General features: G+C 71.3%; 195 protein-coding genes and 11 pseudogenes (2 of these 206 running past the window's edge). 131 read left to right on the forward strand and 75 right to left on the reverse strand.

Annotation, left to right across the window (positions count from 1 at the left end):
* Positions 1–381, reverse strand: partial view of an electron transfer flavoprotein subunit alpha/FixB family protein gene (locus tag OHA64_RS43830; RefSeq protein WP_405622788.1) — the 5' end (the start) only. It extends 582 nt beyond the left edge of the window; only the first 381 of its 963 coding nucleotides appear in the window; it begins with the start codon at positions 379–381; its stop codon lies beyond the left edge, outside the window.
* Positions 382–431: 50 nt separating this feature from the next.
* Positions 432–1,193, reverse strand: coding sequence for an electron transfer flavoprotein subunit beta/FixA family protein (locus OHA64_RS43835; RefSeq protein WP_405622789.1), 762 nt, complete (start codon positions 1,191–1,193; stop codon positions 432–434).
* A 174-nt stretch (positions 1,194–1,367) separates the two neighbouring features.
* Between OHA64_RS43835 and OHA64_RS43840 the strand changes: the two genes are divergently transcribed.
* Genes OHA64_RS43840 through OHA64_RS43870 form a run of 7 tightly spaced genes read left to right on the forward strand, consistent with a single transcriptional unit; the run spans position 1,368 to position 8,318 of the window.
* Positions 1,368–2,693: a phenylacetate--CoA ligase family protein gene (locus tag OHA64_RS43840; RefSeq protein WP_405622790.1), complete on the forward strand. Its 1,326-nt coding sequence runs from the start codon at positions 1,368–1,370 to the stop codon at positions 2,691–2,693.
* Positions 2,693–3,403, forward strand: coding sequence for a hypothetical protein (locus OHA64_RS43845; RefSeq protein ID WP_405622791.1), 711 nt, complete (start codon positions 2,693–2,695; stop codon positions 3,401–3,403). Before OHA64_RS43840 ends, OHA64_RS43845 begins: the two co-directional genes overlap by 1 nt.
* A 23-nt stretch (positions 3,404–3,426) precedes the next feature.
* A complete protein-coding gene (locus tag OHA64_RS43850; protein WP_405622792.1) occupies positions 3,427–4,338 on the forward strand; it encodes an SDR family oxidoreductase in 912 nt (303 codons plus the stop codon).
* Position 4,339: 1 nt separating this feature from the next.
* Positions 4,340–4,783 carry a Zn-ribbon domain-containing OB-fold protein gene (locus OHA64_RS43855; RefSeq protein WP_405622793.1) on the forward strand — a complete coding sequence of 148 codons (444 nt, stop codon included), beginning with the start codon at positions 4,340–4,342 and terminating at the stop codon, positions 4,781–4,783.
* On the forward strand, positions 4,780–5,928 hold the full coding sequence (locus tag OHA64_RS43860) for a thiolase family protein (protein ID WP_405622794.1): 1,149 nt from the start codon (positions 4,780–4,782) through the stop codon (positions 5,926–5,928). Before OHA64_RS43855 ends, OHA64_RS43860 begins: the two co-directional genes overlap by 4 nt.
* A gap of 18 nt (positions 5,929–5,946) precedes the next feature.
* Complete coding sequence (locus OHA64_RS43865) at positions 5,947–7,206, forward strand: acyl-CoA dehydrogenase family protein (protein ID WP_405622795.1); 1,260 nt, start codon at positions 5,947–5,949, stop codon at positions 7,204–7,206.
* A complete protein-coding gene (locus tag OHA64_RS43870; RefSeq protein WP_405622796.1) occupies positions 7,203–8,318 on the forward strand; it encodes an acyl-CoA dehydrogenase family protein in 1,116 nt (371 codons plus the stop codon). Before OHA64_RS43865 ends, OHA64_RS43870 begins: the two co-directional genes overlap by 4 nt.
* 48 nt (positions 8,319–8,366) lie before the next feature.
* On the opposite strand, the gene OHA64_RS43875 is transcribed toward OHA64_RS43870, so the two are convergent.
* From OHA64_RS43875 to OHA64_RS43885, 3 genes are read right to left on the reverse strand one after another with little or no spacing between them, the layout of a single operon-like run.
* Positions 8,367–9,188, reverse strand: a complete 822-nt coding sequence (locus OHA64_RS43875; protein ID WP_405622797.1) for a carbohydrate ABC transporter permease — start codon at positions 9,186–9,188, stop codon at positions 8,367–8,369.
* Positions 9,185–10,132 carry a carbohydrate ABC transporter permease gene (locus OHA64_RS43880; protein WP_405622798.1) on the reverse strand — a complete coding sequence of 316 codons (948 nt, stop codon included), beginning with the start codon at positions 10,130–10,132 and terminating at the stop codon, positions 9,185–9,187. The genes OHA64_RS43875 and OHA64_RS43880 overlap by 4 nt, the downstream gene beginning before the upstream one ends.
* 13 nt (positions 10,133–10,145) lie before the next feature.
* Positions 10,146–11,531, reverse strand: a complete 1,386-nt coding sequence (locus OHA64_RS43885) for an extracellular solute-binding protein (RefSeq protein ID WP_405622799.1) — start codon at positions 11,529–11,531, stop codon at positions 10,146–10,148.
* A 155-nt stretch (positions 11,532–11,686) separates the two neighbouring features.
* Between OHA64_RS43885 and OHA64_RS43890 the strand changes: the two genes are divergently transcribed.
* Together OHA64_RS43890 and OHA64_RS43895 are read left to right on the forward strand one after the other, a co-directional pair.
* Complete coding sequence (locus OHA64_RS43890; RefSeq protein ID WP_405622800.1) at positions 11,687–12,460, forward strand: DeoR/GlpR family DNA-binding transcription regulator; 774 nt, start codon at positions 11,687–11,689, stop codon at positions 12,458–12,460.
* Positions 12,461–12,573: 113 nt separating this feature from the next.
* Positions 12,574–13,710, forward strand: a complete 1,137-nt coding sequence (locus tag OHA64_RS43895) for a glycoside hydrolase family 76 protein (RefSeq protein WP_405622801.1) — start codon at positions 12,574–12,576, stop codon at positions 13,708–13,710.
* Positions 13,711–13,785: 75 nt separating this feature from the next.
* Here the strand turns inward: OHA64_RS43895 and OHA64_RS43900 are convergent, their stop codons facing one another.
* The 6 genes from OHA64_RS43900 to OHA64_RS43925 form a co-directional block, all read right to left on the reverse strand.
* Complete coding sequence (locus OHA64_RS43900; protein WP_405622802.1) at positions 13,786–14,943, reverse strand: acyl-CoA dehydrogenase family protein; 1,158 nt, start codon at positions 14,941–14,943, stop codon at positions 13,786–13,788.
* Positions 14,944–15,004: 61 nt separating this feature from the next.
* Entirely contained in the window at positions 15,005–15,523 is a 519-nt protein-coding gene (locus OHA64_RS43905) for a DoxX family protein (RefSeq protein WP_405622803.1), read from the reverse strand.
* The gene (locus OHA64_RS43910) at positions 15,520–16,431 is read right to left on the reverse strand and encodes an SDR family NAD(P)-dependent oxidoreductase (RefSeq protein ID WP_405622804.1); all 912 of its coding nucleotides are present in this window, start codon (positions 16,429–16,431) and stop codon (positions 15,520–15,522) included. The genes OHA64_RS43905 and OHA64_RS43910 overlap by 4 nt, the downstream gene beginning before the upstream one ends.
* A gap of 23 nt (positions 16,432–16,454) precedes the next feature.
* On the reverse strand, positions 16,455–17,609 hold the full coding sequence (locus tag OHA64_RS43915) for a CaiB/BaiF CoA transferase family protein (protein WP_405622805.1): 1,155 nt from the start codon (positions 17,607–17,609) through the stop codon (positions 16,455–16,457).
* Between the two features lie 64 nt (positions 17,610–17,673).
* Positions 17,674–18,453: an enoyl-CoA hydratase/isomerase family protein gene (locus OHA64_RS43920; RefSeq protein WP_405622806.1), complete on the reverse strand. Its 780-nt coding sequence runs from the start codon at positions 18,451–18,453 to the stop codon at positions 17,674–17,676.
* A 1-nt stretch (position 18,454) separates the two neighbouring features.
* Positions 18,455–19,210 carry an SDR family NAD(P)-dependent oxidoreductase gene (locus tag OHA64_RS43925; protein WP_405622807.1) on the reverse strand — a complete coding sequence of 252 codons (756 nt, stop codon included), beginning with the start codon at positions 19,208–19,210 and terminating at the stop codon, positions 18,455–18,457.
* An 85-nt stretch (positions 19,211–19,295) separates the two neighbouring features.
* Here OHA64_RS43925 and OHA64_RS43930 point away from each other — a divergent pair, with 85 nt between their 5' ends.
* From OHA64_RS43930 to OHA64_RS43975, 10 genes are all read left to right on the forward strand, one after another.
* Positions 19,296–20,438, forward strand: a complete 1,143-nt coding sequence (locus OHA64_RS43930; RefSeq protein WP_405622808.1) for an acyl-CoA dehydrogenase family protein — start codon at positions 19,296–19,298, stop codon at positions 20,436–20,438.
* An 86-nt stretch (positions 20,439–20,524) separates the two neighbouring features.
* Entirely contained in the window at positions 20,525–22,015 is a 1,491-nt protein-coding gene (locus OHA64_RS43935; protein WP_405622809.1) for an aldehyde dehydrogenase family protein, read from the forward strand.
* Positions 22,016–22,061: 46 nt separating this feature from the next.
* The gene (locus OHA64_RS43940; protein WP_405622810.1) at positions 22,062–23,636 is read left to right on the forward strand and encodes an AMP-binding protein; all 1,575 of its coding nucleotides are present in this window, start codon (positions 22,062–22,064) and stop codon (positions 23,634–23,636) included.
* 4 nt (positions 23,637–23,640) lie between these two features.
* Positions 23,641–24,792 carry a thiolase family protein gene (locus OHA64_RS43945; protein ID WP_405622811.1) on the forward strand — a complete coding sequence of 384 codons (1,152 nt, stop codon included), beginning with the start codon at positions 23,641–23,643 and terminating at the stop codon, positions 24,790–24,792.
* On the forward strand, positions 24,789–25,184 hold the full coding sequence (locus OHA64_RS43950) for a Zn-ribbon domain-containing OB-fold protein (RefSeq protein WP_405622812.1): 396 nt from the start codon (positions 24,789–24,791) through the stop codon (positions 25,182–25,184). The genes OHA64_RS43945 and OHA64_RS43950 overlap by 4 nt, the downstream gene beginning before the upstream one ends.
* A gap of 237 nt (positions 25,185–25,421) precedes the next feature.
* Positions 25,422–27,782, forward strand: a complete 2,361-nt coding sequence (locus OHA64_RS43955; RefSeq protein WP_405622813.1) for a nitrate- and nitrite sensing domain-containing protein — start codon at positions 25,422–25,424, stop codon at positions 27,780–27,782.
* A 2-nt stretch (positions 27,783–27,784) separates the two neighbouring features.
* On the forward strand, positions 27,785–28,213 hold the full coding sequence (locus OHA64_RS43960) for a roadblock/LC7 domain-containing protein (protein ID WP_405624365.1): 429 nt from the start codon (positions 27,785–27,787) through the stop codon (positions 28,211–28,213).
* A 17-nt stretch (positions 28,214–28,230) separates the two neighbouring features.
* A complete protein-coding gene (locus OHA64_RS43965) occupies positions 28,231–28,599 on the forward strand; it encodes a DUF742 domain-containing protein (protein WP_392666164.1) in 369 nt (122 codons plus the stop codon).
* A complete protein-coding gene (locus tag OHA64_RS43970; protein WP_405622814.1) occupies positions 28,580–29,182 on the forward strand; it encodes a GTP-binding protein in 603 nt (200 codons plus the stop codon). Before OHA64_RS43965 ends, OHA64_RS43970 begins: the two co-directional genes overlap by 20 nt.
* An 85-nt stretch (positions 29,183–29,267) precedes the next feature.
* Positions 29,268–30,050, forward strand: coding sequence for a FadR/GntR family transcriptional regulator (locus tag OHA64_RS43975; protein ID WP_405622815.1), 783 nt, complete (start codon positions 29,268–29,270; stop codon positions 30,048–30,050).
* Positions 30,051–30,716: 666 nt separating this feature from the next.
* Here OHA64_RS43975 and OHA64_RS43980 read toward each other — a convergent pair.
* From OHA64_RS43980 to OHA64_RS43990, 3 genes are read right to left on the reverse strand one after another with little or no spacing between them, the layout of a single operon-like run.
* Positions 30,717–31,739: an LLM class F420-dependent oxidoreductase gene (locus OHA64_RS43980; RefSeq protein ID WP_405622816.1), complete on the reverse strand. Its 1,023-nt coding sequence runs from the start codon at positions 31,737–31,739 to the stop codon at positions 30,717–30,719.
* Positions 31,736–32,878 (reverse strand): acyl-CoA dehydrogenase family protein, encoded by a 1,143-nt coding sequence (locus tag OHA64_RS43985; RefSeq protein ID WP_405622817.1) that lies wholly within the window; start codon positions 32,876–32,878, stop codon positions 31,736–31,738. The genes OHA64_RS43980 and OHA64_RS43985 overlap by 4 nt, the downstream gene beginning before the upstream one ends.
* Before the next feature lie 3 nt (positions 32,879–32,881).
* A complete protein-coding gene (locus tag OHA64_RS43990) occupies positions 32,882–33,667 on the reverse strand; it encodes an enoyl-CoA hydratase/isomerase family protein (protein WP_405622818.1) in 786 nt (261 codons plus the stop codon).
* Positions 33,668–33,782: 115 nt separating this feature from the next.
* Between OHA64_RS43990 and OHA64_RS43995 the strand changes: the two genes are divergently transcribed.
* On the forward strand, positions 33,783–34,676 hold the full coding sequence (locus tag OHA64_RS43995) for a crotonase/enoyl-CoA hydratase family protein (protein WP_405622819.1): 894 nt from the start codon (positions 33,783–33,785) through the stop codon (positions 34,674–34,676).
* 145 nt (positions 34,677–34,821) lie between these two features.
* On the forward strand, positions 34,822–36,243 hold the full coding sequence (locus tag OHA64_RS44000) for a glycoside hydrolase family 1 protein (protein WP_405622820.1): 1,422 nt from the start codon (positions 34,822–34,824) through the stop codon (positions 36,241–36,243).
* Here the strand turns inward: OHA64_RS44000 and OHA64_RS44005 are convergent.
* Together OHA64_RS44005 and OHA64_RS44010 are read right to left on the reverse strand one after the other, a co-directional pair.
* On the reverse strand, positions 36,222–36,734 hold the full coding sequence (locus tag OHA64_RS44005; RefSeq protein WP_405622821.1) for a MaoC/PaaZ C-terminal domain-containing protein: 513 nt from the start codon (positions 36,732–36,734) through the stop codon (positions 36,222–36,224). The genes OHA64_RS44000 and OHA64_RS44005 overlap by 22 nt on opposite strands.
* A gap of 73 nt (positions 36,735–36,807) precedes the next feature.
* On the reverse strand, positions 36,808–37,629 hold the full coding sequence (locus OHA64_RS44010) for an enoyl-CoA hydratase/isomerase family protein (RefSeq protein ID WP_405622822.1): 822 nt from the start codon (positions 37,627–37,629) through the stop codon (positions 36,808–36,810).
* 108 nt (positions 37,630–37,737) lie between these two features.
* On the opposite strand from OHA64_RS44010, the gene OHA64_RS44015 reads away from it, so the two are divergent.
* From OHA64_RS44015 to OHA64_RS44030, 4 genes are all read left to right on the forward strand, one after another.
* Positions 37,738–38,856, forward strand: coding sequence for an acyl-CoA dehydrogenase family protein (locus tag OHA64_RS44015; protein ID WP_405622823.1), 1,119 nt, complete (start codon positions 37,738–37,740; stop codon positions 38,854–38,856).
* 96 nt (positions 38,857–38,952) lie between these two features.
* A complete protein-coding gene (locus OHA64_RS44020) occupies positions 38,953–40,131 on the forward strand; it encodes an acyl-CoA dehydrogenase family protein (protein ID WP_405622824.1) in 1,179 nt (392 codons plus the stop codon).
* Positions 40,128–40,643, forward strand: a complete 516-nt coding sequence (locus tag OHA64_RS44025) for a nuclear transport factor 2 family protein (RefSeq protein ID WP_405622825.1) — start codon at positions 40,128–40,130, stop codon at positions 40,641–40,643. The genes OHA64_RS44020 and OHA64_RS44025 overlap by 4 nt, the downstream gene beginning before the upstream one ends.
* Positions 40,643–41,398 (forward strand): SDR family NAD(P)-dependent oxidoreductase, encoded by a 756-nt coding sequence (locus tag OHA64_RS44030; RefSeq protein WP_405622826.1) that lies wholly within the window; start codon positions 40,643–40,645, stop codon positions 41,396–41,398. The genes OHA64_RS44025 and OHA64_RS44030 overlap by 1 nt, the downstream gene beginning before the upstream one ends.
* 106 nt (positions 41,399–41,504) lie before the next feature.
* On the opposite strand, the gene OHA64_RS44035 is transcribed toward OHA64_RS44030, so the two are convergent.
* Positions 41,505–42,701, reverse strand: a complete 1,197-nt coding sequence (locus tag OHA64_RS44035; protein WP_405622827.1) for a CaiB/BaiF CoA transferase family protein — start codon at positions 42,699–42,701, stop codon at positions 41,505–41,507.
* A 146-nt stretch (positions 42,702–42,847) separates the two neighbouring features.
* On the opposite strand from OHA64_RS44035, the gene OHA64_RS44040 reads away from it, so the two are divergent.
* Genes OHA64_RS44040 through OHA64_RS44065 form a run of 6 tightly spaced genes read left to right on the forward strand, consistent with a single transcriptional unit; the run spans position 42,848 to position 47,713 of the window.
* Positions 42,848–43,339 carry a PaaI family thioesterase gene (locus tag OHA64_RS44040; protein ID WP_405622828.1) on the forward strand — a complete coding sequence of 164 codons (492 nt, stop codon included), beginning with the start codon at positions 42,848–42,850 and terminating at the stop codon, positions 43,337–43,339.
* Positions 43,340–43,343: 4 nt separating this feature from the next.
* The gene (locus tag OHA64_RS44045) at positions 43,344–44,204 is read left to right on the forward strand and encodes an enoyl-CoA hydratase-related protein (protein ID WP_405622829.1); all 861 of its coding nucleotides are present in this window, start codon (positions 43,344–43,346) and stop codon (positions 44,202–44,204) included.
* A gap of 49 nt (positions 44,205–44,253) precedes the next feature.
* Positions 44,254–44,706, forward strand: coding sequence for a MaoC family dehydratase N-terminal domain-containing protein (locus OHA64_RS44050; protein WP_405622830.1), 453 nt, complete (start codon positions 44,254–44,256; stop codon positions 44,704–44,706).
* Positions 44,703–45,125: a MaoC family dehydratase gene (locus OHA64_RS44055; protein WP_405622831.1), complete on the forward strand. Its 423-nt coding sequence runs from the start codon at positions 44,703–44,705 to the stop codon at positions 45,123–45,125. Before OHA64_RS44050 ends, OHA64_RS44055 begins: the two co-directional genes overlap by 4 nt.
* Positions 45,126–45,129: 4 nt before the next feature.
* A complete protein-coding gene (locus OHA64_RS44060) occupies positions 45,130–46,596 on the forward strand; it encodes a class I adenylate-forming enzyme family protein (protein ID WP_405622832.1) in 1,467 nt (488 codons plus the stop codon).
* A complete protein-coding gene (locus OHA64_RS44065; RefSeq protein WP_405622833.1) occupies positions 46,586–47,713 on the forward strand; it encodes a serine hydrolase domain-containing protein in 1,128 nt (375 codons plus the stop codon). The genes OHA64_RS44060 and OHA64_RS44065 overlap by 11 nt, the downstream gene beginning before the upstream one ends.
* A 45-nt stretch (positions 47,714–47,758) precedes the next feature.
* Here the strand turns inward: OHA64_RS44065 and OHA64_RS44070 are convergent, their stop codons facing one another.
* Complete coding sequence (locus OHA64_RS44070; RefSeq protein ID WP_405622834.1) at positions 47,759–48,973, reverse strand: amidohydrolase family protein; 1,215 nt, start codon at positions 48,971–48,973, stop codon at positions 47,759–47,761.
* An 82-nt stretch (positions 48,974–49,055) separates the two neighbouring features.
* Entirely contained in the window at positions 49,056–49,859 is an 804-nt protein-coding gene (locus OHA64_RS44075; RefSeq protein WP_405622835.1) for a FadR/GntR family transcriptional regulator, read from the reverse strand.
* Between the two features lie 170 nt (positions 49,860–50,029).
* On the opposite strand from OHA64_RS44075, the gene OHA64_RS44080 reads away from it, so the two are divergent.
* Genes OHA64_RS44080 through OHA64_RS44090 form a run of 3 tightly spaced genes read left to right on the forward strand, consistent with a single transcriptional unit; the run spans position 50,030 to position 52,753 of the window.
* Positions 50,030–50,857 carry an enoyl-CoA hydratase-related protein gene (locus OHA64_RS44080; protein WP_405622837.1) on the forward strand — a complete coding sequence of 276 codons (828 nt, stop codon included), beginning with the start codon at positions 50,030–50,032 and terminating at the stop codon, positions 50,855–50,857.
* Positions 50,854–51,426 carry a DUF2889 domain-containing protein gene (locus tag OHA64_RS44085; protein ID WP_405622838.1) on the forward strand — a complete coding sequence of 191 codons (573 nt, stop codon included), beginning with the start codon at positions 50,854–50,856 and terminating at the stop codon, positions 51,424–51,426. The genes OHA64_RS44080 and OHA64_RS44085 overlap by 4 nt, the downstream gene beginning before the upstream one ends.
* 52 nt (positions 51,427–51,478) lie before the next feature.
* Positions 51,479–52,753 carry an IS701 family transposase gene (locus OHA64_RS44090; RefSeq protein WP_405622839.1) on the forward strand — a complete coding sequence of 425 codons (1,275 nt, stop codon included), beginning with the start codon at positions 51,479–51,481 and terminating at the stop codon, positions 52,751–52,753.
* A 99-nt stretch (positions 52,754–52,852) separates the two neighbouring features.
* On the opposite strand, the gene OHA64_RS44095 is transcribed toward OHA64_RS44090, so the two are convergent.
* From OHA64_RS44095 to OHA64_RS44105, 3 genes are all read right to left on the reverse strand, one after another.
* Positions 52,853–54,037: a flotillin family protein gene (locus OHA64_RS44095; protein ID WP_405622840.1), complete on the reverse strand. Its 1,185-nt coding sequence runs from the start codon at positions 54,035–54,037 to the stop codon at positions 52,853–52,855.
* Between the two features lie 15 nt (positions 54,038–54,052).
* Positions 54,053–54,301: a hypothetical protein gene (locus OHA64_RS44100; protein ID WP_405624366.1), complete on the reverse strand. Its 249-nt coding sequence runs from the start codon at positions 54,299–54,301 to the stop codon at positions 54,053–54,055.
* Positions 54,302–54,411: 110 nt separating this feature from the next.
* Positions 54,412–55,638, reverse strand: coding sequence for an acyl-CoA dehydrogenase family protein (locus OHA64_RS44105; RefSeq protein ID WP_405622841.1), 1,227 nt, complete (start codon positions 55,636–55,638; stop codon positions 54,412–54,414).
* A gap of 160 nt (positions 55,639–55,798) precedes the next feature.
* Between OHA64_RS44105 and fabG the strand changes: the two genes are divergently transcribed.
* The 5 genes from fabG (at position 55,799) to OHA64_RS44130 (ending at position 61,335) form a co-directional block, all read left to right on the forward strand.
* Positions 55,799–56,545, forward strand: coding sequence for a 3-oxoacyl-ACP reductase FabG (fabG, locus tag OHA64_RS44110; protein WP_405622842.1), 747 nt, complete (start codon positions 55,799–55,801; stop codon positions 56,543–56,545).
* 73 nt (positions 56,546–56,618) lie between these two features.
* Positions 56,619–57,869: an acetyl-CoA C-acetyltransferase gene (locus OHA64_RS44115; protein ID WP_405622843.1), complete on the forward strand. Its 1,251-nt coding sequence runs from the start codon at positions 56,619–56,621 to the stop codon at positions 57,867–57,869.
* A gap of 1 nt (position 57,870) precedes the next feature.
* Positions 57,871–59,316 (forward strand): OB-fold domain-containing protein, encoded by a 1,446-nt coding sequence (locus tag OHA64_RS44120; RefSeq protein WP_405622844.1) that lies wholly within the window; start codon positions 57,871–57,873, stop codon positions 59,314–59,316.
* Entirely contained in the window at positions 59,316–60,524 is a 1,209-nt protein-coding gene (locus OHA64_RS44125; RefSeq protein WP_405622845.1) for an acetyl-CoA acetyltransferase, read from the forward strand. The genes OHA64_RS44120 and OHA64_RS44125 overlap by 1 nt, the downstream gene beginning before the upstream one ends.
* Before the next feature lie 16 nt (positions 60,525–60,540).
* On the forward strand, positions 60,541–61,335 hold the full coding sequence (locus OHA64_RS44130) for an SDR family NAD(P)-dependent oxidoreductase (RefSeq protein WP_405622846.1): 795 nt from the start codon (positions 60,541–60,543) through the stop codon (positions 61,333–61,335).
* A gap of 77 nt (positions 61,336–61,412) precedes the next feature.
* Here the strand turns inward: OHA64_RS44130 and OHA64_RS44135 are convergent, their stop codons facing one another.
* The gene (locus OHA64_RS44135; RefSeq protein ID WP_405622847.1) at positions 61,413–64,166 is read right to left on the reverse strand and encodes an ABC transporter permease subunit; all 2,754 of its coding nucleotides are present in this window, start codon (positions 64,164–64,166) and stop codon (positions 61,413–61,415) included.
* A 128-nt stretch (positions 64,167–64,294) separates the two neighbouring features.
* Between OHA64_RS44135 and OHA64_RS44140 the strand changes: the two genes are divergently transcribed.
* The 4 genes and pseudogenes from OHA64_RS44140 (at position 64,295) to OHA64_RS44155 (ending at position 69,043) form a co-directional block, all read left to right on the forward strand.
* Positions 64,295–65,533: an ABC transporter substrate-binding protein gene (locus tag OHA64_RS44140; protein ID WP_405622848.1), complete on the forward strand. Its 1,239-nt coding sequence runs from the start codon at positions 64,295–64,297 to the stop codon at positions 65,531–65,533.
* A gap of 131 nt (positions 65,534–65,664) precedes the next feature.
* Positions 65,665–66,285, forward strand: a pseudogene (locus OHA64_RS44145) (ABC transporter ATP-binding protein); the annotation flags it as partial.
* A gap of 17 nt (positions 66,286–66,302) precedes the next feature.
* Positions 66,303–67,643 carry a hypothetical protein gene (locus OHA64_RS44150; protein ID WP_405622849.1) on the forward strand — a complete coding sequence of 447 codons (1,341 nt, stop codon included), beginning with the start codon at positions 66,303–66,305 and terminating at the stop codon, positions 67,641–67,643.
* Positions 67,643–69,043 (forward strand): acyl-CoA reductase, encoded by a 1,401-nt coding sequence (locus tag OHA64_RS44155; RefSeq protein WP_405622850.1) that lies wholly within the window; start codon positions 67,643–67,645, stop codon positions 69,041–69,043. The genes OHA64_RS44150 and OHA64_RS44155 overlap by 1 nt, the downstream gene beginning before the upstream one ends.
* A gap of 91 nt (positions 69,044–69,134) precedes the next feature.
* On the opposite strand, the gene OHA64_RS44160 is transcribed toward OHA64_RS44155, so the two are convergent.
* A complete protein-coding gene (locus OHA64_RS44160) occupies positions 69,135–70,805 on the reverse strand; it encodes a PucR family transcriptional regulator (protein WP_405622851.1) in 1,671 nt (556 codons plus the stop codon).
* Between the two features lie 227 nt (positions 70,806–71,032).
* Between OHA64_RS44160 and OHA64_RS44165 the strand changes: the two genes are divergently transcribed.
* The 3 genes from OHA64_RS44165 to OHA64_RS44175 are packed head-to-tail and all read left to right on the forward strand — an operon-like array spanning position 71,033 to position 76,619.
* Complete coding sequence (locus OHA64_RS44165) at positions 71,033–72,301, forward strand: aspartate aminotransferase family protein (protein WP_405622853.1); 1,269 nt, start codon at positions 71,033–71,035, stop codon at positions 72,299–72,301.
* Positions 72,298–75,183, forward strand: coding sequence for an FAD-binding and (Fe-S)-binding domain-containing protein (locus OHA64_RS44170; RefSeq protein ID WP_405622854.1), 2,886 nt, complete (start codon positions 72,298–72,300; stop codon positions 75,181–75,183). The genes OHA64_RS44165 and OHA64_RS44170 overlap by 4 nt, the downstream gene beginning before the upstream one ends.
* On the forward strand, positions 75,180–76,619 hold the full coding sequence (locus tag OHA64_RS44175) for an NAD-dependent succinate-semialdehyde dehydrogenase (RefSeq protein ID WP_405622855.1): 1,440 nt from the start codon (positions 75,180–75,182) through the stop codon (positions 76,617–76,619). Before OHA64_RS44170 ends, OHA64_RS44175 begins: the two co-directional genes overlap by 4 nt.
* A gap of 13 nt (positions 76,620–76,632) precedes the next feature.
* On the opposite strand, the gene OHA64_RS44180 is transcribed toward OHA64_RS44175, so the two are convergent.
* Both OHA64_RS44180 and OHA64_RS44185 read right to left on the reverse strand, forming a co-directional pair.
* A complete protein-coding gene (locus OHA64_RS44180) occupies positions 76,633–77,376 on the reverse strand; it encodes an IclR family transcriptional regulator (RefSeq protein WP_405624367.1) in 744 nt (247 codons plus the stop codon).
* Between the two features lie 229 nt (positions 77,377–77,605).
* A complete protein-coding gene (locus tag OHA64_RS44185; protein ID WP_405624368.1) occupies positions 77,606–78,352 on the reverse strand; it encodes an IclR family transcriptional regulator in 747 nt (248 codons plus the stop codon).
* A 280-nt stretch (positions 78,353–78,632) separates the two neighbouring features.
* Between OHA64_RS44185 and solA the strand changes: the two genes are divergently transcribed.
* The 21 genes from solA to OHA64_RS44290 all read left to right on the forward strand — a co-directional run bounded on the left by solA (position 78,633) and on the right by OHA64_RS44290 (position 102,438).
* The gene (gene solA / locus OHA64_RS44190) at positions 78,633–79,772 is read left to right on the forward strand and encodes an N-methyl-L-tryptophan oxidase (protein ID WP_405622857.1); all 1,140 of its coding nucleotides are present in this window, start codon (positions 78,633–78,635) and stop codon (positions 79,770–79,772) included.
* A gap of 2 nt (positions 79,773–79,774) precedes the next feature.
* Positions 79,775–80,836, forward strand: a complete 1,062-nt coding sequence (locus tag OHA64_RS44195) for a succinylglutamate desuccinylase/aspartoacylase family protein (RefSeq protein WP_405622858.1) — start codon at positions 79,775–79,777, stop codon at positions 80,834–80,836.
* A 55-nt stretch (positions 80,837–80,891) separates the two neighbouring features.
* Positions 80,892–81,998 (forward strand): ABC transporter substrate-binding protein, encoded by a 1,107-nt coding sequence (locus OHA64_RS44200; RefSeq protein WP_405622859.1) that lies wholly within the window; start codon positions 80,892–80,894, stop codon positions 81,996–81,998.
* The gene (locus tag OHA64_RS44205; protein WP_405622860.1) at positions 81,991–83,130 is read left to right on the forward strand and encodes an ABC transporter ATP-binding protein; all 1,140 of its coding nucleotides are present in this window, start codon (positions 81,991–81,993) and stop codon (positions 83,128–83,130) included. Before OHA64_RS44200 ends, OHA64_RS44205 begins: the two co-directional genes overlap by 8 nt.
* A 3-nt stretch (positions 83,131–83,133) precedes the next feature.
* A complete protein-coding gene (locus tag OHA64_RS44210; RefSeq protein ID WP_405622861.1) occupies positions 83,134–84,027 on the forward strand; it encodes an ABC transporter permease in 894 nt (297 codons plus the stop codon).
* Positions 84,024–84,890: an ABC transporter permease gene (locus OHA64_RS44215; RefSeq protein ID WP_405622862.1), complete on the forward strand. Its 867-nt coding sequence runs from the start codon at positions 84,024–84,026 to the stop codon at positions 84,888–84,890. The genes OHA64_RS44210 and OHA64_RS44215 overlap by 4 nt, the downstream gene beginning before the upstream one ends.
* Positions 84,887–86,266 carry an aminotransferase class III-fold pyridoxal phosphate-dependent enzyme gene (locus OHA64_RS44220; protein WP_405622863.1) on the forward strand — a complete coding sequence of 460 codons (1,380 nt, stop codon included), beginning with the start codon at positions 84,887–84,889 and terminating at the stop codon, positions 86,264–86,266. Before OHA64_RS44215 ends, OHA64_RS44220 begins: the two co-directional genes overlap by 4 nt.
* A gap of 23 nt (positions 86,267–86,289) precedes the next feature.
* On the forward strand, positions 86,290–87,243 hold the full coding sequence (locus tag OHA64_RS44225; protein WP_405622864.1) for a succinylglutamate desuccinylase/aspartoacylase family protein: 954 nt from the start codon (positions 86,290–86,292) through the stop codon (positions 87,241–87,243).
* On the forward strand, positions 87,240–88,697 hold the full coding sequence (locus tag OHA64_RS44230) for an aldehyde dehydrogenase family protein (RefSeq protein WP_405622865.1): 1,458 nt from the start codon (positions 87,240–87,242) through the stop codon (positions 88,695–88,697). The genes OHA64_RS44225 and OHA64_RS44230 overlap by 4 nt, the downstream gene beginning before the upstream one ends.
* Positions 88,694–89,611 carry an aldo/keto reductase gene (locus OHA64_RS44235; protein ID WP_405622866.1) on the forward strand — a complete coding sequence of 306 codons (918 nt, stop codon included), beginning with the start codon at positions 88,694–88,696 and terminating at the stop codon, positions 89,609–89,611. Before OHA64_RS44230 ends, OHA64_RS44235 begins: the two co-directional genes overlap by 4 nt.
* Positions 89,612–89,667: 56 nt before the next feature.
* Entirely contained in the window at positions 89,668–90,333 is a 666-nt protein-coding gene (locus OHA64_RS44240; RefSeq protein ID WP_405622867.1) for a haloacid dehalogenase type II, read from the forward strand.
* Between the two features lie 58 nt (positions 90,334–90,391).
* Positions 90,392–91,675, forward strand: a complete 1,284-nt coding sequence (locus OHA64_RS44245; protein ID WP_405622868.1) for an NAD(P)/FAD-dependent oxidoreductase — start codon at positions 90,392–90,394, stop codon at positions 91,673–91,675.
* 337 nt (positions 91,676–92,012) lie between these two features.
* Positions 92,013–92,540: a hypothetical protein gene (locus OHA64_RS44250; protein ID WP_405622869.1), complete on the forward strand. Its 528-nt coding sequence runs from the start codon at positions 92,013–92,015 to the stop codon at positions 92,538–92,540.
* A 406-nt stretch (positions 92,541–92,946) separates the two neighbouring features.
* Positions 92,947–95,076: a hypothetical protein gene (locus tag OHA64_RS44255; RefSeq protein ID WP_405622870.1), complete on the forward strand. Its 2,130-nt coding sequence runs from the start codon at positions 92,947–92,949 to the stop codon at positions 95,074–95,076.
* 96 nt (positions 95,077–95,172) lie between these two features.
* Positions 95,173–96,681: a GT4 family glycosyltransferase PelF gene (pelF, locus tag OHA64_RS44260; protein ID WP_405622871.1), complete on the forward strand. Its 1,509-nt coding sequence runs from the start codon at positions 95,173–95,175 to the stop codon at positions 96,679–96,681.
* Positions 96,678–98,093 carry a hypothetical protein gene (locus OHA64_RS44265; protein ID WP_405622872.1) on the forward strand — a complete coding sequence of 472 codons (1,416 nt, stop codon included), beginning with the start codon at positions 96,678–96,680 and terminating at the stop codon, positions 98,091–98,093. Before pelF ends, OHA64_RS44265 begins: the two co-directional genes overlap by 4 nt.
* Positions 98,094–98,181: 88 nt before the next feature.
* Positions 98,182–99,183, forward strand: a complete 1,002-nt coding sequence (locus OHA64_RS44270; RefSeq protein WP_405622873.1) for a GDP-mannose 4,6-dehydratase — start codon at positions 98,182–98,184, stop codon at positions 99,181–99,183.
* A gap of 43 nt (positions 99,184–99,226) precedes the next feature.
* Complete coding sequence (locus OHA64_RS44275; protein ID WP_405622874.1) at positions 99,227–99,940, forward strand: NDP-sugar synthase; 714 nt, start codon at positions 99,227–99,229, stop codon at positions 99,938–99,940.
* 7 nt (positions 99,941–99,947) lie between these two features.
* Complete coding sequence (locus tag OHA64_RS44280) at positions 99,948–100,841, forward strand: NAD-dependent epimerase/dehydratase family protein (RefSeq protein ID WP_405622875.1); 894 nt, start codon at positions 99,948–99,950, stop codon at positions 100,839–100,841.
* A complete protein-coding gene (locus OHA64_RS44285) occupies positions 100,838–101,500 on the forward strand; it encodes a spherulation-specific family 4 protein (RefSeq protein WP_405622876.1) in 663 nt (220 codons plus the stop codon). The genes OHA64_RS44280 and OHA64_RS44285 overlap by 4 nt, the downstream gene beginning before the upstream one ends.
* Positions 101,497–102,438: an endo alpha-1,4 polygalactosaminidase gene (locus OHA64_RS44290; RefSeq protein WP_405622877.1), complete on the forward strand. Its 942-nt coding sequence runs from the start codon at positions 101,497–101,499 to the stop codon at positions 102,436–102,438. The genes OHA64_RS44285 and OHA64_RS44290 overlap by 4 nt, the downstream gene beginning before the upstream one ends.
* 126 nt (positions 102,439–102,564) lie before the next feature.
* On the opposite strand, the gene OHA64_RS44295 is transcribed toward OHA64_RS44290, so the two are convergent.
* Genes OHA64_RS44295 through OHA64_RS44305 form a run of 3 tightly spaced genes read right to left on the reverse strand, consistent with a single transcriptional unit; the run spans position 102,565 to position 105,232 of the window.
* Complete coding sequence (locus tag OHA64_RS44295) at positions 102,565–102,771, reverse strand: YbdD/YjiX family protein (RefSeq protein WP_405622878.1); 207 nt, start codon at positions 102,769–102,771, stop codon at positions 102,565–102,567.
* Positions 102,768–104,951, reverse strand: coding sequence for a carbon starvation CstA family protein (locus OHA64_RS44300; protein WP_405622879.1), 2,184 nt, complete (start codon positions 104,949–104,951; stop codon positions 102,768–102,770). Before OHA64_RS44300 ends, OHA64_RS44295 begins: the two co-directional genes overlap by 4 nt.
* A 59-nt stretch (positions 104,952–105,010) precedes the next feature.
* Entirely contained in the window at positions 105,011–105,232 is a 222-nt protein-coding gene (locus tag OHA64_RS44305; protein ID WP_405622880.1) for a DUF3311 domain-containing protein, read from the reverse strand.
* Positions 105,233–105,398: 166 nt separating this feature from the next.
* On the opposite strand from OHA64_RS44305, the gene OHA64_RS44310 reads away from it, so the two are divergent.
* From OHA64_RS44310 to OHA64_RS44325, 4 genes are all read left to right on the forward strand, one after another.
* Positions 105,399–106,961, forward strand: a complete 1,563-nt coding sequence (locus tag OHA64_RS44310) for a sodium:solute symporter (protein WP_405622881.1) — start codon at positions 105,399–105,401, stop codon at positions 106,959–106,961.
* Positions 106,962–107,017: 56 nt separating this feature from the next.
* Positions 107,018–107,575 carry a SigE family RNA polymerase sigma factor gene (locus OHA64_RS44315; RefSeq protein WP_405624369.1) on the forward strand — a complete coding sequence of 186 codons (558 nt, stop codon included), beginning with the start codon at positions 107,018–107,020 and terminating at the stop codon, positions 107,573–107,575.
* Between the two features lie 119 nt (positions 107,576–107,694).
* Positions 107,695–107,997 (forward strand): hypothetical protein, encoded by a 303-nt coding sequence (locus OHA64_RS44320; RefSeq protein WP_405624370.1) that lies wholly within the window; start codon positions 107,695–107,697, stop codon positions 107,995–107,997.
* A gap of 82 nt (positions 107,998–108,079) precedes the next feature.
* A complete protein-coding gene (locus tag OHA64_RS44325) occupies positions 108,080–109,009 on the forward strand; it encodes a YihY/virulence factor BrkB family protein (protein WP_405622882.1) in 930 nt (309 codons plus the stop codon).
* 166 nt (positions 109,010–109,175) lie between these two features.
* On the opposite strand, the gene OHA64_RS44330 is transcribed toward OHA64_RS44325, so the two are convergent.
* From OHA64_RS44330 to OHA64_RS44350, 5 genes are all read right to left on the reverse strand, one after another.
* Positions 109,176–110,123 carry a PDR/VanB family oxidoreductase gene (locus OHA64_RS44330; RefSeq protein WP_405622883.1) on the reverse strand — a complete coding sequence of 316 codons (948 nt, stop codon included), beginning with the start codon at positions 110,121–110,123 and terminating at the stop codon, positions 109,176–109,178.
* Between the two features lie 177 nt (positions 110,124–110,300).
* Positions 110,301–111,212 carry a metal-dependent hydrolase gene (locus OHA64_RS44335; protein ID WP_405622884.1) on the reverse strand — a complete coding sequence of 304 codons (912 nt, stop codon included), beginning with the start codon at positions 111,210–111,212 and terminating at the stop codon, positions 110,301–110,303.
* A 71-nt stretch (positions 111,213–111,283) separates the two neighbouring features.
* Positions 111,284–112,231 carry an alpha/beta fold hydrolase gene (locus tag OHA64_RS44340; RefSeq protein WP_405622885.1) on the reverse strand — a complete coding sequence of 316 codons (948 nt, stop codon included), beginning with the start codon at positions 112,229–112,231 and terminating at the stop codon, positions 111,284–111,286.
* Complete coding sequence (locus tag OHA64_RS44345; protein WP_405622886.1) at positions 112,228–113,364, reverse strand: hypothetical protein; 1,137 nt, start codon at positions 113,362–113,364, stop codon at positions 112,228–112,230. The genes OHA64_RS44340 and OHA64_RS44345 overlap by 4 nt, the downstream gene beginning before the upstream one ends.
* A 4-nt stretch (positions 113,365–113,368) precedes the next feature.
* On the reverse strand, positions 113,369–114,280 hold the full coding sequence (locus OHA64_RS44350; protein ID WP_405622887.1) for an SDR family oxidoreductase: 912 nt from the start codon (positions 114,278–114,280) through the stop codon (positions 113,369–113,371).
* A gap of 149 nt (positions 114,281–114,429) precedes the next feature.
* Here OHA64_RS44350 and OHA64_RS44355 point away from each other — a divergent pair, with 149 nt between their 5' ends.
* Positions 114,430–115,071, forward strand: a complete 642-nt coding sequence (locus OHA64_RS44355) for a TetR/AcrR family transcriptional regulator (protein WP_405622888.1) — start codon at positions 114,430–114,432, stop codon at positions 115,069–115,071.
* A gap of 359 nt (positions 115,072–115,430) precedes the next feature.
* Here the strand turns inward: OHA64_RS44355 and OHA64_RS44360 are convergent, their stop codons facing one another.
* Positions 115,431–116,141, reverse strand: coding sequence for a MerR family transcriptional regulator (locus OHA64_RS44360; protein ID WP_405622889.1), 711 nt, complete (start codon positions 116,139–116,141; stop codon positions 115,431–115,433).
* Between the two features lie 271 nt (positions 116,142–116,412).
* On the opposite strand from OHA64_RS44360, the gene OHA64_RS44365 reads away from it, so the two are divergent.
* The 3 genes from OHA64_RS44365 (at position 116,413) to OHA64_RS44375 (ending at position 118,854) form a co-directional block, all read left to right on the forward strand.
* On the forward strand, positions 116,413–117,027 hold the full coding sequence (locus tag OHA64_RS44365; RefSeq protein WP_405622890.1) for a DUF6230 family protein: 615 nt from the start codon (positions 116,413–116,415) through the stop codon (positions 117,025–117,027).
* A 116-nt stretch (positions 117,028–117,143) separates the two neighbouring features.
* On the forward strand, positions 117,144–117,644 hold the full coding sequence (locus tag OHA64_RS44370) for a DUF6114 domain-containing protein (protein WP_405622891.1): 501 nt from the start codon (positions 117,144–117,146) through the stop codon (positions 117,642–117,644).
* A 598-nt stretch (positions 117,645–118,242) separates the two neighbouring features.
* Positions 118,243–118,854, forward strand: a complete 612-nt coding sequence (locus OHA64_RS44375) for a hypothetical protein (RefSeq protein WP_405622892.1) — start codon at positions 118,243–118,245, stop codon at positions 118,852–118,854.
* Between the two features lie 422 nt (positions 118,855–119,276).
* Here the strand turns inward: OHA64_RS44375 and OHA64_RS44380 are convergent, their stop codons facing one another.
* The gene (locus OHA64_RS44380) at positions 119,277–120,272 is read right to left on the reverse strand and encodes an Lrp/AsnC family transcriptional regulator (RefSeq protein WP_405622893.1); all 996 of its coding nucleotides are present in this window, start codon (positions 120,270–120,272) and stop codon (positions 119,277–119,279) included.
* 131 nt (positions 120,273–120,403) lie between these two features.
* On the opposite strand from OHA64_RS44380, the gene OHA64_RS44385 reads away from it, so the two are divergent.
* Positions 120,404–121,873 carry an MFS transporter gene (locus tag OHA64_RS44385; RefSeq protein ID WP_405622894.1) on the forward strand — a complete coding sequence of 490 codons (1,470 nt, stop codon included), beginning with the start codon at positions 120,404–120,406 and terminating at the stop codon, positions 121,871–121,873.
* Between the two features lie 73 nt (positions 121,874–121,946).
* Here the strand turns inward: OHA64_RS44385 and OHA64_RS44390 are convergent, their stop codons facing one another.
* Positions 121,947–123,413 (reverse strand): glyceraldehyde-3-phosphate dehydrogenase, encoded by a 1,467-nt coding sequence (locus OHA64_RS44390; RefSeq protein ID WP_405622895.1) that lies wholly within the window; start codon positions 123,411–123,413, stop codon positions 121,947–121,949.
* Positions 123,414–123,706: 293 nt separating this feature from the next.
* Between OHA64_RS44390 and OHA64_RS44395 the strand changes: the two genes are divergently transcribed.
* A complete protein-coding gene (locus OHA64_RS44395; protein ID WP_405622896.1) occupies positions 123,707–124,105 on the forward strand; it encodes an SseB family protein in 399 nt (132 codons plus the stop codon).
* A 90-nt stretch (positions 124,106–124,195) separates the two neighbouring features.
* On the opposite strand, the gene OHA64_RS44400 is transcribed toward OHA64_RS44395, so the two are convergent.
* Genes OHA64_RS44400 through OHA64_RS44440 form a run of 9 tightly spaced genes read right to left on the reverse strand, consistent with a single transcriptional unit; the run spans position 124,196 to position 132,910 of the window.
* Complete coding sequence (locus OHA64_RS44400) at positions 124,196–125,572, reverse strand: FAD-binding oxidoreductase (RefSeq protein WP_405622897.1); 1,377 nt, start codon at positions 125,570–125,572, stop codon at positions 124,196–124,198.
* The gene (locus tag OHA64_RS44405; protein ID WP_405622898.1) at positions 125,569–126,675 is read right to left on the reverse strand and encodes an acyl-CoA dehydrogenase family protein; all 1,107 of its coding nucleotides are present in this window, start codon (positions 126,673–126,675) and stop codon (positions 125,569–125,571) included. Before OHA64_RS44405 ends, OHA64_RS44400 begins: the two co-directional genes overlap by 4 nt.
* Positions 126,672–127,670 carry an ABC transporter substrate-binding protein gene (locus tag OHA64_RS44410; RefSeq protein ID WP_405622899.1) on the reverse strand — a complete coding sequence of 333 codons (999 nt, stop codon included), beginning with the start codon at positions 127,668–127,670 and terminating at the stop codon, positions 126,672–126,674. Before OHA64_RS44410 ends, OHA64_RS44405 begins: the two co-directional genes overlap by 4 nt.
* A gap of 10 nt (positions 127,671–127,680) precedes the next feature.
* Complete coding sequence (locus tag OHA64_RS44415) at positions 127,681–128,781, reverse strand: LLM class flavin-dependent oxidoreductase (RefSeq protein WP_405622900.1); 1,101 nt, start codon at positions 128,779–128,781, stop codon at positions 127,681–127,683.
* Between the two features lie 23 nt (positions 128,782–128,804).
* Entirely contained in the window at positions 128,805–129,773 is a 969-nt protein-coding gene (locus OHA64_RS44420) for an ABC transporter substrate-binding protein (protein ID WP_405622901.1), read from the reverse strand.
* A complete protein-coding gene (locus OHA64_RS44425) occupies positions 129,770–130,486 on the reverse strand; it encodes an ABC transporter ATP-binding protein (protein ID WP_405622902.1) in 717 nt (238 codons plus the stop codon). The genes OHA64_RS44420 and OHA64_RS44425 overlap by 4 nt, the downstream gene beginning before the upstream one ends.
* Before the next feature lie 5 nt (positions 130,487–130,491).
* Complete coding sequence (locus OHA64_RS44430; protein WP_405622903.1) at positions 130,492–131,373, reverse strand: ABC transporter permease; 882 nt, start codon at positions 131,371–131,373, stop codon at positions 130,492–130,494.
* The gene (locus OHA64_RS44435; protein ID WP_405622904.1) at positions 131,370–132,209 is read right to left on the reverse strand and encodes a sulfurtransferase; all 840 of its coding nucleotides are present in this window, start codon (positions 132,207–132,209) and stop codon (positions 131,370–131,372) included. The genes OHA64_RS44430 and OHA64_RS44435 overlap by 4 nt, the downstream gene beginning before the upstream one ends.
* A complete protein-coding gene (locus tag OHA64_RS44440; RefSeq protein ID WP_405622905.1) occupies positions 132,206–132,910 on the reverse strand; it encodes an alpha/beta hydrolase in 705 nt (234 codons plus the stop codon). Before OHA64_RS44440 ends, OHA64_RS44435 begins: the two co-directional genes overlap by 4 nt.
* 335 nt (positions 132,911–133,245) lie before the next feature.
* Between OHA64_RS44440 and OHA64_RS44445 the strand changes: the two genes are divergently transcribed.
* The gene (locus tag OHA64_RS44445; protein ID WP_405622906.1) at positions 133,246–134,094 is read left to right on the forward strand and encodes a LysR family transcriptional regulator; all 849 of its coding nucleotides are present in this window, start codon (positions 133,246–133,248) and stop codon (positions 134,092–134,094) included.
* Positions 134,095–134,214: 120 nt separating this feature from the next.
* Here the strand turns inward: OHA64_RS44445 and OHA64_RS44450 are convergent, their stop codons facing one another.
* The 3 genes from OHA64_RS44450 to OHA64_RS44460 form a co-directional block, all read right to left on the reverse strand.
* Positions 134,215–134,619 carry a MarR family winged helix-turn-helix transcriptional regulator gene (locus OHA64_RS44450; protein ID WP_405622907.1) on the reverse strand — a complete coding sequence of 135 codons (405 nt, stop codon included), beginning with the start codon at positions 134,617–134,619 and terminating at the stop codon, positions 134,215–134,217.
* 161 nt (positions 134,620–134,780) lie between these two features.
* A complete protein-coding gene (locus tag OHA64_RS44455) occupies positions 134,781–135,131 on the reverse strand; it encodes a VOC family protein (RefSeq protein ID WP_405622908.1) in 351 nt (116 codons plus the stop codon).
* Positions 135,132–135,328: 197 nt separating this feature from the next.
* On the reverse strand, positions 135,329–136,360 hold the full coding sequence (locus tag OHA64_RS44460; protein WP_405622910.1) for a LacI family DNA-binding transcriptional regulator: 1,032 nt from the start codon (positions 136,358–136,360) through the stop codon (positions 135,329–135,331).
* 199 nt (positions 136,361–136,559) lie between these two features.
* Between OHA64_RS44460 and OHA64_RS44465 the strand changes: the two genes are divergently transcribed.
* From OHA64_RS44465 to OHA64_RS44520, 12 genes are all read left to right on the forward strand, one after another.
* On the forward strand, positions 136,560–138,581 hold the full coding sequence (locus tag OHA64_RS44465) for a beta-galactosidase (protein WP_405622911.1): 2,022 nt from the start codon (positions 136,560–136,562) through the stop codon (positions 138,579–138,581).
* A 203-nt stretch (positions 138,582–138,784) separates the two neighbouring features.
* On the forward strand, positions 138,785–139,072 hold the full coding sequence (locus tag OHA64_RS44470; protein WP_405622912.1) for an ArsR family transcriptional regulator: 288 nt from the start codon (positions 138,785–138,787) through the stop codon (positions 139,070–139,072).
* Between the two features lie 113 nt (positions 139,073–139,185).
* Entirely contained in the window at positions 139,186–140,148 is a 963-nt protein-coding gene (locus tag OHA64_RS44475; protein ID WP_405622913.1) for an SMP-30/gluconolactonase/LRE family protein, read from the forward strand.
* Between the two features lie 165 nt (positions 140,149–140,313).
* Complete coding sequence (crcB, locus tag OHA64_RS44480) at positions 140,314–140,775, forward strand: fluoride efflux transporter CrcB (RefSeq protein WP_405622914.1); 462 nt, start codon at positions 140,314–140,316, stop codon at positions 140,773–140,775.
* Positions 140,772–141,152 carry a DUF190 domain-containing protein gene (locus tag OHA64_RS44485; RefSeq protein WP_405622915.1) on the forward strand — a complete coding sequence of 127 codons (381 nt, stop codon included), beginning with the start codon at positions 140,772–140,774 and terminating at the stop codon, positions 141,150–141,152. Before crcB (OHA64_RS44480) ends, OHA64_RS44485 begins: the two co-directional genes overlap by 4 nt.
* On the forward strand, positions 141,149–141,523 hold the full coding sequence (gene crcB, locus OHA64_RS44490) for a fluoride efflux transporter CrcB (RefSeq protein ID WP_405622916.1): 375 nt from the start codon (positions 141,149–141,151) through the stop codon (positions 141,521–141,523). The genes OHA64_RS44485 and crcB (OHA64_RS44490) overlap by 4 nt, the downstream gene beginning before the upstream one ends.
* A 94-nt stretch (positions 141,524–141,617) precedes the next feature.
* Positions 141,618–142,454, forward strand: coding sequence for an undecaprenyl-diphosphate phosphatase (locus OHA64_RS44495; RefSeq protein WP_405622917.1), 837 nt, complete (start codon positions 141,618–141,620; stop codon positions 142,452–142,454).
* A gap of 164 nt (positions 142,455–142,618) precedes the next feature.
* Positions 142,619–143,296 (forward strand): FadR/GntR family transcriptional regulator, encoded by a 678-nt coding sequence (locus OHA64_RS44500; protein ID WP_405624371.1) that lies wholly within the window; start codon positions 142,619–142,621, stop codon positions 143,294–143,296.
* Positions 143,293–144,735, forward strand: coding sequence for an amino acid permease (locus OHA64_RS44505; RefSeq protein WP_405622918.1), 1,443 nt, complete (start codon positions 143,293–143,295; stop codon positions 144,733–144,735). The genes OHA64_RS44500 and OHA64_RS44505 overlap by 4 nt, the downstream gene beginning before the upstream one ends.
* A 32-nt stretch (positions 144,736–144,767) precedes the next feature.
* Positions 144,768–145,793 carry an asparaginase gene (locus tag OHA64_RS44510; RefSeq protein ID WP_405622920.1) on the forward strand — a complete coding sequence of 342 codons (1,026 nt, stop codon included), beginning with the start codon at positions 144,768–144,770 and terminating at the stop codon, positions 145,791–145,793.
* 41 nt (positions 145,794–145,834) lie between these two features.
* On the forward strand, positions 145,835–147,247 hold the full coding sequence (gene aspA / locus OHA64_RS44515) for an aspartate ammonia-lyase (protein WP_405622921.1): 1,413 nt from the start codon (positions 145,835–145,837) through the stop codon (positions 147,245–147,247).
* Positions 147,248–147,284: 37 nt separating this feature from the next.
* Positions 147,285–148,217, forward strand: a complete 933-nt coding sequence (locus OHA64_RS44520; protein WP_405622922.1) for a glutaminase — start codon at positions 147,285–147,287, stop codon at positions 148,215–148,217.
* A 34-nt stretch (positions 148,218–148,251) separates the two neighbouring features.
* Here OHA64_RS44520 and OHA64_RS44525 read toward each other — a convergent pair whose 3' ends face one another.
* Entirely contained in the window at positions 148,252–149,016 is a 765-nt protein-coding gene (locus tag OHA64_RS44525; protein ID WP_405622923.1) for an alpha/beta fold hydrolase, read from the reverse strand.
* 196 nt (positions 149,017–149,212) lie between these two features.
* Here OHA64_RS44525 and mptB point away from each other — a divergent pair, with 196 nt between their 5' ends.
* Together mptB and OHA64_RS44535 are read left to right on the forward strand one after the other, a co-directional pair.
* Positions 149,213–150,601, forward strand: coding sequence for a polyprenol phosphomannose-dependent alpha 1,6 mannosyltransferase MptB (gene mptB / locus OHA64_RS44530; RefSeq protein ID WP_405622924.1), 1,389 nt, complete (start codon positions 149,213–149,215; stop codon positions 150,599–150,601).
* Positions 150,598–152,004, forward strand: a complete 1,407-nt coding sequence (locus OHA64_RS44535) for a glycosyltransferase 87 family protein (RefSeq protein WP_405622925.1) — start codon at positions 150,598–150,600, stop codon at positions 152,002–152,004. The genes mptB and OHA64_RS44535 overlap by 4 nt, the downstream gene beginning before the upstream one ends.
* 11 nt (positions 152,005–152,015) lie before the next feature.
* On the opposite strand, the pseudogene OHA64_RS44540 reads toward OHA64_RS44535, so the two are convergent.
* The 3 genes and pseudogenes from OHA64_RS44540 to OHA64_RS44550 all read right to left on the reverse strand — a co-directional run.
* Positions 152,016–152,900: pseudogene (locus OHA64_RS44540) on the reverse strand (D-alanyl-D-alanine carboxypeptidase family protein); the annotation flags it as partial.
* A gap of 221 nt (positions 152,901–153,121) precedes the next feature.
* The gene (rho, locus tag OHA64_RS44545) at positions 153,122–154,261 is read right to left on the reverse strand and encodes a transcription termination factor Rho (protein ID WP_405622926.1); all 1,140 of its coding nucleotides are present in this window, start codon (positions 154,259–154,261) and stop codon (positions 153,122–153,124) included.
* Between the two features lie 415 nt (positions 154,262–154,676).
* Positions 154,677–154,955: pseudogene (locus OHA64_RS44550) on the reverse strand (nuclear transport factor 2 family protein); the annotation flags it as partial.
* 48 nt (positions 154,956–155,003) lie between these two features.
* Between OHA64_RS44550 and OHA64_RS44555 the strand changes: the two are divergent.
* The gene (locus OHA64_RS44555; protein ID WP_405622927.1) at positions 155,004–155,729 is read left to right on the forward strand and encodes a class I SAM-dependent methyltransferase; all 726 of its coding nucleotides are present in this window, start codon (positions 155,004–155,006) and stop codon (positions 155,727–155,729) included.
* 36 nt (positions 155,730–155,765) lie between these two features.
* Here OHA64_RS44555 and OHA64_RS44560 read toward each other — a convergent pair whose 3' ends face one another.
* The 4 genes from OHA64_RS44560 to OHA64_RS44575 all read right to left on the reverse strand — a co-directional run bounded on the left by OHA64_RS44560 (position 155,766) and on the right by OHA64_RS44575 (position 159,066).
* Positions 155,766–156,734, reverse strand: coding sequence for an acetylxylan esterase (locus OHA64_RS44560; protein WP_405622928.1), 969 nt, complete (start codon positions 156,732–156,734; stop codon positions 155,766–155,768).
* Positions 156,735–156,859: 125 nt separating this feature from the next.
* Complete coding sequence (locus OHA64_RS44565; RefSeq protein ID WP_405624373.1) at positions 156,860–157,441, reverse strand: hypothetical protein; 582 nt, start codon at positions 157,439–157,441, stop codon at positions 156,860–156,862.
* A 220-nt stretch (positions 157,442–157,661) separates the two neighbouring features.
* Positions 157,662–158,381 (reverse strand): ferredoxin reductase, encoded by a 720-nt coding sequence (locus OHA64_RS44570; RefSeq protein WP_405624374.1) that lies wholly within the window; start codon positions 158,379–158,381, stop codon positions 157,662–157,664.
* A 79-nt stretch (positions 158,382–158,460) separates the two neighbouring features.
* Complete coding sequence (locus OHA64_RS44575) at positions 158,461–159,066, reverse strand: sulfite oxidase-like oxidoreductase (RefSeq protein ID WP_405622929.1); 606 nt, start codon at positions 159,064–159,066, stop codon at positions 158,461–158,463.
* A gap of 236 nt (positions 159,067–159,302) precedes the next feature.
* Here OHA64_RS44575 and OHA64_RS44580 point away from each other — a divergent pair, with 236 nt between their 5' ends.
* Together OHA64_RS44580 and OHA64_RS44585 are read left to right on the forward strand one after the other, a co-directional pair.
* Positions 159,303–160,229: an NADP-dependent oxidoreductase gene (locus OHA64_RS44580; protein ID WP_405622930.1), complete on the forward strand. Its 927-nt coding sequence runs from the start codon at positions 159,303–159,305 to the stop codon at positions 160,227–160,229.
* Positions 160,226–160,954: a GNAT family N-acetyltransferase gene (locus OHA64_RS44585; protein ID WP_405622931.1), complete on the forward strand. Its 729-nt coding sequence runs from the start codon at positions 160,226–160,228 to the stop codon at positions 160,952–160,954. Before OHA64_RS44580 ends, OHA64_RS44585 begins: the two co-directional genes overlap by 4 nt.
* A 34-nt stretch (positions 160,955–160,988) precedes the next feature.
* Here the strand turns inward: OHA64_RS44585 and OHA64_RS44590 are convergent, their stop codons facing one another.
* Positions 160,989–161,390: a MarR family winged helix-turn-helix transcriptional regulator gene (locus tag OHA64_RS44590; protein WP_405624376.1), complete on the reverse strand. Its 402-nt coding sequence runs from the start codon at positions 161,388–161,390 to the stop codon at positions 160,989–160,991.
* Between the two features lie 280 nt (positions 161,391–161,670).
* On the opposite strand from OHA64_RS44590, the gene OHA64_RS44595 reads away from it, so the two are divergent.
* A complete protein-coding gene (locus tag OHA64_RS44595; RefSeq protein WP_405622932.1) occupies positions 161,671–162,480 on the forward strand; it encodes a putative protein N(5)-glutamine methyltransferase in 810 nt (269 codons plus the stop codon).
* A 128-nt stretch (positions 162,481–162,608) separates the two neighbouring features.
* Here the strand turns inward: OHA64_RS44595 and OHA64_RS44600 are convergent, their stop codons facing one another.
* Positions 162,609–164,714: a SpoIIE family protein phosphatase gene (locus OHA64_RS44600; RefSeq protein ID WP_405622933.1), complete on the reverse strand. Its 2,106-nt coding sequence runs from the start codon at positions 164,712–164,714 to the stop codon at positions 162,609–162,611.
* 258 nt (positions 164,715–164,972) lie between these two features.
* On the opposite strand from OHA64_RS44600, the gene OHA64_RS44605 reads away from it, so the two are divergent.
* Positions 164,973–165,848, forward strand: a complete 876-nt coding sequence (locus OHA64_RS44605; protein ID WP_405622935.1) for a hypothetical protein — start codon at positions 164,973–164,975, stop codon at positions 165,846–165,848.
* Positions 165,849–165,910: 62 nt separating this feature from the next.
* Here OHA64_RS44605 and OHA64_RS44610 read toward each other — a convergent pair whose 3' ends face one another.
* Positions 165,911–166,135: a hypothetical protein gene (locus OHA64_RS44610; protein WP_405622936.1), complete on the reverse strand. Its 225-nt coding sequence runs from the start codon at positions 166,133–166,135 to the stop codon at positions 165,911–165,913.
* A gap of 272 nt (positions 166,136–166,407) precedes the next feature.
* On the opposite strand from OHA64_RS44610, the gene OHA64_RS44615 reads away from it, so the two are divergent.
* The 3 genes from OHA64_RS44615 (at position 166,408) to OHA64_RS44625 (ending at position 169,538) form a co-directional block, all read left to right on the forward strand.
* Positions 166,408–166,800: a hypothetical protein gene (locus OHA64_RS44615; RefSeq protein ID WP_405622937.1), complete on the forward strand. Its 393-nt coding sequence runs from the start codon at positions 166,408–166,410 to the stop codon at positions 166,798–166,800.
* Between the two features lie 139 nt (positions 166,801–166,939).
* Entirely contained in the window at positions 166,940–168,955 is a 2,016-nt protein-coding gene (locus tag OHA64_RS44620) for an FAD-dependent oxidoreductase (RefSeq protein WP_405622938.1), read from the forward strand.
* Between the two features lie 31 nt (positions 168,956–168,986).
* Positions 168,987–169,538, forward strand: coding sequence for a PadR family transcriptional regulator (locus OHA64_RS44625; RefSeq protein ID WP_405622939.1), 552 nt, complete (start codon positions 168,987–168,989; stop codon positions 169,536–169,538).
* Here OHA64_RS44625 and OHA64_RS44630 read toward each other — a convergent pair.
* Together OHA64_RS44630 and OHA64_RS44635 are read right to left on the reverse strand one after the other, a co-directional pair.
* Positions 169,526–170,065, reverse strand: a complete 540-nt coding sequence (locus tag OHA64_RS44630) for a hypothetical protein (RefSeq protein WP_405622940.1) — start codon at positions 170,063–170,065, stop codon at positions 169,526–169,528. The two genes, OHA64_RS44625 and OHA64_RS44630, sit on opposite strands and share 13 nt — an antisense overlap.
* Positions 170,066–170,372: 307 nt before the next feature.
* Positions 170,373–171,134 (reverse strand): SDR family NAD(P)-dependent oxidoreductase, encoded by a 762-nt coding sequence (locus OHA64_RS44635; protein WP_405622941.1) that lies wholly within the window; start codon positions 171,132–171,134, stop codon positions 170,373–170,375.
* Between the two features lie 132 nt (positions 171,135–171,266).
* Between OHA64_RS44635 and OHA64_RS44640 the strand changes: the two genes are divergently transcribed.
* Complete coding sequence (locus OHA64_RS44640; RefSeq protein ID WP_405622942.1) at positions 171,267–171,905, forward strand: TetR/AcrR family transcriptional regulator; 639 nt, start codon at positions 171,267–171,269, stop codon at positions 171,903–171,905.
* Between the two features lie 101 nt (positions 171,906–172,006).
* Here OHA64_RS44640 and OHA64_RS44645 read toward each other — a convergent pair whose 3' ends face one another.
* The 4 genes from OHA64_RS44645 to OHA64_RS44660 all read right to left on the reverse strand — a co-directional run bounded on the left by OHA64_RS44645 (position 172,007) and on the right by OHA64_RS44660 (position 175,350).
* Positions 172,007–172,417: a PTS-dependent dihydroxyacetone kinase phosphotransferase subunit DhaM gene (locus OHA64_RS44645; RefSeq protein WP_405622943.1), complete on the reverse strand. Its 411-nt coding sequence runs from the start codon at positions 172,415–172,417 to the stop codon at positions 172,007–172,009.
* Positions 172,410–173,018, reverse strand: coding sequence for a dihydroxyacetone kinase subunit DhaL (gene dhaL / locus OHA64_RS44650; protein WP_405622944.1), 609 nt, complete (start codon positions 173,016–173,018; stop codon positions 172,410–172,412). Before dhaL ends, OHA64_RS44645 begins: the two co-directional genes overlap by 8 nt.
* A gap of 47 nt (positions 173,019–173,065) precedes the next feature.
* Positions 173,066–174,058, reverse strand: a complete 993-nt coding sequence (gene dhaK / locus OHA64_RS44655) for a dihydroxyacetone kinase subunit DhaK (RefSeq protein ID WP_405622945.1) — start codon at positions 174,056–174,058, stop codon at positions 173,066–173,068.
* Between the two features lie 113 nt (positions 174,059–174,171).
* On the reverse strand, positions 174,172–175,350 hold the full coding sequence (locus OHA64_RS44660; protein WP_405622946.1) for a Cmx/CmrA family chloramphenicol efflux MFS transporter: 1,179 nt from the start codon (positions 175,348–175,350) through the stop codon (positions 174,172–174,174).
* Between the two features lie 355 nt (positions 175,351–175,705).
* On the opposite strand from OHA64_RS44660, the gene OHA64_RS44665 reads away from it, so the two are divergent.
* Together OHA64_RS44665 and OHA64_RS44670 are read left to right on the forward strand one after the other, a co-directional pair.
* Positions 175,706–176,914 carry a serine hydrolase domain-containing protein gene (locus OHA64_RS44665; RefSeq protein ID WP_405622947.1) on the forward strand — a complete coding sequence of 403 codons (1,209 nt, stop codon included), beginning with the start codon at positions 175,706–175,708 and terminating at the stop codon, positions 176,912–176,914.
* Positions 176,915–177,090: 176 nt separating this feature from the next.
* Positions 177,091–178,626 (forward strand): alpha/beta fold hydrolase, encoded by a 1,536-nt coding sequence (locus OHA64_RS44670; protein WP_405624377.1) that lies wholly within the window; start codon positions 177,091–177,093, stop codon positions 178,624–178,626.
* Between the two features lie 42 nt (positions 178,627–178,668).
* On the opposite strand, the gene OHA64_RS44675 is transcribed toward OHA64_RS44670, so the two are convergent.
* Positions 178,669–179,916 (reverse strand): pyridoxal phosphate-dependent aminotransferase, encoded by a 1,248-nt coding sequence (locus OHA64_RS44675; RefSeq protein ID WP_405622949.1) that lies wholly within the window; start codon positions 179,914–179,916, stop codon positions 178,669–178,671.
* Positions 179,917–180,188: 272 nt separating this feature from the next.
* On the opposite strand from OHA64_RS44675, the gene OHA64_RS44680 reads away from it, so the two are divergent.
* A complete protein-coding gene (locus OHA64_RS44680) occupies positions 180,189–181,775 on the forward strand; it encodes a PH domain-containing protein (RefSeq protein WP_405622950.1) in 1,587 nt (528 codons plus the stop codon).
* 41 nt (positions 181,776–181,816) lie between these two features.
* Here the strand turns inward: OHA64_RS44680 and OHA64_RS44685 are convergent, their stop codons facing one another.
* Together OHA64_RS44685 and OHA64_RS44690 are read right to left on the reverse strand one after the other, a co-directional pair.
* A complete protein-coding gene (locus OHA64_RS44685) occupies positions 181,817–184,129 on the reverse strand; it encodes a 2-oxo acid dehydrogenase subunit E2 (protein ID WP_405622951.1) in 2,313 nt (770 codons plus the stop codon).
* 1 nt (position 184,130) lies between these two features.
* A complete protein-coding gene (locus tag OHA64_RS44690) occupies positions 184,131–185,081 on the reverse strand; it encodes a thiamine pyrophosphate-dependent enzyme (protein ID WP_405622952.1) in 951 nt (316 codons plus the stop codon).
* A gap of 507 nt (positions 185,082–185,588) precedes the next feature.
* Here OHA64_RS44690 and OHA64_RS44695 point away from each other — a divergent pair.
* The 11 genes and pseudogenes from OHA64_RS44695 to OHA64_RS44745 all read left to right on the forward strand — a co-directional run.
* Positions 185,589–186,896 carry a cysteate synthase gene (locus tag OHA64_RS44695; protein ID WP_405622953.1) on the forward strand — a complete coding sequence of 436 codons (1,308 nt, stop codon included), beginning with the start codon at positions 185,589–185,591 and terminating at the stop codon, positions 186,894–186,896.
* On the forward strand, positions 186,893–194,659 hold the full coding sequence (locus OHA64_RS44700; protein ID WP_405622955.1) for an amino acid adenylation domain-containing protein: 7,767 nt from the start codon (positions 186,893–186,895) through the stop codon (positions 194,657–194,659). The genes OHA64_RS44695 and OHA64_RS44700 overlap by 4 nt, the downstream gene beginning before the upstream one ends.
* A gap of 6 nt (positions 194,660–194,665) precedes the next feature.
* Positions 194,666–200,707 (forward strand): annotated as a pseudogene (locus tag OHA64_RS44705) (amino acid adenylation domain-containing protein); the annotation flags it as partial.
* Positions 200,708–200,836: 129 nt separating this feature from the next.
* A pseudogene (locus tag OHA64_RS44710) lies at positions 200,837–200,935 on the forward strand (phosphopantetheine-binding protein); the annotation flags it as partial.
* A 222-nt stretch (positions 200,936–201,157) separates the two neighbouring features.
* Positions 201,158–202,480 (forward strand): annotated as a pseudogene (locus tag OHA64_RS44715) (condensation domain-containing protein); the annotation flags it as partial.
* Between the two features lie 51 nt (positions 202,481–202,531).
* On the forward strand, positions 202,532–206,776 hold the full coding sequence (locus OHA64_RS44720) for an amino acid adenylation domain-containing protein (RefSeq protein WP_405622957.1): 4,245 nt from the start codon (positions 202,532–202,534) through the stop codon (positions 206,774–206,776).
* Between the two features lie 52 nt (positions 206,777–206,828).
* On the forward strand, positions 206,829–207,041 hold the full coding sequence (locus tag OHA64_RS44725) for an MbtH family protein (protein WP_405622958.1): 213 nt from the start codon (positions 206,829–206,831) through the stop codon (positions 207,039–207,041).
* 34 nt (positions 207,042–207,075) lie between these two features.
* On the forward strand, positions 207,076–208,302 hold the full coding sequence (locus OHA64_RS44730) for a cytochrome P450 (protein ID WP_405622960.1): 1,227 nt from the start codon (positions 207,076–207,078) through the stop codon (positions 208,300–208,302).
* Between the two features lie 247 nt (positions 208,303–208,549).
* Positions 208,550–208,759, forward strand: a pseudogene (locus tag OHA64_RS44735) (hypothetical protein); the annotation flags it as partial.
* A gap of 118 nt (positions 208,760–208,877) precedes the next feature.
* Positions 208,878–211,274 (forward strand): ATP-binding cassette domain-containing protein, encoded by a 2,397-nt coding sequence (locus tag OHA64_RS44740; protein WP_405622961.1) that lies wholly within the window; start codon positions 208,878–208,880, stop codon positions 211,272–211,274.
* 201 nt (positions 211,275–211,475) lie between these two features.
* Positions 211,476–211,665: pseudogene (locus OHA64_RS44745) on the forward strand (glycoside hydrolase family 15 protein); the annotation flags it as partial.
* Positions 211,666–211,848: 183 nt separating this feature from the next.
* Here OHA64_RS44745 and OHA64_RS44750 read toward each other — a convergent pair.
* Positions 211,849–212,214: a DUF6479 family protein gene (locus OHA64_RS44750; protein WP_405622962.1), complete on the reverse strand. Its 366-nt coding sequence runs from the start codon at positions 212,212–212,214 to the stop codon at positions 211,849–211,851.
* Between the two features lie 132 nt (positions 212,215–212,346).
* On the opposite strand from OHA64_RS44750, the gene OHA64_RS44755 reads away from it, so the two are divergent.
* The 3 genes from OHA64_RS44755 to OHA64_RS44765 all read left to right on the forward strand — a co-directional run bounded on the left by OHA64_RS44755 (position 212,347) and on the right by OHA64_RS44765 (position 215,828).
* A complete protein-coding gene (locus OHA64_RS44755; RefSeq protein WP_405622963.1) occupies positions 212,347–212,721 on the forward strand; it encodes a ferredoxin in 375 nt (124 codons plus the stop codon).
* 118 nt (positions 212,722–212,839) lie between these two features.
* Positions 212,840–214,018 (forward strand): acyl-CoA dehydrogenase family protein, encoded by a 1,179-nt coding sequence (locus OHA64_RS44760; RefSeq protein WP_405622964.1) that lies wholly within the window; start codon positions 212,840–212,842, stop codon positions 214,016–214,018.
* 631 nt (positions 214,019–214,649) lie between these two features.
* A complete protein-coding gene (locus OHA64_RS44765) occupies positions 214,650–215,828 on the forward strand; it encodes an alpha/beta hydrolase (RefSeq protein WP_405622965.1) in 1,179 nt (392 codons plus the stop codon).
* 547 nt (positions 215,829–216,375) lie between these two features.
* Here the strand turns inward: OHA64_RS44765 and OHA64_RS44770 are convergent.
* Entirely contained in the window at positions 216,376–216,771 is a 396-nt protein-coding gene (locus OHA64_RS44770; protein WP_405622966.1) for a hypothetical protein, read from the reverse strand.
* Here OHA64_RS44770 and OHA64_RS44775 point away from each other — a divergent pair.
* Positions 216,691–217,344, forward strand: coding sequence for a DUF6308 family protein (locus OHA64_RS44775; protein WP_405622967.1), 654 nt, complete (start codon positions 216,691–216,693; stop codon positions 217,342–217,344). The two genes, OHA64_RS44770 and OHA64_RS44775, sit on opposite strands and share 81 nt — an antisense overlap.
* Here the strand turns inward: OHA64_RS44775 and OHA64_RS44780 are convergent.
* Positions 217,310–217,504 (reverse strand): hypothetical protein, encoded by a 195-nt coding sequence (locus tag OHA64_RS44780; protein ID WP_405622968.1) that lies wholly within the window; start codon positions 217,502–217,504, stop codon positions 217,310–217,312. The two genes, OHA64_RS44775 and OHA64_RS44780, sit on opposite strands and share 35 nt — an antisense overlap.
* Before the next feature lie 320 nt (positions 217,505–217,824).
* Here OHA64_RS44780 and OHA64_RS44785 point away from each other — a divergent pair, with 320 nt between their 5' ends.
* A complete protein-coding gene (locus tag OHA64_RS44785; protein WP_405624378.1) occupies positions 217,825–218,637 on the forward strand; it encodes an oxidoreductase in 813 nt (270 codons plus the stop codon).
* Positions 218,638–218,687: 50 nt separating this feature from the next.
* Complete coding sequence (locus OHA64_RS44790) at positions 218,688–219,206, forward strand: nuclear transport factor 2 family protein (protein ID WP_405622969.1); 519 nt, start codon at positions 218,688–218,690, stop codon at positions 219,204–219,206.
* Positions 219,207–219,228: 22 nt separating this feature from the next.
* Here OHA64_RS44790 and OHA64_RS44795 read toward each other — a convergent pair whose 3' ends face one another.
* Complete coding sequence (locus OHA64_RS44795; RefSeq protein ID WP_405622970.1) at positions 219,229–219,441, reverse strand: hypothetical protein; 213 nt, start codon at positions 219,439–219,441, stop codon at positions 219,229–219,231.
* Between the two features lie 339 nt (positions 219,442–219,780).
* Between OHA64_RS44795 and OHA64_RS44800 the strand changes: the two genes are divergently transcribed.
* From OHA64_RS44800 to OHA64_RS44840, 9 genes are all read left to right on the forward strand, one after another.
* Positions 219,781–221,076, forward strand: coding sequence for an SNG1 family protein (locus OHA64_RS44800; protein WP_405622971.1), 1,296 nt, complete (start codon positions 219,781–219,783; stop codon positions 221,074–221,076).
* 262 nt (positions 221,077–221,338) lie between these two features.
* Positions 221,339–221,914, forward strand: coding sequence for a TetR/AcrR family transcriptional regulator (locus tag OHA64_RS44805; RefSeq protein ID WP_405622972.1), 576 nt, complete (start codon positions 221,339–221,341; stop codon positions 221,912–221,914).
* A gap of 29 nt (positions 221,915–221,943) precedes the next feature.
* Positions 221,944–222,498, forward strand: coding sequence for a hypothetical protein (locus tag OHA64_RS44810; RefSeq protein ID WP_405622973.1), 555 nt, complete (start codon positions 221,944–221,946; stop codon positions 222,496–222,498).
* Positions 222,479–223,054 (forward strand): MFS transporter, encoded by a 576-nt coding sequence (locus OHA64_RS44815; protein WP_405622975.1) that lies wholly within the window; start codon positions 222,479–222,481, stop codon positions 223,052–223,054. The genes OHA64_RS44810 and OHA64_RS44815 overlap by 20 nt, the downstream gene beginning before the upstream one ends.
* The gene (locus OHA64_RS44820) at positions 223,051–223,701 is read left to right on the forward strand and encodes a TetR/AcrR family transcriptional regulator (protein ID WP_405622976.1); all 651 of its coding nucleotides are present in this window, start codon (positions 223,051–223,053) and stop codon (positions 223,699–223,701) included. Before OHA64_RS44815 ends, OHA64_RS44820 begins: the two co-directional genes overlap by 4 nt.
* 204 nt (positions 223,702–223,905) lie before the next feature.
* Positions 223,906–224,520 (forward strand): TetR/AcrR family transcriptional regulator, encoded by a 615-nt coding sequence (locus OHA64_RS44825; protein ID WP_405622977.1) that lies wholly within the window; start codon positions 223,906–223,908, stop codon positions 224,518–224,520.
* 78 nt (positions 224,521–224,598) lie between these two features.
* Positions 224,599–225,447 carry an oxygenase MpaB family protein gene (locus OHA64_RS44830; RefSeq protein WP_405622978.1) on the forward strand — a complete coding sequence of 283 codons (849 nt, stop codon included), beginning with the start codon at positions 224,599–224,601 and terminating at the stop codon, positions 225,445–225,447.
* A 61-nt stretch (positions 225,448–225,508) separates the two neighbouring features.
* On the forward strand, positions 225,509–227,749 hold the full coding sequence (locus tag OHA64_RS44835) for a tetratricopeptide repeat protein (protein ID WP_405622979.1): 2,241 nt from the start codon (positions 225,509–225,511) through the stop codon (positions 227,747–227,749).
* A 54-nt stretch (positions 227,750–227,803) separates the two neighbouring features.
* Positions 227,804–229,372 (forward strand): phytoene desaturase family protein, encoded by a 1,569-nt coding sequence (locus tag OHA64_RS44840; RefSeq protein ID WP_405622980.1) that lies wholly within the window; start codon positions 227,804–227,806, stop codon positions 229,370–229,372.
* 152 nt (positions 229,373–229,524) lie between these two features.
* On the opposite strand, the pseudogene OHA64_RS44845 reads toward OHA64_RS44840, so the two are convergent.
* A pseudogene (locus OHA64_RS44845) lies at positions 229,525–229,665 on the reverse strand (short-chain dehydrogenase); the annotation flags it as partial.
* Positions 229,666–229,671: 6 nt separating this feature from the next.
* Here OHA64_RS44845 and OHA64_RS44850 point away from each other — a divergent pair.
* Positions 229,672–230,203 (forward strand): annotated as a pseudogene (locus OHA64_RS44850) (transcriptional regulator); the annotation flags it as partial.
* A gap of 4 nt (positions 230,204–230,207) precedes the next feature.
* On the opposite strand, the pseudogene OHA64_RS44855 reads toward OHA64_RS44850, so the two are convergent.
* Positions 230,208–230,686 (reverse strand): annotated as a pseudogene (locus OHA64_RS44855) (serine hydrolase) (it continues 1,068 nt past the right edge of the window).

Genomic DNA, 230,686 nt, shown 5'->3' on the forward strand with positions numbered 1-230,686 from the left:
GGTGACCGGGCCGTCCGCTCCTGCCTGGATGTCGACCGCGTCGGTGATGAGGCCGGAGTCGAGCCGGAGGGCGACCCGGGCGGCGATCTCCTTGCCGTCCGGTCCGGACGGCAGCAGGATCGCGTCCGGTCCGGTGCGTTCGGCGATCTGGGTGAGGGCGTCGACGGCCGGGGTGACGAGGTACTCGTCGACCTCGGGGGCGTCCACGACGTAGACCCGGTGCGCACCGTACCGGCCGAGGGCCTCGGTGGCGGCGTCCACGCCCGGCCCCAGGAAGACGGCCGAGGGCTCGCCCAACCGGCGGGCCAGGGTGAGCAGTTCGAGGGTCGGCTTGCGTACTGCGCCGTCCGTGTGGTCGACGAGGACGAGGATCTCGGCCACGGTGATGCACTCCTCTTGCTAGGTCCTTGCTGGGCTGCGCCGGCCAGGGGTCAGATGAACTTCTTGGTGGTGAGGAACGTGGCCAGTCCGAATCCGCCCGTACCGTCGTCGGTGATGATCTCCCCCTTGGTGCGCGCCGGGCGCCTGGTCGCGGCGTCCACGGCCGACCGGGCGCCGGCCGGGCCGACCTGTGCGGCGTCGAGGCCGAGATCGGCGAGGTCGAGGGTCTCCAGCGGCTTCTTCTTCGCGGCCATGATCCCCTTGAAGGAGGGGTAGCGGGCGTCCCCGGAGCGGTCCGTCACCGAGACGACGGCGGGCAGGGCGCCCTGGATCCGTACGGTCGCGCCGTCGCCCTCGCGGCGGCCGGTCACCGTTCCGTCCTCGATCGCCAGGTCCTCCAGGTGAGTGACGGCCGGGACGCCCAGACGCTCGGCCAGGATCGCCGGTACGACGCCCATGGTGCCGTCCGTCGAGGCCATCCCGCACAGGACGAGGTCGAAGCCGTGCCGCTCGATCGCCCGGGCCAGAACGAGAGACGTACCGAAGGCGTCGCTGCCCACGATGTCCTCGTCGCTCACGTGGATCGCCGAGTCACCGCCCATCGCCAGCGCCTTGCGCAGCGCGTCCCTGGCGTCGTCGGGGCCGATCGTGAGGTAGCTGATCTCGGCGTCGACACCCGACTCGGCGATCCGCAGGGCCTGCTCGACCGCGTACTCGTCGAGTTCGGACAGCAGTGAGTCGACCGAGTCCCGGTCGGTGGTGCCGTCCTCGGTGAAGGTGCGGTCCGCAGTGGCGTCGGGCACATGTTTCACGCAGACAACGATCTTCACAGCGCACACTCCTGAACACTCCCGCAGGTCTAATGAGTGCTAATAGTTAACTATATCGACCGGCGGAGCGCGAGCCCTGGCTTTGAATCCGTCGAATTGGTTGACTGATTGCGCTGATAGCTGGAAGATCTGGGCACTGAGCCGCAAGGAGGCGCCATGGTGGGTGACAGGCACACCGGTGACAGGTACTTCGAGCCACAGGTGGAGACCATGCCCCGCGAGCGACTGCGGGCGCAGCAGGAGGAGCGCGTCCTGGAGCTGGTGGGGTACGCCTACGCCAACTCCGCCTTCTACCGGGAACTCTGGGACGAGCACGGAGTACACCCGCGCGACATCCGTTCCCTGGAGGACTTCCGGGCGCGGATCCCCTTCATCACCAAGGACATGTTCCGCGCCTACCGGGCCCGCACCGGCGACCCCTTCGGTGGTCTGCTCTGCGTCCCGGTCGAAGAGCTGACCTCCGTCTCCTCCAGTTCGGGCACGACCGGCGACCCTGAGTTCTTCGCCGAGATCTGGCAGGACGCACCGCCTCTGGTGACGGCGCAGGTGCGTGATCTGTGGGAGCTGGGCCTGCGCCCGGGGGACCGGGTGCTCAGTCCGCCCGGCACCTTCCGCAACCTCATGGACCCCGGCTTCCAGGCACTCGGCGCGGTGGTCGTCGAGGTGGACACCTGGATGGGGAACATGGCCGAGGTCGTCGAGGCCCTGCGCACCTACCGCCCGGCCTACCTGCAGATGATGTATCCGCAGATGGTGGAGTTGGAACACCTGGCCGAGAAGACCGACCTGAAGGAGGCCTTCTCCTCCCTCAAGGGCGCCTCCTGTGCCGGTCAGCCCCTCAGCCGGAAGATGCGCGAGCGGATCCGGGACGACTGGGGCATCGACGTCTACGAGTACACCAGCGCCGCCGACACCGGCACCGCCTGGGAGTGCCGCGAGCACGACGGCTTCCACCTCTGGGAGGACACCGTCTTCGCCGAGTGCGTCGAGGTCGACGAACACGGCGGCTGGCAGGACGTCCCGGAGAGCGACCTCGGCGAACTGGTCGCCACCGACCTGGACAACCGGGCCGCACCGCTGATCCGCTACCGCAGCGAGGACCTGGTCCGGCTGTCCCGGGACCGCTGCGGCTGCGGCCGCACCCACGCCCGGATGTGGGTGGCCGGGCGGCGCGGTGACGAGACGCTGGTCCACGGCCGTTCGGTGGTCCTGCGGGACATCTGGCAGGCGGTGGAGGACCAGCCCGAGACGGTGGCCGGGGTCTTCCAGATCGTCCGGGACGGACGCGAGGTCGACGAGCTGCGGCTGCGGGTCGGCTACGACCCCCATCTCACCGAGGACGTCGACGCCCTGGCCGGACGGCTCGGCGAGGCCGTGCGCGAGCGGACCGGAGTGAAGCCGGTGCTCGACATGCGCACCGAGGAGGACCTGTTGAAGACCATGACCAGCGTCGCGAAGTTCCCCCGGGTGGTGAAGAGCTGATGGCCCGCGCCGACACCCTCGCCCGGGCCCGGACCCTCGACCGGCCCGAGCTCGCCTACCTGGTGCGCTTCCCCACCGCCGACGGCACCCGGGACATGGACCTGACCTGGGCGGAACTCGCCCGCGACACCGACTGGGTCACCGCACGGCTGCGGGAGCACGGCCTCGGTGCCGGGCAGCGGGCGTTGCTGACCACCTCCGGCTTCGAGGGCTTCTGGTGTCACGCCGTGATCGGCGCCCTGCGTGCGCTGAAGGTGACGTACGGCATCGCCGAGGCGATGGGCTGGGACCACCGCCGCACCTCGGTCTTCCACCGTGAACTCGCCCCGCACGCCGTAATCGGCCTGTCGGCGCAGACCCTGGAAGGGCTTGCCGGTACGGCCGACATCGGCGAGATGTTCCGATCGACGTCGGTCGTGCTGGCCCGGCCCGCCGCCGTCCCGCCCCTGCGTGCGGTGGGCGTGTCCGCCGGCGTGTTCTCGGCCGTGGGGCCGGCCCTCGCGCTGGAGTGCCCCGAGCGGAACGGTGCGCACGTCAACGCCGCCGAATGGCGGGTCGGTGAACGGGACGGGCAGCTCACCGTGGCGGCGGGCGACGGACGTGCCTCGCTGCTGACCGAGACACCGCTCGGTGTCGCGGGCCACGTCACCACCGCCCGATGCGGCTGCGGCAGCGAGGACCCACGGGTTCTGCTCGCCGAGGCCAACTGATCGTCATGACAGAGGAGTTGAGGATGTCCGAAGCAGTCGTGGACGGCCGGGTCGTGGTCGTCACGGGCGCCGGCAACGGGATCGGCCGGGCCCATGCCCTGGCGTTCGCCGCGCACGGGGCGAAGGTCGTGGTCAACGACCTGGGCGGCGCGCGCGACGGGGCGGGTGCCTCGGCCGGACCCGCTCAGGCCGTGGTGGACGAGATCGTCGAGGCCGGCGGCGACGCCGTGGCCAACACGGACGACATCTCCACCTGGGACGGCGCCGGCCGGCTCGTCCAACAGGCCGTGGACACCTACGGCGGCCTGGACGTCCTGGTCAACAACGCGGGCATCCTGCGCGACCGGATGATCGTGTCGATGACCGAACGGGACTGGGACAGCGTCCTCGCCGTCCACCTCAAGGGCGGCTTCGCCACCCTGCACCACGCGGCCGCCTACTGGCGCGAGCGCGCCAAGGCCGGTCACGTCAACGACGCCCGGGTGATCAACACGACCTCCCCGTCGGGCATCTTCGGCAACCCCGGCCAGTCCAACTACGGCTCCGCCAAGGCCGGCATCGCGAGCCTCACCCTCATCGCCGCCGCCGAACTGGCCCGCTACGGCGTGACGGTGAACGCCATCGCGCCCACCGCGCTGACCCGGCTGACCGAGGACATCGAGATGATGAAGCAGGCCGCCGAGGCCCAGGACCTCAGCCCCGAGGCCATCTCGCCGCTCGTGGTGTGGCTGGGCTCGGCCGCCTCGCGCGAGGTCACCGGCCGGGTCTTCGGGGTCATGGGCAACCGGATCACGGTCCTGGAGGGCTGGGTCAACGGACCCGGAGCGAGCGCGGAGTCCCGGTGGACACCGGAGGAACTGTCCTCGGTCGTCCCGAACCTGGTGGCCAAGGCGGCGCCGAACGCCGACGCCCTCGGCCAGCGGAACGGGGTCTGAGATGACACTCACTCAAAAGCCGGTCGCAGCAGGCCTGTTCACCTGGCCGACCGGTGAATCCGCGCCTCTGCGGCTGATCGGCTCCCAGTGCGCGGCCTGCGATCTGGTGAGCTTCCCCGCCGCCCCGGTCTGCGTGCGATGCGCGAGCGACGAGTCAACGGAGCGGCTGCTCGCCGACCGCGGGACGCTGTGGACGTACACGACCCAGGACTTCCGCCCGCCGTCCCCGCCGTACGACGGTCCACAGACCTTCGAGCCCTACGCGGTCGGCTACATCGAGCTTCCCGGCGAGCTGCTGGTCGAGGCCCGGCTCACCGAACCCGACCCGGACAAGCTGCGCATCGGACAGCACATGCGGTTGACGCTCGTGCCCTACACCGTGCAGGACGACGGCACCGAGGTCATGACGTTCGCGTTCGCCCCGGCCGAGGAGGAGACATCGTGACCGAGGCCGTCATCATCGGGGTGGGACTCCACCCGTTCGGCCGCTTCGCCGGCAAACCCGCGCTGGACATGGGCGCGGACGCGGTCCGGCTGGCCCTCGCGGACGCCGGAGTGACATGGCCGCAGGTCCAGGGCGGCTACGTCGGCAGCTACGAGGTCGCCAACCCGGACGCGATCGTCGGGCGCCTCGGCCTCACCGGGATCCCGCTTCGCGGGGTGTTCAACGGCTGTGCCACGGCCGGTACCGCGGTGGCACAGGCCGCGCGTGCCATCGAGACCGGCGAGCACGACCTGACCATCGCGATCGGCATGGACAAGCACCCGCGTGGCGCCTTCGCCGCCGATCCGTCCGTGGCCGGCATCCCCTCCTGGTACGGGCAGACCGGCCTGTTCCTCACCACCCACTTCTTCGGCATGAAGATCAACCGTTATATGCACGACCACGGCATCTCCCACGAGACGCTCGCCCGTGTGGCGTCGAAGAACTTCCGCAACGCGGCCGGGAACGAGAAGGCCTGGCGCCGCACCCCCCTCACACCGGAGGAGGTACTCGCTTCCCCGGTCCTCAACTACCCGCTGCGCCAGTTCATGTACTGCGGTCCGAACGAAGGCGCCGCCGCCCTCGTACTGTGCCGAGCCGACCAGGCCCACAAGTACACCGGGAAGCCCGTACGGGTCCGCTCCACCGCCCTGCGCAGCCGCAGGCTCGGCGCCTTCGAGGTGCAGAGCCCCTCGTTCCCCGTCGGGGAGCCCGTCGGCAGTCCGACCACGGACGCGTCGCGGGAGGCGTACGAGCGGGCGGGCATCGGGCCCGAGGACGTCGACATCGCCCAGCTCCAGGACACCGACGCCGGGTCCGAGGTCATCCACATGGCCGAGAACGGCCTCTGCAAGGACGGCGAACAGGAGCGCCTCATCGCCGAGGGCGCCACCGAGATCGGCGGCTCGCTGCCGGTCAACACCGACGGCGGACTGCTCGGCAACGGGGAACCGATCGGCGCGTCCGGTCTCCGGCAGATCCACGAGATCGTCCTCCAACTGCGCGGCGCGGCCGGGGCCCGGCAGATTCCCGGCACACCCCGCGTCGGCTACACCCACCTGTACGGCGCGCCCGGCGTGTCGGCGGTGACGATCCTCTCGACCTGAGACCACAGGGAACCCGCTATGGGCTTGCTCCATGAACCGCACGACCTGCAGGACTTCGCCGCCGAGGCGCGCCGCTTCCTCGACGCGCACGCGGCGAAGGCCCCCGACCGCACCGCCTTCACCTGGGGCGAGGGCGACGACTCGATGGCGTACTTCAGCAGCCTCCCGCCCGAGGAGGAGCGCGCGCAGGTACAGCGGGCGCGCGCCTGGCAGCGGGTCCGCTACGAGAACGGCTTCGGCTGGATCACCGGCCCGCCCGAGTATGGCGGCCGGGGCCTGACCCCCGTCCACGACCTGGTCTACGACGCCGTCGAGTCCGACTACGACGTCGCCGACACCGGCGTACTCAGTGTGATCGGCCTGGGCATGATCGGCCCGACGGTCCTGACCCACGCCCAGCCGCATATCAAGGACCGCTGGCTGCCGGCCCTGTACCGCGGCGACGCCATCGCCTGCCAGCTGTTCAGCGAGCCCGGCGCCGGATCCGACCTGGCGAGCGTGGCGACCCGAGCCGTCCGCGAGGGCGAGGACTGGGTGCTCAACGGGCAGAAGGTGTGGACCTCGGTCGCCCAGCACAGCCAGATCGGCGTCGCGCTGACCCGCACCAACCCGGACGCGCCCAAGCACCGGGGCATCACCGCCTTCCTGGTCCCCATGGACGTCCCCGGCGTCGACGTCAGGCCCCTGCGCCAGATGACCGGCGGCGCCGACTTCAACGAGGTCTTCCTCACCGACGTCCGCATCCCCGACGACCACCGCCTCGGCGAGGTCGACGGCGGCTGGAGCGTCGCCCTGACCACCCTGATGAACGAGCGGGCCACGGTCGGCAGCGAGGGCGCGGGACCGGTCGCCGCCGCCCTGTCCCCGGACCGCCTCTCGGCCCTCATGCGCGCCACCTGGACCTGGGACGACCGCGCCCTGCGGGCCCGCCTCGCCGAACTCCTGGTGGACGCCATGGCCACCGAGCACCTCAACACCCGAGCCCTGCGCAAACTGCGCGGCGGGGGCACACCGGGCCCCGAGATGTCCGTCTCCAAGCTGATGTACGGCCAGAACCTCACCCGTGCCGCGCACTTCGTGTCCGACGTGCTCGGACCCCGGATCATCGCCGACACCGGCCGGTGGGGCACGTACGCCTGGTCCGAACTGCTCCTGGCCACCCCGGCGTTGCGGATCCTCGGCGGCACCGAGGAGATCATGAAGAACATCCTCGCGGAACGCGTCCTCGGCCTGCCCAAGGAACCGGTGACCGCCGCAGCCAAGGAGGTGCGTCCATGACCGCGGACGAGAGTGAACTGCGCGAACTGCGTTCCTCCGTACGGGAGTTCCTGGCCGCCAAGTCGCCCGAGGAAGCCGTGCGCAAGCTCATGGAGAGCGAAGAGCGCTACGACCCGGCCGTGTGGGCCCAGGCGGCCGACCAGCTGCGACTGCCGGGCCTGGTGATCCCGGAGGAGTACGGCGGCGACGGCTTCGGCCAGGTCGAACTCGGCGTCGTACTGGAGGAGATGGGTCGCGCCCTGCTGTGCGCGCCGTTCTTCGCCACGGTGGTGCTGGCCGCCCAGGCGCTGCTGGCCTCCGGCGACAAGGAGGCCTGCGCACGCCACCTGCCCGGTATCGCCGCCGGCCGCACGACGGCCACCCTCGCCGTCGCCGAGGACGACGGCTCCTGGGACCCGGCCCTGATCTCCGCGCGCGCCGTGCCGGACGGGGACGGCGGCTGGAGAGTGAGCGGCCGCAAGAGCTTCGTCATCGACGGTACGACGGCCGATCTGCTGCTGGTGGTGGCCCGCACCGTCGCCGGCCCTTCGCTCTTCGCCGTCGACCGGGAGGCGACGGGGCTCGCGGCCACGTCGATGGAGACCCTCGACGCCACCCGGGCGATGGCCCGGCTGACCCTCGACGCCGTGCCCGCGACGCTCGTCGGCGCGGACGGGGCGGGCGGCCGCGTCATGGCGAAGGTGCTGGACGTCATCTCGGTCGGGCTGGCCGCCGAACAGGCGGGCGGGGCCCGCAGATGTCTGGAGATGAGCGCCGAACACGCCCGTACCCGGCAGCAGTTCGGCCGGCCCATCGGTTCCTTCCAGGCGGTCAAGCACAAGTGCGCGGACATGCTCGTCCAGGTGGAGCTGGCGGAGGCGGCGAGCCGGGAGGCCGCGTTGCTCGCCGCCGAGGGTGCGGACGAGTTCCCGGTCGCCGCCGCGGTGGCACACGCCTGCTGCTCCAAGGCGTACATGGTCGCGGCCATGGAGAACATCCAGGTCCACGGCGGTATCGGCTTCACCTGGGAGCACCCCGCCCACCTGTACTTCCGGCGGGCGAAGTCCTCGCAACTCCTCTTCGGCGGCCCGGCGGTGTACCACGAGCGGCTGTTGGACCGGCTCGGTATCTGACGTATCCGAGCGGTACGGCCCGCGGTGGTCATCGGACTGCGGCTGTGCTCACCCCTTCACCGCACCGGACAGCATTCCGGAGATGAAGTGCCGCTGCAGGAAGACGTACAGGACGACGACCGGCAGGGCGACGATGACGGAGGCCGCGGCCAGCAGGGAGTACTGCGTGGTGTGCGCGCTCTGGAAGAACGCCAGGCCCAGGGGTGCGGTGCGCTTCGCCTCGTCGGTGATCATGACGAGCGGAAGCAGGAACTCGTTCCAGGTCCACATGAACACGAGCATCGCCATGGTGAGCAGCGCGGGCCGGCTGATGGGCACGAGGATCTGCCACAGCACCCGCCAGTCCGACGCCCCGTCGAGCCGCGCCGCCTCGATGACGGCGGACGGTACGGAGCGGAAGAAATTGCGCATCCAGAACACGCCGAAGGCCAGCGACTGGGCGGTCTGCGGGAGGATCAGCGACCAGTACGAGTCGGTGAGACCGACGTCGCGCAGATTGAAGTAGAGAGGGATGACGAACGCCTCGGGCGGGACCATGAGCCCGATCAGGGTGACGTAGAACAGCAGCGAGCGGCCGGGGTAGTCGAAGCGCGCGAAGGAGTACCCGGCGAGGATCGCCAGTACGCCTGAGATCAGGACGACGCTCACCGCGACCAGCAGGCTGGAGCGCAGATACGTGGCGAAGTGACCCTGCGCCCAGGCCGTGGAGAAGTTGCTCCAGTCCAGGTGGTTCGGCCAGGTGAAGGTCGGGGAGGACTGTGCGCGCGGCGTCAGCGAGGAGGCCACCACCCCGATCAGCGGGACGAGGGCCAGCGCGGCGAAGACCGTGAGGACGGCGTAGTTCAGTGCGCGTTCGCGCCGGGAGATCATGATCCGTCATCCTCGGGCTGGAGCTTGGTGATCAGGAAGGTGAGGAGCAGGATCACCCCGGTCAGAACGACGGCGATCGCGCAGGCCGAACCGACCTGGCCGGTGTTGAAGGCCCGGTTGTAGACCTCGAAGGCCGGCAGGCTGGTGGCGTTGCCCGGTCCGCCGTGGGTGGCGACGTACACCAGGTCGAAGGTGCGCAGCGCCGCGATGACCGTGAGGGTGAGCGCCACCGTGATCTGGCCGCGCAGCCCCGGCAGGGTGACCGCGAAGAACTCCCGGACGGCCCCGGCACCGTCGACCTTGGCCGCCTCGTACAGCTCACGGGGGATCTGGCCGATGCCGGCGATGAACAGCACCAGGCACAGGCCGATCTCCAGCCAGGTGCCGATGAGCCCGACGGCGGGCAGCGCGGTACCGAAGTCGCCGAGCCAGGAGCGGTTGACGCTCTCCAGACCGACGGTGTTGAGCGCTTTGTTGAGCACGCCCTCGGGTGCGTAGACGGCCGTCCAGGCGGTGGCGGTGACGACCATGGCGACGACCTGGGGCAGGAAGATCACCGCCCGGAAGACGGACACCCCGCGCAGCCTGGCGGCGCGGGTGGTGACGGCGGCGAGGGCCAGGGCGAGAGCGATCGGGACGAGAGCGAAGAAGAAGATGAGTACGAAGGAGTGGCCGAACGAGGCCCGCAGCTGCGGATCGCGGGCGATCTCGGTGTAGTTGGCCAGTCCCGCCCAGGTGGAGGCGGACAGGCCGTCCCAGTGGTAGAGGGAGATCCGCACGAGCTGACCGAGTGGGACGAGCAGGAAGACGGCGAGGACGGTCAGGGCGGGGAGGGCGTAGAGGTAGCCCTTCCACTGGACGCGGTCACGGCGCCCGGCCGTGCGCCTGCGGGAGGCGTCGGCCGGGCGCTTGCGCGTGGTCGGGCGGGGTGCGGTGGCAGCCATGGGTCGCGTTGCCTTATTTGCTCTGTTGGAAGGAGGAGTAGTCGCTCTGGAGCGTCTCGCCGAACTTCTGGGGCGTCAGCTGTCCCGCCGTCAACTCCTGTATTGCGGCGGTGAGCGTGTCGTAGAAGGTGGGGGTGGTGTAGTCGAGGTACGGCAGCAGGCCGTCCTTCTGGCTGACGGCCGTCCACGCGTCGAGGACGTCGGCTTGGACGGTGCCGGCGGCGGGCTTGTAGTCGGCGGGCGGAAGGGCGGGGAGGTTGCCGTTGTCGGCGGAGACCTGCATGCCCTGCTGGTCGACGAGGAAGTTGAGGTAGGCGGCGGCCACGTCGGGGTGCTTGGACTTGGAGGTGACGGCCCAGGCGAGGCCCACGCCGCCTTGGGTGAGCGGGGACGCTCCGGCGCTCGGACTGAGCGCGGTGAAGCCGGCGTTCTTGCCCATCTTGGGGGCGAGGGTGGCGGCCTGCCAGGTGCCGTCCACCAGGAACAGGGACTTGCCCTGGGCGAAGGCCGCTGCCGCCTGGTCGCCGCTCTGACCGTTGAAGCCGGAGCTCAGGTAGCCCTTGGTGGCCCAGTCGCGCAGTGTCTGGCCGGCCTTGACGGTCCCCGCGTCGGTCCACTTCGCGCCGCCGTCGTTGAAGACGAGCTTGCGGACCTCGTCCTTGCCCGCGGTGGCGGCCTGCACGACACCGAAGATGTGGATGCCGGGGCTCTTGTCGGAGTCGCCGTAGGAGATGGGCAGCAGGCCGGAGGCCTTGGCCTTGGCGAGCGCGGCCTCGAACTGGGCGAGGGTGGTGGGCGCGGTGAGGCCGAGGGACTTCAGCTTGGCCCTGTTGTAGAAGACGCCGACGAGTTCGCCGGTCTGGGAGACGCCGTAGAGGTTGCCGGTCTTCCAGGTCTTTCCGTCGGTGGAGAACTTGTTGAGGTCGAGCAGCTGGGACGGGAAGGCGGTGTTCCAGCCGTAGGCCTTGGCGTAGCGGTCGACGGGCTGCAGAAGCCCGGCCTTCACGAAGGCGCCCATGTCGGGATAGCCCTGGTTGGCCTGGACGACGTCCGGGGGGTTGTCCGAGGACAGCGCGAGTTTCAGCGTCGTCTTGAGGTCGGAGAAGGAGCGGGAGACGCGCTTGATGGTGACGTTCGGGTACTTCTTCATGAACGCCTTGTTGAGCGCCGCGGTGGAGGCGTTGGTGCCCGTGTCGGTGTTCTGGTCCCACTCGGTGAGGGTGACCTTGCCTGCCGTGGCGGGGTCGGTGGAGACGGGGCTCGCATTGCTCTTGGCGGCGTTTTTGGGTGAGTCGCCGCTGGGCCCGGGCGCGCAGGCCGCCGCTGTGGCAAGACAGGCGACGGCGAGCACGGCGGTGGCGAGGTGGCGGGGCCGCGCAGGGCGCGTTCTGTCGCTCATGGGCTGTTCTCTCCTGGTGCTGGCGGGTCGGCCGGAGGAGTTCAAGTGCTCAACTGTGAGCACTCTTGCAGTCAAGTGACAAGGTTCGGTCAGTAAAATGATTGTTTTCGATCAGAAAATGACTGAAGTTGCTCATCGAGTGCTACTTTCGCTGCGTGACATCGAGCAAGCGGCACGCGAAGATCAAAGAGGCGCTCCGGGCGACAGGGGTCGCCTCGGTACGTGAACTGGCCGATCGGCTACAGGTCAGTCAGTCGACGATCCGCAGGGATCTGACCGTGCTGGACCGCGACGGCGAGCTCCTGCGCACCTACGGCGGCGCCGCCCTGCCGCCGCGCGGGGCGGCGGAGGACGCGACCGACGAGGAGCCGTTCGATGTGTCGGCCTCGCACGACCGGGCGATGAAGGAGGCGATGGCGGATCAGGCCGCCGCACTCGTCACCGACGAAAGCGTCGTGGTGCTGGACATCGGCACGACGACTTCTTTGATCGCACGGCGCCTGCGGGGCCGCCCGGTCACCGTCATCACCAGCAACGTGGCCGTGCTCGACGAGCTGCGCGACGACGACACGGTGCGGCTGGTGATGCTCGGCGGCGTCCTGCGCCGCAACTACCAGTCCCTGGTGGGCTCGCTCACCGAGCGGGCACTGAGCCAGGTCAGCGCCGACCTGCTGTTCCTGAGCTGCACTGGCGTACGCGCCAGCGGCCATGTCGTGGACGACATGGCCGTGGAGGAACCCATCAAGCACGCGATGATCGAGGCTGCGGACCGGGTGGTCCTGGTCGCCTCGGAGGCCAAGTTCCCGGGCACCGGGTCCCTGCGTCTGTGCTCGCTGTCCGACATCGACGTGCTGGTCACCACGGGCGGCGCCGACCCCCGGACGCTCCAACTCTGCCGGCAGGCGGGCGGACAGGTGTTAGTCGCCTGAGCTGGGCCGGCACGCCGTCACTGCACCCGCCCGGAGCCCTTCCCCTCTCAGGTCTCGCCAGCCGATCCACGCATCGGCACCCCGGCATCACCCTCCGGCAAGGAGTATGCGACATGCCCGAACGGATCCGAAGACTCTGCATGACCACCGGCAGCGCCGCCTGCGCTGCGATCCTCTGCCTGGTGGGCACCGCGGTGCCCGCCCAGGCTGTGGCCGGCTCCACCCCCGGTGGCGCGGCAGCCGGCCGCGCCAAGGCAACGGCGGCCGTGGACGCGATGATGGGCTTCTACGACCAGGACACCGGGCGCTGGGACCCGGACTCTCCGTGGTGGCAGTCGGGAAACGCCCTCCAGGCGCTGCTCGACTACATGGCGAAGACCGGCTCGCGTACGTACCTGCCGGAGGTCAGGAACACCATCGCGCTCCAGCGCCGGCCTCTGGACTGGTGGCCCCAGGGCGGTGGTGAATTCCGGGCGGACTCCACCGACGACACCGGCTGGTGGGCACTCGCCATGGTGCGCATGTACGACCTCACCCGCGACAAGCAGTACCTGGACATCGCGCGGACCGACGAGGCCTACATGCGCCAGAACGGGGACGACACCTGTGGCGGCGGCATCTGGTGGGACCTGCCCGGAAAGACGTACAAGAACGCGATCAGCAACGAGCTGTACTTCAAGCTCGTCGCGTCCCTGCACAACCGGATCCCGCGGGACACCGTGTATCTGGACCGCGCCCGCCAGTCGTGGAAGTGGTTCAGTGGCAGCGGCATGATCAACGACGACCACCTCGTCAACGATGGTCTGAACACACAGAGCGGTGGCTGTGCCAACAACGGCGGTACCACCTGGACGTACAACCAGGGCGTGGTCCTGGGCGGCCTGGCCGAGCTGTACCGCGGCACCCACGATCGTCAACTGCTCACCGCGGGCCGGAAGATCACTGACGCGGTGATCGCCAGTCCGGCGCTGTCCCCGAACGGGATCCTGACGGAGACCTGCGAGCCGGCCGGTGGCTGCAACGCCGACCAGTCCTCGTTCAAGGGCGTCTTCGCGCGCAACCTCGCCGAGCTGGACGCCGTGCTTCCCGGGCGCCCCTATCGGGCCTACCTCGACGCGCAGGCCCGCTCGGCCTACGCGCACGATCGCAACAGTGCCAATCAGTACGGGCTGAGCTGGGCGGGGCCCTTCGACAGTGCCGCCATCGGCCGTCAGGAGTCCGCGGTGTCGCTGCTCACCGCGGTTCTGTGACCACGACCTGCACGACGGGACACGCCTTGGCAGGTCCTGCGTTCGGCACGGTCCGAACGCAGGACTTCCGGTCCGTCAGGCCCGCGCCGCGTCCCCCAGCAGCGCCTTCGCGATGATGACCTGCTGGACCTGGCTGGTGCCCTCGTAGATACGGAACAGCCGGGCGTCACGGTAGAAACGCTCGACGGCGACGCCGCGCATATAGCCTGCGCCTCCGTGGACCTGTACCGCCCGGTCCGCGACCCGCCACACCATCTCGCTCGCGAAGTACTTCGTGCAGGACGGACCGATCTTCGTGTCCTCGCCCGAGTCGAAGCGCCGGGCCGCCTCCAGGACCGTGGCGCGTCCGGCGTAGTAGTCGGTCATCGAGTCGGCGATCAGCCCCTGGACGAGCTGGAAGGAGCCGATGAGCTTCCCGGACTGCTTGCGGGTGCTCGCGTACGCCACGGACTCGTCGACCAGTCGCTCGGCCATGCCGACCATCAGAGCCGATATGTGCACCCGTCCGTGCGCGATGCAGCCCATCGCCGTGGAGAAGCCACGGTTCAGGCCGTCCGCGCCGCCGACGAGGGCCTCGGCCGGCACCCGGACGTCATCGAAGTACACGTCCGCCGTCCACGCGCCGAACTGGCCCATCTTGTGGTCCCGGGGAGCCACGGTGAGGCCCGGGGTGTCGGCCGGGACCAGGAAGGTGGAGATGCCGCGGGTGCGCGGGGCGTCGGGGTCGGTGCGGGCGAAGACCATGAAGACGTCGGCCAGGGGGGCGTTGGTGATGTAGCGCTTGGCGCCGTTGATCACCCAAGTGTCTCCGTCAAGATGGGCGCGTGTGGTCAGCGTCGACGGGTCCGAACCGGCTTCGGGTTCGGTCAGCGCGAACGACGCCAGGACGTCACCCGAGGCGATCCTCGGCAGCCACTGAGCCTTCTGCTCCTCGGTACCGCCGACCATCAGGACGTGCCCGGCGATGCCGTTGTTCGTCCCGAACATGGAACGCAGGGACGGGGTCGTGTACCCGAGCTCGAACATCAGCTGGGCTTCCTCGTACATCGACAGACCCAGCCCGCCGTACTCCTCGGGCAGCGCGAAGCCGAACAGCCCCATCTTCTTCGCCGCCTCGCGGATGTCCGCGGGCATCTCGTCCTTCTCGTCGATCTCCGTTTCGACCGGCACGACGCGTTCGCGGACGAAGCGCCGGACCTCTGACAGCACCGCGCTGAAGTCAGCCGCGTCCATGTCGACTCCTTGATGGATAGCCCTGATTGAACTCAGTGATCTGTACTCGAGTGATCCGTACTCAGTGATCTGTCGGGGGTTCGTCCGGCTTCGGCTCGGGCCGGTAGCACATGGCCAGCAGCGCCGCCGCGCTCGCCGTGCCGAGGCCGGCGGCCAGCAACGCGGGCCCCGCGCCCGCGCGTCGGCAGCGCAGCAGCCCGTCGAGCGAGTACCGGCCGTTGCCGAGCGCCGCCAGCGCGACGGCCACGCCGCCCACCACACCGACGTACTCCCAGCCGCCCTTGAAGACGAAGAAGCCCTTGCCGCGGTGGTCGGTCCGCGCGGCCACGGTCATGAGACCGACGGCCGCCGCCGCGGGGAGGGGATTGGCGGCACCCAGGGTGATGCCCACCCCCGCCGCCATCTCGGTCCCGGCGGCCATCCGGGCGTGCACCTCGGCCGGCTTGAGGCCGAGTGCTTCGAACCAACCCGTCGTCCCTTCCAGTCCGCCCGGCCCGGCGACCTTGTTCCACCCGTGGGCGAAGAGCATCGGGCCGAGCGTCGCGCGCAGGACGAGAGCCGCCACGTCCTGGCCCTTCACTGGCCGACTCCCGTGGCCCGGCCCGCCGGGGCGACACCGTACAACTGCGGTACGGCCTCGACGAGTTCGTCGTATGTGAGGGCCTGCCCCGACTCGCTGGGGTGGACGGCGGCGACGGTCCAGCCCTGGAGCCGGTTCAGCCGGTTGCCCTCGATGCGCAGGACCTGGCCGGTGAGCCAGGCCGCGCTGTCGGAGGCCAGGTAGACGACGACTCCGGAGGCGTTGGCGGGATCGCGCGGGTCGAAGCCGTCGACGGCCTGGAGGGACGCGCCGACGGACAGCCCGTCCGTCATCCGGGTGGCCGCGATCGGCGAGACGGCGTTCGCGGTGACGCCGTACTTGCGCATCTCCAGGGCGGTGAGGACGGTGAGCCCGGCTATTCCGGCCTTCGCGGCCCCGTAGTTGGACTGGCCCTGATTGCCGAACAGGCCGGTCCCGGAGGTCGTGTTGATCACGCGGCCGGCGACTCGCTCGCCCCGCTTCGACGCCTCGCGCCAGTACGCGCACGCGTGCCGGGTAAGCGCGAAGGTGCCCTTCAGATGCACCGCGATGACGGTGTCGAACTCGGCCTCGGTCATCGAGAACAGCATGCGGTCACGCACGATGCCCGCGTTGTTCACGACGATGTCGAGGCGGCCGAACTCCGCGACGGTGTCCGCGACCATGGTCTCGGTCGCCGCCCAGTCGGTCACCGAGGAGTGGTTGGCGATCGCCCGGCCCCCGAGCTTGGTGATCTCGGCGGCGACCTCGTCGGCGGGGGAGTCACCGGTCTGCTCGCCGTGTATGCCCGAGCCGAGGTCGTTCACCACCACCGTCGCGCCGGCCTCGGCGAGCGCCAGACAGTGCGCCCGGCCCAGCCCTCTGCCACCGCCGGTGACGATGGCGACCTTGTCGTCGAGGATGCCCACGCCGTACCTCCAGATGTATGAGTTCAGTTGAGTTCGCGGAGCACTTCGTCGGTGTGCTCGCCGAGCGTCGGCGCCCCGCCGCGCGGCTTCTCGTCGGCGCCCCAGAAGGCGACGGGTGTGGCCACCGTCCGCAGCGGCGGCGCGTCACCCATGCCCGGCTGTTCGACGAACGCCCCGACCGCCTCCGCCTGCGGATCGGCCGCGACCTCCGCCAGGGTCTGCACGGGTGCCCACCACACGCCCTCGGCGTCGAAGCGCTCGGCCCACTCGTCCAGCGGACGCTTGGCGAACTCCTCGTCGAACGCGGCGATCAGCTCACGTACGTGGCCGCGCCGGGCCTTGCCGGTCGCGAACCGCTCGTCGGTCGCCAGGTCCTCGCGGCCCAGCGCCTTGACGACGCCGGGCCAGTGCCGGTTGCCCTCCAGGCCGACCAGCCAGAACCAGCGGTCGTCGGCCGCCCGGTAGGAGTTGTAGAGCGGGGACTCGTGCTCGGTGCGGTGGCGGGTACGGCCGCGCTTGCCGAAGAAGTTCTGCAGCGCGAGGTCGTTGCCGTTGGCGTAGGTCCCGGATCGCAGCAGCGACACGTCGACCACCCCGCCCTCGCCGGTGCGTTCGCGTCGCAGCAGCGCGGCCAGCACGCCGGCGACCAGGTTGGCCGCGGCCGTACGGTCGCCGAGGCCGGGCCGGATCCCGGGTGGTGGCTCCCCGGCCGGGTTGAGCATGGCGGCGATGCCGGGACGGGCCCAGAACGCCGAGACGTCGTACCCGGCGCGGTCGCGTTCGGCGCCCGTCCAGCCGTAACCCGTCAACGTGCCGACGACCAGGCGGGGATGCCGGGCCCGCAGCTCGTCCGGCGCGAGGCCCAGCCGCTCCAGGGCGCCCGGGCGAAGGTTGGTGACGAACACGTCGGCGCGTTCCAGCAGCCGCTCCAGTACGTCCTTGCCGTCCTGAGAGCGCAGGTCGAGGACGATCCCGCGCTTGCCGCGGTTGTCGGTCTCGAACGGGGGCGCGCTGTCGATGTCCTGCCCGACGTGCTTGAGCGTGTACCGGTTGGGGTCGCCGGTCGGCGCCTCCACCTTCACCACGTCCGCTCCCCAGTCGGCGAGCATGGTGGCCGCGGCCGGTGCCGCCACCCACATGCCCAGCTCGACTACGGAATAGCCCTCCAGTGGCCGCACGGCCCACCTCCAGATCTGTCGGGCGCTTGTCGCCTGCTACAACGCCGCGGAACTTGTACGCCTGCTACACGCCGCGGAAGTCGCCCGGGCGGCGTTCCCGGAAGGCCTTGAGTCCCTCGGCCCGGTCCTCGGTGGAGAACAGCACGGAGACGGTCTCGCGCTCGTACGCGATGGCCGCCTCCAGGTCCATGCCGAGCCCGTAGTCGATCAGTCGCTTGCCCGCCGCGAGGGCCAGCGGGGCCCCGGCCGTCAGCTTCGCGGCCAGGGCTTCGGCTGCCTTCAGGGCGCCGCCGGGCTCGGCCAGTTCGTTGACGAGCCCGAGCGCGTGAGCCCGCTCCGCGTCGATCGGCTCGCCGGTGAGGATCATCTGCTTCGCGACGGCCGGCGGTACGAGGCGGGGCAGCCGCTGTGTGCCGCCCGCGCCCGGCAGGACGCCGAGCTTCATCTCCGGCAGCCCGAGCCGGGTGCCACGCTCCGCCACCCTGAGGTCGCAGGCGAGCGCCAGTTCCAGACCGCCCCCGAAGGCGAACCCGTGGACGGCGGCGACCGAGGGCTTGGGGAAGTCCTCCAGGAGCGCGAACGTCTCGGTCAGGCGACCCACGAAGGCACGGAACTGCCCGGGTGTCGTGCAGGACTCGATCTCACCGATGTCGGCGCCGGCCGAGAAGGCCCGTCCCGCGCCGGTCAGGACCAGCGCACGTACGTCGTCGTTGTCGCGGACGTCGTCCAGCGCCTGGGTGAGCTGTTCCATGGTCCGGGAGCCGAGGGCGTTGAGCTGTCCCGGCCGGTCCAGTGTCAACACGGCTATTTTGTCGCGGAGTTCGACCCGCAGCACGGCGCTCACCTCAGACCATCGTGAGTCCGCCGCTGACCGAGAGCGTCTGCCCGGTCATGTAGGCGGCGCCGTCGGACGCGAGGAAGACCACCACGTCGGCGATCTCGGAGGGCTGGGCGACGCGGCGTAGCGGGATCGCCCGCACGGTCGCGTCGTACATCTTCTGGCTGTACTCGGCGACCTGCCCGAGCAGCGCGGTGTCGGTCGGGCCGGGGCAGACGCTGTTCACGGTGATGCCGTGCCGGGCGACCTCGCGGGCCAGCGCCTTGCCGAAGGCGATGATCCCGCCCTTCGTCGCGGAGTACACGACCTCGCCCGACGAGCCGACCCGGCCGGCGTCCGAGGCGATGTGCACGATCCGGCCCCCGCCACGCTCGATCATGGAGTCCAGTACCGCCCGGGTCACCGAGATGGTGCCGCGCAGGTTGACGTCGATGATCCGGTCCCAGGTCTCCTCGGTGCTGTCGACGAAGCGGCCGATCACGTCGATGGCCGCGTTGTTGACCAGCACCTCCACCGGGCCGAGCTCGGTGGTCACCTGTGCCACCGCGTCGCGCACGGCCGCGCTGTCGGAGATGTCCGCGCCGACGGCCGCCGAGCGCACCCCGTACTGTTCCGTGAGCCGGGCGGCGACCTTTCCGGCCGCTTCCGTGTCCACGTCGCAGACGGCGACCGCGGCCCCCTGGGTGGCGAGTCGGTCGGCGATCGCCTCGCCGATGCCGCGGCCCGCTCCGGTGACGAGTGCCACCTTGTCCCGTACGCTCACGCGCCCTCCCTCGCCCAGATCCCGATACAGCGCTATCGTATAACTACTTCAGCTAAATAAGCGAGATGCGTGAGCGGAGTCGAGCATGCGCCGAACGATCTTCACCGAGGAACACGAGCTGTTCCGCGAGACCGCCCGCACGTTCTACCTGCGCGAATGCGCCCCGTATGCCGAGCAGTGGGAGCGCGACGGCCAGGTGAGCCGGGCCGCGTGGGCGGCGGCGGGCAAGGCCGGACTCATCGGCTGGCAGTTCCCGGAGGAGTACGGCGGCCAGGGCATCCGGGACTTCCGCTACAACGCGATCATGGCGGAGGAGATGGCGGCGACCAGCTCGGTCGGTATCGGGCTGGGGCTGCAGAACGACGTCATCCCGCCCTATCTGATGAACCTCACCACACCTGAGCAGAAGGCCCGCTGGCTGCCCGGTGTCGTCAGTGGCGAGACGATCTGCGCGCTCGCCCTGTCCGAGCCCTCGGCCGGGTCGGACCTCAAGGGCCTGCGCACCACCGCTCGCCGGGACGGCGACGAGTGGGTGATCGACGGGTCCAAGACGTTCATCACCAACGGCATCCTGGCCGACCTGGTCGTCGTCGCCTGCAAGACCGACCCGGACGCCGGCCACAAGGGCATCAGCCTGATCGTCGTGGAGCGCGGCGCCGAGGGCTTCGAACGCGGACGCAAGCTCGACAAGGTCGGGATGAAGGCCCAGGACACCGCCGAGCTCTTCTTCCACGAGGTCCGCGTCCCCGCCGAGAACCTCATCGGACAGGAGGGGCGCGGCTTCTATCACATGATGGGCAACCTCCCGACCGAACGGCTCGCCATCGCCGTGTCCTCGCTCGCGGCTGCCGAGCGGGCCTACGCGCTGGCGCTGGAGTACGCCAAGACCCGTACGGCCTTCGGGCAGCCCATCGGGGAGTTCCAGGCCAACAGGTTCGCGCTCGCCGACATCAGGGCCAAGCTGAACGTGGCCCGGGTCTACGTGGACGGCTGCATCATGGCCCTCTTCCAGGGGGAGCTGACGGCCGACGAGGCCGCGGCCGCCAAGTACTGGACCTCGGAGACCGGCTGGGAGGTCATCGACCGCTGCATGCAGCTCTTCGGCGGCTACGGCTACGTCAACGAGTACGAGATCGCACGCATCTGGCGGGACAGCCGGGTGCAGCGGGTCTTCGGCGGGACCTCGGAGATCATGCTGGAGATCATCGGGCGGTCGCTCGGGCTGTGACACCTGGTGTATCCATTCGCATTGACTGCTTTGGATAAATAGGTTAGCTATTTAAGCGAGATGTGAAGCTGCTCGAGGAGGCACCCGTGGTCACGGTCGATGTGAAGCTGCACCAGGACAGAGCGGAGCACGACCTGCCGCAGCCGCGGCTGGTCATCGGCGGCAAGGACCTCACCGACACCAGCGGCGGCCTCTACGAGCACCGCAACCCCGCGACCGGTCTGGTCCAGGCGCGCATTCCGCTCGCCGGGCCCACCGAGGTGGACCAGGCCGTCGCGGCCGCACGCCAGGCCTTCGAGGTGTGGGGCACCATGCGCCCCGCGGAGCGCCGCCGGCTGCTCACCCGCTTCGCCGGACTGCTGCGCGACCACATCCCCGACTTCGCGGCGATCTGCCCGCTGGAGAACGGCGTGTGCATCGGCGGCTGGGCGGAGAACGTCGGACCGCACGTCGCCGAGTGGACCGAGTACTACGCCGGCTGGGCCGACAAGATCGAGGGCATGGTCGGCGCGGCCTACAGCCCGCACGAGAATGTCGAGTACACCATCGCCGAGCCGTACGGAGTCATCGGCCACATCATCACCTGGAACTCGCCCGCGCTGTCGCTGGCGATGAAGGTCCCGCCGTCGCTCGCCGCCGGCAACACCGTGGTCATCAAACCGGCCGAGTCCACCCCGTTCTCAGCGCTGCTCTTCGCCGACCTGGCCCGCGAGGCGGGCATCCCCGAGGGTGTCATCAACGTCGTCACAGGGCTCGGCGACGCGGGATCGGCCCTGGTCACCCACCCCGGCGTCGACAAGATCTCCTTCACCGGAGGCCCCGCCACCGCGCGCCGCATCATGGCCGACGCGGCACTGAGCCTCAAGCCGGTGGTGTTCGAACTCGGCGGCAAGTCCGCCAACCTGCTCTTCGCCGACACCGACCTGGACACCGTCGTCCCGTACTGCGCCGCCTTCGCCATGAGCAACACCGGCCAGGGCTGCGCACTGCCCACCCGGCTGCTCGTGGAGCGCGCGATCTACAACGAGGTCATCGCCCGGGTCACCGGGGTGATCGCCCACCTGCCGGTCGGCGACCCGCTCGACCCGACGACGTACATCGGACCCCTCATCAACGAGGCCGCCCGCGACCGCGTCCAGGGCATGGTCGACAAGGCGGTCGAGGACGGTGCCGGCCGACTCGTGTACGGCGGCGAACGCATCGACTCCGACGGCTACTTCGTGACCCCGACCGTCTTCGCGGACGTCGACAACCGCAGCGACCTCGCCCAGCAGGAGGTCTTCGGCCCGGTCCTGGCCATCACCCCGTTCGACACCGAGGACGAGGCCGTCGCGCTGGCCAACGACAGCGAGTACGGCCTGTCCGCCTACATCCAGTCGCGTGACATCGCGCGCGTCAACCGCCTGGTGCCTCGCCTGAAGGCCGGGACGGTCTACGTCAACCCCGGCCCCAACCCGATCACCTCACCCGCCACGCCCTTCGGCGGTGTCGGCATGAGTGGATTCGGCCGGGAGGGCGGCAAGGCCGGTCTGGACGAGTTCATCAACGTCAAGGGTGTCGGCATCGGTCGCGTCTGACGACCCCTCAACCTTTCGAATTCTTCGAAGCTTTTGGAGCCACAGCATGCATTCCGCCCGCCGCCTGACGTTCGGCGACATCATCCGTGAGCACCGACGGTCCTTCCCCGACGGAGTAGCCCTCGTCGACGGCGACGTCCGGCTGACCTGGCCCCAGGTGGACGAGCGCACCAACCGGCTCGCCCACGCCCTCGCGGACGCGGGCGTCGGGTCCGGCGACCGCATCCTGTGGCTCGGCCAGAACTCGTACCGGATCTGGGAGCTCCTCGGCGCCGCCGCGAAGGTCGGCGCCATGGTCTGCCCCGGCTACTGGCGCTGGGCCGCCCCCGAGATGGCCTTCGCGGTCGAGGACTTCGACCCCAAGGTCGTCGTCTGGCAGGACGAGGAGATCGGCGACACGGTCGCCAAGGCACGAGCCGAACTCGGCAGCGACCACCGGGCGTTGTGGCTCCAGCACGACACCGAGGGACCCGGGTCGTACGAGTCCTTCCTGGCCTCCGGCTCACCCGAGGACCTGATCGCCGACGTCGACCCCGACGCCGCTCTCCTGGTCATCTACACCGCGGCGATCTCCGGCCGGCAGTCCGGCTCGATGCTCTCGCACCGCAACCTGCTCGCCATGGGGATGAGCGCCGCCTGGATGGGGGACATCGGCACGGAGACCGCCTTCCTCGGCGCCGGCCCCATGTTCCACATCGGCAACTACCAGTTCTGGGGCGTACCGGCCTTCGTCCACGGCGGCAAGAACGTGATCGTCCGCCGCGTGGTCGCCGAGGAGCTGCTCCCGCTCCTGGCGGCGGAGCAGTGCACCCACGCCTACCTGATGCCCCCGACCATCGCGCAACTCGTCGCGCTGAACCGGGAGGCCGGCCACGACCTCTCCCACCTGCGCGCGAGCGTCGCCGCCCCCCTGTGGCAGGGCACCGTCCCCACCGACACCAGCCGCTTCACCCGCAACGGCGGCGGTGAGGGCCGCGGCTACGGGCAGACCGAGGTGACCGGCTTCGCCGTGACCGGCGCCTACGGAGGCTCGGGCACCGGCAACGCGGGCCGCCCCGGCCCCTTCACCGCCGTACGCGTCCTGGACGGCACCGGCACGGAGTGCGCGGTCGGCGAGGCCGGTGAGATCTGTCTCCGCGGTGATCTCGTCCACCTCGGTTACTGGAACCGACCCGAGATCAACGAGGAACGCTTCCGCTTCGGCTGGTGGCACACCACCGACCTCGGCCGGCGCGAGAGCGACGGCACGATCAGCTTCCTCGGGACGACGACCCGCATGCTCAAGTCGGCCGCCGAGAACATCTTCCCGGCCGAGGTGGAGAACTGCATCGAGTCGCACCCCGCGGTGAAGGAGGCCGCCGTGATCGGCGTGCCGAACGAGCGCTGGGCCCAGGACGTCAAGGCCGTGGTCGTGCGCCGGCCGGGCGCCGAGCCGGTCACGGCTCAGGACGTCATCGAGCACTGCCGGGCGCGGATCGCCTCGTACAAGAAGCCGAAGACGGTCGAGTTCGTCGAGGCCCTGCCCCGCACCAAGGACTACGCCAAGGACTACGAGACGCTCGACGAGCGCTTCGGCGGGGGCGGCTATCCCGGCGGCGACACCCTCGGCGCGGGACGGTGACCTGGTGAACGGCCGCCAACCCGTCGTCGTCGGGGTGCACGCCACCGAACAGGCGCTGACACTGCCCGACCGCGACGCCATGGACCTCGCCCTCGAAGCGGTGCGCGGCGCGATCGCGGACGCCGGGCTCACCCCGGCCGACGTCGACGGCGCCCAGGTCGACTGGCCCGGCCCGGGCGGCGTACCCGGCGAGGGCAGCTCCTGGGCTCGCATGCTCGGCCGGGACCTGCGCTGGACCAGCGACTCGATGCTCGACAACGCCGGCTCGCGGGGCCTGCTGAAGGCGGCCGCCGCCATCAGCGCCGGATACGCGGACACCGTCGTCGTCGGCGGCTGCAAACTGGTCGCGCGCGGCGCGGGGCCCGTGGGTGCAGGGGTACCGCTGGAGTTCGCCGACGTGTGGGGCAGTTATGTCGTGGCCCAGTTCGCGTTGGTGGCGGCACGGCACATGCACGAGTACGGCACGACCCCCCGCCAGCTCGCGGAGGTCGCCGCCACCATCCGCAACAACGGCACCACCAACCCGGAAGCGATGATGTACGGCCGCGGCCCGTACACCGCCGAGGACGTGCTCGCCTCCCGAATGGTCGCCACGCCCTTCCACCTGCTGGACTGCTGCATCGTGGGCGAAGGCGGTGCGGCCCTCGTGGTGACCACCGCCGAACGGGCCCGCGACCTGCCGCACCCGCCCGTCGCCGTCCTCGGCGGCGGCATGGAGTACCACCAGGCCGCGTACGCCAACCCTGCGCTGCACCGCGAGGTCGGGCAGCTCGGCCGGGACGCCGCCAGTCGCGCCTACGCGATGGCCGACGTCAGTCCGCACGACGTGGACGTCTTCTCCCTCTACGACCCCAACTCCTTCGAAGTCATACGGCAGTTGGAGGCGCTCGGTCTGTGCGGCGAGGGCGAGGGCGGACCGCTCGCCGCCAGCGGTGCCATCGCCGTGGGCGGCAAGCATCCCGTCAATCCCGACGGCGGCTGTCTGTCGTACTCCTGGAACGGAACCCAGCAGATGACCCTCAAAGTCGTCGAGGCCGTACGGCAGTTGCGCGGAACCGCCGTGCACCAGGTCGAGGGTGCGGAGCTGGCGGTCGTCGGCAACGCCGGATCAGGCGCGCAGCACTACGAGATGAGCGTGCTGGGGAGGACGCGATGAGCCGGCCCGTACCCGTTCCCACCGAGCTGTCCGAGCGGTTCTGGGAAGCGGCCCAACGGGGCGACCTGGTCGTCCCGTACTGCCCGGCCTGCGACCTGCGCTTCTTCGTTCCCGAGCCCGCTTGTCCCGGGTGCATGGGGCCGGACTGGTGGTACGCGCCCAGCGCGGGCCGGGGAACCGTCTACTCGGTGACGGTGGTGCACCGCGCACCCGGCCCGGGCTTCGACACGCCCTTCGCGCTCGCCGTGATCGACCTCGACGACGGCGGCACCCTGCTCTCGCACGTCGACGCCGGCGATCCGGGCGCCGTCGTCATCGGCCTGCGTGTGCGCGTCGACTTCCGGCGCTTCACGGACGAGATCACCCTGCCGTATTTCGTGCCGGAGAGTTGATGCCACCGCTTGACCCATTGTTGTGAAAGTTTAGTGGGCTAAGTGTATTTAGATAGCGGTATCCAGGGATAGCATCGGCGCGTCATCGTGCGGGCCCATCGGAGCGGCCTGTCACTTGGAGCATCGCTGGGGACCTCAGTGGCAGTGCACGCGCGTGCGTCGAAGAGACATGACCCAAGGGGCAGCGGAACCCGGCGACAGCCGTCACTCCGCACGGTCCTGCTCATCCTGGCTCTGGTGCCGAGCGTGACCCTCGTGGCCCTGTGGCTGACGAGTTCCGCGCAGCTCTACACGGACTGGCAGAAGCAGAAGGACCGCAACGCGGCCTCCAACGCGGCGGCACGTCCGATCATGGCCGCCTTCTTCGACCTCCAGGAGGAACGGAGGCTCAGCGGCGCCGAATTGGCCGATCCTGAGGGCTACCAGAAAGCGTTGCGCGAGCAGCGCGCTCGTACCGACGCGGCCGTCACGAGCGTCCAGGAACTGCCCAACAGTAACTGGAGCGCTCCGGACGACATCCGCCGCAACGTCGTCCAGGTGGGCAGGAACCTGCGGAAACTGGCCGACTACCGGGCCGGGGTGGACCAGCGGACCGCCTCGCAGCAGCAGACGTTCGACCGCTACACGAGCCTCATCTCCAGCCAGTTGAACCTGTTCACCGTTCTGAGCCATGTCGGTCTGCCCAACATCGACTACCTCGCCAGGCCGGCCATCGACTCGGTCTGGGGCATGGAGATGATCTCGCGGGAGAGTGCGCTCTTCACCCGCGGCTCGGTGACCGGACGGCTGGGCGGCGCCGAACGTGGGCAGTTGGCCGGATGGATCGGCTCCCAGCGATTCCTCTACGACAACAAGATCGTGCCGCTCGTCCCGGACGACCAGGCCGCGCTGTACCGGAAGCTGATGGCGGGCGGCGCGTGGAAGCAGAAGACGACGGCCGAGCAGAACGTGCTGTCCGGCTCCTCCGGGACCGACCCGGACAAGTTCTCCAAGGGACTCGGCAAGACGTGGAACGACAGCGTCGGGCCGGTCGCCGCCCAGCTCCAGGAGCTCAACGCCGCCTACTCCGTGACCCTGACGACGGCCACCGAGAAGGAACTGCACACGATGGTGGAGCGGTTGATCTTCACCAGTGTGCTGGGCGCGGTGGCGGTGCTCCTGGTCGTGCTGGTCAGCGCGGTGCTCACCCGGACGCTGCGCCGCCGGATCTCCGCGCTGCGTGTCGCCGCCCTGGACCTGCAGACCCGGATGCCGGAGGTGGTCGAACGCCTGCGCAGCGGAGACGTCGTCGACCTGGACGCCGAACTCCCCGCGATCCAGCACGGCGACGACGAACTGGGCCAGCTGGGACAGGCGTTGAACCTCGCGCGCCACAGCGCGCTGGACACGACGATGGCGCAGGTGTCGCAGTTCCGCGGGTTCGAGAAGCTGCTCCAGCGCATCGCCCGGCGTACCCAGCTGCTCATCGGACTGCAGATGAAGAAGCTCAGTGAGCTGGAGCGCCGGCACGAGGATCCCGAGGTCCTGGAGGGCCTGTTCGACCTCGACCATCTGACCGCCAGGCTGCGGCGCTACGAGGAGAACCTGGTGATCCTCGGAGGAGGCCAGCCGCAGCGACGCTGGCGCAAGCCCGTCCTGCTGCTGGACGTGCTCCGCTCCGCACAGAGCGAGGTGCAGGACTACCGGCGGATCCAGATCGACGTCGAGGAGCGCGTGTGGCTGGCCGAGCGCGCGGTCGGCCTGGTGATCCACGTGCTCGCCGAACTAATGGAGAACGCGGTGGGCTTCTCGAGGCCGCCGACGCCGGTGGAGGTGTACGCCGCCCGGGTGGGGCGCGGTCTCGCGGTGGAGATCGAGGACCGCGGCGTGGGCATGGACCCCGAGCAGTACGACGAAGCCAACCGGCTGATGACCGAGCCGCCCCGCCTGGACGTGATGTCCCGGGCGGACGACGTCAGGCTCGGCCTCTACGTCGTCGCCCGGCTGGCGCGTGGCCTCGGCATCCATGTGGAGCTGCGCCCCTCCTCGTTCGGCGGTACCCGGGTGGTCGTCCTCATCCCGGACGAACTCGTCGTCGACGCTCCCGGGCGGACCGAGCCCACACCCGAGGGAGCCGACGCCGCCTGGCCGCCGGCCCACGACGTGGCCGTGGCGGACGTGCCCGGCATGGCGCACGGGACGGCCCAGGACGCGGACACGCTGGTGACCGGCCGCGGCGGTTCGCCCGTAGCGGCGGTTCCCCCTGATGACGTGTGGACCCGGCCGCCGCGTCCCCGCGGAGTGCCGCAGATGGCCGGTGCGCCGCGGTTGAACGGCGATGCGCGGGCGAGTGTCGCACCGGACGTACGACCGCTGCCCAAACGGGTGCGGCTGGCCAGCCTCGCCGACGAACTGCGGGACCCGGAGGCGGGCCTGCGGGCGCCCTCGACCGAAAAGCAGGCACCGGCCCGGCGGTCCGAGCCCGCCCGCTCCGGCGCGACGATCGGCGCCTTCCAACGCCAGTCGAGGATGGTCCGGCGCGATGCTCCCCCGAACGACCACGAACCCAGTGACGTGCTGCCGCAGCGTAGACGGATCCCGACGGAAGACTCACCATGACAATGCGAACGACCGCCACCCATCCGGACCTCGACTGGTTGCTGGACGGCCTGGTCGAACAGGTTCAGGGCACGCACCACGCCATCGTGCTGTCCGACGACGGGCTGGTGGTCAGCCAGTCCCGCACCATCGCCCGCGGGGACGCCGAGCGCCTCGCCGCCGTGGCCACCGGCCAGCAGAGTCTGGCCCGCGGGGTCGGGCAACTGTTCGGTGGCGGTTCGGTGCATCAGGTGATCGTCGAGATGACCGACCTGTGGCTGTTCATCTCCGCCGCGGGCCGCGGCACCCACCTCGCCGTCGTGGCCTCCCAGGAAGTCGACGCCGAGTTGATGGCCGTGGCCATGCACACCCTCATGCAGCAGGTGGGCCAGCGACTGAGTACCGAGGTACGCCGCTCAGCGCCCGTCGACAAGGGCGGTGTACGTGAGTGAGCCACTGGATGGACGGCCTGGAAGCGGGGGACGCTGAAGAGCTGTCGGTCAGGCCTTACACGATCACCCAGGGCCGGACAGCACCCGCGCGTGACGACCTCACTCTGATCACCCTCGTGACGACCGTCGAACCGGCGCCCGGCCGGGCCGGTCTGCGAGGCCTGCAACCCGAGCACCGCTCGATCCTCCAGCAGTGCCGCACACCTGCCGCGGTGGCGGAGATCGCCGCGGAACTGAACCTGCCCGTGGCGGTGACGAAGATCCTGATCGACGACCTGGTCGCGCTGGGCAGGGCGACAACCCGTCCACCGATCGCCGTAGCAGTAGGAAACACAATGGACATGACACTTCTTCGGGCGGTGAGGGATGGCCTTCGCAGACTCTGACCCCGCGGGCCGGGCCTACGACGGCTCGGCACCGGCGGCGGTCAAGATCCTTGTGGCCGGTGGTTTCGGCGTGGGCAAGACGACCCTGGTCGGGGCGGTGAGCGAGGTGGCGCCGCTGCGCACCGAGGAGTACCTGACCGTCGCGAGCGTGGGCGTCGACGACGTCGAGGGCATCGAGGGGAAGTCCACGACCACGGTGGCCATGGACTTCGGCCGCATCATGGTCAACCCCCGGCTTGTGGTCTACCTCTTCGGGACGCCCGGCCAGGAGCGCTTCTGGTTCATGTGGAACGACCTCGTGCACGGTGCGCTCGGTGCGGTGGTCATCGCCGACACCCGACGGCTGGAGTCCAGCTTCGCTTCCATCGACTTCTTCGAGAGCCGCGGCATCCCCTTCGTGATCGGCGTCAACTGCTTCCACGGCCGCCAGGAACGCGACGAGTGGGAGATCCGCGAAGCGCTGGACCTCGGCCCGGAAGTCCCCTTGGTGATGGGGGACATGCGGCAGCGGTCGGTCGGCCGCGATCTGCTGGTCGCGCTGGCCGAACATCTCATTGCCGCGAACTCGAACTCGGTAACCTAGTTCAATCAGTTATCTAGTAGAGTTGGCCGTCTACCCGGTGCTCGGGCTGTGTCCCGCACCTGTGGGTCGGACGGAGGTGGGCCCGGTGACGAGTACGGCGGGGCGGGGCGGTGGCGGTGTGAACGGTGTCAAGGTCCGCGTCCCCAAGATGGCCGAGCTGGTGGCGGCCCAGCTGCGCCGCAAGATCGTGCGCGGGGAGCTGGCCGAGGGCGAGGCGCTGCCCGCCGAGTCGGCGCTGATGGCGGAGTTCGCCGTGTCCCGGCCGACGCTGCGCGAGGCGTTCCGGGTACTGGAGTCGGAGTCGCTGATCAACGTGCGCCGCGGTGCCCGCGGCGGGGCGCGGGTGCAGGTCCCGGAAGGCACGGTGGCCGCGCGCTACGCGGGGGTGGTCCTGGAGTACCGGGGCACGACCCTCAAGGACGTCTACGACGCCCGTACGGTCATCGAGGCGCCGTGCGCCGGTCTGCTGGCCGAGCGTCGCACGGACCAGGACCTGGAGCGGTTGCGGGCCGCCGTCGCCGAGGCCGAGGGGCTCATGGACGACCCGTCGGCCTTCATCCGAGCCCACATGGAGTTCCACGCCCTCGTCGTCGAACTGGCGGGGAATGAGACGCTCAGCGTCCTCAACGGCATGGTCCGGCACATCATCGACCAGGCGAACTGGTCCCACGTCGACCTCGACGCCGGCAGTCCCGAGAACGTGCGGGCCAACCGCCGGGGCTTTCGCGCCCACGGCGCGCTGGTCGACCTGGTCGCCGCGCGCCGGACCGAGGCCGCCGAGGAACTGTGGCGCCTCCACCTCCAGGAGGCCGAGGACTACCTTCTTCAGAACAGGTCCATGACGACGGTCCTGGACCTGCTCGGCTGACCTTCGGTGACGCCGACGCCGACGCCGCGGCACGCGCGGGTGCTCATTGACCGGCGTCCGGTGGCGGCTGACGGCACCCGGCTCGGGCGCGCACCAAGCTCGCCGCGCCCTCGTGCCCGCCGACCGTACTCCCGTGACCAGGACCGGCAGTACCCAAAGGTCGCGGCAGGCGTGCGGCGAGAACGGCCGTATGTCTTCCTCCCGCTCGGGCTTCGACGTGCTCCTGGGAGCCCGGCGCGACCGTCGCCCAGCCCGTCGACGCGGACTTCACTGTGAGGGCCGGCCGTCGCGCCCGGGGATCGCGCCGCGAGTCACTCGCACGGCCGGCCGGGATCCCGGCCGGCCACGTCGGGCGCCTGGAACAGCCTGGAACAGCCTGGAACAGGGGCGGGCGGCGAACTCCTCCGCGCAGGTCGCCGGCACCGCGTCGCTCTGATCCGCATCGCGTCACCGTGGGGGCCGGGCCGTCGCGCCTCTCGGACCGCGGCCCCCGGGACCGTGCCGCGCCCCTGGTGTCTGACCCGTGAGGAACTCGCACGGTCGGCCGGAACCCGGCCGCCCCACGGCCGCCCCACGGCCGGCGCCTGGACAGGGACGGGCGCAGCGCCCCTCCGCCCAGGTCGCCGCCACCGCGCCGCTCTGCCCCGCACCGCCCGCCAGGCTCACTCAGCTGTCGCGCAGCTCCCGCACGATCGGCTCCCACACCTCCGCGTCGATCTCGTACGCCGTGTAGAACGACACCCGGTCGACCAGCGCCCCGTACCGGCGCCGGATCTCGGATGCCACCCGGTCGGGCTCGGCCACGACCGCGAAGGTGTCGAGCACCTCGTCGTCGACGAGCCGGCCCATCGCCTCCCACTTGTCCTCGCGGGCCGACTTCGACAACACGTTGAGTTCGTCGCCGAGTTCGCCCCAGCCGTGCAGCTCCAGCACGCCGCGATAGGCGGGCGTGCTGCCGTAGAAGGCGATCTGGCGACGCGTGCCGTCCACCGCGCGGGCCATCTCCTCCTCGGTGCGGCCGGTCGCGGTGAGCAGGAGATGGGAGACGGAGAAGTCGGCGCGGGTGCGACCGGAAGCCGCCAACCCCGTTTCCACCGTCGGCAGGGTGACCTCGCGCAGATACCGCTCGGTGGTGAAGCCGTGCGCGAGGAGTCCGTCCCCCACCTCGCCCGCGACCCGGGTCATGGCCTCCCCGACGGCGGCCACGAAGACCTTCGGCGGGCCGCCGGGGGCGGGCGGGGGAGAGAAGAACGGGGACATCAGCGTGTGCGAGTAGAAGTCGCCGCGGAAGTCGAGTTTCTCACCCTCGTTCCAGGACGCCCAGATGGCCCGCAGCGCGCTCACGTACTCCCGCATCCGGGCCGCGGGCCGGCTCCACGGCATCGAGAAGCGCCGCTCGATGTGCGGCTTGATCTGGCTGCCGAGGCCGAGAACGAAGCGCCCGCCGGAATAGCTCTGCAAGTCGTGTGCGGTGTACGCGAGTTGCATGGGGGAGCGGGCGAAGGCCACCGCGATGGCGGTACCCACCTCCAGCCGGTCGGTGTGCTCGGCCGCGAGCAGCAGCGGCAGGAAGGGGTCGTGCTTGGACTCGGAGGCCCACAGACCGTCATAGCCGGCCTTCTCGTGGTGCCGGGCCTCCTCGACCACCTCGGTGGTGCCCCACACATTGAGCTTGCCGTCGACCTTCATGCCGCTCCTTCGACTGTGACCGAGTCCAGACCGATGCGCTGTGCCAGCAGTTCCCGGTGGTACGCCGGGTCGCCGAACAGCAGTTGTGACGTCTTGGCCCGCTTGAGATACAGATGGGCCGGGTGCTCCCAGGTGAAGCCGATGCCGCCGTGCACCTGGATGTTCTGCTCCGTCGCCCGCAGACAGGCGTCCGAGCAGAAGGCCTTGGCCAGGCTCGCCACGGCGGACAGCTCCGGGTCCTCGCTCCCGGTGGCGAGCGACGCGTAGTGCGCGGCGGCACGCGCCGACTCCACCTCCAGGAGGACGTCGGCGAGAAGATGCTTCACGGCCTGGAAGGAGCCGATGGCCCGCCCGAACTGGTGCCGCACTTTGGCGTACTCCACGGCCATGTCGAGTGCCCGGGAGGCCACCCCGACCTGTTCGGCGGCCAGCGCCACCGCGGCCCGTTCGAGGACCTCCGAGACCAGCTCCCAGCCGCCGCGGTGCGTACGCAGCCGAGTCGCCGGTACGTCCTGGTAGTCGAGGCGTGCCTGTCGGCGGGTCGGGTCCATCGTGGGCAGCGGCTCACGGGACAGACCGGCCGCGTCGCCGTCCACCCAGAACACGCCTACGCCGTCGTCGGTACGGGCCACGGTGAGGACGACGTCGGCGCTGGCACCGTCGAGGACGAAGGTCTTGTGTCCCGTCAGCAGCCAACTCCCGTTGCTTTCACGGGCGGTGAGGCTGACACCCGCCGCGTCCCAGCGGGCGGAGTCCTCGGTCAGGGCCAGTGTCGCGACGAGCTCGCCGGAGGCCAGCCCCGGAAGCAGCCTCTTGCGGGCGTCCTCGTCGGCGCAGCGCAGCAGCGTGGTCGTCGCCAGCACGGCCGAGGAAAGGAACGGCGCGCACAACAGCGCCCGGCCCGTCTCCTCCAGCACCACGCCCACTTCGACCGGCCCGCACCCCGCCCCGCCGTACTCCTCGGGTACGGCCAGCCCCTGGAGGCCGAGTTCCGTCCCCATCCGGCGCCACAGTGCCCGGTCGAAGCCCTCCGGCGTCTCCATCAGACGGCGCACCTCGGTCTCGGGCGAGGTGTCCGCGAGGAACGCCCGTACGGTGCGCCGTAGTTCCTCCTGCTCGTCGCTCAAGGCGAAGTCCATGCCTCAGCCCTCCTCGGCGGCCCGGCGCCGGTTCCGCGACGCGATGATCTTCTCCACCACGGCGATGTGGTCCGGTGAGTGCATGGTGTCCCGCTCGGCCAGCAGGGCCGGTTCCAGCACCGTGGCGAGGGCCTGCTCCAGATGCAGGTTCACCGCCCGTTTGGTCTCGCGCAGTGCCTGGGCGGGAAGGGCGGCCAGCCGCCCGGCCAGGTCCATGGCCTCGTCCCTGAGCTTGTCCTTGGCGACCGCGCGGTTGGCGATGCCCAGCCTGACCGCTTCCTCGGCGCCGACCCGGTCGCCCAGGAAGAGCAGTTCCTTCGCGCGGGTCAGGCCGACGAGCAGAGGGAGGACGAGCGCGCCGCCGTCGCCCGCGACCAGCCCGACCTGCACGTGCGGGTCGGCCAGGTACGCGTCGTCGGCGATCAGTACGAGGTCGCTCAGCAGGGCCAGGCTGCAGCCGAGGCCGACGGCGGGCCCGTTGACCGCCGCGATCACCGGCAGCGGGCAGCGGATCATGCCCGTGATGAGCCGGCGGGCCTCGTCGACGTTCTGCTCGCGGAACGCGCTGTCGCGCTGAACACGGGTCATGATGTCGAAGTTGCCCCCGGCGCTGAACGCCCGGCCGCGGCCGGTCAGTACGACCACCCGGGCCTGTGGATCGTCGGCGACCGTGTCCCAGACCGACGCGAGCCCGGAGTGCAGCTCCTCGTTCATCGCGTTGAGCTGGTCGGGCCGATTGAGCTCGATCAGCCGGATCGGCCCGACGGCCGTCACCAAGAGGTCCGTCATCTCCACCGCCATCAGTCATGAACCAGTCAGTAGAGTTGAATGCTATAACTAATTAAGCTTTCTGGAAACCGACCCCGTGGAGTGACGGCGGTCCGTGGAGCGACGGAGGACGCGTATGCCGGAGCAGGAGTACGAGACCGTGCGGGCCGAGGTGGCGGACCGGATCCTCACCGTCACACTCGACCGGCCGGAGAAGCTGAACGCCTTCAGTCCACAGATGATGACCGACCTGCTGGACGTCCTGGACGCGGCCGACGCCGACGACGAGGTGCGGGTGATCGTGGTGACCGGTGCCGGGCGCGGATTCTGCGCGGGTGCCGACGTCAGCTCCGGAGGCTCGTCCTTCGACCATCGCACGGCGGGCGCCTGGCACCGGGACACCGGGGGCCGGGTGGCGCTGCGGATCTTCTCCAGCACCAAGCCGGTGATCGCGGCGATCAACGGGCCGGCGGCGGGCGTCGGGGCCAGCATGACCCTGCCCATGGACATCCGGCTGGCGTCGACCTCGGCGAAGTTCGGCTTCGTCTTCGCGCGCCGAGGAATCGTGCCGGAGTCGGCGGCGGCTTGGTTCCTGCCGAGGGCCGTGGGGATGCAGCGGGCCATGGAGTGGGTGGCGACCGGCAGGATCTTCGGGCCGGACGAGGCCCTGGCGGCAGGGCTGGTCCGGTCCGTCCATCCGCCCGAGGAACTGCTGCCGGCGGCGTACGAGCTCGCGCGTGAGATCGCCGAGAACACCTCCGCGATCTCGGTCGCCCTGGCGCGCCAGATGATGTGGCGGATGCTCGGCGAGCCCCACCCGATGACCGCGCACCGGCTCGACTCGCGGATCATGAGTCAGATCGGCGGCGGACCCGACCCGGTGGAGGGTGTCGAGTCGTTCCTCGCCAAGCGACCGCCGAAGTTCCCGGGCCGGGTCAGCGAGGACATGCCTCCCCTCTACCCCTGGTGGCAGGAGGAGGGGTTCCGCCCCTTCGGGGAACCGGAACCGGATCTTGGGGGAGTGGAGTGATCCGGTACGGCCTCGGGACCGGACCTTCTGACCCGAAACGAGGAGATGCGGACGAAACATTGTCGTAGTTTGCTCGAAGTGTTAGCGTCCGGTCGGCGGACATTCAGCTGAATGCGCTAAACCATTGACCGCCTGGACGGTAACCATGAGCGATGGTTTCCTGCACGAATCCCTTCGCGGTGTCGACTGGGGCGTCGCCACCGCGGACACCCTCGCGGCCCCGCTGCCGCCCCCGCCCGAGCGCGGCGGGCACTTCCGGCAGTGGACCGACGACATCCGGCAGCTGACCGGTGTGGTCACGGACACGCACCGGATGGTCGCCGGCTGGTCGCAGCTCCAGCCCGACGGGCCCGGCAGCTGGGACGAAGAGGCCCTGGACCGCTGCGACCGGGCGCTCGACACCCTGCTCGCGCAGGGGACGCGCCCCAGCCTCACCCTGCTCGACCGCTCACTGCCGCCGTGGCTGGACGACGAGGGCGGCTGGCTCGCCCGCGACACCGCCGAACGCTTCGCCGAGTACGCCGCCGAGCTGGGCCGTCGCTTCGGCGACCGGGTGGAGCGCTGGATCACCTCCACCGACCTGGCCGGCCCCACACTCGCGGACCATGTGGCCGGCATGTACTCCCCGGGCCGGGGCGTCGGCCGGGCCGGACTGGCCGCGGTCCACCACATCCTGCTCGCCAACGGGCTCGCCACCCGGGCCCTGAGGGCCGCGGGCGCCCAGGGCCGGATCGGCACCACGGTCACCCTCGTCGGCGGCTACCCCGCCACCGAGGACCCCTACGACCGCCTCGCCCTGGAGCGCCTGGAGAGCTGGACCAACCGCCTCTTCCTGGACCCCCTCCTGCTCGGCGAGCACATGGTGACCGAGGACGACGCCGTTCCCGTCGCGGACACCGGCTGCGTACGCCCCGGTGACCTGGAGGTCATCGCGACCGCCCAGGACCTGCTGGGCCTGTCCTGGCACACCCCGTTCCGGGTCACCGCCCCGGAGAACCTGCCCCGCGTCCTGCCGACAGCCAAGTGCCTCGGCGCCCTCAACGAGGTGAACCGGCTGCTCGTCGGCCTCGGCTTCGCCATCGTTCCCTTCGACGAGGTGGAGACGACGGCGTACGGCTGGCCCATCATCCCGGAAGGTCTTGCCGACGCCGTCGGGGGCCTCCACGACCTCTACGGGGACCTGCTGCCGCATCTGTCGATCATCGACAACGGCATGGGCGACCTGGACCTGGTCGACGAGACGGGACGCAGTGACGACACCCGGCGTCGGGCCCTGCTGCGAGCCCGCCTCACCTGGCTGGCGCGACTCGTCGTGGCCGGGGTGGACGTCTGCGGCTACGAGTACTGGTCGGTGCTCGACAACCTGGAGGCGAAGTTCCGCTACACCCGTCTCTACGCGATGGCCGTGCCGGACCACGAGCCCCCGCCGCGCCCCCCGATCCCATCGGACTGGGTGCGCGGGGGAGTGTTCGCCCACCCCGACGGCGTCGTCCTCGGCGAGGGCCGCGCGGCCGGGCTGACCCTGGTGCCGACCGCCGCCCGGACTCAGAGCGTGCCGTCCCCGTAGTCCTTGCCCCGGATCAGTCGCACCGGTGTGTAGACCAGCACGTCCTCGTCACGCTGGTTGCGCACGGTGATCCGGCTGGTGACCACCCCCCGGCCGGGCCTGCTGGACGGCCGGGAGCCGGTGGTCTCCACCACGGCGTACAGGGTGTCGCCGACGTACACCGGGCCCCGCACGGTCAGCTCCATGTGCAGGAAGGCGAGGCCGGTGCCGTGCAGCGCGTTCGTCTGCAGGACGAGTCCTTCGGCGATGCAGTACGTCAGCGCGCCCGGGACCAGCCGGCCGGTGTAACCACCTTCCGCGGCGTGCGAGGCGTCCCAGAACAGCGGCTCGTTGAAACCGCCCCAGGTGATGAAGTTGACCAGGTCGGTCTCGGTGATGGTGCGGCGGGCGGTCCGGAAGATCTGCCCCTCCGGCATCTCCTCGTAGGTCATCCCCCTGACCAGCGGAGGGATCTCGGTGGTCGTGTACTCCGTGGTGTACTCCGACGTCATCGCGGGCTCCTCAAGCATCGGTGGGTATCCGTGGTGGCGGTGGTGTCCGTGGCATCCGTGGGCATGCGTGGGCTCAGAGGTCGATCGGGTGCTTGTCGGCCACACCCTCGAAGTCAGGGGTGCGCTTCTCGCGATGGGCGGCGAGACCTTCGACGACCTCGTGACCCGCGAACCCGAAGAACTCCAGCCCCAGCGAGGCCTCGAAGATCGGCTGGGCCGAGCGGTACCAGTGGTTGAGGGACCGCTTGGTCCAGCTGATCGCACTGGCGGGGCCGGCGGCCAGAGCGGTCGCCACCCGCAGTCCCTCCGCGTGGACCTCACCGTCGTCCACGCACTTCGACACCAGCCCGATCCGCTCGGCCTCCTCGCCGGTGAGCGTCTCGCAGGTCAGCAGGTAGTACTTCGCCTTGGCCATGCCGCACAGGAGCGGCCAGCAGATCGCGGCGTGGTCACCGGCGGCGACCCCGAGACGGGTGTGCCCGTCGACGATCTTCGCCCTGCGTCCGGCGATGGAGATGTCCGCGAGCATGCCGATGACCAGGCCCGCGCCGACCGCGGGCCCGTGGATCGCGGAGACCACCGGCTTGGAGCAATTGGTCACCCCGTAGACCATGTCCCGCGCCTCGCGCATCACCCGGGCGCGGACCGCGTAGTCCTCGGTCATGGCCTCGATGGAGTCGAAGGTCCCGCCCGCCGAGAAGGCCTTGCCCGCCCCCTGCACCAGCACCGCGCGCGTGTGCGGGTCCCGGTCCACGACCGGCCACACATCGGCGAGCTCGCCGTGCATCCGCGGGTCCACGGCGTTGAGGTTCGGGGCGTCGAGCACGATACGGAGCACGCCCGGCGCGGGCCGCTCGAAGGTCAGGCTCGTGAACGGGGCGTAGAGATCGGTCACGTCGCGCTCCTGGTGTATTCAGTGTGGATACTATAATTATCTAACTGTATCGAGCGGCGAGCGGCAAGCGGTCGGCAAGCGCGGCCCACCGAGGACGGGAAGCCCGGCATGGATCTCACCTTCAGCGAGGAACAGGACGAACTGCGCAAGGTCGTACGCTCGTTCCTCGCCAAGCACTCCGACGAGGCGGACGTGCGCCGTCTGGCCGCCGACCCGCACGGCTACGACGGGGTCGTGTGGCGGCGGATGGCCACGGAACTCGGCCTGCAGGGACTCGCCGTGCCGGAGGAGTACGGCGGCTTCGGCTTCGGCTACGTCGACCTCGGCATCGTCTTCGAGGAGGCGGGCCGCGCCCTGCTGGGCGGGCCGTACTTCGCCACCGTCGCCCTGGCCGCCGAGGCCCTGCTGCGCTGCGACGACGCACAGGCCCGGCGCGATCTGCTGCCGGGCATCGCGGCCGGCGAGACGGTGGCCACACTGGCGCTCACCGAGGAGTCCGGTCGTTGGGACGAGCCGGGCATCCGGCTCACCGCCCACGACCGGGCGGGCGGATGGCGGCTGACCGGCGCCAAGACCTACGTCCCCGACGGTCACCTCGCCGACCTGCTCCTGGTCGCCGCCCGCACCCTGGGCGGCATCAGCCTCTTCGCGGTCGAAGCCGACGCACCGGGCCTCGCCCGCACCCCCCTGCCCACCCTCGACCAGACCCGCAAGCAGGCCCGGCTGGAGTTCACGGACACTCCCGCCCGTCTGCTCGGCACCGAGGGCACGGCATGGCCCGCCCTCGAACGCACCCTCGCCACCGCCTCCGTCCTGCTCGCCGCCGAACAGGTCGGGGGAGCGGCCGCCGCGCTGGACGCCGCCGTGGACTACGCCGGGATCCGGGTGCAGTACGGACGGCCCATCGGCTCGTTCCAGGGGATCAAGCACAAGTGTGCCGACATGCTGGTGGAGATCGAGTCCGCCCGCTCGGCCGCGTACGGCGGACTGTGGGCCCTGGACGCGGACGACGAGGCGGAGATCGCGATCGCGGCGGCCCTCGCCCAGGCCTTCTGCTCGGAGACGTTCACCCGGGTCGCCGCCGACAACATCCAGGTCCACGGCGGAATCGGCTTCACCTGGGAACACCCCGCCCACCTGTACTTCAAGCGGGCCAAGAGTTCCGAGGTGCTGCTCGGCACCCCGTCGTACCACCGGGAGCTGCTCGCCGCCCGGATCGGCATCTGAGACCAGACACCCCAGACGACCAGCCCCTCAGACCTCCAGACCCCCCAGACCCAGACCCAGACCCAGACCCAGACCCAGACCCAGAAAGAAGCAGACATGGAAGTGGACTTCGGGCCCGCGGTACGCGACTTCCGCGACGAGCTGCGGGACTGGCTGGCGGACCACCTGGTGGGGGAGTTCGCCGAACACCGGGGCGTGGGCGGTCCCACCGACGGCGCGGCCTGGGAGGTCCGCCTCGCCTGGGACCGCGAACTGTCCGCCGGGAACTGGCTGGGCGTCGGCTGGCCCCGGGAGTACGGCGGACGCGGACTCGGACTCCTTGAGGAGATCGTCTTCGAGTACGAGTACGCCCGGGCGAACGCCCCCTACCGGGCCACCGTCAACGCCCTCGACCTGCTCGGTCCGATGCTCCTCAAGGTGGGCGGGGAAACGCAGAAGAAGCGCTTCCTGCCGCCGATCCTCGCCGTCGAGGAGCTGTGGGGTCAGGGCTTCAGCGAACCCGGCGCCGGTTCCGACCTGGCGTCGGTCCGCACCCGGGCCGATCGTGACGGCGACAGCTGGGTGGTCAACGGGCAGAAGGTGTGGACGTCCTTCGGCATGCACGCCGACTGGCTCTACGTCCTCACCCGCACCGACCCCCAGTCCGTGCGGCACAAGGGCCTGACCATGCTGCTCCTGCCCACCGACCAGCCGGGCGTGGAGATCCGCCCCATCCGCAACCTCGCCGGCCAGGACGAGTTCGCGGAGGTCTTCCTCTCCGACGCGCGCACCGGCGCCGACATGGTCGTCGGTGAGGTCGGACAGGGCTGGCGCACGGCCATGGCCACCCTCGGCATCGAACGCGGCACCACGCTCCTTCCCCAGCAGCTCACCTTCGAGCGAGAGGCCGAGGCGCTGATCGACCTGGCCAGGGACCGGGGCGCGCTCGACGACCCGATGCTGCGCCGCCGGATCGTGGACGCCTGGATCTCCGTACGCATCATGCGCACCACCAACCTGCGCACCCTCGCCGAACTGACCTCGGGCCGCACCCCGGGCGCACAGGCCACCACGGCCAAGCTGTACGCCTCGACCCGTCACCAGCAACTTGGCCAGTTGGCAACGGAGTTGGCAGGCGCCGCCGGACAGGTCGTCGGCGAGGACTACGGCCTGGACACCCGCCAGCGCTCCTTCCTGCTCTCCCTGGCGGAGACGATCTACGGCGGATCCAGCGAGATCCAGCGCAACATCATCGGAGAACAGCTCCTCGGTCTGCCGAAGGAGCCTCGGCCATGACATCGCTCGAGGACCGCGTCGAACGCATCGAGTCGCAGCTGGCCATCCAGCAACTGCCCGTCCGTTACGCGCTCGCCGTGGACGGCCGTGACCTCGACGCGTGGGTGGGCTGCTTCCGTCCCGATGTGGACATGGGGCGCCACGGTCGAGGCCGGGAGGTGCTGCGGGCCCACATCGAGCCCCTCGTGCGAGGCTTCAGGCGGTCGGTCCACCAGATCTGCGGCCACCGGGTCGAGTTCACGGGTCCCGACACCGCGACCGGTTCCGTCTACTGCCGGGCCGAGCACGAGGTGGGGGAGCGGTGGATCGTCATGGCCATCCGCTATCTCGACGAGTACGCGCGCGTGGACGGCGAGTGGTACTTCTCCCGGCGCCGCGAGCAGCACTGGTACGCGGCCGATGTCACCGAGCGGCCCCAGGCAGTGGGATTCAACGGCTGGAAGGAGGGATCCGGCGAACCGGTGCTACCGGACGCGTTTCCCTCCTGGGCGGCCTTCTGGAAGGAGACGTGATGGCACGGTTGTCCGGAAAGACAGCGCTGGTCACCGGTGGAGGACAGGGCGTGGGGCGCGGTATCGCGCTCGCGCTGGCAGCCGAGGGAGCGGCCGTCGCGATCACCGGCCGGACCGAGAGCAAGCTGAAGGACACGGCGGGGGAGATCGCCGAGCGCGGCGGGCGGGCGCTCACCGTCGTCGGGGACGTGGGGGAGCGAGACGACGTCGACCGTATGGTGGCCGAGACGGTCCGGGAGTTCGGCGGGCTCGACGTGCTGGTCAACAACGCGCAGAGCTCCGTGCAGCGTCGGCTGGAGGAGACGTCGTACGACGATGTCGAACTCACCTACCGCAGTGGCCCGTTGGCCGCCTTCCACGCGATGCTGGCAGCCCTGCCCCACCTGAAGTCCAGCCGGGGCAGCGTGGTGAACCTCGGCTCCTCGGCCGCGGTGCAGGGCGAGGTGACCTTCGGGGCGTACGCGATGGCCAAGGAGGCGGTCCGGGGGCTGACCCGGGTGGCCGCGCGGGAGTGGGGCGCGTACGGGATCCGGGTGAACGTCGTCTGCCCCGCCGCGCTGAGTCCCGCGGCGGAGGCGTTCTTCGCCGATCACCCCGAGAAGGCCGAACACGTGCTGGCCGGCATCCCGTTGGGTCGCATGGGCGACCCGGAGGCGGACATCGGCCGGGCGGTGGCCGCGCTGGTCAGTGACGACATGGCCTATCTGACGGGGGCGACACTGATGCTGGAGGGCGGGCGGACCCTGATCGGCTGAGGCAGAGCGTCAGGCCGAAGCGGGGGCCTGGGGGCAGGCAGCCCCCAGGCAGGGGACGGGAAGGGGCGGCTGGGGCGAAACCCTGTCACGCGCTCCCCCGCTCACCTCACACGACGCCCCGCCCCCGCAGCTCCGAGAACCGTTCCTCCGTCACCTCGGCAAGCCTGCCGAGTACGTCAGCCGTGTGCTGCCCCAGCCTCGGCGGCGGCACATAGTCCTCGACCGGCGTCGCCGTGAACCGGATCGGATTGGCCAGCAGCGGGAGCCGTCCCGACACCGGGTCGTCGACCTCGACCAGCATCTCCCGGTGCTGTATCTGCGGATCGGCGAAGACCTCGGGCATCTCGTTGTACGGGCCTGCCGGGACGTCGTGTTCGTCGAGAACCGTCAGCCATGCGTCCCGGGTCCGGGTGCGCAGGATCGCCTCCAGCACCGGCAGGATCTCCTCGCGGTGGGTGATCCGGGCGGAGGTCGTCGCGAACCGCTCGTCATGGAGCAGGTCGGTGCGGTCGGCCGCCGCGCAGAACGCGGCGAACTGCTTGTCGTTGCCCGCGACCAGGAAGAGCGGCTTGTCCTCGCACATGAAGGCCTGGGAGGGGATCCCGCCGTACCCGCCGTTGCCGCGCCGCTGCGGCACCTCTCCGGAGACCAGGTAGTTCATCGCGAAGTGCGACAGCGAGGCCAGACCGCAGTCCAGCAGCGACAGGTCGATGAACTGACCCTCGCCGGTCATGTCACGGTGTCGCAGCGCCGCCAGCACGGCCGTGGAGGCGTACAGCCCCGTGAGGATGTCGACCATGCTGACGCCGACCTTCATCGGCTCCTCGGGGTGTCCGGAGACGCTCATCATCCCGGACATGGCCTGGAAGATGCCGTCGTATCCGGGGCGTTCGGCGTACGGCCCGGTCTGGCCGAAGCCCGTCACGGAGAGGTAGACCAGCCTCGGGTCGAGCTCCCGCAGGCTCTCGTGGTCGAGGCCGTACTTCGCCAGCGTCCCGGCGCGGAAGTTCTCGACCACCACGTCCGACCGGGCGGCAAGGGCACGGATCAGCTCCTGCCCCTCGGCGGTGGCGTGGTTGACGGTGACCGACTGCTTGTTGCGGTTGCAGGAGAGGTAGAAGGCGGCGGTGTCGGTCCCGTGGGCGAACGGCGGGCCGTACGTCCGTGAGTCGTCGCCCGTTCCCGGCCGCTCCACCTTGATCACCTCGGCGCCGAGGTCGGCCAGCATCTGGGTGGCCAGAGGTGCTGCGAGGACGCGGGACAGGTCCAGGACGCGGATCCCGGCCAGGGCGGTCGACGGCATCGAGGTCTCCCTCTGTTCATGGACGGTCAATCAGTTATATAAATAATACATCTAGGCGAGCAACTGCATCTCGCGTGATTGCTTCAACTATCCAATTCATGTAACTATATGGACCGGCCGCCAGGCCGAGACCGGAGGGCGTGCTGATGACCGTCGCGGCGAGGACCCTCACCGACCAGGAACAGCTTGAACGCCGGGCGTGGTTCCGGGCCCGCTGGGAGCGCGGGGTCGCCTTCAACCGCCGCTGCCGTCTCCGCGTGACGCGCTGGGACGCGGACAAGGTCGAGATCGTGCTTCCCTACGCCGAGTCCCTCTCCGCCCACGAGGACGTCTTCCACGGCGGGGTGATCGCGGCGCTCATCGACACCGCCGGCGCCGGAGCCGTGATCGCCGGGCACGACTTCACCAAGGGAAGCCGGCTCAGCACCGTGTCGATGTCGGTGCAGTACCTCGCGCCCGCCCGGGGCCGGGAGGCAGTCGCCCACGCCCGGTGCGTGCGGCGGGGCCGCAGGGTGCACTTCGCCGACGTCGACGTGATCACCGACGGACGCATCTGCGCCCGCGGACAGGTGGTGGTGACCATCGCCGGGGAACGGCCGGGCGTCGGCGACCCCATCGAACCGCTCGACGAGGAGTGACGTGATGCCCGAGGAACCCGTGGTGTCGGCCGAGGACCTGGACCTGGTGCTGTACGAGGTCGACGAGGACGGCGTCGCCACCGTCACCCTCAACCGGCCCGAGCGCAAGAACGCGTGGAGCATCCCCATGGAGCGCCGCTTCTTCGCGCTCCTCGACGAGGCCGCACACGACCCCGCCGTCAGGGTGGTGGTCATCACCGGGGCGGGCAGGGCCTTCTGTCCCGGGATGGACATGCAGCGGCTGGAGCAGAACTCGCAGCCCGGCGAGTCCCTCAACCTCCAAGCCCGTGTGCCCATGTACAGCAGGCGGAACATGCCGAAGCCGATGATCGCGGCCGTCAACGGCGCCTGCGCCGGCATCGGACTGGTCCAGGCGCTCATCTGCGACATCCGGTTCGCCGCTCGCGGGGCCCGCTTCACCACCGCGTTCACCCGGCGCGGACTGGCCGGTGAGTACAACCTGCCGTACGTGCTGCCGCGCGTCGTCGGCCTGGAGAACGCGCTCGACCTGCTGCTGTCCGGCCGTGTCTTCGACGCCGACGAGGCGAAGGACCTCGGCCTGGTCAGCCGCGTCGTGGAGCCCGAGAACCTGCTCGACGCCGCCCGCGCCTACGCCAGGGACATCGCCCGCAACTGCTCCCCGCGCGCCATGGCCGTCGTACGCCACCAGGTGTACGGCGACCTCGACCGCCCCTTCACCGACGCCCTCGCCCGCTCCTACTCCGCGATGGAGTTCTTCGCGGGCTCGCCGGACTTCCGCGAGGGAGTGGCGAGCTTCGTGGAGAAGCGGGAGCCCAAGTTCGAGGGGCTGCCGCCGGACTTCGACCCGGACGAGGCCACCCGCGACGCGTTCCTGCCGTACTGACCTGCCGTACCGACCCGCCGTACCGACCCATCGACCGAGGAGCACGACGATGACAGGGCAGCCGTTCCCCGTCGAGGCCGGGCACATCATGATGTTCGCCCGTGCCGTCGGCGACGAGAACCCGGCCTATCAGGGCGAGGCCGCGCTCGCACCGCCCACCTTCACCATGGCGAGCGCCCACTACGACCCGGAGTACCACCTGCGGCCGAAGCCGGACGAGGAGTGGTTCGGGTCCGGCCGCGGCCCCGGGGTGATGGGCGAGGGCGGCGGTGGGCTGCACGCCGAGCAGCACTTCGAGTACCACCGCCCGGTGCGCGCCGGCGAGACCCTCTACGCGCACAACAGCACCGGACGCAGCTGGGAGAAGCAGGGCCGCACCGGCCGGCTGCTGTTCAGCGAGCGCATCACCGAGTACCGGGACGCCGACGGTGAACCGGTCGTCAGCGCCATGACCGTGGCCGTCGTCCCCGAGGGCCCGGCAACCCCGAAGGACGCCCGATGAGCCTGAGCCCGGACGACATCAAGGTCGGCGAGACGCGCGAGAGCGTCCTCGTCGACGACCTGAAGCGCACCCGGATCGTGCAGTACGCGGGCGCCTCCGGCGACTTCAACCCGCTGCACACCGACGAGAGGTTCGCCGTCGAGGCCGCCGGATATCCCGGCGTCTTCGCCCACGGCATGCTGACGATGGGTATGACCGGCCGGGTCCTCACCGGCTGGGTCGGCCCCGAAGCGCTGCTGCGCTACGGCGTGCGCTTCAAGGCCCAGGTCTGGCCCGGCGACACGTTGACGGCCACGGCCACCGTCGAGTCGATCGAGGACACACCGACCGGGCCGGTCGCCCAGTTCTCCGTCCGCACGCTCAACCAGGACGGCGTCGAGGTGGTCACCGGCACCGCGACGGCCCGACTGGAGCCCTGAACCGGTGGGCGCCGCGCAGGATCCCGGGACGGCGGCCACCTGGACCGCCATGGTGAGCCGCGCGTACGACCACGCCCGCCCCGCCGTCCGGTTCCGTGACCTGACCTGGAGCGGACACGAACTCCTCGACCGGGCGGGCGGCATGGCCGACTGGCTGGACGCGCTCGATCTGGAGCCCGGCGCACCGGTCCCCGCGCTCGTCGCCACCTCCGCCGACGCGCTCGCCCTGGTGATCGGCGGCGCCGGGTCCCATCACCCGCTCGCCCCGCTCGGCGTCCGCATGACGCCGTACGAGATCGCCGCCGTGGTCGAGGGCATCCGGAGCCAAGTCCTGGTGGTACAGCACGAGTTCGCCGAACTCGGCAGGCAGGTCGCCGAGCTGTCCGGGCGACGGGTCGAGGTCCTGCCCGAACCGCGCGGCAGTACACGTGCGTTGACCGCCGAGCCCGACGAACTCGCCGCAGTCCTGCACACCTCCGGGACCACCGGCCGGCCCAAGCCCGTCCTCATGACCCAGCGACGGCTGGCCGCCCGCGCGCGGGTCAATGGTCGCCTGTGCGCACTCGACCCCGAAAGCTTCTACGGCGGCAGCGCGCCCTTCCACCACATCGCGGGCCTGGGCAACATCGCCGTCGCCCTCGCCGCAGGCGCACTCGTCACCGGGCTGCCCCGCTTCACCGTCGAGGGCTGGGCCCGGCTGCGGGACCTCGGCACCACGCACACCAGCATGGTCCCGGCGATGCTGGAGACCCTGCACGCGGCCGGACAGGCCCGCCACGAATCGCTGCGCGTCCTTCAGTACGGCGGCGCGCCCGTTCGCCCGGGCACCCTGCGACGGACGTACGAGGCGATGCCCGGCGTCCGCATGCTCAACATGTTCGGCCAGACCGAGGGCTCGCCGATCAGCGTGCTCACCCCCGAGGACCACCGGGAGGCGGTCGCCGGACGGACCGAGCTGCTGGAGTCGGTGGGGCGGCCCGCCCCCGGGGTCGAGATCAGGGTCGACGACGCCGGGCCGGACGGCGTCGGCGAGATCCACGCCCGAGCCGACCACCTCTTCCGGCTCGACGCCGACGGCTGGCTGCACAGCGGCGACCTGGGCCGGGTGGCCGAGGACGGCTATCTCTACCTCCTCGGCCGCCGCACCGACATGATCATCCGCGGTGGTGAGAACGTCCACCCGCTGGAGGTCGAGACGGTCCTGGCCTCGTGCCCCGGCGTGTCGGACGTGGCCGTCACCGGCGTTCCCGACGAGCGGCTCGGCCAGACCGTCGTCGCCTTCGTCGTACCGGCCGATCCGGACGCCCCGCCGGAACCGGCGGTTCTCAGGAGCCACACCCGCGCCCGGCTGTCCGGGTTCAAGGTCCCCGTCCGCTGGTGGTTCGTGACCGACCTGCCGCGCAACGCCAACGGCAAGGTCGTACGCCGCCGGTTGCGGGAGCCGCACGAAGGAGGAACGCGTGACGCCTGACCACTCGGTCGTCGACCCGCAGAGCGTGGGTGTCGACCCGCACCGGCTGGACGTCTTGCTGCGCAGGATCCGCCTCGAGGTCGAGCACGGACCGCTGCCGTCCGCGCAGGTCGCGGTCGCCCGCGGCGGTCGGCTCGTGGCGTTCGAGACCTGGGGCGCGGCCGCATCGGACACCCGGTACGTCCTGCAGTCCGTCGGCCGGTCCATCGTGGCGGGCGTGGTGTGGAAGCTGATCGGCGAAGGGCTGCTGGACCTGGACGAGCAGGTCGCCGCGATCATCCCGGAGTTCGCGCCGAACGGGAAGGACACGGTGACGGTCGAGCAGGTGCTCACACACACCGCCGGCTTCCCCTTCGCGCCGCTCGGGTACCCGAAGATGCTGGACCGCGAGCAGCGGCTGGCCGCCTTCGGCCGCTGGCGGCTCGACTACCCGCCGGGCAGCCGCTTCCAGTTCCATCTCACCTCGGCCGCCTGGCTGATCGCCGAGATCGTCGAACGGCGTACGGGCCTGGCCTTCGCCGACTATCTCCACCGGCGGATCACCCAGCCGCTCGGCCTGTCCTCCATCGAACTCGGCGTCCCGGTCGACCGGCAGCCCGGCACCGTCGCCCCGATGACCGCCACGGACCGCACGAGCGACGACCAGGAGGCCGACCCCTGGGGCCCCTGGTATCTGTCCGACCCACGCGTCCTCGCGGCCGGGGAGCCCAGCCACGCCCTGGTCGGCACGGCCGCCGACGTCGCCCTGTACTTCCAGGCCCTGGAGCACTCGGGACTGTGGAAGCCTCAGGCGGTGGCGGAGGGCACCCGGATCCGGTTGACCGAGCACCCGCACGGCGAGCAGATCTACGGGGGCGGCTCCAACCGCCGTACCAGCATGGGTCTGTTCGTCACGGTGGCAGGCCCCGACGCCGGCAGCAACCTGCCGTCCACCGGCTCGACCGCCCTCTTCGGCAGCGCCGGGGCCGCCTACCAACTGGGCTTCATGGACCCTCGGACCGGCCTGTCCTTCGCCTGCCTGAGCAACGGCTACCCGCTCGCCGGCTACGACCACTCGCGACGTGGCACGGCGCTGCTGACGAACCTGGCGAACCTGGCGGCCGACCTCACCGACTGAGGGGCGGATTCGTATCGGGCCCGCCCCTCTTCACGTCCCTTTCGCTCAGCGGCTGATCAGCTGCTGAGCGTTGTTGTACATGATGTCGTCCTGGACCGACTCGTCGAGTTCCGCGAGGAGTTTGCGGTAGTCGGCCGGGTTGGCGATGCCCTCCGCGTGCGGGAAGTCGGAGCCCATCACGATGGACTCGTGGTACCCGAGGCGCTTGACCAGGCTCGGGATGTCGTCCTCCGGGTAGGGCACCACACGCACGTGCTTGCGGAAGACCTGGCTGGGACGCTCGTCCAACTGGCCGCCGAGCCAGGGACCGTTGCGGCCCATACCCCGGCTCTTGTCCATGTGGCGCACGAAGTGCGGCACCCACTCGGCGCCGAACTCGGACACCAGGACGTTGATGTCGGGGAAGCGGCCGAAGAGGTTGTCGAAGATCAGCGCGGACAGCGTCTCCTCGATCGGGCGCTGACCGTAGGTGTTCATCCACTGCCACGCGGACATCCGGAAGTGGATGGGGTTCGGGTCGTGGCCCCAGGCCGGGGCGACCTTCGAGTTGTAGTAGAACTCGCTGATGTGGTAGCAGACGCTGGCCTTGGCCTCGTTGACCAGCTTCCAGAACGGGTCGAAGTACGGGTCGCCGGGGGAGCGGCCGTACTGCGGGCCGGTCGGCAGCATGATGAACCGGGCGCCCCGCTCCAGGACGTACTCCAGCTCCTTGACCGCGCTGTCCAGATCGCGCAGGGACAGCAGCGCGGGAGCGTAGATACGGCCCTGGTGGTTGAAGCCCCAGACCTCGTTCATGTACCGGTTGAAGGAGTGGTAGTTGGCGTAGAGCGGCTCGACGCCCTTCACGTACTCCTCCGCGACCAGCGCCCAGCCGCCCGGGTAGATGATCGTCTGGTCCAGGCCCTGCTCGTCCATGACGCGCAGCCGGGCCTCGCGGTTCTGGTACGACTCGTGCATCGGCTCGAACTGGTACGTCTCCTCGGGGTTGCCCGAGGCCATGGCCTTGAGCATCTCCTTCAGCGAGCCGGGACGGTAGACCTGCCCGAACTCCGGTTCCAGGCATACGACGATCCGGTCCCCGGCGAGGATCACCTCCCGCCCGTCCGGCAGGGTCACCGGTGCGACCGCCGCACCGAGGAACTCCTTCGGGAGGTAGCGGGTGAAGGAGTCCCGCTCCTCGTACATGTGCTGGTCGCAGTCGAAGATGCGCTTGCGCTGTTCGGCCATGGCCGTCGCCTCCGGACCCCGGGGTCTGATCATTACGCTTATTCAGTACGCCTTCTATAATTATCTAACTGTTTACGGAGCGCAAGGGGTCAGGGCGAAGTCCGGTGCGGCCGGGTCAGTCGAGGAGTTCGAGCACCGTCTTGGGCCCGGCGGCGTTCACCACGTCGTCGGCGCTGGAGATGTGCCGCTGCCACAGCTTCTCGGCCTCGTCGGCCTTGCCGGACTCGATCAGGCCGACCATCCGCACATGTGCCCGGTGTCCCTTGAGGGCCTGTGCCTTCTGGGTCTCGGCATCGGTGGCGGCCGCGGTGTACGAGGCGTTGGCCCGGTCGATGATGGTGCGCAGCATCCCGCACAGGAGGATCAGGGTCTGGTTGCCGGTGAGTTCGACCAGAAGGGCGTGGAAGGTGTCCTGCGCTTCGACCAGGGCGAGCGGGTCGTCCAGGACGGCCTTCTCGGCCGCCACCGCGTCGCGTAGCCGCTTGATGTCGTCGGCCGTGTGCTTGACGGCGAGCTGACGCGCGCAGGGCGGCTCGATGACGGCCGCCGCGCGGTAGATGTCACCCAGGGTGGCGCCCCGGTACTCGAGGATCAGGCCGGCGAAGCGGGCGGCCACATCGGCGTCGGGGGCACTCACCCGGGCGCCGCCGTGGGCGCCGCGGCGCACCGTGATCAGGGACTCCGACTCCAGTACCCGGAAGGCCTCGCGCAGGGTCGGCCGCGAGATGCCGAACTGCTCCATCAGTCCCGACTCCGGCGGCAGCGCGTCGTCGGGCTTCAACTCGCCCCGTACGATCTGGCGGCGCAGGTGCGCGGCGACCAGCTCGGCGGTCTTCGGTACCCGCACCTGGCGTCCGACGCGGCTGCGGGAAGGGGCGGGTACGGTCGCCGTTTCTGCTGCGCGGGCTGCCTCGGTCACGGGGTCTCCTCATATAGCAAAATGAATCGTCTTAGTGCATGGAGGGTACCAGGTCAAGGGGTGAGTGATCTTCTCCTTGGCGGCATCCGATCTGGTGCCCGGCTCGCCTTCTGGTATATAGATGATTCATCTATCTATAAAGCACCGACGGCTCCGTGGGAGTGACCTCGATGACCGAGAACCCGACCCCGGTGATCCTCACCGAGCACACCGAAGAGGGGGTCATGCTGCTCACTCTGAACCGGCCCGACCGGCACAACGCCTGGACGCTGGAGATGGAGCTGCTCTACAACGAGCTGTTCGACCGGGCCGAGGCGGATCCACGGGTACGGGCCGTGGTGCTCACCGGCGCAGGTCGCAGTTTCTGCCCGGGGATGGACATGAGCGTGCTGGACGGGGCGTCGTCCGGCGCCCGCCCGTGGCCCACCGACCAACTGCCTCCGCGTACCCGCCCCATGTCCTTCCCGAAGCCCGTGGTGGCGGCCGTCAACGGGGCCTGTGCCGGCATCGGGTTCAACCAGGCGCTGATGTGCGACGTCCGGTTCGCCGTCCCGCACGCCAAGTTCGCCGCCGCCTTCAGCGCCCGCGGGCTGGTGGCCGAGGACGGCGTGTCCTGGCTCCTGCCCCGGCTGGTCGGCTACGGCAACGCGAGTGACCTGCTGCTGTCCTCGCGCCGGATCACCGGGACGGAGGCCCTGGCGATGGGCCTGGTCAACCGGCTGGTCGAGCCGGAGGAACTCCTGCCGACGGCGCTCGCCTACGCGAGGGAACTGGCCCGGTCGGCCAGCCCGTACGCGATGTCCCTCATCAAGCGGCAGCTCGCCGACGACCAGGCACGGACCTTCACCGAGAGCAGCGAGCGCGCGGCCGCCCTCCTGGCCACCGCGAAACGGGCCCCGGACTACCGCGAGGGCGTGCGCAGTTTCATCGAACGCCGGCCGCCGGAGTTCGCGGGTCTGGGCGAGGCCACCTCCGCACTCGAGGAGGCCACGTCGTGACCCGCCCCGAACTCCCGCTGCACCGCCGTACGATCACCGTCCGCGCGTACCAGGAGCCCGGAGACGAGATCTCCGTGGAGGCGGAACTGCGCGACGAACGGCCTTGGGAGGAGCCGCCGGGAGGAGTGGTGCACCGGATGGTCCTCGCGGTGCGGATCCGTCTGGCCGACATGGTCGTCGTGGCCGCCGAGGCGCACATGGGGACCTTCCCGCACGCCGAGTGCCCGCTGATCGCCCCGGCCTTCGAGGGCCTGGTCGGGATGAGCGTCGCCGCCGGATACAACCGGGCGATCCAGGAGCGGTTCCGCGGGGTCTCCGGCTGCACGCACCTGTACGAGCTGGCCCGTGTCCTTGGTCCCGCGGTCATCCAGGCCGCCATCTCGGCGGGAGCGTCGCGTCGTGCCGGCGGCGCTGAGACCCACAACCCGCGGGCCACCGCCGGAGTGATGAACAGCTGCCACATCTGGGCACCGGACGGAGTGGGCCTGCGGAAACTCGACGCGGGCTGGCGCCCGGGGACCGGCCCCCGTCCGGTACCCGAGCTCAAGACTTTCGAGGGCGCCGACTAGTAGGACTCCGTTAGGTCTTTTCGTCGGTGGTGTTCAGCGGCATGGTGGGTGTGTGGACGCACATGAAGTGAACCGTGTTCGGGCGAAGTTGGCGTTGTTCGTTGCTGATGTGTTCGCGTCGGTGCCGCGCAAGGACCAGCGGGCGAAGAGCGACTGCTATCTGCGGGGGCTGATGCTGGACGGTCGCCGCAAGTCGATCCAGCCGATGGCGGAGCGGCTGCCGGACGGCAACGAGCAGAATCTGCAGCAGTTCGTGAACCAGTCGACGTGGGATCCGGTGCCGGTGCGGCGGCGGATCGCGGAGCGGATGGTGCCGCTGATCGGCCCGGATGCCTGGGCCGTGGACGATGTGTCGTTTCCCAAAGACGGGAAGATGTCGGTGGCGGTCGCGCCCCAGTACTGCGGAGCCTTGGGCAAGCAGGCCAACTGTCAGGTCGCGGTGAGCGTGCACGCGGTCTCCGACACCGCCTCCTGCCCGCTGCAGTGGCGCCTGTTCGTGCCCCAGGAGTGGGCGGACGATTGGGTCCGCCGACGCAAGACGGGGGTCCCTGAGGAGATCGGGCACCGGGAGAAGTGGCGCCTGGCCCTGGATGTCCTGGACGAGCTGGCCGGTTGGGGTCTCATCCCGCCGGTGGTGGTGGCCGACGCCGGCTACGGGCAGGACGCCGGCTTCCGCGACGGGCTGGACCGTCGGAGCATCGGCTACGTGGCGGCGATCCGCTCGGACGTGACCGTCCACCCGCACGATGCCGTGCCCAGTGCCCCGCCCTGGTCCGGCAACGGCCGCAAGCCCCAGCCCCGCTACCGCGACAAACCGTCCCCGGTGGCCGCGCTCGTTGCGGACCAGGGGCGGCAGGCTTTCACCGAGGTGACCTGGCGGGAAGGCTCCCGCGGACCGATGCGTTCGGATTTCCTGTCCCTGCGGGTGCGGCCGGCCGGGGTCAAGTCCCGACGCCTCGCCCAGGCCGTCGCCACAGACGAAAACTGCTGGGACGGTGTCCTGCCCGAGGTCACACTGCTGGTCGAATGGCCCGAAGGCGCCGAGGCGCCCACCGGCTACTGGCTGTCCAACCTGCCCGACACGCTCTCCCTCGCCGAACTGGTCCGGCTGGCGAAGATCCGCTGGCGCATCGAGCACGACTACCGGGAACTCAAGCACGGCCTCGGCCTGGACCACTTCGAGGGACGTTCCTGGGCGGGGTGGCATCACCACGTCACCCTGGTCACCGCCGCCCACGCGTTCCTCACCGAACAGCGCCTGGCCCCAAAAGCCGATACAGCGGGCTCACCCTCTACCAGATCCTCGACACCATCCAGGACCTGCTGAACTGCTGGACCGGCACCTGCACCACCTGCCACCGCCCCCTGTCCAGAACATCCACCACCAGCCCGAACCCAAGAGCCAGAGCAACCTAACGGAGTCCTACTAGTCGACGTCCACCGGCCCGTCGTCCGCCTTCTTGTCCTTGCCCGAGTGGAGCTGAATCAGGCCGCCCGCGTCGCCCTCCTCGCGGCGGCCGTCGGGGGAGTCCGGGCCGTTCAGGTTCTGCCGGACCGAGTCGAGGATGGTCAGGCCCTGGGACACCAGGCCCGCGGCGATCTCGCCGAGGCCGTCCGCGCCGTTGAGGACGTTGACGTTGGCACCGGCGAGGCCGCCGGCGGCCTCCTTCACGATCTGCGGAAGCTGGTCGATCAGCATCCGGTCGAGGGCGACCCGGTCGTAGGAGGCCGCGGCCTCCGCCTGGATCTTCATCCGTTGCGCCTCGGCGGCGGCGAGCACCCTGATCCGCTCGGCCTCGGCCTCGGCGGGCTTCACGATCTCGGCCACCAGCTGCTGCTGGCGGAGCTTGGCCTGGCGCAGGGCCAGGTCCGTCTGGGCGTCGAGCACCTCCTGCTGGGCATGCGCCTGAGCAAGTGGCCCGGCCTGTGCGGCCTTCGCCTGTGCGCGGTCCACCTCGGCCGAGTACTCGGCCTTGACGATGGAGGTCTGCCGGGCGTACTCGGCCTGGTTGCGGGCCGCCGCCTGCTCCGCCTCGGCCGAGGCCTGGGTGGCCTGCGCCTGGGCGATCTGGGCCTGTCGCTGGATGGCCGCCTTGTGCGGCGCCGACATGGCGTCGATGTAGCCGGTGTCGCCGTCGTCGATCGACTGGATCTGCAGCGAGTCCACGATCAGACCGATCTTCGCCATCTCCGTCTTCGAGGTGTCCAGCACCTCCGCGGCGAGCTTCTGCCGCTCGGTGACGATCTCCTCGACCGTCATGGAGCCGATGATCGCCCGCAGGTGGCCGGCGAAGATACGTCCGGTCAGCACCGACATCTGGTCCTGGTCGGAGAGGAAGCGCTGGCCCGCGTTGATGATGCTCTCGTGGTCGTTGCCGACCTTGAAGGCGATGACGGCACGGACGTGCAGCGCGATGCCCTGCCGGGTCACACAGGTCTCGGTGACCTCGGACTCGCACATCGACAGGGTGAGGAAACGGGTCTTGCGGAAGATCGGGAGCACGAACTTGCCGTGCCCCGTCACCACTCGGAACGGCGCGCCCCCCAGTCCCCGCCTGCCCCCCGAGATCAGCATCGCCTCGTCGGGAGCGGGAACGCGGTATCCGAACATGTCTCTTTCGACTCCTCAGTCGGCGTCGGCGGTGTCGCCGAGCGCGTCCAATGGATCCACCCACTCGATGACGCCGACCTCTCGACATCCACGTGACTCGATCACGAGCACCGTCGCCCCCGTGGGCAGTGGATCCTCCGACCAGGCGAGAAAGGTCTCCGAGCCGCCTCTGACCCGCACCAGGATCTCGCCGGGGCCCGCGGATCCGCGGGTTCCGACGAGCACCTTCCCCGTACAGCCGATCACGGCCTCGTCCTGCGGCATCACGGGACGCCCTCCATCGCTCTGGCCCACGATTCCGACGATAGACCCACCCGGGCCGGGCACCCAACGGGCATACCCCTTCGACCTGCCTCGCGAGGGACGCGCGGGCCCTAACTTCCCGTAGCCCTCGGCTCCCGTGGCAGCCCCAGCACCTTCTCGGCGAGGATGTTCCGCTGCACCTGGGACGTCCCCGCGTAGATCGTGCCGGAGCGGGCGATCAGGTACGTCGTCGACCAGGACGCCGAGGAGTTCGCGGCGCCGGGGTCGTCGGTGCGGTAGGTGCGCAGGGGTGGGCGGCCCACCGGCACCTGGCCGTGCAGGCCCATGATGTCCATCGCCAGGTCGGTGACCTCGGTGTGGTACTCGCTCCAGTACAGCTTGGCGATCGACGTCTCGGGGCCGGGCTCGGCGCCCTTCAGCCAGCCGGTGAGGATCCGGTACCCGAGGTAGCGCATGATCTCGACCTTGGACCAGCACCACGCGATCCGCTGCCGGACGACGGGGTCCTGGTCCTTGCCGTGCAGACGCGCCAGCTCGACGAGACGTTCGACCTCCGCCTTGAAGAGGATCGGGTTGGTCGCCGCCTCCTCCCCGCGCTCCACGCCCAGCAGGCTCTGGGCGACCGTCCAGCCGTTGTCGACGCCGCCGACGACGAGATCGGCGCGGGTGCGGGCCCCGTTGAAGAAGACCTCGTTGAAGTGCAGCTGCCCGCTCATCATGCGAAACGGCCGCACCTCGACGCCGGGCTGGTCGAGCGGGACGAGGAGGAAGGAGATGCCGCGGTGCTTGGACGCCTCCCGGTTCGTGCGGGCCAGGACGAAGATCCAGTCGCAGTGGTGGGCGCCGGAGGTCCACACCTTCTGGCCGTCGATCACCCACTCCTCGCCGTCCGGTACCGCGCGCGTCTTCAGGGAGGCCAGGTCCGAACCCGCGTCCGGCTCCGAGTACCCCTGGCACCAGGTGTCCTCGCCGCTGAGGATGCGGGGCAGGAAGTGGCTCTTCTGCTCCTCCGTGCCCCAGCGCAGCAGCGTGTTCGCCAGCATCTTCACGCCGAAGGTGTCCTGCGGCAGCCCGAACGGCACTCCCGCCAGGGCGAGCTCCTCCATCAGGACGACCTGGTGCAGCTTGGACAGGCCGCGGCCGCCGTAGCGCTCGGGCCAGGTGAGCGAGAGGAAGCCGCGCTCGGCGAGCCGGAGGCGCCAGTCGCGGGCGAAGGCCCAGGCCGCTTCCTCGTCGAGGGCGCCGATGCCCTTCCAGTCCGGCGGCAGCGTCTCGGCGAGGAACGCCCTGACCTCGGTGCGGAACGTCTCGGTCTCCGCGGGATAGCTGATGTCCACCTGCGTTGTCTCCTCGTCCGGCCCCGCGCGAGCGGCTCGTCCGGCCCGGGCGGGGCGGCCCGTCCCGGCCCCGCTCGCCCAGCCGATCGCTGTATTGATTGTTTCAGCATAATAGGTTATCTATTTATGAGGAATAGCGTCGAGTCTGGGGCGGGCTGAGATGGGACTGCTGGACGGCCGGAACGCGGTGATCACCGGCGGCGCACAGGGCATCGGCTTCGAGATCGCCGGTGTCCTCGGCGCCGAGGGTGCCCGCGTGGTCCTCGGTGACATCAACGAGGGCAGCGCGGCGCAGGCCGCCGAACGCCTGGCGAAGGACGGCGTGGCCGCCGGCTCGCTGCGCTGTGACGTCACCGACGAGGACGACGTCGCCGCCCTCGTCGCCCACTGCACCGACATCTTCGGACCGGTCGGCGTGATGGTCAACAACGCCGGCATCACCCGGGACGCGACGCTGCGCAAGATGGCTCTCGCCGACTTCCGCGCCGTCGTCGACGTCCACCTGACCGGCGCCTGGAACGGCACCCGGTTCGCCGCCGAGGCGATGCGCGCGCACGGTCAGGGCGGCAGCATCGTCAACATCTCCTCCATCGCGGGCAAGGTCGGCAACTTCGGTCAGACGAACTACAGCGCCGCCAAGGCCGGCCTCGTCGGCCTCACCAAGGCGTCCGCCAAGGAGCTCGCGAAAGCGGGCATCCGCGTCAACGCCGTGCAGCCCGGGCTGATCCGCACCGCGATGACCGAGGCGATGCCCCCGGCCGCCTGGGACGCCAAGCTCGCCGAGATCCCCCTGGGCCGCGCCGGTGAACCCGCCGAGGTCGCCCAGACCGTCCTGTTCCTCGCCTCCGACATGGCGAGCTACGTCACCGGAGCCGTCCTCGAGGTGACCGGCGGCCGGTACATGTGAGCGCCGCCTCATCCCCGTACCGACCTCACCCCCGTACGTCCCACACCCACACGACCGACGAAAGGCCCAGCCGATGCCCGCCCCCCTGCGTGACGCGGTGATCTGCGAACCCCTGCGTACCCCCGTCGGCGGCTACGGCGGTGTCTTCCGCGACGTGACGGCGGCCGAACTCGCGGCCACGGTCATACGAGCCGTGCTGGAACGCACCGGCATACCGCCCGCCGCCGTGGACGACGTCCTGCTGGGCCAGTGCTACCCCAACGGCGAGGCACCCGCCATCGGCCGGGTCGCCGCCCTGGACGCGGGCCTGCCCGTGGAGGTGCCGGGACTGCAGATCGACCGCCGCTGCGGCTCGGGGCTCCAGGCGATCATCACCGCGGCGATGCAGGTGCAGACCGGCGCGAGCGACCTCGTGCTGGCCGGTGGTGTCGAGTCCATGAGCCAGGCCGAGTTCTACACCACCGACGTGCGCTGGGGCGTGCGGGGCGCGGGCACCACGCTGCACGACCGGCTGGCCCGCGGCCGGGTCACCTCCGGCGGCGTCAACCACCCCGTCGCGGGTGGCATGTTGGAGACCGCCGAGAACCTGCGACGCGAGTACGCCATCCCCCGCGAGGAACAGGACGAACTCGCCCTGGGCTCCCACGAGAAGGCCGTCGCGGCCCAGCGGGAGGGCCGCTTCACCGACGAGATCGTGCCCGTCACCGTACGCGGCCGGAAGGGCGAGACGGTCGTCGACACCGACGAACACCCGCGCCCCGACTCCTCGTTGGACAAGCTCGCCAAGCTCCGTCCCGTCCTTGGCCGGCAGGACCCGGAGGCGACCGTCACGGCAGGCAACGCCAGCGGCCAGAACGACGGCGCCGCCCTGTGCGTCGTCACCCACCCCGAGCGCGCCGCCGAACTCGGCCTGCGCCCGCTGGCCCGTCTGGTCTCCTGGGCCGTCGTCGGCGTGCCGCCCGAGACGATGGGCATCGGCCCGGTGCCCGCCACCGCCAGGGCCCTGGAACGGGCGGGCCTGAAGCTCGCCGACATCGACCTGATCGAACTCAACGAGGCCTTCGCCGCCCAGGTGCTCGCCTGCACCCGCGCATGGGACCTGACCGAGACCGACTTCGAACGGTTCAACGTCAACGGCTCCGGCATCTCGCTGGGCCACCCCGTCGGCGCCACCGGCGGCCGCATCCTCGCCACCCTGCTGCGCGAACTCGACCGCCGCCAGGCCCGCTACGGCCTGGAGACCATGTGCCTCGGCGGCGGCCAGGGACTGGCCGCCGTCTTCGAGCGGCCGACGGACGCAACCAACGCCAATGGAGGTCGCTGACATGGCCGGACTGATCGCATACGGCGCCTACGTGCCGTACCACCGGCTCGCGCGGGCCGACGTCGCCGCCGTCCTGGGCGCGCGGGGCGGCAAGGGGACCCGCGCGGTCGCGGGCTACGACGAGGACACCACGTCCATGGCGGTGGAGGCGGCCCGCGGCGCCCTGGCCCGTGACGGCCTGCGCGGCCGCATCGGCCAGCTCTTCCTCGCCACCGCCGCCCCCGCCTACCTCGACAAGACGAACGCGACCGCCGTGCACGCCGCGCTCGGCCTGGACGAGCACGTGCTCGCCGCCGACATGGCCGGTTCGGTCCGCTCGGGTCTCGGCGCGCTGCTGACCGCCGCCCGCTCCCCGATCCCGACCCTGACGGTCCTGTCCGACCTGCGCACCGGCCTGCCTGGCGGCAGCGACGAGATCGCGGGCGGCGACGGGGCGGCGGCGTTCGTCTTCGGCGGACACCGCAACGGCGCCCCCGTCATCGCGGAGCTGCTCGCCCACGACACGGTCAGCGACGAGATCCTCGAACGCTGGCGCCTGCCCGGCGCCGCCTCCTCCCGGGTCTGGGAGGAGCGCTTCGCCGAGGAGATCTACGTGTCTCTCGCGGACAAGGCGCTCACCGCGGCCCTCGACCACGCGGCCGTCGACATCGGCTCGATCGACCACTTCGCGGTCGCGGGCCTGCACGCCCGCGCGTGCGCGGCGGTCCGGCGCACAGCCGGTGTCCGCCCCGAGGCAGTGACTCCGGACCTGGCCGGAGCGATCGGCAACGCCGGCACCGCCCAGGCCGGGCTGCTCCTCGCCGACGTCCTCGACCGGGCCCGGCCCGGCGAGACCATCGCCCTCGTCGTACTCGGCGACGGCGCCGGAGTCCTCCTGCTGCGCACCACCGACGCCCTCCCGGCCCACCGCGCGGCCTGCCCGGTCTCCGCCCAGATCGCGCAGGGCAGCGCCCCGATGCCGTACGCCACCTACCTGACCTGGCGCGGCCTCCTCGACCGCGAACCACCTCGCAGGCCGGACCCCGAGCCGCCCTATGCCCCGCCCGCCCACCGCCGCACCGCCTGGAAGTACGGCTTCGTCGCCTCCCGTTGCGAGAAGTGCGGCACCCGGCATCTCCCGCCGGACCGGGTGTGCACCTCCTGCCGGAGCGTCGACGCCATGACCGACGAGCCGATGGAGCACGTGCGCGGCACGGTCGCCACGTTCACCGTCGACCGGCTGGCCCACACCCCGAGCCCGCCCATGCTCGTCGTGGTCGTCGACTACGACGGCGGCGGCCGGTTCCGCTGCCAGCTGACCGACGCCACCGAGGCCGACGCCGTCATCGGCGCCCGGGTGGAGATGACCTTCCGTCGCACCGTCACCGCGTCCGGCGTGCACAACTACTTCTGGAAGGCCCGGCCGGTACGCGCGGGAGAGACCGACGAGACCGAGGGGACACACTGATGGGCTCGCACGGAATACGGGACCGGGTCGCGATCGTCGGCATGGGCTGCACGCCCTTCGGCGAGCACTGGACCCGCTCGGCGGACGACCTGCTGATCGACGCCGTCGGCGAGGCGGTCACCTCGGCCGGCATCACCCTCGACGACATCGACGCGTACTGGTTCGGCACCCAGGCCTCCGGCGTGTCCGGACTGACCCTGAGCCGGGCGCTCCACCTGCCCAACAAGCCGGTCACCCGCGTAGAGAACATGTGCGCGACCGGCTCCGAGGCACTGCGCAACGCCTGCTACGCCGTCGCCTCAGGGGCGTACGACGTGGCGATGGCCGTCGGCGTGGAGAAGCTCAAGGACTCCGGCATGTCCGGGCTGTCGGGCACCGTCATCCCGGGCGCGGGCGACGACAGCCGCGGGGAGATCACCGCCCCGGCCAACTTCTCCCTCCTCGCCCCCGCCTACGCCGCCAAGTACGGCCTGGCGGACGAGGAGATGAAGGACGTCATCACCCGGATCGCCTGGAAGAACCACTTCAACGGGGCCCGCAACCCCCGCGCCCAGTTCCGCAAGGAGGTCCCGACCGAGCGCATCAAGGCGGCCCCGATCGTCGCGGGCATGCTCGGCGTCTTCGACTGCTCGGGCGTGTCCGACGGCTCGGCGGCGGCGATCGTCGTCCGCGCCGAGGACGCCTACCGGTACACCGACAAGCCGATCTTCGTGAAGGCGCTGTCCTTCGTCGCCGGCCCGGCGGACGGGCTCCTCGACCCGGAGTACGACTTCACGACCTTCCCGGAGGTCGTCGCCTCCGCGCAGGAGGCCTACCGCCAGGCGGGCATCACCGACCCACGTACCGAGCTGGCGCTGGCCGAGGTCCACGACTGCTTCACGCCCACCGAGTTGGTGCTGATGGAGGACCTGGGCTTCTCCGAGCGCGGCCAGGGCTGGAAGGACGTCACCAGCGGGGCGTTCGACCTGGACGGCTCGCTGCCGGTCAATCCGGACGGCGGCCTGAAGGCCTTCGGCCACCCCATCGGCGCCTCGGGCCTGCGGATGATGTTCGAGGCGTGGCTGCAACTGCGGGGCGAGGCACCGGCCGAGCGGACCGTGCAGTCGGTGGCCGAAGGACGCTCGCTCGCCCTCACCCACAACCTCGGCGGCGGACCGGGCGAGTGCGTCTCGTTCGTGTCGGTCGTAGGCAGTCAACTCACCGAGTAGAAAAGGCGGTTCGGCCATGGCGCGACTCGAAGACAAGATAGCCGTCGTCACCGGGGCCGCGTCCGGCATCGGCGCGGCCACCGCCCGCCGTCTGGCGGTCGAGGGCGCCCACACGGTGGTCGCGGACCTCAACCTCGACGGCGCCAAGGCGGTGACGGAGGAGATCCGCGCCGCCGGGGGCTCCGCGACGGCGGTCGCCGTCGATCTCGGCGACGTGGAGAGCGTACGGGCCATGGTGGCCGCGGCGGTCGAGACGTACGGCGGCCTCGACGTCCTGCACAACAACGCGGCGGCCACCCACCTGGCCGCCCGCCAGGACCTCGCCGTCGTCGACGCGGATCCGGCGGTGTGGGACGACACGATGCGGATCAACCTGCGCGGGACCATGGTCGCCATCCAGGCCGCGGTCCCGCACATGGTCGCGCGCGGCGGCGGCTCCATCATCAACACCTCGTCCGGCGCCGGCCTCTCCGGCGACCTGCGCAATCCCGCATACGGGGCGTCCAAGGCGGCCCTCATCAACCTCACACAGTACGTCGCCACCCAGTACGGCAAGCAGGGCGTGCGCTGCAACGCCATCGCGCCAGGGTTCATCGTCACGCCGGCCAGTTCCGGTTCGGCGCACGGGGCGATCCGGGAGGCGATGCTGCGCCACCACCTCACCCCGCGCCTGGGGCGCCCGGAGGACGTCGCGTCGGCGGTCGTCTTCCTCGCGTCCGACGAGGCGGCCTTCGTCACCGGGCACACCCTGCGCGTGGACGGCGGGCTGCTCTCCCACCAGCCGTACGTCGCGGACCTGCGGGACGCGTGACGCGGCTGGTGTCGCAGAAAGCCGGAGGCGCTTCAGTACGGCGCCTCCGGCTTTCTGCTGTCCCCGTGCGCGGCCGGTCAGGCCAGCGTCTCCGGCTCCAGGTCGCCCAGGTAGGCCGCCCGCACCGCGGGATCGAGGCGCACCTCCTCGGGCGTGCCGGCGCAGATCCGGTGTCCGAAGTCCAGTACGACGACCTGGTCGCAGACGCTCATGACCATGTCGACGTCGTGCTCGACGAGCAGCACCCCCATGCCCCAGTCCTCGGCCAGCCGCCGGACGAGGTGGGCCAGCTCCCGCGTCTCGTCGTCCGACAGTCCCGCCGCGGGTTCGTCGAGGAGCAGCACGGACGGCGAGGCCGCCATCGCCCGGGCGATGGCCAGCAGCCGCCGCTCGCCGTAGGACAGGTCGCCCACGGGTCGGTCCAGACTGTCCTCCAGCCCGAACTCCCGTACCGCGACCAGCACATGGGCGGGCAGCGGGCGACTGCCGGGACGGACCAGGTCCGTGAGGTACGCCCAACGGCCGGGACGGTCGCAGGCCGCGTACAGGTTGTCCAGGACGGTCATGTCCTCGAACAGCTCCAGCGACTGGAAGGACCGGCTGAGCCCGGCCGCGGCCCGCCGGTGCACGGGCAGCCGGGTCACGTCCCGGTCGCCCAGACGCACGACGCCGGACGCGGACCGGGTGAATCCGGTGACGGCGTCGATGGCGGAGGTCTTGCCGGCGCCGTTGGGGCCGATCAGCCCGACCACCCGGCCCGGTTCGACGTCCAGCGAGAGCCCGTCGACGGCGACGACACCGCCGTAGCGCACGGTGAGATCACGCACCTGGAGCGGGAGCGGCGCGGCGCGCGGCACATCCACTCCGGCCGCTTCCCGCTGCTCGCCCGGCGTGGCCTCCGGTACGGCCTTCCGCACGGCCGCGGTCGCCTCTTCGGCCTTCCGCGCGGGCGCGCCGCGCTTCGAGGCCACCCGGTGTCGGATGTCCGCGGCCCGGCCGCCGAGTTCCTTCGCGATGCCGTCCTGGTTGCCCACCAGCGTCAGGACCAGGATGACCCCGCCGATCAGCGGCATCCACTCGCTCAGCCCGGGCAGCACCAGGTCCCCGAACCGGGCACCGACCGTGCCGGCGGCGAAGGTCGCGCCGAACAGCGGTCCGACGAGGAAGCCGACGCCGCCGATGACCGCGAGCCCGAGCGCGGTGATGGAGTTGAAGCTGGCGAAGTCGGAGAAGACCACCGAGGTCGAACGGAAACCGGTGAGCACCCCGGCGAGCGCGGCGATGGCCGCGGACAGGCCGAAGGCGTAGAGCTTGGCCGCGCGGACGTCGATGCCGAGGGCGGCGGCGGCCCGCTCGTTCGCCCGTACGGCGACGAGACGGCGGCCCGTTCGGCTGCGCCGCACGTTGGCGACGACGAGCACGGCGGCGACGAACAGCACGAGCACCACGGAGGCGTACCGCTGCGGATGGTCGACTCCGGAGACGCTGATCCCGAAGAGGGTCTGCTTGCCCACGGCGATGCCGTCGCTGCCGGTGGTCGTGGACAGGTCGGTGTTCTGGAAGACCATCGCCTCCAGCGTGGTGCCGAGGCCGAGCGTGATGATCGCGAGGTTGACGCCGCGGGTGCGGACCGCCGGGAGCGCGAAGAGCAGGCCGATCGGCACGGTTCCCAACACACCTGCCAGCAGAGCGAGTTCGAAGGGCCATCCCCAGTCGGCCGCGGTGTGACCCGCGATGAAGGCGCCGGTCCCGGCGAGGGCGTACGCCGCGAGGGACACCTGCCCCGCGTAACCGGTGACCACGATGATCGACAGGATGATCAGCGACAGCACCAGGGTGGTGGTGATCGCGTCGGCCCACAGCGGTGTCGACAGGCTCACCAGTACCAGCCCGACCACGACCGTGAGAGCCAGCGGTACGGGGCGAACCCTTCCGGTGCCCAGGCCGGGCAGCCGGTCCAGGAACATGCCGCGCAGCGGGAGCGCCCGGCCGCGTGCGACCAGCACCAGGGCGATGAACAGGAAGGGCACCGACGAGGCGAGCCCGGTGACGTCGGTGCCGAAGCGGGTCAGTTCGGACTGCACGACCCCGATGACCAGTCCGCCCGCCAGCGTGACGGGGAACGACGAGAACCTGCCGACGAGGGCGGCGGCCAGCGCGCTCAGCAGCAGGGTGGTCAGGCCGGTCACCGACAGTCCGATCACCGGCACGATCAGGATGCCCGTGAGCCCGGCCAGCGCCGAGCCCAGCGCCCAGTTGCCGGTGGCGATCAGATCCGGGGACCAGCCGAGCGCGGCGGCGGCACCCTCGTTCTCCGCGACCGCCGTGGTGCCCAGGCCGAACAGGGTGCGCTTGTACAGGAGATGGAGGAGCGCGGTGATGGCGAGCGCGATGGCGAGCAGCCAGACGCGGTCCTCGGAGACCGTCGCCCCGGCGACCGTCAGCAGCTTGGTGGGCAGCTTGCCCGGCACCAGTTGCAGGCTGTCGCCGTAGCGCTTGACGGCGATCGCGGTGAGCACGATGAACACCGCCAGGGTGCCGACCAGCCGGGCCAGCGAGGAAGCCCTGCGTAGCGGACGGAGCACCAGCAGATGGGTGAGCACGCCCAGCACCGCGGAGGCGAGCACACCGCACGCGGTGGCGGGCCAGTACGGCACATCGTGCTGGGAGGCGAGCTCCCACTGGACGTAGGCGCCGGCCATCCCGATCGCGCCGTGCGCGAAGTTCAGGACGCCGGAGCCCCGGTAGACCAGCACGATGCCGTGGGCGGTGAGCGCGTAGAGCGCGCCCAGCCCCAGGCCGAGCAGCGCGAAACGCAGGATGTCGTCCATCGGGGAACCTCCCGGTGCGGGGCCGAGACAGCACATTCATTTAAATAATTGTGCCGAGAGTACTTCACTAACTGCAAAACGCACCCCATGCTGTTCGCCATCTCGACGACGAGCCCCGCGGAGGAACCATGAACGACTCACGACGACGCAGAACGACGGCTGCGAGCTGTCTCGCGGTGACCGGAGTCCTGCTCGCCGCAGGGTGCGGGGGAGAGGCGTCCGGCAGTTCGGCCGAGACCTCCTCGCTGAAGGGCACACCGGTCAAGGTGATGGTCTGGACCCCGGAGGACACCCAGGGCAGCGCCCAGCCCGGGGTCCGGCTCACCGCCCAGGCGTACGAAAAGTGGATCAACGCCAACGGCGGCATCAAGGGCGCCCCGCTGAAGGTCCTCACCTGCAACGAGAAGAACAACCCCGACGAGGCCGAGAAGTGCGCCCAGCAGGCGGTCGCGGAGAAGGTGGTCGCGGTGGTGGGGTCGTACAGCCTCGCCGGTGACCGCTACATGCCCATCCTGCAGAAGGCCGGCATCCCGTACATCGGCGGCACCGGCGTCTCGGCGGCGGAGTTCTCCAACCCGCTGTCCTTCCCGGTCAACGGCGGCACCCCGGTGGTGTTCGCGGCCCACGGCCGGCAGCTGGTGCAGAGCGGCTGCAAGAAGATCTCCGGCGTGCGCTACGACGTGGCCGCAGCCGCCGTCGTCTCGCAGTTCCTCACCCTCGGCGCGGTCTCCGCCGGGGCGCCGGCGCCCAAGGACATCAAGGTGCCGCTCACCGCCTCCGACCTCGCTCCGCAGGTCGCCGCCGCCACCAAGGGCAGCGACTGCGTGAGCGTCATCATGGGCACCGCCTCGGGCCTGTTCGTGAAGTCGTACGTGCAGTCCGGCGCCAAGACGAAGCTCGGCAGCGTCGTCGGCAACCTCACCCCGCAGCTCGCCGAGAGCACCGGCGGCGCGAGCAGTCCGCTGGAGGGCGCCGCGATCACCGGTTACTACCCGCCGATCTCCGACCCCGCCTGGAAGGACTTCGTCGCGGCGGCCAAGGGCAAGGACATCGACACCACCAACGGCGCCAACGGCACGACCTGGGTGGCCTTCAAGGTCTTCACCGAGGCCGCCCAGAAGCTGTCCACGATCTCGGCGAAGGCCCTGGTGCAGGAGCTCGACACCACGTCGGGCATCGACACCGGCGGACTGACCCCGGCGCTGACCTGGAAGCCGTCGACGGCCCTGCCGATCAAGGGTCTGGACCGCATCCACAACACCACCGCCACCGAGCTGACCATCCGCGGCGGAAAGATCGAGTGGGCGAAGGCGGGGTCGACGTTCGTCGACGTGCGCAAGCTGCTGACGGCGCCGCACGCCGGCTGATCGTCCGCCGCGAGAGCGACCCGGAGCCCGAGCAAAGGAGCCCGTCCGTGGACGACACCGGACACCCCCTGATCGAAGCACGCGCCCTGTCCGCCGGATACGGCAGTCAACCCGTCGTACGGGACCTCGACATCGAGGTCCGCCCCGGCGAGGTCGTCGCCCTGCTCGGACCCAACGGCGCGGGCAAGACCACGACCCTGCGGGTGCTGGCGGGCGACCTGAACCCGATGGGAGGCGAGGTGCGCTGGCTGGGCGGGACCGGCCGCGCACCGCTGCACCGCCGCGCCCGTCAGGGCCTGGCATACGTCGGGGAGCGGGCGGTCTTCACCCGCCTCGACACCGCGGACAACCTGCGGGTCGGCCGGGTGCCGGCCCGGCAGGCCCTGCGGCTCTTTCCCGAACTCGAGAAACGACTCAGGACCGGCGCGGGCATGCTGTCGGGCGGCGAGCAGCAGATGCTGTCCCTGGCGCGCGCGTTGGGCCGCGCCCCCAAGCTGCTCCTCGCGGACGAACTGTCGCTCGGCCTCGCCCCGCTCGTGGTCGACCGGCTCCTGCGCGCGGTGCGCGAGGCGGCGGACCAGGGCCTCGGCGCGCTGCTGGTCGAACAGCACGTCCGCAAGGTGCTGGACATCGCGGACCGGGTGTACGTCCTGCACCGCGGCCGCGTCACCATGACCGGCACCCCGGCGGAGCTGCGCGCCGATCTGACCGCGATCGAGTCGTCATACCTCGCGAAGAACGCGACGTCCTAACTGATTGAGGTGGTTCTGTGGCAACCGCACGCGAGCAGCTCCGGGCCCTGGTCGCATCCGACGACCCGTTCGGCCAACCCGGCCAGGACACCCGGGAGTTGCAGCTGGAAGCAGCGCGGGAGGCCTTCGCCGCCCACCGCGAGCGCGTCCCGCTGCTGCGCACCCGGGCGGAGGAGACCGACGTACGCGAGATCACCGGTTTCGAGGACCTCGTGCCGCTGCTGTTCTCGCACACCAGCTACAAGTCGTACCCGCTCTCCCTCATCACCGGCGGCCGCTGGGACCGGCTCCTGCGCTGGTACGCGACCGTGTCGGCGGTCGAACCCAAGGACGTCGACATCGAGGGCGTGAACGACATCGACGAGTGGACCGAACGCGTCACCGCCGCCGGCCACCGCCCGTACATCACCAGCGGCACCTCGGGAAAGGTCTCCTTCCTCAACTGCGACGCCGGCGACCTGAGTTTCCTGCACGACATCCTGGAACACGTCACCTGCTGGCCCGACCCGCTCCCGCCGAAGCCCACCCGCCGTGGCTATCTGCTCGCACCGGCGAGCGGTCCGATGCGGTCCATCGACGGCTTTCGCTGGCACGCGGACGTCTTCGCCAGGCCCGGCGAGACACAGCTGCTCACCGAGGAGCCGCTCAGGGTGTCCGAGCTGATGAGCAGCGCGCTGCTGCGCCGCCGGATGGCGGAGGGCACCGCGACCCCGCAGGAGATCAGTTCCTTCGAGTCCGCCTCCGAGTCCCGCGAGGAGGAACTGGGCGCGGCCGTCGCCCGGATCGTCGACGACATCGCCGCGCACCGCGACGAGCCGCTGCTGATCGCCGGGATGAACAACCAGCAGTTCACCCTGATCCAGGCGCTGCGGGCCCGGGGTGTGGCCGACGGGAGCCTCCACCCGGACACGCTGGTGCTCAGTGGCGGCGGCAACAAGGGCCGGGCGCTGCCCGACGACTACCAGGCGCAGTTCGCCGCCTTCTACGACGGCGTGCGGCGCGTCCGCAGCTACGGCATGACCGAGATGCAGGGCTCCTGCCCCGCCTGCGAGAAGGGCAACTACCACGTGCCGCCGTGGGTGATCCCCCTCGTGCTCGACCAGCCGGGCGAGACGCTGCTCAATGCGGAACACGGCGTCGTGGAGGGGCGGTTCGCCTTCCTGGACGTCTCCCTGGAGGGCCGCTGGGGCGGACTCATCAGCGGCGACCGGGTCTTCGTCGACTTCTCGCCGTGCGACTGCGGCAGAGCGGGACCCGTCGTCCTGCCCGACATCCGGCGCTACGGCGACCTCGGCGGCGACGACAAGGTCACCTGCGCGGCGACACTCGACTCCTACGTGCGAGGGATGATCCACTGATGAGCGGCACCATGCTCGACACCACCGCGGCAGGTTCCGTACCCGTCGTCCACGTGGTCCGCGGCGAGGTCGACCACAACTCCCACACCGCGCACGGCCGTCCCGGCGCCGCCTTCACCGCGCCGGCCCTCGACCTGGACCACCTCGTGTGGCCCCGCACCGAACCCGGGCCCGCGTTCCAGGTGCCCGTGGCGGAGATCGTCGACCTGCTGGTGGAGACCGGCGAGGCGCTCAGGGCGGACCGCGAGGGACTGCTCGCCGAGGCACTGGAGCGGATGGTCCGGGTCAGTCCGCTGCCCGCGGAAGTGCTCGAACGCGCCTACGCCGTGCTGTGGCGCAGCTTCCAGCGGCCCGGCCTGTACGCGCAGATCGACCACGAACTCGGTGGCGCGGACGTGCTCGACGGCTGGCGCGAGGTGCGGCTGCCCGGGAACCGGACCGCGGCCACCCGCGCCTTCCCGCCGCGCCTGGTGCACATCATCGCCGGCAACGCGCCCGGTGTCGCCGCGATGTCCGTCGTGCGCGGAGCCCTCACCAAGGGCGTCAACCTGTTGAAGCTGCCCTCGAACGACCTGTTCACCGCCACCGCGATCCTGCGCACCATGGCCGCGGTGGCCCCCGGGCACCCCGTGGTGCGCTCGTTCTCCGCGGTGTACTGGCGGGGCGGCGACGAGACGGTGGAGAGCGTGCTGTTCCGCCCGCAGTTCTTCGACAAGCTGGTCGCCTGGGGCGGCGAGAGCACCATCCGCGGGGCGCTGAGGTACGTCGGCCCGGGGTTCGAGCTCGTCTCCTTCGACCCCAAGACCTCCATCTCCCTGATCGGCCGCGAGGCCTTCACGTCCCCCGAGACGCTGGCCCGGGCCGCGGAAGCGGGCGCCGCCGACGCCACGTTCTTCAACCAACAGGCCTGCGTCGCCAGCCGCTTCCAGTTCGTCGAGGGATCCTGGGAGGACGCCGACCGCTACGCCGCCCTCCTGTGCGAACGCCTCGGCGTGGCCCGGGAGTTCAGCTCGGCGGGCGGCCCTCAGGTCGCGACCGAACTGCGCGAGGAGATCGACGTCCTGAAGTCCATGGCCCCCGAGTACCGGGTGTGGGGCGGCTACGACGGCCGGGGCCTGGTCATCCGCTCTCCCGAACCCGTCGACTTCCACCCCGACGGAAAGATCGTCGACGTCGTTCCGGTCGGCGAGCTGTCCGAGGCCGTGCGGCACGCAGGGGTCGCCACCCAGACGGTCGGCGTGTACCCCGACTCCCGCAAGGCGGACCTGCGCGACGCCCTCGCCTGCGCCGGAGTGCAGCGCGTGGTGTCCCTCGGCGGGGCGGGCGGCATGCCCCCGGGCCTCTCGCACGACGGCTTCTACCCGCTGCAACGGCTCATGCGCTGGGTCAACGACGAGTGATCCCGGACGGGCGGTGCGGGTGGACCACACCTGGCTGCTGCTCAGCACCGGCCGTGCGCGGGGTCGTCGGCGCGCCTTGTGTCACCGTGCGTCAGCCGAGCCGGAGAACGTCGAGCGCGGTGAGCGCCACATGCAGTTCGGTGCGCTGTTCGCCGGACTCCAGGTCACGTTCGAGGAGCCGCTCGATGGTGCGCAGGCGTTGGTAGACGGTCTCCCGGGACAGGGCGCCGAGCCGGGCGGTGGTGGTCTTGTTGCCCGCCGCGTCCAGATAGTGGCGCAGGGTCGACAGCAGATCGGTGCCGTGCCGGGCGTCGTGCTCGATGAGGCGCCCGAGCTGTCGCTCGGCGTAGTCCTGGATCCGGGTGTCCTCGCGCAGCGCGTACAGCAGGTGGCGCAGGCCGATGTCGGACAGCTCGTGGAAGGTCCTGCCCTCGGGGAGCGGTCCGCCGGGCAGGGCCGCCTCGGCGACGCGGGCCGCCGCGCGGAAGGAACGAGCGGCGTCGGAGAGGAGGGTGACCTCCGGACCGACACTCACGACAGCCTCGGGACACAGGTCGAGGACGACACGGCTCAGCCGCTCGACGACGGGCCGCCACGGCTGGGACGGCCGCAGGGCCAGCAGGACGCCGAGCCGGCCGGGGGCCAGTGTGCCGACGAGCGCCGGCACACCCGTCGTCCTGAGCTCCTGCGACAGCCGGGCCTCCGGACCGCTGTCGTCGTCCTTGCCGCGGACGTCCGCCAGCACGGCCAGGAAGAGGCCGCCCTCGGTGGGCAGGCCCAGCGCGGCCAGCCGGGCATGGGCGTCCTCGGGGGAGTGGTGGCGCTGTTCGGCGAGATCGCGCAACGCGCTGCGGTGTGCCGTGCGCTCCCACGGGGTGGCGTGGATGAGACGGGCGATCGTGAGGGCCATCGCCGTACGCTCCAGGACGGTGACGTCCTCGGGCACGAACGCCGCCGGAGCGGAGGCCGGGGTGCCGGACGGGGGCGGGAGCATGGCGACCCGTCCCCAGCGTTCGCCCTGGTACGCCACGGGCGCAACGAGCCAGCTCTCGGGGCCGCTGACCTGCGTGTGATCGCCGGGAGGTGTCGCCCTGGAGCGCTGTTCCCAGCCGGTCAGGGCCTCGTCCACGGTGCTGCCGGAGGGCTCGCAGATCAGCGCCTGGTGCACCAGGTTCTCCAGGACGACCGTGCGGCCGCTCATCTCCGCCGCCGCCCGCACCACCTCCTCCGGGCCCGAGCCGCGCAACGTCAGGGCCGTGAACGCCTCGTGGACGCGTTGGGTCCGGCGCATGGCATCGGTCTGGTTACCGAGGATGAGGGTGTGGACGACCTGGGTGACCTCCAGGAAGTTGACGTCCTCGGCCAGGGTGACGAGCGGCAGTCCACGGGTCCGGCAGGCCTGGATGAGCGCGTCGGGCGGCCGGTGGTAGCGCCGTACGAGTTCGATGACCAGGGCCGCCGCGCCGACGTCGGCGAGTTCGTCGACGTAGCGGCGCACGCCCGCCGTGTCCTGAGGCAGCGGCATGCCGGTGGTCAGGACGAGTTCGCCGCCCTTGAGGAAGGAGGCGGGGTCCGTCAGTTCGGTGATGTGGACCCAGCGGACGGGTCGGTCGAGCCCAGCCCCGCCGGTGACGACCTCCGGCCGCCCCGCGGCCAGCACCGGGAGGGCCAGGACGTCGGCGATCGTCAGCACACCGCCCGTGGGGGCGCCGCCCGGGCCGCCGGCTTCGGACGTCCCGGACCTTTCGACATACTCGCTCATGGTGCCTCCCTGCCCGCCCGGACACTGTGACAAGCGTGGCTGACCTGCGCAACAGCGGGCCGACGGTGGTTCACCGGAGCCTCGGACGCCCCGCCGCACCCGGCTCGGTTGACACAACGTCCGAACACCGCCTCCCGGCTGGACACATCACGCGTTGTCCGCTTCCGAACGGGTGGAGATGCTCGGGATGCCGGAGTAGTCCGCAACGCATTGGCCGGGAGACGAACATGACCGCACTGTCGCCGCACCTTCGCCAGGCAACGCCCGTCGTGGCAGCCCGGGGCGAGGGCGTCCACCTGTACGGCGAGGACGGCCGCCGCTATCTCGACTTCACCGCCGGCATCGGCGTCACCAGCACCGGCCACTGCCACCCCAGGGTCGTGGCGGCGGCGCAGGAGCAGGTGGGCACGCTGGTCCACGGCCAGTACACGACCGTCATGCACCAACCGCTGCGGCAGCTCGTCGACAGGCTCGGCGAGGTGCTGCCGACCGGCCTGGACAGCCTGTTCTTCACCAACTCCGGCAGCGAGGCGGTGGAGGCCGCGCTGCGGCTGGCCCGGCAGGCCACCGGCCGCCCGAACGTGCTGGTCTGTCACGGTGGCTTCCACGGCCGGACCGTGGCCGCGGCCGCCATGACCACCTCCGGCACCCGCTTCAGGTCCGGCTTCTCCCCGCTGATGAGTGGCGTGGTCGTCACCCCGTTCCCGTCGGCCTACCGGTACGGCTGGGACGAGGACACCGCCACCCGCTTCGCCCTCCAGGAGCTCGACTACACCCTCCAGACCATCACCTCGCCCGCCGACACGGCCGCGGTCATCGTCGAGCCGGTACTCGGTGAGGGCGGATACGTGCCCGCCACCCGAGCCTTCCTGGAGGGACTGCGGGAGCGGGCCGACCGGCACGGCTTCCTGCTGATCCTCGACGAGGTGCAGACCGGGGTGGGCCGCACCGGCCGGTTCTGGGGACACGACCACTTCGGGGTCACGCCCGACATCCTGATCACCGCCAAGGGCCTCGCCAGCGGATTCCCGCTGTCCGGCATCGCCGCCTCCGAGGAACTGATGGGCAAGGCCTGGCCGGGCTCGCAGGGCGGCACCTACGGCGCCAACGCGGTGTCGTGCGCCGCGGCCGTCGCCACCCTCGACGTCGTCCGCGACGAGAAGCTCGTCGAGAACGCCGAGACGATGGGCGCCCGGCTGCGGCACGGCCTGGAGCAGGTGGCCGCGCGGACCGAGGCCATCGGGGACGTACGGGGCCTCGGCCTGATGCAGGCCTCCGAGTTCGTCACCGAGGACGGCAGCCCCGACCCCGAGACCGCCGCCCGCGTGCAGCGCGCCGCCGTCGACGAGGGCCTGCTCCTGCTGCTGTGCGGGGCCTGGAACCAGGTCGTGCGGATGATCCCGGCGCTTGTGATCGACGAGTCGGCCGTGGACGCGGGCCTTCAGGCGTGGGCGGCCGCGGTGGAGACCGGTACGTCCGGAGCGGCACGGCGATGACGAACGCCACCCGCGACCTGGCCGGTCTGTCGGCCCGCCTCGCGCAGACCGCGCCCGGCCTGCGGGTGGAAACCGGGCCCGGAGGCACGGGCCCCTACGCCTACGACGCCTCCAACTACCGGGTGCCGCCGCGTGCGGTGGCGTTCCCGCGCACCACCGACGACGTGTGCGCGGTGCTGCGGGCCTGCCGGGAGGAGGGCATCCCGGTCACCGCCCGGGGCGGCGGCACCAGCATGGCGGGCAACGCGGTCGGACCCGGTGTCGTGCTGGACTTCTCCCGGTACATGAACCGGATCCTGGCCATCGACACCGAGGCGGGCACGGCGCGCGTCGAGGCGGGCGTGGTCCTCGACACGCTGCGGGACGCCGCCGGGGGCCACGGGCTCACGTTCGGCCCCGACCCGTCCTCGCACAGCCGCTGCACCCTCGGCGGAATGATCGGCAACGACGCGTGCGGCAACCGGTCCGTCCGCCACGGGCGGACCAGCGGCCACATCGAATCCCTGGACATCGTCACCGCCGACGGGACGCGTGCCGTGGCCGACCACGCCGGACTGCACGCCGCCGACCCGGACGACACCGACGCGGTCCGACGCGTCGCCCGCCTCGAAGCGGACGTACACCGCCTGATCGCCGACAACCTGGCGCCGATCCGCACCGAACTCGGCCGCGTCCCCCGCCAGGTCTCCGGCTACCAACTGCACCACCTCCTGCCGGAGAACGGCTTCGACGCTGCCCGCGCCCTGGTCGGCACCGAGGGCACCTGCGCGGTCGTCACGGGCGCGACCGTACGTCTGGTCGCCACCGCACCCGCCTCCGCGCTGCTCGCCCTCGGCTACGACGACGTCGTCGACGCCGCCGAGGACGTCCCGGAGATCCTGCGCTGGGAACCCACCGCCGTGGAGGGCATGGACGAGGCGATCGTCGCCACCATGCGCGCCCGGCGCGGTCCGGACGCCGTCACCGGCCTGCCCGAGGGGCGTGCCTGGCTCTACGTCGAACTCGACGGCGAGGACCCGGCGACGGTCACCACCCGGGCGGCCGAACTGCTCGACGTCCTCAAGGCCCGGGGCCGGATGACCGGCGGCCGGGTCGTGGAGAGCGCCGCCGAACGCCGCTCGCTGTGGCGGGTCCGCGAGGACGGGGCCGGGCTCGCCGCCCGCCTGGTGGACGGCCGCGAGTCCTGGCCCGGCTGGGAGGACGCGGCGGTCGCCCCCGAGGACCTCGCCGTCTATCTGCGGGACTTCCGTGACCTGCTGGCCCGCCACGAACTCACCGGGGTGCTTTACGGGCACTTCGGCGCCGGCTGCGTGCACGTGCGCATCGACTTCGACCTCGCCACGCAGGCCGGCCGGGCCGCCACCCGCCGGTTCCTCACCGAGGCGGCCGCCCTCGTCGTCGAGCACGGCGGGACGCTGTCGGGGGAGCACGGCGACGGGCGGGCGCGCGGTGAGCTGCTGGAGATCATGTACAGCCACCGGATGGTCGAGACGTTCGCCGCCTTCAAGCGGATCTTCGATCCGGAGGGGATCCTGAACCCCGGCGTCATCGTCGCTCCGGCCCCGCTCGACGCCGACCTGGCGCTGCGCGAACTGCCCCTCCTCGACACGGCGTTCACCTTCCCGCACGACAAGGACGGCTTCACCGGCGCGGCCCGCCGCTGCGTCGGCGTCGGCCGCTGCCGCGGTGATGCGGGCGGCGTGATGTGCCCCAGCTACCGGGCCACCGGCGAGGAGAACGCCTCCACCAGGGGCCGCGCCCGCCTGTTGCAGGAGATGGTGCGCGGCGAGTCGATCCAGGACGGCTGGCGCTCGACCGAGGTGCGTGACGCCCTCGACCTGTGTCTGTCCTGCAAGGCGTGCTCCACCGACTGCCCCGTCGGCGTCGACATGGCGACCTACAAGGCCGAGTTCCTGCACCAGCACTACAAGGGCAGGCTCCGGCCCCGTTCCCACTACTCGCTCGGCTGGCTGCCCCTGACGTCCGCGCTCGCCGGTTTCGCCGCCCGCCCCGTCAACGCCCTGCTGCGCGGGCCGCTCGGCAGGCTGCTGGCCCGGCTCGGAGGAGTCACGACCCGGCGCTCGATCCCCGCGTTCGCCTCCCGACGCGCCCTGCGCTCCCAGCTGCGCGGGACGAGAACCGCCGAACCGGCCACGGCACTGCTCTTCGTCGACAGCTTCACCCGTGCCTTCCGCCCCCAGGTCGCCGGGGCCACCGCCCGGGTGCTCGCCGACGCCGGGATCCCCAGCACCGCCCGGGACGGCCTGTGCTGCGGGCTGACCTGGGTCAGCACCGGCCAGCTGTCCGTGGCACGCCGCGTGATGGCCCGTACCGTCGCCCACCTGGACGACGGCGGCGACGCGCCCATCATCGTCGCCGAGCCGAGCTGCGCCGCCGCGCTCAGACGCGACGTGCCCGAACTCCTCGACACCGACGCCGCCCGCCGGGTCGCGGCCCGCGTCCACACCCTCACCGGCGCGCTGACCGACCTCGCCGCCCCGGACTGGACCCCGCCGCCCCTGCCCGCCGGCGTCGTCCTGCAGACCCACTGCCACGAGTACGCCACCTTCACCGACCGCCGCCCGCGCGACCTGCTGCGCCGGCTCGGCGTACGGACCGTGGACGAGGCGGAGGGCTGCTGCGGACTCGCGGGGAACTTCGGCTTCGAGGCCGAGCACTACGACACCTCGATGGCCGTCGCCGACCTCGCCCTGAAACCCCGCATCGAGGACCTGCCCGACCGGGACCGAACGGTCGTCGTGGCCGACGGCTTCAGCTGCGCCACCCAGATCGACCACCTCGCCGGTGACCGAGGCGTCCACGCGCTCCATCTCGCGGAACTGCTCGACCCCGCCGCCGATCGACCAGGAGAGACACCATGACCGACACACTTACCCAGTTGTTCATCGGCGGGGCCTGGGTGGACGCCGCGGACGGCGCCACCATGCCCGTCGACGACCCCGCGACCGGCGAGATCCTCTGCCAGGTCGCCGACGCGGGCCCCAAGGACGCCAGGCTCGCGGAGGACGCGGCCGTCCAGGCGCAGGAGGAATGGGCGCGCACCGCGCCCCGGGCACGCAGCGAGATCCTGCGCCGCGCGCACGAGATCATCCTCGAACGCACCGACGAGCTCGCCCACCTGATGACGTCCGAGATGGGCAAGCCGCTCGCCGAGGCCAGGGGAGAGGTGGCGTACGCCGCCGAGTTCTTCCGCTGGTTCTCCGAGGAGGCCGTCCGGATCGACGGCGGATACGGCACCCTGCCCGACGGCCGCAACCGCATGCTGCTCTCCCGCCGCCCGGTCGGCCCCTGTCTGCTGATCACCCCGTGGAACTTCCCGCTGGCCATGGGGACCCGCAAGATCGGCCCGGCGATCGCGGCCGGCTGCACGATGATCCTCAAGCCGGCCCCGCAGACCCCGCTGTCCAGCCTCGCGCTGGCCGGGATCTTGAAGGAGGCCGGACTCCCGGACGGCGTACTGAACGTCGTCACGACCTCCCGGGCGGGAGAGGTGTGCGAACCGCTGCTGCGCGGCGGCCGGATCCGCAAGCTCTCCTTCACCGGCTCCACGCAGGTCGGACGGCTGCTTCTGGCCCAGTGCGCCGACGCGGTCGTCCGTACGTCGATGGAGCTGGGCGGCAACGCGCCCTTCATCGTCTTCGACGACGCCGACCTGGAGAAGGCCGTGGACGGGGCGATGACCGCCAAGATGCGCAACATGGGGGAGGCGTGCACCGCCGCCAACCGCTTCTTCGTGCACCGGTCGGTGGCGGAGGAGTTCGGCCGGCGGCTCGCCGCCCGCATGGGAGCGCTCGTCGTGGGACCGGGCACGCGGGACGGGGTCGACGTCGGCCCGCTGATCGACACCAAGGGCCGCGCCAAGGTCGAGGAACTGGTCGGCGACGCGGTGGACCGCGGCGCCCGCGTGCTCGTCGGCGGCCGGACGCCGGAGGGCCCCGGATGTTTCTACCCGCCGACCGTGCTCACCGACGTCGATCCCGGCAGCCGTCTGATGGACACGGAGATCTTCGGTCCGGTGGCGGCGATCCTCACCTTCGACGAGGAGGACGAGGTCGTGCGCCGGGCCAACGACACCCCCTGGGGGCTTGTCGGCTACCTCTTCACCGAGGGCCTGGACCGAGCCCTTCGCATCAGCGAACGCCTGGAGGTGGGCATGGTGGGCCTCAACACGGGCCTGGTGTCGAACCCGGCGGCGCCGTTCGGCGGCGTCAAGCAGTCGGGCCTCGGCCGGGAAGGCGGCCGGGTGGGGATCGACGAGTTCCTGGAGTACCAGTACCTGGCGATCCCCGTGGGATGACGGCGCGGGTCCCTCACCCGAGGCGGCGGGCGGTGATCTCCGCCGCCGTGTCGGTCACCACTCGCCCCAGCTCGGCGAGCCGGCCGGGCTCGAAGCGGGAGTCGGGAAGGGAGACGGCCACGGCGGCCAACGGCGTGCCGTCCTCGTCGAGCACGGGTGCCGCGATGGCGCAGACGCCCGGCCGGTACTGGTTGTGGTTGACGGCGTATCCACGGTCCTTGACGCGACGGAGCTCCACGCGCAGCTCCTCCGGGTCGGTGATGGTCTCCTCGCCGTAGCCCTCCAGCGTGCTCGCCGCGAACTCGTCGACTTCGGACTTCGGCAGATGGGCGAGGACCGCGTGCCCCGTGGCCGTGGCGTGCAGGGGTGAGGTGTCGCCGATGGCGTGGAAGGTCCGTACGGGGTGGTCGCAGTCGACGCGGTCGACGACGACCATGCCGTGCAGGGCGTCCGGAACCGACAGGTGGATGGTCTCGTTCACCGTGTCGCGGAGCCGGATCATGGGCTCGCGTGCGGCGGCGAACAGGCTGGAGCCCTGTAGAGCGGCGGGCCGTACGGCGAGGACGCGCGCGCCGATTTCCCAGCGGGTGGTGTCCTTGCGGTTGGCCCGCAGCCAGCCCGCCTCGGCCAGCGTGACCAGAGTGCGTTGCACGGTCGATTTGGGCAGGCCGAAGAGCTTCGTCAGCTCCCCGACGGTCACGGGCTGATGCTGGGCGACCGCCTCCAGGACGCGTAGTGACCTGGTGACGCTCTTCATTTCCATCCCGGTGCCCCCTCGGATCCTGACTCCTTCCCGGAGCCACAGACAATGAGTGTGCCGGATCCTAGCACGGCGTTCCATAATGTGGCACGACTTCGGGGTTCGGTCTTCCTTCCGCCCGGCGATCGGCGAGGCTGCCGCCACATGCACGGAGGGTGGGCTCCCACGCCGCGCGTGGGAGCCCACCCTCTCTGGCGCGGCGCCCCGCAGGGTCACCGCCGTCCGTTCAGGCGCCCAGGTGGCGCCGTGTGATCTCCGCGGTCGTGTCGGCGACGAGGCGGCCCCACTCGGGCACCCGGTCCGCGTCGTACCGGGACTCGGGCATGGAGATGGCCACCGTGGCGAGTGGTGTGCCGTCCTCGTCGAGGACCGGCGCGGCGACGGCGCAGACGCCCGGCCGGTACTGGTTGCGGTTGACCGCGTAGCCGTCGGTGCGGATCCGGTCGAGCTCGGCGCGCAAGTCGTCGGGGTCGGCCGGTGTCGTGTCGCTGAAGCGCTCCAGGCCCCCCGTGATGAGCTCCTCGACGTCCTGCTTCGGCAGATGGGCGAGAACGGCGCGCCCGACGGCGGTCGCGTGCAGGGGTGAGGTGTCGCCGATGGCATGGAAGGTCCGTACGGGGTGGTCGCAGTCGACGCGGTCGACGACGACCATGCCGTGCAGGGCGTCGGGCACCGAGAGGTGGATGGTCTCGTTCACCGCGTCGCGGAGCCGGATCATGGGCTCGCGGGCGGCGGCGAACAGGCTGGAGCCCTGCAGTGCGGCGGGCCGGACGGCGAGGACGCGCGCGCCGATCTCCCAGCGGGTGGTGTCCTTGCGGTTGGCCCGCAGCCAGCCCGCCTCGGCCAGCGTGATCAGGGTCCGCTGCACGGTCGACTTCGGGAGGCCGAACAGTTTCGTCAACTCCCCGACGGTCACGGGCTGATGCTGGGCGACCGCTTCCAGTACGCGCAGCGACCTGGTGACGCTCTTCATTTCCATCCGATTTCCCCCCGTTAATCCTCGGAATCTCTTGCGGACACCCTCTTGACTCCCCTCCGTGCCACTGCCATTGTCTGTGCCAGATTCTAGCACAGCGTTCCACAATGTGGCACGGCTCTACGGGAGGACCCGAGGAGAGCCGGAACCCCGAGAACCGGACGGATGCGAGCCGTAGGTCCTGCCAGGACCAAGCCCCCGCCCAAACCCACTCGAATCGAACAGCCTCGCGCCGGGGGCTCAGCATGCGCCCCCGGCGATACGAAAGGAAAGCCCTGTGTCAGCTGCCAGGAAGCGCGTCGCCGTGGTGGGCGTCGGAACGATGGGCAGCCAGGCCGCCTGGCGGCTGGCGGCCCGCGGCGCGGAGGTCGTCGGATACGACCGCTTCGCCCCCGGCCACGACCGCAGCGCCGCCGGCGGTGAGACCCGGATCTTCCGCAGTGCCCACTTCGAGGACTCCCGGTACGTCCCGCTGCTCAAGCACGCCGACGCCCTGTATGAGCAGCTCCAGCAGGAGACCGGCCGCGAACTGCGCCGCCTGACAGGGTGCCTGCTGATGGGGCCGACCGGGCACCACCAGATGGCGACGGTCCTGCAGTCCATCGCCGAGCACGACCTGGACCACGAGGTGCTCGACGCCGAGTCGCTGGCCAAGCGCTTCCCGCAGTTCCGGATCGAGGACGGCGACGCGGCCGTACTCGATCGCAGAGCCGGCTTCATCCGCCCCGAGCTGACCATCCAGACCGCCGCCCGCCGCGCCGAGCAACTGGGCGCCACGATCCACCGCTACACCACGGTCCGGGAAGTCGTCCCCGTCGCGGGCGGCGTGGAGATCCGCACCGACGCCGGCAGCGAGCGCTTCGACACGGCCGTCGTCACCCCCGGCCCCTGGGTCAACGACCTGCTGCCCGACCTGCCGTGGGAGGTGGACATCCGCCGCCTCGTCAGCGCCTGGTACGTGCCCACCACCGACGCCTGGTTCGGCGAGGAGCGCCCGGCGTTCATCCGTACCGCGCCCACCCACTGCTACGGCCTGCCCTCCCCGGACGGCGTCTCCGTCAAGCTCGGCCTGTCCCGCGCCCTGCACCGGCCGGCCGGCGACCCGAACCAGCTGGACCGGACCGTGGCTCCGGAGGAACTGCGGATCTTCTCCGAGCTGATCGAGCGTCACATGCCGGACCTGCACCCCGACCCGACCCGCCTGTCCGTCTACATGGAGGGCTACACCGAGAGCAGCCGCCCCCTGGTAGGCCCGCTGCCCGGCACCGGCGAGAACGTCGTCCTGCTCGCCGGGTTCTCCGGCCACGGCTTCAAGCTCTCGCCCGCCTTCGGCGACATCGCCGCCGATCTCGCACTGGACGGCTCCTCGCCACAGCCCATCGACTTCATTTCCACGCTCGACCGAGCGGAGGCCTGACCATGAGTGACCACACGCTCTCCGTCGGCGCTCTGCACGCCGAACCCGGCTCCAAGGCCCGCGGCACCGTCCGCGCAGACCTCGGAACCCTCACCGCGGACATCCCGCTGACTCTGGTCAACGGCACCCGCCCGGGCCCTCGGGTCGTCATCACCGCCGGGGTGCACGGCGGCGAGTTCACTCCCATCGACGCCGCCGTGCGCCTGGCAGACCTGTTGGAACCCGGAAAGGTGCGAGGGCAGGTCGTCATCTGTCCCGTCGCCAACCCCAACGCCGTGTACCAGGGACGGCTCAACGTCTCCCCGGTCGACGGCGTGAACATCAACCGCGTCTTCCCCGGCGACCCCGACGGCGGCCCCACCGAGCGGCTGGCCGCCTGGCTCTTCACCCACCTGGTCGACGGCGCCGACATCTACATCGACCTGCACTGCGGCGGCATCGACCAGGTCCTGCGCGACTTCGTCGGCTACCGCCTCACCGGTGACCCGGACCTCGACAAGGCGACGGCCGAACTGGCCGGCTCCTTCGGCATCGAGGACGTCATCATCGGGCTGACGGCCGAGGGCGGCAACAGCCACGCGGCCGCCGCCCGGCGGGGCGTCTCCGCGGTCCTCGTCGAGGTGGGCGAGCTCGGGCAGCGTGACGAGCCCACGGCCCGCCGCCGCGTCGACGGTCTGCTCCAGGCACTGCGCCAAGTGGGCGTACTGGACCCGGACGACTCCGCCCAGACGCCGATCCGCGAGTGGGTCTGGTCCGCCGGAGTCACATCCGAGGCCACCGGCCTGTGGTACCCGGAGTTCTCCTTCGACGCCGACGTCATCGGCGAAGTGGCCCAAGGCGACGTCCTCGGCCGCATCGTCGACCCGGCCGACGGCCGGGAGTTCACGGTCCACGCCCCGGCCGGCGGGCGGATCGTCTACGGCATGCACGGCCTCACCGTCCACCCCGGCACCGAACTGGCCGCCCTGGCCATCCCGTGGGACCCCGACACGGCCACGCGACCCGACACCCTGCCGGTCCCCGGCATGGGCCGCGGATCCGACGAGGCGGACCCCCGCCCCTAGACACCCATTCCCAGCCGTCCCTCTTTCCCCGTAGCACCACCCCAGGAGGCACACCATGAGAGACGCCCGTATAGACCGCAGGCTCTTCCTGCGCGGCGCCGGCGGAGCCACGGCGGGTCTCGCCGCTGCGACCGCCCTCAGCGCATGCGGTACCGGCACCAGCCGCACCCCTTCCGGCAGCGCCAAGGGCGGCAGCAAGACGGTGGTCGTCCGCGACAGTGGCGGTTCCTACGGCGCGGCCCTGCAGAAGGCGATCTACACGCCGTTCACGCAGGAGACCGGGATCGACGTCAAGGTGCTGAACCTGGACGACGCCCCGCTGCTGGCCCAGATCAAGCAGGGCCGCCCGCAGTGTGACCTCATCAACAACGCGATGATGTCTCACCTCAAGTACGTGGCGCAGGACGCTCTGGAGACGCTGGACCGCGACCGGGTCAAGAGCGTGAAGAGCGCGAAGATCCCTGACAATCAGATCACCGACCATGCCATCGGCAACAGCTTCTACGGTCAGTGCATCGCGTACCGCACGGATGCCTTCGGCGGTAAGAAGCCGGAGTCGTGGGCGGACTTCTGGGACACCAAGGCGTTCCAGGGTGACCGCGCGATGGTCCACCCGGACGGTGACCTGCCCGAGCTGGAGTTCGCGCTGCTGGCCGACGGCGTACCCATGGACAAGCTGTACCCGCTGGATGTGGACCGGGCATTCAAGGTGCTGACCCGGCTGCGGCCCCACATCAAGAAGTTCTGGGACAGCGGCCCGCTCCCGGGTGTGCTGCTGAGCCGCCAGGAGGTGACGATGTCCACCGTCTGGGACGGCCGGGTCGCCGATATGAAGAAGCAGGGCACCCCGGTCGAGCGGCAGCTCAACGGCATGCGCCGCCAGTTCCAGGGCTACGCCATCGCCAAGGGCGCGGCCAACGTGGACGGCGCCTACCAGCTGATGGACTTCTCGCTGCGTGCCGAGACCCAGGCCAACCTGGCCAAGACCTTCCCGTCGAACCCGTCCTCCCCGCTGGCCTACGCCAAGCTGACCGAGGACGAGCGCAACGCCCTGTCCGGTGCGCCGCAGTACTACGACAAGGGCTTCGACGTGGACGTCGACTGGTGGCTGAAGAACGAAGCGGCCGTCACCAAGCGCTGGCTGGAGTGGGCTCGTGGCTGAATTCGGTGTCGTCACACCTTCCGTGAAGGCGGCCGGCGGCCTGCCGGCCACCGCTACCGGCAAAGCGCTGTCGGTGGTGGCTCTGCGCAAGAGCTACGGGGACGTCGTCGCTGTCGACGAGGCGTCCATGGAGATCGCGGCCGGGGAGTTCGTCACCTTCCTCGGCGCGTCGGGGTCGGGCAAGACCACGACCCTGATGATGATCGCCGGGTTCTGTGAACCCGATTCCGGCACCATCACCGTCGGGGACCGTGACGTCACCCGGCTCGCCCCGCAGAAACGCAACCTCGGTTTCGTCTTCCAGCAGTACCTGCTCTTTCCGCACATGAGCGTCCGCGAGAACGTCGCCTTCCCGCTCACGCTGCGCGGAGTGCCGAAGGACGAGATCCGCAGGCGGGTCGGGGAGACGCTGGAGATCGCCGGCCTGTCCGGGTTCGGCGGCCGCAAGCCGCGCGAGCTGTCCGGCGGTCAGCAGCAGCGCGTCGCCCTGTGCCGGGCACTGGTCTACCGGCCTCCGGTCATCTTGATGGACGAGCCGCTGGGCGCGCTGGACAAGAAGCTGCGCGACCAGCTCCAGGTCGAGATCAAGACCATCCAGCAGGAACTGGGCCTGACCGTCATCTACGTGACGCACGATCAGGAAGAGGCGCTGGTCATGTCGGATCGCATCGCGGTGATGCGCAACGGGCTGATCGAGCAGTTCGACACGCCGCGTGAGCTGTTCGAGCGGCCGAAGACCCCCTTCGTCGCGGACTTCCTCGGCGCGGCCAACTTCCTGCCCGGCCGCGTCGAGCAGCACACCGACGCCCACACCCTGGTCCGCCTCGACAAGAGCGGTGGCCTGTTGAAGGCGCGCCGCCACCAGCTGGCCTCCGGCACTCAGGTCAAGGCCGCCGTCCAGCCGGGCCGACTGCGGGCCTGCGCCACCGACGACGGTTTCTGTACCGGCACGGTCGAGACCGCCACCTATGTGGGCACCCTGGTCCGCGCGGGCGTGCGGGTCGACGGCGGGGAGGCGCCGCTGCTGCGCCTGGAAGTACCCGCCGGCCGCGGCCCCGTCGCCGGCGAGCGGGTCGGGATCGCCGCTGACCCGGACGACGTCAACCTCTTCCCCACCGAACAGGGCGGGTGAGCCATGGCCGCCACCCTCGCGGGGGCTCCTGCCCGTCCGCGCAAGCTGCTGGCCTCGCGCAAGACCCGCGTCGGGATCATCTACGCGCTGCCGGTCGTCGTCTATCTGCTGGTGCTGTTCGTCTACCCGATCTTCAGCACACTCCTGCTCAGCCTGAAGAACGCCGACGGATCCTTCACGCTGCACTGGTACGCCGAGGCGCTGAGCGGGGTCAACCTCTCCGTCCTGTTCACCACGCTTCGGATCTCCGCGGAGACGGCGCTGCTCAGCCTCGTCTTCGGGTTCCTCCTGGCCAACGCGATCTCCCGGCTCAAGCCGATGTGGGCCGCACTGGCCATGCTGATCGTCGTCGTCCCGCACTTCATCAGCGCCCTGGTACGCACCTACGGCTGGATCATCCTGCTCGGCGACAAGGGCCTGGTGAACGAGACCCTGACCGGCCTGCGGGTACCCGGCGCGCCGTTCCAGCTGCTCTACAACGAAGTCGGCGTGGTCATCGGTACCACCTCCATGATGCTCCCCTACACCGTGCTGCTGCTGTACGGGGTGATGCGCGGCGTGGACCGCCGCCTGCTGGCGGCCGCGGCCAGCATGGGTGCAGGCAGGGTGACGATCTTCAGCCGTATCTACCTGCCGCTGGTCGCCCCCGGCCTGGCCAGTGCCGGGCTGCTCAGCTTCATTCTCTCGCTGGGCTACTACATCACCCCCGCCCTGATGGGCGGACCCAAACAGACGATGATCGCCACCCTCATCAACCAGCAGGTGACGAAGGACAACCAGTGGAACGGGGCGGCCGCACAGGGCGTCATCCTGCTGCTGCTCACCATCGCCGGACTGCTGCTGGTCAAACTCATCAGCTCCCTCGGCGCCAGCCGTAAGAAGAGGAGCGCGTCATGATGGAACTGCGCAAGACCCTCGCAGGGCGGATCGCGCTCACGGCCATCGCCACCGTGATCCTGCTGTTTTTGGCGCTGCCGATCGTCGTCATCCTCGTCACCTCCTTCAGCAACAACGCCTTCGCCGACTTCCCGCCGAAAGTGTGGACACTGAACTGGTACAGGGCCCTGTTCGCCGACGGCAGCAAATGGCCGGCCGCGCTCTCACTGAGCGCCCTGGTCGCCGCCCTGAGCACCGTCTTCTCACTGATCATCGGTGTCACCGCGGCGACCGCCCTGACCCGCAGCGAACTCCCGCTGCGCTCCGCGGTCTACGCCCTCGTCCTCGGACCACTGGTCATCCCGCAGATCGTCACCGCACTCGGGCTGTTCCTGCTCTTCGAGCCCGCCGCGATGCTGGGCAGCCCGATCGCCATCGCGCTCGGCCACACCGTGCTGGCCGCGCCGATCGCGGTGCTCATCCTGATCGCGACCCTGCGCGGCATCGACGAACGCCTCGAGGACGCCGCCGCCAGCATGGGCGCCGGCCGTCTCACGATCGCCCGGCGGATCACCTTCCCCCTCGCCGCCCCAGGCATGATCGCGGCGGCGGTCTTCTCCTTCATCACCAGCTTCGACGAGTTCTACATCTCCCAGTTCCTGTCCTCGGTCGACACCGTCACCCTGCCGGTGCAGGTCTACAACTCCCTGACCTTCGAGATCGACCCCAGCGTGACCGCGATCAGCGCGATCCTCATCGCCTTCGCGATCGTCGCCCTCGGTCTGGTGGCCCTGGTGCGCTGGCTCGGCTCGGGGCGGCAGGACTCCCTGCTGTCGGTCGAGAACACGGTAGGAGTCGCCGCTCCGGGAGGTGAGGCCGTATGACCGCCCCCGCTCAGTCGACCACCGCCACCGCTCAGCGGCACCTGCTGCTGAACATGACCGCCAACGGTTCGCTCGGCCCCGAGGGCGAAGACCTCCTCGTCGTCCGGCGAGGGGAGGGCCCGTACGTCGAAGACGCGGACGGCAGGCGCTACATCGACGGCCTCTCCGGGCTGTACTGCTGCCAGCTCGGCTACTCGTACGGCCCCGAGTTCGCCGAGGCGGCGGAGAAGCAACTGCGCGAGCTGTGCTACAGCCCGCTGTGGACCGGCTCCGCGCACCCGACGGCGATCGAACTCGCCGAGCGGCTGTCCCGGATCGCCCCCGTGGACATCGAGCACACCTTCTTCGCGAGCGGCGGCGCCGAAGCTGTCGAGACCGCCTGGAAGATCGCCCGCCGCTACCACGCCCTGCGTGGCGAGCCGGGCCGCACCAAGGCCATCGCCCGGCGCGGCGCCTACCACGGCCTGACCATCGGCACCCTCTCGCTCACCGACGACCCCGGCCTGACGGAGCCCTACGGCCCGCCGGCGATCGACACCCGGTTCGTGTCCAACACCAACCGCTTCGGCCTCGCCCCCGAGTACGTCGACGACGAGACGTTCACCTCCCGCCTGCTCGCCGAGCTGGAGGCCGTGATCCTGGCCGAGGGCCCGGAGACGGTCGCCATGCTCATCGCCGAGCCGGTACAGAACCGCGGCGGCTGCATCACCCCGCCCGAGGGGTACTGGCAGGGGCTGCGGGCGCTGGCCGACCGGTACGGCTTCCTGCTCGTCGCCGACGAGGTGATCACGGCCTTCGGCCGGGTGGGGGAGTGGTTCGGCGGGGACCGCTACGGCGCCCGCCCGGACATCGTCACCGTCGCCAAGGGCATCACCGCCGGATACGCCCCCATGGGGGCAACCCTGGTCGGCAACCGCGTCGTCGAGGTCATCAATCAGCCCGGCGAGGTCCTCAACCACGGCTACACCTTCGCCGGGCACCCGCTGAGCGCGGCCATCGCCCTGCGCAGCCTGGAGATCATGGAGCGGGACAGGATCCTGGACAACGTCCGGGGCCTCCAGGACCACCTCGCGACCCGCATGAACGCCCTCACGGACCTGCCGATCGTCGGCGACGTCCGCGGCGCCGGGTTCTTCTACGCCTGCGAACTCGTCGGCGACCTGGACGACGGCGGCTTCAGCGACCTGGCCCGCGCCGGCCTGATCGTCGACCTGATCCCGCGCCGGCTGCGCGAGGCCGGCCTGCTGGCCCGCGTCTACAACCGCACCGCGCCACTGGTCCAGATCGCGCCCCCGCTGATCAGCGACCGCGCCCTCCTCGACCGTATCGCCGAGATCATCGCGGACACCCTCGACGAGGCGTCCGCCCGCCTCTGATTCACGTTTCGGAAAGGAACGACATGTACTCCATCGGTCCGCTGACCGTCGCCCCCGGCGAGCGCGCCCAGGGTCTGATCCCGGTCGGCACCAGCAGCTACGGCGTGGAACTCGGCATTCCGCTGATCGTCGTCAACGGCGCGCAGGACGGCCCGGTCCTGTGTGTGGACGCGGGCGTGCACGGCGACGAGTACGACGGCCAGGAGGCCATCCGACGTGTCCTCGCCGACATCGACCCGGCCACCCTGCGCGGCACCCTCGTCGGCATCCCCTGCCTGAACACCCCCGCCTTCGAGGCCGCCGCCCGTGCCAGCGGTATCGACCACCTCAACCTCAACCGCATCTTCCCGGGCGACGCGGAAGGCTCGTACTCCCAGCGCCTGGCCGCCACCTTCGTCGAGAAGGTCGTCCCGGCCGTCGACGCCGTGGTCGACCTGCACACCGGTGGCGCCTACGGCGAGATCGCCCCGCTGGTCATCCTCCAGGGCGGCTACGAGGACCTGGCGACGGACCTGGCGCTCGCCGCCGGGCACGAGCTGGTCTGGAAGGGCGGCAAGTGGGGCGGCACGGTCCGCCACCCCGTCCTCGCGGCCGGCAAGCCCGCCATCACCATCGAGTGCGGTGGCGCCACCTACCGCGAGACCAACGTCGAGCATCACATGAACTCGATCCGCAACATCCTGCGCAGCCTCGGCATGATCGACGGCGAGGCGGAGCTGCGGGACACCTACACGACCGTCTCCGGCACCTTCGCCCGCTCCGCCTCCGGCGGCTTCTTCGTCGCCCGAGCCGAGCCGGGGGAGACCTGCAAGGAAGGCGACCTGATCGCCACCATCACCGACCACTACGGCAACCTGCTGGAAGAGGTCACCGCGCCGCAGGACGGCATCGTGCTCTGGGTGCGCCGGATCCGCACGGTCCGTCCGGGCGACGAGGTCGTCATCTTCGGCGAGGTGCTGGGGGAGATCCAGCCATGAGCGGCGAACCGCAGCTGACCGAGCTGCTGATCGACGGCAAGCAGGTCCCCGCCGCCGACGGCCGCTCCTTCACCGTCCTCGACCCGTCGAACGGGACGGCCATCGCCCAGGTGGCGCTGGCCGGCAAGGCGGACGTCGACCAGGCGGTGGCGGCGGCGAGAGCGGCCTTCACGGCCCCCGAGTGGGCCCGGATGCGTGCCGCCGACCGGGGCAGGATCCTGTACCGGATCGCCGAGGCCATCCGCTACCAGGGCGAACGGCTGGCGCGGCTGGAGAGCCAGGACGTCGGCAAGCCGCTCCGCCAGGCCAAGGCCGATGTCGAAGCGGCGGCCCGCTACTTCGAGTTCTACGCGGGCGCCGCCGACAAGCTCGGCGGCACGACGATCCCGCTCGGCCCCGGCCTGATCGACTACACGGTCCGTGAGCCGATCGGTGTCTCCGGCCACATCATCCCGTTCAACTACCCGCTGCAGAACACCGCGCGAGGCTCCGCCCCGGCACTGGCGGCGGGCTGCACGGTGGTGCTCAAGCCGTCGCCCGAGGCGCCGCTCACCCCTCTGGAGATCGGCAGGATCGCCCTGGAGTGCGGTCTCCCGCCGGGCGTGCTGAACGTGGTCCCCGGTGACGGCGAGACCGGCGCGGCCCTCGCCGGCCACCCGGACATCGACCAGGTCACCTTCACCGGCTCGGTACCGACCGGCATCAAGGTCGCCCAGGCCGCCGCCGCCAACGTGGTGCCGTCGGTCACCGAGCTGGGCGGCAAGTCGCCGGTCGTCGTCTTCGCCGACGCCGACTTCGACCTGGCGCTGACGGCCATCGCGGCCTCGGCCTTCGGCAATGCGGGCCAGACCTGCTCGGCCGGCACCCGGCTGCTGGTCCAGCGCGGAGCCGAGGTGTTCCTCGACAAGCTGGTCTCGCACGCCGCCGCACTGCGCGTCGGCCCGGGACTCACCGACCCGGACGTCGGCCCGCTGGTCGCCGCCCGGCAGCGCGACCGGGTGCTGAGCTACGTGGAACTGGCCCGACAGGAGGGCGCGACGGTCCGCGTCGGCGGCGCCCCGTCCGATCCGGCCCTGGCCGACGGTTACTACGTCGAGCCGACCGTCCTCACCGGCCTGACGAACGACGCCCGTTGCGCCCGCGAGGAGATCTTCGGCCCCGTCGTCACCGTCATCGAGTTCGATGACGCCGAGGAGGCCCTGGACATCGCCAACGACAGTCCGTACGGCCTGGCCTCCTACGTCTGGACCCGGGACATCGACAAGGCGATGCGGCTGGCCGAGGGCATCCGGGCCGGCCAGGTCTACGTCAACGCCATCGGTGTCGGCACCGGCGTCGAGCTCCCCTTCGGCGGCTACAAGCACAGCGGCTGGGGCCGGGAGAAGGGCCTGGCAGGCCTGGACAGCTACCTGCAGACCAAGAACGTCTGCATCGGGTTCGGGAACCGGTCATGAGATACCGCACCCTGGGCGAGCGTGGGCCGGCCGTCTCCGTGGTCGGCGTCGGCGGCAACAACTTCGGAGCCCGCCTCGACGAGGAGGGCACGAAGGCCGTCGTCCACGCGGCCCTGGATGCCGGGATCACCCTGTTCGACACGGCCGACATGTACGGCGGGCGCGGCGACGGCGAACGGCTCCTGGGTGCCGCTCTGAAGGGCCACCGGGACGAGGTGGTCCTGGCCACCAAGTTCGGCATGGAGATGGGGCCCGAGGCGGACCTCTACGGCCGGCGGGGCGCCCGCCCCTACATCCGGTACGCCGTCGAGGCATCCTTGCGCCGGCTCGGCACCGACCGGATCGACCTGTACCAGTACCACGAGCCGGACGGCGTCACCCCGCTCGACGAGACGATCGCCGCCCTGCTCGACCTCGTGGACGAGGGCAAGATCGGCCACATCGGCTGCTCCAACCTGCCGGCCGATGAGCTCACCGGTGCCTTCGTCAGCACGCAGGCCCGCTACCACCTGCTCGACCGCGGCGCGGAGAGCGACCTGATCCCCGCCTGTCTGCGCCACGGCGTGGGTCTGCTGCCGTACTACCCGCTGGCCAACGGCCTGCTCAGCGGCAAGTACCGGCGCGGCGAGGCTCCCCCGCCGGGCAGCCGCCTGTCCTGGCGGGAGGGCTGGCTCACCGACGTCGCCCTCGACCGGGTGGAGGCGCTCACCGCGTACGGAGCCGAACGCGGCCTGACCCTCCTCCAGGTCGCCGTGGGCGGACTCGCCGCCCTGCCCGCCGTCGGCTCCGTCATCTGCGGCGCCATGACACCCGAACAGGTCACCGCCAACGCGGCGGCGGCCGACTGGATCCCTGACGCGGCCGACCTGGCCGCACTCGACGCGATCGTCATCCCCGGCGAACGCGTCGTCTGAAGCGCCTGCCCCCACCCCTGGAAATCCGGAAACCCGCGAGACAGAGGCTGAACACCATGCGAGAGATCGTCACCTTCGACGCCTATGCGACCCTGATCAACTTCGAGCTCGGCCCCACGACTCTGAAGGTCCTCGAGGATCGGCTGGACCTGGACAACCTCGATGTCGACGAGTTCCTCGACGACTTCCGCGTCATGCGCTTCCAGGCCGTTCTGGAGGCCTACCGCCCGTACCACGAGATCCTGCACTCCAGTCTGCGCAACGCCATGCGCCTGCACGGTCTGGAGTACCGCGAGTCCGACGGCGACGCCCTGGTCGAGGCCGTCCCCACCTTCGGCCCCTGGCCCGAGGTCCCGGACGCCCTGCGTGCCCTGAAGACCAAGTACGAGATCGCCATCATCTCCAACACCGACGACAACCTGATCGCGCGGAACGTCGAGAACATCGGCGTCGAGTTCGACTACGTCATCACCGCCCAGCAGGCCGGCGCGTACAAGCCGGACCGCCAGACCTTCGAGCACGCCTTCAAGACCATGGGCGTCGAGCCGTCCCAGGTCATCCACACCGCCCAGGGCTGGGAGTACGACCACATCCCGACCCGCGACCTCGGCCTGAAGCGCCGGGTGTGGATCAACCGCTACGGCCGCCTGGGCAGCGCCGACTACCAGCCGTACGACGAGCTGCCCGACCTGTCGGGTCTGCCGAAGCTGCTCGGCTGCTGACCAAGGGCGTAACGGCGACACGGGCCACCCAGGACACTGAACACAGAGGACGCAAGCCATGAAGCAGATCCCCTACTGGCTGGACACAGCCCCCGCCCTGCCCGACCGCTCCGGAAAGGACCTGCCCGACGAGGCGGACGTGGTGGTGATCGGCGGCGGGCTCACCGGCCTGTCCACCGCCTACCACACCGCGCGCAAGGGCGCCCGGGTCGTCCTCGTCGAGAAGGACAAGGTCGGCTCGGGCGCCTCCGGGCGCAACGGCAGCATGTGCACCCAGGGCATCACCATCAGCCCCGCCGATGCGCGCAAGCGTTACGGCCAGGAGCGCGCACTCGAGCTGTACAACGCCTTCCGCGAGGCGGTCGATGTCGTCGAGGAGCTGACGCGGAAGGAGCAGATCGACTGCGACTTCAACCGCTCCGGGCGCCTCGGCGCGGTCTGCAAGCCCCAGCACTTCGAGGGCCTGCGGGCCAAGCAGCGCGACCTGGCCGAGAACTTCGGCCACGAGACGGTCGTCCTGAGCAAGAGCGACCTGCGGGCCGAGCTCGGCTCGGACTACTACCACGGCGCCCTGCTCGACCCGCTCAGCGCGGGCCTGCACGTGGGCAAGTTCGTCGGCGGCCTGGCAGACGCGGCCGAGCGTGCCGGCGCCGAGATCCACGAGCGCAACGCCGCCACCGGCCTCACCCGCCTTTCCGGCGGCGGCTTCCTGGTGGAGACCCTGCACGGCACCATCCGTGCCAAGCAGGTCATGGCGGCGACGGACGCCTACACCGACAAGTCGATGCCGTGGTTCCGGAAGCGGCTGATCAACGTCGGCAGCTTCATCATCGTCACCGAGCCGCTGGGGGAGGCGCGCGCCAAGGAGCTGATCCCGAACGGCCGCCTGCTGGTCGCCCACAAGAATGTCGGCCACTACGTCCGCCTCACCCCCGACAACCGTCTCGCCTTCGGAGGCCGGGCCCGCTTCGCCCCCTCCAACCCGGCCTCCGACATCAAGAGCGGCGACATCCTCAAGCGGGAGATGACCGAGATCTTCCCGCAGCTCGCCGGGGTGCGGATCGACTACGTGTGGGGCGGCATGGTCGGCATGTCCTGGGACCGCATCCCGCACGCGGGCGAGGTCAACGGCCTGTACTACTCCATGGGTTACTGCGGCCACGGCGTCCAGATGGCCACGTACATGGGCCGCGCGGTCGCCGAGATGATGGACGGCAGGCCGGAGGCCAACCCGCTGCGCGGCCTCGGCTTCCCGAAGGTCCCCGTCCCCTTCTACAACGGCACTGCCTGGTTCCTTCCGTTCGGCGGCGCCTACTACAAGGCCAAGGACCGCCTGCTCTGAGGCGCCGGTGACGCGCGCGGGGGGCCCTTCCGCCGACGGGCGGCGGGAGGCCCCGCAGGCCTCGGGCGGTGGGCGCGTCGCGCCCCGGCCGGGGAGGGAACCGTCGGATCCGATACGCGCCAATAGCATCAACCCGCACCACAGGGCCGTCGGGCCTCACCGGCCCCGTCGCTCCGTCCCGGCACACCCCCGCTACCGTGCGCATTTACGGACGCTCCGCCGGTCGCACGGCTTCATCACGTCAGCTTCACAGGGCGCACACTTTCGGCCGGGCGGTGTCGAGTGAGCCGCTGCCGGGGCAGACGGTGCGCCCGCGGGATGCCTAGCCTCCCAGGCCATGCGATCACCACTGATGAGACGCTTCGGCCTCGGTGCCGTCCTCGCCCTCGCCCTCGCCGTGTTCGGCCTGGCCCCGACTGCGAGCGCGGCCGACCCGGCACCGGCCGAGCTGACGTTCGCCACCGACAGCGCCACCACCACGCCCGGCGGCACGGTGAATCTGTCGATGACGATCACCAACCACAAGACCTACGACATCTGGTTCGTGTACCAGACCATCGAACCGACGTGGCTGACCACCCAGCGCCCCGACCTGAAGTACAGCTTCACCGGCTGCAGCCTGGCCACGACCGCCGGCCCCACCCCGTGCTCCGGAACCGGCCCCGCCAACCTCGGCACCAACTACGGCGCCACCGTCCCGCCCGGCCAGAGCCGCACCGTCACGCTGACGCTCCAGGTGGCCGCCGACTCCGGCTGCAACGGCAACATCGGCTTCTACTCGTACTACTACGCCGAGTTCAGCGACAGCACCAACGCGAGCGGTGGTCCGGTCTACACGCCCGAGACCCGGGTGCTGTGTGCCTGACGGCTCGACGGGAACAGGGCCGAGCGTAGCCAGTGTGACCTGAAACCGGCTGCGACCAGCTGTGCACTCCGGTATGGACCATTGGCACTCCGTCCGGCGGGCCCCAGTGGTCCGGCGGTGTGCCGCGCCGTGCCGGACCAGCACACCGAGCCCTCGCGTCCACCGGGTCACCCGTGCCCCCTGATGGAAAAACCCTCAATTCGGTTGCACGAGTGACCCGTTGGGCACCTGCGGTTTTCCGTCATGTTTCGCAGGATGACCACGAAAGCTCCACACCTGCATCACTATGTGACGCGACGGATGTGTCGGCGACTGGCTTCTGAGGGGGATGCCGGCGTCGCGCGAGGGGGTGCGTCCGCTCCATGGGAGCCGTACTCACCCCTGCCCGGGGAGGGGACTTCACCGCATGAAGCGGAGCATACGTACGACCGCGCTCACGGTGGGCGCGGTCGTCGCCGCGGTCGGCCTGCCGGCCGGCGCGGCCAGAGCCGCCGACGCCACACCCCGCATCGACCTGCGGGTGCTGGTGGTGAGCGACGGCGGCCCGTCCACCGACGCCATCGCGGAGGAACTGGACACGGCCGGGACGCCGTACACCGAGATCGACCTCACACAGGCCGGTCGGCCCGTGATCGACGCCGGCTTCCTCGCGGACACCGTGGACGGCCGGCCGCGCGCCAGGTTCCAGGCCGTCGTGCTGCCCAACGACAACCCGTTCACCGCCGGTTCGAGCGAGATGGCGGCGCTCGCTGCCTACGAGCGGACGTACGCCATTCCCCAGGTCGACGCCTACACCTACGCGCGTCCGGAAGCGGGTCTGCAGTACCCGGTCTTCGGCGGCTACTCCGGCAGCGTCGACGGCGTGCAGGCCTCGGTGACCTCCGCCGGCCGGGCGGGCCCCTTCGACTACCTCGACGGCACGGTGCCCTTCGAGGACAACGACCCGGCCGTGGGCGAGAGTTACGCCTACCTGTCGACGCCCGTGGCGGGCGCCGACTTCACCTCGTACGTGGACGCTCCGATCCCCGGGCGGTCGACGCGTGGCTCGCTGGTGGGCGAGTACCGGCACGACGGGCGGCGCGAACTCGTCGTCACGTTCGTCTACAACCAGTACCAGCAGCAGTTCCGGCTGCTGGCCCGCGGCATCGTCGAGTGGATGACCGGCGGCGTCCACCTCGGCGCCTCCCGCAACTACTTCGCCGTCCACGTGGACGACGTGTTCGCCGCCGACGACCGCTGGAACAGCACCCTGAACTGCACGCCCGGCGACGTCGACTGCGCCGACCCCGACGCCGAGCCCGACCCGATCCGCATGACGCCCGCGGACGTCGACCACGCCATCGCCTGGCAGAACAGCCGGGGTCTCACCCTCGACCTCGCCTACAACGCCGCCGGCAGCGTCAACCAGCGCGAGGACAACAACGGCGTCGACGCCCTCGCCGACAAACTGATCGCGGACCGGAGCGAGTTCCGCTGGATCAACCACACCTACTCGCACCCCTTCCTGGGCTGCGTGCAGGACACCACGGTGGTGCCCTGGAAGTGCGCCACCAACGCCGACGGCAGCACCCGGTGGGTCAGTCGCGCGGAGATATCCGACGAGGTAGCCATCAACCGCGTGTGGGGCCAGGCCGCCCGACTCCCGCTGGACGACGGCGAGTTGGTCACCGGCGAGCACTCCGGCATGAAGGTGCTGCCGCAGCAGCCCGAGGACAACCCCAACCTGGCGCTCGCCCTCGACGACAACGACATCACCTGGCTCGGCTCGGACAACTCCCGTGACCCCGCCCAGCGTCAGCTCGGCCCGGCCACCACCGTCCCCCGCTACCCGATGAACGTCTTCTACAACGCGGGCCGGGCCGCCGACCAGGTCGACGAGTACAACTGGATCTACACCAGCCGCGCCCAGGGCGGCAGCGGCATCTGCGAGGACAACCCGGCCACGTCGACGTGCCTGCCGGCACCGCTGAACACGGCCACCGGCTACGCCGAACACATCGTGCCCCTGGAGAAACGAATCGCCCTCGGACACGTCCTGTCCAACGATCCCAAGCCGCACTTCATCCACCAGTCCAACCTGGCCGAGGACCGCATCGCCTACCCGGTGCTGAACGGCGTCCTCGACGGCTACGACGCCCTGTTCGCGGACAACGCCCCCGTGGTGAACCTGCGGATGAAGGACATCGGCATCGAACTCCGGCGCAGAGCCGCCTGGCAGGCCGCCCTGAAGGACGGCCAGGTCACCGCCTACCGCATCGGCGACGCGGTGACCGTCCAGGCACCGGACGGACTCGCCGTGACGGCGACCGCGCCCACCGGCACCACCCTGGGCGGCGCCTCCTTCGGCTCGGCGTACGCGGGCGGGACATCCGGCTGGACGCCCTCCGTCGGCACCCCGCTCGACCTCACCCTGCCGGCGTCCGCCACGACACCGGCCGCGAAGGCCACCGACCCCGCCCCGGCCACCGACCCCGCGCCGGACACCCGAGTCCCCGCCGGCGTGACCGAACAGGTTCCGTACCCCGCGGGCAACTGAACCGCGCACCCACCCAAGGACCGACCGCGGTCCCGTCCGCCATCCGTGGCCGGGACCGGTACGAACCACCCCACACCTCGGCCGTGGAGCACATCGATGCACGTTCCCCACGCCGCGCGACGCCCCGGCGCGACGCGCGTCACCCTGCTCACCGAAGGCACCTACCCACACAGTCACGGCGGCGTGAGTGTCTGGTGCGACCAACTCGTCCAGGGCATGCCCGACATCGACTTCGACGTCGTCGCCGTCACCGGCACCGGACGCGAACCCGTCGTCTGGGACCTGCCCGCCCATGTGACGCGGGTCCTGTCCGTCCCCATGTGGGGCGCCCCGCCCGAGGGCCGCCCGCCCCGGGGCCGCGCCCGCAACCAACTCGCCGCCGCCTACGAGCAGTTCCTGACCGCGCTGCTCGACCCGTGCGCCGAGGACGGCTTCCCGCCCGCCCTGTACGCCATGGCGCGCGCCGCCACGGACGGCACGCTGAGCCCGTTCCTGCGCGGCGACCGGGCCGTCACGATCCTGGCCGACGTGTGGAACCGGCCGGGCCTGGCGGTGCGCGAGGCCGGTCCCACGCTGCACGACGCGCTCACCGCGACCGCCCTGCTGGAACACGCCCTGCGCCCGCTGGCCGCACCGCTGCCCGAGAACGGGGTCGCGCACGCCGTCAGCGGCGGGGTCGCCGCGCTGCCCGGCCTCGCCGCGCTCCACCAGTACGGTGTACCCCTGCTGCTGACCGAACACGGCGTCTATCTGCGCGAGCGCTACCTCGGCTACCGCACCGCCCCCTACCGCTGGCCCGTGAAGGCCGTCGTCCTCGGCTTCTTCCGGCTGCTCGCCGAGGAGAGCTACCGCCGGGCTGCCCTGATCACGCCCGGCAACCGCTACAACCGGCTCTGGGAGGAACAGGGCGGCGCCGACCCGGAGTCGATCCGCACGGTCTACAACGGCGTGGACCCGGCCGCGTTCCCGCCGGCCGGGCCCGAGCCGCAGGAACTCACCCTCAGCTGGGCGGGCCGGGTCGACCCCATCAAGGACCTGGAGACCCTCATCCGGGCCTTCTCCCTCGTACGGGCCCAACTCCCCGACGCGCGGCTGCGGTTGTTCGGCGGGACACCGCGTGGCGGAGAGGCATACCGGGAACGCTGCGAGGCGCTGGCCGCCGAACTCGGGCACGCGGAAGCGGTCACCTTCGAAGGCCGCGTCGACGACATCAAGGACGCCTACGCGGCCGGCAACGTCGTCATGCTGTCCAGCATCAGCGAAGGCTTCCCGTTCACCCTGATCGAGGCCATGTCGTGCGGACGGGCCACCGTCTCCACCGACGTGGGCGGAGTACGCGAGGCCGTCGGCGACACCGGCCTCGTCGTACCGCCGCGCGACCCGGCGGCGATGGCGGCGGCCGCGCTGGAACTGCTCCGCGATCCCGCACGGCGCCGGGCGATGGGAGAGGCGGCGCGGCTGCGGGTGATCGAGCAGTTCACCCTGCGCCAGACCATCGACACCTTCCGCGCGATCTACCTCGAACTGCCCACGCTTGAACGGCGGTCGAAGCCCGCGCCGACCATTTCGGAGGCGCTCGCGCCGGTGAGCACGGTGGCCGGATGAGCGGGCCGATATCCCTCGAACCCGGCGGCGCCGAACAGGACACCCTGGCACTGCGGCTGGCCGAGACCCGCCCGCCGCGCCGCCGCCCGCGCTGGGCCCTCGACGACGCCACGCTCGCCATCCGGCTGCCGAGGCGCGGCCCCGACGAGGAGGCGGTCAGCGCACTGGCCGCCGAACTCGCCGACCGTGTCGGTCCCGCCGTCCACCCCTACGAGGTCGCCGCGCTGCTGGAGGCGGAGGGCCTGTCCGCCTCCCTGATCAAGGACCGCTACGGCCACCCGAACCTGTTCTCGCTGGCCTCCGCCCTGTACGAACGGGTACCGCGCACCTTCCCGGAGCCCGCGCCCACGGCCGACCCCTGGCGCCCGGACACCGTGCGCTGCCTCCTGCGCGGAGTGCTGTTCGCGCTGCCCGGGCTCGCCTACCTGCTGACCGCGCCGCTCTGGAACGCCGAAGGGAAGGCCTCGGCCCTGATCGTGGCCGGACTCGTCTCCTGGGCCTGGGGACAGGCCCTCGGCCACCGGGCTCACCTGCGGATGGCCACCGGCAGACGGGAGGCCGGCCGTACGCTCCTGGCCGGCGCGCCCGCGGGGGCGGCGGTGGCCACCGCCGTCGCGGCGCTACCGGCCGGTGGCGGCCCGGTGACGCTGGTGGCGGCCGCACAGTCGGCGTACCTCGCGGCGGCCGGCATCCTGCTGGTGCTGGGCCGGGAACGGCTGCTGCTGGCCGCGCTCAGCCCACTGGTCGCCGGCACCGCCGTCCTGCCATGGTGGGAGCCGGGCCCTTTGCCGCGGGCGGGGCTGCCGCTCCTGGCGTTGCTCGCCACACTCGCCGTCACCGGCCGGGCCCTGTGGACCGTCCTCGCCGTCCCGGCCGTGTCCGGCGCCACCCGGCCCCGCATGCTGTGGTCCCTGCCGTACGGCCTGTTCGGGCTGGCGGCCGGGGTGCTGGTCCTGCTGGAGGGGCGACAGGAGCCGTACGCGGTGATCGTGCTGACCGTCAGCATGGGGCCGGCCGAGTGGCTGCTGTACCGCTACCGCGGCCTGTCGGTCGCCGCCCTGCGCGCCACCGCGACGCCCGCCGGGTTCCTGCTCCGCTCGGCCGGCATCCTCGCCCTCTGTCTCCTCGGCTACCTCCTGCCGCTGCTCCCCGCCGCCCTGCTCACCGGCGCCGAACCGGCCACCCTGCTGCTGCTCGCGGCCACCCTGTGGACCGCGCTGCTGCTCCAGGCGTTCGGGGCGGCCTGGTCCTCGGCCACGATCTCCCTCGCCGCCGCCGGCGGCGCCGGCGTGGTCGCCCTGCTGCACCTCCCACCGGGGCCGACGGCGCTGCCGCTGGCCTGCGGCGCGGCGGCGCTGTGTCTGGCCGGGTGTGCCCTGTGGTTCCTCGGACGGCCGGCCCCGCACGTCTGACACCCCCGTCGACAGGGCCGAAAACCCGGCCGACCCCCGCACGGTCCCTTGCTCCACTCACCCGCAACCAACCGGAAGGACTACCGAGTTGAACTCCGCACCGCTCGCCGCCGTCACCGGAGCCGAGGGTTTCATCGGCTCGCACCTCACCGAGGCACTGGTCGCCTCCGGACACCGGGTCAGAGCCATGGCCCAGTACAACTCGTTCTCCTCCTACGGCTGGCTCGAGACCCTGCACCCGGACGTCCTCGACCAGGTGGAGATCGTCCTCGGCGACGTCCGGGACCCCGGCTCGGTCCGTGGCCTGCTCGAAGGAGCCGACGTCGCCTACCATTTGGCCGCCCTGATCGCGATCCCGTACTCGTACCAGGCGCCGCACAGCTACGTGGACACCAATGTCACCGGCACCCTCAACGTGCTGGAGGCGGTACGCGCGCTCGGCACGCCCCGGCTGGTGCATACCTCCACCAGCGAGACGTACGGCACCGCGCAGACCGTCCCCATCACCGAGGACCACCCCATCAACACCCAGTCGCCGTACGCCGCTTCGAAGGCGGGCGGGGACCGGCTGGCGGACAGTTACCACGCCAGCTTCGACACCCCGGTCGTGACACTGCGGCCCTTCAACACCTTCGGGCCCCGCCAGTCGATGCGCGCGGTCATCCCCACCGTGATCGGCCAGGTCGCCGCGGGGGAGCGCACCATCACCCTCGGAGACCTGCGTCCCACCCGGGACTTCACCTTCGTCAAGGACACCGCGCAGGCGTTCCTCGCCGTGGGCACCGCGCCCGCCGAGCAGGTCGTGGGCCGCACCCTCAACGCCGGTACGGGCGGCGAGATCTCCGTGGGCGACCTGGTCGCCCTGATCGGCAAGGTGATGGACACCGCCCTCGACGTCCGCGCGGACCCCCAGCGCATCCGGCCCGCCAACTCCGAGGTCATGCGGCTGGTCGCGGACGCGAGCCGACTCACCGCCGCCACCGGCTGGCAGCCCGCCCACACCTTGGAGGAAGGGCTCGCGCACACCGTGGAGTTCTTCGGCGACCCGGCCAACCTGGCCCGCTACAAGACCGGCATCTACAACATCTGACCTCGCCCGGCACGTCTGCGCACGTACACGAAGGAGGAGCCCCATGCACGCAGTGATCCTGGCGGGAGGCAAGGGCGTTCGGCTGCGGCCCTACACCACCGCGCTGCCCAAGCCGCTCGTCCCCATCGGCGACCAGCACGCGATCCTGGAGATCGTGCTGCGGCAGCTCAGCACGGCAGGCTTCACCAGTTGCACCATCGCCATCGGCCATCTCGGCGAGATCATCCGCGCCTACGTCGGCGACGGCTCCCAGTGGGGCCTCACCGTCGACTACGCCACCGAGGAGAGCCCGCTGGGCACCATGGGCCCGCTGCTCACCCTGCGGGACAGTCTGCCCGAGCACTTCCTGGTGATGAACGGTGACGTCCTGACCGACCTCGACTACGCCGACGTCCTGCGCACACACCGCGACTCGGGCGCACCGCTGACCATCGCCACGTACGCCCGCAAAGTGCAGATCGACTTCGGGGTGCTGACCACCGACTCGAGCCGGGTCGTCGCCTTCACCGAGAAGCCGAGCATGGACTACCGCGTCTCCATGGGCGTCTACGGCCTGTCCCGCTCGACGCTCGAGGGCTACACGCCCGGACTCCCGCTCGGCTTCGACGAGTTGGTGCTGGACCTGTTGGCCATTCAGAACCAGCCGCACGCCTACGAGTTCGACGGATACTGGCTGGACATAGGTCGCCCGGACGACTACGACCGGGCCAACGCCGAGTTCACCACCCGCAAGTCGCATCTGCTCAAGGGAGCCTGAGCGCCGCATGCGTATTCTCGTCCTGGGGCACACCGGTTATCTGGGTGCCCATGTCGTCGAGCGGCTGCGCGCCCTGCCGGGCGCGCTGGTCCTCGGCGGCGGCCGATCGTCCGCCGCCGAGTTCCCCGTCGATCTGGCCTCCGACCGCCCGGAGCGGCTGGCCAAGACCCTCGCGGCCGCCGCGCCCGACACCGTGATCAACTGCGCGGGCGCGACCGGCGGGGACGCGGTGACCCTCGCGGAGGTCAACGCCCGCGGCCCCGCCGTGCTGTGCGCCGCGCTGCGCGAGGCGGCGCCCGCGGCGCGTCTGGTGCACCTGGGCTCGGCCGCCGAGTACGGTCCCGGCGTCCCGGACACCCGGGTGCCGGAGTCGGCGGCCACCCGCCCGGTCGGACCGTACGGCGCGACCAAGCTCGCCGGCACGGTCGCGGTGACCTGCTCCGGCCTGGACGCGGTGGTGCTGCGGGTGGGCAATCCGGTGGGGCCCGGGGCCCCGGCCGGCGGGCTGCCCGGCCGGATCGCCGGACTGCTGCGCGCGGCGGGCCCGGACCCGGACGCGGTGCTCCGGCTCGGCGACCTGTCCGCGTACCGCGACTTCGTCGACGTACGCGACCTGACCCGGGCGGTGGCCCTCGCGGTCACCGCCCCCGGCCCGCTGCCGCCCGTCCTCAACATCGGCGGCGGCCGGGCCGTCCCGGTGCGTGACCTGGTGCGGGGCCTGGCCGACAGGGCCGGCTTCCGCGGGCGGATCGAGGAGAACGCCGCCGGGTCCGCCCGCGCGGCTCAGGTGTCCTGGCAGTGCTCCGACATCACCTCAGCCGAGAAGGCGCTGGGCTGGCGCCCGGCGCACACCCTCGACGACGCGCTGGCCGCACTCTGGGAAGGCGACGGTACGCCGTGAGCCTGCTGATTCCGCTCTACGTCCACCCCACCGAGGACCCGGGTGCCTGGCACCGCCTGATCACCGCCGCCACCCGCACCTACGGGATCGTCCTCAACCCCGCGAACGGCCCGGGCGACGGCCCCGATCCCGCGTTCACCGCCGCCGCCGGGGCGTTGCGCGCGGCCGGGGCACGGCTGCTCGGTTACGTCGACACCGACTACGGGGTGCGTGACCTCGCGGAGATCGCCGACGACGTACGCCGGCACCGGGAGTGGTACGCGGCCGACGGCTGCTTCCTCGACCGGGTGACGGCGACGCCGGAGGGCCTGTCGGCGTGCCGTCGGCTGGTGCGGACCGTACGCCGGCTCGGTGCGGGGACGGTCGTCCTCAACCCCGGGGTGCATCCGGCGCCCGGGTACGTCCGCCTCGCCGACCTCACCGTCACCTTCGAGGGCCACTGGTCGACGTACGTGTCGGCCTTCAGCAGACCGGCGTGGACCGCGCGGCAGCCGGCCGAGCGCATGTGCCACCTCGTCTACGGCGTGCCCGAGGCTCTCGTCCCCCTCGCCGTCCGCACCGCGCACGACCGCGGTGCGGCGGTCTGCGGTCCGGTGACGGGCGAACCTCCCAATCCCTGGGCCGGGTTGACGCCCGCGCTGACGGGGACCGAGCGATGAGGAACAGGGCACCGGCGTACGCGACGCTGCTGGCCGTGCTGGGAGCTGTCGCCCTTGCGGGCTGCTCCGGCGTGGACGGGACGACGAGCCCCGGAGCCCACCGGACCACCGACACACGCGGTCCTGCATCAGGCGCCCCGGGCCGCACGACCCCCCGGCCCCCGACCGAGGCCACGAGGAGCGCCCCGACCACCGGTAACTCCCCACCCGCACCCCGCCCTTCGACACGCCCCGCGAAGACGCGCTGGAAACCCCGGCCCGGCCTCGCCTGGCAGTGGCAACTGGACGGAAAGGTCACCCCCTCGGCCGACGTACCCGTCTACGACATCGACGGTTTCGAGAACTCCGCGGCCGACGTGGCCCGCCTGCACCGCGAGGGCCGCAAGGTCATCTGCTACGTCAACGTGGGCGCCTGGGAGAACTTCCGGCCCGACAAGGACGCCTTCCCGCGCTCGGTGCTCGGTGAGACCAACGGGTGGGCGGGCGAACGCTGGTTGGACATCCGGCGGCTCTCCGTCCTGAAGCCGATCATGGAGCGCCGCTTCGACATGTGCCGCGACAAGGGCTTCGACGCGGTGGAGCCCGACCTGGTGGAGGGCTACGGCAACGACACCGGCTTCCCGCTCACCGCACGCGACCAACTCGCCTACAACCGCATGATCGCGACCGTCGCCCACGAGCGCGGACTGTCGGTCGGACTGAAGAACGACCTCCCCCAGATCCCCCGACTCCTCGCCGACTTCGACTTCGCCGTCAACGAGGAGTGCGCCCAGTACGACGAGTGCGCGGAACTCGCCCCCTTCATCGCGGCGGGCAAGGCGGTGTTCCACGTGGAGTACTCGGAACCAAGAAGCGGCTTTTGTGCCGAGTCCCGCCGACTGGGGCTGTCCTCGATGGTGAAGGAGCCGGAACTGGGGGTGTGGCGTCAGCCGTGCTGACCCCGGCACCGACGCGGCGCCCGGGTATCGCCGGCACCAGGGCGGCGCGGTCGGCCACCGCCCTGGTGGTGGCCGACCGACCTCGTGACCGAGGACTGAGCGCCCGGCGCGACCGTGGGCGGGCCGTCAGCAGCAGCGGCTCTGCGGGTGCGTCTCCCGGTGCCGGGTGCGCTGCGTCTCGTACTCGCGGCGGGTCGGTACCGGCGCGAGCGGATGGTGGCGTCGGTGCCGCTCGCAGTGGCGGTCGTACTCCGCCTCGCCGGTCAGCTCCCGCAGGTACCAGCGCACGGCCCGGGCCCAGCGCACGGCCCGGGCCCAGCGGGGGGCCCTCACGAGCGGGCCACGGCCAGCGGCTCGGCCCCCTGCGCGGGCACGTCGATGCGGGATTCGACGTACGGCGTCTCGGTGGTCGGCGACACCCCGGGCGAGCGGACGGCCCGGACGCACACCACCGCGGCGTTGACGATCACCACGGCGACCAGCAGCAGGAAGAGGGCGATCAGCACACCGTCGACGGTGGAGTTGGTGACCACGGTGTGCATGTCGTCCAGGGTCTTGGCGGGCGGCAGGACCTGGCCGGCGTCAAGAGCGTCGGCGTACCGCCCGCGCTGGGCGAAGAAGCCGACCTTGGGATCGTCGGAGAAGAGTTTCTGCCAGCCGGCGGTGAACGTCACCGCGACCACCCAGGCCAGCGGGAGGCCCGTCACCCAGGCCCAGCGCAGCCGCCCGGACTTGACCAGGACCGTCGTGCACACGGTGAGGGCGATGGCGGCGAGCAGCTGGTTGGCGATGCCGAAGAGCGGGAACAGCTGGTTGATCCCGCCCAGCGGGTCGGTGGCGCCGGAGTGCAGGAAGTAGCCCCAGGCGGCGACGACGAGCCCGCTGCACAGCCAGATTCCGGGCTTCCAGTTGACCCGGCCCAGAGGCTTGAAGACGTTGCCGAGCATGTCCTGGAGCATGAACCGCCCGACCCGGGTGCCCGCGTCGACCGTCGTCAGGATGAACAGTGCCTCGAACATGATGGCGAAGTGGTACCAGAACGCCTTCATCGCGGTGCCGCCGAGGATCCCGGAGAAGATCTCCGACATGCCGACGGCGAGCGTGGGCGCACCGCCCGACCGGGCGATCAGCGTCTGCTCCTCGACCGCCTTGGCGGCCTGGGTGAGCTGGTCGGGCGTGATGGTGAAGCCGAGGCCCGCCACCGCGTGGGACGCCGACTGGGCCGTCGTACCGAGAAGCCCCGCGGGGGCGTTCATCGCGTAGTACAGGCCGGGTTCGAGGGTGGCCGCGGCGATCAACGCCATGATCGCGACGAACGACTCCATCAGCATGGCGCCGTAGCCGATCAGCCGGACCTGGGACTCCTTCTCGATCAGCTTCGGGGTGGTGCCGGAGGCGACCAGGGCATGGAAGCCGGACAGCGCGCCGCAGGCGATGGTGATGAAGAGGAAGGGGAAGAGGGAACCGGAGAACACCGGACCGGCGCCCGAACTCGCGAACTTGCTGACGGCGTCCGCGTGCAGCACGGGCGCGGCGACCACGACGCCGACCGCGAGCAGCGCGATGGTGCCGATCTTCATGAAGGTGGACAGGTAGTCGCGGGGCGCGAGCAGCATCCACACCGGCAGGACGGAGGCGACGAAGCCGTATCCGATCAGGCAGAACACGAGGGTCGTCGGGCTCAGGGTGAAGGTGTCGGCCAGCGAGGAGTTCTGGACCCAGCTGCCGCCGGCGATCGCGAGCAGCAGCAGCGCCACGCCGATCAGGCTGGTCTCGACGACCCGGCCGGGGCGGATCCGGTGCATCCAGAAGCCCATGAACAGGGCGATGGGGATCGTCATCGCGACCGAAAAGGTGCCCCAGGGGGAGTGGGCGAGCGCGTTCACGACGACCAGTGCCAGCACGCCCAGCAGGATGATCATGATGGCGAAGACGGCGATCAGGGCGGCGGCGCCGCCGGCCCGGCCGATCTCGTCGCGGGCCATCTGCCCCAGCGACTTGCCGTCCCGCCGCATCGACAGGAACAGCACGACCATGTCCTGCACCGCCCCGGCGAAGATCACCCCGGCGACGATCCACAGGGTGCCCGGAAGGTAGCCCATCTGGGCCGCCAGTACCGGACCCACCAGTGGGCCCGCTCCTGCGATCGCGGCGAAGTGGTGGCCGAGCAGCACCCGGCGGTCGGTCGGCTGGAAGTCGACACCGTCCTCCAGCCGTTCGGCGGGAGTGGCCCTGCGGTCGTCCGGCTTCAGCACGCGGCGGGTGATGAAGCGGGAGTAGAAGCGGTAGGCGATGGCGTACGAACCGAGCGCGGCCACCACCAGCCAGACCGCGGAGATCTTCTCACCGCGGTTCAGCGCGACCACGCCCCAGGCGACGGCGCCCAGCAGCGAGACGGTGGCCCACAGCAGGATCGAGCGGGGCGACATGCGGGGCCGTAGGGAGGAACGCCTTTCGGAGGGCGGCTCCTGTGGCTCGGGGAGACCGGATTCGGGCATGGCTGACGTAGGCATGGCGGCTCCTCACCTTGAGGGTGGTGTGACAAGAAGTGCGTGAAGGTCAGCGACCGGGATCAGGGATCACGGTGTTCGTGCCTGGTCAGCGCGTACGCGGCAAGCAGGCAGAGGCCGCACCCCGGCACCCAGGCGAGCTGGTACCAGTAGAAGAACGGCGTGCCCGCGAACCGTGGACCGGCACCGGCGTACCAGGGCACCCACAGCAGCCCCGCCGCGGGCGCGAGGAGCAGCAGGGCGACGGCGACGCGCCGTAGCCGGTGATGACCGGTCCGTGCCATGACCTGTGCTCCTCTCCCGCTCGCTGTGGGTCTGTGCAAGAGTTGCCCACCCGCCGGAAGTGGTTGACAGCGGATGTCGAGAATATTTCCGCCGATGGCCCGTCAACCGAAACCGCCGTCCGCGCAACCAACCGGTGGGACCCAGGCACACCAAGGACGGTGACCCGTGGCCGACAGCGCCATGACCGCGACGTTTCTCGCCGTGATCGGCGGAGCGTCGCTGCTCGCCGTCACCGCACGCCGTCTGCACCCCAGTGACCGGCTGCCCTCCCTGGAGGGCTGGGCGCTGGCCGACCGGAGTCTCGGCCCGGTGTGGACCTGGTTCCTGCTCGGCGGCACGATCTTCACCGCGTACACCTTCACCGCCGTCCCCGGACTGGCGTACGGCAACGGCGCGCCCGCCTTCTTCGCGGTGCCCTACACGGTGATCGTCTGCCCGCTCGCCTTCGTGCTGCTGAGCCGCCTGTGGACCGTGGCCCGCCGGCACGGCTACATCACCGCCGCCGACTTCGTGCGCGGACGGTACGGGTCGCCGCCGTTGGCCCTGGTCGTGGCGCTGACCGGGATACTCGCCACGATGCCGTATCTGGCGCTGCAACTGCTCGGTATCCGCGCGGTGTTGACAGCAGGTGGCGTGTACCCGCGCGGGGCGGGCGGGGACCTGGTGATGGTGGCTCTCTTCGCCGGGCTCGCGGTCGCGACGTACCGGCACGGTCTGCGCGCGCCGACCGTCATCTCCGCGCTCAAGGCGGTGGCGGTGTTCGTCTCGCTCACCGCTGTCTGCTGGCTGGTCCTCGCAAGGCTCGGCGGTCCCGGCCCGGTCTTCGACGGGGCCGCCCGGCGGCTCGGCGGAACGGACGCGGCCCACTCGGCGCTGCTGCTGTCTCCCGCCCAGCAGCCCGCCTACGCCACGCTCGCCCTCGGCTCCGCGCTGGCCCTGCTGATGTACCCGCACGTCCTGACCGCCGGGTTCGCCGCCGACGGCCCGCGCACCCTGCGCAAGGTCTCCGTGGCGCTGCCCGCCTGGACGGGGCTGCTCGCGCTCTTCGGGTTCCTCGGCATCGCCGCGCTCGCGGTGGGCGTACGGGCGCCGGAGGGCGGGGCCGAGGCCGCGGTGCCGATGCTGGTCGACCGGCTGATGCCGGCGCCGCTGGCCGGGCTGGTGTTCGCCGCGATCACCGTGGGGGCACTGGTCCCGGCGGCCGTGATGTCCATCGCCGCCGCCACCAGTTTCGTCCGCAACGTGTACGTCGAGTACGTCCACCCGACCGCCACGCCCAAGCGGCAGGTGCGCATCGCCAAGGCGGTGTCGCTGACCGCGAAGGTGGGGGCGGTCGCGTTCGTGTTCGGGCTGCGCGACCAGGACGCGATCAACCTCCAACTGCTCGGCGGGGTCTGGATCCTGCAGATCTTCCCCGCCGTGGCCGTCGGGCTGTTCACCGGCCGGCTGCATCCCCGGGCGCTGCTGGCCGGCTGGGCCGTGGGCATGGCGGCCGGGACCGTCCTGGTGGTGCGGGAGGGGTTCTCGTCCGTCGTGCCGATCGGTCTCGGCGGCCCGCCGCTGGAGATCTACGCCGGGCTCGTCGCCCTCCTGCTCAATCTGACCGTCGCCGTGGCCGCCACCCCGGCCCTGGAACGCCTGGGCGTCCCGCGCGGCGCCGACCTCACCGACCTGCCGACCCGCCTGGCCGTCAGGCGGCGCCCCGAGACGGGAGCGAACAACCCGTGAGACGCAGACAGAACATCCCCCTCGCGAGCACTCCCCTCGCGAACGTCCCCCTCACGCTGCCGCCCGTGCCGCCGCCCGCCGCTCCGGCCGATCCCCTCACACCCGCGGTGAGCGATCCGGCGGATCTGGAGCGGGAAGCAGCCCTTGCCAGCCTGTTCGAGCTCCACTACGCCTCCATGCTGCGGCTGGCCGCGCTGCTCGGCGCGGACGACCCGGAGAACGTGGTCGCCGAGGCGTACTACCAGATCTACCGCAAGTGGCGCCGACTGCGGGACACCGAGGCGGCGGTGGCGTATCTGCGCTCCACCGTCTGCAATCTGACCCGGATGCGCATACGCCACCTCCAGGTGGCCCGCCGGCACGTGGAGAACCCGCCGGAGGAGGTCGTCGACTCCGCGGAGAGCACCGCCCTCCTCCACGACGACCAGCGGGTACTGATCGACGCGCTCCAGCAGCTGCCGGGTCGCCAGCGTGAGGCACTGGTGCTGCGGCACTGGCTCGGGCTGAAAGAGAGCGAGATCGCCGCCGCGATGGGGATCTCCTGCGGATCGGTCAAGACACACACCTCGCGCGGCATCGCCGCCCTGAGCCAGGCGATGGAGGCCCGACGATGAACGACACCGGTCGGGGGCGCACAGAGAAAGAACGCACCGAGAGAGGACGCGCCGGGAATGGACGCGCCGAGAACGGACGCGCCGAGAACGGACGCGCCGAGAACGAATCCGACGAAGGTATCGACAAGGGGCGCGTGGAGACCGTCGCGGACCGGACCGAGCGAGAGCTGCGCGAGGCTTTGGAGGCGCTGGCCGGGGGAGTACGGGCCGCGCCCGACGCGTACCGCACGGCTCGCGGTGAGTGGCTGCGCCGGGAGCGCCGCCGCCGGCTGGTCCTCACGGTCCTGATCGCCGTCGTCTTCACCCTGGCCACACTGATCGGCCTGTGGGTCCTCAACCACGCCCCGGCCGACCCCGGCGTCATCTTCTCGGGCGCCGGGCAGGCGACCGCCCTGGGAGAGCCGACGTCCGGCTGGAGGTGACGGCACACCGGCGGGACGGCCCCCGTTGTCCGGAACGGGCCCGTCCGCGCATGTCCCCGGCACACGGGGTACTCCGGGCCTCATGGCGCGCACATCGACATCCTGGCCGGCGGTGCTCAAGGGCACGGTGAAGGAGTTCAAGGACGACGAACTCACCGATCGCGCCGCGGCGTTGACCTACTACGGGGTCCTGTCGCTGTTTCCGGCCCTCCTCGTGCTGGTCTCACTGCTGGGCATCACCGGGCGGTCCGCGACCGACCAGGTCCTCGACAACCTGCAGAAGCTGGCACCCGGCTCGGCCCGGGACATCATCGGCGACGCGGTACGGGAGCTCCAGGGACGGGGCGGCATCGGCTCGATCATGGCGATCGTCGGCCTGGTGCTCGCCCTGTGGTCGGCCTCCGGCTACATCGCGGCGTTCATCCGCAGCGCGAACGCCGTGTACGACATGCCCGAGGGCCGCCCGGTGTGGAAGCTGCTGCCGGTCCGGGTGGGAGTGACGGTCGTGCTGCTGGTGCTGGCGGTGATCAGCGCGCTGATCGTGGTCTTCACGGGCGGTCTCGCCCGGGAGGCCGGCACGGCGCTCGGCATCGGGGACACCGCCCTGACGGCCTGGTCTATCGCGAAGTGGCCGGTGCTGATCGTGCTGGTCACCATCATGATCGCGATCCTGTACTGGGCGGCGCCGAACGTGCGGGGCCAACGCTTCAAGTGGGTCACCCCGGGCAGTCTCCTCGCGCTGCTGATCTGGCTGATCGCGTCGGCGGGGTTCGCGTTCTACGCGGCGAACTTCGGCTCGTACAACAAGACCTACGGCACACTCGCCGGCGTGATCGTCTTCCTGGTGTGGCTGTGGATCAGCAACATCGCGATCCTGCTGGGCCTGGAGTTCGACGCCGAGACGGCCCGGCAGCGTGCCGTCGCCGACGGACTGCCCCGCGACGAGGAGCCCTACGTCCCGCCCCGCGACACCCGCGCCTGGAGCGAGGAGGACCACCGCCGTATGGACTGAGGCGGCAACCTCCTCGCCGTTCACCGTGAGTCGGCCGGATCAGCTCCCACGCCTCCACGTCGCCCTCGCGTCGCCACCGCGCACTGCCGGGACTGTCGCAGCGGCCGGCCACGCCGGATCCGCGACACCGGCGCGGGAAGCGTCGGAACGGGCGCTCGGCCATCCCTCACACATCCAGCACCAACCGCTCTCCTTCCGGTGCACGCGAGACACAGGGAAGCATGGCGCCGGCCGCACGTTCGGTGGCGGTGAGCCGACGGTCACGGTGATCGACATGGCCATGGGCCACCCGTACCCGGCAGGTGCCGCAAAACCCCTGGCGGCAGGAGAACGGCAGGTCCGGCAGGGCCTCGTGGAGAACATCCAGGGCGGAGCGGTCGTACGGCACCGGCAGAACCCGTCCGGTGTCGCCCAGCTGAAGTTCGAAGGGACGGCCGTCCGTGATCGGGGCCGGGGCGAAACGCTCGAAGTGCAGGGCTGACGCGCGGCTGTCACCGAATGCGCGTCGAACGCCGTCGATCATGGGCGCGGGCCCGCAGCAGTACACCGCACCCGCCGCCGGGCTCAAGCTCAACAGTTCGGCTGCTTCGGGCACGCCGGACTCGTCGTCAGGACGGATGGAGACCCGGCCAGGGGCTGCGGCCGCCAGTTCGGCCAGCTCTGCCGCGAAGGGCATCGAGCCGCGGCTGCGGCCGGTGTGCACGAGCCTCCAGTCCAGCCCGCGTCGGGCTGCTTCCCGAGCCATCGGCAGGATCGGGGTGATTCCGATGCCGCCCGCGATGAGCAGGAGGAATGCCTCGGCGGCGAAGGGGAAGGCGTTCCGGGGCCCGGTGACGGCGACCCGCATACCCTCTCCGAGGCCGTCGTGTACCTCGGCCGAACCGCCTCCGCCGTCGGCGATGCGGCGCACCGCGATGCGGTACCGGTACCGGTCGGCAGGGTCGCCGCACAGCGAGTACTGCCGCTTGCGGCCGGAGGGCAGGTGCAGTTCGATGTGGGCGCCGGGCTGCCAGGCCGGGAGAGTTCCCCCTTCGGGTGCTGCCAGCCGCAGGGAGACGACGTCCTCGGCATCTTGGTGCTTGGTGGCGACCACCAGTTCCCGGATGACGGGCATCTCGGTGGCCGGCGGGCGCCCGGGAGGAGTACTGCGCCGCCGCGAGGGACGTGACCGCGTTGTCGCTGAAAGCCGCCAGCCTCCGCATGAAGGAGTCGCTGCGGGGCCTGCCGTACAAATCGGGCGGTCGAGTGACGGGTGTGCTGATGTCCATGGGGTGCCTCACTGGTTGCTGGGTCATCGGGTAGCCGCTCGGGCAGCGGGGGACGCCGCCAGGTAGGCGACCGCCTGCTGAGTCGAGCCCTCCTGGGTCGGGTGGTAGCCGGGGCGGAAGTAGCGCAGCACCGAGCGGCCGAACGCGCCCGGCCGGGGCAACAGGTCCTTCCGCGCCGCGGCCAGGTAGTCGCGGAAGCGGACCCTGACCCGATCGTCGAGCAGGGGGTCGGCGCTCATCAGGAAGCGGACTCCGCGGATCCACAGCCGGGTCAGCACGGGAGCGGTGACGAGCATGCCGCCCACTCGGCGCCGGTACCGGGGATCGAGGTGCACCAGCAGGTCGAACGCGACGGAACGGTGTTCGACCTCCTCCGCGCCGTGCCAGCGGAACAGATCGAGCATCGCGGGGTCCGCGCCGGCCTGGTCCAGGTGCCCGTTGCTGAGAATCCAGTGACCCATGTACGCGGTGAAGTGCTCGAAGGCCGCTATGAGGGCGAGCCGTTGGAGGAGGTGCGCATGGGTGGCGGCCGGAGTCAGCTCCGGCCGGTCTCCGAGCACCCTGCGGAAGATCCATTCGGACTGCCGGGTATACGGAGCCGGATCCAGCCCCTTGGTGAGCAGGTGCTCCAGGACCTCCTGGTGCGCCTCGGCGTGCATCGCTTCCTGGCCGATGAAGCCGCGTACGTCCTCGCGCAGCCGCTCATCGGTGATCAGTGGCAGCGCCTGCTCGAAGGTGCGCACGAACCAACGTTCGAGCTCGGGAAGCATGAGGTGGAGCACATCGAAGGTGTGGGTCGCGAAGGGCTCACCCGGCAGCCAGTGCAGCGGGGTGGTGCCCCAGTCGAAGGTGACGTCCCGGGGCTGCAGCACCAGGTCGTGGTGGTCGATGGGCTCGGACGGACGCTCCGGGTGGGCATGTGCGGCTCGGAACATGACAGGTTCCTCCGTCAGCGATCGGTGTGTGCGATGGGGCGGTCAGGCAGTCGTCCAGTGCTGCTGGGCTGTCAGATCGGGTGCGCGGTGTGGTCCGGAGTGTGAGTGCGGCGGGAGCCGTCTTCGACGAGGTGGGCGAATTCCGCGATCCGGGACGCGACCTCCTCGGGGTGGCTGAGCTGTACCCAGTGCCCGGCGTCGATCGGGCGCCGTTGTATCCGGCGCGTCCAGTGCTCCACTCCGTACGACAGCACCGGGGTGACGCAGAAGTCGCGGGTGGGGATGATGAGTTGAACCGGGACGGTGGTCGGCCGGTCCCGGGGACGCAGCAGGCGGGGCAGCATGTTGGCGCGGTATAGAGCGGTGCCGACCACGGCGTCGCGGGCCAGTGTCGGCGCGGGGTAGGGGGTGTGCCCGGGCACGCCTTGGGAGCCGGTGAGGAAGGCGCGCCAGCGGTGTCCCAGCGCTCTCCAGGTCAGGGCGGGCAGCAGCGGGAAGTGGAAGTAGGCGATGTACCAGGACCGTGCGGCCTGGCGCAGCATCTTCGGCAGATCCCGGTGCCGCGGCCGAAGGCGGGCACGGATCAAGTGGCCGACGTGGTCCAGGCAGGGTCCGGAGATGGAGGTGAACGAGGCGATCCGTCCGGCCAGGCGGGTGCCGGTGACCGACTCCCAGGAGTGGATCGATCCCCAGTCGTGTCCGACCAGGTGCACCGGGCGGTCGGGGCTCACGGCGTCGAGAACCGCCTCCAGGTCGGCTTCCAGGCGGGACATCCGGTAGGCGCGCAGACCCCTGGGCCGGTCGGAGGCGCCGGCTCCCCGCACGTCGAAGGCGGTGACGTGGAAGCGGTCGGCCAGGCGCTCGGCGACCGGGCGCCACACGGCGCTGGTGTCCGGATAGCCGTGGACCAGCACCACCGCAGGAGCCGTGGACGCTCCCCATTGATAGGCGGCCAACTCCACGCCGTCCACGCCGTCCACGCCGTCCACGGCGATTCGGCGGGCCGCCGGGCCGGTCACCGGCCACCACTGGCAGGGGTCAACTCGCCGTAGTTCAGACCGCCGTGGAAGAAGCTGGGCAGTACCGGCCACTGCCGCTTGAAGGGGGCCAGTTCCGAGGAGGGCAGGATCTGCAGCCAGCGCGGATCGCGCCGGCTGGGGTCGGCGAGGGTCTTCTCCTTGACCATGGAGTCGTACTGGTCGAGAGAGTCCTCCAGGGTGTTGGCGTTGGGCACCACCTCATGGCCGTAGAACGTGGCGTGGCGGCGCACCCCGGGGATGCGGGAGAGCTCGGGCTGCCAGTTGTCGGCCGAGATGCCGTTCTCGGAGGAGACCCACACCCCGTCGGGGGTGTTCAGCACCAGGGAGTGGTTGCCGTCCGTATGGCCCGGCGTCCACAACAGGCTGACACCGACACCGAGTTCGACATCGCCGTCGAAGGCGGTGACGCGCTCGCCCGGTACCCCGTCCATGCCTCCGTCGACGTACCAGGCCCACTGCATCGGATGCACCGATTCGAAGGTGCCCAGCTCCCTGCGGTGCACCAACAACCGGGCGCACGGGAACAGCGCTTCGCGGGGCGTCCGTTCGCCGGGAATCGTGCTGGTACTTCCCATGATCATGCGCACGTCCTGGACGTGCAGGTGGTCGAAGCTGACGAAGTCCACGTCCTCCGGTCGCAGACCGCAGGAGGGCAGGACGGTGTTCGGGTCCTGGTAGTAGCGGGCGAAGACGTGCTCGGTGAGAAAGTCCCCCGCCAGCCGCTTGAGCTGGGCGTAGAACGGCGCTTGAGCCGTTCCGGCGGCGACGGTCGGCTCCCACACCAGTGTTTTCGGCTCACCGTCGAAGCCCTCGAACTGCACGACGAGCATCCGGTTGACGATGCTCACGAACGGGTTGACGGCGAGCGCGGCGCCGTGGAAGCCGAACCGGGTCGGGTACGGGGCGGCGGCGATGTCGAAACTGCGGACGGCGTGGATGCGGCCCTGCTGGACGAACCGCTCACGGTAGGTGGCAGCGGCGCGGCGCACGGCGCGCAGCCGGTCACCGCGGGGCCATACGTCGTGGACACCTTCGAATTCGGGGATGGGACGCGGAGCGGCGGCGTCCTGGGCCGTCTTCGCGCTGGGCGCCGGCTTGGGCGTGGTGGTCACGGGCTCATCCTTCGGGAGAGCGGGCGGTCCGGGTGCGCTGCTCGTAGGCCGCGCGGACCGCTCGGTCGGACAGGGCGGCGAGCTGGTCGGGGACAAGGAGGTGATGCAGGGCGTCGCGGGCACGGCCCGGCAGCAGCGCGGCCAACCGGGTCAGGGCGGCCAGTTGGCGTGGAACGAAGACCTCGAACCGCGGGCGCAGCACGACGTCGAGCACCGCGTCGGCCACCTGATCCGTCGTCAGGCGTCGGGTGGGGCCGGTCGCGGTACCCGCGGCCAGCTCGGTGTCCACGACGCCGGGCATCACCAGGGACACGTGCACGCGGGTGCCGCGCAGTTCGGCGCGGACGGCTGTGCTGTAGCCGTGGATGGCGTGCTTCGTCGCCGCGTAGGTCGCCTCGCCGGCCGGGGCGACCTTGCTGGCGGCGGAGGCGATGTTCACCACGTGGCCGCGACCGCGTTTCCGCATCCCTGGGATCACGAGTTTCATCCCACGCAGTACGCCGTGGACGTTGACGTCGAACTGGCGCAGGGCGGCGTCCTCCGGTTCCTCCTCGAAGGGGCCCACCCACATGATTCCGGCGTTGTTGATCAGTACGTCGATCGGCCCCAGTCGGGTCTCGACGGTGCGCAGGAAGTCTCCGAAGGAATGTGTGTCGGTGACGTCGAGAGACAGCCCGAGCAGCCGGCCACCGGCCTGCGCGCCGATGGCACCAGCCGTCTCCATCGCGAGCTCCGCGTCGAGATCGCCGATCGCCACGGTGGCTCCGGCCGCGGCGAGCCGGGCTGCGACGCCACGCCCGATTCCGCGGCCCGCCCCGGTGACCGCGATCACCCGGCCGGTCAGCGATTCTGTGCGCAGGAGCCTGTCGCGGTCTCTTCGGCTGAACGTGTACGGGTTCCTGGGCGGTGCTGCCACGGTCGAGCCCCTTCCTTGCCCGGAGCATGAGCGAACGCTGAGCGGCAAGCGCCCTCACGCATTTCTGACACGATGTCGTGTCAGATGAACTGACAAGCTAGAGTGTCAGTTCAGAGCACACCGGTGTCAACACCTCTGCGGAGGGAAACATGACGGGCCCACAGACCGCCGGACGGCGCTACGGCGGACGTGATGCGGCGCAACGACAGCAGGAGCGCCGCACCCGCCTCATCGAGGCGGGCCTCGACATGTTCGGCACGGCCGGATATGCCTCGGTCTCCGTCAAGCAGGTGTGCTCGCATGCCGGACTGACCGAGCGTTACTTCTACGAGTCGTTCCGCGACCGCGAAGACCTTCTCGCCGGGGTCTACAACGAGCTGATCACTACGATCAGAGCCGACACCGCGCAGGCCGCAGCCGCTGTCGCACCCGATGTCGACGCCCAACTGCGCGCCGGCCTCGAGGTGTTCATCCGCACACTGGCCGGCGACGCCCGCAAGGCCCGCCTGGTCCTCATCGAGGTCGTGGGCGCCAGTCCCCGCCTCGAAGTGCGCCGCCGTGAGGTCCTGCACGAATTCGCCGCACTGATCGCCGCCGTCGTCGGACCGCTCCCTGGCCCGGAAGCCTCCTCCAGCCGGCTCACCATGACCGCGATGAGCCTGGTCGGCGGAGTCAACGAACTCCTCGTGGACTGGACGCTCGGCCACCAGAACGCCACTGTCGAAGAACTGATCGACCTGTGCTACACCCTGTTCATCGCGGCCTACCGAGCCATCAGCGATCAGCCCTGATCAGGCAGGCCCGGACTCCTTCAGGGGCTTTCCGCACCGGCAGGCAGCCCACGGCCCCTGTTCAACGGCCCTGAAGGTGGCCGCCTCGTGCCGGAGCTCGTGCGGCCGGACGGGCGGGAGGCCGGACGGGCGGGAGACCGGAGGCGGCGGCGAGCTGCTCGAAGAAGTCTGCTGATGTGCGTGCCGCTCGTGCTACCGCAGGTAGAAGGGGCGCCCGTGGCTCCGGCGGCCGGGATGGGTGGTGTGCCGGTCCCCGTCGCCGCGGGCTGAACCCCCAAGAGGCCGAAGTCCCTTCCCCGAGCCCGCTTCGGCCCTCGCTGCCGTCGCGAGCGGAGTTGCCGGCGGTGCACTGCCGGGACTCACTCCGCCGGATGCTCACCCTGCCCGCACGCACGGCGATCATGGCGACGATGGTTCGCGTCCTCCTGGGCCAGCCGCCGTAGAAGCCTGACGACCGGCTCGAACAGCACGGTGAGGACCACCGCCCGCTCGGCGAGGGCGATGCGGTCCTCGATCCCGTCGAACTGCGCGAAGTCCAAGTCCGCGGTGGAGGTGGCGAGCCGGGCGTAGGGGACGAGGGCGTCGGCTGTGTAGTCGGTGCCGAGGCGGCTCAGCGCCGCGAGACTTTCGGCCAGTGCCGGGCGGTGAGGCGACGCGTCGGAGATCTGCCAGCCCATGTTCTCGATGAGAGCCTCGACCCTCGCAGCTGCTCCTCCTGGTACCGCCTCGTCGGCGGCGCTCTCCGCTCCGGGACCGCCTTCGTTGTCCGCGCCGTTCTTCCCGTTCGTCTCCGCGGACGGCACGGGCAGCGCGTGGTGGACGACGCCCAGGGTCTCGAACGCGTCCAGTGGACGGTCGACGGCGTCGAGCACGTCACGGGTGCGGGCGACGGACAGCCCGCCGAGTTGGATGAGAGAACGGATCAGACGAAGCCGCTGAATGTGCTCCTCGCCGTACTCGACCGTGGTCGGGTTCAGCGCGCGGCCCTCAGGGAGCAGCCCTTCCCGGCGGTAGTACTTGATGGTCGCCACCGGTACCCCGGACCGGCGACTGAGCTCTGAAATCCTCATGCGCTCCCTCACGCTCAACTGTCCCACCAGTATCGCGTTACCCGGGGTTGCCTCGACGGCGCCGATAGTGCAACTATCGGGTACTCGGTAGTAACGCTATCGAGTGCTTCTTCGGTGTGCCACTTCCTCTGTGCGCGTGGACGACATGCGCTCGCGGAAGCCGCCTGCACCGCCACGGCCACACCCAGCCGTAGTTCTTCACCCGCCCCGTGCCGGGCCAGTCAGTTCTGGGTCCGGTCGTCTCGTACGCCTCGACAACGGAGGACCGTCCATGTCCCAGCGAATCGGCAAGACCCACTGGAAGCGATTCGCCGTCGGTGCGGTGCCGACGGTGGCCGCCACGGCGGCTGTCGCTGTTTCCATGGCCCAGGGCGCGCTGGCCGCTTCGTTCAGCATCTCCGGTTCCGCCTTCCAGGTCTCGGCGGGCAAGTTGAGCGGCACCGGATTCGGCAACTACGCCACGGTGGACGTCGCCAAGAACGGCAAGCGCGTGCCCGTCTCCGTCTCGTCCATCAAGAACGCGACGGTCACCGACATGTGTCAGTCCGTCCCGGTGGACATTCCCGTGCTCGGGACCTACACGATGTCGCTCCAAGCCGGGGGATCGGGTACGCCGGTCAAGGCCAAGGACCTGTACATCGACATGACCGATCTGCAGGCCAAGTCCGGCACCTTCAAGAACGTCGACATCGGTGTCGCCACCGGTTCCATGACCAAGGGGCAGGTCAACCCGAAGGACCACGTCGATCCTGACGGCTACGCCCAGCAGGCGGACGCGGTCGAGATCATCGATGCCCACCAGAAGGTCTGGGCCACGACTGCGGGAACGTTCGAACTGGCGGGCCTGCACATGAACATCGCGGCCGGCCGTCACGACTGCTTCTGACCGCTCCCGCCCTCTGGTCTCCCGTGCGCGGAAGCGGCCGGCGACTGCCCAGGGGGTGGCAGTGCTCCACCGTCCTCGCGGACACCCTCACCCACTCACGACTTGGGAGCTGCCACATGACCAGTGCAGGTGCACCCGCGCACCCCCACAGTGACAGCGGCTTCATCCGTGCTCGCCGGGACTTCCGGGCCTGGCGGCGCACCCGTCCCTTCTGGGCGGGTCTGCTGGTGCTTCTTGCCGCTGCGCCCATCATCTACTTCCCGTACTTCAACCTCTCCCTGGGCGCCTTGTCCGTGGCGATGTCCACCACCGCGGGGGCCGGGTCCCTGGTCATCGGCCTGACTCTGATCGTCCTTGGCGGACTCCTCTGGTTCCAGCCGATCATCAGGTTCTTCGCCGGCTGCGTCGCGGTGTTCCTCGGCGTGCTGTCGCTTCCCATCTCCAACTTCGGCGGATTCTTGGTCGGCACACTGCTCGCGGCCACGGGCGGGCTCCTGGCTCTGGCGTGGGGCCCGGTGGACGGGGGCCCGGTGGACGGGGACCCGGAGGACATACCCGACGGCGCCGAGGGGCCGTCAGCCGCCGTCAGCCGGGCGGGAGGACAGGGGAGTGCGTGACCAGTCGCCCGACACCCGCGGCGAGGCCGCGGCCCCCCGATCCGCTCGACCACCGAGGGGCCGGCACGCCATCCCCCGTACGTCCGCGCTGACACGTCTGCGTCTGCCGGTCGGCAGGGCTCTCGCGCTGACCGCGCTGCCGACCGCCCTCATCCTGGGAAGTCAACGCCTGCCCGAATCCGCGGACACGAGCGCCACCGCGGCGCTCTCCGTTGCCGAAGAGGGGGCAGGCACGCCTGGAACCCGCGGTGTCGACTGCGCCCGTCCCGACGACACCTCAGCCTCTGCGACGAACGCTCCCGCAAACCCCACCCGGTCCGCTGATCCCCACGCGTCCAGCGCTCACCCAAGCGGGGAGCCCCCCAAGCCGCCGTCGCACACCCACGACGAGGAAGCTGGCCCGACCCCAACACCGACCGCCACTCCCACCCCCACGCCCAGCGCAACCTCCGCGACAACGAGCCTTGCGGACATCCTCGGCCCCCTCTTCCGCGCCCACACCGAGCAGCAAAGCCCGTCACCCGACGCGAACCCCTCACTCCACGCGAGCCCTTCACCAGGCTCGGCCACTTCGAGGCCGGAGTCCGGAGCACTGCCCGTGCCTCGGCTGTCCACCACGCCGGTATCACCTGCTCCCAGCCACCGGACCGCCGAGCCGTCGCCCCGAACGGAGTCGCCCCAAGGAACCGCCCGCACCTGCGACATCAGTGACCTCAAGGCCCCCGACGACCATGAGGCCGGCCGATTCTCCGCCGAGGCATGGAACATGAAGGGGAGTCGCCTCGAACTGCATGACCTGGTCTTCGGCGGCGTGGTGACCGTGGACACAGCCGCGGGGCCCAAGCGGGCGCTCAAGTTCACCGCGGCGGCGGTCACGATCCGCGACCTGAAGATGGCGGTACCCGTCGGCCCACAGATCCAGCACATCGACGGAGCGCCCGGTTCCACCTCCACCATCCGGGGCGACGACATCACCATGTACGTGGAAAGCCTGACAGGCACCCTCTCCAGCATCGAAAACCTTCCCGCACCACCCGTACTCCGCCTGCGCCTCACCCCGGACACCATTCCGGAGTGGCTCTACGACGCAGTCGGGAAGCTCGACCTCAAGCTCCAACTCGGCCTGGACGACGCCGACATTGACCAGGCCGGACAGACAGGCGGAAAACTCGCCATCCCGGGGATCCACGGGTACGGAACGCCACGCTGAAGCCGGCCGTAAGCGGCGGTGGCTGGTCGTGGTCAGGGTGACGACACCTGATGGCGGGCCTGTGGCGCGCACGGTGGTCTGCTGGTTCAGCGACGAAAGCCGGGGCTGTGGTCTGTTCGTCGGGGCCAGGGTTGCGGCACTGGCGGCGGGCTGGGACCGGCGTGGTGAAGGCTGTCGGGAAATACCGCGTCGCCCACACCGCGCCCTCCGTCCCTTCGGTGACCGCTCGCGAGTACGACGTCCTTCCGTCTCATGGCGGTCGGTCATCAACCTCGAGACTGCGCCGAGCTGAACCTGTCGGTCAACACCGTCAGGACGTAATTGAGAGCGGTCTTCCTTGACTGCTGATGGCTGGTGGTGACCTGGCGGCGGTGTCGTTGTTGTAGTCGGGCATGAGGGCCCCACCGGAGCCGGGGCGCAGGTCAGGGCGTCCGCAGGGTCGCTGCAGCCTTGTACGTGCGCAGCACTGGGGCCGTTTCGATGTGCGTTATCGCCTCCATCGTCAGGCGCCGCGTCAGGTACGTGTGGAGTGCCTCCGCGTCCCGGCACAGCGCGTGGGCGACCAGGTTCGTCGGGCCGGTTGTCGCCGCGACCACCGCCAGTTCCTCGTGGCCCGCCAGCGCGACCGCCACCGTGTCCAGGTGAGCCGGCGAGATTCGCATCCACAACAGCGCCGACACCGTGACGCCCACCAGCGCAGGGTCCACGTCCACGTCGAAGAACAACGCGCCCCGCGCCCGCAGTTCGGCAAGCCTGCGGGCCGCCGTCGACGCCGTCGTGCCGGTCGCCGCCGCCAGATCCGCGTAGCTGACCCGCGCGTCCTCGCGCAATGCGCCCAGCAACACCCGGTCCGCGTCGGTCAACAGGTACGGCTCCTCATCGAGTGCAGCGGTGCGCCCTCCCGTGCCGGCTGCGTCCCGTTCGGCGTGCACCCGGGCCTGTTGGTCCTCGTCCAGGACGTTCACCCGCCCCCGCCACGCGGTCGGCCCGCCGAGGTAGGTGTGCAGCAGGTAGTGCGCGGAGACGGAGGTGATCCCGGCGGTGCGCGGGATGTCGCGCAGCAGCAGCGCGTGCGCGTCCGGACCGGACCGCGGTGTGTGGATGATCGCCACGATCTCCGTGCCGCCGGATGCCAGCCGTACCCACGAGGTGTCCGGACGGCGCGCGAGCGCCACGGCGATGTCGTGCGCGCTGCGCGTCGCGGCCGTCAGCCGCACGAACCACTGGTGTACGCCCGCGCTGCGCGGCGTCGGCAGCGTTACCACTCGCAGCCCTGCCTGCGCGTACAGGCGTCGGTAGCGCCGGACGACGGTTTGCGTCGAGGAGCCGAGCACCTCGGCGATGAGCGTGAACGGCGCCCGCGCGTTCACCTGCAGGGCATGGATCAGGCCCCGGTCCACATCATCCAGCACGAGCATATCGAGCAAATTAGCCGATCTCAATGGAAGTAATCACCTGTCGGATGCGGAGAAATGGAACCTGATCAGGGTGGGTGGGCACGGTGGTGTCGGCGGCGGCCCGCCGCGATCCGCATCTCTGGGGAGAACGCATGTCCCGAACCACCAGTGCACCCGCTACCGCCACCGAGCCCGCCATAGCGCGCACCGCCGACGCCGACGCGCCGTACCGATGGCGCTGGATCGCACTCGCCGCGCTCCTTGGCGCCGAGGCCATGAACCTCCTCGACGCCACAATCGTCCAGGTCGCCGCCCCTGTTATTCACACCGACCTTGGCGGAGCGGACGCCACCGTCCCCTGGTTCAGCGCCTCCTACACCCTTGCCTTTGCCCTCGGCCTGCTCACCGGCGGCCGCCTCGGCGACATCCACGGCCGCAGGCGCGTCTTCCGCGCAGGGGTCATCGCGTTCGCCGTGACCTCCCTGGCGTGCGCGCTCGCTCCCACCGCCGTCGTCCTCATCACCCTGCGCGCTGTGCAAGGGGCCGCCGCAGCCGCGATCATCCCGCAGACATTCGGGCTGATCCGCCCCATGTTCACAGGCCCCGAACTTTCCAAGGCTCTCGGCATGATCGGCCCCGTCATGGGGCTGTCCGCCGTCGCCGGCCCCGCGCTCGGCGGCATCCTCACCCACGCCGACCTGCTCGGCACCTCCTGGCACGCCGTCTTCCTCGTCAACCTCCCGCTCGCCGCCGCCGTCCTGGCCGCCACACCCTGCCTGCGCGAGGACCGCGCCCCCGTCCGCCCCCGCCTCGACCCGGCCGGCACCGCACTGGCCACGCTCGGCACCGCCCTGCTGGTGTGCCCGCTCGCCATCGGCCACCCCGGGCCCGCCGCGTGGGCGACCGCCGCGGCCGGCGCCGCCGTCCTGACGGTGTTCGTCGCCCAGCAGCGCCGCACCGCCCGCCGCGGCAAAGCCCCACTGATCGAACCCGCCCTGCTGCGCGGCCGCACCTTCCCCGCCGCACTGGCCACGTCCACGCTGTTCTTCGCCGTCATGAACGGCGTCATGATCACCGTCGTCCTCCACCTCGAACTCGGGCTCCACGAGGGGCCGCTCACCGCCGGCCTCACCCTGCTGCCCTGGTCCACGGGACTGGCCGTCGCCTCGTGGGCCGCCGGAAGCCGTCTCGTCCCCCGGTTCGGCGGCCGCGTCATGCACGCCGGCATCGCCACCCTCGCCGGCGGACTGGCCGCAGCCGCCTTCGCCTACCGCGCCGCCGCCCCCGACACCTACCCGACGGCTCTCCCGTTCGCCCTCGCGCTGGCGGGGCTGGGGACCGGGCTGTTCACGCCACCGTTCTTCACCACAGCGCTGGGGGCCGTCGGGCCGCAGGAGACCGGCTCTGCGGCGGGACTGCTCAACGCCGTCCAACAACTCGGCGGAACCCTCGGTATCGCCCTCATCGGGGGGGCCTACCTCGACACGACCGACGGCCCCCGCACCGCCGCCGGACACGCGCTCGGCGCGGCCGCCGTGCTCTTGGCCGCCACCGCGGCGGCCGCCGGTGTGATGGCTCGCCGTACCCGACCGGCTGTTCTCGCCGGCGAGGAGGCGGGCTGACGTCGTACCGGCTGCCACATCCGCATGCCGCGTCCGTCCACAGCGCCGACAGCCGGCAACTGATCCGCGGGTCCTACACCGCCGGCACCGGGGCCGGGGCGGGGTACGTGGGGTACTCCACGCCGGAGACGTGCTGGACGACGCGGATGACCTGGCAGGAGTAGCCGAACTCGTTGTCGTACCAGAGGTAGAGGATCGCGTTGTCGCCGTCGACCTTGGTCGCTCCGGCGTCCACGATCGAGGCGTGGCGGGAGCCGATGAAGTCGCTGGAGACCGCGTCGGGGGCGGTGGTGAAGTCGATCTGACGCTTGAGCGGCGAGGTCAGCGAGACCTCGCGGAGGTGGTCGAGGACCTCCTCGCGGGTGGTCTCGCGGCCGAGTCGCAGGCTGAGGATCGCGATGGAGACGTCCGGCACCGGGACCCGGATCGAACTGCCGGTGATCGGCGCCTTGAGCTCGGGCAGCGCCTTGGCGACGGCGGAGGCGGCACCCGTCTCGGTGATGACCATGTTGAGCGGCGCGGAGCGGCCCCGGCGGTCGGCCTTGTGGTAGTTGTCCAGCAGGTTCTGGTCGTTGGTGAACGAGTGCACGGTCTCCACGTGTCCCCGCAGGACGCCGTACTCGTCCGCCATCGCCTTCAGCGGCGGCACGATCGCGTTGGTGGTGCAGGACGCGCAGGACAGGATCCGGTCGTCCGGCTTGATGGTGTCGTGGTTGACGCCGTGCACGATGTTCGGGACGTCGCCCTTGCCCGGCGCGGTCAGCACGACCTTGTCGACGCCGGGACGCAGGTGCTCCGACAGGCCCTCACGGTCCCGCCACTTGCCGGTGTTGTCGATGAGGATGGCGTCCTTGATGCCGTACGCCGTGTAGTCGACCTGAGCCGGGTCGTCGGCGTAGATCACCCTGATCTCGTTGCCGTTGGCGACGATGGTGCTCTTCGCCTCGTCGACGGTGATCGTGCCCTGGAACTGGCCGTGGATGGAGTCGCGGCGCAGCAGCGAGGCCCGCTTGACCAGGTCATCGGCCGCCCGGCCGCCGTTGCCGCGCACCACGATGGCGCGCAGCCGCAGACCGTTGCCGGAACCGGTCTTCTCGATGAGCAGGCGGGCGACGAGGCGGCCGATGCGGCCGAAACCGTAGAGGACGACGTCGCGCGGCTCACGGCGCTCGACCCGGTCGGCGCCGGTGGCACCGGCGACCGCCTCAGCGGTGAACTCAGCCACGGAAAGGCCGCGGTCGTCGGTCCGATACGTCGCGGCGAGCATGCCGATGTCGATCTGGGACGGGCCGAGATCGAGGGCGGTGAGCGTCTGGAGGAACGGCAGAGTCTCGGTGACCGACAGTTCCTCGCCGGCTATCTGGCGGGCGAAGCGGTGGGTCTTGAGGATGCTCACCACCGACTTGTTCACCAGGGAGCGGCTGTGCAGCAGGACGGTCACGTCCCGCTCACGGTGCAGCCTCCCGATGAGGGGGATCATCGACTCCGCGATCTCCTCGCGGGTCTTCCAGTTGGTGAACGAGTCGTCCTTGACAGTCACGAGTATCTCTTTCGAGCTAGGTGGCGCTCATATGCTAAACCCCAGCTCGGGCCGGTCCGTGCGCCGGGTCCGCTCTGATGCTGGTGCGACCGCCCGGAGCTGCCCTCCGACCACTTCCCGCTGATCCTGAACCGGCTCGACCGCGCCTGACCTGCGCCTGGTCCGTGAAACCGGTGTGAACCCCGGGTCCTCGGAGGATTGCTATGGCAACCGTCGGGTACGCGACCAGAACCGCGCCCGGCCGATCTTTGCGCCGGGCGGGCCGCAAGACCGCCGCTATCTAGGGATCAGCCATGGACACACCCGCGAACGACAACACCGTCACACCGGCCCGGCGGGCGCTGGACGCGCTGGCCGAGAACACCGAGGACACGGCGGCGCTGGCCACGCTCGCGAGCAGTGAGGTGCTCGTGCCCGTGCCCGACGACGCCGGCCAGGACGAGGTCAGCGACCCCAGCACGGTCGCACTGCCCGTCCTCGAGCAGCGCGACGGGGCTCCGGTGGTGCCCGTTTTCACCTCCGAACCGGAGATGGCCGAGCTCCTCCCGTACGTCTCCCGCTACCGACTGGTCCCGCTGGGCGCGCTCGCCGCGCAGTGGCCGGCCGACGAACTGTCCCTGACCATCGACGCGAGCTCCGCGCACCCGCTGACCCTCACCTCGGAGGGCGTGCGCACCCTGCTGGCCAGGTAGGAACGACCGGATCGGGCCCGGCCACCACTGACGAGCGGCCGGGCCCGGCGAGGGACGCGACGACAGGACCTGTGTCCCTCGCCGGGTCCCTCACAGGCTCTTGCCCGGATTGAGGACGCTCCTCGGGTCGAACACCTCCTTGAGCCTGCGCTGCAGGGCATGAGCGGCGGGGCCGAGCTCCTCGGCGACCCACTGCCGCTTGAGCAGGCCCACCCCGTGCTCACCCGTCAGGGTGCCACCGAGTCGCAGGGCCAGCGCGAAGATCTCACCGGCCGCCTCCCACGCGGCCTCCGGCAGCCGGTCCAGGGACGGATCCACCACGATGATCGGGTGCAGGTTGCCGTCCGCCGCGTGCGCGAGGGTGTACACGGGCACGTCGTGCCGTGCGGAGACCGCCCGGATCTCGCGCACCGCTTCCGCCAGGCGGGAGCGCGGGACCGCGATGTCCTCGATGAGCGGGCGGCCCAGCCGCTCCAGCGCGGGCAGGGCCAGACGGCGGGCGGCCAGCAGGGCCTCCGCCTCGGCGGGGTCCTCCGTCGTCTCCACCATGGTGGCCAGGGGCGCGAGCAGCCGTGCGACCGCCGCCGCCTCGGCCGCCGCGCCCGCACCGTCGCACTGCACCACCAGCAGCGCCGCGCCCCGCTCCCGCAGCGCCGGGTCGACCGACTCCAACACGGGTCCGTCGACGAGCTCCGCCAGCGCCGGCTCGACCCCGGCCCGGGTGATCGCGTACGACGCCTCCGCGGCCGCCTCGAAGGAGGGGAAGTACGCGGCGAGCGTGGCCGTCGCCACCGGGATCGGCCGCAGCCGCAGCGTCGCCGAGGTGATCACCGCGAGGGTGCCCTCCGACCCGGTGAGCAGCGAGGTCAGGTCGTATCCCGTGACGCCCTTGACCGTGCGGCGGCCCGTGCGCACGACCGTCCCGTCGGCGAGGACCGCCTCCAGCCCCAGCACGCTGTCCCGGGTCACCCCGTACTTCGCGCACCTGAGACCGCCCGCGTTCGTCGCGATGTTCCCGCCGATGGTGGACAGGGCGGCGCTCGCCGGATCCGGCGCGTACCGCAGACCGTGCGCGCCCGCCGCCCGGTCCAGCTCGGCGGTGATCACCCCGGGCTCGACGACGGCGAGCTGGTCGTCGGCCGACAGTTCGAGGATGCGGTTCATCCCGGACAGGTCCAGGACCAGGCAGCCGTCGTGCGCGGTCGCCCCGCCCGACAGACCGGTACCCGCGCCGCGTGGCACCACCGGCACGCGCAGCGCGTTCGCGTGCCGCAGGGTGACCGTCACGTCCTCGGTCCGCCGGGCGCGCACCAAGGCCAGCGGTTCCCCGGCCGCCCGGGTGCCGGAACGGTCCGTGGCGTGCGCGGTGAGCACGCCGGGCGCGGTGGTCAGCCGGTCGGGCGGCAGGTCGCGGGCGAGCAGCCCGAGGAGTTGGGCGGACGTGGTCGTTTCGGGTGCTGCGGTCACGGGTTCAGTGCCTTCGTTCCGATGGCGAGCAGGGAGATGTCCTCCTGGGGCGCGTGCACGGGCGCGCACTGGATGTCCCGGAAGTGCCGCTCCAGCGGGTTGCCCCGGGCCAGCCCCGGGTTGCCGAGCAGCCGTACCGCCAGCTCCACGGCCCGGACGCCGTGCCGGTCGGCCAGGACGCGCGCGCCGAGGGCCTGTTCGGGCGTGTACGCGGAGTCGCCCGCGTCGAGTCTCCCGGCGCCGTCGAACACCAGCTGCTCGGCGGCCGTGAGCAGCACCTCGATCTCCCCGGCCGTGCGCCGGAAGCGTTCCGTGCGGGCCACCGGGTGGCCGAGGTTGGCGGGCACCCGCGTTTGGGCGAAGGTGCGGAAGAACGCCTGCGCGGCCCGGGCGACACCCAAGTAGAGGGCTGCGAGCGGGAGATGGAGGGCGGCACCCGCCCGGTTGTCCTGTTCGGCGGCCGGTCCGTGCGGGCCGATCCCGATGACATGCTCGTACGGGACCTCCACCTCGTGGAACGTCACGTCGTGGCTGCCGCTGGCCCGCAGCCCCAACTGGTCCCAGCGACCGGTGATTTCGATACCGGGAGAGTGCCCGGGCACCACGAAGGTGCCCACGCGCGGCTCCGGCTCGTCGGTGCTTGCCCACACCAGGAACCAGTCCAGCCCCTCGGCACCCGTCACGAACCGCTTGGTGCCGCTGACCGCCCAGCCGTCGGGCGTGCGCCGCGCCCGGGTGACGGGCAGTCCGCCGCGCGCGGGGGAACCGAGGTCGGGCTCCACACGCGCGTGGTTGACCAGCACGGGACGCGCGAACGACTCCTTGACCACCCGCGCGTACAGCTCCTCGGGCCAGTGCGGCTGTGCGGCCTGCCGGGCGTGATTCGTGAGCGTCATCGCCGCGATCAGGGCGACGGAGGGATCCGCCTGCCCCAGCCGGTGCAGGATGCGCGCGGTCTCCTCGACCCCCGCACCCGGTCCTCCGTACGACTCGCCGATGGTCGCGGTGAGCAGCCCGGCCTCGTGGGCGCAGCGCAGGGACTCGGCGGGGAAGGCCGCCGACTGGTCGTAGGAAGCGGCCAGTTCGGCGATGCGCTCGGTCACAGGGCCTTCCTCAGGTCGGCGTCGAGTGCGGTGGTCCAGAAGGACTTGACGTCCAAGTGCCCCTTCAGGGAGCCGAGTTCGGTGAAGGCGTCGGCGACCTTCTGCTGCGAGGCGACGGCGTCGTCACCGACGGTCCGGGCCTGCGTGGGGCGCTGGGCCTGGGCGTCGACGAGGTCCTTCCTCGCTTGGGCCAGGGGCTGGTGGGTGGCGTCGGCGGTGACCTTCGCGAAACCGTCCTCGTGCCCGTCGCGGACATAGGCGTACGCCTTGGTGATCCGCGCGATCAGATCAGCGGCCGCGGCCTTCTGCGCCGGGCTCTCGAGCACACTGTCCCGCGCCGACCAGAGGAAGTTGCCGGACAGGATGTCCTTGCCCGAGCCGACCGTGCGGGCGCCCTGCTGGTGGGCGGTGATGATCGACGTGCCGTAGGAGGCGAAGGCGTCGATGCCGCCGCCGTTGAGGGCGGCCAGCCCGTCGTTGGGCAGCAGGGGCTTGGCGTCGATGTCGGACCAGTCGAGACCCGCCCGCTTGAGCAGCTCGTACAGGAAGTAGTGGGCGGTGGTGTTCTGGACGTAGCCGACCTTCTTGCCCTTCAGGCCGGCGATGTCGGTCACCTTGGAGTCCTTGGGGACGACGACCTCCTGGTTGAGGGTCGCGCCGCGCTGCACGGCGACGACCTCGAAGCCGGGTTTCCCGTCGGCGGCGGCGAGGACGGGCGGGATCTCGCTGGAGGAGGCGAGGTCCAAGGCACCCGCCCGGATCGCCTGGAGCTGCTGGTCACCGCCCTGGAACTGGCTCCACCTGACCTGGTACGGGGTGTTGTCGAGGTGGGCGTACTTCAGAACGGCCTCCTCGACCTTCCAGCCGGTGGCGCCGACTCTGAGGGTGACGGAGGACGAGGATCCGGCCTGCGCCTCGTTCCCGCAGGCGGCCGCGAAGGGCAGGAGCAGGACGAGGGCGGCGGCGGACGTGCGCAGGGTGCGGCGGAACAACACGGGAGCTCCATCAGGCGGCGTGGGTCGTGGTGGCGCGGTGGGCGAGTTCCTGGCGGACGAGCGGCAGGACGTGACGGGCGTAGTCGATCGCGTCGTTGAGCGGGTCGTAGCCGCGGATCGACAGCAGGTCGCAGCCGATGTCGACGTAGTCGAGCAGCGCCTTCGCCACCGTCTCGGGGGAGCCGACCAGGGCGGTGGAGGCGCCGGCGGCGTTGGTCGCGACCGCCGGGGCGGTCCACAGGCAGCGGTCGTGCACCTCGCCGCGGTCGGCGATGTCGAGCAGCCGCTGCGAACCCACGTTGGCCGGACGGCCGGTGGTGCGGTAGTGGCGCAGCAACTCCGTGTTGCGGGCCTGGTCCTTGAGCACGCCCAGGGTGCGGTGCGCCTTCTCCCAGGCCAGTTCGTCGGTGGGCGCGATGATCGGGCGGAACGACACCCAGATACGGGGGCGAGGGCGCCCGGCGGCGTCCGCGACGGCGTTCACCTTCGCGATCTGCTCGGCCGTCTCCTTGAGCGGCTCGCCCCACAGCCCGAAGATGTCGCCCTGCTGCCCGCCGACCCGGTACGCGTCCTGGGACGAGCCGCCCACCGAGATCGGCACCAGCCCGTTCACCGGCTTCACGTCCGAGTAGTAGCCCTCGAACCTGAAGTGCTTGCCCTCGTGCGAGACCGGCCCGTCGGCCTCCCACACGTTCCTCAGGATCTGGATGTATTCGTCCGAACGCTCATACCGTTCGGCCTTGTTGAGGTAGTCGCCCTCCCGGTGCTGCTCCTCGTCACTGCCGCCGGAGATGATGTGCACGGTCAGACGGCCGTCGCTGATCTGATCCAGGGTGGCGAGGGCACGGGCCGCGTGCGTGGGGAAGATGACGCCGGGCCGGTGCGCCAGGATCGGGCGGATCCGCTCGGTGTGGGTGGCGACGAACTGGGCGACCTGGAAGGCGTCCGGGGACGCCGAGTGGTAGGCGACCAGGGTGTGGTCGAAGCCGCCGTCGTCCAGTGTGCGGGCGTACTTGCGCAGATGGTCGCGGTCGAACCCGGTGCGGCTCGCGGCGGCCGGCCCGGATGCCCCCGCGTCCGTGTGGACGGCGCTGATGAACTCGACAGGCATGAGCAACTCCTTGCTGAGATCGACTACTTGAGAAGCGAGGTGTCGGCCGAATCCGCCACGTCGACGTTGGGCTCCAGCACCCCGATCCCGTTCATGAGGTCGGCCACGCCCTGAACCGTCCTGTTGACGTCCGGGGAGAGGGGCAGGACCTTGCTGTACGCCGCGGATGCCAGCGTCTTCGCCACGGTGGGGTCGGCGCCGTTGCGCTGCTCGATGGCCTTCGCATAGGCGTCCTGGTGGGTGCTCGTCCATTGCAGGGCCGTACCGAGACGCTTGAGGAAGTCGGTGAGCGCGACCTTCTTCCCCGAGTCGGCCAGGGCTTCGTCGGAGGCGCCGACGAAGCCGTAGCCGCTGACCCGGCCGTCGGCACCGTCGACGAGCAGCTTGCCGCCCTGTCCCAGGCCGACGGCCTGGTAGACACCGAAGGTCGCCCAGGCCTTGATCTTCCCGGAGGCGAACGCGGCCTGCGCGTCGGTCGGCAGCAGGTACTGGACCTTGACGTCCGAGTAGCTGAGGCCGTTCTGCTTCAGCGCGTTGGCCAGCAGGTACTCGGAGATGCTGCCCTTCGCGGAGGACACCACGACCTTCTGGCCCTTGAGGTCCTTCACGCTGTCGATGCCGGATCCCTTGGGAACGACGATCCCCACATGCCGGCCGTCGTTCTTCAGCGCGGCCACGTTCTTGAACCTCACGCCGCCGCTGAGTGCCTGCAGCGCCGGCAGGTCCGCGGAGTAGGTGGTGTCGGCGGCGCCCGCCTGGACGGCCTGGAAGAGCGGGGCGGCGCCCTCGAACTCGGCCCACTTCACCTTGTAGTCGGCGCCCTTGAGCGCACCGGACGCGGCGACGATGGTCTGCAGGGTCTTGGCCTGGTCCCCGATGGTCAGCGTGACCGGGCCCTTTCCGCCGGCCTCGGCCGAGGAGTCGGCGCCGCAGGCGGTGAGCGAGAGCAGGGCGGCGAGGCTCACCGAGGCTGCTGCGAGTCGGCGTATCACGAGGGGGTTCCTTCCAATGTGCGGGTCACGCCGAGCCAGTTCAGGAGGCGGGCGCGCAGGGTGACGAACTCGGGGGCGGTGAGATCGCGGGGGCGGGGCAGATCGACGGTGAGTTCGTGGGCGATGCGGCCCTCGTCCATCACCAGGACACGGTCGGCGAGCAGCAGTGCCTCCTCCACGTCATGGGTGACCAGGAGGATCGCGCAGCCGTGCCGCTGCCACAGTTCCGCGACCAGCTGCTGCACCCTGCCCCGGGTGAGGGCGTCCAGGGCGCCGAACGGCTCGTCCAGCAGCAGCAGTTCGGGCTCCCGGACAAGAGCCCGGGCCAGGGACACACGCTGGGCCTGACCGCCGGAGAGGGTCTTGGGCCAGACACCCGCGCGGTCCCCGATACCGACCTCGTCCAGCGCCTTCGCGGCGAGTGCCCGGTCGGGGCGGCCCGGCAGCCCCAGGACGACGTTGCGCCACACCTTCAGCCAGGGCAGCAGCCGCGGCGACTGGAAGGCGGCACTGCGGCGGGCCGGCACGGTCACCTCGCCGCCGATCTCGTCGTCGAGCCCGGCGAGGATGCGGAGCAGGGTCGACTTGCCGCAGCCGCTGTGTCCGAGCAGGGCCACGAACTCACCCTCAGGGATGTCGAGATCGAGGTCGTGCAGGACGGTGTTGCCGTCGAAGGCCCGCGAGAGCCCCCGTATTTCCACACTGTCGGCCATGAAGCTCACGCCCCACCCTCGAAGTTGGCCCGCCAGGTCAGCAGCCGGCGGGAAAGGATCCGTACGGCGAAGTCGCAGGCGAGTCCGAGCAGCGCGTACACGACGAGGCACAGGACGATGACGTCCGTACGGAAGTACTGCTGGGCGTTGCTCATCAGATAGCCGAGCCCCGCGTCCGCGTTGATCTGCTCGGCGAAGACCAGCGCCAGCCAGGCGGTGGACAGCGCGTACCGGAGCCCCACGAGCGCCCCGGGCAGCGCGCTCGGCAGGATCACGTACGTGACCAGCCCGAGCCTGCCCAGGCCCATCATCCGGGCCGCCTCGACGAGTTGGGCGTCGGCGGAACGGATGCCGCCGTAGATGTTGAAGTACAGCGGGTACGTCACGCCGAGGGCGACCAGTGCGATCTTCGGGGTCTCCTCGATACCGAACCAGACGATGAACAGGGGGATCAGACCCACCCAGGGGATCGCCCGGAACATGCCCATCGAGGAGTCGATGACGTCCTCGCCGAGCCGGAACAGCCCGGCCAGCAGCGACAGACCCAGTGCGACGCTCGCGCCGATCAGGAAGCCGATGGCCGCGCGGCGGCCCGACGCGGCGATGGCGTCGGGGAGTTCACCGCTCCGGGTGAGCTCGACGGCCTGGCGAACCACGTCCACCGGGGAGGCCAGCACTGATTCCGGGAGAACGCCGGTGGCCGAGGTCAGCCACCACAGCAGGACGAGGCCCACGGGGCCCACGGACCGCCGCACCGAACGGGGGACGGCGAGGCGGCGACCGGTCCTGGCCGTGCCGCGGATGGTGACGCGGCCGGTCCGTACGGTCTCGTCCGGGGGCGCCGCCTGCTGCGGCAGCGTGGTCGGGTCGAGGGATTTCGTCGTCATGGCCGGTCTCCCTTCGCGGCCGGGCGGTCGGGATCGGCGGACCAGGCGGACCAGGAGCCGGGGAAGAGCACCGCGTCGAACCCGGCGATCTCCAGCGCGGCGATCTGATGGGCGGCGGTGACGCCGGAGCCGCAGTACACGCCGACGCGCCCCGCCTCGCGGGCCCCCTTCGCCTCGAACCGTTCCCGCAGTTCCGCCACCGGCAGGAAGGTGCCGTCCGCCGAGAGGTTCTCGCCGGTGGGGGCGGACACGGCGCCCGGTATGTGCCCCGCACGCGGGTCCACCGGCTCCACCTCGCCGCGGTACCGCTCGGCGGCCCGCGCGTCCAACAGCAGCCCGGACGCGGCGAGTTCGGCCGCCCCGTCGGCATCGGTCACCGGCAGGCCGCCGGGACGCAGCACGACATCGCCTGGCGGGGGAGCGGCAGGGACCCCGGACTCCAGCGGCAGCCCGGCGGACCGCCAGGAGCCGAGTGCCCCGTCCAGGAGCGTTACCTGGGCGTGGCCCGCGTACCGCAGCAGCCACCAGGCACGGGCGGCGGCGGTGTTGCCCAAGTCGTCGTGGACGACGACCCGTTGGCCCTGCCGGATGCCCCACCTGCGCGCCGCGTCCTGGAGTTCCGCGAGGTCGGGCAGCGGATGCCGGCCGCCCTCCGGGCTCGGCGGCGCGGCCAGTTCGGTGTCAAGGTCGACGTAGACCGCGCCCGGGATGTGTCCCTCGGCGAAGTGGTCGCGGCCGTGCGGATCGCCCAACGCCCAGCGGACGTCCAGGACGACCGGGGGAGTGTCGGAGGCGAGCAGCTCGCGGAGTTCGGAGACGGTCGTGGTCACGGTCATGCCGGGCCCTCCGCGATCGTGGGCAGAGCGGGGGACAGGCGCAGCCGCTCCAGGAAGAGCACCAGGGTGGCGGCGACCGTGCGGTGCAGCGCGTCGTTGAGGACGTCGTGCCGGCCGCCGTGGAAGGTCACCGTCCGCACGCCCGGGTGTGCGGCATACGCGTCCGCTGCCTGGGCGAGCGGGCTCACCGTGTCGTCCCGGCCGTGCAGGGCGAGTACGGGAACCCGCACGAGGTCGAGACGCAGGTCGGGCAGGTCCGGGTGCTCGTCCAGGGCCCCGCGCCGGAACTCGGGGTCGTCCGCGAGACGGGACCGGTGGGTGGGGCAGGCGGTACGGGCCTCGACCTCGGTCTCCCAACTCCCGGAGGTCCAGGGGGTGGTGGGCAGACCGGCCAGGACCAGCGCGTCGACGCCGGGGGCCGGGTCGGCGGCCAGTCGGGCGGCGTAGCGGGCGCCGGTGTCCGAACCCACCAGCACCTTGGGGCCGGGCAGCGACTCGTCGGCGAGCAGCTTGGCGGCCTCGTCGAGTACGGACGGATCGGCGGACGGGTCACCGAGGGCACGCACACGGTAGGCGTCGAAGGCGAGACGGCGGCCGAACCGCTCGTACACACCGCCGTGTTCACCCCGGCCGGCCAGCACGATCAGGGTGCCGCGCGCGGCGAGACCTTCGGGTTCGTCCCAGGAGAAGGATGAGGGCATGGGGAAGCAGCTCCCGTTTCAGGGCAGGGGGCATCCGTACGGAGAGAACGGAAGGGAGGGCGACCGAGCGCGCCTGTCACGTGTCAGCTAAAAGAGAACGTGAGCGACTCGGAAACGCGGGAAAGCGCCGGTGTGCGGCGGAGGGTCAGCGACAGAGCGCGCTGCACGCCACGCCGAAGTCGATGACTCGGCGCTGCGTCAGAAGGGCAGCGGAAGCGGTCGCGTGCAACATGAACCCATCATGACCGGCCGCGACGGGCCGCGTCCAACGACGATTCCGCATCGAAACCGATCAGGAATCGTGATCGGTCCGTGTGGCGGGCTACTGTCACGGCATGCCCCCACCCGTCCTCGACATCGTGGCCCTGCGCAGCCTGACCGCGGTCGCCGACTGCGGCGGCTTCCACCGCGCCGCCCGGACGCTGTCCCTGAGCCAGTCCGCGGTCAGTCAGCACGTCCGCAAACTGGAGAAGGCCCTGGGCCGGCCCGTCGTCGAACGCGAGGGCCGCGGCACCCGCTTCACGCCGGAGGGGCGCCTGCTGCTCGAACAGGCCCGCCGGATCCTCGCCGTGCACGACGAGGCCGTACGCACCCTGCTCGACCCGGACGGCGACACCGTCACCATCGGGTCCACCGAGCACGCCGCCGACCAGTTCCTGCCCCGCCTCACCGCCGCCGTCCAGGAGGTGCGGCCCGGCTGTCGGGTCCGCTTCCGCATCGACCGCTCCGCCCGGCTCGTCGAGGCCGTGGAGCGCGGCAGCGTGGATGTCGCGGTGTACGTCACGGAGGCCGCCGCCACCGGGGGCACCCCCGTCGGCGGCCTCCCGCTCACCTGGCACACCGCCCCGGGCTGGCAGCCGCCGCCCGCACCGGTGCCGGTCCCGCTGGTCGCCATCGAGGAACCCTGTGCGATCCGCCGCCGGGCCATCGCGACCCTGGCCGCGCAGGGCGTGCCCGCCACGGTCGTCGGTGACGCCGGGTATCTCGCGGGCGTCCTCGACATCGCCCGCACCGGTCAAGGCGTCGCCCTGCTCGCGGCGCTCGGACCGGCGCCGGACGGTCTGACCCCGTACGACGGGCTGCCGCAGGTCACCCCCATCCCGATGAGCGCGCTGGCCCGGCCGGGCGTGGACCCGGCGACGGGCGCCGCGGCGTTCGAGGCGGTACGGGAACTACTGCGCTGAGGCGAGCCGTGGCGGCCGAGCCCGGACTGGCGGGCTGGGCCCCGGGTCCGCGGTCCGACCGGCCGGACGGGCCGGCCGCCGCGCCGCGAGAGGCGTACCGCCCGTTCGACGTGCGGCGGCCTAGCCCAGCATCCGGGCCAGCACGTCCCGCTGCAGCGGCCGCACCCGTGCGTGCAGGTCTCGGCCCGGGCGGGTCAGGGCCACCCATAGGCCCCGCCGGTCCTCCACACAGACGGAGCGTCCCACCAGGCCGTCCTTCTCCAGACGGCCGATCAGCCGGGACAGCGCGCTCTGGCTGAGATGCACCCGCCCGACGAGGTTCTGGACACGGCACTGGTCGCCCTCCTCGGGCGACTCGGTGGCCAGCATGTCGAGCACCTCGAAGTCGCTCGCGCCCAGCCCGTGCGGGTGCAGCACGCGGTCGATCTCGCACATCGTGCGGGCATGCACGGACAGGATGTCCCGCCACCGCTCCTCGAGGCCGACTCCGACTCCGACATCGACTCCGACCGTTTTCACCGCCATACCCGCACGGTAGCACCAAATCGGCCATTTGTTGAGCGTGCAACTAGTGCATGTGCAAGGAATGCTCCAAGAAAAGGCATGCAGGCCCCAAGAACCTGCATGCCCAAGAACTGTCATGTCCCAAGAACCTGTAGGGAGCGCATGCCCACGCATCGGAGGTCTCAGGCGGACGGGTCCTGCGTCAGCCCGATGAGGTTCCCGTCGGCGTCCTTCACCGAGGCGATCAGCTTGCCGCCGCCGACGTCCTGGGTGTCCTGGAGCAGCTCCGCCCCGGCGGCCAGCAGTGCCGCGAGGGTCTCCCTGAGGTCGGTCACGTGCCAGTAGGGGACCGGACCGGTCATGCCCCGCGCGTGCCCGTTGGGGTCGAGGCCGACGTCCTGTCCGGCGTCCCGGAACCCGACGTAGTACGACTCGTCGGCGTACGGTTCCACCCCCAACAGGGCTGCGAACAGGGGCTTCGCCACAGCGAGGTCCTTCACGGGGTAGATGATCGTCTTGAGCCCTGCGGTCATGGCGTACTCCTCCGTACCGAGTGGACCCGACGGATGATGTCGGTGGTCTCACGCTAGGCCGGGGAGCGGGTGTCCGCTTCTTCGATCCTGACCGGTTGCCGTACGCCCTCGCCGGGCGACCGCGCGGCCGGACCGCCGAGCCAGCCACTCGCGGGCCGGTCTTCAGGACCGCGCCCGCGATCCGGCCCCGATCCCCGCTAAGTCGACTCCCGCTTCACCAGCTCGGTCGGCAGGATCACCGCCGCCGGATCCTCGCCCCCCATCTGGGCCAGCAGCACCCGGACCATCTCCGTGCTGATGCGGTCCCAGGGCTGGCGGATGGTGGTCAGCTCCGGGCGGGAGGTGAGCGCGGCCGGGGAGTCGTCGAAGCCGCCCACCGCCACGTCCTGCGGCACCCGCCGCCCCGACCGCTCCAGTGCCGTCAGCACACCCTGGGCCATCAGGTCGGAGGCGACGAAGACGGCGTCCAGGTCCGGGACCCGGGCCAACAGCAGCTCGGCGCCCGCCTCGCCGCTGGCCCGGCTGTAGTCGCCGGAGGCGATCAGCCGCTCGTCGATCTCGACGCCCGCCTCGCCGAGCACCTCCTTGTAGCCCGCGAGGCGCTCGACTCCGCCAGGGGTGTCCAGGGGTCCGGTGACCACGCCGACGCGGCGGCGGCCCAGTGAGAGCAGATGACGCACCATGTCCCGGGCGCCGTCCCGGTCGTCCGCCGCCACGTAGCTCACCCGGGAACCGAGCCCGATCGGCTTGCCGCACGCGACAAGCGGGACACCCGCCTCACGCAGTTCCTCGGCGATCGGGTCCCCGGAATGGCTGGAGACCAGTAGCACCCCGTCAACGTGCCCGGCGGTGATGTACCGCGAGATGCGCCGCCGCTCGTCCTCGGTCCCGGCCAGCATCAGCAGCAGGGGGATGTCGTGCGCGGCCAGCGCCTGGGTGCAGCCGCGCAACAGGACGTTGAAGTTGGGATCCTCGAAGAAGCGCTCCTGCGGCTCCGTCAGCAGGAAGCCGATCGAGTTGGAGCGGCCGGTGATCAGCGAACGGGCGTGCCGGTTGACCACGTAACCCGTCTTGCGGATGGCGGCGTTGACAGCCTCCTGGGCGGCGGGGCTGACATAGTGCCCGCCGTTCAGCACGCGTGAGACGGTGCCGCGTGAGACTCCGGCCTCCCGCGCCACGTCGTGGATCGTCGGCGGTCTGCGCCGGCCCCCCGCATTGTTCATGGTCACGACTTTACGGCTCCGGTGCGCGGATGGCGGGCCCCGATAACCGTGCGATGACCCGGCGGCAGCTCGGTGCGCTGTGATCGTGCACAGCATGCCTGGCATTCTGGCCCCTGGCAAAGCTCACCACGGTACGGTTATCTTGGGCCGAGTGCCGCCCAGGCCGTGTGTGCACGTTCCCATCCATCTGATTCGGGAGAGACTGATGCCGGAGACCGCCCCCAGGGGCCTCACCAGGCTCGCCTTCGGCGGGGACTACAACCCGGAGCAGTGGCCCGAGAGCGTCTGGCAGGAGGACGTCCGGCTGATGCGGGAGGCCGGTGTCTCCATGGTCAGCGTCGGGATCTTCTCCTGGGCCCTCCTGGAGCCCGCGCCCGGCACGTACGACTTCGGCTGGCTGGACCGTCTGCTCGACCTGCTGCACGCGCACGGCATCCGCGTCGACCTCGGCACCCCCACGGTCGTACCCCCGGCCTGGTTCTACCGCGCCCATCCCGAGGCGCTGCCCGTGACGGCCGACGGCACCCGCCTCGCGTTCGGCTCGCGGGGCGCCATCTGCCACAGCAACACCGCCTACCGCACGGCCGCCGCGAACATCACCACCCGGCTCGCCGAGCGCTACGCGAGCCACCCGGCTCTGGCGCTGTGGCACGTGCACAACGAGTACGGCGTGCCGGTCTCGGCCTGTTACTGCGACTCCTGCGCCGCCCACTTCCGCCGCTGGCTGGAGACGACGTACGGCACGGTCGACGGGGTCAACGAGGCCTGGGGCACCGCCTTCTGGGGCCAGCGCTACGCCGACCTCGAACAGATCGACCCGCCGCGCACTGCACCCACCGTCGGCAACCCGGGCCAGGCGCTGGACTACAAGCGGTTCGCGGACTCCACCATGCGCGAGAACTTCGTGGCGGAACGGGACATCCTGCACCGACTCTCGCCCGGCATCCCGGTCACCACCAACTTCATGACCGCGCTCAGCCAGTGCGACTCCGTCGACTACTGGGCCTGGGGCCGCGAGGTCGACCTGGTCACCAACGACCACTACCTGATCACCGACGGCCGCCGCACCCACGTGAACCTCGCGATGGCCGCCGACCTCACCCGCTCGGTCGCGGGCGGCGCCCCCTGGCTGCTCCTCGAACACTCCACGTCCGGCGTCAATTGGCAGCCACGCAACCCGGCCAAGGCGCCCGGCCAGATGGCCCGCAACTCCCTGGGGCACGTGGCCCGCGGCTCCGAGGGCGCGATGTTCTTCCAGTGGCGGCAGTCGCGGCGCGGCGCCGAGAAGTTCCACTCGGCGATGGTCCCGCACGGCGGCACCGAGACCCGCGTATGGCGCGAAGTGGTCGAACTCGGCGCCCACCTGGACTCGTTGAGCACGATCCGCGGCACCCGGACCCAGGCCGGCGTGGCCGTCCTGTGGGACTGGCACTCCTGGTGGGCGCAGAACCTCCAGTGGCGCCCCAGCGCGGACCACGACCCCCGCGAACGCGCCGACGCCTTCTACGAGGCCCTCTACGACCGTCACCTCACGGTCGACTTCGCCCACCCGGAAGCCGACTTGTCGGCCTATCCCCTTGTCGTCGTCCCCGCGCTCTACCTCATGACCGAGGCCGCCGGGAACAACGTCAAGCAGTACGTCGAGAACGGCGGCAGCCTCGTCGTCTCGTACTTCTCCGGCATCGTCGACGAACACGACGCCGTCCACGAGGGCGCCTACCCCGGCCCGCTGCGGGACGTGCTCGGACTGACCATCGAAGAGTTCTCGCCACTGCTCCAGGGACAGTCGGTGCGCGTCGCCGGGCCCGACGGCTCGGAGCTCACCGGTGACGTGTGGACCGAGTTCGTGGTGCCGCGCGACGCCGAGCCGGTGTGGACGTACGCCGACGGCCCGGCCGCCGGCCACCCCGCCGTCACCCGGCACCGCTTCGGGGAGGGCACCGCCTGGTACGTGTCCACCCGTCTCGACGCCTACGGCCTCGACGCGCTGCTCGGCTGGGCCGTCGAGGACGCGGGCGTCGCCACCCGCGCAGACCTGCCCCGGGACGTGGAAGTGGTGCTTCGCACCGGCGAGTCGGGCACCTACCTGTTCGCGATCAACCACACCGCGTCCGACGTCAAGGTGCCGCTCGACACGGACGGCACCGAACTGCTCACCGGGGAACGGGCGGCGGGCCGCCTGTCCCTCCCGGCGGGCGCCGTGCGGGTCGTACGCCTCGACGGCTGACCGAGCTCCCCGTCGCCCGTGCGAGCACACGAGCCGCGGGCGACGGGGGTTTTTCGCGTACGAGCCGACTGCGCCTGCCGAACGGACCTGTGCCGCAAGGGAGTTAGGTACCGGACAAGCTTGCCCGGTCGCCGGACAGGGCGGCTTGCGCTGCGGGACAGTGGGAAGACGCGGTACGCGGAGGCTCGGACGGAGGGAACAAGATGCTGAGGACTCCCGTCGGCGAGAAGCGCCTGCACATCCTCGAATGGCTGAAGGACCCCACCGCACACTTCCCGCCGCAGCGGCACGGAGACCTGGTCGAGGACGGTGTCACCGCGGACGCCGTCGCCCGCAAACTCGGCGTGAGTCGCTCGGTCGCCGAGACGCACCTCGGCCTCCTCGCGGACATCGGCCTGCTGCGCACCCGAAGAGTCCGGCGCCGCACCCACTACCGGCGCGACGAGATGCGGATCGCCGAAGTGGCGCGCATGTTCGAGAAGGGCTGGTAGACAGCGCCCCGGCACGGGTACCCGCTCGACCAGCCGTCTCCGACAGCAACACTCGACCGGCCCCCTCAGACAGCAACTCGACCAGCCGTCTCCGACAGCGAGGAGAAGCGCAGATGGTCCGGCTCGCAGCTCTCGTCCCCCGCCGCTACGTCGCGATCGGCGGACGCGGCCCCGAGGACGTGGTGGCCGACGCCCGCGGACGTGTCCTCACCGGGGTGGAGGACGGGCGCATCCTGCGTCTGGACGGGCTGACGGGGCCCGCCGCACCCCGCGTCGAGGTGCTCGCCGAGACCGGCGGCAGGCCGCTCGGCCTCGAACTCCACCCGGACGGCTCCCTGCTGGTGTGCGACGCCGAACGCGGGCTGCTGCGGATCGACCTCGCCGACGGAGGCGTACGAGTCCTCGCCGACTCGGTCGCGGGGGAGCCGCTGCGGTTCTGCAGCAACGCGGTCGCCCTGTCCGACGGCAGCGTCTACTTCACCGTCTCCAGCCGCCGCTACCCCCTGGAGCAGTGGATCGGCGACATCGTCGAGCACACCGGCACCGGCCGCCTGCTGCGCCTCGCCCCCGGCAGTGACACGCCCGAAGTCCTTCTGGAGGGGCTCCAGTTCGCCAACGGGCTGGCGGCGAGCGGCGACGAGTCCTTCCTGGTCGTCGCCGAGACGGGCGCCTGCCGGCTGACCCGGTACTGGCTCACCGGACCGCGCGCGGGACACGGCGAGACCTTCGCGGACGACCTTCCGGGGATGCCCGACAACATCTGGCGGGCCGGGCCCAAGGGACCCGTCTGGGTGTCGCTCGCCGGATCCCGCGTCCCCCCGCTGGAGAGCCTGCACCGCGCCGGTCCACCCGTCCGCCGGGCCGCCGCACGCCTGGCCGTCCGCGCCCCGTTCCGCCCCACCGGCACGATCGGGGTCCTGGCGGTCGACGACGACGGCCGGGTGGTCCACCACCTCACCCGACGTCATTCCGGCTTCCGCATGGTCACGAGCGTCTGCGAGAGCGGCGACCACCTGGTCCTGGGCAGCCTGTGGGAGCGCGGCGTCGCGGTCTGCGAGGCACCGGCCACGAAATGACCCCGGCCGGGCCCGGGGTTACCCTGTTGACCGGCCGCGATCACCCTCGCGGCGCGGCGGTGGGGCCCGCCGTACCCGAACCGCGGCAGGCTGCCGCCAACGGTCCCTACTTGCGAAGGCGCGCGCCCGGCTGCCCGGGCCCCGGCGAGTAGGAGACGCACGACCATGACAGCCCCGGAGACCGAGAGCCATCCCGCCCCCGCACGCACCCCACGGGGCCCCGACCGGCGTGGCCAGGCCCCCGTCCTCGCGGTGGTCGCGCTGGGCGGCGCCCTCGGTGCCACGGCCCGGTACGCGCTCACCCTGGCGTGGCCCGCCGAGCACGGCGGTTTCCCCTGGGCGACCTTCTGGACCAACGTGGCCGGATGCGCCGTGATCGGCGTGTTCATGGTGGTCATCACCGACGTGTGGGCCGCCCACCGCCTGGTCCGCCCCTTCTTCGGCACCGGTGTCCTCGGCGGCTTCACCACCTTCTCGACGTACACCGTCGACATCCAGAAACTGGTCGACTCCGGCCACCCCCGCACCGGGCTGGCCTACCTCGCCGCGACCCTGCTCGCGGCGCTCACAGCGGTGTGGCTCGCGGTCGCGGCCACCCGCCGCGTCCTGAACCGGAGGCGGTCATGACGAGGCTGACCGGCCGTGCCCTGCGCGTGACCGTCTTCGTCGGCGAGCACGACACCTGGCACCACAAGCCCCTGTACAGCGAGATCGTGCACCGGGCCCACGCGGCGGGACTCGCGGGCGCCAGTGTCTTCCGGGGTGTCGAGGGCTTCGGCGCCTCCGCCCTGATCCACACCTCGCGCCTGCTCTCCCTGAGCGAGGACCTGCCGGTGGCCGTGGTGATCGTCGATGACGAGGAGCGCGTACGGGCGTTCCTGCCGCAGCTCGACGAACTCGTCACCGAGGGCCTGGTGACGCTCGACGACTGCGAGGTCATCCGGTACACCGACCGGAAGGACGAACAGGGCAAACCGGGCGCGAAAGGTAAGAAGTCGTTGTGAACTGGCTGCTCGTCGTCGTGGGCGCCATGGTCGGCGCCCCGCTCCGGTACCTCACCGACCGGGCGGTGCAGTCCCGGCACGACTCGGTCTTCCCCTGGGGCACCTTCGCGGTCAACGTCACCGGCTGTCTGATCCTCGGCCTGCTGACCGGCGCCGCGGCCGCCGGAGCCGCCGGTTCCCACCTTCAACTGCTCCTGGGCACCGGCCTGTGCGGGGCGCTGACGACGTACTCGACCTTCTCGTACGAGACCCTGCGCCTGACCGAGACGGGAGCCGGGTTCTACGCCGCCGCCAACGTGGTCGCGAGCGTGGTCGCGGGTCTGGGCGCGGCCTTCGTGGGAGTGAGCCTGGCGCAGGCGGTGTGGGCGTAGGGGTTCGGCGGCGCGGGCACGGGGCCGGTCTCTCGTCCGCGTGTAGTAAGACTGTCCCCGCCGCACTGGCCCTCCCCGAGAAGAACTGGATCCCATGAGCGTCATCAGCGTCGGTCAGGCCGTCGTCCTCGGAGCAGTCGAGGGGGTGACCGAGTTCCTGCCCGTCTCCTCCACCGGCCATCTGAAGATCGTCGAGGGGCTGATGGGGATCCCCGTGGACGATGACGCCGTCGTAGGGTTCTCGGCCGTCATCCAGGTCGGAGCGATCGCCGCCGTGCTCGTGTACTTCTTCAAGGACATCGTGCGGATCGTCTCCGCCTGGGGTCGCGGGCTGGCCAACCGGGAGGAGCGCTACCACCACGACTACAAGTTCGCCTGGTGGGTCATCTACGCCACGATCCCGATCGTCGTCGTCGGTCTGGCGGCCAAGCCGCTGATCGAGGGACCGCTCGCCTCGCTGTGGGTGGTGGCCGGCTCGCTGATCGTCGGCAGCGGCGTGATGTGGGCGGCGGACCAGATGGGCCGCCACAAGCGCGGCGAGGACGACACCTCCTTCAAGGACGCGATGCTGGTCGGCGGCTCCCAGATCCTCGCCCTGCTCTTCCCCGGCTTCTCCCGCTCCGGCGCCACCATGTCCACCGCGCTGATCCTCGACCTCGACCGGGTGGCCGCCACCCGGCTCTCGTTCTTCCTCGGCATCCCCGCCCTGACCGGCGCCGGTCTGTACGAACTCAAGGACGCGCTGGGGACCGGGGCGGGCGCCGCCCCGCTCGCGGTCGGGACCGTCGTCTCCTTCGTCGTCGCGTACGCGTCGATCGCCTGGCTGTTGAAGTTCGTGGCCAAGCACTCCTTCAACGCCTTCGTGGTCTACCGGATCATCGTCGGCGTGCTGCTGTTCGGACTGCTGGCCACGGGCGGGATGAGCAGCTGACCGTCCTCGTGCGCGGTGGGGTGTGAGCGCGCATTCAGGCCTCGCACCCCATGAAAATCTTCTTTCGGACACCTTGACAGGGACCTCACGCCACCCGGAGTATCACTCCCGTGAACCTGTCAGACAGCCAGACAGCCAGTCAGGGTCCGCGGCGCGTCAGTGCCATGGAAGCGGTGCTCGGGCACCTGCGTGCCGCCATCGAGCGCGGCGAGTACGCGATCGGCGACAAGCTCCCCTCCGAGGCGGAGCTGTGCCGCACCCTCGAGGTCTCCCGGCCCGTGCTGCGCGAGGCTCTCCGGGCCCTGCAGACCATGGGGCTGACCGTGTCCAAGACCGGCAAGGGCACCTTCGTCCTCGCCAACGCCGTCGAAGACCCCACCTTCGGCGACTACGCGGCCAGCGACCTGCTGGAGGTGCGCCGTCACGTGGAGATCCCGGTCGCCGGGTACGCGGCGCGCCGGCGCACCCCGGAGAACCTCGACCACCTGGCCCACCTCCTGGCCCGGATGGAGGGGGAGACCGACACCACGGCCTGGGTCGCGATGGACACGCTGTTCCACCTCGGAGTGGCCGAGGCCGCCCAGAACCCGGTCTTCCGCCGGGTCATCGAGGAGATCCGAGACGCCCTGGCCCGCCAGTCGGCGTTCCTCAACGAACTGGGCGGCCGTCGCGAGCAGTCCAACCGCGAGCACCGGGCGATCGTCGAGGCGCTGATGGACGGTTCCGAGACCGACGCGGTGGACGCCATGGCCCACCATCTCGACCGCGTCGAGACCACCCTCACCGACATCGTGCGCCCCCAGCGCGCGGACACCCCCCTGGAAGGCGGACCCGAGGCGTGAGCGAGCAACACCTCCAAGAGGCGACCCGCAAACAGACCGCGCACGTCGACGCCGGAGACGCGGGCTACAGCAAGTCCCTGAAGTCCCGGCACGTCAACATGATCGCCATCGGTGGCGCCATCGGCACCGGACTCTTCCTCGGTGCCGGCGGCCGCCTCGCCGACGCCGGCCCCTCCCTGTTCATCGCCTACGCGGTCTGCGGGATCTTCGCCTTCCTGGTCGTCCGCGCCCTCGGCGAACTCGTCCTGTACCGGCCCTCGTCCGGCGCCTTCGTGTCGTACGCCCGGGAGTTCCTGGGCGAGAAGGGCGCCTACACCGCGGGCTGGATGTACTTCCTGAACTGGGCGACCACCGGCATCGCCGACATCACCGCGGTGGCCACCTACACCCACTACTGGGGCATGTTCTCCGACATCCCGCAGTGGGTGATCGCGCTGATAGCCCTGGCCGTGGTCCTCACGGTGAACCTGATCTCGGTGAAGATCTTCGGCGAACTGGAGTTCTGGTTCGCCATCGTCAAGGTCAGCGCCCTCGTGATCTTCATGTGTATCGGCATCTTCCTGCTGGTCACCCAGCACCCGGTGGACGGCACCAACCCCGGCCCGGCCCTGATCACCGACAACGGCGGCGTCTTCCCCAACGGCCTGCTGCCCATGCTGCTGATCATCCAGGGCGTCGTCTTCGCCTACGCCTCCGTCGAGCTGGTCGGCGTCACCGCCGGTGAGACCGAGAACCCCGAGAAGATCATGCCGAAGGCGATCAACTCGATCATGTGGCGCGTGGGCGTCTTCTACGTCGGCTCGGTCGTCCTGCTGTCGATGCTGCTGCCGTGGAACAAGTACACGTCCGGTGAGAGCCCCTTCGTGACCGTGCTGTCCAACATCGGCATCCCGGCGGCCGGCGGCGTGATGAACCTCGTCGTGCTCACCGCGGCCATGTCCTCGCTCAACTCCGGCCTGTACTCCACCGGCCGCATCCTGCGCTCCATGGCGATGTCGGGCTCGGCCCCCAAGTTCACGGGCGTGATGAGCCGCAGCCAGGTCCCGTACGGCGGCATCCTGCTCACCAGCGGCATCTGCGTCCTCGGCGTCGGCCTCAACTTCGTCGTCCCCGCCGACGCCTTCGAGATCGTGCTGAACTTCGCGGCGATCGGCATCCTCTCCACCTGGGGCATGATCATGGTCTGCCACCTGGTGTTCTGGCAGAAGACCCAGAAGGGCGAACTCTCCCGCCCCGGCTACCGACTGCCGGGATCCCCCTGGACCGAACTCGTGACGCTGGCGTTCCTCGCCTCCGTCCTGGTCCTCATGTACGCCGACGGCGGCGCCGGACGCACCACCGTGCTGTGTCTGCCGCTGATCGTCGGGGCCCTCGTCGTCGGATGGTTCGCCGTCCGGCGCCGGGTCGCACGAACGTCCACAACCGGAACCGGCGCGTGACCCACGCGTCGCTCCCTGAGAAGCAGGCAGTGATGTACAGCAGTTCCGTCGCGGACGCACCCCTGATCCGCGAGCCCCTCCACGCTCCCGTCGCCCACCTGATACGCGGCGGGGTCGTCGAGGGCATCCACTACGGCTCCGTCGTCGTCCTCGACGCCGACGGCGGGGTCCGGTTCCAACTCGGCGACATAGAGGCCGCCTTCTACCCGCGCTCGGCCCTCAAACCGGTCCAGGCCGTCGCCCTGGTCCGGGCCGGGCTCCCGCTCGACGGCGAACTGCTCTCGCTCGCCGCCGCCAGCCACTCCGGCGAGGAACGTCACCTCGCCGGCAGCCGGCACATCCTGGAGCTGGCCGGGCTCTGCGAGGCCGATCTGCGCAACGTGCGCGACCTGCCCTTCGACCCGGTCGTCCGCGACGACTGGATCCGGGCGGGCCGACTGCCCTCCCGGCTCGCCCAGAACTGCTCCGGCAAGCACTCGGCCATGCTGTACGTCTGCAAGCTCAACGGCTGGTCCCTGGACGACTACCTCGACCCCGGGCACCCGCTCCAGCAGGCCATCGCCGAGATCGTCGAGGACCTCACCGCACAGCACATCGCCCAGGTGACCGTCGACGGCTGCGGCGCGCCCCTGTTCTCCGTCTCCCTGCACGGCCTGGCACGGGCCGCCGCCCGTATCACCACCGCCGCCCCCGGCACCCCGGAGGCGCGGGTGGCCGACGCGACGCGGGAGCACGCCGAGATGGCGTCCGGCTCCGGCCGGGACGTCGCCGCCCTGATGCGGGCCGTACCCGGCCTGCTCACCAAGGACGGCTTCGAGGGCGTGCAGGTCGCCGCCCTCCCGGACGGCCGGTCCGTCGCCGTGAAGATCGCCGACGGCGCCGACCGGGCCCGCGTCCCGGTCACCGCGGCCGCCCTCGCCCGAGCCGGCGTCGACCCGGCGGCGCTCACCGAGTTCGCTGGCCAGCCGCTGCTCGGCGGCGGCCGTCCCGTCGGCCGGGTCCGCCCGGTCCGTGCGCTCGATCCGGTCATCCCCTCCGTCACGCACAGCCCCGTCTGACTCCGCGTACAGCTTCGTCCGAGAGAAGGGCCCGCTCAGCCATGACCGCCGCAGCCACCCGCAACGAACACGACCTGCTCGGCGACCGTCACGTCCCCGCCGAGGCGTACTGGGGCATCCACACCCTGCGCGCCACCGAGAACTTCCCCATCACCGGCACCCCGATCTCCGCCTACCCGCACCTGATCGACGCCCTCGCCGCCGTCAAGGAGGCCGCCGCCCTGGCCAACCTGGAGCTGGGGCTTCTGGACGCGAGGAAGGCCGCCGCCATCGTGGAGGCATGCCGCGAGATCCGCGACGGCAAGCTGCACGACCAGTTCGTCGTCGACGTCGTCCAGGGCGGCGCCGGCACCTCGACCAACATGAACGCCAACGAGGTCGTCGCCAACCGGGCGTTGGAGCTGCTCGGCCACGCCAAGGGCGAGTACCACCACCTGCACCCCAACGAGGACGTCAACCTCGGCCAGTCGACCAACGACGTCTACCCGACCGCCGTCAAGATCGCGACGGTCTTCGCGGTACGTGGCCTGCTCGAGGCGATGTCCGTACTGCAGGACGCGTTCGCCCGTAAGGCCGTCGAGTTCCACGACGTGCTCAAGATGGGCCGCACACAGCTGCAGGACGCGGTGCCGATGACGCTCGGTCAGGAGTTCTCCGCGTACGCCGTCATGACCGACGAGGACCGCAGCCGTCTCGCCGAGGCCGTCGAGCTGATCCATGAGATCAACCTGGGCGCCACGGCGATCGGGACGGGGCTCAACGCCCCCGCCGGATACGCCGAGTCGGCCCGCCGCCACCTCTCCGCGATCACCGGACTCCAGCTGGTCACCGCGGCCAACCTGGTCGAAGCCACCCAGGACTGCGGCGCGTTCGTCCAGATGTCCGGCGTGCTCAAGCGGATCGCCGTCAAGCTCTCCAAGAGCTGCAACGACCTGCGCCTGCTGTCGTCAGGACCCCGCGCGGGACTCGGCGAGATCAACCTGCCGCCCGTGCAGGCCGGTTCGTCGATCATGCCCGGCAAGGTCAACCCGGTGATCCCCGAGGTCGTCAACCAGGTCGCCTTCGAGGTGATCGGCAACGACGTCACCATCACGATGGCCGCCGAGGCCGGACAGCTCCAGCTCAACGCCTTCGAGCCGATCATCCTGCACTCCCTGTCGGAGTCCATCACCCACCTGCGCGCCGCCTGCCTCACCCTCGCCGAACGCTGCGTGGACGGCATCACCGCCAACACCGAGGCGCTGCGGGCGAGCGTGGAGAACTCCATCGGCCTGGTGACCGCCCTCAACCCGCACATCGGTTACACCGCCGCCACCGACATCGCCAAGGAGGCGCTGAACAGCGGTCGCGGAGTCGCCGAACTCGTCCTGGAGAAGGGGCTGTTGCCCGCCGCGACCCTCACCGACCTGCTGCGCCCGGAGATCCTCGCGGGCAGTGGCGCACCGCAGGCCTGAGCCCGGGGACGAGCACCAGGACCGGCCCGGAGGCACAATGGCGATCATGACTTCGTCCATGACCTTCCAGCCGGTCCTGGAGCGCATCGCCGCCGAGATCGAACGAACCCCCGGCCGCGGGAGCCCCGCCGACTACATCCCGGCGCTCGCGGCCCGCGACCCGCGCAGCTTCGGCATGGCCGTGGCGGAGCTGGACGGCACGGTGTACGGGGTGGGGGACTGGCGGGAACCGTTCTCCACGCAGTCCCTCACCAAGGTCTTCACCCTCGCGCTCGTCCTGGCCCGCGAGGGCGACGAACTCTGGGAACACGTGGGCCGCGAACCCTCCGGCAATCCCTTCAACTCCCTGGTCCAGCTGGAGTACGAGAACGGCATCCCGCGCAACCCGTTCATCAACGCGGGCGCCCTCGTCGTCACCGACCGGCTCCACACCCGTACCGCGGACGCGGCAGGCGAACTGCTGGCCTTCCTGCGCTCGGAGTCCGGCAACCCCGCCCTGGACTTCGACCAGGAGGTCGCCGCCTCCGAGTCCGCGCACGGCGACCGCAACGCGGCACTGGCCCATTTCATGGCGGCCTACGGCAACATCGGCAACCCGATCCCGGTCCTGCTCGACCAGTACTTCCGGCAGTGCTCGATCACCGCGTCCTGTGCCGACCTCGCTCTGGCCACCACGTTCCTGGCCCGCCACGGCATCCGCGCCGACGGTGGCCGACTGCTCACCCAGAGCCAGTCCAAGCAGGTCAACGCGGTGATGCTGACCTGCGGGACGTACGACGCGGCCGGCGACTTCGCCTACCGTGTCGGCCTGCCCGGCAAGAGCGGTGTGGGCGGTGGCATCATCGCGGTCGTCCCGGGCCGCTGCACGCTGTGCGTGTGGAGCCCGGGGCTGGACGAGCGTGGCAACTCGGTGGCCGGCGTCGCCGCCCTGGATCGCTTCACGACGCTGACGGGGGTGTCGGTGTTCTGAGCCGGCGCCGTGAACAGGCGTTGTGCGCAGGCGTTCAGTCCAGGAACTCGTCCAGCAGCGGCAGCAGCAGGGCGGTGCGCCGCATCAGGTCCATATGGGTCGTCGCGGGCAGCACCGCCAGCCGCGCCCCGGGAATCAGCCGCTGCATCTCGGCGGCGTGCTCCACCCGTACGAAGTCGGTGTCGCCGACCACCAGCAGCGTGGGCGAGGACAGCGCCCGCAGGTCGTCGGCCGTCCAGGGCAGCGGGGCGTGAGCGGCGCCCGTGCACTTGGCGAGGAGGTCCTGGAAGCGCTCGGGATGCGGGGCGGTCGCCGCGTAGGCGTCGGCCATCTCCTGGAAGTCGTCCTGGCTCGGCAGCCTCGGGGAGGTGTAGTCGGGGGTGCGGACCTCGTCGTGGTAGCCGTCCTGGGAGTACTGGGTGGCCGCGAGCACCAGATGTCCGACACGTTCCGGATGCCGCGCGGCGACCTCCAGCGCGGTCAGTTCTCCCAGACTGAACCCGAAGAGGTCGGCCTGCGGGATGCCGAGTTCGTCCAGCAGCGCCACCACGTCCGAGGCCAGGAGCGGCACCGTGATCTCGCGGTCGATGTCGGCGGTGTGTCCGTGGCCCTGCAACTCGGGAGCCACGACGGGCCGGGAATCGGCCAGCGTGGGCAGTAGCGCCGCGAACGTGAGATCCACGGTGAGGACACCGCCGTGCAGCAGCACCAAGGGACGCTTCGTCCCGTCCTCGACGCCGTGCCGCTCGTAGTACATCTCCAGGCCGTTGACCTTGGCGTATCCGGTGCTGCTCGGCACGGGAACCACATCCTCTTTCCAGCGGGGTCCGCGTCGCCTCCGGCAGGGTCCGCGTCGCGGTCGGACAACAGTGAGACCGGCCCGGCGCGCGGAACTCATCGGCGCCTCACGTGCCAGTCACACTCAGGCCCCCGCCCGGAGATCGGCAGGTCGCTTTCCGGCCACCCGACGTTGACACGCTTCCCGGGTGTCGCCCATGGCCTTTCCCGTCGATCTCCGCCGCTGCCAGATACTCGGCCTGGTCGGAACCGCCTTCCTCGCGGCGGGAGGTGAGAGCGCGGGAGCGTTGCCCGCGCGGGAGCTGCTCGCCCCCTCCTCGGCGCACGCCGCGCTGGGCCTGGTCGGCGCGTACTTCGGCGTCGTCCTGCTGATCGCGGCCTGGGTCCTGCTGGGGCGGTTGATCCGGGGACCCGAGCCGCCCGGCCCGCGCGCCCTGATGACGGTCCTGGTGATCTGGGCGGCGCCCCTGCTGCTCGCGCCGCCGCTGTTCAGCCGGGACGTGTACAGCTACCTCGCGCAGGGCGCCATGGTCGACGCGCACATGGACGTCTACGCGCACGGGCCCGCCCGGCTCGGCGGTCCGCTCGCCGCCGAGGTCTCCCCGCTGTGGCGGCACACCGGAGCCCCGTACGGCCCGGTCTTCCTCGGGGTGGCCTCCGCCCTGTCCGGGCTGACCCGGGGTGAGCTCCCGGCCGGCCTCTTCGGGATGCGGCTCGTCGCACTGCTCGGCGTCGGGCTGATGGCGGCCGCGCTGCCCCGGCTCGCCCGGCACAGCGGCGCCGACCCGGCCGCCGCGCTCTGGCTCGGCGCCCTCAACCCGTTGGTCCTGCTGCATCTGGTGGCCGGCGCCCACAACGACGCCATCATGCTCGGCCTGCTCGGCTTCGGCCTGGTCGCGGCACTGGGCCGGTGGCCGGTGCTGGGCGCCGTACTCGTCACCCTCGCCGCGCTGGTCAAGGCACCCGCCGCGCTCGGGCTCGCCGCGGTAGTCGTCCTGCAGGTACGTGCGGGCGTCGGCCGGACGAGGGCCCTCGCCACGACCGCGGTCGCGGCGGTGGTCACCACGGTCGCCGCGACCGCTCTCGCCGGCACGGGCTACGGCTGGGTGCGCGCCCTCGACACCCCCGTCTCCTCGCAGAACTGGGCCCTGACCAGCCTGCTCGGTCGCGCCACGGCGGCACTGCTGGAACGACTCGGCAGCGACCTGGCACCCCTGGCCGTCCCCGCCTGGCACGCCTTCGGCATGGTGGCCGCCGTGGTCTCGGTCCTCGTCATATGGCTGCGGCTGCGTCCTCGGCCTGTGTACGCGCTGGGTCTCAGCCTGGCGGCCGTGGCCGTATTCGGGCCCGCGATCCGCCCCTGGTACGCCCTGTGGGGGCTGTTCCTCATCGCCGCCGCCGCACCCAGTTCCTCGGTACGGCACCGGGTGGCCGCCGTGACGGGGGTGCTCGCTCTCGCCGCCCTGCCCAGCGGCGGCCCGGCCGACACCGGGCAGCTGGTCCTCGCGGTCTGCGGCGGACTGCTCGCCGTGGTCGTCCTGTGGCAGGCCCACCAGGCGGAACTGGCGCCGGGGCGTACGGCATGACACCGCCCCGCACCGACCGCAATCGGCTGCTGATCCTGCTCGCACTCGCCACCACCGTGACCGTGTTCACCGCGACCGTCCCGCTGCTGCGCGACTGGTTCGACCTGCGCGTCTACCACGGGGCCGTCGACCACTGGATCCACCACGGGGGCCGGATCTACGACTACCGGGTGCCGGGGACGCCGTACGGCTTCACCTATCCGCCGTTCGCCGCCGTGGCCATGGCGCCGATGGCGCTGCTCGGCCTGCACACGGCGATCGCCGTAGCCCTGCTGCTCAACCTGGCGGCCCTGGCCGTGGTGCTGCGCATCCTCACCGGACCCGCCTGGCGGCGCTACGGCTGGTACGGCTGCGCCCTGGGCGCCTGTCTGCTCGCGCTCTTCGAACCACTGCGCGACACCATCAGCTTCGGCCAGGTCAACCTCCTGCTGCTGGCCCTCGTGCTGAGCGACGCCCGGCTACTGGCCATCGGCCGGGGACGGCGGGCCGGGGCCGGGATCGGTCTCGCCGCCGCGATCAAGCTGACGCCCGCGCTCTTCATCGTCCTGCTGCTGCTCGCCGGCCGACGGCGGGGAGCGGCCCGCGCCACGGCCGTCGCCGCCGGAGCGACCGCGTTCGCCGCCTGGGTCGCCCCGGACGCCTCCCGCCACTACTGGACCGAGGCGATGTGGGACACGACCCGGGTGGGCCGCCTGGACTACGTCTCCAACCAGTCCCTGCAAGGGATCCTGGCCCGGCTCGGCGAACCGGACCGCGCGGTGTGGGCGGCGTCGGTGCTGCTGGTCCTGTGCGTGTGGGCGATCCGGAGTCGGCGGGCGGTGGCGGCGGGGGAGTGGCCGACAGCGTTCGCGCTCACCGGCCTCACCGCGTGCCTGGTCAGCCCGATCACCTGGGTGCATCACCTGGTCTGGCTGCTGCCGTCCTTCGTGGTCCTGGTCCGCGCCGGGCACCCGCGGGTCGCGGGCGCCCTGTACGCCGTGCTGTGCACCAGCGTGGTCTGGCTGTGGGTCGACGACGCGTCCGGCGTCGACGGATTTCTCGGCGGCAACGCCTACACGTGGATCACGCTCGGACTGCTGCTGTGGCTCCCGGTCGGTCAGCTCCGCCCCGCACGGCCGGACCCGAGCCGCAGCGCCAGCGCGACCGCACCGGCGCCGAGCGCGGCGGCACCCACGATCGCGCCCGTGTCCGGCCAGCCGTGCCTGTCCTCCTCGGCCGACGGCACAGCGGCCGGCGGCGCAGCGACGGGCAGGACCGCCGCGGCCGGCGCGCCCGCTGCGGGACGAGGCCGCGCCCGGAGCGCGTCGAGCGATCCCACCGGGTCGACCCTTCCGGCGGCGGCGAAGCCCCAGTCGAGCAGTGCCCGGGTCTCCTCGTACACGGCGAAGCGCCCGCCCGACTGAGGGTTCAGTACCGTCACGACCAGCGTGCGCCCGTCTCGGCGGGCTGCGGCGACGAGTGTGTTGCCGGCGTGGCTGGTGTAGCCGTTCTTGACGCCGATGAGCCCTGGATAGGGCCGCACCCCGTTCGCGCCGCTCAGCAGCCGGTTGGTGTTGCGGATCGGGTACGACCATCCGCCGCCGCCCGGGAAACGGGCCGCGACCGTGCCGCAGTACCACGCGAACTCCGGATTGCGCAGCCCGGCCCGGCCGAAGACGGCGAGGTCGTACGCCGAGGACACCTGGCCCGGTGTGTCGTACCCGTCGGGCGACACCACACGCGTGTCACGGGCGCCGAGGGCGCGTGCCCTGGCCTGCATCCGAGCGGCCGTGGAACGCCAGCCGCCGCTCAGTTCGGCCAGCACGTGCACGGCGTCGTTGCCCGAGTTGAGGAAGACCCCGCGCCACAGGTCCAGGACCTGGTAGGTGCGCCCCGCGCGAAGGCCGACCAGGCTGCTGCCGGCCCCGATCTCGGCCAGCTCCCGCGCGCGGACCGTGTGCCGGAGTCCGCGCGGGAGGGACGGCAGCACGGTGAGGGCGAAGAGGGTCTTCAGGGTGCTGGCGGGCGGCAGCCCGCGGTGCGCGTTGTGCGCGGCGAGCACGTCGCCGGTCCGGGCGTCGGCCACCAGCCACGCCAGCGCGGAGACGTTCGGCACCTCCGGGGCTCCGGTGCGGGTCCGGGCGTGGATGCCGGAGCGGTACAGCAGGGCGGGCTGTGGGGCGGCGGCGTGCGGGCCGCCCGGTGCATCGGGACCCGCCCTGCCGCGAGCGGCCACGGCAGCCGGCGCGACTGCGAGCAGGCCCGCCACGCAGATCGCGCAGGCGGACACCACCGTCCGGGAGGTAAATCCGATCGTCATACTGCCAACGTAGGAACGGACCGGCCGAACCTGGCGCTGCCCAGGCCGAGAGGGGTCGGCGAGCACCCGGATGCCGCATGCCCGGTCGACGCCGAGTCACTGTCGGGTGGTCGGCGTCGGGCCGGTGTCGGGCCGACGCCGGTCGACCGCGGAGCGTACGGAACGGGCGCGTACGGAACGGGGGCGGGACGGGAACGGGGCGCGTCGGGAACGGGAAGCGGTCAGCCGGTCGGCAGGGTCGGCTGGATCCTGCGCAGGAACGTCGCGTTGTCCGGGGTCTCGCGCATCCGCTCCAGCAGGGTCTCCAGGTTGGTCTGGCCGTCCCGGGTCTGCAGGGCGCGGCGCAGGCCCTGCACGGTCGCCAACTCGGCCGGGGGCAGGAGGAGTTCCTCGCGGCGGGTGCCGGACGGGTTGATGTCGAGGGCCGGGAAGACACGGCGGGAGGCGAGTTCGCGGCTGAGGCGCAGCTCCATGTTGCCGGTGCTCTTGAGCTCCTCGAAGTAGAAGTCGTCGGCGCGGGAGCCGGTCTCCACCAGGGCGGTGGCGAGGATGGTGAGGGAGCCGCCCTCCTCGGCCAGCCGGGCCGCGCCGAAGAACCGCTTGGGACCGATCAGCGCGGTCGCGTCGACGCCGCCGCTGAGGGTGCGGCCACCGGCGGCGGCCGCGTTGTTGTGGGCCCGGCACAGCCGGGTGAGGGAGTCGAGGAGGATGACGACGTCCTCGCCCGCCTCGACGAGCCGCTTGGCCCGCTCGATCACGAGCTCGGCGAGGGCGATGTGCTGCTTGGGTGCCTTGTCGAAGGTCGAGGCGTACACCTCGCCGCGCACGGAGCGCCGCATGTCGGTGACTTCCTCGGGACGTTCGTCGAGCAGCACCACCATCAGCCGGGCCTCGGGGTGGTTGCCGGCGACGGCGGCCGCGATCTGCTGCAGCAGGACCGTCTTGCCGGTCTTGGGCGGGGCCACGATGAGTCCGCGCTGGCCCTTGCCGACGGGGGCGAGCAGGTCGGCGACGCGGCCGGTCAGGCCGGCCGCCGGGTGTTCGAGGCGAAGCCGCTCGCGGGGGTGCAGGGGAGTCAGGTCACGGAAGTGGCGGCGGCCCCGCTGCTCGTCGGGCACTCGCCCGTTGACCCGGGCGACCTCGGTCAGGGTGCGCTGGGCGCCGCGTACGCCGTCGACGAGGTCGCCCTTGCGCAGGCAGTACCGGCGGATCAGCTGGGGAGGAACCTGGAGGTCGGAGGGCGAGGGCAGCAGGTCCGGGGACCGCAGGTGCCCCTTCCCGTTCGCGTCGACGTCGAGGACGCCGGTGGCGACCCGGGCCGGGAGCTGTTGTACAGGAGGGTGTTCGAGTGTGGTGGTCATGAGGGGTGGTCCTTTCACGGACGGAAGTGCATGAGGCATGCGAAGGAAGGAAGGGGCGAAACCGCGAGGGAGGCGGAGCGAGAACACGCCTCGGCGGCGGGAACAACACCTCGGGTACGGCAGTGGAGCCCTCGACGAGGTGATGTGAGGAAGTCGATGTGCCGACCGGTGAATCGGCGGGCCGTCCGACTGTCTGAAGAGAACTGGCACCGGCGCCCAGGCAACGGGCGTACACAAGTGCTAGCCACAATGTAGCACGCGGTTCGCGGTCACGTCTGTGAGTTGGCGCTCAATGGGCGCCGACAGGCCACTCGACGAGGTACAACAAGCCGCCAGAAAACGGCAGTTGGGTGATCGCCCGCACCGGGGGCGATCACCCTGACTCTCCTGTGGCGTCCGGCGACGGCGCGGACGCTCAGCCGAGCCGCGCCTGCGCCTCCTTGGTGATCTGCTCGAACTGGGCGCCCATGGCCGCGGACAGGGCCTGGGTGCCCGACAGCGGTCGGACCTTGACTGTGAACTCGTCGATCAGCCCGTCCTCGTCGAGGTGGATGAAGTCGCAGCCGTCGATCTCGCGCTCGTCCACCTTTGCCGTGAAGACCAACGCGTGGTCACGGCCGTCCGCGCCGCTCAGCTCCCGCACATAGCGGAAGTCCTCGAAGACCCGGACGACGCCACGCAGGCGGGACGCCGAGCGCGTTCTCACGATCCTCGGGCAGCGCGCTCCCCTAAGCTGACGCGGATGTTCAGCCCCGAAGGCCCCCGACTGCGCGAACTCGCCGTGCAGGCCCTGTCGTCCGTCGAGCGCGGCTACGACCTGCTCGCCCCCAAGTTCGACCACACCCCGTTCCGCACCCCCGACTCGGTGCTCGACGCCGTCGCGTCGGCGCTGCGCCGCACAGGCCCCTTCGACACAGGGCTCGACCTGTGCTGCGGGACCGGCGCCGGGGTCGACGTGCTGACACGGGTGTGCCGACGCGGGGTGACCGGTGTCGACTTCAGCGCCGGCATGCTCGCGGTGGCCCGGGAACGGGTACGGCCCGCCGGTCCGCGAGTCTCCTGGGTGCGCGCGGACGCCCGCGCGCTGCCCTTCGGGTCCGCCTTCGATCTCGTCGTGAGCTTCGGGGCGTTCGGACACTTCCTGCCGCGCGAACTGCCGGGCCTGTTCGCGCAGGTCCACTCGGTGCTCCGGCCGGGCGGGGCCTTCGCCTTCCCCGTCGTCGCCCCGCCGCGCCCCGCCTCCCGCGCCTACTGGATGCTGCTGGCCTTCGACGCGGTGATGCGGGTGCGCAACACGGTGTGGCGGCCGCCGTTCGTCATGTACTACCGGGCCTTCCGGATGGGCGACGTACGACGGGAGTTGGAGCGTGCGGGCTTCGGGGCCGAGCTCCAGCCGCTACCCGAGTTCGGGCAGCGAAGGGACGGCAGCCCACGGGTCCGGATGGTCGTGGCCCGTCGGCTGCCCTGACCCTCACGCACCCGTGGTCGGACTGGAGGGAAGGTCTCAGGCGAACGACCGCAGCCAGCGCACCTTGGTCGCCTCCTGGTAGGGGCCGCCGCCCTCGTGGTCGTTGAAGTCGTACACCTCGATCTCCTTCTCGTCGTGCGCCCAGGCGTTGAAGGCCGCGAAGACGGTGGAGGGCGGGCAGGTCTGGTCCTCCAGGGCCGCCGAGAACAGCGCCGGGGCGGTGGCGCGCTCCGCGAAGTGCACGGCGTCGAAGTAGGAGAGGGTGCGCAGGGCCTCCTCGGTGTGGCCGCGGTGCGTCTTGAGGTACAGGCCGATCTCACGGTAGGGGTGACGGTCCGTCAGCGTCGCCGCGCGCGGGTAGTCGCAGAGGAACGGCACGTCCGGCGCGACCGCCGCCAGACCCGGAACCAGGCCGCCCACCGCGATCGAGATGCCGCCGCCCTGGCTGGCGCCGAGGACGACCGTGCGCGCGGGGTCCGCCAGCGGATGCGAACGAGCCGCCTCCACCGCCCGCACCCCGTCCGTGAACACCCGGCGGTAGTAGTAGTTCTCGGGGGCGTCGATGCCCCGGGTCATGAAACCGGGGTAGGCGGGCGCCCCGCCCACCGGGTCCGGGGTGCCGCCACCGCCGCCCCAGGCGCTGCCCTGGCCGCGGGTGTCCATCACGAAGTGCGCCCGGCCCGTCGACGCCCACAACAGGTGCTCGTGCGGCAGCCCGCGCCCGCCGCCGTACCCGACGAACTCCACGACCAACGGAACCGGCGCGGAGACCTCGGCGGGGATCGTGAACCAGCCCTTCACCGGGTGGCCGCCGAACCCGGCGAACGTCACGTCGTACACCTTCACCGTGGACAGCCCCGTGTCAACGAACTCGAAGCGGGCGTCCAGATCGTGCGAACGGGCCTCGTCGAGCGTCTTGGACCAGAACGTGTCGAAGTCCGAGGGCGCGGTCGACGCGCTGCGGTACTCCCGGAGTTCGTCGAGGGGAAGGTCGAACAGGGCCATGGAACCGCCTTGGGTGAAGAGTGAGTGCGGATGATCACACCGTACGTGCGTGGCAGGACGTATCGCCAGATCTTTACCCCTGGGGGAGCGAGAGGTCCCGGGCACCGGTCCTGGTCGATCGGGGGTCAGGCCTTGCGGTGTGTCCACTGCGGCTCGGTCAGGGTCCAGTCCCTTTCCCACTCGGCCATCCTGCGCCGGGCGGCCGCGCCGCGGACCACGGAGTGGCCGAAGAGCACGAGGGCGATCGCGCCACCCGCGGCGCACCCGCCGATGGCCAGGGTGTGCTGCCAGACCGCGGTCTCGTTCGGCGGCGGTGAGACGCTCCGGCCGCGGGAGTCGAACCACACACTGACGGTCTCCCCGCGGTGCGTGCCCGCCGGGACCCGTGCCGTCGCCGTCCGGGTCCCGCTCCCGGGCTCGGTCCAGCGCACGGTCACCCGGTACGTGTGTTCCCGGGCGCTCACCGAGGGAAGCGAGTCGGGTGTCTTGCCGATGACCTCCGCGCGTACCTGATGACGTTCGGCACGCTGTGCCACGGCGACCGCGCGCGCCTCGTCATGGGCCCACCAGCCCGCGACCGCTCCGGCCAGCGGCGCGCCCAAGAGGAGCAGGACCGAGACGGCCAGTACCGTCCAGGCCTCCACCGTGTCCGACCGGCGCCGCAACGGATTGCGTCGCCAGCGCCAGCCGCGCGCCCGGGTTCGCATATCGACCTCCGCACCGCGCACACCCGCGAGTGCCCACACGGATCCAGTATCCCTCCGTCGGCAAGGTTCAGCAGCGGCCCGCCCACGCGCCGCCGGTCCGGAGTGCCCAGCCGGGACACGGCGAAACGCCGGGCGGGGCGGAGAGCGGGGAAACCGGCCACGCGGCCACGGGGGAGCCCACACTCGCGTCCCTCACCTGGGACGCCCACACCCGCGCCCGTCAGCCGAAACGTTCGATCCGGATGTGGTCCACGGGCTGACCAGCCTCGACAAGGAGCCGTGAGGCGTGCTCGGCGAAGGCGTTGGACCCGCACACATAGGCCTCCCACCCACCAGGAGGCTGCTCGGCCAGGAGAGGCGCCACATGTGCGGCCGACATACGTCCCGCCGGCACCCCCGGCGGCGCGCTCCGCGTGAACACCGGCGTCGTCTCCGCACCCAGCTCCCTCGCGTAGATGAGGTCCTCTGGGCTGCGAGCCGACACCAGCATCCGCAACGGCACGGACAGGCCGCGCGAGCGGTGGTGCCGCACCATCGACATCAGCGGTACGACTCCGGAGCCGGCGCCGATCAGCAGTGCGGGCCGGTCTCCGGGCCAGGCGAAGAAGCCGCTCAGCGGGCCGCGCAGCTCGACCTCGTCCCCGGGCTCGGCCACCGAGTGGAACCAGCCGGAGACCTCGCCGTCCTCGACATGGTCGAGGGTCAGCTCGATGTGGCCCGAGTCCTCGGGTGCGGACGCGATCGAGTAGTGGCGCTGGGCCGCATAGCCGTCCGCGGCGGTCAGCCGCAGCAGCAGGTGCTGGCCGGGCAGATGCCCCGCCCAGGTGGGCACGGCGAAGCGGAACGTGGACGCGTGCGGGGTCTCGCGGCGGATCTCGGTGAGCGTGGCGGTCTGCCACACCGCGGCGGCCTGGTTGCTCACGGCGATCCGTCCGGGCACGGCGAAACGGCTCGGCGGCACGAAGGCGGGGGAAGCGGGCGACGCGGGGGACGGGCGGGACGTGTGGGAAGTGGTCGTCTCAGTCACCGGAGTACCGCTGCTCCTCCCACGGGTTGCCGCGCGCGTGGTAGCCGTTCTGTTCCCAGAAACCCGGCTCGTCGTGGTCGAGGAGGCGCAGTCCGGCGATCCACTTGGCGCTCTTCCAGAAGTACAGGTGGGGCACCAGCAGCCGGGCCGGCCCGCCGTGCTCGGCGGGCAGCGGCTTCCCGTCGTACTCCCAGGCGATCCAGGCCCGCCCCCCGGTGAGGTCGGCGAGCGGGAGGTTCGTGGTGTACCCGGTGTGGGAGTAGGCGACGACATGTGTGGCGGACCCATAGGGCCCCACCACATCCAGGAACGCGTCCAACGACACGCCCCCGAACCGGACGCCGAACTTCGACCAGCTCGTCACGCAGTGGATGTCGCCCTCGTAGGCGGAGGCCGGCAGCGCGTGGGCCTCGTCCCAGTCCCAGGTGCGCGGTCGTTCCACCAGCCCGTCGACGCGGAAGGTCCAGTCGGCGGGCGCCAGCTCGGGCGTGACCTCGGCGGACAGGACGGGCCAGTCGTCGCCGGCGTCGTACTGACCGGGCGGCAGTCCCGGATTGTCGACGCGGGCGCGTCCGGTGAAGCCTCGGGTGACGTTCATACGGTTCCAGCGTGGCGGGGGTGATTGCTGACGCGTTCAACCGTACGTGCCCGTCGGACCTGGCCCGGCCACGGCCCGCCCCGGGATCGTGACGGCCGTATGAACTGTTCGGCGCCCCGGGAATAGCGGGGCGCCGGTCTTCCTTGCCGCCTGTGGCAGTGACCGGTGGCCCGTACAAGCGTCCGGTGGCTGGTACGACCCGATGGTCCCGAGGACAGCGAAGGAGAGTGGGAGCAGTGCCCAAGGCGTACGTCTTCACGCGGTACGGCGGCCCGGAGGTCGAGGCTTTCGCCGAGGTGGACCGGCCTGTCCCCGGTCCGGGCCAGATCCTGGTCGCGGTGCGTGCCGCGGGAGTGAACCCGGTCGACTGGAAGCAGCGCACCGGCTACCGCCGCCCCGGTGAGAGCGGCGAGCGGGAGTTCCCGGTCGTGTTCGGCAACGAGGTCGCCGGTGTCGTCGAGGCGACCGGCGACGGCGTCGCCGGGTTCGCGGTCGGCGACGAGGTCTTCGGCAACACGGTGGTCGGGGGGTACGCCGAGTACGCGCTGCTGCCGGTGGCGGTGGCCGCCCACAAGCCGGCCGAGCTGTCCTTCGCCCGAGCGGCGGCCCTGCCCGTCGCCGCCGCGACGGCCTACGACGGCGTCCACCAGCTCGGCCTGCCCGCCGGGTCGACCCTGCTGGTCACCGGAGCGGGCGGCGGTGTCGGCGCGGCGGTCGTCCAGATCGCCCGGGCGGTCGGACTGAGCGTCGTCGGCGTCGCGAGCGAGGGCAAGAAGGACTTCGTCGAGGCGCTCGGAGCCGTGCACGTGCCGTCCGGTCCGGGCTGGGCCGAGCGGGTGCGGGCGGCGGCGCCCGACGGTGTCGACGCGGTCTACGACCTCGTGGGCGGCGAGGTGCTGGCCGACGCGGCCCGGCTGCTCACCGACCCGGCCCGGCTGATCACCGCCGGAGCCCCGGCCGAGGAGGCGGAGCGGTACGGCGGCGCCCGCGTGGCCCGGGAACGCACCGCGGCCGTCCTGGAGGCGGTGGCCCACCTCGTGGTGAACGGCGAGCTCGAACCGCACATCACCCGGACGTTCCCCCTGGACCGGGCCGGCGAGGCCCTGCGCACGGTCGAGGACGGCCACGCCCGCGGCAAGGTCGTGATCGAGGTCGCCCGATGACCACGGACACCACCCCGCACGTCCTCGACAACCCCGCCCGCGCCGCGCTGACCGGCCCGCACGCCCACTTCGCCGAGCAGCGGGGCCGTGTGCTGCGCTATCCGGTCGACGTCACGCCGTGGCTGGCCCTTCCCGACGAGCCGGACAGCGACGACTGGGCGGACGCCGCGACGCTCGCGGGACCCGGCAACGACGTCCCGCTGCTCGGATTCCAGGGGCAGGTCCCGGACGGCTGGGAGGTCACGTTCCAGATCGAGGGCGTGCAGTTCGTGGACGACGGACTGGCCGCGGCCCCGGACCCGGAGGCGGTCCCGCTCGGACCGGCCGACGTGCCCGAGATGCTCGACCTGGTCGCCCGCACACAGCCCGGCCCGTTCCTGCCGCGCACCATAGAACTCGGCCCCTACCTGGGCATACGGCGAAACGGCGCCCTCGTCGCCATGGCGGGGGAACGGCTGCATCCTCCCGGCTGGACCGAGATCAGCGCGGTCTGCACCGACCCCGCGGCCCGCGGCGAGGGTCTCGCGACCCGGCTGATCCTCGCCGTCGCCCACGGCATCCGGGAGCGCGGCGAGACCCCGTTCCTGCACACCGGCGCCGGCAACACCCACGCCATCCGGCTCTACGAGTCCCTGGGCTTCCGGCTGCGCCGCACCACGGCGTTCGGGGCGGCCAGGGCGCCACAACGGCTGCCGGAGGGACGTACGGCGGTGCCCGTGGCGTAGGGCGGCGGGGCCGTGTCGCAAGCGCCGGGAGCCTTCAGTCGCCCTCGGCCCCGGTGCTCGACCACGCGTTGTAGCGGACGAGGCAGGCGGCGAACCGATCCAGATCCTCCTGTGTCCAGTCCGCGAGCCGCTCCTGGACAGCGGCCCGTCGGCTCACGGTGACCTGGGCGAGGATGCTCCGGCCCGCCTCCGTCAGATGCAGGACCTGCACCCGGTGGTCCTCCGGGTCCCGGCGCCGCTCCACCAGCCCGGCGCGCTCCAGAGCGGTCACCTGGCGGCTGACGGTGGACTTGTCCAGGGCGTAGTGCGCGGCCAGGTCGGTGGCACGGCAGCCGCCGCTCTCCTCCAGGTGCCCGAGCAGGGTGTACGACACCAGCGACAGTTGGGGATGCATGCGCCCGGCGGATGCCCGGGCCCGGCGGGCGAACGCGGTCATCTCGCGCTGGATGGTCTCCACCGCCGCTTCGGTTCGGTTCACGGCACCTCCCTCACCCGTACTGGTTGCATAATACAACCCGCACGGTGTGAGCCGTCCGTGGGCGGCCGTTGGGGTAATGTGACCGTCCGGTCGGGGGTGGTCCCGGCCGGACGTGTCGAGGAGGTGAGACCCATTACCGCTGTGTCAGCTCGGGTGCTCTCCCCTCGAACCGGCGCGGATCACCGTCGGTAGGTGACCGCGGGAGCACCTCACGGCTCCCGAAAGGTTTCCGGCTTCCATGCCTCCACTCTCTTCGTTCACCCCGCCCTTCTCCTCGCCGTCGTCCCGTGCCTCCGTCGTCGCCGCACTGCGGGGTGCAGGTTGCGTCTTCGCCGAGGACGAGGCGGAGTTGATCCTGGCCGCCGCCCGCACCCCGGACGAGCTGGCCGACCTGGTGGACCGCCGGGTGACCGGCCTGCCTCTCGAACTCGTCCTGGGATGGGCCGAGTTCCGCGGACTGCGCGTCGCGGTGGAACCCGGCGTCTTCGTGCCCCGTCGCCGTACCGAGTTCCTCGTCGAGCGGGCCCTCGCCCACGTCCCGGACGCGTCCGTCGTCGTGGACCTGTGCTGTGGTTCGGGCGCGGTCGGTGCCGCGTTGGCCGCCGCGCTCGGCCCCGTCGAACTGCACGCGGCCGACATCGAACCGGCGGCGGTGCGTTGTGCCCGCCGCAATCTCCGTGAAGCCGGGGGCCACGTCCACGCCGGCGACCTGTTCGAGGCGCTGCCCGTCGACCTGCGCGGCCGGGTCGACATCCTCGCGGCCAACGTGCCGTACGTTCCCACCGACGAGGTCGGGCTGCTGCCCGCCGAGGCACGCGAACACGAGCCACTGCTCGCCCTCGACGGCGGCACGGACGGTCTGGACGTCCTGCGCCGGGTCGTCACGCAGGCACCGGGGTGGCTCGCGCCGGGCGGCTGCCTCCTGATCGAGACGAGCGAGCGCCAGGCTCCCGCCGCGGTCGAGGCGTTCATACGCGGCGGCCTCAGAGCCAGGCTGGCGGTGTCGGGGGAGTGGTTCGCGCACGTCGTGATCGGAACCATGTCCTGAGGAGTGCCGTGGACGGCGGTCGGGCCGTGCGGGTCAGGCCGCCGGACATCGGTTCGGGGGCGGATCGGGCTCGCAGTCCGAGTGACGCAGGCGCTGGCGTCGAGTCCGCCCGTCCGGCCCGTCGGTCGTCACTGCCCCGCGGCCCTCTGCTCCTCCGTCTGCACGCGTGCGATGAGCAGTGCCACGTCGTCGGAGTTGTCCGGCTGGTGCAGGGTGCGCAGGAGGAGGTCGCAGACCTCCTCCAGAGTGCGGTCGGGGCCGTCCAGAAGGGCAAGGAGGGCGTTGAGGCGCTCGTCGAGCGGGTGCTGCCGGGTCTCGACGAGGCCGTCGGTGTAGAGCACCAGCCGGTCGCCGGGCTCGAGGTCGACGGTGGTCGTCGAGAAGGCGACCCCGCCCACCCCGAGCGGCGCGCCGGCGGGCAGGTCGAGCAGCTCCGGGGGACGGCCCGCGCGCAGCCGGGCCGGCGGCAGATGCCCGGCGTTGGCGATCCGGCACTGCCGCAGCCGCGGATCGTGGACGGCGTACACACAGGTGGCGATGGAGCTGTCCAGGCTCTCGGTGATCCGGTCCAGATGTTCCAGGAGCCGGGCCGGATCGAGGTCGAGGGAGGCAAGGGTGTTCGTGGCGGTACGCAGCCGGCCCATGGTCGCGGCGGCGTTGATGCCGCTGCCCATCACGTCGCCCACGACGAGCGCGGTCTTGCCGCCGTCCAGCGGGATCACGTCGAACCAGTCGCCGCCGACCTCGGCGGTCGAGCCCGCGGGCTGATAGCGGGAGGCGACCTCCAGCCCCCCGGTCACCGGCGGGTGGCTGGGCAGCAGGCTGCGCTGCAGGGTGAGGGCGGTGTCGCGGGCGTTCTGGTACCAGCGCGCGTTGTCGATCTGCACGGCCGCGCGGGATGCCAGCTCCCGGGCCAGCAGCAGATCGTCCTCGTCGAACGGCAGGGGGTTGCGGGTGCGCTTGAGGTCGAGGGCGCCGAGCACCTCGCCGCGGGCGATCAACGGAACGGCCAGGTAGGAGTGGACGCCCGCCCGGGCCAGCAGCTCGGCCGCTTCCGGGGTGCGTGCGATGCGCGGCAGGACCTCGGCCCCGACCTGCGGCACCAGGATCGGGCTGCCCGTGCGCACGCACTCGGTGACCAGGCGGTCCGGTGCGTACCGGGTGACCTGTCCCGGCGGGTCGGCGGCGGCGAGGGCGTCCGGGGCGCGGTCCGCCTCGACGGCCAGGGCGCGGATCGTGGCCGGTTCGGTGGGGCCGAGGGTGCTGCGTCGGCCCTGGACGACCGACTCCAGCAGGTCCACGGCGGCGATGTCGGCGAGTTCCGGCACCGCCACGTCGGCCAGCTCCCGCGCGGTGCGCTCCAGGTCGAGAGTGGTCCCGATACGGGCGGAGGCGTCGGCGACGAGGGCGAGGCGCCGTCGCGCGGCCTCCGTCTCGACGGCCGCCCGGTGCTGTTCGGTGACGTCCACGACGGAGACGGCCACCCCCAGCACATGGGCCAGCGAGTCCTCCAGCCGGTACAAGGAGATCGTCCAGGCGTGCTCCTCGTCCGGGTCGGCCGGAGTGAGGCCGGCGACCTGCTGGTCGACGACCGGTCGGCCGGTCTCCAGCACTCGCAGGGCCGCCGCCTCGACGGCGCCGACGTCGACCTGCGGCAGGACCTCGCCCATCGTGCGCCCGATCTGCTCCGCGGCCGGCACCCCGTTGATCCGCTCCAGCGCCGGGTTGACGGAGACGTACCGCAGATCGGTGTCCAGGACGGCCAGTCCGATGGGGGACTGCGAGACCATCCGGCTCGACAGCGCCACGTCCTGTTCCAGCTGCCTCACGGTCGACTGGTCGACGGCGAGCCCCAGGGCGTAGATGTCCCCCTGGTCGTCCAGCAGCCGCATGTTGCGGAACTCCACGAGCCGCGTGCTGCCGTCCTTGCGCCGGACGGGGAAGGCCCCGGCCCAGCCCTGTCCGGTGTCCATCACGTCGGCGAACAGTTTGACGACCAGGTCGACGTGCTGCTCGTGCACCATGATGCGGGCCGCGAACTGGCCGAGTGCCTCCGAAGCCCGGTAGCCGAACAGTTCCTCGGCCTGCGGGCTCCACAGCACGATCCGTCCCTCGGTGTCCAACACCACCGAGGCCATGCCGAGCACGTCGAGCAGCCCGCTCGGCCGCACCGGGGGCCGCACCGGCTTCCTGCCCTCCGGTGCCGGAATCCCGGCTCCTCCGGCTGCTCCCATGCCACGCACCGCCTTCGCCCGACCTCGTGGCACGCCGATTCCCCCGTGCCGACTCCTCTGTTCTATCGCGTTCGAGTGACACCGCGTCGCCATAGTCGGCTTCTTCCACCATCCCTCAACACGGTGACGGCCGTCCGGTGAAGTGACCGCGGTGGTGTCCGGGCCGACAAGCACCTTTCATTGGTCTGTACATGACCATCTCGACGGGCCAGACTGTGCGCCGAACCCGCCCCACCCCCCACCGAGGGAGTCGTCTCCATGCCCCTGCGCGCCCGGCGCCGTCGTCGCACGGTCCTCGCCACGCTCGTGTCCCTGACCGCCGCGACCCTGCTGTCCTCCGCCCCGCCGGCCTCCGCCGCCGACACCTGGACCGAGGTGGGCTCCGACCGGGCCGACCCGCTGACCGAGAGCCAGGGCCTCGCCTCGGTCGAGGTCCCGGCCGGCGCCGCCAACCGGTACACGGGAATCGGCACCGTCCCCCTCGCCCTGAGCAGCCGGGGCTGGAACCACGTGGGAGACCCCGACGCCTCGTACGACGGCCACTACATCGAGCCCTACCAGCGGGACTCCGGCACCACGAAGATGTTCCGGGTCCAGTCGCCCGACGGAACCTGGTCCGAGTACGTGCACACGCTCAGTTCCGGGGAGGTGCTGAACAACTCCTGGGCCGCGGTCTCGCCCGGCGGGCAGTGGATGCTGTCGGGGGAGTGGGGCACCATGAACCGCCTGCTCGTCTTCCCCACCCCGGGCGTCAACCCGAGCACCTCGCCGTCGGCGAACCTCCCACAGGCGAGCACGGTCCGGCTCGACCACGACGTACGTGACGTACAGGGCTGCGACTTCGTCAGTGCCACCCGGCTGCTGTGCTCCTCCGACGACCCGGCGGGCACCCTCTTCGGCATCACGAAGCCACTGCTCCAGATCGACCTCTCGGCCGAACCGAACGGCACCGCCGATGTCACCGGCAGGGTCACCGCGCTGCGGCAACTCCCGCTGCGCAGCTCCTGCACCGGCAGCTTCGAGGCGGAGGGGATCGACTACGACCGCCGCACCGGCACCCTGCGCGTGATCGTCGTATCGCCCGGATTCTGCGTGCTGACGGACAGCAAGACGTACCGGCTCACTCGGGGGTGAGCTCCGCCGCGCGGTCGGTGGCCGGCCTGGGAAGCCTGGTGTCCCGCCCCGTGTCCCCCGGGCTAGTCGGTGCCCGTGCCGTTCCAGTCGTAGGGGCCGCCGCCGCGCCACTCGATCAGCGTGGGGTCGTCGACGGCCGTGTCCTGCGCGGGCAGGCCTGCCTGGTGCAGGAACTCGAGCACGTCGAAGAGGCTGTACGCGACGCCTGCGCGTTCGCCGCGAACGGTCACCTGTCGCCCGCCGTCCGGCGAAGGCGCGAGCACGATCACGGGCGGGTCCTCGTCCATAGCACCACCATGCGCCGAGCTGGGCCTTCACGCAGCTCTGCGGGCGCCGAACCGGTACAACCGGGGGAGAAGTCCGGCGGTGGGGCCGGTGGGGCCGGTGATGCCACACCGGATCGGCTCCGCGGGCAGTGCTCCGCCAGTAGTGCCCCGCAGGCAGTGCTCCGGAGGCGGCTCCGCCGGTAGTGCTCCGCCTCGGCTGGTGGTTGTCTGGGGGTGGGCGGTCACGTGGGGCGTCCGTGCGCCGCGCCGCCGCCGTGAGAGGAGCGATCACGATGGACGGTCACCGACCGCATCCGGAATCGGTCTCGGTGGAGATCAGCGGGTGCAGCAAGCACGACGCCCGGATCGTGTTCGACGCCCTGTGCGGGTGCTTCGCGTCCGACCGGCGCGCCGAGGACGTCCCGGAGGACCACTCGGAGACCCGTCCGACGGTGTGGCTGGGCACCTTCGACGTCACCGAGGCGCACGAGGAGGCGCACGAGGAGGCGCGCGAGGGCGCCGCCCTCGGCCGGCTCTCCTCCTCCGTCGTCGCCGACCTGCAAGGCGGGTACTGGGCGGTCGACCGCTTCCGTACCACCCTGGGCTCCCTGTTCTCCGTGCACGACCTGTCCACGGTCTCCGGAGATCAGGAGAAGGAACTGCACGTACTGCTCGAGAGCAGGTAGTCCGCGCCGAGCGTCCCGTCCCGCCGGGAGTCGCGACGTGGTTCGGATCACCCCTTCCCGGTTGTGCAACTAGTTGCATAATCCGTGTGCGGTCCTCTACAACAAGAGGGCACCGCAACGCCGCGCACGGAGGGGCCCGATGACCCGATACCCGCACCTGCTGACCCCGCTCGACCTGGGCTTCACCACGCTGCCCAACCGCGTCCTCATGGGCTCGATGCACGTCGGCCTGGAGGAGGCCGAGGGAGGCTTCGAGCGCATGGCGGCGTTCTACGCGGCCCGGGCACGCGGGGGAGTGGGCCTGATCGTCACCGGCGGCATCGCCCCCAACGAGGAGGGGCGGCCGTACGAGGGCGGTGCCAAGCTCACCACCGAGGCGGAGGCCGAGCAGCACGCCGTGATCACGGAGGCGGTGCACCGCGAGGGCGGCAGGATCGCGATGCAGATCCTGCACTTCGGCCGGTACGCCTACCACCAGGACCTCGTCGCCCCGAGCCCGCTCCAGGCCCCGATCAGCCCCTTCCCGCCCCGCGAGCTCACCGACGCCGACGTCGAGCGGACCATCGACGACTACGCCCGCGCCGCCCGTCTCGCCCGGCAGGCCGGTTACGACGGCGTCGAGATCATGGGCTCCGAGGGCTACCTGATCAACGAGTTCATCGCCGCGCAGACCAACCGGCGCACCGACCGATGGGGCGGCTCCTACGAGAACCGCATGCGCTTCCCCGTCGAGATCGTCCGCCGGGTGCGCGAGGCGGTCGGCGAGGACTTCATCATCGTCTACCGGCTGTCGATGCTCGACCTCGTTCCCGGCGGATCGACCTTCGACGAGGTCATCACCCTCGCCAAGGCCGTCGAGGCGGCCGGCGCGACCATCATCAACACCGGCATCGGCTGGCACGAGGCCCGTATCCCCACCATCGCGACCTCGGTGCCGCGCGGCGCCTACGCCTGGGTGACCAAGAAGGTCATGGGCGCCGTCTCGATCCCGCTCGTGACGACCAACCGCATCAACACCCCCGAAGTCGCTGAGGAGTTGCTGGCCGACGGCTGCGCGGACATGGTGTCCATGGCCCGCCCGATGCTCGCCGACCCCGACTTCGTCGCCAAGGCCGCGGCCGGCCGGCCCGAGGCCATCAACACCTGCATCGGCTGCAACCAGGCCTGCCTCGACCACACCTTCAACCTCCAGATCACCTCCTGCCTGGTCAACCCGCGTGCCTGTCACGAGACCGAACTCGTCCTGTCACCGACCAGGCTGCGCAAGCGCGTCGCCGTGGTCGGGGCCGGTCCCGCCGGACTCGCCTGCGCGGTCAGCGCGGCGGAGCGCGGGCACGAGGTCACCCTCTACGACGCCGCGGGCGAGATCGGCGGTCAGCTCAACGTGGCCCGCAGGGTCCCCGGCAAGCAGGAGTTCGACGAGACGATCCGCTACTTCCGTACACAGCTCGAAGAACACGGCGTGGACGTGCGGTTGAACACCCGCGTCACCGCCGACCAGGTCGCCGAGTACGACGAGGTCGTCGTCGCCACCGGCGTCACCCCCCGCACCCCCGACATCCCCGGCGTCGACCACCCCAGCGTCGTCGGCTACCTCGACGTGCTGCGCGACCGTGTGCCCGTCGGCGCCCGCGTCGCCGTCCTCGGGGCGGGCGGCATCGGCTTCGACGTCGCCGAGTACCTGACCGACGGCGGCGACAAGGCGAGCGAGAACCCGCGGACGTACTTCCGCCAGTGGGGCGTGGACATGGACTACCGGGAAGCCGGCGGACTGACCGCCCCCGAGCGGCCCGCCCCGCCGCGCACCGTGCACCTGCTCCAGCGCAAGACCGCCAAGGTCGGCGCGGGCCTCGGCAAGACCACCGGCTGGATCCACCGCACCGAGCTCAAGCACCGCGGCGTGACCATGGTCCCTGGGGTGCGTTACGACCGAATCGACGACGCCGGACTGCATGTCACCGTCGGCGACACGAGCACTGTCCTGGAGGTCGACACCGTCGTCCTGTGCACGGGGCAGGAGCCGCGCCGCGACCTGTACGACGCGTTGGTCGCCGCCGGACGTGACGTCCACCTCATCGGCGGCGCCGACGTGGCCGCCGAACTGGATGCCAAGCGGGCGATCAAGCAGGGAACCGAGCTGGCGGCGACGCTGTAGGGCCGCGGGACGCCGTCCCTAGGATGACCCCATGTCACTCCCGCACGCGATCCTCGTCGCTCTGCTCGAGAAGCCGTCGTCCGGCCTCGAACTGACCCGCCGGTTCGACAGGTCGATCGGCTACTTCTGGTCGGCGACGCACCAACAGATCTACCGCGAGCTGGGAAGACTGGAGGCCGAGGGCCATATCCGCACCCTCCCCACCGAACAGCCGGCGCGCGGGCAGAAGAAGAGCTACGAGGTCCTGCCCGCGGGCCGCGCGGAACTGGCCCGCTGGAGCGCCGCCGCCCAGGATCCGAAGCCGCCGCGGGACGTGCTGCTGCTGCGGCTGCGGGCGGCGGCCGTGGTGGGCACCGCCGGCATCGAGGCCGACCTACGCCGCCATCTCGACCTGCACCAGCGGCAGTTGGCCGAGTACGAGGAGATCGAGCAGCGCGACTTCCCGCCCGGCAAGGACACCCCGCAGGACCGGTTGAGGCACCTCGTGCTGCGGGCGGGCATCGACCTCGAGACCTTCTGGACGCGGTGGCTCACCCACGCCCTGGACGAACTCGCCGACCTGCCCGCCGATCAGAGCCGGTAGGGCTTAGAACGGCGGCGCAGGAACCAGACCGTGGCCACGGCGCCCGTCGCCACCAGGGCGCCGCCGGCCGCCAGCGTGAGCGTGCCGTAGTCCTTCGCGGCGCCGCCCAGCCCGCCCATGACGCCGCGCGAGGGCGAGGCGGTGGGGGAGACCGTGGGCGTGGGGGCCGCGGAGACGATGACGGCCTGGCTGCCCGCCTGCGCCCCGTCCCTGTTGCAGACCACGATCACCGTGTACGTCCCCGGACTCACGTTGGACCACAGCGCCGACTGGGTGGCGTTGGTGCCGGACAGCTCGGTCTGGCGGCCCTGCGCGAAGTTCGTCTGGCTGCTGGTGAGCAGGGACGCCCTGCCGAAGCCGTTGTTGTTGCTGACGCAGGCGCTGGTCGTGACCGAGACCGTGGCTCCGTTGGTGCTCACGGAGATCCCCGAGGCGGCCGCGGCCGGCCCCGCGGTCAGCGCGAGTGGAAGCACGGCGGCGGCCGCGCCGGTCAGGCAGGAGCGGAGGATCTGCTGACTGATGTGCATGGGTCTGCCCTCCGGCGGCACGGTCGGCGGTACATCCCTTGCGCCGCCATGGGGTCGGGGAGCGCCGTGCTGCCTCAGGGAGAGCCAATGCGCTCACGGCCCCCCTCGCACGTGGACCGCCGCCGCACAGGTGACGCGGCGACACCGCGCGCCCCGGTGACGGCGGCCGGGCCGCACCCCGCGACGGAGGCGGCAGTCGCCTGCCGGCCGTCGTCGGACCGACGTTCGGCAGCGGTCGGACCTGCGACCGGCAGGCGGGGTGGGACCGGCGCCGGTCCGATCTCGTCAGGGCGCCGTCAGGGCGCCGTCAGACCGCCGACCAGCCGTCGTCGACCGGCAGGATCGTGCCGTTGATGTTGGCGGCCGCCTCCGACGCGAGGAACACGATGGCGGCGGCCTGCTCCTCGGGCTGGGCCAGCCGGCCCATGTTGACGAAGTGCGGGTGGATGGCCGTGGGCCCGTGCGCGCCCGGTTCCGCATCCATGGCGATGGCGGTCACCGTGCCGCCCGGGGCGATGGCGTTCGCCCGGATGCCCTGCTTGCGGTACATCACCGCGAGGTTCTTCGTCAGCCCCACGATGCCGTGCTTCGAGGCCGTGTACGCGGCGCCCGCCGCGCTGCCCCGCAGGCCCGCCTCGGAGGCGGTGTTCACGATGACGCCCTTGCCGGCCGCCAGCATGTGCGGCAGCACCGCCCGCGTGAGCAGGAAGGGCGCGGTGAGGTTGACCCGGATGACCCGCTCCCACTCCGCGTCGCTCACGTCCGCCAGCGCCGACATGCGGTCCATGATCCCGGCGTTGTTCACCAGGACGTCCACCCCGCCTAAGCGCTCCACCGCCGTCTCGGTTAACCGCTCGACGACGGCCTGCTCGCTGAGGTCGCCGGTCACGGCCACGGCGGTGCCGCCGGCCTGCTCGATCTCCTTGATCACCGCGGTGGCGCCCGCTTCGTTGAGGTCGGCCACCAGGACCCGGTCGCCCTGCGCGGCGAAGGCCAGTGCGGTGGCACGTCCGATGCCCGAACCCGCCCCGGTGACGATGACACCGCGCCCGTCAGTACCGCCGTTCATGAGGTGCTCCCTCCGCATGGCCTCGGACACGGTGCCCGGGGCCGTCCCCACCCTAAGACTTACTGTCTTGGAGTGACATAAACTCATGGGAGAGAATTCCGGAGGCGTGATCACCATCAGCCGGAGGAACCGATGACCGCACCTCGCGGACGCACGGGACGACCACCCCTCACCGAGGAACGCAAGGCCGAGATCCGGCTGCGGATCGCCCGGGCCGCGGTGGACCTGTTCGTCGCCCAGGGCGTCGTGGCGACCACCGGCGAACAGATCGGACAGGCGGTCGGCGTCTCCGCGCGGACCGTGTGGCGGTACTTCCCGAGCAAGGAGAGCTGCGTACGGCCGCTGCTCTCGGCGGGGATCGACCTGATCGCCGCTCGTCTGCGCGACTGGCTCCCCGGGCAGCCCCTGGAGCGGCTTTTCGACGACGAGTTCGCCGACGCCCATGGCTTCACCGGCGGCCCGGACCGCGCCACCGTCGGAGCCCTGGTCCGGCTCACCCGCACCGAACGCGGACTGCGCGCCGTATGGCTCCAGACGTACGACGAGGCCGAACCGGCGTTCGCCAAAGCCCTGGCCGAGCGGGCCGGGCTGCCCGCCGACGACCTGCGGCCGACGATCCGGGCGGCGATGTTCAACGCGGCCCTGCGCGCGGCCGTCGAGCACTACGCGTGGCGCACCGACACGACGACGGGGGACGCCGCGACGGCGGAGGCCGAGCTGGTGGCAACCCTGCGCTCGGCGCTCGCCGTCGCGGCGGAAGGGCTCACGTAGGAGTGAAGGGCGGGGTCAGCCCTACGCGTTCGTGGCGACCAAACCTTCCGGGTACGCGCGCACGCCGAGGTCCACCCTCGCGGCACCTGTACCCGGCGAGGTCAGACCTTCCGGTACGTGTACGCCTCGGCGGCCGCCGCCTCCACCGCCGCGACGTCGGCTCCGGTGGCCGCCGTGACGACCGCGGCCACCGCTCCCTCGACGAACGGGGCGTCCACCAGCCGTGTGCCGTCCGGGAGTTCGTCCCCTTCCGCGAGCAGGGCCTTCACGGTGAGCACCGAGCTGCCGAGGTCGGTGAGGACGGCGACTCCGGCGCCCCGGTCGACGGAGGCGGCCGCCGCGGCGATCAGCTCCGCGCTGGTCCCGAGGCCGCCCCCCTCGGTGCCGCCCGCCGGAGCGACGGGTACGTCGGTGTCGCCGCCCGCGAGGTCCTTCGCCAACCGGGCCACCGACGCGGCGACTTCCGCGCTGTGCGACACCAGCACGATCCCGACCGGCTTCGCGTCACTCACCGGTCGCCTCCGCCACCTCGACGAGTCCGGCGATCAGCAGCGACGCCGAGGTGGCGCCGGGGTCCTGATGCCCGATGCTGCGCTCCCCGAGATAGCTCGCCCTGCCCTTGCGGGCCTGCAACGGGGTGGTTGCCTCGGCGCCCGCCGCGGCGGCCGCCCCGGCCGCGGCGAAACCGTCGGCGAGCGCGTCGACGGCCGGCACCAGCGCGTCGATCATGGTCTTGTCGCCGGGCGCGGCACCACCGAGCGTCATGACCGCGTCCACCCCGGCGCGCAGCGCCTGGGCGAACTGCTCCTCACTGACCTCGACGGCGTCCCCGAGGGCCTTGCCGGTCCGGCGCAGCAGGGTCCCGTACAGCGGCCCGGACGCCCCGCCCACCGTCGAGATGAGCTGACGTCCGGCGAGGGTGAGCACCCCACCGGGCGTGTCGGGTGCCTCCTTGTCCAGCGTCGCGGTCACGGCGGTGAACCCGCGCCGCAGATTGCTGCCGTGGTCGGCGTCCCCGATGGGAGAGTCGAGGGCGGTGAGCCGTTCCGCCTCACGTTCCACGGACGCGGCGGTCGCCGTCATCCAACGGCGGAAGAAGTCGGCGTCGAGCACTGGATCTCCTTGCGTGGTCGGTACGTTGCGATCTCTTGCCCGCCCGGTCAGATGCCCCAGCGCAGTCCCGGGGTCTTCACCGGCGCGTCCCAGAGCCTGAGCAGTTCCTCGTCGATCTGGCACAGGGTGACCGAGGCGCCGGACATGTCGAGCGAGGTGACGTAGTTGCCGACGAGGGTGCGGGCGACGGCGACCCCGCGCTCCGTGAGCACCCGCTGAACCTCGGCGTTGAAGCCGTACAGCTCCAGCAGCGGCGTCGCCCCCAGGCCGTTGACGAGAACGAGCACGGGATTGCGCGGGTTGATGTCGTCCAGGATCGCGCCGACCGAGAAGTCGGCGATCTCCCGAGAGGTCATCATGGACCGCCGCTCCCTGCCCGGCTCGCCGTGGATGCCGATGCCCAGCTCCAGTTCACCGGCCGGCAGGTCGAAGGTGGGGCTGCCCTTGGCGGGCGTGGTGCAGGCGCTCAGCGCGACACCGAAGCTGCGGGAGTTCTCGTTCACCTGTCGGGCCACCGCCTCCACCCGCTCCAGCGGCTGCCCCTCGTCCGCGGCGGCCCCGGCGATCTTCTCCACGAACAGCGTCGCGCCCGTGCCGCGCCGCCCGGCCGTGTACAGACTGTCCGTCACCGCCACGTCGTCGTTGACCAGCACCTTGGCGACCTGGATGCCCTCATCCTCGGCGAGTTCGGCCGCCATGTCGAAGTTGAGCACGTCACCCGTGTAGTTCTTCACGATGAACAGCACCCCGGCCCCGCTGTCCACGGCGGCCGCCGCCCGCACCATCTGGTCCGGCACCGGCGACGTGAACACCTCGCCCGGGCAGGCCGCCGAGAGCATGCCGGGCCCCACGAACCCGCCGTGCAGCGGCTCGTGCCCCGACCCGCCACCGGAGACCAGCCCGACCTTCCCGGCCACGGGAGCGTCCCGCCGTACGATCACCCGGTTCTCGACGTCGACGGTCAACTCGGGATGGGCCGCCGCCATACCGCGCAGCGCGTCGGCGACCACGGTCTCGGGAACGTTCATGAGCATTTTCATGGGTACCTCCTGGTGAGGCCGGCAGATGAGCCTCTGAGCTGTGTTTCTACAGGTCAGTATCAGTGTTGCTGATGGCCGGACGGGCGTGTACGGGTGGTCCGGTCCTGCTCGCGTCACCGGAACGCCCTGCTGCTCCGACCGGCCGCTATCACTCCGCGCAAAGGGAACGCGATGAGCAGCGCGATCGCGACGAGGAGGCCGCTTGCCCAGAGGGGGCCGCGGTCCCCGGCTGCGGTGCTCAGGGTGGTCGCGGCGATGACGGGCCCGACGGCGGCACCGACGTTGAGTGCCGCTGTCGCATAGGAGCCCGCCATGGTGGGCGCTTCTGCCGCCTCGTACAGGACCCGTGTGATCAGCGTGCTGCCCAGCGCGAACGACAGCGCGCCCTGGAGGAACACCAGGAAGAGCAGGGCGGACGGCACTTCCGCGAGCACGGCCAGGGCCGGCCAGCCGATGAGCAGGAGCGGACCGCCGACGGCGACGACCAGGAGGGGGCGCTGGTCGGACAGCCGCCCGGCGACGGTGACACCGACGAGGGAGCCGGCACCGAAGAGCACCAGGACGACGGAGATCCACAGCTCGCCGAGCCCGGCGCTCTCGGTCACGACGGGGGCGAGGAAGGTGAAACTCGCGAAGGTGGCCGCGTTGACCAGCGCGCCCAGCAGCATGACCAGGACCAGCCGCGGACTCTGGAGCTGTGCGAGTTCCGATCGCAAGGCCGGTCCGTCGGTCGCGTCCTGCTGCGTACGGCGCACTGGAATTCCCTTGAGGATGCCGATGGCCGCGGGCAGGCAGAGCGCCACGACAGCCCAGAAAGGGGCCCGCCAGCCGAGCAGTGTGCCAAGTACCGAACCCACGGGGACACCGGCGATCGTGGCGACCGTGGTGCCGGACAGCAGTACGGCGAGCGCACGTCCCTTCCTGTCGGGAGAGACCAAAGTGGCGGCGGTCGTCAGAGCTACGGCGAGGAACCCCGCGTTCGCGAGCGCCGCGGCCACGCGCGTCGCGACCAGCACGGGGAAACTGGAGGTGGCAGCGCCCACGGCGTGGGCTGCCGAGAACACGAGGACGAACCCGAGCAGGCTGGGCCGACCGGGCCAGTTGCGGGCGAGCCCGGCCATGAGCGGGGCACCGACGATCATTCCGACCGCGAAGGCCGAGGTGAGCAGGCCCGCTGTCCCGACGGTGACGTCGAGGTCCGAGGCGATGTCCGGCAGGAGGCCGGCGAGCATGAACTCCGAGGTGCCCATGGCGAAGACCGCCAAGGCGAGGAGGTACAGCGGGAGAGGCATCGAGTGGCTCCGAGGTGAGGAGAAGCACGAGAAGGTCGTCTCGTCACCGCGGTCAGCACCCGAGGGCGCACGCATCCGGCCGCAGAACACGGCTCAGGGCAGGGCTACGAACTCAGGGGTTCAGGGGGCTGACGGGGTGACCGAAAGCCCCCAACTCGTCTGACTCAGGGCTCGACATGGCCCGCACGTTACCCGACGGCCGCCCGGCGCGCTCAGTGCCCAGGCTCGGCCATACCAACGGAAGGCCCAGCCGTCCAGGGGGTTGCCCCCCGCCTTTCACTTGGGCTGCCCGCAGCCCCGAAGCACATGCCAGCCGGAGTGATCGGACGCCGGCGCGTGCCTAGCGTGGTCTCACATGCCGACCTTCTTACCGACTTCCGTGCCCGGCAGGCGCACACGCCTCGCGGCTCTGGTGGTGGCCATCGTGCTGGCCACCGGCCCGGTGGCGACCGCGCAGGCGCCGGTCTCACACTCCCCGGCCGACTGCGGTACGCACGACGGGGTCCGCCGGGCGTTGCAGGTCCTCACCGACCGAGACGGGATCACCGGTGCCGCGGCCCTGGTGACCGACCCCACCGTGGACGCGCCCTGCGGGCGCTGGGCCGAGGCCGACGGGACGGCCGACCTGCGCACCGGACGCCGTATGAACGCCGCCGACCGGCTGCGCGTCGGCAGCGTGACCAAGACGTTCACCGCGACGCTCGTCCTGCAGCTCGTCGCCGAACACCGTCTCTCGCTCGAGGACCCCGTCGACCGCTTCCTGCCCGGTCTGATCCACGGGCACGGCTACGACGGCCGCCGGATCACCGTACGGCAACTCCTGCAGCACACCAGCGGATTGCCCGACTACCTCGAGGGTCCCGAATGGGAGCACCCCGAGCGGTTGCGGTACCGCCACTTCGAGCCGCGCGACCTCGTCGCGCGCGCCCTCGAACTGCCGGGCCCGCAAGGCACGTGGCACTACGCCACCACCAACTACCTCGTCCTCGGCATGATCGTCCGCGAGGTCACCGGCCGTACCCCCGAGGCGGAGATCACCCGCCGCATCATCACCCCCCTCGGGTTGCGGGACACCTACTGGCCGGGCGACGACACCCGCGTCCAAGGGCCGCACTCCCACAGTTACTTCACCGCCGACGACGGTCGGCGCGGCGACGGCACCGCCTGGAACATGACCTTCGGCGGGGTCGGCGGCGCACTGGTCTCCACGCCGGCCGACCTGACGCGTTTCGCCACCGCCCTGTTCGACGGCCGTCTGCTGCCTACTGCCCAACTGGCGCTGATGCAGCGGACGGTGGCCGCCGACCCCGACCGGCTGTGGCCCGGCGCCCGCTACGGGCTGGGCCTGATCTCCTCGCCGCTGTCGTGCGGAGGGACATGGCTGGGCCATGGCGGGACGGTGCCCGGCGGCCATCGGGCGCTGATCGCCGTCGGTCCCGATGGCCGGAGCGTCGCCGTCGCCCTGAACGAGGTGCCCGCCTCGCTCCAGGCCGAGCTCGACTTCCTGGACCTCGTCGACAAGTCCCTCTGCGAGAACGCCTCTTCGGAAAGGACGTCCGCGTGACCGGCTCCACCTCTCCTGCCACCTCGTCTCTCGGCGACACCACTTCTCCAGCCACCCGGTCCCTTGGCGGCTCCACCTCTCTTGCCGCCCCGTCCTTTGCCGACACCGCCGCGGCCGCGCGCACCGCCGGCCCGCGTCCACGCGGCTCAGCCGGCGGCGGCGGCCTGACCCGGCTCGTGTCGCGCACCGCGGCAGGGGCCGCCCTCTGCCTCGTCGGCGCCCTCACTCTCGCCGCGTCGCCCGCCGCGGCCGAACCCTCCGGCGCGACCGCGGACCCCCTCGCCCGCTACCACCACCAGCGCCTCGCCTGGAAGAGCTGCCTGCTCGGACCCGACGACGAAACCGGCAAGGAACTCCAGCAGGCGGGCGCCCAATGCGCCGACGTCACCGTCCCGTTGGACTACGACGCCCCGGACGGTCGCACGATCACTGTCGCGATCTCGCGGATCCGGGCCACCGACACCGCCCGTCGCGTCGGCGCGCTGCTGCTCAACGGCGGCGGTCCCGGCGGGCAGACGATCGGGGACCCGCCGTGGGTGCGTACGTCGATGAAGCAGGTCGGTGAGCGCTACGACGTGGTGGGCGTGGACCCCCGTTTCGTCGGGCGCAGCACACCGCTGGACTGCAAGTGGCCCACCGGTTCCTTCATACGCGGCCCGGGGGCCGACCGCGCCGGGTTCGATCGCGCGGCGGTGTTCGCCGAGGAACTCGCCCGCCGCTGCCGTACCAACGAGGGTGACGTACTGCCCTACGTCACCACCCGGAACACCGCGCGCGACATGGACGTCATCCGTGCCGCGCTCGGCGAGCGCAGAATCTCCTACCTCGGCTACTCGTACGGCAGTTACCTCGGCCAGGTGTACGCCACGATGTTCCCCGGCCGCACCGACCGGGTCGTCCTCGACGGTGTCGTCGCCCCCGACCGCTACGGTCCCCGGCTGCTGCGCGGCACGGAATCGGCCAACCGGCACGCCCTTGCGGGCTGGGCCGCGTGGGCCGCCGCCCGCCACACCACATACGGCCTGGGCCGCACTCCGAGCGCGGTCCTCGCGACGATTCACCGGATCCGGACGGCGGCCGGACGCACGCCCCTGCCGATCGGCGAGCACCGGGTGGACGAGCAGGTGATGCCCGTCGTCGTCTTCAACGGCCTCTCGCAGGACAACGACGCCGCGTACGCCGCCTTCGCACAGGCCGTGCGGGACATGCGACGCGCAGCCGACGGGCACGCGGTCACCCCGTCGCCCTGGCTGGCCGACACACTCGACTTTTTCCTGGACGGATCCGAGTCCTCCTACGGCAGCGTCCAGGCGGCGATCCTGTGCGGCGACGTGGCCGCGCCCCGCGACCCGGAGACGTACTGGCGGGATGTCCAACGCGCCCGTACCCAGGACGCGTTGTTCGGTCCCGTCACGCACAACATCACACCGTGTGCGTTCTGGGAGCCGCCGCGCGAGGGCCCGACCGCGATCCGCGACGACCTGCCGGCTCTGCTCGTCAACGCGACCGGCGACCCGCGCAGCACCTACGAGAGTGCGCGGACAGTGCGCCGCATGTGGCCCTCCTCCCGCCTGATCACCCTCCGCGGCGCGGACCAGCACGCTGTGTACGGCGTCTTCGGCAGCGCCTGTGTCGATACGACCGTCAACACCTACCTGGCCACGGGCCGTCTGCCGTCCACGGACCTCACCTGCGACCGGCCTTCCGGATGAGAGCCGGCCCAAGATGTCGGAGCCGTCGCCCTGCTGCCCGGTTCAGCGCAGTGTGGCCACGAACTTCCCCAGCCGGGCGATCCCCTCGCGGAGCTCGTCCGCCGACGCCGCGTAGGAGAGACGGACGTGCGTCTCGGCGGTGTGCACGCCGAAGTCCCTGCCCGGGGTGAGGGCGACGTGCGCCTCCCGGAGCGCTCGTTCGCAGAACTCCCAGGAGGTGAGGCCGGTGCGAGCGACGTCGAAGTAGACGTAGAAGGCGCCGTCGGGCGGAACCGGGACCGGCAGTCCGATCCGTGCCAGGCCGTCGAGGACGAGCGCGCGCCGCTCGGCGAACTCGACGCGGCGGGCCTCGCAGACCGCGAGCGACTCGGGGGTGAAGCAGGCCAGTGCGGCGTGCTGGGCGGGGGCGGACGCGCAGAGGAAGTAGTTCTGGGCCAGGCGCTCCATCGCCGGCACGAGCGCCTCGGGGACGACACACCAGCCGAGCCGCCAGCCGGTCATGCCGAAGTACTTCGAGAAGCTGTTGATGACGACGGCGTCGGGGTCCGACGACAGCGCGCTGCGCGGGGGCCCGCCCCGAGTGCCGTGGTCGCTCAGGTCGAGGTAGATCTCGTCGACGATGCGCCAGGCGTCGCGCTCGCGGGCGAGCGCGCAGATCGCCGCCAGCTCGTCGGCCGGGACGGAGGTGCCGGTCGGGTTCGACGGGGTGGCGATCATGACGCCGCGTGTCCGGTCCGTCCAACTCGACCGCACCGACGAGGCGTCCAGTTGGAACCGGGTGGCGGCGGTGGTGGGAACGAGCGTGACGTCGGCGCCGAAGCTCTCGACGATCTGCCGGTTGCAGGGGTACGACGGGTCCGCGATGAGTACCTCGTCGCCGGGGTCGACGAGGGCAGCGGTGGCCAGTACCAGGGCGGCCGAGGCGCCGGCGGTCACGACGACCCGGGCGGGATCGACGTCGACGCCGTGCTGATCCTCGTAGAACCGTGCGATGGCCTGCCGCAGGGCGGGCATACCGAGGGCCGCGGTGTAGGCCAGCGGCCGTCCGTCCATGGCCTCGCGCATCGCGTTCAGTACGGCCGGGGGCGCTCCGAAGTCCGGTTCGCCGAGGCTGAGTTTGACGACGTGGTGCCCCTGGGCCTCCAGCATCGCGGCCTGCTTGCCGAACTCCATGGCGTAGAACGGGGCGACGGCCTGGGCGCGTCGCGAGATCCGTACGCCGCTGACGCCGCTGTCGCTGATGCCGCCGTTGCCGACCGCCACGGGGCCGGTGCTCGTGAGGTGGTTCATGTCGTCTTCCTGGTTCGCCGGTGAGTTGGTTGCGGCACGGGAAACGCGCCGGTCGCACCCGAGGCGGGGCTCGGATCCGGGCGGATCCACCGCTCGGATCCTCGCACGCGGACCAGTGTCCGTTCACCCGTCGCGACGAGCGCTCCGCCCCGAAGGGACGGCCCTGGCCGTCCGCGGGCCGCACCGCGGACGACCCCGGCAGCGTTGCCGGTCCCGAAGCTGCCGGATTCCGCACATGCCCCCGCAGACCTGCCGGTGACAGGATCCTGGCCATGACCGATGACGGGGGAGTGAGGTGCCGTGCCCATTACAAGCGCACCCTGTGGTGTTTCGTCGGGGTCGGGGCGGCGGGGGCGGTCCTGGCCGCCGCGCGCACGGCGTACCGGGGCGGGCTCCCGGACGTGTGGACGGGCGTCGGCACACTGCTCGCCCTGGTGGGCGTCGTGTCGCTGCACGCGGTCACCGCGCGGGTGGACGCCGACGCGTACGGCCTGCGCCGGCGGACGCTGCTGCGCCGCAGCAGCGTGTCCTGGCCCGACATCGCCGACCTGCGCGTACGCCTGAAGTACGCGAACACCCCCCGGGTCCAGGAGACCCGAGGGGTCAGCCTGGTGCTGCGCGACGGACGGGAACAGCTCCTGCCCCTGCCCCGCAGTTGGACCCCCGACGACCCGGACTTCGACACGAAGCTGGCCGCGCTGCGCGCACTGCACCGCCGTCACGGAACCCCGGAGTCAAGTCATGTCCCCGTCATCTCGTACCGCACCGCCGGCCGTGGCTGGGCCAGGTCTCTGAGCCTGTGTGTGCTGCTGCTGGCGGTCGCCGCCGTGGTCGCCTGGTTCGTGCCGCACACCGCGTCTCAGGAGCGGGAGTGGAGGTCCGCCGCCCCGTGCACCGCCGAGACGCCCGACCCTGAGCGCGGGGAGTGCCTGAGCACCCGGCCGGCCGTGATCGCCCGCACCGAGGTCCACCGGCCCAAGCGGTCCAGCTGGCTGTACTTCTCCGACAGCCGGCCGCTGGAGCGGCTCGGGGTCTCACGGGAGGCCGCGCGCGAGTTCCGGCCCGGCGACAAGGTCGAACTGACCCTCTGGCGCGGTCAGGTCAGGGAGGTCGCCGGAACACGCCATGTGTGGCGCGAGCACATCACCGGCGCCGGGGACGTGGCGGTCCTCGCGGCCGGGTTCGCCCTCGCCGCGGGCTACCCCGCGGCCCAGGCACTGCTGCGCCTGCGAGGGCGTCGGCTGCCCGACGACGAGGTTCTCCCCTCGGCGCTTCCGTTCGCGGGCGCGCTCGTCGGTACAGCGCTGTGGCTGCTGCCGCTGTGCTACCTCCGTCCCACGACCCTGCTCAGCTCTCCCACGGCGATCTCCTGGACGGCCGCGGGGGCACTCGCCACCTCGGCCCTCCTCGTCCGGGCCTGGCGCGCCACCCGCGTCCGTACGCCCGTGGGGTCCGGTACGTCCGAGGAGCCGGCCGAAGCGGACGACGAGGAGGTGTTCCTGGCCGCCCGCTTCCTGGAGCACACCGACTACAACCCGTACGGCTTCGGCACCCACATCGTCCTCGGCGGCGGCGGTCCGCCCGCGGTGACGCCCCACCCCGGGCCGGACCGGTTCGCGGCGAAACCGATTCCCGTGGAACGGCTCATCGTCAGGAACGTGCGGCGTCCCCGGGGCAGTGACGGCGACACCGTCCCCAGAAGCTGGCACATCGCCGAACTCGACGAAGCGGGCACCCCGATCCGCCTCACGGCCGCTCCGGCCGACCTCACCCGCATTCTGCGCGAACTGGGCCCGGCCCTGCCGTCGCGCCGTGTCACGCCGCCGCCCGGTGGACGGACGTGGTCGTCCCACTCCTGAGGAAGCGGGTATACGGGCGCGGTGGTCGATCGTCGGACGCCTCACCCGGTCGGTGCGGCGATGCCGTCGACGACATGACGCAGGAAGCCGGCCGCGGTGCCGCCGTCGCAGACCCGGTGGTCGAAGGTGAGCGACAGCTGGACCACCTTGCGCACCTCCAGGCGGCCGTCCACCACCCAGGGACGGTCGAGGAGGCGGCCCACGCCGAGCATCGCGGCCTGTGGATGGTTGAGGATCGGAGTGGCGCCGTCGACTCCGAAGACGCCGTAGTTGTTGAGGGTGAACGTGCCGCCGGTGCGGTGTTCCAAGGGGAGCGTGCCCCGGCGGGCCAAGGAGGTCAGGCGCCGCAGTTCGGCAGTGAGGTCGTCGGGCGACAACCGCCCCGCGTCCCGGACGACGGGCACGACCAGACCGTTCATGGTCTGCGCGGCGATACCGAGGTGCACCCCTGGTGGGCGGACGATCTCCCCGCGCTCGGCGTCGACCCGGGCGTTGAGCTCGGGGAAGGCGGCCAGCCCGGTCAGGCACGCCCGAGCGAGCAACGGCAGCAGCCCGATGCCCAGGCGGTCCCGGGCGGCGAGCAGGCCCGTGGCGTCCGTGTCGGCCCAGATGGTCACGGCGGGGGTGTCCCGGTGACCGCGGACGAACTTCTCGGCGGAGGCGTCCAGGGGGACGCGCGTCTGTGCCTCGACGGCACCGGTCGGGCGACGCCGGTCGCCTGCCGGGGTGGTCCCGCCGCCCGCTCCCGCGCGGGCGCCACCCCCGACTCCGTTCGTCGCTGCCAGGGACCATCGCTGCGCGGCGTTGGTCCCGTAACCGGTGAGCACGGCACCGGAGCCGGCCGCCGTGACCGTGTGCGGATCGGCGGAGGCGGCGTTCCGGAGCGTGGGATCGGCGCCCGGGTCGGCTTTCTCAACGGTGAGTTCGGCATCCGACTCGGCTTTCTCAACGGTGAGTTCGGCGTCGGCGTCGGCATTCCTGATGGTGGGTTCGGCGCGCGGGACGTCCTTCCCGACTGTGCGTTCGGCACCCGACTCGGCTTCCCGTTCCGAGAGTGCGGCATCCGAGTCGGCTTCCCCGCCCGCGTCCGCTCCCGTCACCGTGAGCAGCGGTGCCCCCACCTGTACGACCTCGCCCTCCGCGCAGTGCAGGGCCGTCACCGCCCCGGCGTAGGGACTCGGCAACGTCACAGCGGACTTCGCCGTCTCCACCTCGACCACCGCCTGGTCGTGCTCGACGCTGTCGCCCACGGCGACCTTCCACTCCAGCACCTCGGCGTCCGCGAGCCCCTCACCCAGGTCCGGCAGTCGGAACGTCCGGCCGGTCGCGGCCCGCGCGGACCGTGCCAAGTTGACGCGTCGAGACGGTCGTTCGGCGTCGGAGGGGACCAGTCGGCGCAGACCGGCGAGCACCCGCTGCACGCCGGGCAGGTGGGCACTCTCCAACAGCGGTGGCGGATAGGGGATGTCGAAACCGGTGACCCTCAACACCGGCGCCCGCAGGGCATCGAAGCACTCCTCCTGGACCCGCGCCGCGATCTCGGCGCCCACGCCGGCGAAGCCCTGGGCCTCATGGACGACCAGGCATCGGCCGGTCCGTCGCACCGAGGCGGCCGTCGTACGGTCGTCCAGCGGGACGAGGGTGCGCAGGTCCAGGACCTCCACGTCCAGGCCCTCGGCCGCCGCCCGCTGGGCGGCCTCCAGGGCCACGGCGACCGACGGGCCGTAGGCCACCAGCGTCACGTCCCGCCCGGCGCGGCGGACCGCGGACGTGCCGAACGGCGCCGTGCGGACAGGGAGTTCGACGTTCTCCCTGGTCCAGTAGTGACGCTTGGGCTCGAGGAAGACCACCGGGTCCGGATCGTCGATCGCCTCGCGCAGCAGTGAGTACGCGTCCTCGGCCGTCGCCGGGGTCACCACCTTCAGGCCCGCGGTGTGCGCGTAGTACGCCTCGCTGGAGTCGCTGTGGTGCTCGACCCCGCCGATGCCGCCGCCGTAGGGGATGCGGACGACCAGCGGCAGGGGCAGGGCGCCCCGGGTACGGTTGCGCATCTTGGCGATGTGGGAGGCGATCTGCTCGAACGCAGGGTAGGCGAACGCGTCGAACTGCATCTCCACCACGGGCCGGAACCCGGCCATCGCCATGCCGACCGCGAGCCCGGCGATACCGGCCTCGGACACCGGTGTGTCGAAGCAGCGCCGGTCGCCGAACGCGTCCCTCAGACCGTCGGTGACCCGGAAGACGCCGCCGAGACGGCCGACGTCCTCGCCGAAGACGACCACCCGGTCGTCCGCGTCGAGCGCGTCCCGCAGGGCGGTGTTGAGGGCCCGCGCCATCGTCATGTCGGCCGCCATCTCAGTGATCCTCCAACTCGGCCCGCAGCAACGTCTGTTGAGCGGACAGCTGGGGGGTGGGCGCGGCGAGGACGTGGTCGAAGAGGCCCAGGGGGTCCAGGGCCGGGTCCACGGAGAGCCGTTCGCGTACCTCGGCGGCGTACTCCTCCGCCTCGGCGACCACGGCCTTGACGTCGGCGTCGGTCAGCAGGCCGCGCTCGACGAGCGCCGTTTCCAGCCGGGCGATCGGATCGCGGCCCCGCCAGTCCTCGGCCTCGGCGGCGGGCCGGTAGCGGGACGGGTCGTCGGCGCTGGTGTGCGGGCCCACGCGGTACGTGTGCGCCTCGACCAGCCACGGCCCGCCGCCCGCCCGCGCGTTCTCGACGGCAGTGCCGAGCACCGCGAGGACGGCGGCCGCGTCGTTGCCGTCGACCTGCTCCGAGCGAACGCCGTAGCCGACTCCCTTGTACGCCAGGCTCGGTGCCGCGCACTGGCCGGACATCGGTACGGAGATCGCGTACCCGTTGTTCTGCACCAGGAAGACCACGGGGGCCCGCAGCACGCCCGCCAGATTGACGGCCTCGTGGAAGTCGCCCTCGCTGGTGGCGCCGTCACCGACGAGCGCGAGCGCGACCGTGTCCGTGCCTTTGAGGTGTTCGGCGTGGGCGAGCCCGGTGGCGTGCGCGGTGTGTGTGGCCAGCGGGGTGCACTGGGGGGCGGTGCGGTGCCGTACGGGGTCGTAGCCGCAGTGGGCGTCGCCGCGCAGCAGGGTCAGCGCCTCGACGGGGTCGATCCCACGGCTGATCAGCGCGACGCAGTCGCGGTAGGTGGGGAACAACCAGTCCGTGGCCCGCAGCGCGAGGGCGGCGCCGACCTGACACGCCTCCTGCCCGAGGCTGGACGGATGGACCGCGAGCCGTCCCTGCCGGGCGAGCGCCGTCGCCTGCTCGTCGAAGCGGCGTCCGATGGCCATCTTCCGGTACGCCGCCAACAGCACGTCCGGCGACGGGGCGGTGTAGGTCCGGATCTCCTTCCGCTCCGGTTCACGCTCCCGCTCCGGCTCCCGCTTCTCGTTGTCCGACGAGTCGAATTCCAGAATTTTGCCATTCGATGACGGAGACGATGACTGATTCGATGACCGATTTGGTGCAAGAAAGGTAACCGGAACCGATGAAGGAAGCCAAGTGGAGCCGTCTTCCCCGTCCTTGGCAGCCGTATGCGTCGGCGTATCCATCATTTTCCCGTCAACCTTTCGTGAACGGTGAGTGCGCCTTGGATGTTCTATGGATCTGACGCTTTCTCAACCACCGCACCGATAAGAGGAGATGAAGCGGACCTGAACATTCCGCAGGTAGGTGAGGTGACAGTGGGTGCGTGTCAACTTGCGTTCAGGAAAAGGTAATTCCAGAGTCACCCACTCGTTCCGCCCGCCCGGTTCCAATTGGTCAGCGAAACGCGGCACTGCGGAAGGCAAGGAAAGATGTCCCGAGTACGCCCGGGAACACGTCACTACACGGTTGTCTGTTCCTCATGCGGAACCCGCTACGAGGATGACGGACTCGTCCTCGACTGCTCCCGTCGGCACGAACCGGCATTCCTGCGTACCGAGTACGACGGAACCGGCGCCCAAGCCGGTGTCGGCACCGGACTGTTCCGACATGCCCCGCTGCTGCCGGTCACGCGGACCTTCCCGGACGTGCCGGGCCCGGTCGTGCACCGCGCCCAACGACTCGGCCGCCGCATCGGCCTCGACCGACTGTGGGTCGCCTTTTCCGGCCACTGGCCGGAACGCGGGGCGCAGCTGCCGACCTGCACCTTCAAGGACCTGGAGGCGTACACGGTGCTCGGCCGGCTGCCCGCCGCGCCGCCGGTCCTCGTCATCCCGTCGGCGGGCAACACCGCCGCCGCCTTCGCCTGGGCCGCCACCCTTCACCGCGTGCACTGCCTGCTCGTCGTGCCCGCCCCGGCCCTGGAGCGGATGCGCTTTCCCGCACCGCTGGACCCCTGCGTACGTCTCGTGGTCCTCGACGGCGCCGCCACCTACAGCGACGCCATCGCCTGCGCCGAACTGCTCGCAGCGCTCCCCGGCCATCACGCCGAGGGCGGTTCGCGCAACGTCGGCCGCCGGGACGGCCTGGGCACCGTCATGCTGGCCGCCGCCGAGGTTCTCGGGCGACTTCCGGAGAGCTATGTCCAGGCCGTCGGCAGCGGTACGGGGGCCATCGGCGCCCACGAGGCGGCGCGTCGCGTCCGCGCGCACGGTGAGCCGCTGCCGCGCCTGCTGATGTGTCAGAACGCGCCCTTCGCGCCGTTGTACGACGCCTGGCGCTCTGCCGACCCGGCCCCGGTCCCGGTCCCGGCACATCGCGAACACGAGCCGCTGGCCCGCGAACTGACCAACCGCCGCCCGCCGTTCGCCGTTCGCGGCGGTGTCCGTGACGTGCTGACCGAGAGCGGCGGCGACGTGCGATGTACGGACAACGAGGCCGCGCTCGCAGCCCTGGCCCTGTTCGAGGAGGTCGAGGGCATCGACATCGAGCCGGGCGCCGGGGTCGCACTGGCCGCCCTGGCCGACGCCGCCCGGACCGGGCAGGTCCGACGGGACGAACTGGTGCTCCTCAACATCACCGGCGGCGGCCGGGCCCGTCAGGCCCAGGACATCGCCCTGGTCCCCGCCGAACCGTGGCTGCGCGTGGCGTGGCCCGGCCGCGACGAGGGTCCGCGCTGTGTCGCCCGACAGGTGGAACGAATGCTGACGGGCGCCGCTGCCGTCACGGAGGGCCGATGACCGTCGTACTGGAGCTGTCCGCCGCCCAGCGCTCGATGTGGTTCGGCCAGCGGCTCGACCCCGCCGGGGCCGCCTACAACGTCGGTGAGTACACCGAGATCCACGGCCCCGTCGATCCCGCGCTCCTCCGGGCGGCCGTGCGGGCGGTGGTGGACGCGACCGACACCCTGCGAGTCCGCTTCGCGGCGGACGACGACACCGTCCGACAGATCGTCGAGGACGCTCCGGAGTGGGACCTGCCCGTCGTCGACGTCTCCGGCGACCCCGAACCCCGGAGCACCGCTGGACCCCGGAGCCCCGCTGGACCCCGGAACACCGCCGGGCCGCGGAACACCGCCGGGCCCCGAAGCGCCGCCGGATCTCGAAGAGCCGCGGAGGCGTGGACGGCGGCCCAGGCCTGGATGGCCGAGGACTTCGCCACCCCGTTCGCGCTCGACCGCGCCCCGCTCTTCCGGTACGCCCTGCTGAGGCTCGCGGACGATCACTGGATCTGGTACCAGCGCTACCACCACATCGCCGTCGACGGCTACAGCTGCTCCCTCGTCGCGCGCCGGGTGGCCCACGCCTACACCGCTCTCGTCGCCGGTGAGACCCCCGCGCCGCCACCCGCGTCCCTCGCCGCGCTGGTCGCCGAGGATGCGGCCTACCGGGTGTCCGAACGGCACACGGCGGACCGGGACCACTGGACCCGCGCCCTCGCCGACCGCCCCGAGCCACCGAGCCTGTCCGCCCGGCCACCGCGCGTCGCCGACCGCTTCCACCGCCGCACCGGTCATCTCCCGGAAGCGGCGGGGGAGTCGGTGCACGCCGCCGCCGAACGCACCGGCACCCGCTGGTCGCGGGTCGTCCTCGCGGCCACCGCCGCCTACCTGCACCGGCTCACCGGAGCCTCGGACGTAGTGCTCGGCCTCGCCGTCACCGCCCGGGCGAGCGACACCGAACTCGCCGTCCCCGGCATGGCGTCCAACGTGCTCCCGCTACGGCTGACGGTACGTCCCGACACACCCGCCCACGACCTCGTACGGCAGACCGCGAGGGCCACCCGCGACCTGCTGGCGCGGCAACGGCACCGTGGCGAGGACCTGCGCCGGGACCTGGAGTGGCCGCACGACGGCCGGCGTTTCTTCGGGCCGGTCGTCAACATCATGGCGTTCGGGCCGGAGTTGCGTTTCGCCGGACACCGGACCACCCGCCACAACCTGTCCACCGGCCCGGTCGAGGACCTCGCCGTCAACGTGTACGACCGCGCCGACGGCCACGGCGTACGCATCGATCTGGACGCGAGTCCCGAGCACTACACGGATGCCGAACTCGGCGCCCACCACCGGCGTTTCGCTCACTTTCTGGAGCGGTTCGCGATCGCCGTGGGACAGCCCGGAGCCCCGGTCGGCCGGGTGGTGACGGCGCTGCCCGAGGAGCGTGCGGCGGCACATCTCGACGGTGCTCCGGTGAGCGCGGCAGCCATGGCCGTGCCGGGACTCCTCGCGGCCCGTGTCGCCGCCCACCCGGACGCCACGGCCGTGGTGTACGGCGAACGCGGCGTCAGCTACCGGGAGTTGGACCAGCGCGCCAACCGCCTCGCCCACCGGCTGCTGAACCTCGGTGTACGGGCCGAGGACCGGGTCGCGGTCCTGATGCACCGGTCCGACACCCTGGTCACCGCGCTGTTGGCCGTGCTCAAGGCAGGCGGCGCCTATGTGGGCCTCGACCCGCGCGCCCCGGCCGCCCGCACCCGGCGGATCCTCGCCGAGACCGGCGCCGCCCTCCTCCTGACCGACACCGCGCCCACCGAGACCTTCGAGGGCGTCGTCCCGGTCGCCGCCGACGATCCGACCCTCGGCGGCGAGGCGGACACGGACCCGGGCGTCCGTCCGCACCCCGCCCAACTCGCCTACGTCAGCCACACGTCCGGCTCCACCGGCACCCCCAAGGGTGTGGCCGTCACCCACCAGGACATCACCGCCCTCGCCACCGACTCGGCGTTCGCCGACGGGGCCCACACCCGGGTCCTCGTGCACTCGCCGACGGCGTTCGACGCCTCGACGTACGAGATGTGGGTACCGCTGCTGACCGGCGGCACCGCCGTGGTCGCCGATGCCGCTCGGGATGTCGACGCCTCCGCCGTAAGGAAGTTGACGACACGTCATGAACTGACGGCCCTGTGGTTGACCGCCGGGCTGTTCCGGCTGGCCGCCGAGGAGGACCCGGGCTGCTTCGCCGGGCTCCGGCAGGTGTGGACCGGCGGCGAGGCCGTTCCGGCCGCCGCGGTACGCCGGGTTCTGGAAGCGTGCCCGCAGCTCACGGTCACCGATGGCTACGGACCCACCGAGACGACGACGTTCGCCACCAGCCGCCCCTGCCCCTCGGGTGCGCCGGTGCCTGACCCGCTGCCCATCGGCCGCCCCCTCGACGGCATGCGCGCCCATGTGCTCGACGGCGCCCTCCAGCCCGTTCCGCGCGGCACGGTGGGCGAGCTGTACGTCGCCGGCCCCGGCGTGGCCCGCGGTTACCTGGGCCGGCCCGCCGCGACCGCCGAACGGTTCGTCGCCGACCCGTACGGGCCGCCGGGCGATCGGATGTACCGCACCGGCGACCGCGTCCGGATGACACCGGACGGCGAACTGGAGTACCACGGCCGAGCCGACGGCCAGGTCAAGCTGCGCGGGTTCCGTATCGAGCCCGGCGAGATCGAGGCGGCCCTCACAGCCCGCCCGGAGGTCGCCCAGGCGCTCGCCCTGGTCCGCGAGGACCGTCCGGGGGACCCGCGCCTGGTGGCGTACGTCGTCGGGGACGCGGCGGACCCGGGCGGCCTGCGCGACCATCTCGCCGGACACCTTCCCGACTTCATGGTGCCCTCCGCCCTCGTGATCCTGGACCGGCTGCCGCTGACCGCCAACGGCAAACTCGACCGGGCCGCACTGCCCGTCCCGGTCTCGGCGAGCGCACGTGCCGACGCCGCGCGCACCCCGCACGAGGAGCTGCTGTGCGCCCTGTTCGCCGACGTCCTGGGCCTGCCGGACGTCTCACCCCACGACAGCTTCTTCGCCCTCGGCGGGCACTCCCTGCTGGCCCTGCGGCTCATCGGACGGATCCGCAGCGCCCTCGGCGCCGAACCGACGTTGCGTGAGGTGTTCCGGACACCGACTCCGGCCGGGCTGGCCCGGTCGATGACCACAGGGTCGGCCGTGCGGCCGGCGATCCCCCGGCCGACCGCACGGACGGGCGTCGGGGAGCCGCCCCTGTCGTCCGCGCAGCGGCGGTTGTGGTTCCTGCACCGGCTGGAAGACGCCGGAGCCGCCTACCACATCCCGCTCGCGCTACGGCTCACCGGCGGCCCCCTCGAGGCGGACGCCCTGCGCGCCGCGCTCGCCGACCTCGTCGCCCGCCACGAGATCCTGCGCACCGTCTACCCCGACACCGACGGCATTCCGAGTCAACTCCTCCTAGGGCCCGCCTCCGCGCGGCCCGGGCTGACCGTCGAGAACGTCACCGAGGCCGAACTGGCCTATCGCCTCGTCGAGTTGGCGGCCCGGGAATTCGACCTGGCCGAGGACCTTCCGCTGCGCGCCCACCTCCTCGCCCTCGGCGCCGACGACCACGTACTCCTGCTCGTCCTCCACCACATAGCCGCCGACGGGTGGTCCCTCGCGCCCCTCTTGCACGACCTGTCCACCTCCTACCGGGCCAGGTTCGTGGGGCAGCCGCCACAGCAGTCGCCCCTGCCCGTGCAGTACGCCGACCACAGTGTCTGGCGGCGCGACGTCATCGGCCGGCTCGACGAACAGCAACTCACCTACTGGAAGGGGGCGTTGAATGGGATCCCCGACGAGCTGACGCTCCCCGCCGACCGCCCTCGGCCCGCCCGTGCCACCCACCGTGGCGGGGACGTTCCCGTCCGGCTGGACGCGGACCTGCACCGACGCCTGCGCGCACTGGCCGCCGAGAGCGGCACGACCGTGTTCATGGTCGTACAGGCAGCACTCTCCGCCCTGCTCACGCGGCTGGGTGCGGGCACCGACATCCCGCTCGGCACCCCGGTCGCCGGCCGCTCCGACGACATGCTCGACGACCTGGTCGGCTGCTTCGTCAACACCCTGGTCCTGCGCACCGACACCTCCGGCGACCCGACCTTCCGGGACCTGCTGGACCGGGTCCGGGACACCGACCTGGCCGCCTACACACACCAGGATCTGCCCTTCGAGCACCTGGTCGAGGCCCTCAACCCGCCCCGGACACTCGCCCGGCACCCGCTCTTCCAGGTGATGCTCGCCTTCCGCCCCACCGTCGCCGCCCGCCTCGACCTGCCGGGCCTCGAGGCGCGGACGGTGCCCGTGGAGACCGGCGCCACGAAGATCGACCTGACGTTCAACCTGGGCGAGTGCCGCACGTCCGACGGCGCGCCGGACGGCATCGAGGGCGTCCTCCAGTACAGCGCCGATCTCTTCGAGCGGCGCACCGCCGAGGAGCTGGCCGCCCGTCTGGAGAGACTGCTGCGGGCCGCGGTCGACGATCCGGGCCGGACGATCGGCGCACTCGACATCCTGGCCCCGGACGAACGCCACCGTCTGCTGGCCGAGTTCAACGACACGACACGGGAGATCCCGGAGACCACGTTCCCCCGGCTCTTCGAGGCACGCGCCGTCGAAAGCCCGGACGCGGTCGCGGTGACGGACGCGGAGACCTCGCTCACCTACGGCCAACTGGACTCCCGAGCCGACCGGTTGGCGCGCACGCTGGTGTCGCACGGCGCCGGTCCTGGGCAGACCGTCGCCTTCTCACTGCCCCGTTCCGTGGACCTGGCGGTCGCGGTGCTCGCCGTCCTCAAGGCGGGCGCCGCCTATCTGCCGCTCGACCCCGAGCATCCCGCCGAGCGCACCGCCCACCTGCTCTCCGACGCGGCCCCCGTGTGCGTGGTCGCCCGGGACCGGATCCCCGCCGACGTGCCGGTCGTCCACCCCGACGCCACCCCGGACGACCCGGACCTGCCCCTCAGCATGGCCCGCCCCGCAGACCCCGCCTATCTGATCTACACCTCCGGTACCACCGGCCGCCCCAAAGGTGTCGTCGTGGAACACCGCAACCTCACCGCGTACGTGGCCCGGTGCGTCGAGGCGTACCCGAGCCTGCGCGGTGCCTCGCTGTTGCACGCCACCATGTCCTTCGACGCCACCGTGACGACCCTGCACGGGGCGCTCGCCGCCGGCGGTCGCGTTCACATCGCCGCGTTCCACGAGGCGGGCGCCGCGTCCCTGTCCGACGGCTACACCTTCCTCAAGGCCACCCCCAGCCATCTCCCGCTGCTGCCCGCTCTGCCGCACGACCTCTCGCCCGCCCAGGAGTTCATGCTGGGCGGCGAGGCGCTGGTCGGCGAGGCCCTGCGCGCCTGGCGCCACGACCACCCGGACATCCGGCTGATCAACCACTACGGCCCCACCGAACTCACCGTCGGCTGCACCGACCACCGCATCGAGCCCCATGAGGCCCTTCCGACCGGTCCGGTGCCCATCGGCCGACCTATGTGGAACACCCGGGCCTATGTGCTGGACGCCCACCTGAACCCGGTACCGGTCGGGATCGAGGGCGAGCTGTATGTGGCCGGCGCCCATGTGGCTCGCGGCTACTGGCGTCGGCCCGGGCTGACCGCCGAACGGTTCGTCGCCGACCCCTTCGGGCCGGCGGGCGAGCGTATGTACCGCACGGGTGACCTGGCCGTGCGCCGCGCCGACGGGGTCCTGGAATTGCGGGGGCGGGCCGACGGCCAGTTGAAGATCCGAGGGCTCAGGATCGAGCCCGGCGAGGTGGAGGGCGTACTCGCCGCCCATCCCGGAATCGCCCAGGCCGCGGTGGCGGTACGTGAGGACACGGCAGGCATCCGGCGCCTCGTCGGGTACGTCGTCGCCGCACCCGGCACCGCCGCCGACCGCGCCGCACTCCTGGCGCACACCGGCCGCCACCTTCCCGCGCACATGGTCCCCGAGGCCGTCGTGGTGCTGGACGCCCTGCCCATGACGCCGAACGGCAAGCTGGACCGCACCGCCCTGCCCGGGCCGCCCGCGGACCGGGATACCCCTCCGGGACGGACGGCGCCCCGCACCCCGCAGGAGGAGACCCTCCGGAAGCTGTTCGCCGACGTCCTCGACGTCCCGCCGGACGAGGTGGGTGCCGACGACGGCTTCTTCGACCTCGGCGGTGACAGCATCACCTCGATTCACCTGGTGAGCCGAGCGATGACCGAGGGACTGCGGCTGACTCCGCGTGATGTCTTCGAACAGCGGACCGTCGCCGGGCTCGCGGCACTGGCAGCCGCCCGACCGGCCTCCGCACGGCAGGCGGAGCCTGAGGAGGCGGTGGGCGAGCTGCTTCTCACTCCGGCCATGCACCGCTTCCTCGACCGAGGCGGTCCGATCGACTCGTTCAGCCAGGCGGCCTTGCTCGTCACCCCCGCCGACGCGGACGAGAAGCGGCTGACGACCGCACTCCAGGCCCTGCTGGACCACCACCACGCCCTGCGGATGCGGCTCACTGCCGCCGACCGGACGGCGACCGTCCCACCGCCCGGAAGTGTCGACGCGAGCGCCCTGTTGCAGCGGATCGAGGTGCCGGACGGTGACTTCGCGCCCGCAGTGGAAAAGCTGGGCAACACCGCTCCCGGCCTACGCCCGGAAGCAGGAAGGCTGCTGGACGCTGTCTGGTTGGACGCCGGACCGGGCCGCCCCGGCCGCCTTCTGCTGACGGTCCATCACCTGGCCGTGGACGGTGTGTCCTGGAGCCTGCTGCGCTCCGACATGGCCGCCGCCTGGCGCGAGGAGAAGCTGTCCATGCCGGGCACCTCCTTCCGGGAATGGGCCCGGTTGCTGCGCAGTGAGGCCGATACGCCGACGCGGGTGGCCGAACTGGCCGTATGGCGGAAGCAGTTGGCCGCGCCCGACCCGCAGCTCGGGGCGCGGCGGCTGGACCCGGCACGGGACGTGGCCGGCGCGATGCGTCACCTCACCCGGGAACTCCCGGCCGAGACCACCACCTTGTTGCTCACCACCGTGCCCGCGGCCTTCCACGCCGGACCCGACGACGTGCTGCTCGCCGGGCTGGCCGCCGCGTTCGTCCGCCGGCGACGCCCGGCAGACGGCCACCCGGCTCTGCTCCTCGACATCGAGCGGCACGGCCGCGAGGAGATCGCCGACGGTGTGGACCCGTCCCGGACCGTCGGCTGGTTCACGAGCGTCGTGCCCGCCCGGCTGGACCTCGCCGGCGTCGACCTCGACGACCCGGCCGACGTCCTCAAACGCGTCAAGGAACAGCTGCGGTCCGTACCCGACCACGGCATCGGCCACGGCCTGCTCCGCCACCTCAACCCCGCCACCGGACCGGCCCTCGCCGCGCTCCCGGTCCCGCAGATCGGCTTCAACTACCTGGGCCGCACGCCCACGGAGCCGACCGACGACTGGTCGACGGCGCCCGAAGAACTTCCCGGGCTGTCCCCGCTGGGCGCTGCCCACGACCCGGGCCTGCCCGTGGCGCACGGTCTGGAGATCACCGCCGTGACCGACGCCGCCGGCCGACTCGCCGCCACCTGGTCCTGGGCGCCCGGCATCTGGTCGGAGGGTGACGTGCGCGCCCTCGCCGACCTGTGGTGCGAGGAACTGGCCGCCCTGGCCGACGGTACCCGGGCGGGCGGGCACACCCCGTCCGACCTGCCCCTGGTGTCCCTGTCCCAAGCAGAGATCGACGAACTCGAAGCCGAGTTCGGAAGCGAGTGGAGGTAACTCACGGTGACTCGGTCCGGTATCGCCGACATCCTGCCCCTGTCGCCGTTGCAGGAAGGCCTGCTCTTCCATGCCCTCTACGACGACGAACACGCCCCCGACGTCTACGCCGCCCAGCAGATCCTGGAGCTGACCGGCCCGGTCGACCCCGCCGCCGTACGCGCCGCCGGGCAGGCCCTGCTCGACCGGCACCCCAATCTGCGCGCCTGCTTCCGCCGCCGGGAATCCGGGCCGCCCGTGCAGATCGTGCCGACGGACGTCGAACTGCCCTGGACAGAAGCCGACTTGGCGGAACTCGGGGAGGTCGAACGGGACAAGGAGTGGCAGCGGCTGCTCGACGAGGAGCGCACCCGCCGCTTCGACCTCACCAGGCCGCCCCTCCTCAGGTATCTGCTGGTCCGCTGGTCCTCGGATTGCCACCGGCTGGTCGTCACCAACCACCACATCCTGCTGGACGGCTGGTCGAAGCAGCTGCTGGTACGGGAGTTCGGCGCCCTGTACGCGGGCGAGCACCCCACCGCCCTGCCGCCGGCGCCCGCCTACCGCGACTACCTCGCCTGGCTGACACGCCAGGACCGCACCGCCGCCAAGAACGCCTGGCGGGACGCCCTGTCCGAGATGGACGAGCCGAGCCTCCTCACAGGCACAGGCACAGGCACAGGCACAGGCACAGGCACAGCGGCCTCGGGCGTCGGCGTCGGCGTCGGCGCCACGACCGTCCTGCCCGAGGAACTCGTCGTCGAGCTCTCTGAGGAGCTGACCTCGGCCGCCGACACGACGGCCCGCTCCCTCGGCGTCACCCTCAACACGCTCGTGCAGGGCGCGTGGGGCATGCTGCTGGGCCGCCTTACCGGCCGCACCGACATCGTGTTCGGGCAGACCGTCACCGTCCGTCCGCCCGAGCTGCCGAACGTCGCATCGATGGTCGGCTTCTGCATCAACACCGTGCCCACCCGGGTGCGTTGGGACGAGGACGGGACCCTCGCGGACCTTCTCACCGGACTCCAGGACCGTCAGGCCGCCCTGCTTCCCCACCAGCATCTGGGCCTCGCCGACATCCGCCGCGCGGCGGGCACCGGCACCGGCGGCGACCTCTTCGACACCCTGCTCGCTTTCGAGAACCACCCGGTCCAGAGCGGCCCCGGAGCGTCCAGGGTCAGCCAGCTCTCCGGCCGAGACGCCACCCATTACCCCCTCACCCTCGCCGTGCTGCCCGCCCGCCGTCTCGCCCTGCGCCTCTCCTACCGGCCCGACCTGCACGACGAGACAGGCGCCCGGACCCTCCTGGACCGGTTCGCCGCCACCCTGGAAGCCATAGTCGCCGACCCACGCCGACGCGCCGCCCGCGAGGTGGAAGTACTCCTGCCAGGGGAGCGGGAACGCCTGCTGGGCGAGGCACCCACCCGGACCACTCGGACCACCCGGACCACTGGCACGGGTCGCGCCGGGGAGATCGTCCCGGCCACCCTGCCCGAGCTGTTCGCCCGTCAGGCGTCCCGCACTCCCGACGCGACCGCCGTCGTGCACGACGACACCCGCCTCACCTACGCCGAACTCGACGCCAGGGCCGACCGCCTGGCCCGGGTGCTCGCGGCTCGAGGCGCCGGGCCCGAACGGCTGGTGGCGCTCGCGCTGCCTCGCTCGCCCGAACTGGTGGTGGCCGTGCTCGCGGTGCTCAAGTGCGGTGCCGCGTACGTGCCGATGGACCCCGCGTACCCGGCGGAGCGGCTGGCCTTCATGCTGGGCGACTCCGCCCCGGTGCTCCTGGTGACGACCGGCGAGGTGTCCGTCGGCCTGCCCGCCTCCGACGTACCCGTACTGGCGCTGGACGAGCCGCTCCCCGAGCCGCCCGGCGGCCCCCTCGCCCCGCACCTGACCGGCGATCACATCGCCTACGTCATCTATACCTCCGGCTCCACCGGCCGCCCCAAGGGCGTTGCCGTACCGCACCGCAACGTCGTCCGGCTCTTCGAGTCCACCCGGCACTGGTTCGACTTCGGTCCGGACGACGTGTGGACGCTGTTCCACTCCTACGCCTTCGACTTCTCGGTCTGGGAGCTGTGGGGAGCGCTACTGCACGGCGGCACTCTCGTCGTCGTACCGTTCGAGGTCAGCCGTGAACCGGCCCAATTCCTGCGGCTGTTGGCACGCGAGCGGGTCACCGTGCTGAACCAGACGCCGTCGGCGTTCGGCGAGCTGCTCCGCGCGGACGCCGAACTCCCGGACGTGGCACACGATCTGACGCTCCGGTATGTCGTCTTCGGCGGTGAGGCCCTCGACGTCGCGCACGTCGCCGAGTGGTACACACGGCACCCGCAGGACGCTCCCGCCCTGGTGAACATGTACGGGATCACCGAGACGACCGTCCACGTCACGGGTCTGCCGCTGACCCCGCGTGCGGCGAACGGGATCGGTGCGACCATCCCCGACCTGCGCGCCCACGTCCTGGACGACGGCCTGCGGCTCGTGCCCTCGGGCGTCACCGGTGAGCTGTACGTCGCCGGGGCGGGCCTGGCGCGCGGCTATCTGGGGCGACCGGGCCTGACGTCGGGACGGTTCCTGGCGGACCCCTTCGGCCCGCCCGGCGACCGGATGTACCGCACGGGCGACTTGGTGCGCCGGACGTCCGACGGAGAGCTGGAGTACGTCGGCCGGGCCGACGACCAGGTCAAGATCCGGGGCTTCCGGGTCGAGCTCGGCGAGATCGAGGCCGCGCTCGCCACCCACCCGGAGGTGGACCGGGCCGTGGTCCTGGTGCGGGACCGCCGCCCGGTCGGGTACGTCGTTCCCGCCGACCCCCGGCACACCCCCGACCCGACGTCCGTACGGCAGCACGCGGCCCGTACGCTCCCGGACCACATGGCACCCTCGGCCGTCGTGGTCCTGGACCGGCTGCCGCTGACCGCCAACGGCAAACTCGACCGCGCCGCCCTGCCGGCGCCCGCCGCCGCGACCGGTACGTCGCCAGGGCGTGCGCCGCGCACCCCGCAGGAGGAGATCATGTGCGGCCTGTTCGCGGACGTTCTCGGCCTCGACGCGCACCGGGTGGGCGGGGACGACGCCTTCTTCGAGCTCGGAGGCGACTCGCTGCTCGCCATGCGCCTGGCCGACCGGATCAGGGCCGCGCTCGGCACCGCGCTGCCCGTCCGGGCCGTCTTCGAGGCCCAGACCCCGGCCGGACTCGCGGCCCGGGCGAGCGAGACGGAGCACCAGTCGCGCCCCGAACTCACCCGCCAGGACCGGCGTCCCGACCCGCTCCCGCTGTCGTACGCACAGCAGCGCCTGTGGTTCATGAGCCGACTCGACGGCGGCAACACCACCTACACCGTCCCCTGGGCCCTGCGCCTCACCGGCCCCCTCGACACGCCCGCCCTGACGGCCGCCCTCGCCGACGTCGTCGCTCGGCACGAGCCGCTGCGCACCCTCTACCCGGACCTCCAGGGCACCCCGTACCAGCGCGTCCTCGACGCGGACGCCGCCCGCCCGCATGTCACGGTCGTCCCGGCCACCGAAGCGGACCTGCCCGCCCTGCTCACCGCCGCCGCGGGCCACCGCTTCGACCTCGCCACCGACCTGCCGCTGCGCGCCACCCTGTACGAACTCGGGGCCGACACCCACGTCCTGCTGCTGCTCGCCCACCACATCGCAGTCGACGGCTGGTCCATGGCCCCGCTGACGCGTGACCTGGAGACCGCGTACGCGGCCCGCTCGGCAGGGCGTGCCCCCGAGTGGCGTCCGCTGCCCGTCGCCTACGCCGACTTCGCATGCTGGCAGCGAGCCCTGCTCGGACCGGAGGACTCAAGCGACAGCCTGCTGACACGTCAGACAACGTTCTGGAAGGAGGCGTTGAACGGATCCCCCGAGGAACTGCCCCTCCCGTCCGACCGTCCGCGGCCCGCCGAACCCAGCGGCCGAGGCGACCGGGCCGCCGTCGCCCTCGACGCGGAGCTGCACACCGCGCTCGCCGGCCTGGCAGCGTCCTCACGCGTCACCCTCTTCATGGTGCTCCAGGCCGGACTGGCCGCCCTGCTGACCCGCCTCGGCTGCGGCACCGACATCCCCGTCGGCACCCCGGTCGCCGGACGGACCGACGGCAGGCTCGACGACGTCGTCGGGTTCTTCGTCAACAGCCTCACCCTGCGCACCGACACCTCGGGCAACCCCACCTTCCGGGAACTCCTGCACCGCGTCCGGGACGTCGACCTGGCCGCCTACGCCCACCAGGACGTGCCCTTCGACCTCCTGGTGGACGCCCTCAGCCCGGAACGCACCCTCGCCCGCCACCCCCTCTTCCAGGTCATGCTCGCCTTCACCGGCCACACCACCGAGCCGACCCTGTCCCTGCCCGGCCTGCGTGTCGACCGCGAACCCGTGGAGACCGGGGCCGCCCGCTTCGAACTCTCCCTGTACCTGACGGAGCACCGCACCGCCGACGGCTCCGCGGCCGGCATCGACGGCGTCGCCGAGTACAGCACCGACCTGTTCGACCCCGACACCGCCGAGCGCCTCACCCGACGCCTCGCCCGTTTCCTCGCCGCCGTCGTCACCGACCCGGACCGGCCCATCGGTGACATCGACCTCCTCGACGGCGACGAACAGCGGCAACTGGAGGACTGGAACGGCACCCAGGCCGACGTACCCGCCGCCTCCCTGGCCGAACTGTTCCGCGCCCAGGCCCGCAAGACCCCCGACGCACCAGCCCTCAACGAACTCTCGTACGACGAACTGGACGCGTACGCCGAGGAGTTGGCCCGCGTGCTGGCCGGGAAGGGAGTTCGTCCCGGCGATGTGGTGGCGTTGCTGATGCCGCGTTCCGTGGACCGGATCATCGCGGTCCTGGCGGTCGCGCTGGCCGGTGCGGCCTTCCTGCCGGTGGACCCCGGGTTGCCCCGCGAGCGCGTCGACCTCGTCCTGGGCGACGCCCAACCGGCATACGTGATCACGGACGTGACGGTGGCGGGCGACCCCGGAGAGCTGCCGACGACGTACCACCCGCGGCACGCCGCGTACGTCATCCACACCTCGGGCTCCACGGGCGTGCCGAAGGGTGTCGTCGTCGAGAACCGTGGGCTCGCCGCGCTCGCCCGCACCCAGATCGAGCGCTTCGGCCTCGGACCGGGCTCCCGGGTGCTGCAGTTCTCCGCGCCGGGATTCGACGCGTCGGTGATGGAGCTGCTGATGGCGTTCGCCTCGGGCGGGACGCTGGTGGTGCCGACGGCCGACGGACCGCTGGTCGGCGAGACCCTGGAGCGGGCGCTCAGCGACGGGGCGATCACCCACGCCCTCGTCCCGCCCGCCGCCCTCGCCACGCTGCCCACCGGCGACCATCCCGAACTGCGGACGCTGATCGTGGGGGCGGAGGCCTGTTCCGGCGAGCTGGTGGCCCGCTGGGCCCCCGGCAGGCTGATGGCCAACGCCTACGGGCCGACCGAGTCGACGGTGTGCGCCACGATCAGCGTGCCGCTCTCCGGAGACCGGCCCCCGCCCGTCGGACGCCCGGTCGCCGACACCCGGACCCATGTCCTGGACGACTGGCTTCGGCCCGTCCCGCCCGGTGTGGTGGGCGAGTTGTACCTGGCCGGGGCGGGCGTGGCGCGCGGCTATCTCGGACGGCCGGGGCTCTCGGCCGGAAGGTTCGTCGCCGATCCGTTCGGCGGACCCGGTGAACGCATGTACCGCACGGGCGACTTGGTGCGCTGGACGGCCGACGGCGAGCTGCAGTACGTCGGCCGGGCGGACGACCAGCTGAAGATCCGCGGCTTCCGTGTCGAACCCGGCGAGATCGAGGCCGTACTGGTCCGGCACCCGCACATCGCCCGGGCCGCGGTGGTGGCCCGGGAGGACGAGCCGGGGGAGCGGCGCCTCGTCGCGTATGTCGTGCCCGAGGCATCCGTCGGATCGGGGACGTCCCTGGGGTCCGGGACTTCCGTGGGCTCAGGGAATTCCTTCGTCCCCGACCCGGCGGAGCTGCGCCGGTACGCGGAGCGGACCCTGCCCGACTACATGGTGCCGTCGGCCGTCGTCGTCCTCGACACCCTGCCGCTGACCCCGCACGGGAAACTCGACCGCAAGGCCCTGCCCGCCCCCACACCGACCGCGACCCCGGGCGGCCGGGAGCCGGCCACCCCTGCCGAACAGGTCCTCGCCGACCTGTTCCGAGACCTCCTCAAACTGACCGACGTACCGCTCGACCAGGGTTTCTTCGCCCTCGGCGGGGACAGCATCGCGTCCATCCGCCTGGTGAGCCGGGCAGCGGAGGCCGGGGTCGTGATCAGTCCTCGGGATGTGTTCGAACACCAGACGGTGGCCGGCCTCGCGGGCGTCGCGCGCGGTCCGGTGGGCGCGGGCAGTCCCGGCGACGACGGAGTCGGCCCGGTGCCGCTGGTCCCTGTGATGCGGTGGCTGCTGGAACGCGGCGGACCGATCGACCAACTCAGCCAGTCCGTCCTGCTGACCGTCCCGGCGGGCGCCGGACTGCCGCGCCTGACCGAGGCCCTGCAAGCGGTGCTCGACCACCACGCGGTGCTCCGCGCCCGGCTCACGCCCGCCGGCGACCTCGACGTCCGCCCGGCCGGCCGCGTCCGCGCCGCCGACCTCCTCGACCGCTACGACGTCACCGGGGCCGACGACCTGCGCGCGACCGTGGCCGAGGAGTTCGACCGGGTCCGCGGGCTACTCGACCCGGCCGCCGGGGCGGTGCTGCGGGCCGTGTGGTTCGACGCCGGGCCCGACCGCGCCGGCCGTCTCCTGCTGGTCGTCCACCACCTGGCCGTGGACGGTGTGTCCTGGCGGATCCTGGTGCCCGACCTGGAGGCGGCGTGGACGGCCGTCACTCAGGGTCGGGCACCCAAGCTTCCGCCGGTCGGCACATCGTTCCGGCGCTGGTCCGGACTGCTTGCGGAGGAGGCCCTACGGCCCGCACGCATCGCCGAGGGCGAGCTGTGGCGCCGTATCCTCGCCGCCCCGCGCACACCCCTGGGCGCCCGGCCGCTCGACCCCGCGCGGGACACCGCCGCCACCACCCGTTCGCTCCGCCTCACCCTGCCGCCCGAGGTGACCGGGCCGCTGCTCACCACCGTCCCGTCCGCCTTCGACACCGGCACCCACGGCGTGCTGCTCACCGGCCTCGCCCTCGCCGTCGCCGACCGGCAGGGCGACCCGCACGTCCTCGTGGACGTCGAGGGACACGGCCGGGAGGAATTGGCGCCCGGCGTCGACCTGTCCCGCACCGTCGGCTGGTTCACCTCGCTCTACCCCGTCCACCTCGACCTCGACGGCCTGGACCTCGCCGACGCCCGGTCCGCCGGACCCGCCGCCGAGAGCGCGGTCCGGAGGGTCGACGAGCGGCTCCGCCAACTGCCCGACCGCGGACTCGGGTTCGGCCTGCTGCGCTACCTCAACCCCGACACGGCACCGGGACTGGCCGACCCTCCCGCACCCTCGATCGGATTCAACTACCTGGGCAGGTTCACCGCGCCCGCCGACACCGCCGAATGGGGCTTCGCCCCGGAGTCCGCCGCGCTCGGCGGCGGCACCGACCCCGGACTCGCCGCCGCGCACGCCCTCGACCTCAACGCCGTCGTCCACGACTCCGACGACGGCCCCCGACTGGTCGCCGACTGGTCCTGGCCGGACGGGGTGCTGACCGAGGCGGAGGTACGGGCTCTGGGCGAGGCCTGGTTCGCCGCGCTCACCGCACTCGCCGCACGGGCCGTCCACGCGTCGGGGCCGACGGCTCTCGACCTCTCCCAGGACGAACTCGACGAACTCACCGCGGGCCTCGACGAACTCGACGAACTCGGAGCGGGCCTCGACGGCTAGCGCCGCCCGAAGGAGACGGCGACACCTACACACACAGACGGTGAGACGCACATGACGACGCAGCCCGCGCAGGTCGACGTACTTCCCCTGACCCCGCTCCAGGAAGGCCTGCTCTTCCACGCCCTGTACGAGCACGAACGCGACGCCCCCGACGTCTACCTGGTCCAGCTGGTCTTCGACCTCGACGGCACCGTGGACGCGGGCCGGTTGCGCGCCGCCGCCCAGGCCCTGCTGGACCGGCACCCGACCCTCCGGGCGGCCTTCCGGCGCCGGCGCGGCGGCCGGCCCGTGCAGGTCGTACCCCGCCGGGCGGTGCTGCCGTGGCGCGAGACCGACCTGACCGGCCCCGACCCCGAGGCGGCGTGGTCCCGCCTGCTCGACGAGGACCGGGACCGGGGATTCGACCCCGCCACCCCGCCACTGATCCGGTGCACCCTGGCCCGCACCGGCCCGACCCGGCACCGGCTGCTCCTCACCCACCACCACATCCTGCTCGACGGGTGGTCGGTCGCCGTCCTGCTGCGCGAACTCCTCGCCCTGTACGAGTCCGGCGGTGACCCCGCCGCCCTGCCCCCGGCTCCGCCCTACCGCACCTTCCTGGACTGGCTGGGCCGCCGGGACCGTCCCGTCGCCGCGGCCGCCTGGCGGGACGCGCTGGCCGGACTGACCGAACCGACCCGTCTTGCCCCGCACGCCGTCGACGGCCGCGGCTCGGGCGAACTCGCCCAGTCCCGGATCGAGTTGACGACAGAATCCGGCACTGCCCTGACCGCGCTGGCCCGGAGCCTGGGCGTCACCGTCAACACCCTCGTCCAGACCGCCTGGGCGATCCTGCTGAGCCGGACGACGGGACACGACGACGTCGTCTTCGGCGCCACCGTCTCCGGCCGGCCGGCCGAGCTGCCGGGTGTCGAATCGATGGTCGGCCTGTTCATCAACACCATCCCCACCCGTGTCCGACTGCGCCCCGACGAGCCGCTGAGCGGCCTGCTGCGGCGCGTGCAGGAGGGATACGTCCGCCTCCTCGACCACCACCACCTCGGGCTCGCCGACATTCAACGGGCGGCCGGCGTCCCCGAACTCTTCGACACACTGGTCGTGTTCGAGAACTACCCGATGGACGACAGCACGGACGGGAACACGGACGGGAACACGGACGGGAACACGGACGACAGCACGGACAGGAAGACGGAAGGGAAGACGGACGACAGCAGGGACGGGAAGACGGACGACAGCACGGAGGGGAGCGCCTCGGGCCGTGGTGACGGCCTGTGTGTCGTCGGCACGGACGGCCGCGACGCGACCCACTACCCGGTGACCCTGGTCGCGCTTCCGGGCCCCCGGCCGCGCTTCCGGCTCGCCTACCGGCCCGACCTCTTCGACGCCGACTGGGCCGATGCCACGCTGGCCCGTCTCGTACGGCTCCTGGAGTTGATGGCCGTCGACCCGGAACTCCCGCTCGGCCGCCTCGGACTCGCGCCCCGCGACGAACACCGAGCCCTGACGCCCGCCCCCACCCCGGCGCCCGCGACCCGCACGCTCACCGACCTGTGGACGGCCCAGGCCGCGGCCACCGCGGACGCCGAGGCGGTGCTGGACCACGGCGACTCGCTGACGTACCGCGAACTGGACTCCCGAGCCGAGCGGTTGGCCCGTCGCCTCGCCGCCCTCGGGTCCGGCCCCGAACGGATCGTCGGCATCGCGCTGCCCCGCACGGCGGATCTGGTCACCGCCGTCCTCGCCGTTCTGAAGTCCGGCGCGGCCTATCTGCCGCTCGACCCCGCCTATCCGCCCGACCGTCTCGCCCACATCGTGGACGACGCCCGGCCGGTCGTCGTCCTCGCGACCAGCCGGACGGCTGCGGTGTTGCCCTCGGGGACCGCGACGCTGCTTCTTGACGGACCCGTCGAGCAGGTCGATCTGGCTGACCGCCAAGACCCTTTGGCAGGGGGTGACTTGTCTCCCGACAACCTCGCCTGCGTCACCTACACCTCCGGCTCCACCGGTCGGCCCAAGGGAGTGGCGGCCACCCATCGAAGCGTGGCCGAGTTCGTCGCGTGGACGCACACCGCGCTCGGCCCCGAGCGGTTGGCCAAGGTGCTGTTCTCGACCTCGCTCAACTTCGACGTGTCCGTGTTCGAGATCTTCTCGCCGTTGCTGTGCGGTGGCCGGATCGAGATCGTCGACAATCTGCTGGCCCTCACCGCGCAGGGCCGTGAAGGCCGGGACGGCTCGGACCACTGGGACGCGAGCCTGATCAGCGGGGTGCCGTCGGTCATGGCCACGGTCGTCGCCGGCCGCCCGGACGTCTCCGCGCGGGTGGTCGCGCTGGGCGGCGAGCCCGTTCCCGAGCAACTGCTCGCCGACCTCGAAGCGACCTTCCCGGGAGCCCGGATCGTCAACTTCTACGGGCCGACCGAGGCGACCATCTACGCGACCGCCTGGCAGTCCGACCTCGACCCGTATCACAAGGACGGCCCGCCGCCGCTCGGCCGCCCCCTCGCCCGCAACCGCCTCCTTCTCCTCGACCAGGCCCTGCACCCCGTTCCCGCCGGAGTGCAGGGGGAGGTCTATCTGTCCGGCGGCGGCCCCGCGCGCGGCTACCTCGGCCGGCCTGGACTGACGGGGCAACGGTTCGTCGCCGACCCGTTCGGCGAGCCGGGGGAGCGGATGTACCGGACGGGCGACCTGGCGGTCCGCGGCTTCGACGGACAGCTGCGTTTCCTCGGCCGGACCGACCACCAGGTGAAGATCCGCGGCTTCCGAGTCGAACTCGGCGAGATCGAGGCCGTGTTGGCGGACCATCCGGCGGTCTCGAAGGCGGCGGCGGCCGTGCGCGAGGACCCGCGTGGCGAGAAGCAACTCGTCGCCTACGCCGTGCCCGTCGCCGGGGAGGCGACGATCGGCACCGATGTGCTGCGCGCACATCTGGCTCGGGCACTCCCCGCCCACATGGTGCCGCCGGCGGTCCTCGTCCTGGACGCGCTGCCGCTCACCGCCAGCGGCAAACTGGACCGCAAGGCCCTGCCCGCGCCGGGCTCCACGGCCCGTCAGGCACACGGTGCCGCCCCGCGCACGGACACGGAGGAGAAGCTGCGGTCGCTCTTCGCCGAGGTCCTCGGCCTCGATCCCCGCCGCGTCGGTGTCGACGACAGCTTCTTCGACCTCGGCGGGCACTCCCTGCTGGCACCACGACTGACCGCCCGGATCCGAACGGACTTCGACACCCCGCTGCCCGTACGCACGCTCTTCGAGACACCCACGGTGGCGGCGCTCGCGCGGCGACTGGACGTGGACGACAGGACGAACCCTGTCGAGGCCCCGACATCCGGCAGGGCGAACGTCGTCGCGGCCCCGGATTCCTGGACGGCGACCGCCGCCATCGCCTCGGACTCGGGCACGGCGAACGCCCTCGCATCCTCGCTCCCCGACGCCGCCCCATTCTCCGGTCCCGTCCCGCCCTCCGATGCCGCCTCGCCCCCCGGCTCCGCCCCGTCCTCCGGCACGGCCGCACTCGATGTCCTGCTTCCGCTCCGCACCCGAGGCGACCGGGAGCCCCTTTTCTGTTTGCCGCCGGCCTCCGGGCTGGCCTGGGGCTTCGCCGGGCTGACCCGGCACCTCGACGCCGGCAGGCCGCTGTACGGGCTCCAGTCCCGAGGACTGGTCCCGGGGGCCGCACGGTCGGGCAGTCTCGCGGAGGCGGTCGCCGGACACACGGCGCTGATCCGCGAGGTCCAGCCGACGGGCCCGTACCACCTGCTGGGTTACTCGATGGGCGGACTTGTCGCGCACGGGGTCGCCACGACCCTCCAGGCAGCGGGGGAGCGGGTCGCGCTGCTGGCGATGTTCGACTCCTTCCCCGGGGCGTGGACGAGCCAGGGCCCGCGTCGGAGCGACCGGCCGACCGTGCTGCGCAGTCTGCTGTCCATCCTGGGGCGCCCGCTTCCGGCCGAGGAGGAAGAGCTGACGGACGTCCGGTTCGCGGAACTGGTCCGGTGCGTCACCGACCTGCCGGGCAGCCTCGACGATCCCGAACTCGCCGCACTGGTCGAGGTGACGGCGAACAACCGGCGCCTCCTGGAGGAGTTCGCCCCCGCTTCGTACCGCGGTGACCTCCTGTTCTTCACCGCGGCCCAGGATCCGGACGCGCGCCCGGACCGGCACGGCTCCTGGCAGCCGTACGTCGAGGGCCGCGTCCACAACCACGACATCCCGTGCGCCCACGGCGAGATGACCCGGCTCGGCGCGCTGGACCGGATCGGACCCGTGCTCCACCGGCGGCTCCACGGCATCTGACAGCACCCGATACACCGAACCCGACCCGCCGAACCCGACAGGAGCGACTCCCATGACCACCAACCCGTTCGACGACCACAGCCTTGAACACTTCGTGCTGGTGAACGACGAGGGCCAGCACTCGCTGTGGCCCGCCTTCGCCGAGATCCCGGCGGGATGGACGGCAGTCCACGGCCGCGCGAGTCGGCAGGAGTGCCTGGACTACGTCGAGGAGCACTGGACCGACATGCGGCCCAAGAGCCTGATCCGGGCCATGGGCGAGTGACGAGGACCGGAAAGGACGACGGGAGGCTGACGGGATGACCACACGGCGGACGATCGCCCCGGACGAGCTCGCGACCCTGAACCTGGCCGATCCGCGGCTGCACGCGGACAGCGACCTGTCCGCCGTGTGGCGCCACCTGCGGGAGCACGAGCCGGTCCACTGGAACCCGGCCACCGACTCCGCACCCGGCTTCTGGGTGGTGACCCGGCACGCCGACGTCACCTCCGTCTACCGGGACAGCGCACGCTTCACCTCCGAAGGCGGCAACGTCCTGGAGACCCTGCTGGCCGGCGGGGACTCCGCGGCCGGCCGCATGCTCGCGATCACCGACGGTCCACGACACACCGGGCTGCGCCGCATCCTGCTGTCCGCGTTCTCGCCGCGCGCCCTGGAGCCGATCGTCGCAAGTGTGCGGCGCACGGTGGAGCGGCTGCTGCGGGACGCGATCGAGAAGGGCGACTGCGACTTCGCCGCTGACGTGGCGGCGGGCATCCCTCTCGGCGCCATCTGCGATCTGCTCGGCGTGCCCGACAGCGACCGGGCGCACGTGCTGAGCCTGACCTCGTCGGCACTGGGCTCGCACGAGGCGGACAGTACGGCGGCCGACGCATGGATCGCCAAGAGTGAGATCCTGCTCTACTTCGCCGGCCTCGCACGCGACCGGCGCGAGGGCGGCCATGCGGACGTCATCGCGCTGCTGGCCGGAAGCCGGGTGAACGGGCTGCCGCTGGACGACGACGAGATCATGCTCAACTGCTACAGCCTCATCCTCGGCGGCGACGAGACCGCTCGGTTGTCCATGGTCGGCGCCGCCCTCGCGCTCCTCGACCATCCCGATCAATGGCAGGCGCTCAGGCGTGGCGACGCCGGAATCGACACCGCCGTGGAGGAGACGCTCCGCTGGACGACCCCCGCCCTGCACTCGGGACGCACCGCGACCACCGACACCGAGGTGGGCGGGCGGCACATCAGGGCAGGGGACATCGTCACCGTGTGGAACACCTCCGCCAACCACGACGAACGGGTCTTCGACGCCCCCGAGTCGCTACGTCTGGACCGCACCCCGAACAAGCACGTCACCTTCGCCTACGGCCCGCACTTCTGCCTCGGCGCGTACCTGGCCCGGGCCGAGATCGGGGCGGTACTGGCCGGGCTGCGCGACCAGGTGGCACAGATGGAACAGACCGGCCCGGCCCGGCCCGTCTACTCCAACTTCCTCAGCGGGCTCAGCTCCCTGCCGCTGGTGCTGAAGGGCGCGTAGGAAGTCCGGCGGCTCCGCCCGCAGCCTCGCGCCGGGCAACGGTGCGACGTAAGTGGCCGCGCGGACGCCGGCCTGCGGGGACGCCGGCCTGCGGGGACGCCGGCCTGCGAGGGCGCCGTTCCGCGGGGACGCCTCTGCGGGGACGTCGGCCTGCGGGTTCGGCCCGCGTGGTGGAAACGGTGAGCAGACCGATCAGGAATCGAGAAGCGGTGGCCGTCGGCCGCGGCTAGCGTGACCGCCATGGATCTCAGACGTCCGCTGCGACGGGATGCGCTGGATGACGGTCGGCCCCGCCGAGCGAGCCGGCCCGTCCGTCGTCCTGTGTCCGCAGCCGCACGGCGTGCGCGACCGTGCCTTCCGCGATCCCGTCGGCCACCTGATCCGCATCCAGGAGAAGCGCCGAGCGTGCCCCTGGCCGACCGTGCATCAGGTGACCGACAGACGACCGTTGCCGTGACCACACGGGACGAAGTAGAACCAGACGCACTGCCCGAAACGGGTCGGATCGAGCCAGGCGACGCCGACGGAGACCGCGCAGCGGCCCCGCCCGAGAGATTCCGAGAGACGGAGACACGATGAGCATGGCCACCACGACGGACTCGCAGTCGCCTGCGCCGCACGTTGCCGACAGCCACGACCTGATCCGTGTGCACGGCGCGCGCGAGAACAACCTCAAGGACGTCAGCATCGAGATCCCGAAGCGCCGGCTGACGGTGTTCACCGGCGTCTCCGGCTCCGGCAAGAGCTCGCTGGTGTTCGACACGATCGCCGCGGAGTCGCAACGCCTGATCAACGAGACCTACAGCGCCTTCGTGCAGGGCTTCATGCCGACGCTGGCGCGGCCCGAGGTCGACGTCCTCGACGGGCTGACCACCGTGATCAGCGTCGACCAGCAGCGGATGGGCGCCGACCCCCGCTCCACGGTCGGCACCGCCACCGACGCCAACGCGATGCTGCGCATCCTCTTCAGCCGGCTCGGCAAGCCGCACATCGGTCCGCCCAGCGCGTACTCCTTCAACACCGCCTCGGTCCGGGCGAGCGGTGGGATCACCGTCGACCGGGGCGACGCCAAGACCAGGACCGTGAAGGCGACCTTCAACCGCACCGGCGGCATGTGCACGCGCTGCGAGGGCCGGGGCTCGGTCTCCGACATCGACCTCACCCAGCTCTACGACGACTCCAAGTCGCTGGCCGAGGGCGCGTTCACCATCCCCGGATGGAAGTCGGACAGTCAGTGGACCGTGCAGGTCTACGCCCAGTCCGGCTTCGTCGACCCGGACAAGCCGATCCGCAGATACACCAAGAAGGAGATGCAGGACTTCCTCTACGGGGAGCCGGTGAAGGTCAAGGTCAACGGCGTCAACCTCACCTACGAGGGGCTGATCCCCAAGATCCAGAAGTCGTTCCTGTCCAAGGACAAGGAGGCGTTGCAGCCGCACATCCGGGCATTCGTGGAGCGTGCGGTCACCTTCACCACCTGCCCCGAGTGCGAGGGCACCCGGCTCAGCGAGGGGGCCCGCTCGTCGAAGATCAAGAGGATCAGCATCGCCGACGCGTGCGCGATGGAGATCAGGGACCTGGCCCAGTGGGTCCGCGGCCTCGACGAGCCGTCGGTGGCGCCGCTGCTCGCCGCGCTGCGGGGCACCCTCGAGTCGTTCGTGGAGATCGGCCTCGGCTACCTCTCGCTCGACCGGCCGTCGGGCACGCTGTCGGGCGGCGAGGCGCAGCGTGTCAAGATGATCCGGCACCTCGGGTCGTCGCTCACCGACATCACGTACGTCTTCGACGAACCCACCATCGGCCTGCACCCGCATGACATCCAGCGGATGAACGACCTGCTGCTGCGGCTGCGGGACAAGGGCAACACCGTGCTCGTCGTGGAACACAAGCCGGAGACCATCGCGATCGCCGACCACGTCGTCGACCTCGGCCCCGGCGCCGGCACGGGGGGCGGCACCGTCTGCTTCGAGGGCACCGTCGAGGGGCTGCGGGTCGGCGGCACCATCACCGGCCGCCATTTCGACGACCGGGCCGCCCTCAAGGACACGGTGCGCAAGTCCGCCGGGACGCTGGAGATCCGCGGCGCGGCGACGCACAACCTGCAAGGCGTCGACGTCGACATCCCGCTCGGCGTGCTCTGCGTCGTCACCGGTGTCGCCGGCTCCGGCAAGAGCTCGCTCGTGCACGGGTCGATTCCCGCCGGCGAGGACGTGGTGTCGGTCGACCAGAGCCCGATCCGCGGCTCGCGGCGCAGTAATCCGGCGACGTACACCGGACTGCTCGAACCGATCCGCAAGGCATTCGCGAAAGCCAACGGTGTGAAGCCGGCGCTGTTCAGCGCCAACTCCGAGGGCGCCTGCCCCACCTGCAACGGCGCCGGCGTCATCTACACCGACCTGGCGATGATGGCCGGCGTCGCCACCCCCTGCGAGGAGTGCGAGGGCAAGCGGTTCCAGGCATCGGTGCTGGAGTACCACCTCGGCGGGCGCGACATCAGCGAGGTCCTCGCTATGTCGGTGAGCGAGGCCGAGGAGTTCTTCGGCGCGGGCGAGGCGCACACCCCGGCCGCGCACCGCGTGCTCGGGCGGCTCGTCGATGTCGGGCTCGGCTACCTCAGCCTCGGCCAGCCGCTCACCACGCTGTCCGGCGGCGAGCGGCAGCGGCTCAAGCTGGCCACCCACATGGCCGACAAGGGCGGCGTCCTGGTCCTCGACGAGCCGACCTCCGGCCTCCACCTCGCCGACGTCGAGCAACTGCTCGGGCTGCTCGACCGGCTCGTCGACTCCGGCAAGTCGGTCATCGTCGTCGAGCACCACCAGGCGGTCATGGCACACGCCGACTGGATCATCGACCTGGGCCCCGGCGCCGGCCACGACGGCGGCAAGATCGTCTTCGAGGGCACGCCCGCCGACCTCGTCGCCGCCCGGTCCACTCTCACCGGCGAACACCTCGCTGCCTACGTCGGCACCTGACCGAGGCGGTCGTGCGGGTACCCGGGGTCCCTGGGTACTCGTGCGTTCCTCGTAATCCGTGCCCGTTCCGACAGGTCAGGCCGGAACCGAGCTGCCCGGCGTGCCCGGTGATCTGCCCCGAGGCGACCGGGCCTGAGCGGCCACCGAGGCGGCCTGGCGGCCGGTCGTCCCGGATCTCGATGCCACCGTGGCCATCGGGGACTGGCCGAACACCGGCAGGGCCGGGGCCGTCGAGGCGTACCGCTGGTTCGAACGCAACCGTGGCGCCTGCGGCGGACCGGGCCTGCACGCCGAGGAGTTCGACATCGCCCAGCGGCAGTCGCGCGGCAACCTCCCGCAGGCCTTCGCGCACGCCCTGCTGCTCGAGTCGGCCGCCCGCCTCGGCGACTGACCTCGCCGCTCCCACGGCGGCGGACACGATCAAGGGCCCGGGCGTCGGCCCGGGCCCTTCTGTTTCACGGCGGTACGGCTTCTCACCGGCGCGGCTCCGGCGCGGCTTCCCAGCGGTAACGACGACCGTTCGCGACCTGCCGCGAACGACCACCGACCGCGACCTGCCGCGACCGCGACCGTGTCAGCGCCCGCCCGCCCCACCGCTGCCGAAGGAACCACTGCTGCCCTCGTCCCAGCGCGGCCGTTCCTCGGACGCGCCGCTGCGGGAGCCGGCGTTGCCGTGTCCGGGCATCCGGTGCGGGGTCAGCCGGTGATCGCTCCGCGGCACCTCGTTCGGCTCCCGGTTCTCCATGACCTCGCGGACCGGACCGCCCTCCGGGGCCCGCGGCTGTTCCGCGGGCGTCGGCCGTGGCGGCTCACGCCGCTTGACCCGTATGCCCAGCCAGAAGGCGCCGATCAGCACCGCCACGACCACCACACCCGCCACGATCAGACCGCCGGCCAGAGCGCCCCGGCCTGCTGCGATGTCCATCCAAGAGGTATTCATGGCACGCGAGTACCCCTGGCACCGTCGGCGAACCCGCAGGCCGAGGCCGTCACCCGGACGGCGGTTCCCTAGGCCGGCGGCTCCCTTGGAATCACCGGGTTTGACGCGTTCGGCGACGGCTACCCGCCCGGTGTGACGACGACAACATCCCAGCAGGAGCTCTTCCGGTTCCTGGAGGACAGGTTCGCCTGCGCCCAGGCGTGCACCGAGTGCGCACGGGCGTGTGCGCTGCGCGCGAGCCTCGTCGATCCGGACGGAACCGAGGAACAGGAACTCGTACGACGCAAGGGCATCATGTGCGCGGAGGTCTGCGACGCGACCTGCCGTGTGCTGTCCGAGCAGAACCGGCTGGATGAGGCCGGCATCCGCGCGCAGCTGGAGTGGTGCCGGTCGGTGTGCCTGGAGTGCGCGCACGCCTTCGACCAGTACCCGGGAGCGGAGGACAGCGCGAAGGCGTGCCGGGAGTGCGCCCAGGCGTGCTCGGACTTCATGGCCACGCTGGTCTGAGAGTCCGCCTCCCTCGCCCGGCCCGGACCGGCAGACGGCTTCGCACGCCCATTCCCAATTTCTGCAACACGTTCTACGGTGTGCGCCGTCAGGACCGGCCTGGGAGCCTGGAGGCGCCGTGCACCTCGATCACACGCCCGAGCAGCAGCGGCTGCGCATCGAACTCCGTGCCTACTTCGCCGAGTTGGTGCCGGACAACGCGCACGCCCGCTTCACCGACCATGTCACGCAGAAGCGCTTCTACCGGGACACGATCCGCCGGCTCGGCACGGACGGCTGGCTCGGCGTGGGCTGGCCCGAGAAGTACGGCGGCCGGGGCCTGACGGCGATGGAGCAGTTCATCTTCTTCGACGAGGCCGCCCAGGCCGGCGTCCCGCTGCCGTTGATGGCGCTGAACACCGTCGGACCGACGATCATGCGGTACGGCACGGACGAGCAGAAGTCGTACTTCCTGCCGAGGATCCTCTCCGGGGAGATCGACTTCGCGATCGGCTACAGCGAGCCCGACGCCGGTACCGATCTGGCGTCCCTGAAGACGCGTGCCGTGCGGGACGGCGACGACTACGTCGTCAACGGCCAGAAGATCTGGACCACCAACGGCGACACCGCCGACTGGGTCTGGCTCGCGGTCCGCACCGACCCGGATGCCCCGCCGCACAAGGGCATCACCATGCTCCTGATGCCGACCACGAACCCCGGCTACTCCTGCACCCTCATACACACCCTGGCCTCGCACGACACCACGGCGAGCTACTACGAGAACGTCCGCGTCCCCGTCGCCCACCGGGTCGGCGAGGAGAACCAGGGCTGGCGGCTGATCACCAACCAGCTCAACCATGAGCGCGTCACCCTCGCCGCCCACGGCACCATGGCGATCCGCGCCCTGCACGACGTCCAGCGCTGGGCCATGGAGACCAAGCTCGCCGACGGCCGCCGCGTCGTCGACCTGCCCTGGGTACGGCGCCTGTTCGCCCGCACCCACGCCCGGCTGGACGCGCTCAAGCTCCTGAACTGGCGGATGGTGAACGCCGTCCAGGACGGCACCCTCACCCCGCAGGACGCCTCCGCGGTCAAGGTGTACGGCTCCGAGGCCCGCCGGGACGCCTACGCCTGTCTGATGGAGATCGTCGGCGCCGCGGGCGCGCTGAAGGAGGGCTCGGCGGGTGCGGTGCTGCACGGCGAGCTGGAGCGCGGTTACCGCTCCGCGGTGATCTTCACTTTCGGCGGCGGCAACAACGAGATCCAGCGGGAGATCATCTCGTGGATCGGACTGGGGATGCCCAGGGTCCGGCGCTGACGCTTTGTGACGAGGATTTTTAGTTGGCACAAAAGAGGGATAGTTGGCACCGGATCGCACGTCCGTGTAGATGGGCGACTTCATGCCTACTTGCGGGTGCCGAACTGCTGCTTTACAGGTTCTGTTGCGGTGCTGGCGTGGTGTGCGTGAGCGTCTCTTCTTCGACGACGCCGCTTGCGGAGACGACCAGGGGCGAACCGTTCCGGATTTGATTGAGCCTCTGAACTTCCCCGGCTTTCGTAGCGGCCGGTGCTGTGGGTTACAGGCTGCGTTCCCGCAGGTGCCGGACCGCGCGCTTGCTTCCTGAGTGTTCATTGAGTGGTGTGCATCGTGAAGTCGCAGGTCACGGAGCTTGTGTGCGTGGGGCTCGGGATGCTCGTGCTGGTCGCGGGCGGGTGACTTCAGTGAAGATCATCGGTCACCGGGAGACTTCTCGGTTCGTCAGGACCAGCATGGCCCTCACCAGGCAATCGCCTACTTCGGGTCGGTGTGGACCTTGCCGAGAACGCGTGTGTGCGTTGATGTTGAACCGGGTTCGTTGGATCTTCACGAACCAGTGACCTGCGGCGGCGGGGCTGGGCGGTCAAGTCCCAGGAAATGTCCCAGAGTTGACGGTGGTACGTTCATGGACATGCCGATGGGATACGTGGCGACGACCGCGCTCTTCGCCTGGTGCACTTTCTTCGCCGTTGTCGCGCCACGCCGGCCCCGGCCACTGGCGACCCTGAGTTTCTGGTTCGGTCTGGGCCTCAACGAGGTGCCGTTCGTGGGCATCTACGTCTTGGTGGTCTCGACGGCACTGGCCGCCGCAGAGGGTGATCTGGATTCGGCGGGAGCCAAGGTGACGGTCGCGGTGGCCGCCGTCGCCACCGTCGGCCTTGCTGTCTCCGCCTGGCGGGGCCTGCGCACGGATCAGGTGGTCGGGCGGGCTCTTGAGCAGGGCCTCGGGACCGGCTGGCGGGATCGTGTGCACGTACCGCTGCGCCGACGTCGGCCCTGGGCCCGCATCCTGCTGCTGCCGGCCCTGATGCGGCGGCGTGACGTGCAGCGGATCCCCAACATCCGCTACGGGGACGCCGGGCGCCGGAACCTCCTCGACATCTACCGCCGCCGCGACGCGCCGCAGAACTCGCCGGTCCTCATCTACTTCCACGGTGGCGGCTACACCAGCGGAGCGAAGAACCGCGAGGCACGGCCCCTTCTGTACCGGCTCGCCAGCCAGGGGTGGGTGTGCATCAGCGCCAACTACCGGCTGCGGCCCCAGACCACGTTCCCCGGCCACCAGATCGACGCCAAGAAGGTCATCGCCTGGGCCCGCGAGCACGCCTCCGAGTACGGTGCCGATCCGTCGGGGCTGTTCGTGGCGGGCAGCTCCGCCGGCTCCAACCTGGCGTCCCTGTGCGCGCTCACGCCGAACGACCCGAAGTTCCAGCCCGGATTCGAGTCGACCGACACCTCGGTCACCGCGGCGATCTGTCTCTACGGCTACTACGGCCACTACTTCGGCGATCCTCCGGACGAGCCGCCGCCCCCGCTCCAACCACAGGGATACATCCACCCCGGTGCGCCGCCGTTCCTCATCGCCCACGGCACCAAGGACGCGCTGGCGACCGTCGAGGGCGCCCGGAACTTCGTCGACCAGCTGCGCCGCGCCTCGGACAGCACCGTCGTCTACGCCGAACTGCCCGGCGGGCAGCACGCGTTCGACGTCTTCCACTCCCCGCGCTTCGAGGCAGTCGTGGACGGCGTCGAAGCCTTCGCCGCCTGGGTCCTGGCCGCTCCGCAGCGCACTCCCGACCCAATCCCCTAGATCGTCTGACATGTCAGGCCGGGGTCGTTGTCGGGTTCGGCTGCGGTGACCGTGCTGACGCTACGATCCGTCACCGGACTGGTACGTCGGGAAACCGTAGGGGCGTGGGGATGCGGGAGCTGGAGCGGATAACGGCTCGCCGAGGTGAACTGGACACACTCGCCGGGGAGTTGGCCAAGCAGCTGCAGGAGGTCCAGGCCGAGCGGGAGGAATTGATCGTCGCCGAGCGGGTTTTGAACCGGCTGGCCGAGCAGGACCGGGCCGCGGAACAGGACGCCGCTGCCGTCGCCCCGACTCCAGCCCGGGTGGCGGGCCGGGTGGCCGGCACGGTCTCTCCGGCCAGGTCGAACGGAGCGAGCAGGCCGGCGAAGCAGCCGATCTCGTTGGCCTTTTCCGGCACCCGCAGCTGGGTGACGGTCTGCCCTGCGTCGGTCATGGCGGCGAGCGGCACATCTGAGCGCTGCCGACGTGTCGACTTGTCACTGGCCGGCGGGCACCGGGATCCGCGTCGGCCGCAACCCGGGGCCGGCCGCCGCGCCTACCGCTCCTACGACGGCGCCTCGTCGATGAGACGTCGGGCGGCCTCGACGGCCGCGGCCCGTCGCTGGGTGGTGACCTGGTTTTCGCTCCACACCGCCCCACGCGTCGACAAGCCCGTCGTCGCCATGGTGTGCGCGACGCCGACCAGTAGCATCACCAGGTCGAACGGATCCCACACCGGATCGATCACACTCTGCGCCTGACCCTCGCCAACCGCCTTGATGGCACTGCTCAGGACATCCGTGTGCGCAGCCGGGGTCTCGTCGCCGAACTCCAGTTGCATCCAGGCCGAGAGGCGGCTGTCCAGCGGGTTCTGCGCGAAATGGACGAAGAGGCGACCCACATAGCCGGGCATGTCGGCCGGCGCGGGCTGGGCGACACTATCCAGTTCGGGGGCAGGCAAGCTCCTTGCCGGAAACGGCCGCGGCTGCTACCCGTCTACGATCAGGTCGTTCGCTGCGTACTTGGTCGGCCGAAGTCATTCTGGCTTGACGCGCTGCGTGCCGACAATCATGCGTTGCACCGCGAACTGATGGCCCTACGGCAGTCCGCCGACCTCCCCGCGACCGGCAGTGCGTTGCGGGTCTGCGACGTGGTGCTCTGGATGCATCACCGTACGGATCATCACAGAGAAGCTGCATCGGGACCTGAAGTCTGTCGGTCGCACCCGGGGGAGAGTTCCGCCGGAGGGCACATGGCCCTGTGCCCCTGGGAAACACCCCGTGACCTGCGCTGTACCAAAGTGCCAACTATCTCTCTGATCTCGTACCGACAGTTGCTGAACCTAGTTGGCATCAGCGCAGGTCACGAACGTTGCCTTGTGCCAACTAGCGATCCTGGTCACACGACTGTTGTGCCCCTTGTGCCCAAGCGCTTCATGGACCAGCTGTTCGAGAGCGGGACGAGCTGCTCGCGGCGAGCCCGGAGGAACGCGCCTCCGCCTATGCGGCGAGGGTCCTGCCCTCGGCGGACGTAAGGGAATTGACGAGCAGTCGGGCGCGGGTGTTGTCGGCATCGGCGCCCAGTGGCAGGGCCTGGTTTCCCGGATCCTCGTCCAGCCGGCCCGGACGCTCGCCGATCCGGTCGTCGCCCCGTGCGTCGGTGGCCGCCGCGGCGGCGTGCCCGTGCAGCTGCATGTGGAGCGTTCCGGGCGCTTCGATATCAGCCGTGTGTAGGCGATCGCCGGTGGCTGCCCATTGCGTGGGAGGGCCCGTTCGCGCCTTCACTCCCTCGGGCCGCCCTCTCGCAAGCCAGGTGAGCGTCTTCGCGTCTCTCCTGCCTGCCCATCCGGTCCGTGCCGCGCGTCGGCGGGCGCAGTTGGGCCCAGTCCGAAGCCGCCCGGTTCTGCGTGCCCGGGATCAGTTCCCTGCTTGAGCTTGTGCATTGGAAACCGATCGGTTTACAGTGAGGGCAAGGCGAAACCGATCGGTTTCCTTCAGGAGTTCGGGAGTGCATGATGACGACGAATCGGCCGGTGGCCCTCGTGACGGGCGCGTCCTCCGGCATCGGCAAGGAAGCTGCGCTCGCGCTGGTCGCGGCTGGTTTCGAGGTGGCCGGCACAGGCCGGGACATCTCACGTGTCGCCCCGCTCCAGGGTGTGACGTTCCTCGACCTCGACGTGGTCAGTGACAAGTCGGTCACCGCCGTGGTCCAGCAGGTGATCGAGCGGTTCGGGCGGATCGACGTCCTGGTCAACAACGCCGGCATCGGCTCGATAGGCGCGGCCGAGGAAACCTCCGTCGCGCAGGCCCAGGGCGTCTTCGACATCAACGTCTTCGGGGTCATGCGCATGGTGAAGGAGGTCCTGCCGCACATGCGTGCCCAGGGACGCGGGCGCATCATCAACCTCTCGTCAGTGCAGGGGTTCATCCCCGCTCCCTATATGGCCGTCTACGGCGCGTCCAAGCACGCGGTCGAGGGCTACACCGAGTCCCTGGACCACGAGGTCCGGGAGTACGGCGTCCGGGCGCTTCTCGTCGAACCCGCCTACACCAGGACCGGATTCGAGACCAACAGCGCGAAGCCCGACACGCCCCTGCAGACCTACGCGGACCAGCGGCGCGTCTTCGACCGCCTGATGGCGGAGGCGATCAAGGACGGCGACGACCCCGCCGTCGTCGCCAAGGCGATCGTCGCGGCAGCGACCGACGCGAAGCCGAAGCTGCGCTACACCGCCGGTCCCATGGCCGGACGCGCGCGCATACTCCGCTTTGTTCCTGCGTGGGCCTTCGACAGGCAGATCCGCAAGATGAACAAGCTGACCGCCTGACACCCGCCACCCCACGCACCCCATCGCGCCGTTGACATCGGGAGTGACCCATGTCCGACACCCTGTACTCCGCCGCCGCTACCGTCGCGAGCTGGCGCGCCGCCTCAGAACGCGGTGACGTCGAGGCCGCGGTCGCGTGTCTGAGCCGGGACGTCGTGCTCAGCTCGCCGCTCACCGAGCAGTACCGCTTCGAGGGACCTGACCAGCTGCGCGATTTCCTGACCTCGGCGTTCACGGCGGTCGAAGACATCCGCTTCCACACTCAGACCGGCGAGGGCGACGCGTACGCACTGTTCTACCGGGCGCGGGTGGGATCCCAGCCGTTCGAGGAGGCGCAACTGCTACGGCTCGACGACGAGGCACGCATCAAGGAGGTCACCCTCTTCGGGCGTCCGATGCCGGGCCTCACCGCCCTGATGATCAGCGCGGGGTCGGAGCTCGCCCGCCGGCAGGGCCGCCGGGGCGTCGCGGCCCTCATGCGCGCCAGCGCCGCGCCCGTACACGCGATGGCCACCTTCGGGGACCGCCGCTTGGTCCCGCTGACCCGGCCGGTAGCCCGGCGGACCTGAGGGCACCGGGCCCACGGGGCGTTTACCCCCGTTCCCCTTCCAGGAGTTGGCGGCAGCCGCAGGCGATGTCCTCGGCGGACAGCTTCGGGTCGCAGGAACGCAGGCCACCCGCGCCGGACCCTAGGGCGAGATCCGCACCGACCTCCCTGCGGACGACGTTCCGCACGTCCTCTTCATGGGTATCGCAGGTCTCGCGCTCCCCGGCCACCACACCGTCCATGGGTTCACGCTTCACGGCCCTGCTCTTCGACCCGCTCGCCCCCGGCGGCGGGTCCCCTCTCCCGCCGACACGCGCGGAAACGGAAGATGACGACCTCCGCGCCGCGGTCAGCGACGTCGTCCGGGACTGACTCCCGGAGTCGAGGTGCCCCCATTTGGAAACTGATCGGCTTATGATGGCCTGAAACCGATCGGTTTTCTTGGTCGGAGTCCGGCGGGGTGCTGAATCCGCACCTCCGATTCCGCGGCGGCGGCCACTTTGTGCCGAGATTGAACGTTCCGAGGGGCGCCGGACCGTAAGGGAGCTGTCCGGCCTTGTCTGATGTGAGTGTGTTGTCCGAGACCGGAGTAAGTCATGAGTGCGATTCACCCGTTCCGCGTCCTGCGTGCCAAACCCCTGTGGATCGCCAACGGCGTCATCACGGGCGTCCTTGCGCTGCTGTTCACCGTCTTCTACGTCGGGGCCAACATCGATCCCGTCGATCACATGAAGAATCTGCCCGTCGGTCTGGTCGACGCCGACAAGGGGGCCGCTGTCGGGGGCAAGCAGGTCGACCTGGGGGCTCAGATCTCCGAGTCGGTCAAGAAGTCCACCGTGAGCGGAGACAAGATCGACTGGAAGGTGATGGACGAGAAGGAGATGAAGGAGGAGATCGGCAAGGGCAAGCTGTACGGCGCGCTCGTCGTCCCCGTCGATTTCACCTCCGCCACCACCGCACTGACCGGCGCGACCGCCGGGACCCCGGCCCGCCCGACGCTGACGGTGCTGACCAACCAGTCCGCCGGCAGCGTGGGCTCCAGCCTGGCCCGGACGGCGACGACACAGGCGGCCGAGAACGCCTCGCTCCAGGTGGGCAAGGAGCTCACGGCCCAGAGCGGGACTGGGCGGGCGAAGCTGCCCGCCGCGGCGCGCGTCCTCCTGGCCGACCCGGCCTCCGTCACGGTCAAGGACGGTCATCCGCTCGACTCACACAGCGGCCTGGGCCTGACGGCTTTCTACTACGCGCTCGTCCTGGTGGTCTGCGGCATGCTCTCCGCCAACGTCATCAGCGGTCAGGTGGACCACGCCCTCGGCTACACCCACAACGACATGGGCCCGCTGCGCCTGCACCGCCCGTTGATCCGGGCGACCCGGGTGCAGACCCTCGCAGTCAGCAGCACCCTCATGGCCGGACTGTCCCTGCTGATGGGCACCCTGGTCATGGTGGGCGCGGTCGGCATCATGGGTATGGACGCCGCTCATCTGCCCCTGCTGTGGCTGTACTCGGTGTGCGCCATCGCGGTCTCCGGGATCGGCGCGCTCACCCTCCTCGCCGTGTTCGGCACCCCCGGCATGCTGGTGGTCACGCTGGTCTTCATCGGTATGGCCGTGCCGACGGCCGGCGCCACCACTCCGATCCAGGCGCTCCCCGGTTTCTACCGCTTCCTCGCGGAGTTCGAGCCCCTGCGGCAGATCACCGGCGGCATCCGCTCGATCCTGTACTACGACGCTCAGGCCGGCGCGGGTCTGACCCGAGGCTGGGTCATGATGGCCGTCGGCCTCGCGGCAGCCGCCCTCTTCGGCTTCGGCGTGACCGGTTGGTACGACCGTAAGGGCCTGCACCGCATCCCCGCCGAGACGAAGCCCGAGAAGACCGCTGCTCCGGCGTAGCGGAAGGCGGCTCACCCAAGACGGGGCCACTGCTCGGAGTGGCCCCGGTGTGCGTCGCCCCCGTGGGGACGAGAGGCGCGCGCACCGTCAGGGCTCGGCGACGGTCTCTCCCCCCAAGTCCGTCGCCGAGCCTCTGAGTGGCCTTCAGGTGTCCGCGCGGCGCCTGCCATCAACCCTGTGACCTCCCCGGCACCCCGGCACCCGGGGACCCCTGGGAAACCGATCGGTTTCTATTTCGCCCGATTCGAGTTAACCTCACAGCATGACCACCGAAGTGAAGCCAAGTCCCAGAGAGCGGCTGCTGGAGGCGGCGGCCACGCTCACCTACCGAGACGGTGTCGGCATCGGAGTCGAGGCCCTGTGCAAGGCGGCGGGGGTGTCCAAGCGCTCCATGTACCAACTGTTCGACAGCAAGGACGAACTGCTGGCAGCGAGCCTGAAGGAGCGTGCCGCTGACTTCGTGGCGAGCCTCCTGCCCCCGGCGGACGACGGCCGCTCACCCCGCGAGCGGATCCTGCACGTCTTCGAGCGGGTGGAACTGCAGGCGGGTGCGGCCGAGTTCCGGGGTTGCCGGTACCTGGCCGTGCAGATCGAGCTCAAGGATCAGACCCACCCCGCGAGCCGGGTGGCCCACCGGATCAAAGCGAACCTGACCGCCTTTTTCCGTGCCGAGGCCGAACAGGGTGGCGCGAGCGATCCCGACCTGCTGGCCCGGCAGCTCATCCTGGTCTTCGACGGCGCCAGCGCCCGCGCGGGAATCCAGGCCGACAACCTGACCGGGCTCATCGCACCCACCGTGACCACCCTGCTCGATGCGGCAGAGATGCGGCAGACATGAGCTGACGGTCCCCGTCCACAATCGAGTTCATGCCCCGTCTACGCGAAGCGGCACAGGCCGTCGACCGCGTGACGGCGGAGGCGACCGGGGATGCCGACGCCCCCACAGTCGCCGCCAAAGCGATCGTCGCCGCAGCGACCGACGCCACGCAGAAGCTGCGCCGCACCGCCGGCCCATGGCGGGACGTGTCAGCACAGTGCGCCGCGGCTCACGGAGGGTGCGCGACCCGTCCGCACAGGTGCCGCCCGCCCCGGCCCCGCGGGGCTGGGCATCTCGTCACGAGGCCGCGTCGCCGCAAGGGTCGTCGGGGCCGTCGCGCCTGTCTTCCCTTCGTCGCGCGCCTCGCCGACCCGTCCTCCGCTGTCGTCGGATTCGGCCAATTGGTCGCTCAGAGCCTGGGCAGCGTCGTCGCCGGCGCTCTCATCACGGTCCCCCGAGAGGGCCTGCGCTGGCTGCCCTGGCTGATCGCCGTCACCGCGATGCTCTTCGTCCTCCTGGCCCCGGAGCCGGACAACCGGGACGAGCCGCGGGAGGCGCGCTCCGCACGGGCACCTGCGCGGCTTCATGCCCCCGCGCGACCGTGATTTCCTCCTGGCGCTCGTCGGCCGCTTCCTGCTGCTGATGTCCTTCATGAGCGTGCTGCTCTACCAACTCTTCGTGCTCACCGACTACATCGGGCTCGGCGTCGAGGAAGCGGGCCGTGTCATCGCCACCGGGGGCGTCGTCATGGCGCTCAGTTCGGGTGCGGCGACGGTACTCTCCGGTCCCCTCTCCGACCGCCTGGGCAGACGCAAGCCCATCGTGATCACCGCCTCGCTCATCTTTGCCGCAGCCGAGCTGCCTCTGGTCCTGTCCGATTCACTGGCGGCGTTCTACACATTCCTGGGTGCCGGCGGTTTCGCCTACGGGATCTACATCGCCGTCGACCAGGCCCTGCTGGCGAACGTCCTGCCCAACGGCGACGACCGCGCGAAGGACATGGGGATCCTCAACATCGCCAACACAGGACCCCAGATACTCGCGCCGATCGCCTCGGGTCTCGTCGTGACCGCCGTCGGCTACCGCAGTGTCTTCGTCATCGCGATCGTGCTGGCGGTGGTGTCGGCCCTGGTGCTCCTGCCCCTGCGGCGCGTGCGGTGAACAGCGCCGCAGGCCGTCGTTGCGCGGTGCCTATACTTGGATCATGGGTAACCCTGCGACGGGCGGGCGGCGCGGTCCGTACGCGAACACCGCACGGCGCAAGGCCGAAATCGTCGAAGCTGCCGAGCAGGCCTTCGCCGTCTCCGGCTACCACGGGGGCGCTGCGGGAGATCGCCCGCCAACTCGATCTGAGCTTCACAAGCCCGCGGCATCACTTCCCCAGCAAGGAAGAGCTGCTGATCGCGGTGCTCGAGAACGCGGACAACCGCGAACAAGAGCCCTTCGAAAGGGACTTGCTGCACAGCGGTCTCATCGAGGCGGTCGTCGCCCTGGCCGAGCGCAACCTCGCCAAACCGGAGTCGCTGCGACTCCTGGCAGTCATGTCGGCCGAGGCGTCGTCCACCTCTCATCCTGCCCACGTCTGGTTCGTCGAACGATATGGCCGAGTCCGGGCCCTCGTTGAGAAAAGCATCCGGTCCGACGTCGCCCAAGGGCGCCTTCCGGCAGATACCGATGCCGCCGAGGCGGCCCACGCGTTCGTCGCGCTCTGGGACGGACTGCAGCTGCAGTGGCTGATCGATCCGAGTTTCGACCTCGTCGCCGCCTTGAGGAAGGGCCTGCGTGCTCTGCTCGGCCAAACCCCGTGAACGCCGTACGTCAGTAGTTGCCCACGGCTGTTGACCAGGCAAGGCAGCGAAACGCTGCTGGAGTACCGCACGCAACCTCCGGTCGGACACGGTTAGCCCGCTAAGGTGTCCTGAAACGGACACCAGTCCGATACCGGGGCCAACTGTATCGGTCGGCTGTCCGGTCAGGGAGTGGCTTCCGATGTGGGCCCAGAAGGAGGACGAGTGGTGTCGAGGAGTGACGTGCCTCGGCGCTCGGACGCGCAGCGCAATCGCGAGCGCATTCTGGAAGTGGCGTTGGTCGAGCTGTCGCGTTCGGCGGATGTCCCGCTGAGTGTGATCGCCAAGAAGGCGGGCGTCGGGCAGGGGACCTTCTATCGCAATTTCCCCAGCCGTGAGGCGCTCGTCCTCGAGGTGTACGGCCATGGGGTGCGGCAGCTCAGCAACAGCGCGGCCGAGTTGCTGAAGACCAGGGAACCCGACCGGGCCCTGCGCGAGTGGATGGACGGCCTCGCCCGCTTCGCCATGGCCAAGGCCGGTCTGGCCGACGCGTTGCGGCAGGCCACCCGTGCGTCGGGCGGCGCGGAAAAGCCGGGGTACTCCCTGGTGGCCGACGCGATCGAGCTTCTGCTCGATGCCAATCACGAAGTCGGCACCATCCGCCCAGGCGTGACCGCCGACGACTTCCTCCTTGCCATCGCCGGCATCTGGCAGATCGGCCTCAGCGAGCACTGGCATGCCCAGGCCGCCCGCCTCCTGGACCTCATCATGGACGGCTTGCGCGCGGGAGCGCCCGGGCGACGGCAGCCTGGTCCGTACGGCCGACGAGGTGGCGGGTGACGATTGTTTCCCGCCCCGCCCACCGCAGGCCTTACCGGCGGTATCGACCAGAGCCCCGGCCCATGGCAGGGTGGGGCCATGAGCGAGGCCGACCCGGGGCTGTTCGGGCCCTCCTCCGTGACCTGGCAATTGCACAGCGACCCGATGATGTGGGTCGCGGGGATACGCGCCCTCTATCTCCAGGCACTGCACCCGCGCGCGGTACGTGGTGTCATGCAGAACTCCGACTTCCACAACGACGCCTGGGGCCGCCTGTTGCGCATCGCCGACTTCGTCGGCACCACGACCTACGGCAGCACCGAGGCAGCGGAGAGGGCGGGCGCCCGGGTCCGCAAGATCCACCGCATGCTCGGAGCCACCGACCCCGACACCGGCGAGCGTTACGGCGTCGACGAACCCGAACTGCTGCTGTGGGTGCACTGCGCCGAGATCGACTCGTACCTGTACGTCGCCCGCAGCTCCGGCTTTCCGCTCACCGACGCGCAGGCCGACCGGTACATCGGCGAGCACCGGGTCAGTGCCCGTCTGGTGGGCCTCGACCCTGACGCCGTACCGGGGAACCAGGCCGAGATGACCGCCTACTTCGAGAAGGTGCGACCCGACCTCGCCGCCGGAGAAGAGGCCCGCGCGGTGGACGACTTCCTGCTCCGCCCTCCGGCGCACCCCCTCCTGGTCCCGGCGCGCGAGGTGCTGTGGCGGCGTGTGGCACATCTGGCGTACGCCGCCCTGCCGCCGTACGCCCACGAGTTGTACGGCAGGCCGGCCCCGAAACCGGCGACCGTCACCCGGCGGCTGCGAGCGACGGGCACCCTGCTGCGCTGCGTTCCCGCACGTCTGCGCTGGCAACTCCCGCCCAAACACATTCTGCGCGCCATGGCCCGCCTCGGACCGACTGCTCGCCCGGCACCGTACAAACTCGGACGATAGCTCGCCATACTGGACCAGCCAGGGGCGGGTGGGGCGGAGTCGACGGGGGCGGTCGCAGGAGATGGGGGACAGCAGGCTGATCCACGGCCGGTACCGGCTGCTCGACCAGATCGGGCGGGGCGGTATGGGCGAGGTGTGGCGGGCGCGCGACGAGTCGCTGGGCCGGCAGGTCGCCGTGAAGTGCCTCAAGCCGCTGGGCGGGCACCACGACCAGGCCTTCACCGGGGTCCTCAGGGAGCGGTTCAGGCGCGAGGCCCGGGTGGCAGCCGCCCTCCAGCACCGCGGTGTGACCGTCGTCCACGACTTCGGCGAGTGGGACGGCGTCCTCTACCTCGTCATGGAACTCCTGGAGGGCCGCAACCTCAGCCAGCTCCTGGAGGACAACAAGCAGCACCCGCTGCCCGTCCCCGACGTCGTCGAGATCGCCGACCAGGTCGCCGCCGCCCTCGCCTACACTCATCAACAGGGCATCGTGCACCGCGACCTGAAGCCCGCGAACATCGTGCGGCTGACCGACGGCACCGTGAAGATCTGCGACTTCGGCATCGCCCGCCTCGGCCACGACATCGGCTTCACCTCCCGCCTCACCGGCACCGGCATCGCCATGGGCACCCCGCACTACATGTCGCCGGAGCAGATCGGCGGTGTCGAGGTCGACCAGCGCAGCGACCTGTACTCACTGGGCTGCGTGCTGTACGAGATCGCCACCGGCGCCCCGCCCTTCGACCTCGACGACCCCTGGGCGATCCTCATCGGCCACCGCGACACACCGCCCCGCCCGCCCCGCAGCCACCGCGCCGACCTGCCCGCCTACCTGGAGGAGGTCATCCTCGACCTGCTCGCCAAGAGCCCCGAGCAACGCCCGAACGACGCCCGCGAGCTGGGCCGCCGGATCAGCGACGGACGCGCCACACCGACGTACGTGCCGACCGTCGCGACCCCGCAGCCGGATCTGCGCCCGCCCGAGCCGGCCACCCCGCGCGGAGCCCGCCTGCCGTCCTGGACCCGGGGCATGACCACCGGGCACAAGGCCACCGGCGCCGGACTGCGCACCGCGGCCCCCGACGCGGGGGCGGGCCTCACCGGCGAATGGATCCCGCGCCCGCCGGGTGGCAGACCCGAGGAACCGGTGCCCGACGCACCGCCCGCCCCCTCCCCGGAGGCGGTCACCGCGCTCGCCGGACGACACAACGCCGGGCTCAGCCTGGGACGGCTCGGCCGCTGGGCCGAGGCCGGTGAGGTGCACCGCGCGGTCGCCGCCGAACGCGAACACCTCCTGGGCCCCGACCACCCCGACACCCTCGCCAGCCGCTACGAGGTCGCCTTCACCTACAGCCGCACCGGCCGCGCCGCCGACGCCCTGCGCGAGTACAAGCACGTCGCCCGTTCCCGGAGCATCTCGCTCGGCCCGGACCACCCCGACACCCTCGCCGCGCGCCAGGAAATGGCGTACGTCCTCGGACAGCTGGGGCGCCACTTCGACGCCCACCAGGTCTACAACTCGGTGCTCGCCGCCCGCGAGAGCATCATGGGCGCCGATCACCCGGACACCCTGCGCTGCCGCCACAACCTCGCCTTCAACCTCAGCAGGCTCGGCCGCCTGGAGGACTCGTACAGCATGGCCTGCGACGTGGCGGCCGCGCGCGCCCGGGTGCTCGGCCCGCACCACCCCGACACCCTGGTCACCCGCTACGAGGTCGCCTACGCGCTCGGCCAGTTGGGCCGCTGGCCGGAAGCCCTGCAGACCTACCGCGAGGTCGCCGAGGCCCGCGCCCAGGCCCTGGGTCCCGACCACGCCGACACCCTCGCCGCCCGCTACGAGGTCGGCATCAGCCTCGGCCGCCTCGGCGGCAGCACGGAGGCGCTCCAGCTCTACCGCGACCTGATCGACGACCGCACCCGGATCCAGGGCCCCGCCCACCCCGAGACCCTGCGCGCCCGCCACGGCCTGGGCGTGAACCTCGGCCGACTCGGCCGCTGGGAGGAGGCCCTCGCCGAGTCCCGCGACGTGTGCGCGATCCGCGAACGCGTCCTGGGCGCCGACCACCCGGACACCCTGGTCAGCCGCCGCGAGGTCGCCGTCGGCCTCGGGTGGCTGGGCCGCTGGCCGGACGCGCTGACCGAGTACCGCCGGGTGGCCGCCTCCCGCGAGCGCGTCCTGGGCGCCGACCACCCCGACACCCTCGCCAGCCGGAACGACGAGGCCCACTGCCTGGAGCAGCTCGGGCGGGGCGCCGAAGCAGCGGATCTGTACCGCCAGGTGGCCGAGGTGCGGCAGCGACGCATGACCGGCGGCCACTGACCCGGCCGCGGCCCATCTCTGGCCGACGTGGATCACCCCGTGTTACGAAGAACCATGCCTGTACACGAGGGACACCGGACGTACGACGCCGTAGTGATCGGTGGCGGCCACAACGGCCTTGTCGCCGCCGCCTATCTGGCCCGGGCGGGACGCTCCGTGCTGGTCCTGGAGCGGCTGGAGCGCACCGGCGGCGCCGCCGTGTCCACCCGCCCGTTCACCGGTGTGGACGCGCGGCTGTCACGCTACTCGTACCTGGTCAGCCTGCTGCCGAAGAAGGTCGTGCGGGACCTCGGGCTCGACTTCCGCGTCCGCACCCGCACCGTGTCGTCGTACACCCCCGTCGAGAGGGACGGCCGCCCGACCGGACTCCTGGTCGGCGGCAGCGAACGACGCACCCGAGAGGCGTTCGCCCGACTCACCGGCGGAGAGCGCGAGTACCAGGCCTGGCAGCGGTTCTACGACATGACCGGCCGCGTCGCCCAGCGGGTCTTCCCGACGCTCACCGAGCCGCTGCCCACCCGCGACGGACTGCGCCGCCGCATCGACGACGAGGACGCCTGGCAGACCCTCTTCGAGGAACCGATCGGCGCGACGATCGAGGACCGCTTCGCCGACGATCTGGTGCGGGGCGTCGTCCTCACCGACGCCCTCATCGGGACCTTCGCCGACGCCCACGACCCCTCGCTGCGGCAGAACCGCTGCTTCCTCTACCACGTCATCGGCGGCGGAACCGGAGCCTGGGACGTACCCGTCGGCGGCATGGGCGCCCTCACCGACGCGCTGGCCCAGTCGGCACGAGCGGCGGGCGCCGTCCTGACCACCGGACACGAGGCGGTACGCATCGACACCGACGGAAACACCGCGGAGGTCACCTACCGGACCGCCGACGGGGAGGGCACGGTCGGCGCCCGGCACGTCCTGGTCAACGCCTCCCCGCAGGAACTGGCCGCCCTCACCGGCGACCAGGCCCCCGCGCCCGCCGAGGGTGCCCAGCTCAAGGTGAACATGCTCCTCAAGCGGCTGCCACGGCTGCGTGACGAGTCCGTGGACCCGCGCGAGGCGTTCTCCGGCACCTTCCACATCGCCGAGGGCTACGAGCAACTGGCCGCCGCCCACACCCAGGCCGCGTCCGGTGAACTGCCCGCCGCCCCGCCCTCCGAGATCTACTGCCACTCGCTCACCGACCCGACGATCCTCGGCCCGGACCTCGTCGAACAGGGCTACCAGACCCTGACCCTGTTCGGACTGCACACACCGGCCCGGCTCTTCGAGCGGGACAACGACGCCGTACGCGACGACCTCCTGAAGTCGACCCTCGCCCAGCTCGACGCCCACCTCGCCGAGCCGCTCGCCGACTGTCTGGCCACCGACGCCGACGGGCGGCCCTGCATCGAGGCGAAGACCCCGCTCGACCTGGAGCGGGACCTCCGTCTTCCCGGCGGCAACATCTTCCACCGGGACCTCGCCTGGCCGTACGCCCAGGACGGCACCGGCCGCTGGGGCGTGGAGACCCGGCACCCCAACGTGCTGCTGTGCGGGGCGGGCGCGGTGCGCGGGGGAGGGGTGAGCGGGGTGCCGGGGCACAACGCGGCGATGGCGGTGCTGGAATCCGGTGACGACTGAGGACGTCCGTGCGGCTTCGGTTCAGCGCCCGCTTCGCCGCGCCGTACGCGGGCAGCCACGGGTTGGCCCTCAGGCTGCCCACGCTGGAGGTGCGGGCCCGACGGCTGGATGGTCGCCGCGTTGTTGAAGGCGACGTCGAGACGGCCGTACAGCTCCACCGTCCGGTCGACGGCGGCGCGGATGCCGGCCGGATCGGCAAGGTCGCAGCGTACGTAGTCCGCGGTGCCTCCCGCGGCCCGGATCTCCTCGGTCACCGCCTTGAGCTGGGTCTCCGTACGGGCCGCGAGGAGCACCCGGGCGACCTGCTGAACCGGCTGCCACAGGCCGCCGCGATCGTGCTGTCGGCGACGTACGCGGTCATCGCCTGGAACGACCTGGCGGCAGCCCTCATGGAGGACTTCTCCGCCCTTCCCCGCCGCGACCGCAACCTCGTCCGGCGGAGGTTCCTGGAGCCGCGTCGCGGTGGCCGGTGGCTGTACAGCGTGTCGGACGCCGACGCGTTCTCCCGGAGCGCCGTCCAGCACCTTCGCGCCGCCGCGGCCCGCTACCCCGACGACCCCGGAAATGACCGGCCTGGTAGAGGAACTCCTCGCCGGCAGCGAGGAGTTCGCGCGACTGTGGGCCGCCCACGAGGTGGCCGCGCGCCCCACCCTCTGCAAGACCTTCGACCACCCCGTCGTCGGCCCCGTCACCGTCAACTGCGACGTCCTGGACATCACCGACCGCGACCAGCGCGTGATCATCTACACCGTCGCACCGGGGTCGCCGTCCGAGGAGGCGTTCCGGCTGCTGTCGGTCGTCGGTACCCAGCGCATGGACATCCCCGGCTGAGCCGTCAGTCCGCGGAGGCGGTCCAGCCGTTGGCCTCGATGCGCGCACCGTCCGCCGGACGTGCCTCGTCGAACAGGACGCCGTCCGCCGCCTGAACGCGCAGCCCGTCGACGTACGCGCCGCGCCCGACGTACAGCCGGTCGGTCGCGTAGCGCCAGCGCAGCGTGAGCCGGCGGTCGTGGCATTCGTCATTCCGGAGAACCAGGCCGTACGACCGTGCCGCGGCCGCACCGGCACGGCGCGCGCCAGGTGGTTGCCGACGGCGACCCGGGGCGCGGAGCCGGAACGCCAACTGCGCACCGGGTGGACGGAGTTGCCGAGAACGATCAGGAAGGAGTCGGTCGTCGGGTCGAGGACCAGCGAGGTGCCGGTGAACCCGGTGTGCCCTGCCGTGCGCGGGGTGGCCATCGCGCCCATGTACCAGTGCTGGTAGAGCTCGAAGCCGAGGCCGTGCTCGTCGCCGGGGAAGGCGGTGTTGAAGTC

This window comes from Streptomyces sp. NBC_00076, from assembly GCF_045041235.1.
Taxonomy (GTDB): Bacteria; Actinomycetota; Actinomycetes; order Streptomycetales; family Streptomycetaceae; genus Streptomyces.

Bases quoted from the DNA above. Each gene is read 5' to 3' on its own strand.
- OHA64_RS43840 (WP_405622790.1), top strand. From the start codon at position 1,368: ATGGTGGGTGACAGGCACACCGGTGACAGGTACTTCGAGCCACAGGTG.
- OHA64_RS43845 (WP_405622791.1), top strand. From the start codon at position 2,693: ATGGCCCGCGCCGACACCCTCGCCCGGGCCCGGACCCTCGACCGGCCC.
- OHA64_RS43850 (WP_405622792.1), top strand. From the start codon at position 3,427: ATGTCCGAAGCAGTCGTGGACGGCCGGGTCGTGGTCGTCACGGGCGCC.
- OHA64_RS43855 (WP_405622793.1), top strand. From the start codon at position 4,340: ATGACACTCACTCAAAAGCCGGTCGCAGCAGGCCTGTTCACCTGGCCG.
- OHA64_RS43865 (WP_405622795.1), top strand. From the start codon at position 5,947: ATGGGCTTGCTCCATGAACCGCACGACCTGCAGGACTTCGCCGCCGAG.
- OHA64_RS43870 (WP_405622796.1), top strand. From the start codon at position 7,203: ATGACCGCGGACGAGAGTGAACTGCGCGAACTGCGTTCCTCCGTACGG.
- OHA64_RS43875 (WP_405622797.1), bottom strand. From the start codon at position 9,188: ATGATCTCCCGGCGCGAACGCGCACTGAACTACGCCGTCCTCACGGTC.
- OHA64_RS43880 (WP_405622798.1), bottom strand. From the start codon at position 10,132: ATGGCTGCCACCGCACCCCGCCCGACCACGCGCAAGCGCCCGGCCGAC.
- OHA64_RS43885 (WP_405622799.1), bottom strand. From the start codon at position 11,531: ATGAGCGACAGAACGCGCCCTGCGCGGCCCCGCCACCTCGCCACCGCC.
- OHA64_RS43895 (WP_405622801.1), top strand. From the start codon at position 12,574: ATGCCCGAACGGATCCGAAGACTCTGCATGACCACCGGCAGCGCCGCC.
- OHA64_RS43900 (WP_405622802.1), bottom strand. From the start codon at position 14,943: ATGGACGCGGCTGACTTCAGCGCGGTGCTGTCAGAGGTCCGGCGCTTC.
- OHA64_RS43930 (WP_405622808.1), top strand. From the start codon at position 19,296: ATGCGCCGAACGATCTTCACCGAGGAACACGAGCTGTTCCGCGAGACC.
- OHA64_RS43940 (WP_405622810.1), top strand. From the start codon at position 22,062: ATGCATTCCGCCCGCCGCCTGACGTTCGGCGACATCATCCGTGAGCAC.
- OHA64_RS43950 (WP_405622812.1), top strand. From the start codon at position 24,789: ATGAGCCGGCCCGTACCCGTTCCCACCGAGCTGTCCGAGCGGTTCTGG.
- OHA64_RS43960 (WP_405624365.1), top strand. From the start codon at position 27,785: ATGCGAACGACCGCCACCCATCCGGACCTCGACTGGTTGCTGGACGGC.
- OHA64_RS43970 (WP_405622814.1), top strand. From the start codon at position 28,580: ATGGCCTTCGCAGACTCTGACCCCGCGGGCCGGGCCTACGACGGCTCG.
- OHA64_RS43980 (WP_405622816.1), bottom strand. From the start codon at position 31,739: ATGAAGGTCGACGGCAAGCTCAATGTGTGGGGCACCACCGAGGTGGTC.
- OHA64_RS43985 (WP_405622817.1), bottom strand. From the start codon at position 32,878: ATGGACTTCGCCTTGAGCGACGAGCAGGAGGAACTACGGCGCACCGTA.
- OHA64_RS43990 (WP_405622818.1), bottom strand. From the start codon at position 33,667: ATGACGGACCTCTTGGTGACGGCCGTCGGGCCGATCCGGCTGATCGAG.
- OHA64_RS43995 (WP_405622819.1), top strand. From the start codon at position 33,783: ATGCCGGAGCAGGAGTACGAGACCGTGCGGGCCGAGGTGGCGGACCGG.
- OHA64_RS44000 (WP_405622820.1), top strand. From the start codon at position 34,822: ATGAGCGATGGTTTCCTGCACGAATCCCTTCGCGGTGTCGACTGGGGC.
- OHA64_RS44005 (WP_405622821.1), bottom strand. From the start codon at position 36,734: ATGACGTCGGAGTACACCACGGAGTACACGACCACCGAGATCCCTCCG.
- OHA64_RS44015 (WP_405622823.1), top strand. From the start codon at position 37,738: ATGGATCTCACCTTCAGCGAGGAACAGGACGAACTGCGCAAGGTCGTA.
- OHA64_RS44020 (WP_405622824.1), top strand. From the start codon at position 38,953: ATGGAAGTGGACTTCGGGCCCGCGGTACGCGACTTCCGCGACGAGCTG.
- OHA64_RS44025 (WP_405622825.1), top strand. From the start codon at position 40,128: ATGACATCGCTCGAGGACCGCGTCGAACGCATCGAGTCGCAGCTGGCC.
- OHA64_RS44030 (WP_405622826.1), top strand. From the start codon at position 40,643: ATGGCACGGTTGTCCGGAAAGACAGCGCTGGTCACCGGTGGAGGACAG.
- OHA64_RS44035 (WP_405622827.1), bottom strand. From the start codon at position 42,701: ATGCCGTCGACCGCCCTGGCCGGGATCCGCGTCCTGGACCTGTCCCGC.
- OHA64_RS44040 (WP_405622828.1), top strand. From the start codon at position 42,848: ATGACCGTCGCGGCGAGGACCCTCACCGACCAGGAACAGCTTGAACGC.
- OHA64_RS44045 (WP_405622829.1), top strand. From the start codon at position 43,344: ATGCCCGAGGAACCCGTGGTGTCGGCCGAGGACCTGGACCTGGTGCTG.
- OHA64_RS44050 (WP_405622830.1), top strand. From the start codon at position 44,254: ATGACAGGGCAGCCGTTCCCCGTCGAGGCCGGGCACATCATGATGTTC.
- OHA64_RS44055 (WP_405622831.1), top strand. From the start codon at position 44,703: ATGAGCCTGAGCCCGGACGACATCAAGGTCGGCGAGACGCGCGAGAGC.
- OHA64_RS44070 (WP_405622834.1), bottom strand. From the start codon at position 48,973: ATGATCAGACCCCGGGGTCCGGAGGCGACGGCCATGGCCGAACAGCGC.
- OHA64_RS44080 (WP_405622837.1), top strand. From the start codon at position 50,030: ATGACCGAGAACCCGACCCCGGTGATCCTCACCGAGCACACCGAAGAG.
- OHA64_RS44095 (WP_405622840.1), bottom strand. From the start codon at position 54,037: ATGTTCGGATACCGCGTTCCCGCTCCCGACGAGGCGATGCTGATCTCG.
- OHA64_RS44100 (WP_405624366.1), bottom strand. From the start codon at position 54,301: ATGCCGCAGGACGAGGCCGTGATCGGCTGTACGGGGAAGGTGCTCGTC.
- fabG (WP_405622842.1), top strand. From the start codon at position 55,799: ATGGGACTGCTGGACGGCCGGAACGCGGTGATCACCGGCGGCGCACAG.
- OHA64_RS44115 (WP_405622843.1), top strand. From the start codon at position 56,619: ATGCCCGCCCCCCTGCGTGACGCGGTGATCTGCGAACCCCTGCGTACC.
- OHA64_RS44120 (WP_405622844.1), top strand. From the start codon at position 57,871: ATGGCCGGACTGATCGCATACGGCGCCTACGTGCCGTACCACCGGCTC.
- OHA64_RS44125 (WP_405622845.1), top strand. From the start codon at position 59,316: ATGGGCTCGCACGGAATACGGGACCGGGTCGCGATCGTCGGCATGGGC.
- OHA64_RS44130 (WP_405622846.1), top strand. From the start codon at position 60,541: ATGGCGCGACTCGAAGACAAGATAGCCGTCGTCACCGGGGCCGCGTCC.
- OHA64_RS44135 (WP_405622847.1), bottom strand. From the start codon at position 64,166: ATGGACGACATCCTGCGTTTCGCGCTGCTCGGCCTGGGGCTGGGCGCG.
- OHA64_RS44140 (WP_405622848.1), top strand. From the start codon at position 64,295: ATGAACGACTCACGACGACGCAGAACGACGGCTGCGAGCTGTCTCGCG.
- OHA64_RS44155 (WP_405622850.1), top strand. From the start codon at position 67,643: ATGAGCGGCACCATGCTCGACACCACCGCGGCAGGTTCCGTACCCGTC.
- OHA64_RS44160 (WP_405622851.1), bottom strand. From the start codon at position 70,805: ATGAGCGAGTATGTCGAAAGGTCCGGGACGTCCGAAGCCGGCGGCCCG.
- OHA64_RS44165 (WP_405622853.1), top strand. From the start codon at position 71,033: ATGACCGCACTGTCGCCGCACCTTCGCCAGGCAACGCCCGTCGTGGCA.
- OHA64_RS44170 (WP_405622854.1), top strand. From the start codon at position 72,298: ATGACGAACGCCACCCGCGACCTGGCCGGTCTGTCGGCCCGCCTCGCG.
- OHA64_RS44175 (WP_405622855.1), top strand. From the start codon at position 75,180: ATGACCGACACACTTACCCAGTTGTTCATCGGCGGGGCCTGGGTGGAC.
- OHA64_RS44180 (WP_405624367.1), bottom strand. From the start codon at position 77,376: ATGAAGAGCGTCACCAGGTCACTACGCGTCCTGGAGGCGGTCGCCCAG.
- OHA64_RS44185 (WP_405624368.1), bottom strand. From the start codon at position 78,352: ATGAAGAGCGTCACCAGGTCGCTGCGCGTACTGGAAGCGGTCGCCCAG.
- OHA64_RS44195 (WP_405622858.1), top strand. From the start codon at position 79,775: ATGAGTGACCACACGCTCTCCGTCGGCGCTCTGCACGCCGAACCCGGC.
- OHA64_RS44200 (WP_405622859.1), top strand. From the start codon at position 80,892: ATGAGAGACGCCCGTATAGACCGCAGGCTCTTCCTGCGCGGCGCCGGC.
- OHA64_RS44210 (WP_405622861.1), top strand. From the start codon at position 83,134: ATGGCCGCCACCCTCGCGGGGGCTCCTGCCCGTCCGCGCAAGCTGCTG.
- OHA64_RS44215 (WP_405622862.1), top strand. From the start codon at position 84,024: ATGATGGAACTGCGCAAGACCCTCGCAGGGCGGATCGCGCTCACGGCC.
- OHA64_RS44220 (WP_405622863.1), top strand. From the start codon at position 84,887: ATGACCGCCCCCGCTCAGTCGACCACCGCCACCGCTCAGCGGCACCTG.
- OHA64_RS44225 (WP_405622864.1), top strand. From the start codon at position 86,290: ATGTACTCCATCGGTCCGCTGACCGTCGCCCCCGGCGAGCGCGCCCAG.
- OHA64_RS44230 (WP_405622865.1), top strand. From the start codon at position 87,240: ATGAGCGGCGAACCGCAGCTGACCGAGCTGCTGATCGACGGCAAGCAG.
- OHA64_RS44235 (WP_405622866.1), top strand. From the start codon at position 88,694: ATGAGATACCGCACCCTGGGCGAGCGTGGGCCGGCCGTCTCCGTGGTC.
- OHA64_RS44240 (WP_405622867.1), top strand. From the start codon at position 89,668: ATGCGAGAGATCGTCACCTTCGACGCCTATGCGACCCTGATCAACTTC.
- OHA64_RS44245 (WP_405622868.1), top strand. From the start codon at position 90,392: ATGAAGCAGATCCCCTACTGGCTGGACACAGCCCCCGCCCTGCCCGAC.
- OHA64_RS44250 (WP_405622869.1), top strand. From the start codon at position 92,013: ATGCGATCACCACTGATGAGACGCTTCGGCCTCGGTGCCGTCCTCGCC.
- OHA64_RS44255 (WP_405622870.1), top strand. From the start codon at position 92,947: ATGAAGCGGAGCATACGTACGACCGCGCTCACGGTGGGCGCGGTCGTC.
- pelF (WP_405622871.1), top strand. From the start codon at position 95,173: ATGCACGTTCCCCACGCCGCGCGACGCCCCGGCGCGACGCGCGTCACC.
- OHA64_RS44265 (WP_405622872.1), top strand. From the start codon at position 96,678: ATGAGCGGGCCGATATCCCTCGAACCCGGCGGCGCCGAACAGGACACC.
- OHA64_RS44275 (WP_405622874.1), top strand. From the start codon at position 99,227: ATGCACGCAGTGATCCTGGCGGGAGGCAAGGGCGTTCGGCTGCGGCCC.
- OHA64_RS44280 (WP_405622875.1), top strand. From the start codon at position 99,948: ATGCGTATTCTCGTCCTGGGGCACACCGGTTATCTGGGTGCCCATGTC.
- OHA64_RS44290 (WP_405622877.1), top strand. From the start codon at position 101,497: ATGAGGAACAGGGCACCGGCGTACGCGACGCTGCTGGCCGTGCTGGGA.
- OHA64_RS44300 (WP_405622879.1), bottom strand. From the start codon at position 104,951: ATGCCTACGTCAGCCATGCCCGAATCCGGTCTCCCCGAGCCACAGGAG.
- OHA64_RS44305 (WP_405622880.1), bottom strand. From the start codon at position 105,232: ATGGCACGGACCGGTCATCACCGGCTACGGCGCGTCGCCGTCGCCCTG.
- OHA64_RS44325 (WP_405622882.1), top strand. From the start codon at position 108,080: ATGGCGCGCACATCGACATCCTGGCCGGCGGTGCTCAAGGGCACGGTG.
- OHA64_RS44330 (WP_405622883.1), bottom strand. From the start codon at position 110,123: ATGCCCGTCATCCGGGAACTGGTGGTCGCCACCAAGCACCAAGATGCC.
- OHA64_RS44335 (WP_405622884.1), bottom strand. From the start codon at position 111,212: ATGTTCCGAGCCGCACATGCCCACCCGGAGCGTCCGTCCGAGCCCATC.
- OHA64_RS44355 (WP_405622888.1), top strand. From the start codon at position 114,430: ATGACGGGCCCACAGACCGCCGGACGGCGCTACGGCGGACGTGATGCG.
- OHA64_RS44360 (WP_405622889.1), bottom strand. From the start codon at position 116,141: ATGAGGATTTCAGAGCTCAGTCGCCGGTCCGGGGTACCGGTGGCGACC.
- OHA64_RS44365 (WP_405622890.1), top strand. From the start codon at position 116,413: ATGTCCCAGCGAATCGGCAAGACCCACTGGAAGCGATTCGCCGTCGGT.
- OHA64_RS44370 (WP_405622891.1), top strand. From the start codon at position 117,144: ATGACCAGTGCAGGTGCACCCGCGCACCCCCACAGTGACAGCGGCTTC.
- OHA64_RS44380 (WP_405622893.1), bottom strand. From the start codon at position 120,272: ATGCTCGTGCTGGATGATGTGGACCGGGGCCTGATCCATGCCCTGCAG.
- OHA64_RS44385 (WP_405622894.1), top strand. From the start codon at position 120,404: ATGTCCCGAACCACCAGTGCACCCGCTACCGCCACCGAGCCCGCCATA.
- OHA64_RS44395 (WP_405622896.1), top strand. From the start codon at position 123,707: ATGGACACACCCGCGAACGACAACACCGTCACACCGGCCCGGCGGGCG.
- OHA64_RS44415 (WP_405622900.1), bottom strand. From the start codon at position 128,781: ATGCCTGTCGAGTTCATCAGCGCCGTCCACACGGACGCGGGGGCATCC.
- OHA64_RS44425 (WP_405622902.1), bottom strand. From the start codon at position 130,486: ATGGCCGACAGTGTGGAAATACGGGGGCTCTCGCGGGCCTTCGACGGC.
- OHA64_RS44430 (WP_405622903.1), bottom strand. From the start codon at position 131,373: ATGACGACGAAATCCCTCGACCCGACCACGCTGCCGCAGCAGGCGGCG.
- OHA64_RS44435 (WP_405622904.1), bottom strand. From the start codon at position 132,209: ATGACCGTGACCACGACCGTCTCCGAACTCCGCGAGCTGCTCGCCTCC.
- OHA64_RS44440 (WP_405622905.1), bottom strand. From the start codon at position 132,910: ATGCCCTCATCCTTCTCCTGGGACGAACCCGAAGGTCTCGCCGCGCGC.
- OHA64_RS44445 (WP_405622906.1), top strand. From the start codon at position 133,246: ATGCCCCCACCCGTCCTCGACATCGTGGCCCTGCGCAGCCTGACCGCG.
- OHA64_RS44450 (WP_405622907.1), bottom strand. From the start codon at position 134,619: ATGGCGGTGAAAACGGTCGGAGTCGATGTCGGAGTCGGAGTCGGCCTC.
- OHA64_RS44455 (WP_405622908.1), bottom strand. From the start codon at position 135,131: ATGACCGCAGGGCTCAAGACGATCATCTACCCCGTGAAGGACCTCGCT.
- OHA64_RS44465 (WP_405622911.1), top strand. From the start codon at position 136,560: ATGCCGGAGACCGCCCCCAGGGGCCTCACCAGGCTCGCCTTCGGCGGG.
- OHA64_RS44470 (WP_405622912.1), top strand. From the start codon at position 138,785: ATGCTGAGGACTCCCGTCGGCGAGAAGCGCCTGCACATCCTCGAATGG.
- OHA64_RS44475 (WP_405622913.1), top strand. From the start codon at position 139,186: ATGGTCCGGCTCGCAGCTCTCGTCCCCCGCCGCTACGTCGCGATCGGC.
- crcB (WP_405622914.1), top strand. From the start codon at position 140,314: ATGACAGCCCCGGAGACCGAGAGCCATCCCGCCCCCGCACGCACCCCA.
- OHA64_RS44485 (WP_405622915.1), top strand. From the start codon at position 140,772: ATGACGAGGCTGACCGGCCGTGCCCTGCGCGTGACCGTCTTCGTCGGC.
- OHA64_RS44495 (WP_405622917.1), top strand. From the start codon at position 141,618: ATGAGCGTCATCAGCGTCGGTCAGGCCGTCGTCCTCGGAGCAGTCGAG.
- OHA64_RS44500 (WP_405624371.1), top strand. From the start codon at position 142,619: ATGGAAGCGGTGCTCGGGCACCTGCGTGCCGCCATCGAGCGCGGCGAG.
- OHA64_RS44510 (WP_405622920.1), top strand. From the start codon at position 144,768: ATGTACAGCAGTTCCGTCGCGGACGCACCCCTGATCCGCGAGCCCCTC.
- aspA (WP_405622921.1), top strand. From the start codon at position 145,835: ATGACCGCCGCAGCCACCCGCAACGAACACGACCTGCTCGGCGACCGT.
- OHA64_RS44520 (WP_405622922.1), top strand. From the start codon at position 147,285: ATGGCGATCATGACTTCGTCCATGACCTTCCAGCCGGTCCTGGAGCGC.
- mptB (WP_405622924.1), top strand. From the start codon at position 149,213: ATGGCCTTTCCCGTCGATCTCCGCCGCTGCCAGATACTCGGCCTGGTC.
- OHA64_RS44535 (WP_405622925.1), top strand. From the start codon at position 150,598: ATGACACCGCCCCGCACCGACCGCAATCGGCTGCTGATCCTGCTCGCA.
- rho (WP_405622926.1), bottom strand. From the start codon at position 154,261: ATGACCACCACACTCGAACACCCTCCTGTACAACAGCTCCCGGCCCGG.
- OHA64_RS44555 (WP_405622927.1), top strand. From the start codon at position 155,004: ATGTTCAGCCCCGAAGGCCCCCGACTGCGCGAACTCGCCGTGCAGGCC.
- OHA64_RS44560 (WP_405622928.1), bottom strand. From the start codon at position 156,734: ATGGCCCTGTTCGACCTTCCCCTCGACGAACTCCGGGAGTACCGCAGC.
- OHA64_RS44565 (WP_405624373.1), bottom strand. From the start codon at position 157,441: ATGCGAACCCGGGCGCGCGGCTGGCGCTGGCGACGCAATCCGTTGCGG.
- OHA64_RS44575 (WP_405622929.1), bottom strand. From the start codon at position 159,066: ATGAACGTCACCCGAGGCTTCACCGGACGCGCCCGCGTCGACAATCCG.
- OHA64_RS44585 (WP_405622931.1), top strand. From the start codon at position 160,226: ATGACCACGGACACCACCCCGCACGTCCTCGACAACCCCGCCCGCGCC.
- OHA64_RS44590 (WP_405624376.1), bottom strand. From the start codon at position 161,390: ATGACCGCGTTCGCCCGCCGGGCCCGGGCATCCGCCGGGCGCATGCAT.
- OHA64_RS44595 (WP_405622932.1), top strand. From the start codon at position 161,671: ATGCCTCCACTCTCTTCGTTCACCCCGCCCTTCTCCTCGCCGTCGTCC.
- OHA64_RS44600 (WP_405622933.1), bottom strand. From the start codon at position 164,714: ATGGGAGCAGCCGGAGGAGCCGGGATTCCGGCACCGGAGGGCAGGAAG.
- OHA64_RS44605 (WP_405622935.1), top strand. From the start codon at position 164,973: ATGCCCCTGCGCGCCCGGCGCCGTCGTCGCACGGTCCTCGCCACGCTC.
- OHA64_RS44610 (WP_405622936.1), bottom strand. From the start codon at position 166,135: ATGGACGAGGACCCGCCCGTGATCGTGCTCGCGCCTTCGCCGGACGGC.
- OHA64_RS44615 (WP_405622937.1), top strand. From the start codon at position 166,408: ATGGACGGTCACCGACCGCATCCGGAATCGGTCTCGGTGGAGATCAGC.
- OHA64_RS44620 (WP_405622938.1), top strand. From the start codon at position 166,940: ATGACCCGATACCCGCACCTGCTGACCCCGCTCGACCTGGGCTTCACC.
- OHA64_RS44625 (WP_405622939.1), top strand. From the start codon at position 168,987: ATGTCACTCCCGCACGCGATCCTCGTCGCTCTGCTCGAGAAGCCGTCG.
- OHA64_RS44630 (WP_405622940.1), bottom strand. From the start codon at position 170,065: ATGCACATCAGTCAGCAGATCCTCCGCTCCTGCCTGACCGGCGCGGCC.
- OHA64_RS44635 (WP_405622941.1), bottom strand. From the start codon at position 171,134: ATGAACGGCGGTACTGACGGGCGCGGTGTCATCGTCACCGGGGCGGGT.
- OHA64_RS44640 (WP_405622942.1), top strand. From the start codon at position 171,267: ATGACCGCACCTCGCGGACGCACGGGACGACCACCCCTCACCGAGGAA.
- dhaK (WP_405622945.1), bottom strand. From the start codon at position 174,058: ATGAAAATGCTCATGAACGTTCCCGAGACCGTGGTCGCCGACGCGCTG.
- OHA64_RS44660 (WP_405622946.1), bottom strand. From the start codon at position 175,350: ATGCCTCTCCCGCTGTACCTCCTCGCCTTGGCGGTCTTCGCCATGGGC.
- OHA64_RS44665 (WP_405622947.1), top strand. From the start codon at position 175,706: ATGCCGACCTTCTTACCGACTTCCGTGCCCGGCAGGCGCACACGCCTC.
- OHA64_RS44675 (WP_405622949.1), bottom strand. From the start codon at position 179,916: ATGAACCACCTCACGAGCACCGGCCCCGTGGCGGTCGGCAACGGCGGC.
- OHA64_RS44680 (WP_405622950.1), top strand. From the start codon at position 180,189: ATGACCGATGACGGGGGAGTGAGGTGCCGTGCCCATTACAAGCGCACC.
- OHA64_RS44685 (WP_405622951.1), bottom strand. From the start codon at position 184,129: ATGGCGGCCGACATGACGATGGCGCGGGCCCTCAACACCGCCCTGCGG.
- OHA64_RS44690 (WP_405622952.1), bottom strand. From the start codon at position 185,081: ATGGCCATCGGACGCCGCTTCGACGAGCAGGCGACGGCGCTCGCCCGG.
- OHA64_RS44695 (WP_405622953.1), top strand. From the start codon at position 185,589: ATGTCCCGAGTACGCCCGGGAACACGTCACTACACGGTTGTCTGTTCC.
- OHA64_RS44700 (WP_405622955.1), top strand. From the start codon at position 186,893: ATGACCGTCGTACTGGAGCTGTCCGCCGCCCAGCGCTCGATGTGGTTC.
- OHA64_RS44720 (WP_405622957.1), top strand. From the start codon at position 202,532: ATGACGACGCAGCCCGCGCAGGTCGACGTACTTCCCCTGACCCCGCTC.
- OHA64_RS44725 (WP_405622958.1), top strand. From the start codon at position 206,829: ATGACCACCAACCCGTTCGACGACCACAGCCTTGAACACTTCGTGCTG.
- OHA64_RS44730 (WP_405622960.1), top strand. From the start codon at position 207,076: ATGACCACACGGCGGACGATCGCCCCGGACGAGCTCGCGACCCTGAAC.
- OHA64_RS44740 (WP_405622961.1), top strand. From the start codon at position 208,878: ATGAGCATGGCCACCACGACGGACTCGCAGTCGCCTGCGCCGCACGTT.
- OHA64_RS44750 (WP_405622962.1), bottom strand. From the start codon at position 212,214: ATGAATACCTCTTGGATGGACATCGCAGCAGGCCGGGGCGCTCTGGCC.
- OHA64_RS44765 (WP_405622965.1), top strand. From the start codon at position 214,650: ATGCCGATGGGATACGTGGCGACGACCGCGCTCTTCGCCTGGTGCACT.
- OHA64_RS44775 (WP_405622967.1), top strand. From the start codon at position 216,691: ATGGACGAAGAGGCGACCCACATAGCCGGGCATGTCGGCCGGCGCGGG.
- OHA64_RS44780 (WP_405622968.1), bottom strand. From the start codon at position 217,504: ATGCAGCTGCACGGGCACGCCGCCGCGGCGGCCACCGACGCACGGGGC.
- OHA64_RS44785 (WP_405624378.1), top strand. From the start codon at position 217,825: ATGACGACGAATCGGCCGGTGGCCCTCGTGACGGGCGCGTCCTCCGGC.
- OHA64_RS44790 (WP_405622969.1), top strand. From the start codon at position 218,688: ATGTCCGACACCCTGTACTCCGCCGCCGCTACCGTCGCGAGCTGGCGC.
- OHA64_RS44800 (WP_405622971.1), top strand. From the start codon at position 219,781: ATGAGTGCGATTCACCCGTTCCGCGTCCTGCGTGCCAAACCCCTGTGG.
- OHA64_RS44805 (WP_405622972.1), top strand. From the start codon at position 221,339: ATGACCACCGAAGTGAAGCCAAGTCCCAGAGAGCGGCTGCTGGAGGCG.
- OHA64_RS44810 (WP_405622973.1), top strand. From the start codon at position 221,944: ATGCCCCGTCTACGCGAAGCGGCACAGGCCGTCGACCGCGTGACGGCG.
- OHA64_RS44815 (WP_405622975.1), top strand. From the start codon at position 222,479: ATGCCCCCGCGCGACCGTGATTTCCTCCTGGCGCTCGTCGGCCGCTTC.
- OHA64_RS44830 (WP_405622978.1), top strand. From the start codon at position 224,599: ATGAGCGAGGCCGACCCGGGGCTGTTCGGGCCCTCCTCCGTGACCTGG.
- OHA64_RS44835 (WP_405622979.1), top strand. From the start codon at position 225,509: ATGGGGGACAGCAGGCTGATCCACGGCCGGTACCGGCTGCTCGACCAG.
- OHA64_RS44840 (WP_405622980.1), top strand. From the start codon at position 227,804: ATGCCTGTACACGAGGGACACCGGACGTACGACGCCGTAGTGATCGGT.